This is a genomic window from Vreelandella lionensis, from assembly GCF_002087295.1.
Classification (GTDB): domain Bacteria; phylum Pseudomonadota; class Gammaproteobacteria; order Pseudomonadales; family Halomonadaceae; genus Vreelandella; species Vreelandella lionensis.
This window is the reverse complement of record NZ_MWVI01000099.1, coordinates 1-223,657: the sequence shown is the minus strand read 5'-3', so window position 1 is coordinate 223,657 and position 223,657 is coordinate 1. Positions and strand designations below refer to the sequence as shown.

General features: G+C 55.6%; 161 protein-coding genes, 1 tRNA gene and 49 pseudogenes. 101 read left to right on the top strand and 110 right to left on the bottom strand.

Annotated features, from left to right (window positions below):
- Positions 1-365: 365 nt before the first annotated feature.
- Positions 366-1,241, top strand: a complete 876-nt coding sequence (locus B4967_RS17060) for a cytochrome-c peroxidase (RefSeq protein ID WP_243470672.1) — start codon at positions 366-368, stop codon at positions 1,239-1,241.
- A gap of 36 nt (positions 1,242-1,277) precedes the next feature.
- On the opposite strand, the gene B4967_RS17055 is transcribed toward B4967_RS17060, so the two are convergent.
- From B4967_RS17055 to B4967_RS17030, 6 genes and pseudogenes are all read right to left on the bottom strand, one after another.
- Positions 1,278-2,270: an adenosine deaminase gene (locus B4967_RS17055; RefSeq protein ID WP_083026505.1), complete on the bottom strand. Its 993-nt coding sequence runs from the start codon at positions 2,268-2,270 to the stop codon at positions 1,278-1,280.
- Between the two features lie 24 nt (positions 2,271-2,294).
- Positions 2,295-4,007: a thiol reductant ABC exporter subunit CydC gene (gene cydC / locus B4967_RS17050; protein WP_083026503.1), complete on the bottom strand. Its 1,713-nt coding sequence runs from the start codon at positions 4,005-4,007 to the stop codon at positions 2,295-2,297.
- A pseudogene (gene cydD, locus B4967_RS17045) lies at positions 3,988-5,687 on the bottom strand (thiol reductant ABC exporter subunit CydD). The gene cydC and the pseudogene cydD overlap by 20 nt, the downstream one beginning before the upstream one ends.
- Positions 5,688-5,691: 4 nt before the next feature.
- Positions 5,692-6,624: pseudogene (locus B4967_RS17040) on the bottom strand (cytochrome d ubiquinol oxidase subunit II).
- A gap of 71 nt (positions 6,625-6,695) precedes the next feature.
- A complete protein-coding gene (locus B4967_RS17035; RefSeq protein WP_083026501.1) occupies positions 6,696-8,111 on the bottom strand; it encodes a cytochrome ubiquinol oxidase subunit I in 1,416 nt (471 codons plus the stop codon).
- A 220-nt stretch (positions 8,112-8,331) separates the two neighbouring features.
- Positions 8,332-9,307 (bottom strand): annotated as a pseudogene (locus B4967_RS17030) (calcium/sodium antiporter).
- Positions 9,308-9,492: 185 nt separating this feature from the next.
- Between B4967_RS17030 and B4967_RS17025 the strand changes: the two are divergent.
- The 8 genes from B4967_RS17025 to B4967_RS16990 all read left to right on the top strand — a co-directional run bounded on the left by B4967_RS17025 (position 9,493) and on the right by B4967_RS16990 (position 17,874).
- Positions 9,493-10,836, top strand: a complete 1,344-nt coding sequence (locus B4967_RS17025) for a paraquat-inducible protein A (protein ID WP_083026500.1) — start codon at positions 9,493-9,495, stop codon at positions 10,834-10,836.
- Positions 10,829-12,511 (top strand): intermembrane transport protein PqiB, encoded by a 1,683-nt coding sequence (gene pqiB / locus B4967_RS17020; RefSeq protein ID WP_083026499.1) that lies wholly within the window; start codon positions 10,829-10,831, stop codon positions 12,509-12,511. Before B4967_RS17025 ends, pqiB begins: the two co-directional genes overlap by 8 nt.
- A 15-nt stretch (positions 12,512-12,526) precedes the next feature.
- A complete protein-coding gene (locus B4967_RS17015) occupies positions 12,527-13,114 on the top strand; it encodes a PqiC family protein (RefSeq protein WP_083026497.1) in 588 nt (195 codons plus the stop codon).
- Between the two features lie 272 nt (positions 13,115-13,386).
- Positions 13,387-14,643, top strand: coding sequence for a DEAD/DEAH box helicase (locus B4967_RS17010; protein WP_083026496.1), 1,257 nt, complete (start codon positions 13,387-13,389; stop codon positions 14,641-14,643).
- 76 nt (positions 14,644-14,719) lie between these two features.
- The gene (locus B4967_RS17005; RefSeq protein ID WP_083026494.1) at positions 14,720-15,220 is read left to right on the top strand and encodes a hypothetical protein; all 501 of its coding nucleotides are present in this window, start codon (positions 14,720-14,722) and stop codon (positions 15,218-15,220) included.
- Positions 15,221-15,230: 10 nt separating this feature from the next.
- Positions 15,231-16,433, top strand: a complete 1,203-nt coding sequence (locus B4967_RS17000; protein ID WP_083026492.1) for an MFS transporter — start codon at positions 15,231-15,233, stop codon at positions 16,431-16,433.
- 30 nt (positions 16,434-16,463) lie between these two features.
- Positions 16,464-17,534, top strand: a complete 1,071-nt coding sequence (locus B4967_RS16995; protein WP_083026490.1) for an asparaginase — start codon at positions 16,464-16,466, stop codon at positions 17,532-17,534.
- A gap of 100 nt (positions 17,535-17,634) precedes the next feature.
- Positions 17,635-17,874, top strand: a complete 240-nt coding sequence (locus B4967_RS16990) for a DUF2789 domain-containing protein (RefSeq protein WP_083026489.1) — start codon at positions 17,635-17,637, stop codon at positions 17,872-17,874.
- Positions 17,875-17,908: 34 nt separating this feature from the next.
- Here the strand turns inward: B4967_RS16990 and B4967_RS16985 are convergent, their stop codons facing one another.
- A complete protein-coding gene (locus B4967_RS16985) occupies positions 17,909-18,325 on the bottom strand; it encodes an SRPBCC family protein (protein ID WP_083026487.1) in 417 nt (138 codons plus the stop codon).
- A gap of 203 nt (positions 18,326-18,528) precedes the next feature.
- Between B4967_RS16985 and queC the strand changes: the two are divergent.
- The 4 genes and pseudogenes from queC to B4967_RS16965 all read left to right on the top strand — a co-directional run bounded on the left by queC (position 18,529) and on the right by B4967_RS16965 (position 21,015).
- Positions 18,529-19,240, top strand: a pseudogene (gene queC / locus B4967_RS16980) (7-cyano-7-deazaguanine synthase QueC).
- Positions 19,240-19,902, top strand: a complete 663-nt coding sequence (gene queE, locus B4967_RS16975; protein ID WP_062360366.1) for a 7-carboxy-7-deazaguanine synthase — start codon at positions 19,240-19,242, stop codon at positions 19,900-19,902. Before queC ends, queE begins: the two are co-directional and overlap by 1 nt.
- Positions 19,902-20,737 (top strand): annotated as a pseudogene (locus B4967_RS16970) (6-carboxytetrahydropterin synthase). Before queE ends, B4967_RS16970 begins: the two are co-directional and overlap by 1 nt.
- Positions 20,734-21,015 carry a YkgJ family cysteine cluster protein gene (locus B4967_RS16965; protein ID WP_083026486.1) on the top strand — a complete coding sequence of 94 codons (282 nt, stop codon included), beginning with the start codon at positions 20,734-20,736 and terminating at the stop codon, positions 21,013-21,015. Before B4967_RS16970 ends, B4967_RS16965 begins: the two are co-directional and overlap by 4 nt.
- A gap of 4 nt (positions 21,016-21,019) precedes the next feature.
- On the opposite strand, the pseudogene B4967_RS16960 reads toward B4967_RS16965, so the two are convergent.
- Positions 21,020-24,924 (bottom strand): annotated as a pseudogene (locus B4967_RS16960) (AAA family ATPase).
- Positions 24,925-24,953: 29 nt separating this feature from the next.
- A complete protein-coding gene (locus tag B4967_RS16955) occupies positions 24,954-25,610 on the bottom strand; it encodes a MiaE family protein (protein ID WP_054640852.1) in 657 nt (218 codons plus the stop codon).
- A 524-nt stretch (positions 25,611-26,134) separates the two neighbouring features.
- Between B4967_RS16955 and acnB the strand changes: the two genes are divergently transcribed.
- The 3 genes from acnB to B4967_RS16940 all read left to right on the top strand — a co-directional run bounded on the left by acnB (position 26,135) and on the right by B4967_RS16940 (position 31,334).
- Complete coding sequence (gene acnB, locus B4967_RS16950; protein ID WP_083026484.1) at positions 26,135-28,738, top strand: bifunctional aconitate hydratase 2/2-methylisocitrate dehydratase; 2,604 nt, start codon at positions 26,135-26,137, stop codon at positions 28,736-28,738.
- 151 nt (positions 28,739-28,889) lie between these two features.
- Positions 28,890-29,384 carry a ribonuclease E activity regulator RraA gene (rraA, locus tag B4967_RS16945; protein ID WP_044628284.1) on the top strand — a complete coding sequence of 165 codons (495 nt, stop codon included), beginning with the start codon at positions 28,890-28,892 and terminating at the stop codon, positions 29,382-29,384.
- 6 nt (positions 29,385-29,390) lie between these two features.
- Complete coding sequence (locus B4967_RS16940) at positions 29,391-31,334, top strand: glycerophosphodiester phosphodiesterase family protein (RefSeq protein WP_083026482.1); 1,944 nt, start codon at positions 29,391-29,393, stop codon at positions 31,332-31,334.
- A 15-nt stretch (positions 31,335-31,349) separates the two neighbouring features.
- Here the strand turns inward: B4967_RS16940 and ggt are convergent.
- Positions 31,350-33,138 (bottom strand): annotated as a pseudogene (gene ggt, locus B4967_RS16935) (gamma-glutamyltransferase).
- Between the two features lie 152 nt (positions 33,139-33,290).
- A complete protein-coding gene (gene ppsA / locus B4967_RS16930; RefSeq protein WP_083026480.1) occupies positions 33,291-35,675 on the bottom strand; it encodes a phosphoenolpyruvate synthase in 2,385 nt (794 codons plus the stop codon).
- A 236-nt stretch (positions 35,676-35,911) separates the two neighbouring features.
- On the opposite strand from ppsA, the gene ppsR reads away from it, so the two are divergent.
- A complete protein-coding gene (gene ppsR / locus B4967_RS16925) occupies positions 35,912-36,745 on the top strand; it encodes a posphoenolpyruvate synthetase regulatory kinase/phosphorylase PpsR (RefSeq protein ID WP_044628288.1) in 834 nt (277 codons plus the stop codon).
- A gap of 12 nt (positions 36,746-36,757) precedes the next feature.
- Here ppsR and B4967_RS16920 read toward each other — a convergent pair whose 3' ends face one another.
- The 4 genes from B4967_RS16920 to B4967_RS16905 all read right to left on the bottom strand — a co-directional run bounded on the left by B4967_RS16920 (position 36,758) and on the right by B4967_RS16905 (position 39,648).
- Complete coding sequence (locus tag B4967_RS16920; protein ID WP_083026478.1) at positions 36,758-37,336, bottom strand: hypoxanthine-guanine phosphoribosyltransferase; 579 nt, start codon at positions 37,334-37,336, stop codon at positions 36,758-36,760.
- Positions 37,337-37,384: 48 nt separating this feature from the next.
- A complete protein-coding gene (nagZ, locus tag B4967_RS16915; RefSeq protein ID WP_083026477.1) occupies positions 37,385-38,395 on the bottom strand; it encodes a beta-N-acetylhexosaminidase in 1,011 nt (336 codons plus the stop codon).
- 82 nt (positions 38,396-38,477) lie between these two features.
- Positions 38,478-38,993 (bottom strand): L,D-transpeptidase, encoded by a 516-nt coding sequence (locus B4967_RS16910; protein ID WP_083026475.1) that lies wholly within the window; start codon positions 38,991-38,993, stop codon positions 38,478-38,480.
- Positions 38,971-39,648: a TetR/AcrR family transcriptional regulator gene (locus tag B4967_RS16905; protein ID WP_083026473.1), complete on the bottom strand. Its 678-nt coding sequence runs from the start codon at positions 39,646-39,648 to the stop codon at positions 38,971-38,973. Before B4967_RS16905 ends, B4967_RS16910 begins: the two co-directional genes overlap by 23 nt.
- A gap of 229 nt (positions 39,649-39,877) precedes the next feature.
- Between B4967_RS16905 and lexA the strand changes: the two are divergent.
- Positions 39,878-40,554: pseudogene (gene lexA, locus B4967_RS16900) on the top strand (transcriptional repressor LexA).
- 21 nt (positions 40,555-40,575) lie between these two features.
- On the opposite strand, the gene B4967_RS16895 reads toward lexA, so the two are convergent.
- Together B4967_RS16895 and purU are read right to left on the bottom strand one after the other, a co-directional pair.
- Positions 40,576-41,247, bottom strand: coding sequence for an energy-coupling factor ABC transporter permease (locus B4967_RS16895; protein ID WP_083026471.1), 672 nt, complete (start codon positions 41,245-41,247; stop codon positions 40,576-40,578).
- An 18-nt stretch (positions 41,248-41,265) separates the two neighbouring features.
- Positions 41,266-42,120, bottom strand: a pseudogene (gene purU, locus B4967_RS16890) (formyltetrahydrofolate deformylase).
- 274 nt (positions 42,121-42,394) lie between these two features.
- On the opposite strand from purU, the pseudogene B4967_RS16885 reads away from it, so the two are divergent.
- A pseudogene (locus B4967_RS16885) lies at positions 42,395-43,997 on the top strand (ribonuclease J).
- 9 nt (positions 43,998-44,006) lie between these two features.
- On the opposite strand, the gene moaE reads toward B4967_RS16885, so the two are convergent.
- From moaE to B4967_RS16835, 10 genes and pseudogenes are all read right to left on the bottom strand, one after another.
- The gene (gene moaE, locus B4967_RS16880; protein ID WP_083026469.1) at positions 44,007-44,483 is read right to left on the bottom strand and encodes a molybdopterin synthase catalytic subunit MoaE; all 477 of its coding nucleotides are present in this window, start codon (positions 44,481-44,483) and stop codon (positions 44,007-44,009) included.
- Between the two features lie 3 nt (positions 44,484-44,486).
- On the bottom strand, positions 44,487-45,287 hold the full coding sequence (moaC, locus tag B4967_RS16875) for a cyclic pyranopterin monophosphate synthase MoaC (protein ID WP_062360390.1): 801 nt from the start codon (positions 45,285-45,287) through the stop codon (positions 44,487-44,489).
- 18 nt (positions 45,288-45,305) lie between these two features.
- Positions 45,306-45,851: pseudogene (gene mobB, locus B4967_RS16870) on the bottom strand (molybdopterin-guanine dinucleotide biosynthesis protein B).
- Positions 45,852-45,873: 22 nt separating this feature from the next.
- Positions 45,874-47,102: pseudogene (locus B4967_RS16865) on the bottom strand (uracil-xanthine permease family protein).
- Positions 47,103-47,190: 88 nt separating this feature from the next.
- A pseudogene (upp, locus tag B4967_RS16860) lies at positions 47,191-47,819 on the bottom strand (uracil phosphoribosyltransferase).
- Between the two features lie 97 nt (positions 47,820-47,916).
- Positions 47,917-48,600, bottom strand: a complete 684-nt coding sequence (ung, locus tag B4967_RS16855) for a uracil-DNA glycosylase (protein WP_083026467.1) — start codon at positions 48,598-48,600, stop codon at positions 47,917-47,919.
- A gap of 1 nt (position 48,601) precedes the next feature.
- Positions 48,602-49,033: a xanthine phosphoribosyltransferase gene (gene gpt, locus B4967_RS16850; RefSeq protein WP_243470674.1), complete on the bottom strand. Its 432-nt coding sequence runs from the start codon at positions 49,031-49,033 to the stop codon at positions 48,602-48,604.
- A gap of 54 nt (positions 49,034-49,087) precedes the next feature.
- The gene (locus B4967_RS16845; RefSeq protein WP_083026465.1) at positions 49,088-49,633 is read right to left on the bottom strand and encodes an adenine phosphoribosyltransferase; all 546 of its coding nucleotides are present in this window, start codon (positions 49,631-49,633) and stop codon (positions 49,088-49,090) included.
- Between the two features lie 34 nt (positions 49,634-49,667).
- The gene (locus B4967_RS16840) at positions 49,668-50,966 is read right to left on the bottom strand and encodes an NCS2 family permease (RefSeq protein ID WP_083026463.1); all 1,299 of its coding nucleotides are present in this window, start codon (positions 50,964-50,966) and stop codon (positions 49,668-49,670) included.
- 198 nt (positions 50,967-51,164) lie between these two features.
- Positions 51,165-51,791, bottom strand: coding sequence for a riboflavin synthase subunit alpha (locus B4967_RS16835; RefSeq protein ID WP_083026461.1), 627 nt, complete (start codon positions 51,789-51,791; stop codon positions 51,165-51,167).
- A 461-nt stretch (positions 51,792-52,252) separates the two neighbouring features.
- Between B4967_RS16835 and B4967_RS16830 the strand changes: the two genes are divergently transcribed.
- The 4 genes from B4967_RS16830 (at position 52,253) to B4967_RS16815 (ending at position 55,396) form a co-directional block, all read left to right on the top strand.
- Positions 52,253-53,296 (top strand): methionine ABC transporter ATP-binding protein, encoded by a 1,044-nt coding sequence (locus B4967_RS16830; RefSeq protein WP_083026459.1) that lies wholly within the window; start codon positions 52,253-52,255, stop codon positions 53,294-53,296.
- Positions 53,277-53,930: a methionine ABC transporter permease gene (locus B4967_RS16825; RefSeq protein WP_083026457.1), complete on the top strand. Its 654-nt coding sequence runs from the start codon at positions 53,277-53,279 to the stop codon at positions 53,928-53,930. Before B4967_RS16830 ends, B4967_RS16825 begins: the two co-directional genes overlap by 20 nt.
- A 113-nt stretch (positions 53,931-54,043) precedes the next feature.
- Positions 54,044-54,838 (top strand): MetQ/NlpA family ABC transporter substrate-binding protein, encoded by a 795-nt coding sequence (locus B4967_RS16820; protein WP_083026455.1) that lies wholly within the window; start codon positions 54,044-54,046, stop codon positions 54,836-54,838.
- Between the two features lie 135 nt (positions 54,839-54,973).
- A complete protein-coding gene (locus tag B4967_RS16815; protein WP_083026454.1) occupies positions 54,974-55,396 on the top strand; it encodes a GAF domain-containing protein in 423 nt (140 codons plus the stop codon).
- 117 nt (positions 55,397-55,513) lie between these two features.
- Here the strand turns inward: B4967_RS16815 and B4967_RS16810 are convergent.
- Positions 55,514-55,590, bottom strand: a tRNA-Val gene (locus B4967_RS16810).
- A gap of 236 nt (positions 55,591-55,826) precedes the next feature.
- On the opposite strand from B4967_RS16810, the pseudogene B4967_RS16805 reads away from it, so the two are divergent.
- Positions 55,827-56,897 (top strand): annotated as a pseudogene (locus tag B4967_RS16805) (endonuclease/exonuclease/phosphatase family protein).
- Positions 56,898-56,934: 37 nt separating this feature from the next.
- Here the strand turns inward: B4967_RS16805 and B4967_RS16800 are convergent.
- Positions 56,935-58,310 (bottom strand): annotated as a pseudogene (locus tag B4967_RS16800) (class II fumarate hydratase).
- Positions 58,311-58,613: 303 nt separating this feature from the next.
- On the opposite strand from B4967_RS16800, the gene B4967_RS16795 reads away from it, so the two are divergent.
- Complete coding sequence (locus tag B4967_RS16795; RefSeq protein WP_044628312.1) at positions 58,614-58,988, top strand: phasin family protein; 375 nt, start codon at positions 58,614-58,616, stop codon at positions 58,986-58,988.
- An 80-nt stretch (positions 58,989-59,068) separates the two neighbouring features.
- Here B4967_RS16795 and hda read toward each other — a convergent pair whose 3' ends face one another.
- On the bottom strand, positions 59,069-59,773 hold the full coding sequence (gene hda, locus B4967_RS16790) for a DnaA regulatory inactivator Hda (RefSeq protein WP_083026452.1): 705 nt from the start codon (positions 59,771-59,773) through the stop codon (positions 59,069-59,071).
- A pseudogene (locus tag B4967_RS16785) lies at positions 59,770-60,883 on the bottom strand (AI-2E family transporter). Before B4967_RS16785 ends, hda begins: the two are co-directional and overlap by 4 nt.
- Before the next feature lie 199 nt (positions 60,884-61,082).
- Here B4967_RS16785 and purM point away from each other — a divergent pair.
- Positions 61,083-62,161, top strand: a pseudogene (gene purM, locus B4967_RS16780) (phosphoribosylformylglycinamidine cyclo-ligase).
- The gene (purN, locus tag B4967_RS16775) at positions 62,158-62,901 is read left to right on the top strand and encodes a phosphoribosylglycinamide formyltransferase (RefSeq protein WP_083026450.1); all 744 of its coding nucleotides are present in this window, start codon (positions 62,158-62,160) and stop codon (positions 62,899-62,901) included. Before purM ends, purN begins: the two are co-directional and overlap by 4 nt.
- 76 nt (positions 62,902-62,977) lie before the next feature.
- Here purN and dcd read toward each other — a convergent pair whose 3' ends face one another.
- The 5 genes from dcd to cobA all read right to left on the bottom strand — a co-directional run bounded on the left by dcd (position 62,978) and on the right by cobA (position 66,690).
- Positions 62,978-63,544: a dCTP deaminase gene (dcd, locus tag B4967_RS16770; protein WP_044628317.1), complete on the bottom strand. Its 567-nt coding sequence runs from the start codon at positions 63,542-63,544 to the stop codon at positions 62,978-62,980.
- 11 nt (positions 63,545-63,555) lie between these two features.
- Positions 63,556-64,356: an iron-sulfur cluster carrier protein ApbC gene (gene apbC / locus B4967_RS16765; protein ID WP_083026449.1), complete on the bottom strand. Its 801-nt coding sequence runs from the start codon at positions 64,354-64,356 to the stop codon at positions 63,556-63,558.
- Between the two features lie 149 nt (positions 64,357-64,505).
- Positions 64,506-64,937, bottom strand: coding sequence for a hypothetical protein (locus tag B4967_RS19900; protein WP_243470671.1), 432 nt, complete (start codon positions 64,935-64,937; stop codon positions 64,506-64,508).
- 68 nt (positions 64,938-65,005) lie between these two features.
- Positions 65,006-65,683, bottom strand: a complete 678-nt coding sequence (locus B4967_RS19895; RefSeq protein WP_243470670.1) for a hypothetical protein — start codon at positions 65,681-65,683, stop codon at positions 65,006-65,008.
- Between the two features lie 146 nt (positions 65,684-65,829).
- A complete protein-coding gene (cobA, locus tag B4967_RS16755; RefSeq protein WP_083026447.1) occupies positions 65,830-66,690 on the bottom strand; it encodes a uroporphyrinogen-III C-methyltransferase in 861 nt (286 codons plus the stop codon).
- 242 nt (positions 66,691-66,932) lie between these two features.
- Between cobA and B4967_RS16750 the strand changes: the two are divergent.
- The 4 genes and pseudogenes from B4967_RS16750 (at position 66,933) to B4967_RS16735 (ending at position 71,136) form a co-directional block, all read left to right on the top strand.
- Positions 66,933-67,845 (top strand): annotated as a pseudogene (locus tag B4967_RS16750) (GGDEF domain-containing protein).
- A gap of 29 nt (positions 67,846-67,874) precedes the next feature.
- A complete protein-coding gene (locus B4967_RS16745; protein WP_083026445.1) occupies positions 67,875-68,213 on the top strand; it encodes a 4a-hydroxytetrahydrobiopterin dehydratase in 339 nt (112 codons plus the stop codon).
- Positions 68,214-69,404: an amino acid aminotransferase gene (locus B4967_RS16740; protein WP_083026443.1), complete on the top strand. Its 1,191-nt coding sequence runs from the start codon at positions 68,214-68,216 to the stop codon at positions 69,402-69,404. It begins immediately after the preceding gene.
- Positions 69,405-69,651: 247 nt separating this feature from the next.
- The gene (locus tag B4967_RS16735; RefSeq protein ID WP_083026442.1) at positions 69,652-71,136 is read left to right on the top strand and encodes a uracil permease; all 1,485 of its coding nucleotides are present in this window, start codon (positions 69,652-69,654) and stop codon (positions 71,134-71,136) included.
- Position 71,137: 1 nt separating this feature from the next.
- Here the strand turns inward: B4967_RS16735 and B4967_RS16730 are convergent, their stop codons facing one another.
- The 3 genes from B4967_RS16730 to B4967_RS16720 form a co-directional block, all read right to left on the bottom strand.
- Complete coding sequence (locus tag B4967_RS16730; RefSeq protein WP_192859226.1) at positions 71,138-72,472, bottom strand: MATE family efflux transporter; 1,335 nt, start codon at positions 72,470-72,472, stop codon at positions 71,138-71,140.
- Between the two features lie 103 nt (positions 72,473-72,575).
- Positions 72,576-73,160: a YceI family protein gene (locus B4967_RS16725; protein WP_083026438.1), complete on the bottom strand. Its 585-nt coding sequence runs from the start codon at positions 73,158-73,160 to the stop codon at positions 72,576-72,578.
- An 87-nt stretch (positions 73,161-73,247) separates the two neighbouring features.
- Positions 73,248-73,805: a cytochrome b gene (locus tag B4967_RS16720; protein ID WP_083026435.1), complete on the bottom strand. Its 558-nt coding sequence runs from the start codon at positions 73,803-73,805 to the stop codon at positions 73,248-73,250.
- A 334-nt stretch (positions 73,806-74,139) separates the two neighbouring features.
- On the opposite strand from B4967_RS16720, the gene B4967_RS16715 reads away from it, so the two are divergent.
- Positions 74,140-74,418 (top strand): hypothetical protein, encoded by a 279-nt coding sequence (locus tag B4967_RS16715; protein WP_083026433.1) that lies wholly within the window; start codon positions 74,140-74,142, stop codon positions 74,416-74,418.
- Positions 74,419-74,520: 102 nt separating this feature from the next.
- On the opposite strand, the gene B4967_RS16710 is transcribed toward B4967_RS16715, so the two are convergent.
- From B4967_RS16710 to leuC, 15 genes and pseudogenes are all read right to left on the bottom strand, one after another.
- Positions 74,521-75,720, bottom strand: coding sequence for an O-succinylhomoserine sulfhydrylase (locus B4967_RS16710; protein WP_083026431.1), 1,200 nt, complete (start codon positions 75,718-75,720; stop codon positions 74,521-74,523).
- 101 nt (positions 75,721-75,821) lie between these two features.
- Positions 75,822-77,341 (bottom strand): annotated as a pseudogene (gene purF, locus B4967_RS16705) (amidophosphoribosyltransferase).
- Positions 77,342-77,455: 114 nt separating this feature from the next.
- Positions 77,456-78,033: pseudogene (locus B4967_RS16700) on the bottom strand (CvpA family protein).
- Positions 78,034-78,035: 2 nt separating this feature from the next.
- Positions 78,036-78,731 (bottom strand): SPOR domain-containing protein, encoded by a 696-nt coding sequence (locus tag B4967_RS16695; protein ID WP_083026429.1) that lies wholly within the window; start codon positions 78,729-78,731, stop codon positions 78,036-78,038.
- A 17-nt stretch (positions 78,732-78,748) separates the two neighbouring features.
- On the bottom strand, positions 78,749-80,056 hold the full coding sequence (folC, locus tag B4967_RS16690; protein ID WP_243470669.1) for a bifunctional tetrahydrofolate synthase/dihydrofolate synthase: 1,308 nt from the start codon (positions 80,054-80,056) through the stop codon (positions 78,749-78,751).
- Positions 80,034-81,033, bottom strand: a pseudogene (accD, locus tag B4967_RS16685) (acetyl-CoA carboxylase, carboxyltransferase subunit beta). The gene folC and the pseudogene accD overlap by 23 nt, the downstream one beginning before the upstream one ends.
- A 92-nt stretch (positions 81,034-81,125) precedes the next feature.
- On the bottom strand, positions 81,126-81,929 hold the full coding sequence (trpA, locus tag B4967_RS16680; RefSeq protein ID WP_054640833.1) for a tryptophan synthase subunit alpha: 804 nt from the start codon (positions 81,927-81,929) through the stop codon (positions 81,126-81,128).
- An 8-nt stretch (positions 81,930-81,937) separates the two neighbouring features.
- Positions 81,938-83,176: pseudogene (trpB, locus tag B4967_RS16675) on the bottom strand (tryptophan synthase subunit beta).
- A 109-nt stretch (positions 83,177-83,285) separates the two neighbouring features.
- Entirely contained in the window at positions 83,286-83,921 is a 636-nt protein-coding gene (locus B4967_RS16670; protein WP_083026427.1) for a phosphoribosylanthranilate isomerase, read from the bottom strand.
- Positions 83,918-84,856: a tRNA pseudouridine(38-40) synthase TruA gene (gene truA / locus B4967_RS16665; protein WP_083026426.1), complete on the bottom strand. Its 939-nt coding sequence runs from the start codon at positions 84,854-84,856 to the stop codon at positions 83,918-83,920. Before truA ends, B4967_RS16670 begins: the two co-directional genes overlap by 4 nt.
- A 30-nt stretch (positions 84,857-84,886) precedes the next feature.
- Positions 84,887-86,848, bottom strand: a complete 1,962-nt coding sequence (locus B4967_RS16660; protein ID WP_083026424.1) for a FimV/HubP family polar landmark protein — start codon at positions 86,846-86,848, stop codon at positions 84,887-84,889.
- A 231-nt stretch (positions 86,849-87,079) separates the two neighbouring features.
- Positions 87,080-88,192, bottom strand: a complete 1,113-nt coding sequence (gene asd / locus B4967_RS16655) for an aspartate-semialdehyde dehydrogenase (protein ID WP_083026422.1) — start codon at positions 88,190-88,192, stop codon at positions 87,080-87,082.
- A gap of 137 nt (positions 88,193-88,329) precedes the next feature.
- Positions 88,330-89,412 carry a 3-isopropylmalate dehydrogenase gene (leuB, locus tag B4967_RS16650; protein ID WP_083026420.1) on the bottom strand — a complete coding sequence of 361 codons (1,083 nt, stop codon included), beginning with the start codon at positions 89,410-89,412 and terminating at the stop codon, positions 88,330-88,332.
- Between the two features lie 30 nt (positions 89,413-89,442).
- A complete protein-coding gene (gene leuD / locus B4967_RS16645; protein WP_083026419.1) occupies positions 89,443-90,090 on the bottom strand; it encodes a 3-isopropylmalate dehydratase small subunit in 648 nt (215 codons plus the stop codon).
- A gap of 3 nt (positions 90,091-90,093) precedes the next feature.
- Positions 90,094-91,545, bottom strand: coding sequence for a 3-isopropylmalate dehydratase large subunit (leuC, locus tag B4967_RS16640; protein WP_083026416.1), 1,452 nt, complete (start codon positions 91,543-91,545; stop codon positions 90,094-90,096).
- A 159-nt stretch (positions 91,546-91,704) separates the two neighbouring features.
- Here leuC and B4967_RS16635 point away from each other — a divergent pair, with 159 nt between their 5' ends.
- The 6 genes and pseudogenes from B4967_RS16635 to B4967_RS16615 all read left to right on the top strand — a co-directional run bounded on the left by B4967_RS16635 (position 91,705) and on the right by B4967_RS16615 (position 98,952).
- Positions 91,705-92,595: a LysR family transcriptional regulator gene (locus B4967_RS16635; RefSeq protein ID WP_083026415.1), complete on the top strand. Its 891-nt coding sequence runs from the start codon at positions 91,705-91,707 to the stop codon at positions 92,593-92,595.
- Between the two features lie 322 nt (positions 92,596-92,917).
- Positions 92,918-94,327 (top strand): tetratricopeptide repeat protein, encoded by a 1,410-nt coding sequence (locus B4967_RS19890; protein WP_243470668.1) that lies wholly within the window; start codon positions 92,918-92,920, stop codon positions 94,325-94,327.
- The gene (locus B4967_RS19885) at positions 94,328-95,344 is read left to right on the top strand and encodes a PgaA family protein (RefSeq protein WP_243470667.1); all 1,017 of its coding nucleotides are present in this window, start codon (positions 94,328-94,330) and stop codon (positions 95,342-95,344) included.
- On the top strand, positions 95,341-97,302 hold the full coding sequence (gene pgaB / locus B4967_RS16625) for a poly-beta-1,6-N-acetyl-D-glucosamine N-deacetylase PgaB (RefSeq protein ID WP_083026413.1): 1,962 nt from the start codon (positions 95,341-95,343) through the stop codon (positions 97,300-97,302). Before B4967_RS19885 ends, pgaB begins: the two co-directional genes overlap by 4 nt.
- A pseudogene (gene pgaC / locus B4967_RS21465) lies at positions 97,299-98,549 on the top strand (poly-beta-1,6-N-acetyl-D-glucosamine synthase). The gene pgaB and the pseudogene pgaC overlap by 4 nt, the downstream one beginning before the upstream one ends.
- Positions 98,539-98,952 carry a hypothetical protein gene (locus B4967_RS16615; protein ID WP_083026412.1) on the top strand — a complete coding sequence of 138 codons (414 nt, stop codon included), beginning with the start codon at positions 98,539-98,541 and terminating at the stop codon, positions 98,950-98,952. Before pgaC ends, B4967_RS16615 begins: the two are co-directional and overlap by 11 nt.
- Before the next feature lie 201 nt (positions 98,953-99,153).
- On the opposite strand, the gene B4967_RS16610 is transcribed toward B4967_RS16615, so the two are convergent.
- The 6 genes from B4967_RS16610 to B4967_RS16580 all read right to left on the bottom strand — a co-directional run bounded on the left by B4967_RS16610 (position 99,154) and on the right by B4967_RS16580 (position 103,403).
- Positions 99,154-99,834 (bottom strand): NAD(P)H-binding protein, encoded by a 681-nt coding sequence (locus B4967_RS16610; protein ID WP_083026410.1) that lies wholly within the window; start codon positions 99,832-99,834, stop codon positions 99,154-99,156.
- Positions 99,835-100,029: 195 nt separating this feature from the next.
- Positions 100,030-100,440 (bottom strand): thiol-disulfide oxidoreductase DCC family protein, encoded by a 411-nt coding sequence (locus tag B4967_RS16605; RefSeq protein ID WP_083026530.1) that lies wholly within the window; start codon positions 100,438-100,440, stop codon positions 100,030-100,032.
- Between the two features lie 31 nt (positions 100,441-100,471).
- Positions 100,472-100,888, bottom strand: a complete 417-nt coding sequence (locus B4967_RS16600) for a GFA family protein (protein WP_083026408.1) — start codon at positions 100,886-100,888, stop codon at positions 100,472-100,474.
- Positions 100,889-100,964: 76 nt separating this feature from the next.
- Entirely contained in the window at positions 100,965-101,399 is a 435-nt protein-coding gene (locus B4967_RS16595) for a hypothetical protein (RefSeq protein ID WP_207953650.1), read from the bottom strand.
- A 145-nt stretch (positions 101,400-101,544) separates the two neighbouring features.
- Entirely contained in the window at positions 101,545-102,444 is a 900-nt protein-coding gene (locus B4967_RS16590) for a hypothetical protein (protein ID WP_083026407.1), read from the bottom strand.
- A gap of 350 nt (positions 102,445-102,794) precedes the next feature.
- Positions 102,795-103,403 (bottom strand): hypothetical protein, encoded by a 609-nt coding sequence (locus tag B4967_RS16580; protein WP_083026403.1) that lies wholly within the window; start codon positions 103,401-103,403, stop codon positions 102,795-102,797.
- Positions 103,404-103,989: 586 nt separating this feature from the next.
- Here B4967_RS16580 and B4967_RS16575 point away from each other — a divergent pair.
- A pseudogene (locus B4967_RS16575) lies at positions 103,990-105,300 on the top strand (hypothetical protein).
- Positions 105,301-105,303: 3 nt separating this feature from the next.
- Here B4967_RS16575 and B4967_RS16570 read toward each other — a convergent pair.
- Positions 105,304-105,822 carry a zinc ribbon-containing protein gene (locus B4967_RS16570; protein WP_083026401.1) on the bottom strand — a complete coding sequence of 173 codons (519 nt, stop codon included), beginning with the start codon at positions 105,820-105,822 and terminating at the stop codon, positions 105,304-105,306.
- A 162-nt stretch (positions 105,823-105,984) separates the two neighbouring features.
- On the opposite strand from B4967_RS16570, the pseudogene leuS reads away from it, so the two are divergent.
- The 5 genes and pseudogenes from leuS (at position 105,985) to B4967_RS16545 (ending at position 111,588) form a co-directional block, all read left to right on the top strand.
- Positions 105,985-108,567, top strand: a pseudogene (leuS, locus tag B4967_RS16565) (leucine--tRNA ligase).
- Entirely contained in the window at positions 108,564-109,076 is a 513-nt protein-coding gene (locus tag B4967_RS16560) for an LPS-assembly lipoprotein LptE (RefSeq protein ID WP_243470664.1), read from the top strand. The pseudogene leuS and the gene B4967_RS16560 overlap by 4 nt, the downstream one beginning before the upstream one ends.
- Positions 109,073-110,140 (top strand): DNA polymerase III subunit delta, encoded by a 1,068-nt coding sequence (gene holA / locus B4967_RS16555; RefSeq protein ID WP_083026399.1) that lies wholly within the window; start codon positions 109,073-109,075, stop codon positions 110,138-110,140. The genes B4967_RS16560 and holA overlap by 4 nt, the downstream gene beginning before the upstream one ends.
- A 99-nt stretch (positions 110,141-110,239) precedes the next feature.
- Positions 110,240-110,638: a PA2779 family protein gene (locus tag B4967_RS16550; protein ID WP_054640985.1), complete on the top strand. Its 399-nt coding sequence runs from the start codon at positions 110,240-110,242 to the stop codon at positions 110,636-110,638.
- A 10-nt stretch (positions 110,639-110,648) separates the two neighbouring features.
- Positions 110,649-111,588: pseudogene (locus B4967_RS16545) on the top strand (PA2778 family cysteine peptidase).
- 67 nt (positions 111,589-111,655) lie between these two features.
- Here B4967_RS16545 and sthA read toward each other — a convergent pair.
- The 9 genes and pseudogenes from sthA to B4967_RS16500 all read right to left on the bottom strand — a co-directional run bounded on the left by sthA (position 111,656) and on the right by B4967_RS16500 (position 121,391).
- The gene (gene sthA, locus B4967_RS16540) at positions 111,656-113,047 is read right to left on the bottom strand and encodes a Si-specific NAD(P)(+) transhydrogenase (protein WP_083026398.1); all 1,392 of its coding nucleotides are present in this window, start codon (positions 113,045-113,047) and stop codon (positions 111,656-111,658) included.
- A 109-nt stretch (positions 113,048-113,156) separates the two neighbouring features.
- Positions 113,157-113,411, bottom strand: a complete 255-nt coding sequence (gene nqrM / locus B4967_RS16535; protein ID WP_044628062.1) for a (Na+)-NQR maturation NqrM — start codon at positions 113,409-113,411, stop codon at positions 113,157-113,159.
- A gap of 223 nt (positions 113,412-113,634) precedes the next feature.
- Positions 113,635-114,867 carry an NADH:ubiquinone reductase (Na(+)-transporting) subunit F gene (nqrF, locus tag B4967_RS16530; protein WP_083026396.1) on the bottom strand — a complete coding sequence of 411 codons (1,233 nt, stop codon included), beginning with the start codon at positions 114,865-114,867 and terminating at the stop codon, positions 113,635-113,637.
- A gap of 68 nt (positions 114,868-114,935) precedes the next feature.
- Positions 114,936-115,553 (bottom strand): NADH:ubiquinone reductase (Na(+)-transporting) subunit E, encoded by a 618-nt coding sequence (gene nqrE, locus B4967_RS16525; RefSeq protein WP_044628064.1) that lies wholly within the window; start codon positions 115,551-115,553, stop codon positions 114,936-114,938.
- 1 nt (position 115,554) lies between these two features.
- Positions 115,555-116,223: pseudogene (locus tag B4967_RS16520) on the bottom strand (NADH:ubiquinone reductase (Na(+)-transporting) subunit D).
- A 2-nt stretch (positions 116,224-116,225) separates the two neighbouring features.
- On the bottom strand, positions 116,226-117,047 hold the full coding sequence (locus B4967_RS16515) for a Na(+)-translocating NADH-quinone reductase subunit C (RefSeq protein WP_083026394.1): 822 nt from the start codon (positions 117,045-117,047) through the stop codon (positions 116,226-116,228).
- On the bottom strand, positions 117,047-118,273 hold the full coding sequence (locus tag B4967_RS16510) for an NADH:ubiquinone reductase (Na(+)-transporting) subunit B (RefSeq protein ID WP_083026393.1): 1,227 nt from the start codon (positions 118,271-118,273) through the stop codon (positions 117,047-117,049). Before B4967_RS16510 ends, B4967_RS16515 begins: the two co-directional genes overlap by 1 nt.
- A pseudogene (locus tag B4967_RS16505) lies at positions 118,273-119,620 on the bottom strand (Na(+)-translocating NADH-quinone reductase subunit A). The gene B4967_RS16510 and the pseudogene B4967_RS16505 overlap by 1 nt, the downstream one beginning before the upstream one ends.
- A 307-nt stretch (positions 119,621-119,927) precedes the next feature.
- Positions 119,928-121,391, bottom strand: a complete 1,464-nt coding sequence (locus B4967_RS16500; protein WP_083026392.1) for a glyceraldehyde-3-phosphate dehydrogenase — start codon at positions 121,389-121,391, stop codon at positions 119,928-119,930.
- Positions 121,392-121,630: 239 nt separating this feature from the next.
- Between B4967_RS16500 and mfd the strand changes: the two genes are divergently transcribed.
- Together mfd and B4967_RS16490 are read left to right on the top strand one after the other, a co-directional pair.
- Positions 121,631-125,080, top strand: a complete 3,450-nt coding sequence (gene mfd / locus B4967_RS16495) for a transcription-repair coupling factor (RefSeq protein WP_192859225.1) — start codon at positions 121,631-121,633, stop codon at positions 125,078-125,080.
- Positions 125,081-125,178: 98 nt separating this feature from the next.
- Positions 125,179-126,312 (top strand): annotated as a pseudogene (locus tag B4967_RS16490) (L,D-transpeptidase family protein).
- 99 nt (positions 126,313-126,411) lie between these two features.
- Here the strand turns inward: B4967_RS16490 and B4967_RS16485 are convergent.
- The 6 genes and pseudogenes from B4967_RS16485 to B4967_RS16460 all read right to left on the bottom strand — a co-directional run bounded on the left by B4967_RS16485 (position 126,412) and on the right by B4967_RS16460 (position 134,124).
- Positions 126,412-126,675, bottom strand: a complete 264-nt coding sequence (locus tag B4967_RS16485; RefSeq protein ID WP_016914087.1) for an Lpp/OprI family alanine-zipper lipoprotein — start codon at positions 126,673-126,675, stop codon at positions 126,412-126,414.
- A 224-nt stretch (positions 126,676-126,899) separates the two neighbouring features.
- On the bottom strand, positions 126,900-127,529 hold the full coding sequence (locus B4967_RS16480; RefSeq protein WP_083026390.1) for a L,D-transpeptidase family protein: 630 nt from the start codon (positions 127,527-127,529) through the stop codon (positions 126,900-126,902).
- A 156-nt stretch (positions 127,530-127,685) separates the two neighbouring features.
- On the bottom strand, positions 127,686-128,150 hold the full coding sequence (locus tag B4967_RS16475) for a hypothetical protein (RefSeq protein ID WP_083026389.1): 465 nt from the start codon (positions 128,148-128,150) through the stop codon (positions 127,686-127,688).
- Positions 128,151-128,275: 125 nt separating this feature from the next.
- Positions 128,276-128,737 (bottom strand): DUF6586 family protein, encoded by a 462-nt coding sequence (locus B4967_RS16470; protein ID WP_083026387.1) that lies wholly within the window; start codon positions 128,735-128,737, stop codon positions 128,276-128,278.
- A pseudogene (topA, locus tag B4967_RS16465) lies at positions 128,734-131,359 on the bottom strand (type I DNA topoisomerase). The gene B4967_RS16470 and the pseudogene topA overlap by 4 nt, the downstream one beginning before the upstream one ends.
- Before the next feature lie 321 nt (positions 131,360-131,680).
- Positions 131,681-134,124 (bottom strand): annotated as a pseudogene (locus B4967_RS16460) (DUF3141 domain-containing protein).
- 277 nt (positions 134,125-134,401) lie between these two features.
- On the opposite strand from B4967_RS16460, the gene B4967_RS16455 reads away from it, so the two are divergent.
- Both B4967_RS16455 and lipA read left to right on the top strand, forming a co-directional pair.
- On the top strand, positions 134,402-135,400 hold the full coding sequence (locus tag B4967_RS16455; protein ID WP_083026385.1) for a LysR family transcriptional regulator: 999 nt from the start codon (positions 134,402-134,404) through the stop codon (positions 135,398-135,400).
- A 181-nt stretch (positions 135,401-135,581) separates the two neighbouring features.
- The gene (gene lipA, locus B4967_RS16450) at positions 135,582-136,637 is read left to right on the top strand and encodes a lipoyl synthase (RefSeq protein WP_083026384.1); all 1,056 of its coding nucleotides are present in this window, start codon (positions 135,582-135,584) and stop codon (positions 136,635-136,637) included.
- A 114-nt stretch (positions 136,638-136,751) separates the two neighbouring features.
- Here lipA and lipB read toward each other — a convergent pair whose 3' ends face one another.
- The 11 genes and pseudogenes from lipB to B4967_RS16395 all read right to left on the bottom strand — a co-directional run bounded on the left by lipB (position 136,752) and on the right by B4967_RS16395 (position 147,249).
- Positions 136,752-137,402 carry a lipoyl(octanoyl) transferase LipB gene (lipB, locus tag B4967_RS16445; RefSeq protein WP_083026382.1) on the bottom strand — a complete coding sequence of 217 codons (651 nt, stop codon included), beginning with the start codon at positions 137,400-137,402 and terminating at the stop codon, positions 136,752-136,754.
- 2 nt (positions 137,403-137,404) lie between these two features.
- Complete coding sequence (locus B4967_RS16440; protein ID WP_083026380.1) at positions 137,405-137,716, bottom strand: HP0495 family protein; 312 nt, start codon at positions 137,714-137,716, stop codon at positions 137,405-137,407.
- 109 nt (positions 137,717-137,825) lie between these two features.
- Positions 137,826-139,025, bottom strand: a complete 1,200-nt coding sequence (locus B4967_RS16435) for a D-alanyl-D-alanine carboxypeptidase family protein (protein ID WP_083026378.1) — start codon at positions 139,023-139,025, stop codon at positions 137,826-137,828.
- A gap of 68 nt (positions 139,026-139,093) precedes the next feature.
- Positions 139,094-140,077: a septal ring lytic transglycosylase RlpA family protein gene (locus B4967_RS16430; protein WP_083026376.1), complete on the bottom strand. Its 984-nt coding sequence runs from the start codon at positions 140,075-140,077 to the stop codon at positions 139,094-139,096.
- Positions 140,070-141,095, bottom strand: coding sequence for a lytic murein transglycosylase B (gene mltB, locus B4967_RS16425; RefSeq protein ID WP_083026374.1), 1,026 nt, complete (start codon positions 141,093-141,095; stop codon positions 140,070-140,072). The genes B4967_RS16430 and mltB overlap by 8 nt, the downstream gene beginning before the upstream one ends.
- A 4-nt stretch (positions 141,096-141,099) precedes the next feature.
- The gene (gene rodA, locus B4967_RS16420) at positions 141,100-142,299 is read right to left on the bottom strand and encodes a rod shape-determining protein RodA (protein ID WP_083026372.1); all 1,200 of its coding nucleotides are present in this window, start codon (positions 142,297-142,299) and stop codon (positions 141,100-141,102) included.
- A gap of 2 nt (positions 142,300-142,301) precedes the next feature.
- Positions 142,302-144,209, bottom strand: coding sequence for a penicillin-binding protein 2 (gene mrdA / locus B4967_RS16415; RefSeq protein WP_083026370.1), 1,908 nt, complete (start codon positions 144,207-144,209; stop codon positions 142,302-142,304).
- A gap of 95 nt (positions 144,210-144,304) precedes the next feature.
- On the bottom strand, positions 144,305-144,772 hold the full coding sequence (gene rlmH, locus B4967_RS16410) for a 23S rRNA (pseudouridine(1915)-N(3))-methyltransferase RlmH (protein ID WP_044628085.1): 468 nt from the start codon (positions 144,770-144,772) through the stop codon (positions 144,305-144,307).
- Positions 144,769-145,155: a ribosome silencing factor gene (rsfS, locus tag B4967_RS16405; RefSeq protein WP_083026369.1), complete on the bottom strand. Its 387-nt coding sequence runs from the start codon at positions 145,153-145,155 to the stop codon at positions 144,769-144,771. The genes rlmH and rsfS overlap by 4 nt, the downstream gene beginning before the upstream one ends.
- Positions 145,156-145,271: 116 nt before the next feature.
- On the bottom strand, positions 145,272-145,946 hold the full coding sequence (nadD, locus tag B4967_RS16400; RefSeq protein ID WP_243470663.1) for a nicotinate-nucleotide adenylyltransferase: 675 nt from the start codon (positions 145,944-145,946) through the stop codon (positions 145,272-145,274).
- Positions 145,943-147,249, bottom strand: a pseudogene (locus B4967_RS16395) (glutamate-5-semialdehyde dehydrogenase). Before B4967_RS16395 ends, nadD begins: the two are co-directional and overlap by 4 nt.
- 155 nt (positions 147,250-147,404) lie before the next feature.
- On the opposite strand from B4967_RS16395, the gene B4967_RS16390 reads away from it, so the two are divergent.
- From B4967_RS16390 to B4967_RS16380, 3 genes are read left to right on the top strand one after another with little or no spacing between them, the layout of a single operon-like run.
- Complete coding sequence (locus B4967_RS16390; protein ID WP_083026367.1) at positions 147,405-148,259, top strand: hypothetical protein; 855 nt, start codon at positions 147,405-147,407, stop codon at positions 148,257-148,259.
- Positions 148,256-149,182, top strand: coding sequence for a diguanylate cyclase domain-containing protein (locus B4967_RS16385; protein WP_083026365.1), 927 nt, complete (start codon positions 148,256-148,258; stop codon positions 149,180-149,182). Before B4967_RS16390 ends, B4967_RS16385 begins: the two co-directional genes overlap by 4 nt.
- A gap of 23 nt (positions 149,183-149,205) precedes the next feature.
- Positions 149,206-150,603, top strand: a complete 1,398-nt coding sequence (locus B4967_RS16380) for a bifunctional DedA family/phosphatase PAP2 family protein (RefSeq protein WP_083026363.1) — start codon at positions 149,206-149,208, stop codon at positions 150,601-150,603.
- 30 nt (positions 150,604-150,633) lie between these two features.
- On the opposite strand, the gene B4967_RS16375 is transcribed toward B4967_RS16380, so the two are convergent.
- The 3 genes and pseudogenes from B4967_RS16375 to mpl all read right to left on the bottom strand — a co-directional run bounded on the left by B4967_RS16375 (position 150,634) and on the right by mpl (position 153,300).
- Complete coding sequence (locus tag B4967_RS16375) at positions 150,634-151,257, bottom strand: LysE family translocator (RefSeq protein WP_192859224.1); 624 nt, start codon at positions 151,255-151,257, stop codon at positions 150,634-150,636.
- Between the two features lie 2 nt (positions 151,258-151,259).
- Positions 151,260-151,913, bottom strand: a complete 654-nt coding sequence (locus tag B4967_RS16370) for a flavin prenyltransferase UbiX (RefSeq protein ID WP_083026362.1) — start codon at positions 151,911-151,913, stop codon at positions 151,260-151,262.
- A 2-nt stretch (positions 151,914-151,915) separates the two neighbouring features.
- A pseudogene (mpl, locus tag B4967_RS16365) lies at positions 151,916-153,300 on the bottom strand (UDP-N-acetylmuramate:L-alanyl-gamma-D-glutamyl-meso-diaminopimelate ligase).
- Between the two features lie 246 nt (positions 153,301-153,546).
- Here mpl and B4967_RS16360 point away from each other — a divergent pair.
- Positions 153,547-153,936 (top strand): glutaredoxin family protein, encoded by a 390-nt coding sequence (locus B4967_RS16360; protein WP_083026360.1) that lies wholly within the window; start codon positions 153,547-153,549, stop codon positions 153,934-153,936.
- A 19-nt stretch (positions 153,937-153,955) separates the two neighbouring features.
- Here the strand turns inward: B4967_RS16360 and B4967_RS16355 are convergent, their stop codons facing one another.
- Complete coding sequence (locus tag B4967_RS16355) at positions 153,956-154,411, bottom strand: hypothetical protein (protein WP_243470662.1); 456 nt, start codon at positions 154,409-154,411, stop codon at positions 153,956-153,958.
- A gap of 335 nt (positions 154,412-154,746) precedes the next feature.
- Between B4967_RS16355 and B4967_RS16350 the strand changes: the two are divergent.
- From B4967_RS16350 to B4967_RS16280, 15 genes and pseudogenes are all read left to right on the top strand, one after another.
- A pseudogene (locus tag B4967_RS16350) lies at positions 154,747-155,913 on the top strand (ABC transporter substrate-binding protein); the annotation flags it as partial.
- Positions 155,903-156,121: pseudogene (locus B4967_RS16345) on the top strand (electron transfer flavoprotein subunit beta/FixA family protein); the annotation flags it as partial. The pseudogenes B4967_RS16350 and B4967_RS16345, both read left to right, overlap by 11 nt.
- Before the next feature lie 14 nt (positions 156,122-156,135).
- Entirely contained in the window at positions 156,136-157,062 is a 927-nt protein-coding gene (locus B4967_RS16340) for an electron transfer flavoprotein subunit alpha/FixB family protein (RefSeq protein WP_083026358.1), read from the top strand.
- A gap of 29 nt (positions 157,063-157,091) precedes the next feature.
- Positions 157,092-157,370: pseudogene (locus tag B4967_RS16335) on the top strand (FAD-binding protein); the annotation flags it as partial.
- Positions 157,371-157,585: 215 nt separating this feature from the next.
- Entirely contained in the window at positions 157,586-158,197 is a 612-nt protein-coding gene (locus tag B4967_RS16330; RefSeq protein ID WP_044630796.1) for a superoxide dismutase, read from the top strand.
- Positions 158,198-158,450: 253 nt separating this feature from the next.
- The gene (gene nrdH, locus B4967_RS16325) at positions 158,451-158,672 is read left to right on the top strand and encodes a glutaredoxin-like protein NrdH (RefSeq protein WP_044630795.1); all 222 of its coding nucleotides are present in this window, start codon (positions 158,451-158,453) and stop codon (positions 158,670-158,672) included.
- Positions 158,673-158,681: 9 nt separating this feature from the next.
- On the top strand, positions 158,682-159,131 hold the full coding sequence (nrdI, locus tag B4967_RS16320; protein ID WP_044630794.1) for a class Ib ribonucleoside-diphosphate reductase assembly flavoprotein NrdI: 450 nt from the start codon (positions 158,682-158,684) through the stop codon (positions 159,129-159,131).
- Positions 159,098-161,293: a class 1b ribonucleoside-diphosphate reductase subunit alpha gene (gene nrdE, locus B4967_RS16315; RefSeq protein WP_083026357.1), complete on the top strand. Its 2,196-nt coding sequence runs from the start codon at positions 159,098-159,100 to the stop codon at positions 161,291-161,293. Before nrdI ends, nrdE begins: the two co-directional genes overlap by 34 nt.
- A gap of 42 nt (positions 161,294-161,335) precedes the next feature.
- Positions 161,336-162,307 (top strand): class 1b ribonucleoside-diphosphate reductase subunit beta, encoded by a 972-nt coding sequence (gene nrdF, locus B4967_RS16310; protein WP_044630793.1) that lies wholly within the window; start codon positions 161,336-161,338, stop codon positions 162,305-162,307.
- Between the two features lie 219 nt (positions 162,308-162,526).
- The gene (locus B4967_RS16305; RefSeq protein WP_044628393.1) at positions 162,527-163,306 is read left to right on the top strand and encodes a DUF3450 domain-containing protein; all 780 of its coding nucleotides are present in this window, start codon (positions 162,527-162,529) and stop codon (positions 163,304-163,306) included.
- Complete coding sequence (locus tag B4967_RS16300) at positions 163,303-164,664, top strand: MotA/TolQ/ExbB proton channel family protein (RefSeq protein WP_044628392.1); 1,362 nt, start codon at positions 163,303-163,305, stop codon at positions 164,662-164,664. Before B4967_RS16305 ends, B4967_RS16300 begins: the two co-directional genes overlap by 4 nt.
- 1 nt (position 164,665) lies before the next feature.
- A complete protein-coding gene (locus B4967_RS16295; RefSeq protein ID WP_083026355.1) occupies positions 164,666-165,208 on the top strand; it encodes a MotA/TolQ/ExbB proton channel family protein in 543 nt (180 codons plus the stop codon).
- Positions 165,201-165,607 (top strand): annotated as a pseudogene (locus B4967_RS16290) (ExbD/TolR family protein). The gene B4967_RS16295 and the pseudogene B4967_RS16290 overlap by 8 nt, the downstream one beginning before the upstream one ends.
- Positions 165,604-166,356: an energy transducer TonB gene (locus B4967_RS16285; protein ID WP_083026353.1), complete on the top strand. Its 753-nt coding sequence runs from the start codon at positions 165,604-165,606 to the stop codon at positions 166,354-166,356. Before B4967_RS16290 ends, B4967_RS16285 begins: the two are co-directional and overlap by 4 nt.
- Positions 166,357-166,363: 7 nt before the next feature.
- Entirely contained in the window at positions 166,364-167,539 is a 1,176-nt protein-coding gene (locus B4967_RS16280; RefSeq protein WP_340638800.1) for a hypothetical protein, read from the top strand.
- 76 nt (positions 167,540-167,615) lie between these two features.
- On the opposite strand, the gene xthA is transcribed toward B4967_RS16280, so the two are convergent.
- Together xthA and B4967_RS16270 are read right to left on the bottom strand one after the other, a co-directional pair.
- Positions 167,616-168,449: an exodeoxyribonuclease III gene (gene xthA, locus B4967_RS16275; protein WP_054644951.1), complete on the bottom strand. Its 834-nt coding sequence runs from the start codon at positions 168,447-168,449 to the stop codon at positions 167,616-167,618.
- Positions 168,449-168,696 (bottom strand): annotated as a pseudogene (locus tag B4967_RS16270) (hypothetical protein). The gene xthA and the pseudogene B4967_RS16270 overlap by 1 nt, the downstream one beginning before the upstream one ends.
- Before the next feature lie 145 nt (positions 168,697-168,841).
- Between B4967_RS16270 and rhlB the strand changes: the two are divergent.
- Both rhlB and dinG read left to right on the top strand, forming a co-directional pair.
- Positions 168,842-170,116, top strand: coding sequence for an ATP-dependent RNA helicase RhlB (gene rhlB, locus B4967_RS16265; RefSeq protein ID WP_083026352.1), 1,275 nt, complete (start codon positions 168,842-168,844; stop codon positions 170,114-170,116).
- A gap of 5 nt (positions 170,117-170,121) precedes the next feature.
- On the top strand, positions 170,122-172,251 hold the full coding sequence (dinG, locus tag B4967_RS16260; protein ID WP_083026350.1) for an ATP-dependent DNA helicase DinG: 2,130 nt from the start codon (positions 170,122-170,124) through the stop codon (positions 172,249-172,251).
- Positions 172,252-172,333: 82 nt separating this feature from the next.
- Here dinG and B4967_RS16255 read toward each other — a convergent pair whose 3' ends face one another.
- Positions 172,334-173,407 (bottom strand): 3-deoxy-7-phosphoheptulonate synthase, encoded by a 1,074-nt coding sequence (locus B4967_RS16255; protein ID WP_083026348.1) that lies wholly within the window; start codon positions 173,405-173,407, stop codon positions 172,334-172,336.
- A gap of 361 nt (positions 173,408-173,768) precedes the next feature.
- On the opposite strand from B4967_RS16255, the gene rpoE reads away from it, so the two are divergent.
- The 13 genes and pseudogenes from rpoE to acpS all read left to right on the top strand — a co-directional run bounded on the left by rpoE (position 173,769) and on the right by acpS (position 184,761).
- Positions 173,769-174,368 (top strand): RNA polymerase sigma factor RpoE, encoded by a 600-nt coding sequence (gene rpoE, locus B4967_RS16250; protein ID WP_044628382.1) that lies wholly within the window; start codon positions 173,769-173,771, stop codon positions 174,366-174,368.
- A gap of 272 nt (positions 174,369-174,640) precedes the next feature.
- Positions 174,641-174,817 carry a sigma-E factor negative regulatory protein gene (locus B4967_RS19870; protein ID WP_243470661.1) on the top strand — a complete coding sequence of 59 codons (177 nt, stop codon included), beginning with the start codon at positions 174,641-174,643 and terminating at the stop codon, positions 174,815-174,817.
- Positions 174,802-175,374 carry an anti-sigma factor gene (locus tag B4967_RS16245; protein ID WP_243470660.1) on the top strand — a complete coding sequence of 191 codons (573 nt, stop codon included), beginning with the start codon at positions 174,802-174,804 and terminating at the stop codon, positions 175,372-175,374. The genes B4967_RS19870 and B4967_RS16245 overlap by 16 nt, the downstream gene beginning before the upstream one ends.
- Before the next feature lie 54 nt (positions 175,375-175,428).
- Positions 175,429-176,388: a MucB/RseB C-terminal domain-containing protein gene (locus B4967_RS16240; protein WP_083026346.1), complete on the top strand. Its 960-nt coding sequence runs from the start codon at positions 175,429-175,431 to the stop codon at positions 176,386-176,388.
- A gap of 2 nt (positions 176,389-176,390) precedes the next feature.
- The gene (locus B4967_RS16235) at positions 176,391-176,846 is read left to right on the top strand and encodes a SoxR reducing system RseC family protein (RefSeq protein WP_083026344.1); all 456 of its coding nucleotides are present in this window, start codon (positions 176,391-176,393) and stop codon (positions 176,844-176,846) included.
- A gap of 66 nt (positions 176,847-176,912) precedes the next feature.
- A complete protein-coding gene (locus B4967_RS16230) occupies positions 176,913-178,319 on the top strand; it encodes a DegQ family serine endoprotease (protein WP_083026342.1) in 1,407 nt (468 codons plus the stop codon).
- A 188-nt stretch (positions 178,320-178,507) separates the two neighbouring features.
- Positions 178,508-180,325 (top strand): translation elongation factor 4, encoded by a 1,818-nt coding sequence (gene lepA / locus B4967_RS16225; RefSeq protein WP_083026341.1) that lies wholly within the window; start codon positions 178,508-178,510, stop codon positions 180,323-180,325.
- Positions 180,326-180,340: 15 nt separating this feature from the next.
- Complete coding sequence (lepB, locus tag B4967_RS16220; protein ID WP_058578049.1) at positions 180,341-181,144, top strand: signal peptidase I; 804 nt, start codon at positions 180,341-180,343, stop codon at positions 181,142-181,144.
- Between the two features lie 64 nt (positions 181,145-181,208).
- Positions 181,209-181,901 (top strand): ribonuclease III, encoded by a 693-nt coding sequence (gene rnc / locus B4967_RS16215; RefSeq protein WP_083026339.1) that lies wholly within the window; start codon positions 181,209-181,211, stop codon positions 181,899-181,901.
- Positions 181,898-182,810 (top strand): annotated as a pseudogene (gene era / locus B4967_RS16210) (GTPase Era). Before rnc ends, era begins: the two are co-directional and overlap by 4 nt.
- Complete coding sequence (gene recO / locus B4967_RS16205) at positions 182,807-183,499, top strand: DNA repair protein RecO (RefSeq protein ID WP_083026337.1); 693 nt, start codon at positions 182,807-182,809, stop codon at positions 183,497-183,499. The pseudogene era and the gene recO overlap by 4 nt, the downstream one beginning before the upstream one ends.
- 63 nt (positions 183,500-183,562) lie before the next feature.
- Positions 183,563-184,383: pseudogene (pdxJ, locus tag B4967_RS16200) on the top strand (pyridoxine 5'-phosphate synthase).
- Between the two features lies 1 nt (position 184,384).
- Positions 184,385-184,761 (top strand): annotated as a pseudogene (acpS, locus tag B4967_RS16195) (holo-ACP synthase).
- 22 nt (positions 184,762-184,783) lie between these two features.
- Here acpS and B4967_RS19865 read toward each other — a convergent pair.
- From B4967_RS19865 to B4967_RS19855, 3 genes are all read right to left on the bottom strand, one after another.
- On the bottom strand, positions 184,784-185,899 hold the full coding sequence (locus B4967_RS19865; protein WP_243470659.1) for a response regulator: 1,116 nt from the start codon (positions 185,897-185,899) through the stop codon (positions 184,784-184,786).
- Positions 185,900-186,034: 135 nt separating this feature from the next.
- The gene (locus B4967_RS19860; protein ID WP_243470658.1) at positions 186,035-186,991 is read right to left on the bottom strand and encodes an ATP-binding protein; all 957 of its coding nucleotides are present in this window, start codon (positions 186,989-186,991) and stop codon (positions 186,035-186,037) included.
- A complete protein-coding gene (locus B4967_RS19855) occupies positions 186,964-187,473 on the bottom strand; it encodes a hypothetical protein (protein WP_243470657.1) in 510 nt (169 codons plus the stop codon). The genes B4967_RS19860 and B4967_RS19855 overlap by 28 nt, the downstream gene beginning before the upstream one ends.
- A 91-nt stretch (positions 187,474-187,564) precedes the next feature.
- Between B4967_RS19855 and cysM the strand changes: the two are divergent.
- From cysM to B4967_RS16150, 8 genes and pseudogenes are all read left to right on the top strand, one after another.
- Positions 187,565-188,460, top strand: a pseudogene (gene cysM, locus B4967_RS16185) (cysteine synthase CysM).
- Positions 188,461-189,899, top strand: a pseudogene (gene rlmD, locus B4967_RS16180) (23S rRNA (uracil(1939)-C(5))-methyltransferase RlmD).
- 70 nt (positions 189,900-189,969) lie between these two features.
- Positions 189,970-192,245, top strand: a pseudogene (gene relA, locus B4967_RS16175) (GTP diphosphokinase).
- Positions 192,245-193,072 carry a nucleoside triphosphate pyrophosphohydrolase gene (gene mazG, locus B4967_RS16170; protein WP_083026335.1) on the top strand — a complete coding sequence of 276 codons (828 nt, stop codon included), beginning with the start codon at positions 192,245-192,247 and terminating at the stop codon, positions 193,070-193,072. Before relA ends, mazG begins: the two are co-directional and overlap by 1 nt.
- Positions 193,073-193,113: 41 nt before the next feature.
- On the top strand, positions 193,114-195,762 hold the full coding sequence (gene ppc, locus B4967_RS16165) for a phosphoenolpyruvate carboxylase (protein WP_083026333.1): 2,649 nt from the start codon (positions 193,114-193,116) through the stop codon (positions 195,760-195,762).
- 77 nt (positions 195,763-195,839) lie between these two features.
- Positions 195,840-196,385 carry a DUF924 family protein gene (locus tag B4967_RS16160; RefSeq protein ID WP_083026331.1) on the top strand — a complete coding sequence of 182 codons (546 nt, stop codon included), beginning with the start codon at positions 195,840-195,842 and terminating at the stop codon, positions 196,383-196,385.
- 26 nt (positions 196,386-196,411) lie between these two features.
- The gene (gene rluF, locus B4967_RS16155; RefSeq protein ID WP_083026329.1) at positions 196,412-197,473 is read left to right on the top strand and encodes a 23S rRNA pseudouridine(2604) synthase RluF; all 1,062 of its coding nucleotides are present in this window, start codon (positions 196,412-196,414) and stop codon (positions 197,471-197,473) included.
- Between the two features lie 6 nt (positions 197,474-197,479).
- Positions 197,480-197,776, top strand: coding sequence for a DUF1294 domain-containing protein (locus B4967_RS16150; protein ID WP_243470656.1), 297 nt, complete (start codon positions 197,480-197,482; stop codon positions 197,774-197,776).
- Here the strand turns inward: B4967_RS16150 and B4967_RS16145 are convergent.
- From B4967_RS16145 to B4967_RS16135, 3 genes are read right to left on the bottom strand one after another with little or no spacing between them, the layout of a single operon-like run.
- A complete protein-coding gene (locus tag B4967_RS16145; RefSeq protein WP_083026327.1) occupies positions 197,760-198,434 on the bottom strand; it encodes an anthranilate synthase component II in 675 nt (224 codons plus the stop codon). The two genes, B4967_RS16150 and B4967_RS16145, sit on opposite strands and share 17 nt — an antisense overlap.
- Entirely contained in the window at positions 198,431-199,852 is a 1,422-nt protein-coding gene (locus B4967_RS16140) for an anthranilate synthase component I family protein (protein WP_083026325.1), read from the bottom strand. The genes B4967_RS16145 and B4967_RS16140 overlap by 4 nt, the downstream gene beginning before the upstream one ends.
- On the bottom strand, positions 199,849-200,115 hold the full coding sequence (locus B4967_RS16135; protein WP_083026323.1) for a Trp family transcriptional regulator: 267 nt from the start codon (positions 200,113-200,115) through the stop codon (positions 199,849-199,851). The genes B4967_RS16140 and B4967_RS16135 overlap by 4 nt, the downstream gene beginning before the upstream one ends.
- Before the next feature lie 93 nt (positions 200,116-200,208).
- Here B4967_RS16135 and B4967_RS21460 point away from each other — a divergent pair.
- Positions 200,209-201,313: pseudogene (locus B4967_RS21460) on the top strand (cation:proton antiporter domain-containing protein); the annotation flags it as partial.
- Between the two features lie 36 nt (positions 201,314-201,349).
- Complete coding sequence (locus tag B4967_RS21455; protein WP_422821864.1) at positions 201,350-202,141, top strand: NAD-binding protein; 792 nt, start codon at positions 201,350-201,352, stop codon at positions 202,139-202,141.
- Here the strand turns inward: B4967_RS21455 and B4967_RS16125 are convergent.
- The 9 genes and pseudogenes from B4967_RS16125 to B4967_RS16085 all read right to left on the bottom strand — a co-directional run bounded on the left by B4967_RS16125 (position 202,138) and on the right by B4967_RS16085 (position 212,520).
- Positions 202,138-202,707 (bottom strand): hypothetical protein, encoded by a 570-nt coding sequence (locus B4967_RS16125; RefSeq protein WP_083026321.1) that lies wholly within the window; start codon positions 202,705-202,707, stop codon positions 202,138-202,140. The two genes, B4967_RS21455 and B4967_RS16125, sit on opposite strands and share 4 nt — an antisense overlap.
- Positions 202,708-202,751: 44 nt before the next feature.
- The gene (locus B4967_RS16120; protein ID WP_083026319.1) at positions 202,752-203,582 is read right to left on the bottom strand and encodes a class I SAM-dependent methyltransferase; all 831 of its coding nucleotides are present in this window, start codon (positions 203,580-203,582) and stop codon (positions 202,752-202,754) included.
- A gap of 110 nt (positions 203,583-203,692) precedes the next feature.
- Positions 203,693-205,391: pseudogene (locus tag B4967_RS16115) on the bottom strand (AMP-binding protein).
- A 75-nt stretch (positions 205,392-205,466) separates the two neighbouring features.
- Positions 205,467-206,384: a hydroxymethylglutaryl-CoA lyase gene (locus B4967_RS16110; RefSeq protein ID WP_083026317.1), complete on the bottom strand. Its 918-nt coding sequence runs from the start codon at positions 206,382-206,384 to the stop codon at positions 205,467-205,469.
- Between the two features lie 9 nt (positions 206,385-206,393).
- Positions 206,394-208,433, bottom strand: a complete 2,040-nt coding sequence (locus B4967_RS16105; protein ID WP_083026315.1) for an acetyl/propionyl/methylcrotonyl-CoA carboxylase subunit alpha — start codon at positions 208,431-208,433, stop codon at positions 206,394-206,396.
- Positions 208,430-209,191, bottom strand: coding sequence for an enoyl-CoA hydratase-related protein (locus B4967_RS16100; protein WP_243470653.1), 762 nt, complete (start codon positions 209,189-209,191; stop codon positions 208,430-208,432). Before B4967_RS16100 ends, B4967_RS16105 begins: the two co-directional genes overlap by 4 nt.
- A 74-nt stretch (positions 209,192-209,265) precedes the next feature.
- Positions 209,266-210,874, bottom strand: a pseudogene (locus B4967_RS16095) (carboxyl transferase domain-containing protein).
- A gap of 22 nt (positions 210,875-210,896) precedes the next feature.
- Positions 210,897-212,066 carry an isovaleryl-CoA dehydrogenase gene (locus B4967_RS16090; protein WP_083026314.1) on the bottom strand — a complete coding sequence of 390 codons (1,170 nt, stop codon included), beginning with the start codon at positions 212,064-212,066 and terminating at the stop codon, positions 210,897-210,899.
- A gap of 49 nt (positions 212,067-212,115) precedes the next feature.
- On the bottom strand, positions 212,116-212,520 hold the full coding sequence (locus tag B4967_RS16085) for a MerR family transcriptional regulator (RefSeq protein ID WP_083026511.1): 405 nt from the start codon (positions 212,518-212,520) through the stop codon (positions 212,116-212,118).
- A gap of 311 nt (positions 212,521-212,831) precedes the next feature.
- On the opposite strand from B4967_RS16085, the gene B4967_RS16080 reads away from it, so the two are divergent.
- The 9 genes and pseudogenes from B4967_RS16080 to B4967_RS16040 all read left to right on the top strand — a co-directional run bounded on the left by B4967_RS16080 (position 212,832) and on the right by B4967_RS16040 (position 222,087).
- On the top strand, positions 212,832-213,617 hold the full coding sequence (locus B4967_RS16080) for an ABC transporter ATP-binding protein (RefSeq protein WP_083026311.1): 786 nt from the start codon (positions 212,832-212,834) through the stop codon (positions 213,615-213,617).
- A pseudogene (locus B4967_RS16075) lies at positions 213,614-214,364 on the top strand (ABC transporter ATP-binding protein). The gene B4967_RS16080 and the pseudogene B4967_RS16075 overlap by 4 nt, the downstream one beginning before the upstream one ends.
- Before the next feature lie 146 nt (positions 214,365-214,510).
- Positions 214,511-215,851 (top strand): ABC transporter substrate-binding protein, encoded by a 1,341-nt coding sequence (locus B4967_RS16070; protein ID WP_243470652.1) that lies wholly within the window; start codon positions 214,511-214,513, stop codon positions 215,849-215,851.
- A gap of 33 nt (positions 215,852-215,884) precedes the next feature.
- Positions 215,885-216,772: a branched-chain amino acid ABC transporter permease gene (locus tag B4967_RS16065; protein ID WP_083026309.1), complete on the top strand. Its 888-nt coding sequence runs from the start codon at positions 215,885-215,887 to the stop codon at positions 216,770-216,772.
- Positions 216,773-216,774: 2 nt separating this feature from the next.
- Entirely contained in the window at positions 216,775-217,776 is a 1,002-nt protein-coding gene (locus B4967_RS16060) for a branched-chain amino acid ABC transporter permease (protein WP_083026307.1), read from the top strand.
- Positions 217,777-218,019: 243 nt separating this feature from the next.
- Positions 218,020-219,173, top strand: a pseudogene (locus tag B4967_RS16055) (acyl-CoA dehydrogenase family protein).
- A gap of 46 nt (positions 219,174-219,219) precedes the next feature.
- The gene (locus tag B4967_RS16050) at positions 219,220-220,335 is read left to right on the top strand and encodes an enoyl-CoA hydratase/isomerase family protein (protein ID WP_083026306.1); all 1,116 of its coding nucleotides are present in this window, start codon (positions 219,220-219,222) and stop codon (positions 220,333-220,335) included.
- A gap of 42 nt (positions 220,336-220,377) precedes the next feature.
- Entirely contained in the window at positions 220,378-221,274 is an 897-nt protein-coding gene (gene mmsB / locus B4967_RS16045) for a 3-hydroxyisobutyrate dehydrogenase (protein WP_083026304.1), read from the top strand.
- Between the two features lie 186 nt (positions 221,275-221,460).
- Positions 221,461-222,087, top strand: coding sequence for a glutathione S-transferase family protein (locus tag B4967_RS16040; protein WP_083026302.1), 627 nt, complete (start codon positions 221,461-221,463; stop codon positions 222,085-222,087).
- 218 nt (positions 222,088-222,305) lie between these two features.
- Here the strand turns inward: B4967_RS16040 and B4967_RS16035 are convergent, their stop codons facing one another.
- Positions 222,306-223,226 carry a ketopantoate reductase family protein gene (locus B4967_RS16035; protein WP_083026300.1) on the bottom strand — a complete coding sequence of 307 codons (921 nt, stop codon included), beginning with the start codon at positions 223,224-223,226 and terminating at the stop codon, positions 222,306-222,308.
- Between the last annotated feature and the right edge of the window lie 431 nt (positions 223,227-223,657).

Here is a 223,657-nt window from a genome sequence, read left to right as displayed (position 1 = left end):
ATTACCTGATCAAATTGTTAAAGAGCTTTTCGAAGGGCGTCGCCGTTCGATGTGGGGCGTATTTTACGCATTTAAATCAGCGCGTCAACACCTTTTTTCGCATTAGTTCTCTGACCGAGAAAGCCTCACATAAAGACTTAACATTTGACCCAGCGCAACCTTCCAGAATCGGCCCTTTTTTAAGCTAATACTCACGTCACACCACCGCTAATTGTCGGCGTGTCGTTAAAAAAGAGCCAGATGAGAGAGGGAACTATGCGTAACAAACATGAAGTGATTTCAGCGCTCGGCGCCACTCTATTGCTTTCTGCTAGCGCAGCGAGGCAAGCGATGGTCTAGATGAGTATCGCCAGAGGTTTGAGCCTTTGCCACACCTACCACCATTACCTGCCACTAACTCCCAGACAGAGGAAAAAGTTGAGCTGGGTAATATGCTGTTCTTTGAACCGCGCATTTCCGCTAGCGGGGTTATTAGCTGTGCCACCTGTCATAACCCAGCGTTGGGATGGTCAGACCGCATACCTCGCGCCGTTGGCCATAACGGCCAAGTTGGCGAGCGCAATACGCCAACTGTACTCAACAGTGGATTTTTAGAAGCACAGTTTTGGGACGGCAGAGAACCCAACCTTGAAGCACAAGCGTTAGGACCCATCCAGGCAGACGTTGAGATGGCGATGCAGCTAGAGCATGCTTTGGAGCGCCTAGCTGAATTTGAACGGTACCAAGATAAATTTTCAGCCGCATACCCTGATCAAGAAGACCCGATCAACGCTGATAATTTAGGACAGGCATTAGCCGCTTTCCAGCGAACGCTCAATACCCCGGATGCGCCCTTTGATCGCTATTTAAGAGGGGACATGGACGCGATTAGCGAACAAGCGAAAAACGGCATGGTAGCTTTTGTTGATAATGGCTGCATTGCCTGCCACCGCGGACCAAACTTTACCGACAGTCAGTTTTATGCCATTCAGGTACCAGGCTCGAAAGATTTAGGGCGCTATGTAGTAACGGGCGAAGAGAGTGACCAGTATCGCTTCCGGACGCCGACACTACGTAATGTGGCAGCCACTTACCCTTATATGAACAATGGCGCAACGCCTACGCTTGAGGAAGCCATCTCGGTTATGGGCAAAGAGATGCTAGGCCGTGAATTTGATGAAAGCACGGTCAACGAAATTGCAGCATTTCTCAACACCCTAACGGGAGAAATGCCAGCATTCGAGGTACCTGCCCTGCCCTAAGACAAACACCGCCGACATGTCATCGGCGGTGTTTGATCAAAAATCCGTCAGGCGTTTAAATAACTCCTGGCGTCGACCTTCACTGACAAAAGCCTCTTCAATAGCATGCTGGTTCAGCAAACGAAAGGTATCAGCCTCCCAACCAAATGCCTGGGCACAGGCAATATGATTCTCTAACAGCCCACCTCCAAAGTAGGCAGGATCATCAGAGCTAATTGTCACCTTTAACCCCTCTGACAAGAGCTGGGGCAAAGGATGATCACTCAATTGGTCGACTACTTTTAAACTGACATTTGATAGCGGGCACACGGTTAACACGGTTTGATGGTCACGAAGACGTTTAACGACTTCATCACTTTCCAGGCAACGCACACCATGATCAATACGCTGTACATCAAGGAGATCTAAGGCTTCAGTAATGTACTCTGCTGGGCCTTCTTCTCCGGCATGAGCGACACGTACTAAGCCAAGCTCTTTAGCACGCACAAAGAGCTTCTGGAACTTAGCAGGCGGATTATCTCGTTCCGCACTATCCAGCCCAATGGCATCTAGGAACTTCCAATAGGGAGCTGCTTGTTCGAGCACATGTAGCGCTTCTTCAGCGGGGCGGTCCCGCAGAAACGCCATGATCATGCCAACTGTTAAATCAATCGACGCTTCAGCTTCGTCTTTGGCACGCAACAGGCCTGCCATCACTACTTCCAAAGGAACGCCACGCTGAAGGTGCGCTTGAGGGTCAAAGTGCATATCAATATGCAAAACCCCTTCACTCCTTGCGCGCTTGAAGTAATCCATCGCAAGGTCATAGAAGTCCTGCTCCGTGCGCAGCACATTCATGCCTTGATAATAAAGATTTAGAAAGCCTTGAAGGTCTTCAAAATCATAAGCTGCCTTGGCTTCCTCAACAGATGAGTAAGGAAGGTCAATGCCATTACGGGCAGCAAGAGCAAACATCAGCTCTGGCTCTAACGAGCCTTCAATATGCAAGTGGAGCTCGACTTTGGGAAGTTGGCGTAAAAATTCATTCATACTGCACTCCTGCTTGCCGTTGAGTTAGCTTTCTACAGTAGTATCTGTAAATAACCGCCCCCCATCAAGACGCCATCTATATTCAACGCCAGGCAAAAGAGTCACGTCATCTACTTGATGAAGAAGGAAAATGGCCGTCCGGCAGCCTAACCATCGATCAAGAGCGCCAGCCAAATGCCTAGCTGTATCAGCGTCGACGCCTGCAAAAGGCTCATCTAGCAATACAACAGTAGGATTACGAAGCATCAGCCTTGCCAAGGCTACCCTTCTGGCTTGCCCACCCGAAAGTTGCTGACCTTTCTCACCCACATGGGTCAGCAACTGCTTAGGCTGCTGCTTGACCCAGCTCTCTAACGCAACCATGGATAGCACTTGCCACAACTCCTCCTCTGCTGCATCGGGCTTAGCAATACGCAGATTCGCTTCCAGCGTTCCATCAAACAGATCCGTTTGCTGAGTGAGTAGCGCAAAGTGCTCCGCACGGCTTTCTGGTGAAATATGCAAAGGTGATACCTCTGCAACACTGATAGCTCCTTGCGTCGGCGCCACTCTACCCATAATCAAACTAGCTAGTGTCGACTTACCTGCGCCAGAGACGCCGGAAATCACTGCCCGCTTTTGGGCAGGCAACATCACCTGAAGATTAACCAGCGCAGGATGGATGGCCCCTGGGTAACAATAATCAACATTATCCAGTTGAATCGCATGCCCCCCTGCCCCATCGGGAAGCTCGGCAATATCCCATGCAGAATCATTCGCTTTAAGCGCATTTAAGCGTTGCGCAGCTGCATAGCTCGACCCAAGCTTCAAAAAAGCAGCGGGGAGTAATCCCAGCACTTCGTTAATTCCCAGCACCGCAATGACGGCCATGACTAAAATTGGCCCAGAGACTTGTCCAGAGGAGAGGGCAAAACTGCCGATCCATAAGGTAGCTAGCAACAAAAGACCAGTAACCGCAGAGACGAATGCATTCCCCACGGCGGACTTCATTGCTAAACGACGCTGATTGCCAAGAGCTTTCGCCTCATGCTGTTGAACTTTTTGACGATGCCAAATGCTAGTTTGATAGCTCAACAACTCAGCTGACGCTTGAACCTGATCAAGCACCAGCCGACGCAGCCCCTCTTGATCACTTACTTGCTGATAGCTATTTGCAAAACCCAGCCAGCCATAGCCTAGCGTAACTACTGCCCAGAGAAGCGTCAGCACTACAGCAACAACAGCCCCCACCACAGGTAACCAAATGGCAATGAAAGCAGACACTATAAGAATCGTTAACAGCGCAGCAACAGGAGGAATAAGTAACCGTAAATAAAGATTATCCAGATTATCAATATCGGCGGTGAGGCGACTTAGCCATTCGCTTGCGCGCCGCTGCTTGAGAGAAGCATCGTCTAAGCGGGTCAAATCACCAAACACGCGGTAGCGCAAATCCGCTAAGAGCGTCAGTACGGTATTATGGTTGTACAAACGCTCCACATAACGCGCAATGGTTCTTAGCAGCGCAAAAAACCGGATGCCGCCGCCAGGCACATACACATCTAGCGAAGAAGGCAGCCCTGCGGTCAACGCAATACCTGCAAGAGCGCACGACACAATGAACCAGCCTGACAGGCCTAACAGAGAGAGCCCCGCCAGTAACGTTACCCAAACAAGCAATGCACCTACCAAAAAACGCTGGCGCCGGCGGAGCAACAGTTTGAGCCAGGGAAACAGATCACGATAGAGCCGCTTCATGCCGCACCTCAATCAGGTGGCCTGAACGGCACTCAAAATGGCGATAGGCCACCGCCATAACCGCAGGATGATGCGTCGCCATGACCAGCGTGCGCCCCTCTTGTGCCCATTCAAGTAATGATTGAATGACCACACTCTCCGTTGCAGCATCCAAGCTCGCCGTGGGTTCATCTAGCAAAACAAGCCGTGCTTGGCTTAAATAGACGCGCGCTAGCGCTAACCGCTGAGCTTGACCACCTGAAAGGCCAACCGCCACGCTCGCCAATGGTTGTTTCAAGCCCCTGGGGCAGACTGGCCAATAGCTCGCCTAGCCCTGCCTGCTTCAGCGCTGATGTCAGCGCCGTATCGTCAGAATTTGGAGCCGCTATGCGCAGGTTATCAGCCAGAGAACCTTGGAGAATGCAAGGGGCTTGGTCCAACCAAGCAACAGGAGCTTCAGCGTCAAAACGGCACTCGCCACGGCTAGGCGCCATGAAACCTGCCATTAGCGCCAGTAGCGATGACTTACCGCTTCCGGACTCGCCGGCAATCACCACCACATCGCCAGCCAACACGGACACATTAACGTCGCTCAGCACAGCGGCGCGCTCGGCATAGCGAATAGCTACGCCCTCTAATTCGATGAGCGCCTCTGACGACAGCGGGAAAACGGGCGATGATGGCACCCTACTGGGTTCGTTAAGAATAGTGACCACACTCTCGGCCGCGCCCAGCGCAGCGGCGCGATCGTGGTAGTGCTGAGACAGAGTTCTTAACGGTTGAAAGAATTCAGGTGCCAGCAGCAATACCGCCAGCCCGCTAAACAGCGTTAACGCTGGCGAGGGACCGTAGTCGATATAGCCCAGCAAGCCAAACCCAACATACATAGCAACCACGGCTATCGCCACGGATGCAAAAAACTCTAACACCGCCGATGATAAAAACGCTAAGCGCAGTGTCCGCATGCTGAGCCTGCGGTAGTGGTCTGTGGCATACCACACATCCTGCTGGGCAGCTCTGGTATGCCCAAACAGTTGCAGTGTCGTCATTCCGCGGACGCGATCAATAAAATGAGCAGAGGCGAGATACCGCCATAAACTGATCTCGATTAAGGCGCTCCGCGCCCATTCCTACCAACGCCATAAACAAGGGGATCAGCGGCGCTGAGAGCAGCAGGAAGATCGCCACGAAATAATCTAGCCAGCCAACAACGCAGAGAATTAGCAGCGGCAACGCCACCACGATTCTTAATTGGGGATGAAAGCGCGCAAAGTAGCCATCCAAGGCCTCAATGTGCTCCACCGACTGAGTGGCCAACGCACCACTCTGCTGACGTGTTAGCCATACAGGACCCAGTGCCGCGATTTTATCGAGTAACGCTTGCCTGGCATATTGCCGAATACGCAGACTTGCTTGAGCGCTACAAGACTCTTGCAGCGCTTGGAAAAGTGAACGCAGAAGAACAACGGCCGCTAGGCCAATAAATACTGGGACAAGTGACGAGGGGGAGCGACCTGTAATCACTAATTGATCAATTAACCAGGCTAGGCCCACCACTAAAATAACGGTTTGCCCGCCTGATAACACTCCCCAAACTGCCGCCCACATAAGCTTACGCTGCTCGCGTTTTGCGAGCTGAACAAGCCAGTGGCGCGGCGTTATGGCCACCATCGTCTCAGTCTCTGGAGGATGGTTAGCCATATCGTTAGTGGTACCCCTCTCCTACACGCACCTTGCCGCGGAATACCCAGTAGGTCCAAGCGGTGTAGGCTAGGATGATCGGGATAACAAACAGCATACCAATCAGTAGGAATAGCTGTGATTCTGGTGCTGATGCGGCGTCCCATAACGTATAGTCAGGCGGCACGATCACTGGCCACTTACTTACAATCAACCCCAGGTAAGTAAATACGTAGATACCAATGGTTGCGACAAAGGGAATCCCTTCATCGCGACGCTTGACCGAGCGGTACACCATAAAGGCAGACAACAGGGCAAGCGCAGGAAAAATCCAGATCAGTTGAAGATGGCCGAACCAGCGCTCCCATACTAACGGGTTCACGAAGGGGGTCCAAATGCTGATAATCGAAAACACACCCAGCACCAGCGCCAGCAACATCGGCGTAATTTTATAGGCCCAGTCTTGGATATGCCCTTCTGATTTGAGAATTAGCCAAGTGGCACCCAGTAATGCATAGCCCGCCATTAAACCGAGTCCAGTTAGTACAGAGAAAGGTGTTAGCCAATCAAAAGCGCCACCTACAAAGGCAAAGTTTTCTACTCGAAAGCCTTGGATATAAGCCCCCACCACAGCGCCCTGGGCAAAAGCAGCCACGCCAGACCCCCAGCTAAACGCACGGTTCCACCAGCGACGGTTGCGACGGGATTTAAATCGGAACTCAAATCACCGCCCCGGAAAATCAATCCCGCCAGCATCAGAAAGACGCCAATATAGAGTGCTGGTAAGAAAACGGAGTAAACCAGTGGGAAAGCGCCAAAGCAAGCCAGCGCCACCCAATACCAGCCAAGTTTCATTACCATCCCAAACGGGCGCCACCGAGTTCATCATCACATCGCGAGCATCTTCATCCGGGGCAAAGGGGAACAGGATCCCCAAGCCCAGATCAAAACCATCCATCAAGACATACATCATGATGCCGAAGCCAATGATACCCGCCCAAATTAGCGTTAAATCAAACATTTCCATGTTTAGTTCCTCACCGGGTCAACATCATCATCAAAAGGCGTGTGTGCAGCTGAGAATGGGCGCATCGGGCGCTTAAAGTTCTCGCTAGTGGTTTCTTTCTCCTCTTCAGGCAGCATACCGTTGCGCACAACCCGAGTGAGGTAATAAATACCGGCATAAAACACGACGGCGTATACCACTACATAACCGATAAGCGTAAATAGCGCCATGCCACCCGTCAGTGAGGGAGTGAGCCCTTCTGCATGGGTCATCATGCCGTATACCAACCAAGGTGCGCGGCCTGATTCGGTGACCATCCATCCGGCCAATACCGCAGCAAACGGCATCGGAATCATGCACACCAGCGCTTTCAAATAACCGCTATGCTCATACACCTTTCCTTTACGGCGCATCAACAGACCAATAAACGCGGTCGCAATCATTAACAGACCGATACCCACCATCACGCGGAAAGCCCAGAAAACAATAATGACTGGCGGTTGCTCTTCAGGAGCAGCTTCGCTAATACCAGGAATTTCACCATCAGGTGAGTGCGTCAGAATAATACTGGCTAGATTAGGAATCCCAATATCAAAATGGTTGGTTTGTGCTTCCTGGTCAGGAATGGCAAACAATAACAGCGGCACATTAGTAGACGTTTCCCAGTGGCCTTCCATTGCCGCCACCTTTGTAGGCTGATGCTCCAGAGTATTCAGGCCATGGAAGTCACCCACTACCGCCTGTGCAGGTGCTAAGAATAGCAGCAGCCATAAACACATGGAGAGTGCGCGACGGTTCGCTTCTGGATCACGACCACGCAGCAGGAACCACGCGCTCACGCCTGCCACCACGAAGCCACCGGTTAGGAACGATGCCATGGCCATATGCGCAAAGCGATACGGAAAAGAAGGATTAAAAATAGCCTCGGACCAAGAAATCACATGGAAGCGATTGTCGATTAATTCGACACCAGCGGGGGTATGCATCCAGCTATTGGCAGAAAGGATCCAGAAGGAAGAAATAAACGTCCCAACAGCCACCATAATTGCCGCGAATAAATGCACCCCTTCCGGGACTTTACCGCGACCAAACAGCAGCACCCCAAGGAAAGCAGCCTCCAGGAAGAACGCGGTGACTACCTCATAGCTCAACACTGGCCCGAGGAAGTTTGAGGCCGCCTGAGAGAAGTTGCTCCAGTTCGTACCAAACTGAAAAGACATCACGATACCGGAGACCACCCCCATACCAAAGACAACGGCAAACACCTTTGTCCAGAATAGGGAGAGCCGGTCCCATGCGGGATTGTTGGTCTTAAAGAATAAGCCATGAAGCAGCGCTATGTAGGACGCGAGCCCGATGGTAAAGACAGGGAAGATCGCATGAAACGATACAACGAAGGCGAATTGCATTCGCGATAGCACTAGGGGGTCGAGTTCCATCACACTCTCCTAAGACCTGGATTAAAATCCCATCAATGGGTGTCACAAGCTTAGTTGAGCCTTAATGGCACTGCATTTTAGTTATAAGCACTAAGCTTATTCTTTACATGTGTTGTAGTTTAACGCTTCGACCACCGTTATACAGCGATAGTTTGCCTGAAAAGCTGTGTCGCATTGACGCATACTCCTCAGACAAACCACCATTTTTCGGTGCAATCGTTTAAGACATCACCACAATGCTGACCATATAGCCTGTGTAGGCGATAAAAATGGCGAAGAGAACACCGCCTTCAACGCGGTTGATACGCCGCGGGCGACCACGCAAAGAAAATGCGAAGAGCACCATCATAAGCGTCATAAAGGTCATGACACTCCAATCACGCACCAAGACTTCACGTCCTGCTTCAATAGGTGCAATCACTCCCGCCAGCCCAACAACGGCCATACTATTAAACAGGTTAGAGCCTACAACGTTACCCAGTACCATATCGTGCTCATTGCGCCGCAGTGCGCTGATTGAAGAAGCCAGCTCCGGCAAAGAAGTACCTACGGCGACTACGGTTAGACCGATAATTAAATCACTGACTCCGAAAGCTACCGCGATCTCGACAGCTCCCCATACCAGCAGCCGAGAACTGGCAATCAACAGCACCAAGCCAATCAGCGTCCACATGATGGCCTTACCGCGCGACATCGGGTTGCTATCAAGACTTTCGGTCACTTCACCCGACAGCGGATCATCTTCCTGACCTCGAGAACGAATAATGCTGATCGCAATAAATATGCCAAGCGCCACTAGCAGTACAATAGCTTCAACACGGGAAATCCAACCGTCGAAAAGCATATAGCCGGTAAGCAGCATCACCGCTACCAACAGGGGCATTTCTTTACGGATAACACCTGAATGAACAGCTAACGGAGAGATAAGTGCGATAAAGCCCAAAACCAAACCAATATTGGCAATGTTGGAACCGTATGCATTCCCCACTGCCAAGCCAGGGTTGCCTTGCATCGCTGCCAGCACCGACACCATCATTTACCGGTGCAGAAGTACCAAAACCGATTACCAACATACCAATCAGCAGCGGCGACAGCCCCAGCCACCGCGAAGTTGCCGCAGCGCCATCAATAAATTTTTCTGCGCTCCAGATGAGCAGGACCAAGCCTACTACCACAGCAATAAAGGCAAGTAACATTTCAGTTCCTTAATGTCATAATGTTAGGCACTATCGCGGCTGCATCCTTGTCTAACTCTGGTATTTGGTCAAGTGCTGTTTGCAAGTAGTTATCAGGTTACCTAGGTTGACACACACGATGTCCCATCGTATTGGTTCTAACCGTATTATGCACAGAGAGTTTGCTGTTGCCCCATTACCCCTTTATGAAACGGCCTTCGCTGCCGGTTAATACACCCCAGGTTGATTGCTTCCCCCCTGAAACTCGCACCCAGCGAAGGCGTTTGCGTGCGTGCCATGAATGTGACTGGGTATCTGCGCTCCCCCCCCTGAACTCTGGTGAAAAAGCCACCTGCCCTCGCTGCTCGCATGTGTTAGTGAAGCGCCACCGCTATCCTGCTCAGCGCAGCATGGCGCTAGCGTTAGCCTCATTGGTCGCATTAATAGTCGCGGTATCTTTTCCTTTTGTCAGTTTCAGCGTTAGCGGTGTTGGCAACCGCATTGATCTTTCGCAGACCGCTACTACGCTGATTGCTTTCCACCAGCCGGTAGTAGCTATTGCGGTCATGATGACTATTATCGTGCTGCCCGCCGTATATCTTGTAAGCGTCGTCTGGCTTCAGTTTGGCTTACTGCAGTCTCGCCCTATGCCTTTTAGCCGTGACATTGCCCGCTCCCTGGCACATCTAAACCCATGGATGATCGCCGATGTATTCATCATCGGCGCACTGGTAAGCTTAATTAAAGTTGCTGGCATGGCGCAGATTGAACTTGGCATCTCCTTCTGGGCATTCTGCTTGTTCGCCATACTGTTATTAATGACGGTGCAGTCCATTGACGCTGACTGGATGTGGTTCTCATTGGAAGGCGAACCCCTTGCTCCTGAAGGCACGCTCACTGGCACCACCGCTGCTAGCCAACATGTCACTGGCTGCCCCACCTGCGGATTGATTAATCGCATTCAGCATGGAAAAGAACGCTGTGTTCGCTGCCATGAAAAACTGCATAAGCGCCTACCACATAGCTTACAGCGCACCTGGGCGCTTCTCTTTGCAGCCAGCATCATGTATATACCTGCCAACCTTTACCCCATCATGACCACTACCAGTTTAGGCAGCTCAACACCCTCCACTATCGTTGGCGGCGTTGTTCAGCTCATTCAAATGGGGTCCTGGCCGGTGGCTGCAGTGATTTTTATCGCCAGTGTTATTGTGCCTGTTGGCAAACTGGTGGCACTCGCATGGCTATGCTTGATGATTAAGCGCAGCAACGAGCTCAACGCACAGAGCCGTACCCGCCTCTATCGATTAACTGAATTTATTGGACGCTGGTCAATGGTTGACGTATTTGTCGTGGCCATTTTGGTCGCCCTCATCCGCGCCGGGTCATTAATGTCGATTACACCAGGTCCTGCCGCGCTAGCTTTTGGTGCCGTCGTAGTGCTCACCATGCTGGCTGCCATGACATTTGACCCTCGCTTAATCTGGGATACCCACACTCCACGCCCTCTTCGCCGTAAAGCGGCCACCAAGGAACCTGTTGATGGCTAATGATTCAACGCCTCAGAATACCTCAAATGCTGAAAACAATGAGTTACATAAAGCCAAATCGTCGCCACAAACTCGGCTATCGCCTATTTGGATAGTTCCTTTGGTGGCCGTCATTATTGGGCTGTGGCTGGTTTATGATAACTACTCAAGCCGGGGCACCATGGTGACGCTGACCATGGACAGCGCAGAAGGTATTGAGGCGGGCAGTACGCTGATCCGCAGCCGCAATGTTGAGATTGGCCGCGTACAGAGCGTTCGTTTGTCTGATGACCTGTCTCACGCGGTGATGATGGCTCAAATTCAACCCGAAGCCGAAGCCATGCTCCGCGAAGACAGTCGCTTTTGGGTCGTTAAGCCACGCATAGGGCGCGAGGGGATCAGCGGCCTGGGCACCGTACTCTCGGGGGCTTATATACAGCTTGAGCCTGGGCAATCAGAGGAGCCTAAGCGGGAGTTTGAGGTAAGCGATATCCCACCGGTCGCGCCTGCTGGGCAAGCAGGGCTACAAATTAGCCTTGTCAGCCAATTGGGCAATTCGCTGCGTGTTGGGGATCCCGTCTCTTATCAAGGTTACACGGTAGGGCGCGTAGAAGACGCTCGCTTCGATGCAGGCACACGTACCATGCACCACCAAGTATTTATCGAAGAGCCCTACGCACAGCTGGTGACCGATAGCACCCGCTTCTGGACCGCTAGCGGAGTGGATTTCCGCCTGGATGCTGACGGCGTGCGGGTCAACGTAGAATCGCTGGAAGCTCTGCTGGGTGGCGGTGTCACCTTTGGTGTGCCTGAAGATCTTCCCATGGGTAAGCCGGTAGAAGCCAATACACGTTTTAACCTCTATGCTGATGAAGATACTGCCCGGGAAGGCACATTTAACCGCTATCTAGAGTATGTATTGCTTGTTGATGACACGGTTCGCGGGCTATCACGAGGCGCACCGGTCGAGTTTCGTGGCGTCCGAATTGGTACCGTGGCAGCAGTACCCTGGAATTTTACGGCGCCACAGCCCGACTCGCGGGCTCGTTTCGCCATCCCAGTGCTCATCCGCATCGAACCACAACGCTTAGGGATCGAAAACACCGATATTGACCTGGAGGAGTGGGATAACCGCTTTAAGCGCATGTTCGGCTTAGGCCTTCGGGCATCACTCAAGAATGGCAGCCTGTTAACGGGTGCGCTGTTTGTGGACCTTAACTTCCGGCGCGACCTTGCCGACGAATACGTCGCGGAAGTTTTCTCCGAGCGGACCGTATTCCCGACGGTAGCGGGCGGTTTTGCACAGATTCAGGCTCAGGTGACTAGCCTGCTTGAAAAACTAAACGCCTTGGAAGTAGAACCTTTGATAGCCGGGCTGGACCGCAACCTGCAAGCTTCTGAAAGTGTACTGAACGAAGTGCGTGAAGTCAGCGCGTCTATCAATCAGTTGCTCAATGATCCAGAAACACAAGCCATCGGGAGCAACCTCAACGGCACGCTGGAAGAGCTGCGCAGCACCCTTCAAGCGGTCTCGCCTTCATCGCCCGCCTATCAAGAGCTTACCGGCGCCATTGAGCGTTTGGATCGGCTGATGCGTGACCTACAACCGCTCACTCGGACGCTGAACGAGAACCCACGCGCACTGCTGTTCGACAATTTAGAAACGCAGGACCCGATTCCTCGTGCTCCCCGTTAAGAAGGATTGAACGTCATGTTACGTCGATTACCGCTACTACTGCTGATCATCAGTTTGAGCTTGCTGCTTTCCGCCTGCGCTAGCAGTGTCTCTCCCCCTGCACGCTATATGCTTCCTGCCAGCCCAGCAGTGAACGCACCGGCTAACGCCCAAGCCACGCTGCAAGTGCGTACACCTCGCCTAGCCCACTATTTAGACGTGGACGGGATTGTGATGCAGTTAGACGACATCACGTTAAACGAAGCGCGGGAGCACCAGTGGGCGGAGGGTATTGGGCGCCAGCTTGAACGCGCCTTACGGGCCGAATTGGCAAATCAGTTACCCAGCGTGCAAGTGGTACGAGCAGAAGGCAGCAGCCCTGGGGCGCTCACTCTGTCCATGGAAGTAGATCAATTCCAAGGCCGCTTTGACGGTGTCGCGGTAGCCAGCGGCCAGTGGCAGCTTCGAGATACCGATGGCGAGTTGCTCGCACTCAAAAGCTTCACTGCAGAAGCCACTCTTGAACAGGATGGCTACCCTGCCCTGGTCCGTTCGTTGGGCGAAAGCTGGGAGAGTGTTGCTGCACAAATTGCTCAGCAGGTTCGACAAGGCGGCTACTTCTAAACCTTTATTGCAATCGCTAGGGGAGCAGCATTGGTGTGAGACTTTCGTGTTACACTCTTTGCCAATAAATGACATCACTGTCAGCACTACCCTGTCACCCCCTTGTTATGCCTGGTATGGCGTAACAAGACGTATAAATGCCCGTCGCGGCACAGCGTATTATCTGGCAAACTTCGCTGCCGCGACGGTGTACCATCCTCGCTTTTTGAACATTACGCCTAGCAACGCCGCTGAGCTAGTGGCGCCGATTGCTATGCGATTGCGGAGAACGCATGAGTTTTTCTGATCTTGGTCTGCATGACGATTTATTGCGCGCGGTAACTGCACAGGGCTATACACAGCCTACGCCTATTCAACAACAGGCCATCCCCGTCGTTCTTGAAGGTCGCGACCTTCTTGCCAGCGCACAAACCGGTACCGGCAAAACCGCTGGCTTTACGCTACCGATGCTACAGCGTTTGGCAAATGGCAAACGCCCTGGCAAACGCCAGGTTCGCGCACTGGTCCTCACACCCACCCGCGAACTAGCTGCACAAGTGGGGGAAAGCGTGGCTGCTTATGGACAGCACCTCTCACTACGTTCACACATTATTTTTGGTGGCGTGGGCCAGCAGCCCCAAGTCGACGCTTTAAGAGCCGGCCTGGACGTTCTAGTAGCCACCCCTGGGCGCTTGCTTGATTTGCACCAGCAAGGGCATGTCGACCTCTCCGCCATTGAAATTCTGGTGTTAGATGAAGCCGACCGTATGCTAGACATGGGCTTTATCCACGATATCAAACGGCTATTGCGTCTGGTGCCGAAACAGCGCCAAAACCTGCTGTTTTCTGCCACTTTCTCTAACGAGATCCAAACGCTGGCCCAGCAACTGCTGAATAACCCTGCCCTCATCGAAGTGGCTCCGCGCAACACCACGGCAGAAAAAATTGAGCAGGCCATCTACCGCGTTGATCGCGACAAAAAACGCGATCTATTGGCCCATCTGATCCAGCGCCACAACTGGTTCCAAGTGCTGGTGTTTACCCGCTCCAAGCATGGCGCTAACCGGCTAGCTGAACAGCTCTCTAAGCAGGATATTCCCGCGATGGCGATCCATGGCAACAAAAGCCAAGGGGCACGTACTCGGGCGCTGGGTGCTTTCAAGAGCGGCGACCTACAAGTGCTGGTAGCCACCGATATTGCGGCACGCGGGCTAGATATTAATGAACTTCCTCACGTGGTGAATTTCGATCTGCCCAACGTGGCTGAAGACTATGTCCACCGTATTGGGCGCACGGGGCGCGCGGGTAGCAATGGCGAAGCGGTATCTTTGGTGTGTGTCGATGAACATGGCCTACTCAAAAACATTGAGCGCCTGATTAATCAAACGCTGCCGAAGCATATTGAGCCAGGCTTTGAGCCAGACCCCAATGCCAAGCCAGAACCGATCGAGAATGGCCGCCGCGGTCAGCGCCAGCCAAGGGCTAACCGCAAGCCTGACAGCCAAGCTGCCAATGCTGGTGGCGAGCGCCGCCGTCGCACTCGCCGGTAGCCCGAACGCCCGGAATATGCGAAGGTAGCGCCTCGCTTATTCCGGCGTTTTTGCTGAATTAATTCATGGAGTGATTATGGCGTCTTCACAACTCATGGCAGATTATCGCCAATGGCTGACTTTTCAGCGTCAGGAGCAACTCAGCCGCGAGCATCAAGGTATTTCTCAGCGCCTAGAGGACGCCCGTGCCTCAGCTAATCAGGTCTTGCAGGCCTATCGCAGCATGGCTGAAAAAGCCTCAAACGAAGGTGCCTGTTATCGCACTCTGTTTTTACGCGAACGCGATAACGCCTCACTCCCCTGTGAAGGTTGGTTATTTGTACGGCGCGTACTGAGCGAAGGCAACAGCACCCGCGTTCGGGTCACACTATTGGAAACTTTTACCCTAGAAGATGGCATCATCGCGCCAGGTGATAAACCGGCAAGCAAGCTAACGCTGGAAATTTACGACAAGCTTGATATCAATAAAGGCATGCGTACCCAGGTACGTGTTGATTGCTTGGATACCACGCAAGATTATCACTTCATCACCTTGCTAGATGCGGTGCGAGGCGACCTTCGCCCCTACTTAAAATAAGCGCCGCTTCATGATCTCACGCCACGCTTGCCGATTCATTTTGCTGATGTTTATGGTGGGGCTAAATTTACGCCCTGCCATGTCCTCGGTCGCCCCCCTGCTAAGTCGGCTGCAAGAAAATGCGGGGCTTTCCGCCTCAGCGGCGGGCTTGCTAACCACGCTCCCCGGTCTTTTTCTTGGCTTAACCCCCCCCTTGGCACCAATGATTGGCAACCGTATAGGGAGTGAGCGTGCACTTAGTGCCGCATTAATCCTGCTGGCCCGCGGCTTGCTGTTACGGGTTCTGCCTTTTCCTGGATTGCTTTATCTAGGTACCGCCATGGCCGGTAGTGCTATTGGCTTGGCGGGCACGCTGTTACCCGCGCTAGTCAAGCGTGAGCTGCCTCAAAATGCGGATTTGCTCACCCGGCTCTACACCATGGCACTCTGCTTGGGGGGCGCTCTAGGCGCTGGGCTCAGCGTGCCGTTAATGCAGTGGCTGGGCAACTGGCAAGCCAGCCTAGTCAGTTGGTCACTGCTCGCACTGGCTACACTCATCGTATGGGTCAGCTATGCGCCATCTCCTGCGCCAAAATCAACGCTTAACCTGCCCACCGGCATCCCCCTCGTGTCGCTACTCAGGCAGCCGCTAACCTGGCAGGTGATGCTCTTTATGGGCATTCAATCTTCCATGGCATATATCGTTTTCGGCTGGCTGCCAACTCTTCTGATTGAGCGCGGATACAGCGAGGCAACCGCTGGCTGGACGATGGCCGTTTCCATTATGTGCCAACTGGTCTCAGCACTGAGTGCGCCTTGGATTGCGCGATTGCATCACGACCAGCGCCCGGCCCTGCTGTTGGTACTGGTATGTACCGCCTTAGGGCTTGTCATGTTGTTAGCCGCTCCGTTGGCATGGCGATGGCCCGGTGCCGTGTTGCTGGGGCTTGGGCAAGGCGGAAGTTTTAGCCTTGCATTAAGCTTATTGGTACTGCGAACCGCGAACGAACGCCTTGCAGGCCAGCTTTCTGGCTTGGTGGAAGGGGGCGGCTATACCCTGGCCGCATTGGGGCCCTTTGGGGTTGGTCTGATGCTCCAAGCCGGTGCTACCACGCAGCATATTGCTTGGCTACTGATTGGATTGATCGGCGTTTGCTGCGGCTTTGCGTTCTTTGCGGGACGCAAACGGCAGCTTGATGACCAAAGCGGCCAACTACAGGTATATCACCGCTAACCACTTCTTAGCTTTTAACAGGATACAGCGATGAGCCAGGCTCCTCTCCTTGCAGATGCTCAAAGCAGCCAAGAGCGGTTGCTTGTGATTTACACCGGCGGCACGATCGGTATGCAGCCTCAGGCTAACGGGCTCTCACCTGCCGGTGATTTTCCTGAACGCTTGGCCAGCGCACTGAGCCAGCTGCCGTTGCGGGACCAACAAATGCTCCCTGCTTATGATGTCATCAGCTACTCACCTCTTATTGATTCCAGCGCGGCGACCCCAATGACATGGCAGCAGTTAGCCGCCGACATCGCCGAGCGCTTTACAGAGCATCGTGGTTTTGTGGTGATTCACGGTACCGACACGCTAAGTTGGACCGCCGCTAGCTTAGCCTACCAATTGCAGGGCTTAGATAGGCCTGTAGTGTTGACGGGTGCCATGGCTCCCCTAGAGGCTCCTAACAGCGATGCCTTACAAAATCTCTACGGCGCCCTACGATTTGCTGCCCATCCCGAACTACAGGAAGTGGCCATTTATTTTGCCAACCGCCTGCTCAGAGGCACGCGCGCCATCAAACAGCACAGCGAGGCTGTCGAGGCGTTTTCCTCACCCAACTACCCACTGCTGGGCGAGCGCATCGGCGACGACTTTATTCTGTTCCCCAGCCGCGGCTTGTCTTACCAGCAGCGCGGGGCTCCGCGCTTTGAGCTGGTGGACTACCAGCCTGTCGCCAATGGCGAGGTGGTTCGCATTACCCTATGGCCTGGCATGGCGCCCTGGCAATTAGAGGCGTGGCTTAGCCATCCAAACGTGAAAGGCGCGCTGCTACAGCTATGGGGCGCAGGCAATTTACCGGATAACCCCGCGCTACTAGAGGTGATTGCCAAGGCGAGCGGAGAAGGCAAACTCATCGCCGCCATCAGCCAATGCCCACAAGGGCGTGTACATATGGGGGCTTATGCAGCAGGGCACGGTCTCACCGATGCTGGGGTGTTATCCGGCGATGACATGACGCCCGAGGCCGCCTACACCAAACTGGTGCATGTGCTAGCGCAACCAATTTCATTAGAGGATCAGAGGCGACGATTTTTAACGACGCTAGTGGGCGAACGTTAAATGATCTAGCCAGTACTACACTGGCATAGTGGTTTATTCCCGCTATGGTTAAACAATGTCCTTAACGTGTATTAACCACCCACTGGATAGGAAGCCACTTATGGATCAACCGGTACATCACTTTAGCGAACTATTTGAGCAGTTAGGGTTACGCTCGGATGCTGAATCCATCGAACGCTTTATTCAGCGGCACTCACCGCTGCCTAAGGAGATGCCGCTGGCAGACGCCCCCTGCTGGAATGAGGGCCAAGCTGATTTTCTAAAAGAAGCCGTGCAGGAAGACGCCGATTGGGCAGAAGTGGTCGATCATCTTGACGCCTCCATGCATAAACCTGTCTAACAACGCTCTCTTCAGCGCCGCCTATGGGCGGCGCTCAGCCATTTAAGCGCGCTTCAACACGCTCAAGAATTTGCCGACTGACCTTTCCCACTAATGGTTTCGCCGCTTTGTTTACCGCTTTTTCCATTAAACGGTTGCGGATATCGTACTGCAGAGTCAGTGCTACTTCCGTCCCCTCAGGCACTTCGCGCAGCTGATAGCGACCCTGGTTTTTCACCCCCTCCAACGACTCCCAAGCCAAGACATGGGGTGGCTCAATCTCAGTAACAGCAACATCAAATGCCCAATCCATCCCCACTGCTCTCACATGCCAGCGGTAACGGTTTTCACCCAAGCTGTCGATGGAATGGATAAGATCGGAATAATCGGCAAAATCCTCCACGCGGCGCAGAAGATCAAACACTCGCTCCGGAGACGCTTTGATGATTTCGCTATGTTTTATAGTGGCCATAAGTATCTTCCTAACGGCTAGAGCCAGTAGCTTAACATGGCAACCAGCCACCCACACACCGAATGAGAAGCACCTCAAGCGCGGCGGATGCTGGTCAGATTAATCGCTATTGCGTAAACTGCCGCCCTTCCGGACCGGACCCCGGAACACTGTCTTGCCCAATTGACAAGTACGCATAAATTCTCCGACTATGAGCAACTTGTATGTCATCTACCGCCACACCAGACGCTAACGCGTCAGCCACCGTCGTGATTTACTCAGGCGGCATGGATTCCTTCACTGTGTTACACCGAGCCATTCGGCGAAGGGCTTAACGTTCACGCCCTCTCTTTCGACTATGGCCAGCGTCATCGTCGGGAGCTCGATACCGCCCGCCAAGTGTGCGAATCGCTGGGCATCCCCCATCAAGTCGTTGATATTCGCGCGATTCACGGCTTGATTGATAACTCAGCGCTAACCAATAGCGCTATCGACATGCCCACCGGCGACTATGATGCTGACAATCTCAGCGCCACGGTGGTGCCCAATCGCAATATGATTCTACTGTCACTGGCGATTGCCAAAGCGGTCAACATTGGCGCTGCGCGCGTCGATTATGGCGCTCACGGCGGCGATCACATCCTATATCCCGACTGCCGCCCCGAGTTTGTGGAAGCCATGAACCACGTAGCTGGCATTGCCAACTTTGAGCCTGTTGCGCTGCATGCCCCTTACCTGCATGCCAGCAAGGCGGATATTTTGCGCGACGGGCTGAGCATGGGCTTGGACTATCGTCACACGTGGACCTGCTATGAGGGCCGCGAGCTTGCCTGCGGCCAGTGCGGTAGTTGTCGCGAGCGGTTGGCCGCCTTTGCGGCTAATCACAGCGTCGATCCTCTCGACTACGCCATCGACACTTCACAGGTGGCGCACTGATGTATCACGTTAAAGAAGCCTTCTACACCTTACAGGGTGAAGGCGCCCAGGCAGGTCGTGCCAGCGTGTTCTGCCGTTTTACAGGCTGCAATCTTTGGTCAGGCCGGGAAATAGATCGAGCGAACGCACAATGTACCTTTTGCGACACCGACTTTAACGGTACCGACGGAGTTAATGGCGGCCGGTTTAACACAGCCCAGGCGCTGGCAGAACACATCAAAGCGCTGTGGCCTCAGGAAGCTAACAACGCCGTGCCATACGTGGTATTTACCGGCGGCGAACCGCTGCTACAGCTCGATACCGAGCTCATTGCCACGCTGCATAGCGAAGGCTTCGAAGTGGCAGTGGAAACCAACGGTACGGTGCCCGCTCCTGCGGGCATTGACTGGCTCTGCGTTAGCCCTAAGGGTAGCAACCCGCTAGCGATCACCCAAGGCGATGAGTTGAAACTGGTTTTCCCCCAGGCCGATGCGCCACCGGAGCAGTTTTCTCACCTCGCCTTTAGTCACTTCTTTTTACAGCCGATGGATCTCAGCGCCGTCGCTCAAAAGAGTATTGCCACCGACGGCGCGGCGACCGTTCAGGCCACCACTGCGTACTGCATGGCCAACCCACAGTGGCGGCTGTCACTGCAAACGCACAAAATCGCAGGATTTGAGTAATGGCGCTATTTGTTAACCACCTGACCCATATCGATGTCTCTCTTTGGTGCCCCACGAAAGGGTTGGTTGGCTGTAGCTGGCAAGTGGATGCTCAACTAGAGGGTGAACTAGGCGAGGACGGAATGCTGTTCGACTTCGGTGAAGTAAAGCCGTGGATCAAACGCACCCTGGATAGCGGACTGGACCACACCCTACTGGTGCCCACCCAAGCACCCGGTGTTGAGGTCAGCGAATGCGATGAAGGGCTCTGCATTCGCACCACCACGCCCTACGTGATGGAAGTTCGTGGACCGACAGAGGCATTTACCCTGCTTCCCTGGGCATCGATCACTCTAGAACGGGTGACTCAGCACCTCAGCGCCCAACTCACCGAGCAGCGGCCAGCCAATGTTGAACGCGTGACGCTCACGCTAAGCGATGAGCTTATCAATGGTGCTGCCTATGGCTATAGCCATGGATTAAAACGTCATTCGGGTAACTGCCAGCGCATTGCCCACGGGCATCGCTCTCGCCTGCATATCTTCCAGGAACAACAGCGACAGCCGCAGTTGGAACAGCAATGGGGAGCGTGGCTGGATAATCGTTATCTTTTGGAAGAGAGGCAGATATAGCAGAGCATAGCGAGTCACAGCTCACCTGCCGCTATGAAGCAGCCCAAGGCAGCTTCTCAATCACCTTGCCATCTGAGCGCTGTAGCGTGCTGCCAAAGCCCACGACGGTAGAAAATATTGCCCTCTGGCTGGCCGATCAGATCGCCAAGCAAACGGGGACCGCCACTCACGTATACGCCTTTGAAGGAATCGACAAAGGCGCGACGGCACAAGCGAGCCCATGAGCGAGTTGATCACCAGTGACAGCAGCGCCACATGCCGAGCAGGCTGCGGCGCTTGTTGTATAGCTCCGTCTATTACATCGCCGATACCCGGAATGCCCGAGGGCAAACCGGCGGGGGTGCGCTGCGTTCAACTCGACGCCAACAACTTATGCATGCTGTTTGGCAGCCCGCTGCGCCCGATGGTGTGCGGGCAGTTCGATTATGACCCCACCGTGTGTGGCGAGCACCGCGATGAGGCGCTCGCCACGCTGTCGTGGCTAGAAGAGAGCACTCGCTGAACGTTTAAGCCTCGTTTTCAACACTCAGCGAGTGGGGCAAACGGCGATCCAGTAGGCTAACCCAGCGCACCAGCACCGGTGCATCGCTGTGGCTAACCTCGCTCAACAGGCGACGGAACGCCTCTTTTGCCTGCTGATCATTGGGTGAAATCCGCGTAAGCCAAAGCTCCAAGGCCGCTAACTCTTGATGGCGGTTGCCGTGTTCCCGTGACTGCACAATCGCCATTTCGGCAAGCGCCTTTACTTCACTGGCCGGGTGCCCCAGCAAGTCACGCACTCTGGCCAGTTGAGTCGCCAACTCGGGCAAAAAGAGCGTGGTGCGCTCTCGGGCAATCACCAAACACTGATCCAGATACTCCTCGGCGGCCTTTAACTCGCCAAGTTCAATACAGGCATCTGAGTACCAAAGGACGGGGCGCTGGAAACGATCTCGCCCATTCAGCTCAGCCATCTGGTCCAGACTATCTCTTAATTGGACTAAACCAGCGTGATCCCCCGCCATGGCCCTCTGCCAACCCAACACACCTTGGGCGGAGATTTGCCACAGCTGAAGGTCCGGCGTGCCCGTCATGGCGGCCGCGCGCTCAGCATGGCGTGCCGCAAGATGCACATGCCCTAATTGGCGATAGAGCGCTGCGGCAAACATTAACGCCATGGCAAGCGTTCCCGGGTGACCAATTTTCTCAGCAAGACGGATGGCCGACGAGACGTGACGCTCGGCGCGCTGATAGTCGCCACGTAAACAGAGTGCCCAGCCCTGGAAGCAGGCAGCTGTCACTTGCGGGTGATCCGAGAAGGGCAGCCACTCGATCATCATTTGCGCATTGAGCGGGTCGATTTCATCCAGGTGGTCATGGGCCTGCTGAATTCGTCCGGCCCAGTACTCACAGTGCGCCCGGGCATAGTCGGCCAAACGGCGATAGCGCGGGTCTTCCAGACGCTCGGCAATATCCGCCAAGGTAGAGGCAAGTGCAAACGCATCGGCATGGGCGTAGCGCTGGCTGCGGCCTACCCACAGCCCCCACTTGACTAGGAAAATTTGTTCTAAATCTTCCGGGTCTTCCGGCGAATCACCACCGGATTGACGCAGCAGCTCCCGGGCGCGCACAAAGCTTTCGTGGGCAGTGGGCGAGCCATGGCCTTCCAGCGCAAACGCTGCCTGCCCACGCACGGTAAGTAGGCTGACCTCACGTTCCACTTCATGGTCAACGTGGCGCAAACTGGCCAAACCGAAGTCGGCCATCCGCAGCGCCGTACGGTTCGCGCTCACCTTCAGCGCTTCACGGGCAGACAGTTCGAAATAGCGCGCGCCTCGAGCGTAGTGGCCGCTGCGGCGCAGATGGGTGGCGAAATCCCCCGGATGGCGGCTGATCCACACAGGGAAACGCTCTTCAATCAGCGTAACGACCTGCTGGTGCAGCTTGACCCTTACATCCCGGGGGCAGGAGAGATAAGCCGCTTCTTGTAGTAGCTGATGGCTAAACTGGTACTCGTGCTCGCCGCTCTCTTTATCAACCGGCTCAATAATTTCCAGCAGGCGCATATGCTCTACGGCTTGAGAAATCCGCGCTTTATCCCAGCCGCTGCATTCAGCCAGGAAGTCGAGGCGGAAGCGTTTGCCCAGCACCGCCGCAATATGGGCAATTTCCCGATCCCCTTCCAGCTGATCGATACGGCTGGCCAGCAGGCCAAGCAGCCCTTTGGGCAACTCATCGAACTGGACGCTGCGCCCTTCGCGACGGTCCATATCCAGACGACGGCATATCTCCTGCATGTAGAGTGGCACGCCGTCGCATCGCTCAATAATCTGATTACGCAGCCGAGGGCTCAAATGCATTCGATAACGGCGCGATAGCTGGGAGAGCAGCCGAGACGACTGCAGCGCATCGAGCTTGCCGAGGGTAATTTGCTGATCCCAATGCAGCTTCACTGGTAGCGCTTCACGACCGTGATGACTGGCCACCAGCATGAAGGCCGTATTGATGGGCAGACGAGCTTGTAAACCGGCCAATACTTTGAAGGAGGGTTCGTCCAACCACTGTAGATCATCAACCATCAAGACGAGAGTCTGGGTGCCAGCGCGCTGGACGATCAGACGGAGCAGCAGTTTCACGACCAACTCTACCGCTTCCCCGCTTTGGGTAAGCTGAGTAATTTCCTGAACGTCCCTAACCCCCAGCGCCTCTTCCAACAGCTGTTGGCGAGCATCGTCTAGCGCTGTATCACCCAACGATGCCTGCAACTCATGCAATGCTTCTTGAGTAGGCGTGGCGCCTAGATGCCACGCCAAGAGAGAACGGGCCACCCCGTAAGGCTCTAACACCGACAAGCGTGTGGTTGGCTGCCAACAGATAGCGGCATCGCGGCTAAGTTCAAGCTGACGAAAACCAACCATCAGCGCCGATTTTCCCATGCCTGAGGCACCCCGCACCAAGACACTTTGCCTTAAGCCGATACCCGCTCTTGCCAGCGCATCACGCAGCGTACGCAGTGACGTTTCGCGGCCGACCAGACTAGGCGGCAGCGCATCCCGGCCGCCTTCATTCTGGCCTAACACCAGCGCCCGCAAGCGCACTCGACCATCGCTTGCCACCAAGCGCGACACCAAGCGCGGCTGCAGGTCCAGTGCCGGGGGCATGTGCTGGCTGGCTTCTTGAGAAATCACTAGTTCACTACCTTCAGCAGCGCCCATTAGCTCAAGGGAGACCTGGGTGACTTGGCCAAGCGGGTCAGCCAACTGACGTTCAGGCAGATAAACCACACGGCCGCTATGTAACCCAGCCGCCAGCTCAAACGAAGGCGCTTCCCCTTCCCCACCCCAATGGCGCTGAGTTTCCGGCGGCAGCGCTTGGCGGCAGTGTTCATAGAGCGCTACCAGCTCGGCAAGCTGATGCGCAGGGCCGTGGGTGCCAAACACGCCAGTCCCAAACCGCCGGTGGCCCCTGGCAGCCAGAAGCCACCTAAGTGATGGCACTGCTGCTCTAGCCAGCGCAATAGTTCCAGCTGAAGCGCTAGACAGTTACGAGTTGCCGCCCGGTCTTGCCAGTCGCCTTTCAGACGTAAGCGAATCGCCATAACCGACAGTTGGCGAAGCTCAATCTCATCTTCACGCAGCGGCTTGCTATCGGCTGCCAGTGCACGAGAAAAAGCGCCCTGGGGCGACATGGCTCGCGGGTCGTGGTTGCCGTCCGACCAGTAGCTGGCCAACTGTAAGAAACTGGGCTCCGGCTGCTGGCCCGACAGCGCGAGCAACTGCAAATAGCTGTTGTACTGCTCATGAGCAGCGGCCATTTGATTTTTTTCGGCCAGTTGACGCACCAAACGTTCATGGAAAGGCCCATAGCCTGAAAAGCGGCTCACCAGGCCTTCCAGCATGTCGTCTGGCGTTTCGTCGTGAGCTTCAAGCACTTGCTCGGCAACCCGGATCACCCGCTGACGCCACTCATTGCGCACCTGCACTAGCCAGCGCTGAAATTCGCTGCAACTTGCCAACTGCAACTCTTCAATTAGATCGCCTTGGTAGCATGACATCACCTCCTCAAGGGTTTCTAAATCCTTGGGGCCTTCTAGCAACTGCTGCAGGTCATGTAGATCTACCTGCCAGTGGGCAGGTAAATGAAAGGCGATAGTCTGTCGCGATACGTTCAATACCTGATCGGCGTTATCACCCATGGACTGACGCAGGCAGTGCAACGCGTGGCGCAAGTTGGTACGACCTGACGAAAGCCCCTGGTCTGGCCAGAGCAGCTCAGCCAGTGCCGCACGATTGACCGGCTGGCGATGCAACAAAAGATACACCAACAGGGCCTTAACTTTGTCGTAACTGAAATGAGTGAGTACATCCTCCCCCTGGGTTAAGGAGAAGTGACCAAACAAGGTCAGCTGGTCTGTCTGTTGAGCATCGCGCATGATACACATCCTGCCTGACTAGCAGCGGCTTAGGCGGGCACGCCGCTATGGAAACGAAACGCCGTATCCGGAGTCGTCATCAGCTCCGCTTCACGTGCGACAAAGAAGGCAATACGGTCATCAATCGGCTCAGCGGTCTGTTGACGCGCCAACAGCAGATAATCTTCAAAATGGCGCCCTTCTGACTTCACCAGCGTGCGGTAGAACTTCGCCAGTTCTTCGTCTAAGTAAGGGATAAGGCGGGCAAAGCGCTCACAGCTTCGTGCCTCAATTAATGCGCCAATAATCAGTACATCGATTAAGCGCTCAGGATCGTTACTGCGTAAATGTTTGCGCAGCCCCTCGGCATAGCGCGAGGCAGTGAGGTGATGATAGGCCACCCCACGCTTTTCCATCAGGCCCACCACTTGTTCAAAGTGCAGCAGCTCTTCGCGGGCAAGCTGAGACATTTTGCTTAATAAAAGCGGCTGATCGACATAGCGGTAAAGCAGGCTCATCGCGGTGGAAGCCGCCTTCTTCTCACACTGCGCATGGTCAATCAGCAGCGTTTCAGGATTGGCAAGCGCCCACTGCAACCACGCATCAGGCGTTGGGCAGGCAAGAAACTGATGCAGACTTTCTGGTAGCAAATCATCCGCTGAAAGGGAGTGATCTGCTGTTTTTAGTGCCATTAGTTGTATAGACATAATACCGCTACCGAGCGTTTATCTCACTATTGTATAACATATAAACGCCGTTGGCGTTTGTTCCCTAGCTATCCGAAGGCCACTTATTTAATGGCGCCTCAATTCTCATATAGCATATTTCTAATATATAAGCTCAGCTTATTTGGCGCTCCACACACCGCCTAAACCACTTCACTACGTTACTTAATAACGAATTAATCGTATGCCTATGGTAACGCGGCATCACAATAATCACACCCGCGCTTACCTCAAAACACCCCTGCTGGTAAAAAACTTTCAGATTTTGGGCACATTAACTAAAAAAGCCGCAAGAAAGGAGCTCAATATCAGCGCCTCAACATAAAGTACAAGCAGGCACTTAGCTTGGCTTCTTAACATTGTCGACAGTTTCCCGTAGAATCCCGCTCATCCACCAGACGCTGTTTGTCAAGCGTATGTCACGTGTCCGAACGCCTCACCCACCGTGCTAGTAGTCGTTCGGCACCACTGATTCATCACTACTAAGAAGATGAGAGGGCCCCAACGTGCTTGAAGCTTACCGCCAACATGTCGAGGAACGCGCCGCAGAGGGCGTCCCACCTAAGCCCCTAACCGCCGAGCAAGTCGCCGCCTTAATTGAGCTGCTCAAAGCGCCCCCGGCGGGTGAAGAGGAATTCATCCTTGACCTGATCACCAACCGCGTTCCGCCCGGTGTTGATGAGGCCGCCTACGTAAAAGCGGGCTTTTTGACCGCGATTGCTAAAGGGGAAGCCACCTCTCCATTAATTGATAAAATTACCGCCGTTAAACTGCTAGGCACCATGCAAGGCGGTTACAACATCGTCTCTATGGTGGAGCTGCTGGATAACGAAGAGCTGGCCCGTGAAGCTGGCGAGCAGCTGAAGCACACCCTGCTAATGTTTGATGCCTTCCACGATGTGGAAGAGCGTGCCAAAAAAGGCAATGCCGTCGCCAAAGACGTCATTCAATCCTGGGCAGATGCCGAGTGGTTCCTCTCCAAGCCAGCTCTGGAAGAGAAAATCACCCTGACCGTTTTCAAGGTGCCCGGCGAAACCAATACCGACGATCTCTCTCCAGCTCCGGATGCTTGGTCACGCCCCGACATTCCGCTGCATGCTAACGCGATGCTCAAAAACGAGCGCGAAGGCATTGAGCCTGAAGTACAAGGCACCACTGGCCCGCTCAAGCAGATCGAAGACGTCAAAGCCAAAGGCTTCCCGGTTGCCTACGTAGGTGACGTGGTAGGTACCGGCTCTTCACGTAAGTCAGCCACTAACTCCGTGCTATGGTTCTTTGGTGACGACATTCCTTACGTCCCGAACAAGCGCGCTGGCGGCTTCTGTTTCGGCGGTAAAATCGCGCATATCTTCTTCAATACCATGGAAGATTCCGGTGCCCTGCCGGTAGAAATGGACGTTTCCAAGCTGGAAATGGGCGACGTCATTGACGTTTCTCCCTACGAAGGCAAAGTGTGCAAGCACGGCACCGATGAAGTGCTGAGCACTTGCGAACTGAAAACTCAGCTGATTCTTGACGAAGTGCGCGCCGGCGGCCGTATTCCGTTGATCATCGGTCGTGGCCTGACCGGCAAAGCACGCGAGTCACTGGGCTTAGCACCTTCTGACGTATTCCGCCTGCCCGACCAGCCTGTCGATACTGGCAAAGGCTTTACCCTGGCGCAGAAGATGGTCGGCAAGGCCTGCGGCATGGATGGCGTACGCCCCGGCATGTATTGCGAGCCGAAGATGACCACTGTGGGCTCGCAAGATACCACTGGTCCGATGACCCGTGACGAACTGAAAGACTTGGCTTGCCTAGGTTTCCAGGCAGACTTGGTCATGCAGTCGTTCTGCCACACGGCGGCATATCCGAAGCCAGTAGATGTGGACACTCACCACACCCTGCCGGACTTCATCATGAACCGTGGCGGCGTTTCGCTGCGCCCCGGCGACGGCATCATCCACAGCTGGTTGAGCCGCATGCTGCTGCCGGACACCGTAGGTACTGGCGGTGACTCCCACACCCCCTTCCCGCTGGGTATTTCGTTCCCTGCGGGTTCTGGCCTGGTGGCCTTCGCCGCTGCTACGGGCGTAATGCCGCTGGACATGCCGGAATCCGTTCTGGTGCGCTTCAAAGGCAAGCGCCAGCCGGGCGTCACATTGCGCGATTTGGTTCACGCCATTCCGCTGTACGCGATTAAGCAAGGTCTGCTGACTGTCGAGAAATCCGGCAAGAAAAACGCCTTCTCTGGTCGCGTGCTGGAAATCGAAGGCCTGGAAGACCTCACCGTTGAGCAGGCATTTGAGCTTTCCGACGCGTCCGCTGAGCGTAGCGCCGCTGGCTGTACCATTACGCTGTCTGAAGAGAGCGTGACCGAGTACCTGAAATCCAACATCACGCTGCTGAAGTGGATGATTGCCAACGGTTACGGTGACGAGCGCACCATCAGCCGTCGTATCGAAGGTATGGAAGCATGGCTGGCTGATCCGAGCCTGATGCGTGCTGATAAAGACGCCGAGTACGCCGAAGTCATCGAGATCGACCTCTCTGACATTAAAGAGCCGGTTCTTTGCGCCCCGAACGACCCGGATGACGCCCGCTTACTGTCTGATGTTGCCGGTGAGAAAATCGACGAGGTGTTTATCGGTTCGTGCATGACCAACATTGGTCACTTCCGCGCGGCAGGTAAATTGCTCGAAAAACAGCCTGCGGGCAGCCTGAAAACCCGCTTGTGGCTTGCGCCACCGACCAAAATGGATCAGCACCAGCTGACCGAAGAGGGTTACTACGGCATCTATGGCCGTGCAGGCGCCCGCATGGAAATGCCGGGATGTTCACTGTGTATGGGTAACCAGGCACGCGTTGCAGCGAAAAGCACCGTGGTGTCCACGTCTACACGTAACTTCCCGAACCGTCTGGGCGATGGTGCAAATGTTTACCTCGCCTCGGCAGAGCTAGCAGCGGTTGCTGCTGTAGAAGGTCGTTTGCCGACCGTTGATGAGTATCAGCGTTACATGGGTGAGTTTGACGCCATGGCAGGCGAGATCTATCGTTACATGAACTTCCACGAAATCGAGGAGTATCAAAAAATCGCCTCGAACGTGATTCCGGTAGCCCAAGAGGCTTAATCGCCAGTGGCACCGACCCATCGCCGATGCTCGCAACATCGCAGCCAGGGAAATCCCTCGCTGAGCCGATGACAGAACGCCCCTTCCTTTCGAGGTTGGGGCGTTTTTTATGACGCTGTGAACCATAGTGCCGAAAACATAGGAGTAAACGATGACAACGACAACCCAAGTGGTCACCCCCGATCTGTGCGACGCTTACCCCGACGTAGAGGTGCTAGAGCCCCTCTTTGCTAACTTCGGCGGTGTCGACAGCTTTTATGGCCCAATTCGCACGGTAAAGTGCTTCGAAGATAACTCAATGGTCAAACAGGCTGTGGCGGAGCCTGGCGAAGGTGCCGTACTGGTTGTGGATGCCGGCGGCTCTCATCGCTGCGCGATGTTAGGCGATATGCTGGCAGAGCAGGCAGCGCAAAATGGTTGGGCAGGCGTATTGATGTACGGTTGCGTGAGAGATGTCGACATTTTGGCCACGCTTCCTTTAGGCGTACAGGCACTCGGCAGCCACCCGCGTAAAAGCGAAAAGCGCGGCGAAGGCCAGCGGGATATCGCCGTAACGTTTGCGGGCGTTACTTTAAGAGTTGGCCAGTGGCTGTATGCTGATAATAACGGCATTATTATCGCCGAGCAGCCCTTAAAGCTCTCCTAAACCCGCTTGTCAGGGCTGGCAGTTAGTGCCACCCTGATGCTTCACTCTGACACTTTTGTGACTATGCAGCCGCTCACTCAATTAGGCGACGCTCTTCTTCGCACTCTCCGAGATCACCTCCGTCCGCTCATAGCTTATCACTTGCTGTTTACCCTACTGGCCTCTGCCTTATTGGTACCGGCCGTTGCCTGGGTATCGCAACGCCTTTTGGCACAGCTAAACCGCACGGTGGTCACCACGGATGCACTCTTAGCGCTGCTCTTTAGCCCACTAGGGTTATTGGTCATGCTGGTGGGCCTTGGTTTTACGTTTTTACTCATTTACTGGCAGCAGGCTGGCATGTTGCAAGTGGCTGTCCGGTCAAAAGACAACCACTACCGGCTGGCGTTCGAGGCACTCTGGCTGAGCACACGACGGCTTCCCGCTCTGACGGTACTGTCGATTCTTCAGGCCGGTGCCCACCTGTTGCTGCTTGCCCCCTTTATGATGGCCCTCGCTTGGTTACACGATCTATGGCTTAGCGGTATCGACCCTTACTATCTACAGCGCATTCGCCCTCCTGTGCTGTGGTACTTTTTAGCTTGCGCGACACCGTTGGTGGTTATCTGGATGATCTTAGCAGCGTGGCTGTATCTGCGCTGGCTGCTGGCACTGCCACTTGTGGCGCTGGAATCTTGCTCACCGTATCAAGCACTCAAGCGAAGCGTTTATTTAACACGTGGCTGGCACCGCTCTATTGGGGTGGCTGTGCTCAGCCTGCTACTGATCATTATTAGCTTACCCATTATTACCACATGGCTGTTTGACACGGTGGTCACGCCCTTATTGTGGTGGCTACCAGAGCACAACGCAGTGCTGATTCCAGCGATGCTGGCCTATTTAACCGGCTATGTGCTGGTAACGCTCACCATCACTTTCCTCGGTATTGCTACTAACGCTCTGCTGTCCGCCTGCCTCTATTTACAGCTGGCCCATCATGAACCACGCCCTGCGCCGCCTTCCCACGATGCGCACCCTGGACGCATGGCATGGGCGATTGAACTTAGCGTGCTGCTGCTCGCTGGGCTACAGGCGTGGTGGATTCTTAACAGTTTTGAGATTCGCGATAACGTGGCCATCATCGCCCATCGCGGAAGCTCCATGGTGGCACCGGAAAACACCCTTGCTGCCGTGTCTCAAGCGCTGGAGGATGGTGCTGACGCCGTAGAGCTGGATGTTCGCCTGAGCGCCGATAATCAGGTCATGCTCTATCACGACCGAACGCTCGCCCGCCTCACCAGTGATCCTCGAGAATTTGGCGACCTTACCCGTAGCGAACTCAGCGAGTTTGATGTGGGTAGTTGGTTTGGCGACGCCTTTCAAGGGGAGCGCATAGCGGGGCTGGATGAAGCGTTGGCCACCGTCCGCGGGCGCGCATCGCTGATGATCGATATGAAAGCCCTGCCGGGACAAGAAGAGAGGCTGGCACAAGCAGTCATCGATGCACTGGGGCAGGAAAGCGACATACGCTATCGCTGCTGGGCCACCCAGCAAGAAGCACTAACAGCCGTGACGGCCTGCGGCTTTCCTAACGCGCTGATGAATATGCGTATGGCGACCATGTCACCTGCCCTGGTGCGTTACATTAAGCAAAAGGCCCCCGAGCTGCGTGTCACTCTGCTAGCACAGCTCATTCTTCCAGGCACTTTAGATCGACGCCAGTTTGATGCGTTAGGCCTTCGCCATAACCGTATTAGCGCCCAGGAGGTGAGCCTGGCGGCGCTTTTCGGTTACGAGATTCATGCCTGGACGGTCAACGATCGGGCGCGCATGTCGGCGCTGATTGACCTCGGCGTTGATGCCATCATTACCGATTATCCTGATCGCTTGCACGCCTTAACAGAAGACCGCCGTGCGCTAAGCGACGGCGGTCTTCTGTTGGTCAAGCTACGCAACTGGTTACGTCAGTAACAGTCGGGGCGTCGTTTACTCACCCATCACGACGCCTTCCCGACGCGGGTCGGCACCACCAAACAGTGTGCCATCCTCCAATCGCCGAATCGCCTGAAGGCCGCTCGTGAGCTCACGTTCGCTCACGTTGTGACCCCGCTCACGCAGCGATTCGATGATCTCTTCAGGGAAGCGCCCCTCCTCTAAGTAAACATCACCACCCAACGTAATCGCATGGGGAAGACTCAGCGCTTCCTGAGCGTTCAACCCCCAATCGCGCATCGCTGCCAGTGTTCGAGCAGTATAGTGGATGATCGCGGCGCCACCAGGGGAGCCGAGGCTCGCCACCAGCGCACCGGTTTCCTGATCAAATACCAAGGTGGGGCTCATACTAGAGCGTGGCCGCTTACCAGGCTCCACTCGGTTAGCCACCGGCTGCCCGTCCACCTCAGGAGCAAAAGAGAAATCCGTCAGCTCGTTATTCAATAAATAGCCGCCAGGCAGGTCAGTGCCGCCATCCGCCAGAATACGCGAACCAAAGGCTTGCTCAATGGTGGTCGTCATCGCAATCGCATTGCCATCGGCATCCACAATGCTGATATGGCTGGTGCCATACTCAGGTTGCTCGGGCTGGCTGGCAAAACTAACGGTCAATTCACCTGGATTGCCCGGTTCGGCGCTCTCACCCATGCTCTCTTCACCGATTAGCTCGCTGCGTTTACCAAGGTAATCAGGCGCTGGCATGAGCGACCAGTCACCGCCCGGTGCCTCGACAAAGTCAGGGTCAGCAATGTAGCGGCCCCGGTCAGCAAACGCCAGCCGCGAGGCTTCTAGAAATTGATGCAGCCAGCCACTACTGGTCACGCCATTTTCCAGCGGCGCTTCCAACAGCGGTTGCTGGTCCAGCATACCGAGAATTTGCATGATCGTTAGATGGCCAGAAGAGGGAGGAGGAAACCCGCACACTTCCCACTGCTGCCAGGGGGTGCATAGCGGCTCACGCTCAAGAGATTGGTAACCACTGATGTCATCAAGCGAGATTTTACCGGGTCGAACCGGATGCGATTGCACCTGCTCAACAAGATCCTCCGCGACCTCACCTTCATAAAAGGCAGCGCTGCCCTCTTCTGCAATGCGACGCAAAATAGCGGCTAAGGCAGGATTTTTTAGTGTGGTGCCCACTTCCAGGGGCTCTCCATCGGCGGAGTAATAAAACGCTTGAGCCAGGTCGTTTTCGCGCAGATCTTCGTCATTAGCCAGGCTGGTGTGCAGCCGCTGGCTCACCGCGAACCCCTCTTCCGCCAGTGTAATCGCGGGAGTAAAGAGCTCTTGCCAAGCCAACTGGCCGTGCTCAGCATGGGCCTGTTCCAACATACGCAAGGTACCGGGCACGCCCACCGACAACCCGCTGGCGACCGCTTCCATAAAAGGCAGAGGCTCGCCATCTTCCATAAACCAGCTCGCCGGTTACGGCGGCAAGCGCCGTTTCACGGCCATCATAGGCCTGTACATCAGCACCATCAAAGTGCATCAAAAAAGCGCCGCCACCAATCCCACTGGATTGCGGCTCCACCAGAGTTAATACCATTTGTACGGCTACCGCCGCATCAATGGCATTCCCCCCGGCCTTGAGCACCTGATAGCCCGCGTCGGTAGCCAGCGGGTTAGCCGCCGCCACCGCGAAGGAGTCTGCCGCCCATCCCGGCTTCTCCTCAAAGCCTGACCCTACTTCTGGTGTAATGGAGGGTGTTTCGTAACTAAACCCCCAACTCACCATTGGCGCCAGCAGTAAACCCGTGAGTGAGAGTGCCCTTTTTGGCAGCATAACCTTTCTCCTTAAACCGTGTCTCAGGCGTGAATCACCAAGGCGTAACCGCCTTTTGAGCGCTCAAGCAATAGCGTAGCCTATAAAACGACTGCGCCCGGCACAATGGCCGGGCGCAAAATAGCAAGCACGCTAATCAAGCTGAAGGAGGCTTAAGCAATAGTTTCCCCCGCCAACATGAACCACGTTTCCAGCACTGCATCGGGGTTGAGTGACACGGAGTCAATGCCCTGCTCCATCAACCACTTGGCAAGATCCGGGTGGTCCGAAGGGCCTTGGCCGCAGATCCCCACGTACTTACCTTTCTCTTTACAGGCCTTAATAGCCATGGCCAGCAGCTTTTTCACCGCGGGGTTACGTTCGTCAAACAAGTGCGCGACGATGCCGGAGTCTCGATCCAAACCTAGCGTTAGCTGAGTCAAGTCGTTCGAGCCAATCGAGAAACCGTCAAAGTACTCAAGGAACTCATCCGCCAGCAACGCATTGGCCGGCAGCTCGCACATCATAATGACTTTCAAGCCGTCGGGATTTTCGTCACCACCGCGCTTCAAGCCGTTGGCGGCGAGCAAATCGACCACTTCCCGAGCTTCGTCTGTGGTGCGCACAAACGGCACCATAATCTCGACGTTTTTAAAGCCCATCTCTTCGCGCACACGCTTCAGCGCACGGCACTCAAGCTCGAAGCAGGGGCGGAAAGATTCTGAAATATAGCGAGACGCGCCACGGAAGCCCAGCATCGGGTTCTCTTCGCCCGGCTCATAGAGTTTGCCGCCAATCAGGTTTTCGTATTCGTTGGATTTGAAATCCGATAGACGGACAATCACACGCTGTGGATGGAAAGCTGCCGCTAGCGTAGAGATCCCTTCAACTAATTTATCGACGTAAAAGCTCACCGGGTCAGCGTAACCAGCGGTACGGAGATCGATCACCTGCTGTAGATCAGCAGGCAGCGTATCGTACTCAAGCAGCGCTTTCGGGTGCACACCAATCATGCGATTGATGATGAACTCAAGACGCGCCAAGCCAACGCCTGCATGGGGCAAGCTGGCGAACCCGAAAGCACGATCAGGGTTGCCCACATTCATCATGATTTTAAACGGAATTTCTGGCATCGAGTCAACGCTGGACACGTTGCAGTCAAAGGCCAGCAACCCTTCATAAACGTGGCCGGTATCCCCTTCCGCACACGAAACCGTAACGTCAATGCCTTCTTGTAGCTGCGTGGTCGCATCGCCACAGCCAACCACCGCAGGAATGCCCAATTCCCGTGCAATAATCGCCGCGTGGCAGGTACGCCCACCACGGTTAGTCACGATTGCCGAGGCGCGCTTCATGATGGGCTCCCAATCTGGGTCCGTCATGTCGGTGACCAAGATGTCGCCTTCTTGAATTTTGTCCATCTCGCCTGGGCTGAGGACAATCTTAACTGCCCCGCGGCCGATACGCTGGCCAATGGCACGGCCAGTAATCAGCGTGCGCCCTTTCTCACGCAGTTGGAAGCGCTCAAGCTTACCGCCCTCCTGCTGTGACACGACGGTTTCAGGGCTCGCTTGAACGATATAGAGCTTGCCGTCGTCGCCATCCAATGCCCACTCAATATCCATCGGGCGCTGGTAGTGTTGCTCAATGGTCACTGCTTGACGAGCAAGATCCATCACCTGCTCATCGTTGATGCAGAAGCGGCCACGGTCTTTGAAAGGCACGTCAACGGTTTCAACAGATTTACCGGCGCTGGCATCTTGACCATACACCATTTTAATCAGCTTAGAGCCTAACGTGCGGCGCAGAACGGCCGGGCGGCCAGCGGCCAGCGTGGATTTGTGAACGTAGAACTCATCCGGGTTAACCGCGCCTTGCACCACGGTTTCACCCAGCCCCCAAGAGGCCGTGACAAAAACGGCATCACGGTAGCCAGATTCGGTATCCAGGGTAAACATAACGCCTGATGCGCCGGTTTCAGAGCGCACCATCTTTTGAACGCCCGCTGACAGCGCAACATTCTCGTGGGCGTAGCCACGATGCACACGGTAGGAGATGGCGCGATCGTTAAACAGCGAGGCAAACACTTCATGCACCGCATGTTTGATATTGGCAAAACCTTCAATATTCAAGAAGGTTTCCTGCTGCCCAGCGAAGGAGGCATCGGGAAGGTCTTCCGCCGTAGCGGAGCTGCGCACGGCTACTTTGAGGCTTGGATGTTGCGTTTGGAGCTGTTCGTAGGCATCGCGAAGCGCGGCTTCAAAGCCAGGCGGCAGCGGTGTATCAATGATCCACTGGCGAATCGTTTTTCCTGCCTCAGCCAGTGCTTTGACATCATCGACATCTAAACGAGCAAGCTTGTCGTTAATGCGGTCGTTCAGACCTTCGTGAGAGAGAAACTCGCGGTACGCGTGAGCAGTGGTCGCGAAGCCGCCTGGCACCGTGACGCCTACACCCGATAAATTGGAAATCATTTCGCCAAGCGAAGCGTTTTTACCACCCACGCGTTCGACGTCTGCCATACCTAGCTGATCGAACCACAGAATGTACTCTTCCACGCAACCCCCTCGCTTTTAGACTTCGTTACGACCCGTTGGGACGACACTAATAGACGTTGTCACCCTAGCACTGCGGCACCGTATTCGCCATTGGTCTAACAGCGAAGGGAGTGGAGGATTTTTACAACAAATACACGAAATTAGCGTTTTATGTAGTATCGACTAGGCGTTGTGCTCGTCGTTTGCACAGCACACAATAGCTTATCTATGAACATAGCAGACTGGCGGATCAGGTTATGAAACGAACAGCTTTCTTTATTTCGGATGGCACCGGCATCACCGCAGAAAGCTTAGGGCGCAGTCTCTTAGCGCAGTTCAGTGATGTGGAGATCAATATGCTGACTAAACCGTATATTGATACGGTTGAAAAAGCACAGGCACTGGCACAGATTATCGAATCGACCGCCGTACGCGACGGCTGTAGACCGATCATCATTGATACGATTGTGGATCAACAGATTCGTAACGTTATCCGCCAAGCGTCAGGGTTTAAGGTCGATATTTTTTCGACGTTTCTAGAGCCCCTTGAGCAGGAGCTGGAAACGCACTCTTCCTACAGCGTCGGCAGAACGCACTCCATCGGTAGCGACGACGTTTATATGGATCGCATCCACTCGGTTCACTTTGCACTCGATAACGACGATGGAGCACGCACCCACCAATACGACAAAGCCGATATTATTCTAGTGGGGGTTTCCCGCTGTGGTAAAACGCCGACCTCACTCTACTTGGCGCTGCAGTTCGGCATTCGCGCCGCGAACTATCCGCTCACCGAAGATGACCTGGATGAAGATGGCAGCTTGAAGCTACCCAAAGCGCTGGCACCTCATCGGCACAAGCTGTTTGGCCTTACCATTGATGCACGCCGACTCTCAGCCATTCGTAATGAACGCCGCCCCAATAGCCGCTATAGCTCGATGGATCAGTGCTTACAAGAAGTAGAGCAGGCAGAATCGCTGTACCGGGCAATGCATATTCCGTTTATTGATACGACGCGATTTTCAATAGAAGAGATCTCTACGCGCATGATTGCGGAAACCGGCCTAGCGAGGCGGTTCTCACCCCGCTAGGATTGCGCTAGCTTACATGCCCCTGGGAGCAAAAATTCCAGGGGCATTACGCCAGTAGCCTTTGTAGTCCATACCAAAACCACACTCGTAACGTGCGGCCACTTCTAGGCTGCAGTAATCTGCCTTTAATCCCGGAACGGCTTTGCGGTCGTGCTGCTTATCGACCAACACTGCGGTAGTCACACTGGCCGCCTGGGCTTCTTTGCAGTATTCCAGAATGGCCGCTAGGGTTGCGCCTTCATCGAGGATGCCTTCAACAATCACTACATGTCGGCCCGCCATGGGAACTTCAGGCGATACGCGCCAGAAAAGCTCACCGCCGCGCAGCTCGTTGCGGTAACGGGTCGCATGTAAATAGTCCACTTCCAGCGGGAAACCAAGACGCGTCAGCAGGTGCCCCGTGGTAATGAGCCCCCCATTCATAACGCAGTAAAACACCGGTAGCTTGTCGCCCAAGTCTCGCGTGATCTCTTCCGCCATGCGATCCAACGCTCGCTCAACCTGCTCTTGCGAAATCAGGCAGTCGGCGTTATCCATCAACTCACGCATAGAATCTAATGATTCAAGCGTTTCTTTATCCAACTTGGACATGCTACTTCTCCAAAAAACATCTAATAAGAAAACGGTATAAAAATGGAATTAATTCGCTAGCGCTTCGAGCTTGGCATGCGTGCGGCGCCAACGGCCGAGTGCAGCCAGTGCATCCAGTTCAGGCCTAGCACGGCCGTAACGCAGCTTGGCAGGCCGTTTATTCAGCACCCCTTGGAAGGCCTCTAGCACCTCAATGGCTGCCGCTCGGTCATTGCAGATCAGCAACATATCGCAGCCAGCGGCCAGCGCCGCTTTGGCACGCTCAGCCGGGCCGCCTGCCTCATGCGCCCCCGCCATGCTTAAATCATCGGAAAAAATACACCCTTTGAACCCCAATGATTCACGCAGCATGCCTAACCAGTTGGGTGAGAACCCTGCAGGGCGAGTATCAAACGCTGAATAAATCACGTGGGCAGGCATGACGCCGTTCAACACACCCGCTAACTCGCGAAACGGCACGAGGTCTCGGGCTTTCAGCTCGGCCAGGGGTCGCTCATCCACCGGCAGCGCAATATGGGAATCCGCCGCCACTCCGCCATGGCCAGGAAAATGCTTACCAACTGCCGCCATGCCAGCGTCATGCAAGCCTTCGATAAAGGCGTGTCCTAGCAAGGCGACATGCTTTGGATCGCTGCTGAAACTACGGTCGCCAATGACGCTGGAGATACCGCTCTCAACATCCAACACCGGCGCAAAACTCATATCCAACCCACAGGCGGCCATTTCCATCCCCAGCAGCCAGCCTGTGTCTTTGGCTAAGGTGAGCCCTGCTACTGGGTCGCTGGCATACAGATCGCCAATTCGCGCCATGGCGGGCAGCTTGGTCGCCCCTTTTTTGATCCGCTGGACTCGACCGCCCTCTTGGTCAATACCTAGCAGTAGATCACCACGCACACGACGAATACTGCTGCAGAGCTGCCGCTCTTGGTACGCATCTTCGACATTACGGGCGAACAGGATAACGCCGCCCACCGCAGGGTCTTTTAGCAATGTCTTTTCAGCGCTGGATAACTGCGGCCCTTCTAGGTCAAGCATGACCGGGCCAATGGGTTGCGTCATGGGGAGGATCCGACAAAAAGGGCGCCATTTTAGACTAACCGCTTAGCGTGTCAAAATTCTGGCAGGACGCCCGGAAGTGGGCTTAATGCAGCCAAACCGGCGTACCGGGTTGGGCGTGTGCAAACAGGTAGTGTAAATCGTGATTTCGCAGGCGTATGCAGCCGTGAGAGGCAGCCACACCTATCGGTTGTTCTTCAGGCGTGCCGTGCAAATAAATGTAGCGCCGCTGGGAGTCCACATCAGCGCCACGGTTAACGCCGCGCTCAAGACCGCAGAGCCACATAATGCGCGTTAGAATCCAGTCTCGCTCAGGGTAATTTGTCACCAATTCAGGCGAAAATACTTCGCCAGTCCATCGGCGACCACGAAATACCGCATTATCAGGCAAGCCCTTGCCGATAGACGCACGGACATAGTGCCAGCCCAGCGGTGTTTGGCCGCTACCCTCTTGCTGCCCTACGCCAGCAACCCCAGTGGAGATCGCGCACTCATAGCTCACTTCCTTTCCCTGCCACCAGCGCAACCGCTGCCGCTGGGTGTCAATCTCCATCCAACCAGATTGAGAAGGCGGTAATTCAGCTAGCCTGGGCGTTTCCATGGTTTCCCTCTTCAACGGCAGCCGGTAACGGCGCGTTCATCGCAGCAACAACGACTGGACGTAGCCGCCGCACAAGATCACGCACCGTCACCTGCTCTTGATAATCCTTTGCAGCAATATCACGCAGGGCATCCAGTCCCGAGAGCGTAAATATCACTGTACCTAGCATAAAGTGTAGCCGCCAAAAGCGCTCGGCATCCGGCAGCTCAGGCGTGGCTTTACGCACCAGCTCGGTAAAACGGGTAAATACATCGCCATACTGCTGCTGAATGTAGCGACGCAGATGCCCTTGCGCCTGACTGTAGGCTAACCCTAGTAGCCGCATAAATACCTTCAGGCTATTACGTTCGGCGGGCACTGCCAGTACCGTAGTGGCCATGGTCTCTAACAGCACTTCTAGAGGAATAGGCTGGCCTTGATAGTGAGCTTCTAGCTCGTCCAGTGCGGTGTGAAAGCGCTCTGAAAATGGATCGAGATAGCGGGAAAACACCGCTTGAATTAGCGCTTTTTTGGAACCAAAGTGGGAGTTCACACCCGCCAAATTAACCCGGGCCTTGCTGGTGATATTGCGCAGCGACGTCTCGGCAAAGCCTCGCTCTGCAAACAGTACCTCTGCAGTATCTAAAATACGCGTTACCGTATCCGATTGGGCCATAGCGCCCTCCAAAAAACAGGTGTTTTAAACATGACTGAATACTATGTCATAACCCCTGCTGGCCTCAATCTCTTATCCAAATGGTAGTAAGCGTTAACTGGACACTTAACGACTGTCTCGGTTGGGTGTAACTCGTCATGTACTGGACAGAGCAACATACTGTATACTTAAACACATACTGATTAAGCCGACATGTAGCTACTGTCTTTTCACTGTTTTGGAGTTTGGTATGTCGCGTCCACTCACAGCACGTCAGCAGCACGTATTTGATTTTATTGTTAAGACCATGGGTGAGCTTGGCTACCCCCCTACCCGCGCCGAAATTGCCAAAGCGCTGGGATTCCGCTCGCCTAACGCAGCAGAAAGCATTTGCGTGCGCTCGAGCGCAAAGGCGCTATTCGTATAATTCGCAATACATCACGGGGCATCCGCTTACCTAACCAGGAGCCGCAGGAGCTTAATGAAACGCCAGCGGCTGCAGCACCTGCTACTAATGAGCCGCTGCCCAATGGGCTTCCTGTGATTGGTGAGGTCGCCGCTGGCAGCCCTATCCTTGCGGCTGAACATATTGACCGTTACTGCCCGCTGCCCGCTGAGTACTTCACGCCTAAAGCAGATTACCTGCTACGGGTGCGCGGCCTATCCATGAAAGATGTAGGCATTCTTGAAGGCGACCTTCTGGCCGTGCATCGCACTGACCGCGTTCGCGATGGGCAAATTGTCGTGGCACGATTAGAAGACGAAGTAACGGTCAAGCGTTTTAAACGCCAGGGGCATCAAGTAACACTGATTGCCGAGAACGCAGATTTCGCACCAATTGAGATCGACCTACGCACTCAGCAGCTTGATATTGAAGGCGTGGGTGTTGGTGTCATTCGCGGTGGTAATGGGCAAGCGCTTGGCTAGTTGCCCAACCTGTAAGGCAGGCTACTGCAAGTCGATATAGCGGTGGTCATTAAAGGTGGCCACCCAGCTTGGGTGGTACACCAGCAAAATACTCAGCAGCATACCGGTTATAAATGCCTCTGACGGCATCAGTAACGGTAAAAAGCGGGCATACTCTTGGGCGAGATAGACGGCCTCGGGATCAGTGCCCGCTACGATAATCAGCGCAACAGCAGATAGCCCTCCCCCTAAGGTCGCCAAGGCCGTTCCAAAAAAGCCACAAGCAAATAAAAACACCATCAAATTATCAGGCAACCGACGGTCAACGATTCGCCATACAAAACCGGTCACGATCGCAGGCACAATACCTGTCACCAGCACATTTGCCCCCATTAGCGACCAATCGTTTCTGCCAATAGCCACCATGGCGACATTAATCATCACGTTACTGATCAACGCCAGCGGCATTTTAAAGACTAGCGTCATCAGCACCGTAAACACCAAGTGAAGAGTTAACCAGTCCACCGCTTGCGCACGCAATTGCCACATCAACATGACGGCCAACGTAGCTGCCATCCAGCGGTGCTGAAGCGCTGTATCCTCAAGCAGTGGCCGCCAGGGGCGCAGGCATAAGCACCAGACGATGACACCCAACGATAAAAGCCACGTCATCACGAGTGCCCACGGTGCCAATACGCTTTGTGCAAACGACATAGCGCCCCCTTCTGCCGATTAGCTAAAAACGACCGTTTTGTTGCCGTGAATTAGCACGCGATCTTCTAGGTGCCAACGCAGCCCCCGCGCCAATACCGCTTTTTCCACATCGCGACCAAAACGTACCAAATCGGTAGGCGTGTGACAGTGGCTGACCCGGTGAATGTCCTGCTCAATTATAGGGCCCGCATCCAGGCTCTTCTGTCACATAGTGGCAAGTTGCCCCAATCAGTTTCACGCCGCGCTCATAGGCTTGATGATACGGCTTGGCACCCGCAAAGGAAGGCAAGAAGCTGTGATGAATGTTAATCACGCGCCCTGCATACCGTTCGCAAAGCGAAGGCGGCAGAATTTGCATATAGCGCGCCAGCACTATGCAGTCAGCGCGGGCAGCATCAATCTGCTCCTGCACCTGCTCAAAGGCTTTCTGCTTATTGGCAGGATCTACTGGTACGTGGTGGTAAGGAATACCATACCACTCGGTCAGTGAGCGCATGTCGTCATGGTTAGAGATTACCCCGACAATATCGCAATCCAGCTCTCCTGCCTGCCAACGGTAGAGTAGATCGACCAAGCAGTGAGACTCCCTGGAAACCATCAACACCACTCGGCGGCGTTTTTGGGTATCCACCAACGACCATTGCATATCAAATTCAGCCGCTACTGGCTCAAAGACGTGCGTAGTGCTTCTGCCGACATGCCCAGCGAATCCGCCAGAATCTCGTAACGCATAAAAAAGCGGCCAGTCTCTAAGTCAGAGTGCTGGCTGGCTTCGGTAATTGAGCCACCTTGTTGAGCAATAAAACTTGAGACACGCGCCACGATGCCCACTTGATCTGGGCAGGAAACAACTAAACGATAGTAATGAGACATAACAAACACTCTTAACGTATTTAACGGCACGCTCGCCAAGCACCTGCCTACCAGCAGGTAAACCACATTAGCGGCGGTAGTGTACCGTAAGCACGATGAGGAAGCACCGTGGTCAGGTGCCGCGATGATTGTTACCCGCCCCCCGCTTCCCGTATAGTTAAGGAATTACTTTCTAGGCTTTTCATAACTGATGCATCCATCCCGCGTTCAACTTCGTCCCCGTCGTCGCCCGCCCCTGCGCCTACTCCCGCTAGGTGGATGTGGTGAAATTGGAATGAATCTTACGCTGTATGGATACGACGACCAGTGGATCGCCGTAGATTGCGGCATGATGATTCGCCAAGACCTGCCCAACTCGCCGCTACAAGTACCTAATACCGACACCCTAGAGGGCGCTGAAGATCACACCTAAGGCGCTGTTTATCACCCATGGTCATGAAGATCATATTGGGGCGGTGGCGTGGCTATGGCCCAAATGGGGTTGCCCTATCTTTGCCACTCCTCTCGCAGCAGGGCTATTGCGTTACAAATTCGCCGAACACCAGCTCAGCAGCGCCTCCATTGAAGTGATTGAACCAGGCGATGCGGTGGAGAGCGGGCCATTTACACTGCGCTACTTGAGTGTTACCCACTCCATCCCCGAAAGCTGCTCCATCATGATGCAGGCGGGTGATTACCGCATACTGCACACCGGCGACTGGAAACTCGACCCCAACCCACTGATTGGCACCCCCGTGAACGCTGCCCAGTTTAGAGCACTGGCGCCGGTGGATCTTCTGGTAGGTGACTCGACCAATGCGCCAATGCCAGGGCAGTCGGGCAGCGAGGGGGATGTTGCCAAGGCGCTTTCCACCACATTGAAAGCGTGTAAAGGCCGCGTGGTAGTGTCCTGTTTTGCTAGCAACCTAGCGCGCGTACTGGCCATTGGCTTAGCGGCCCAAGCGTGTGGCCGTCGCGTTAGCTTGATGGGCCGCTCAATGGAGCGCATGGTCAGTGTCGCTAGAGGCCTTGGTTATCTGGATGACTTCCCCCCCCTGGTGCCACCCCATGATTTGGGCTATCTGCCACCGGAGGAGGTCGTGATTATTGCCACCGGTAGCCAAGGCGAGCCTCGCGCTGCCTTGCAGCGTTTGGCGCAGCGTCGACACCCCTTTGTGGACTTGGAACCCGGCGATAGCGTGATTTTTTCCGCCAAAACAATTCCAGGCAATGAGCGCCCTATCGAGCAGCTTAAAAAACGTTTATTGCAACTCGATGTCACGCTGTTCGACGAAATGAACCACCCCGAGCTTCATGCAACCGGCCACCCCGCTCAGGAAGAACTGAAAAAGCTCTACCAGTGGGTTAGGCCCAAAATGCTACTGCCGGTACATGGTGAAGCGCGCCATCAGGAGGCGCACCAAGCGCTTGCTGAGGAGCTAGGTATCAGAGCGCCGCTAGCACCGGTGAATGGCGATATGATCGTGCTTGACCACCAAGGGCTGCGCTGCGAAACGCGCTATCCACAGCCGCCTTGCATTGTTAACCAAAATAGCGTCGTGCCTCACCCTGGCCTTGAGAGCAGCCATCCTACTGCCCGTCGTGGCAGTCTGTTTCTAGCGCTACCGGAAGCCGCAACAGAAACGGGATGGTGTCGTATTGGGCGTCTGATGCTTGACGCCAACGGCGCAAGCCCTATGGATGAAGATAGCTTCAGCGAGTGGCTGGATGAGCAGCTAGAAGAGATTGAGGCAGACACCTTGGCTGATTTGCGCCATGCGCTGCAGCCAAGGCTGGTGCACTGGCTGGCTAACCACTTACAACATATGCCAGACGTGCACCTGCAGATCATGGCCGCTGAAATGCCGACCATCGAAGAGTTAAACGACGAGCCTTAAACACAGGTGTTACCAGCGTTCAGCATCCTGCTGATCGGTGTGGCGCTCTTTAACCCAGTACGCCCCCTGCTTGGAGTGCTCTTTCTTCCAAAACGGCGCCTGGGTTTTTAAATAATCCATAATGAAATCGCAGGCCGCAAACGCATCGCGGCGGTGAGCGCTTGCCACCAGCACTCTAACGATAGGGTCGCCCGGGGATAAGTCGCCCACCCGATGAATAACGCGCACCGCCTGCAGCGCCCAGCGCTGCCAGGCTTGCTCAGCAATTTGCGTTAAGGTGCGCTCGGTCATTCCTGGATAGTGCTCAAGGGTTAACCCCGTTACGTCGGGCGCCTCGTTAAAATCTCGCACTAACCCGGTGAACGTCACAATCGCACCAATGTCGGTGCGCTGGCGCAGCGCGCTCTCATAGCCGTACGCCATTGAAAACGGAGCGGACTGCACTTCTACCGCGATATCTGGCAATGTCGGCTCGCTAACAGACACGGCTTAGCCTCCCGTTACCGGTGGAAAAAAGGCCACTTCGTCATCATCAGTGATACGAGCGCTATCATTTGCCATCACTTGGTTAATGGCACATAGAGTGCGCTGATCAGCCAGCACAGAAAAGCGTGCATCCTGGGCGCTAAGCGCAGCTTTTAGCCCGGCCACATCGCGGCTTGGCAGCTTATCAAGCCCAATGGCCAGATCGCTCTCACCGACCCGCTCACGCAGCTCTGCCAAAAACTTGACGCGCACACAGGGCGAGGCACAGCGCTCACCTAAGCTTACCTCTCCCACTGCGCCTTCACCGGTGACAATGGGCGTGACCATCTCACGCTCCCGCTGATAGTCACCACGCAATCCGCCTCGCTTGCTGTCGAGCTGCACAGCTTCAATGCGCATCTCTTTATCAACGGCTTTACACATATCGTAAAGCGTCAGGCAAGCAACCGAAACGGCCGTCAACGCTTCCATCTCGACGCCCGTGCGCCCATTCAAGCGACACATGGCCGATACATTCACCCAGCCATTTGCATGGTCAATATCGAAATCCACCGCTACTTTGGAGAGCGCCAGCGAGTGGCAGAGCGGAATCAGTTCATGAGTTCGCTTCGCTGCTTGAATACCCGCAATACGCGCTGTTGCGAGTACATCCCCTTTGGGCAGCGCCCCATCGCTTAATAGCTGCAGAGTATTGGGCTGCATCACGATTCGCCCAGAGGCAACAGCCTCACGACGGGTCTCGCGCTTATCGCCGACATCAACCATATTCGCTTCGCCGTGCGCGTTCAGGTGGGTTAACTGCATGGTGTCACCTTTTCATCATCAAGCCAGAGTGCGGCGTTGTTGGTCGGCCCACTCACTTACCCAGCGAGCAATTTCTTCACAATTATTTAAATCCAAGCGAGCCACCGATGGCCTAAGAGCCACCGGCGGCTCAGCAGTAAGCGCAGCCGCCTGCGCCCACTCATCGCTTAAAATAGCCGGATCGCCAATCCCTTCCCGGTAAAGCACCAGCTTGGGAATAGGCCATGCCTTGAAGCTTCAACGATCACTAAATCAGGGTGATGCGGCGCCATTAGGGTAAGCATAGGCTAAATCAGGCTCTTCCTGCCCTGGCGTTTCCTGCATCAGTGCAAAACGTTGGCGCGATGCAATCAGCATAGGGGTGGCCCCGGCACTACGCAGCTTGTAGCTGTCTTTACCCGGCTGGTCCACATCAAACTGGTGGTGGGCATGCTTTATTACCGCCACCGAGAGCCCCATTTCGCGCAGCCGCGGTAACAGCTGCTCTAGCAGCGTGGTTTTACCGGTCCCGCTCCAGGCTGCCACCCCTAATACGGGAAACGAGCATCGTAGGGCATCACTCATAAGTCACCATTCGCGCCACGGGTTACTCATCCTCTTTTTCTGCGGGCAATAACCAGTTTAACGCAATGCCTACCAAAGCGGCTAAGCTAACGCCCTGCAAAGTGAATTGCCCGCCACCAAACTGCATACCACCGATACCAAACACCAAAATAAGTGACACCACCACTAGGTTACGTGCCGCAGTAAGCGACTGACCTGCGCGCACCAGGGTATTCATCCCCACTACGGCAATAGAGCCGAATAGCAGCGTCATAATCCCACCCATGACCGGCCCAGGAATTGTCTGCAGCAGCGCCCCCAATTTGCCAACAAAGGCAAGGATGATGGCAATAACGGCAGCCACAATCATATATTTTGGATTGAATGCCTTGGTTAGCGTCACAGCACCGGTAACTTCTGAATAGGTCGTGTTAGGCGGCCCACCGAACAGGGCTGCTGCCGTCGTTGCCAAGCCATCGCCCAGTAACGTGCGGTGCAAGCCAGGTTTTTCAAGATAATTTTTACGTGTCACCGAGCCAATCGCCACCATATCGCCAATATGCTCAACGGCGGGAGCGATGGCCACTGGAATCATAAACAGGATGGCCGCCCAGTGAAAACTCGGCGCGGTAAAGTTGGGGATAGAGAGCCAAGCCGCTTCACGCACCGGAGTAAAATCAACCACCCCCATAATCAGGGCCAACGCATACCCCGTTGCAATGCCGCCTATAATCGGCACTAAACGCAGCAGCCCACGGCCAAACACCGCGAGCAATAAGGTTACTAACAGACTGGCCATGGAGAGAAAAATAGCTTGCCCATAGCTAATATTATCGCTGGTTTCACCGGTTGCATACTGACCGCGACTGGCGCTAGCGCTAAACCGATCACCATAATCACTGGGCCCACCACGACAGCAGGCAGCAAACGATGCAACCAGGCGGTGCCCTTCAAGCGCACCGCCTGGGAAATGGCAACATAGACAAGGCCCGCGGCCATCAGGCCACCCAGCGTGGCAGAAACGCCAAAACTGGCGATTGAGCCTTGAATAGGAGCAATAAATGCAAAGGAAGAAGCTAGAAACACCGGCACCGTTTGTTTGGTCACGCTATGAAACACCAACGTGCCAATCCCGGCGGTAAAGAGCGCCACGCTGGGGTCTAGCCCGGTTAATAGCGGAACCAACACAAGCGCACCAAAGGCCACGAACAGCATTTGCGCGCCGGTAAGCAGCATTTTAGGCCACGACTCTTGACCAGCACTGTTTGTCATCACACCACTCCTGGGGGTCGGTTATTAGTAACGGAGGCAAAAAAATGCCCCCAACGCGAAGCGTAAGGGGCCTTTTGAGGCGGAGCGCTTAACGCGTTCCGAAAATCTTATCGCCGGCATCTCCCAAGCCGGGGACGATGTAGCCATTCTCATCGAGTCGGTCATCTACCGACGCCGTGTAAATCTCTACATCAGGATAAGCATCTTGCACCCGTTTAATCCCTTCAGGGGCAGCAACTAAGACAATCACTTTCATATGTTCACAGCCACGCTCACGCAGCATATCCAACGTGGCCACCATCGAACCACCAGTCGCCAGCATCGGATCAATCACAATCGCCATGCGCTCTTCGATGTCGTTGCGAATTTAGCGAAGTAAGGTACCGGTTGAAGCGTCTCTTCATCCCGGTAAAGACCAACAACGCTTACCCGTGCGCTAGGGATTAAATCCGTTACGCCCTCCAACATGCCTAGCCCGGCACGCAGGATCGGCACGATAGTGACTTTCTTACCTTTCAAACGACGGGTCGCAATGGGCTCGCCGTTCCAACCTTGAATCTCATGGTCTTCCAGCTCCAGACCTTTGGTTGCTTCATAGGTCAAAAGCTTAGCCACTTCACCTGCCAGTTCACGAAAGCTCTTAGTGCTCAAATCAGCTTCGCGCATCAATCCCAGCTTATGTTGAACAAGCGGATGGTTAATGGCGTAGACACTCATGGGACTTCCTCACTGCAGGGGATTCAGGATGGCGACCTAGGTCGCATCGACATGCTTACAAAATTGCGCGCCATTCTACCCGCAACTGACCATCAGGTTAAGGGGTTTCGGGCAATTGCCACTCAATTGGCGTCCGCCCTTGCTCCTGCAAGAATTGATTCGCCCGCGAAAAGTGGTGATTACCAAAGAAACCACGGTGCGCCGACAGGGGCGACGGGTGTGGTGACTCAAGCACCAAATGGCGAGAGGTATCGATGAGCGCTTTTTTCTGGCGAGCATGACTGCCCCACAGCAGAAAGACGCAGGGTCCGGCGTGTTGGCTAACGGTTTCAATAGCCCGGTCGGTAAAATGCTCCCAACCTTTTCCCCGATGCGACGCGGCGTTGCCCTGTTCAACGGTAAGCGCTGTATTCAGCAGCAGCACCCCCTGCTTCGCCCACGACTCTAAAAAGCCATGACGCACTGGGGTAAAACCGACATCGCTTGCCAACTCTTTGTAGATATTGACCAGCGACGGCGGCACTTGCACGCCCGGCTGTACCGAAAAACAGAGCCCATGGGCCTGATTAGGCCCGTGGTAAGGATCCTGCCCTAGAATTACCACTTTCACCGAGGAGAGCGGCGTTAATTCAAAGGCGCGAAACCAGTTTGAGGAGTGAGGGTAGATCACTTTCTTAGCCGCTTTCTCTGCGGCCAAAAATGCTTTCAGGGCGGACATATAGTCAGCCTGAAAATCCTGCCCCAGCCACTGGCTCCAGTCTTCAGGTAGCGGGTTAGCCATATTACTTCTTCATTTGGTCAGCGAGAGGCTCTACGTAGGCAATGCCCATATCCCAAGGGAACTGAATCCAGCACTGCTGAGCCACTTCGGTCAGGTATTGATCCACCAAAGGGCGACCCTCTGGCTTAGCGTAAATCGTGACAAAGTGCGCTTTTGGGAGCATTTCGCGTACGGCGCGTGCAGTTTTTCCCGTATCGACGAGGTCATCAACCAGCAGCCAGCCGTCACCGTCGTGATCCACCCCTTTCATAATATCCAGACCACCTTGATCCATATAGTCGTAACTTTTGATGCACACGGTATCAATCAAACGGATATTCAGTTCGCGAGCAATCAGCGCAGCCGGAATCAAGCCGCCGCGAGTAATCGCCACAATGCCCTTAAAATCACGTTCGATTAAAAGATGGCAAAGTTGGCGCACGTCGCGGTGAATTTGGTCCTAAGAGACGGTGAAATGTTGATGGTAGCGTTCGCTGCTCATGGGGAGTTACTCGTCTTCGTTAAAGGAACAGACCGCGAATACGCTATAGCCCGCATCGCGAATTTTCTGAGAACCACCCAGCTCAGGTAGATCAATGATAGTGGCTGTTTCCACCACCTGCCCACCGCAGCGCTGAATCAAATTCGCGGCTGCGAGCATCGTGCCACCAGTGGCAATCAAGTCGTCCATTAACAGGATCCGGTCGCCTTCCTGGAACGCATCAGCATGCAGCTCTACTTCTGAATGGCCATACTCCAGCGTGTAGGTTTCGCTGACGGTTTTAAACGGAAGCTTGCCTTTTTTGCGCACCGGCACAAAGCTGCAGCCCAACTCATACGCCAGCGGCGCACCGATAATAAAGCCACGGGCGTCAATGGCCGCGATGGCATCCAAGTTCATTTCCTGGTAGCGGTGCACGAAGCTATCAATCAGCTTACGAAAGGCAGCGCTGTTCTGCAGCAGTGGGGTAATGTCACGAAAGTTCGCCCCCTGCTCTGGCCAGTCAGGAACCGTGCGAATAACCGACTTAATGTAATCGCCGTAGATGCTCATCGCGTCTCTCATTGATTAGTCAAAGGTCGGGTAATTAACCCAGGGATAAAAATTTCGCCGCAAATAGCAGCGCCAGTACAACCACTGCCGGGTTCAGATCTTCAAAACGGCCCGACAGCGTCTTAATCGCTACATAGCTGATAAAGCCCAGCGCGATGCCTTCGGCAATAGAGAAGGTCAGCGGCATGGCCAGAGCAGCAATGAGTACCGGGGCAGCATCGGTGGGATCTTCCCAATTCGCATGTGCAAGACTACCCGCCATCAGTACCGCTACATACAGTAGCGCACCCGCCGTTGCATAAGCCGGAATAGAACCTGCCAGCGGCGCGAAAAATAGGCTGATCAAGAACAGTACGCCCACCACTACGGCCGTTAAGCCAGTACGCCCACCAGATACAATACCTGCGGTTGATTCGATATAGCTGGTCGTGGTGGAGGTACCCAGCGCGGCGCCAGCCATCGAAGCGGTACTACCTGCCATCATGGCACGACCAATACGCGGCAGCTTGCCGTCTTCATCCAATAGTTGGCCACGGTGAGCAACACCTACCAGCGTACCGGACGTATCAAACAGATCGACAAACAAAAAAGCGAAGATAACGCTGAGCATGGCTACATCTAGCGCGCCCACCAGATCCATCGCCATGAACGTCGGTGCAATCGAAGGAGGCATCGACATAATGCCACCATACTGATTGTGACCCAGCACCATGGCCAGCACAGTGACACCAATAATGCCGATCATAACGGCGCCAGTAACACGCAGGTAAGCCAATGCGGTAATCACGAAGAAGCCCAGCAGCGCGTAAAGCGGCGCAGGCTCTGATAGGTCACCAAGGGCAACAAAGGTTGCCGGGTTTGCCACGACAATACCGGCATTCTTCAGTGAAATCATTGCCAGGAAAAGGCCGATACCCGCCGCGATGCCCAAACGTAAAGAGAGCGGAATAGAATTAATGATCCATTCGCGAATTTTAAAAATACTCAGCAGGAAAAAGGTCAAACCAGAGAAGAAGACGGCCCCTAACGCCGCTTCCCAGGTGTAGCCCATACCGAGCACCACGCCGTAGGTAAAGAAGGCATTCAACCCCATACCCGGCGCTTGAGCGATCGGATAATTGGCCCATAGGCCCATCACGAAACAGCCAATCGCCGCGGCCAAACAGGTGGCTACGAACACAGCGCCGTAATCCATTCCCGCTTCCGAGAGAATGCTTGGGTTAACGAAGATGATATACGCCATGGTAAGAAACGTTGTAATCCCGGCGATCACTTCCGTTTTTACATTGGTCTTCTGCTCTGTGAGCTTGAAGTAGTTGTCCAGTGATTTCATTTAGTTTTTATCCTTCGCGCTTACGCTGAATGCGTCCCTTGATGCGAGAAAAGCCGCACATACTACCGAAAGGCACCACGCGATGCGAGCACCTCAAGTGCGGCTGGCTAAGTTGAGGAGAAGCCTCATACCTAATTTATTTAGCAAACTTCAGGCCATGAGCTAACCGATTGGTCAACAAAGAGCCAAGATTTTCCACTATTGGCGGCTCGCCAGAACCCGCTCCACTGTCTCAACAATCACTTGAGTCTGCGTGTCAATTTCAATATTGACCCAGTCATTCATCAAACGGCTACCTAACATCGTGCGTGACAATGTTTCAGGGATGAGATTAACACTGAACTCCACCCCTACCCCATCGGCAGATGGGCGTACATCGCCAACGGTGAGGCTGATACCGTCGACGCCAATATAGCCTTTTTCAAACACAAACTTGGCCGCTTTATCAGACAACGCAAACCAGAGCCGACGGTTATTAGGAGCTTCTTCAATAGCCACTCCCTTCGCCATACAAATAATGTGGCCTGACATGGAGTGCCCGCCAATTTCATCCCCAAAACGAGCTGCGCGCTCTATATTGACGCATTGGCCTGGCGTAATTGCACCAAGATTGGTCAATCTCAGCGTTTCGCGCATCAGGTCAAAGCTAACGCGCTCACCATCTATCGCCGTTACCGTCAGGCAAACGCCGTTATGTGCCACTGATGCACCAATCTCTAACCCGCTACGCATACTCTCTGGCAGAGCAACCACATGGGTGCGGAACTCCTCTAGTTCATGCACCTCAACGACCTCTGCGATACCTTGAACAATGCCAGTAAACATTGGCCCTTCCTTTCAATCTCAGGTTAGTAGGATGGCGTAGACCATAAAAACTCGCGCAAGCTTACTACTAATGACCCAACCTTGTGCAGCGAGTGGTTAGCAGACGCCTATTGATCATGGCTTTTTTGCTGTTAGCAAGCAGTTCAATCACCCCAAAACAGCAACAAAAACCAAACATTACCAATAAAAAAGAAAATAAACCTGTATATGAACTCAAAAACATGAAATAGAACGGATTTAATTGACAACCCATTCGCCACTCTTTAGACTTTCGCCGCAAATGTAATGACGCCGATTTGTACCCAGATTGCGGGCGTCCACCTGGCCTTTGGCGGGGTGAAGTGCAGCTAAAAGGGTGTGTCCAGCGTTGATGGCCACCCGCAAGGGTGGCCTTTTTTTGTTCCCCGCCCTACGCTTGCTCCCTCGCACTCCGTCTTCGGCCTACCATTAAGGCAGACGCTATGATTGAACTTAGCAACGTTAGTAAAACCTATGGCAGCGGCGACAGCGCCGTCCATGCTCTTCAGAATGTTAATTTAACGATTCCCAAAGGCACTATACACGGCGTGATTGGTCTGTCCGGTGCGGGCAAATCGACGCTCATTCGCTGCGTCAATCTGCTAGAACGCCCCACTAGCGGTAGCGTTTTGGTGGATGGTCAAGAAATGACCGGTCTGCGCCGTCGTGAGCTCAACCATGCTCGCCATCGTATTGGTATGATTTTTCAGCACTTTAACCTGCTCACCACGCGGACCGTGTTTGATAATGTCGCCCTTCCCCTGGAGCTGATGGGCGAAAAGCGCAGCGCTATCAAAAATCGTGTTCTGCCGCTATTGGAGATGGTGGGCTTAGCCGATAAAGCGAAGCAGTACCCTGCCCAGCTTTCCGGCGGCCAAAAACAGCGCGTGGCCATTGCCCGCGCCCTGGCCAGCAAGCCCAACGTGCTGCTATGCGACGAAGCGACTTCAGCCCTCGACCCGCAAACGACCAGTTCAATCCTTGAACTCCTCAGGGATATCAACCATCAGTTGGGGATTACCATTCTGCTGATTACCCACGAAATGGAAGTGGTGAAATCGATTTGCCATCGGGTAAGTCTGATCTCTGACGGCAAGCTGGTAGAAGACGCGGAAGTCGGCGACTTCTTTACTGCGCCAGCCACCCAGCTTGGCCGCGACTTTTTGATCGACTTTCTACAGCTCAGTCCTCCCAAAGAGCTTTTGGAACGCCTGGAAGAGAGCCCCAGCGAACATACACATCCGGTGGTACGGCTGACTTTCTCAGGCGATGCTGTCTCCACGCCGCTCATTTCTCGCTTGGCGCGTGAGTGCAGCGTCGATGTCAGCATTTTGCAGGCCAAAGTCGAGTCCATTCAGGACCGCACGCTTGGCCTAATGATTGCCGAATTACTGGGCAGCCATGAGCAAACCCAGCAAGCCATGTCCTATTTAGAAGCGCATCAACTACAGGTGGAGGTACTCGGCCATGTCCAGCGCAATGTTTGATCTTATTTTACAGGCCACGCTGGATACCCTTTATATGGTGGCAGTGTCCGGCGTCATCGCTACACTGCTTGGCCTGCCGCTGGGCGTAATGCTTTATGTCACCCGCCCGCGGCAAATTCTGGCGATGCCGGTGCTTAACCCAGTGTTGGGTATCATTACCAATATTGGCCGCTCAATTCCCTTCATCATTTTGATGGTGGCCATCATCCCCTTCACCCGCATGCTGGTAGGTACGTCTATCGGCATCAACGCCGCCTCCGTACCGCTGACCATTGCGGCAATTCCGTTTGTGGCTCGCCTCATTGAAGGCGCGCTCAACGAGATTTCTCCAGGGTTAATTGAATCGGCACAATCCATGGGTGCGACGCCTTGGCAAATTATTACCAAGGTGCTGATTCCCGAAGCTCGCGGCGGCATTATTACTGGCCTCACCATTACGCTCGTCACTCTGGTGAGCTACTCAGCCATGGCAGGCGCAGTAGGCGGCGGCGGCCTTGGCGACCTTGGCATTCGCTATGGCTACAACCGCTTCAAACCACCCAGCATGCTAATCACTGTGGTGATTCTAGTGGTGCTGGTACAAGGGTTCCAAAGCCTAGGCGACTATTTAGTGCGCAAAAGCGACCGTAAATAGTCATAGCCAGCGCCTTTCATCAACATAGCCAAATATAACAAAAACGCATTAGACTTGCGTTTCTTATTCCCTCATCATTGCACCACGATGCATAACGACACTGGAGTAACGCCATGCAAAAAGTCATTATCGGCAGCCTGACCGCGCTTGCACTTGCCATCAACGTTGCCAATGCGGAAACCCGTACCATTAAAATGGGCACCGTAGCTGGTCCTGAAACCGAAGTGATGGAAGTCGCCGCTCGCATTGCCAAAGAAGAGTACGACCTGAACGTCGAAATCATCGAGTTCACTGACTACGTAACGCCGAATGCCGCACTGGCCGATGGCAGCCTGGATGCCAACGCCTACCAGCACGAGCCCTACATGCAGGCGATGGTGAATGACCGCGGCTACGACTTTGCCATTGCCGGTTACACCTTCGTGTATCCCATCGGCGCTTACTCTGAAAAGTACGACAGCATTGATGAGCTGCCGGACGGCGCGCAAATCGCGCTGCCCAACGACCCTTCTAACGAAGGTCGTGCGCTGATTCTGATGCACAATGAAGGCCTGATCACCCTAAACGATCCGACCTTCCTGGAAGCGACGCCGATTGATATCGCCGAAAACCCGCGTGACTTCCGCTTCCGCGAAATCGAAGCCGCCCAGCTTCCCCGCGTCCTTCCCGACGTGGACATGGCTTTCATCAACAACACTTTTGCCCAGCCGGCTGGCTTAAGCCTTGACGACGCGCTGATCAAAGAAGGCCCAGAGTCTCCTTATGTGAACCTGATTGCCGTGCGTGGTGGCGATGAAGAGCGTGAAGAGATTCGCCAACTGGTAGACGCCTACCAGCGTGACGAAGTCATTGAAAAAGCCGAAGAGCTGTTCAAAGGTGCAGCGGTACCGGGCTGGACCGAAGAGTAATTTTCCGGCCGCTCGTTTAAGCACGATCTTAAGTGCTATTTTCAGTACTATTTCAAGTACTATCTTAAGTAGATCTGAAGCATTATCAGGCCAGCCGAGAGGCTGGCCTGATGCGTTTTCACCAAAGGAGACGGTATGTCGACAACCGATTACACGCTGTTAAACCGCCAGTTAGAGGCTTTGCTGGATACCCGCGACTGGCTGACCAACAGCGCCCAAACCTGCGCGTTTATTCAGCAGGAGCTCAGCGAGCTGAACTGGGTCGGTTTTTATCTTCAGCGCGAAGCGCAGGTGCTCTGCCTGGGCCCTTTCCAGGGCAAGCCTGCCTGCCACCCCATCCCGTTTAGCAAAGGGGTATGTGGCGCAGCAGCACGCGAGCAAGCCACCCAAAGAGTCGACGATGTGCACGCCGTTGCTGATCATATCGCCTGTGATGCAAACTCGAACTCTGAACTGGTGGTACCTATCGTGACAGATGGCTTTGTCTGGGGTGTTCTGGATATCGACAGCCCGCAACATGCGCGCTTTAGTCAAGAAGACCAAGTTGGCATCGAGTAACTGGTCGCCACATTCATGCGCCAGACAGACCTGCCCCACTTTCTTTGATTCAAGGCCGGGCAAGCCAGGCGCGCACGCACAAAAAAGCCCCGCTCATTGAGCGAGGCTTTTGAAATATGGTAGGACCAGGCGGATTTGAACCGCCGACCTCCACGATGTCAACGTGGCGCTCTAACCAACTGAGCTATGGTCCTAGAAAATATTTGCACTCATAAAACTGGCGCTCTAACCAACTGAGCTATGGTCCTGCTGTGCAACGGATGCGTATTCTACGGCTTCATAGCTGAATTGCAAGTAGTTTTTATTCTTCACACCCTTACCAACGAGTACCTTATCGCTGTTTCTATGAATAATGTCGACACTTATCAAACCTAAGGACTAAGCTGGACATAGATTAATACTGATCGCCCGTGAAATAAGGAGGTAAGTTTTGCTAGGGCCTTTGCTAGGATGCATCGCCGCTTTACTGCTACTTCCCACGTTAATTGCTCGAAAAAAATTGCGCTGGTGGTGGATACGCAGTTTTGAGTTTCCCCGCCTGCAGATTGCCTGACTCGCTGGGGTATGTGCGCTAGCAAGCTGGATGCTGCTGGAGCCAGGTAAATGGCGAATGGCATCGACAGGCTTATCGCTGCTTACCCTGCTGATACAGCTGCGTTACATCATCCCTTGGACGCGTCTCTGGCCCGTTCAAGTGAAATCGACCCATGAGGCGCCAAGCAATCAAAAAATCACCCTGCTGATCGCCAATGTGCTTACTCCGAATCGCAAGGCGGATAAATTGCTCAGTATGATTGAGCAATACCAGCCCGATATTGTGCTAACGCTGGAGTCGGACCAGTGGTGGCAGGATCAACTGGATCAAGCGTTAGAGGATAAGTGGCCTAATAGCGTCAAAATTCCGCTCGATAATCTTTACGGCATGCATATGTCTTCGCGACTAACCCTCAGCGAGACCGAGGTAAAGTGGCTGATTCAGGATGACATTCCCTCTATCCATACCTATGTCACGCTGGAAAGCGGCGACAGAATCCGCCTATACGCTCTTCACCCGCGTCCGCCAGCACCCAGTGAAAGTGAGAAGTCGCTCTGGCGCGATGCTGAACTACTGTTAGTTGGTAAGGAAATTCATCGCCACCCTTCTGCCACTCTGGTCGCAGGCGATCTAAACGATGTTGCTTGGTCGCGCACCACCCGACGCTTCTGCCGCATCAGCGGCATGCTTGACCCTCGTCGTGGCCGGGGCATGTTCAGCACGTTTCACGCTAACTACCCGGTCCTGCGCTGGCCGTTAGATCACGTCTTTGTCAGTGAGCACTTTACGCTGGACAGCATGCAGCGCTTGGATGCCTTTGGGTCTGACCATTTCCCTATTCTGGCCACACTCTGCTATCGCCCTACTCGCCAGAACGAGCATGAAACACCAAAAGCCAGTCAAGAAGAGCGCCAGGAAGCCAGCGAAACCATTGAAAAGGGCAAAACGGAGACGCAGCAAACTTAACCGTTTTACCCAATCGCTAGGCGTAGGATGGAATAGGTTACTCGGGCACACCGCCTTGCGTTAATACGGTGGGATCAAGCAGGCGCTCTAGGGTGGCGCGGTCCAGGTCAGTCTCCTCTTCCGCGACATCGATAATCGGCCGTCCTGCTTGATATGCCTTTTTAGCAATCGCGGCGGCCGCGTTGTAGCCAATCACACTGTTCAGCGCGGTCACCAAAATCGGGTTACGCGCCAGCGGCACCTGCAGGTTATCTTCACGCACTTTGAAAGTTGCGATAGCACGCTCAGCCAACAGCTTGGCGGTATTACTCATCAGAGTAATTGACGTGAGCAGATTAGACGCCACCAGCGGCAGCATAACGTTAAGCTGGAAATTCCCCCTCCGCCCCGCCACTGTGATCGCCGTATCTAACCCCATCACCTGCGCCGCCGCCTGTGCCGCCGACTCGGGAATCACCGGGTTGACTTTGCCCGGCATAATAGAGCTACCCGGCTGCAGCGCTTCAAGCTCAATTTCACCCAGCCCGGCCAGCGGCCCCGAGTTCATCCAGCGTAGGTCGTTGGCGATCTTCATCACCACGCAGGCGAAGCCTTTCAGCTGGCCGGATAATTCCACCGCAGCGTCTTGCGAAGCCAAGCTGGCAAAAAAGCTATCGTTAGGAACAAAAGAGAGACCCGTTTGTTGGCTCAGTTCTTTCGCCATTAAGTCAGCAAAGCCCTCTGGCGCGTTAATCCCCGTACCCACTGCAGTACCACCCTGGGCAAGGCGGCATAACCGCACCATCGCACTGTCAAAGCGCTCAATGGCTTGCCCCACCTGGCTAGACCACGCCCCTAACTCTTGATCCATCCGCAAAGGCATAGCGTCCATCAAATGGGTACGCCCGGTTTTAACGACATGGCTGAGTTCGTCAGCACGGCGATCAATGGTCGCTTGTAGCGCGACTAATGCAGGCCTCAGTGACTCATTCACGGCGATAGCGGCGGAGAGATGGAGCGCCGTCGGGATCCCATCGTTACTGGATTGGCCCATATTAACGTGATCGTTGCGCGCCACCTCGACCCCTCACGGCTAGCCAACGTCGCCAGCACCTCATTCACGTTCATATTGGTGGAGGTGCCCGAGCCAGTCTGGAAAACGTCAATGGGGAAATGGTCGTCATGCTGGCCATCAATCACCGCTTGTGCGGCTTTTTCGATAGCCTGCGCGCGCTCGGCATCTAATAGACCTAGCTGGTGATTGCTACGAGCAGCCGCTAGCTTAATGCGTGCCACGGCATGCACAAATGCCACCGGCATGGGCGTGCCTGAGACGGGAAAATTATTAATGGCACGCTGGGTTTGGGCACCGTAAAGCGCCTTTGCCGGTACCTCAAGCTCTCCCATGCTATCTCGTTCAATACGCGTATCCATTCCACACTCCTGTTAAGTCATCAGCAGCATTTGAACTAACACCACTCCATTGATAACGATTCTCTCTACGCTTCAGCCTAGCCACCCCGCCCGGTTTGGTAAACCACCAAGCTGGCTGGGCGCGTTTTCAAGGTTTATTTTGCCCAAATTGTTGCACTGCACAAAACCGCTTGCTATGCTGCAATGCAAGATAACCCAGATCAGTAACGGTGCATTCCTTAGCTCGCCGTCGCTGATAAACGAATCGTCTTGGGTTTAGCTTAGCAGCCCACAGACCTTAGCAATGGCACAGGAGTGTTGATTATGCGTACCTTTAACACCAATGAAATGACTCAGCAGTTCGATAACCTGTTTATGGCTCCGGCACGTGCCTACATGAGCCTCAGCATCGACTATTCTGAAAAACTGCTAAACGCTCAGCTAGACGCTAACAAAGCCTATGTTGATACCGGCATTGCACAAATGCGCCAGCTGATGAGCGTTAAAGACGCTGAGGGCCTGCGCAGCTACATGGAAGGCCAGCAGAAAGTAGCCAAAGAGTTGGCTGAGCGCGTCAAAGGTGATGCAGACAAAGTGGTATCACTGCAGCAGGACTTCTTGCAGAAGAGCCAAAAGCTGACGGAAGATAACGTTAAGCAGGCACAAGCTACTGCCAGCAAAATGAGCAAAACTGCCTAATGTTGAACTGATCGCGAAAGCGATTCAGCAACTTAAAAGCGGCTAGATGACGCCCTTGCCAGTTCTCTGGCAGGGGCGTTTTACCAATTAAGCGCGGATTTCACGAAAGGAATGGTGAGTTTGCGTTTCGCAGAGAGTGACGCTTGATCCAACGTTTCCAACGCTCGACACAGCTCCCCTAGCTCCCTTGGGCCACGATGCATAATGTAGCGTCCAACGTCATCCGGTAGTTGCATCCCGCGGACATTCGCACGCAGCTTTAAGGCGGCCAAGCGATCACTATCATCCATAGGATGTAGATGAAACGTTACCCCCCAGGCAAGACGCGATGCCAAATCCGGTAGGGCTACTTCCAAGTGGCGTGGAGGCTTATTGGCGGCAATCAGTAATGCTTTGCCCGCATCCCGTAAGCGATTAAACGCGTGAAATAGCGCTTCCCCCCAGCGCTTAAGGCCTATCACATACTCAAGGTCATCAATCGCGACTAAATCAAGACGCTCAATATCCTCTAGCATCAGCGGGGGGAAATGACCTAAATCAGCCAGAGGTAAATAGAGCGCTCGTTTGTCTTGATCAGAGGCCGCATGGCAGGCCGCTTGCAAAAGATGGCTACGGCCACTGCCCGGCGCGCCCCATAGATAAAGAAACGGCTCTGAGCCAGGCATTAGCTGATGGCTTAAGTGGTCTACCAACGAAGCATTGGCACTGGATGCGTAGTAATTATTAAACGTAGCATCGTCGCGCAGCCCTACCCCAAGCGGTAGCTGTGCCGGTACTCGGCTCATGATGACTCCCTTTTGTCGTCGCGACCCAGCTCATCATGCTGTGTTTGCTGTTCTAATGGTTCTGACCGTGCATCATACAGCGCACTATTTTTATAACGATCTTTTACTTCTCGCAGCAGCACCATAATCACCGCCGCCGCCGGAAGCGCTAACAACACCCCAGTTAAACCAAAGAGATCCCCCACCCGCCAGTACGGCAAAAATAACTGCTACCGGATGCAGGCCAATCTTATCGCCTAATAGCTTCGGCTGCAGCACCACGCTTTCAGCCACTTGCCCCAGACCAAACACGGCAATGACGCCTAGTAGCGCCCACCACGTATCAAACTGAAACAGTGCCACCACCAGAGCAATTACTAGCCCGACGATAAAACCTAACAACGGCACGATGCTCAATAGCCCAGAGAGCACGCCAATCAGCAGGCCAAAGTTAAGCCCCAGCAGGGTTAAACCCACTGCGTAGATAATACCCAAGCAAAGCATGACCAGCAGTTGACCGCGTAAAAACGAGGCTAATACCTCATCACAGCGACGTGCCAAGCGAAACGTATCGTCCACCCACTGGCGAGGTACTAGATTCGCCATATTGTTAAGCATGCGCTCCCAATCCAGCAGCAAATAAAACGTCACCACAGGAATCAGCGCTACATAGGTGACCCAAGAGACAAACGCCATACCCGAGCGGCCAATCTGGCCTAACGCCTGGGCAACGTAACTACCCGCATCACGCCAGTTTTCAACCAGCGTTTCACGTACATTGCTCAGCTCGGAGGCGAGGTCATAGCCCGTCCACTCTTGCACCTGTGGAGCCAATACGCCTTCAATCCAGTTAAGCACGCCCGGGAGCGCTTCGCCCAGTTGCTTAATCTGTTGCACCACCAGCGGAATAAGAATAAGTAAGCTCAGCGCCAGAACAATCATCAGGACTAAAAACACGCTGCTGACTGCCCAAGTACGCTTCATTCCCAGGCGTTGGAAATAATTGGTCAATGGGTCGGCCAAGTACGCCAATATCAACCCAGCAATAAAGGGCATCAGTACTGCATCGAGAAAGTAAACCGTGCCAACCAGCGCGACAAGTAGCGCAATTCCCCACCTTGAGTTTCTCATTCCACGCTCCTTCCTGGATATACGGTCAGCGGTAATGCTTGAATAGTAACAAAAGTTGCTCGCAGCGCACCTGATAACGCGTCACATCGATGCGACTTACGTCGCTGAGTGATACAATCGCACCCCGTTATTGCTCCGGCACTGGCTACTTGCCAGCACAATCGCATTGCAGCTTTGCATAGGCTTCACAGGACCTGTCATGACCGAGACCTCTCCCTCCCAGGCTACTCCCTCTCTCAGCTACAAAGACGCAGGCGTCGATATTGATGCCGGCAACGCCCTTGTTGATCGTATCAAGCACGTTGCCAAGCGCACATCACGCCCTGAAGTGATGGGTGGCCTTGGCGGTTTCGGCGCACTGTGCGAGCTGCCCGCGGGTTATAAACAGCCGGTACTCGTCTCAGGCACAGACGGGGTGGGCACTAAACTGCGTCTGGCAATGGATCTTGGCAAGCATGACACTATCGGCATCGACCTGGTAGCCATGTGTGTGATGACTTGATCGTGGCGGGTGCCGAGCCGCTACTTTTCCTGGACTACTATGCCACGGGCAAACTGGATGTGGATATTGCTGCCGACGTAGTGACCGGTATTGGCGCTGGCTGCGAGCTAGCAGGCTGCGCACTGGTAGGTGGTGAAACCGCAGAAATGCCCGGCATGTACGAAGGCAGCGATTACGATCTGGCTGGCTTCTGCGTAGGCGTTGTCGAGAAGTCTGAGATTTTGGATGGCAGCAAAGTCGCTGAAGGCGATGTGCTGCTCGGTCTGGCCTCCTCTGGCCCCCACTCCAACGGCTACTCGCTGATTCGTAAAATTCTAGAAGTCAGCAATGCTTCCCTGGAAGAAACCGTTGACGGCAAGCCACTAGGCGATGCCTTGATGGCCCCTACGCGCATCTATGTAAAATCACTGCTCTCCATGATGCGCGGCACCGACATTCCCGTACATGCCCTTTCGGACATTACTGGCGGCGGCCTGCTGGAAAATATCCCCCGCGTTCTACCAGACACCCTGGCAGCACACATTGACCTCACCAGCTGGCAGCGCCCTGAAGTGTTTAACTGGCTGCAGGCCAAAGGCAACGTCAACGAAACCGAAATGCACCGCGTGCTGAACTGCGGTATTGGTATGGTCATCGTGGTGCCCGCAGAGCAGGCAGCGAACGCTAAGGCGCACCTTGAGGCCCAGGGCGAGACCGTTTATCAAATCGGTCAGATTATTCAGCGCCAGGACGAGGCGGTCGTACTCGACCACACCCAAGCGAGCCACAACGCATGAGCAGCACCGACTACAGCAGCGACACCCTAAACGGCATGACGCCTGATCCTGTGGGCGCACGCCGCGTGGTGGTACTGATCTCTGGCAGTGGCAGTAATCTACAGGCGCTCATTGATGCTCAGCGGCATGACCGCTTGGGCGGTGAGATCGTTGCAGTGATCTCCAACGAGCCCGATGCCTATGGCTTGAAACGTGCCCATGAAGCAGGCATCGAAGCGGTAGTACTTCCCCATCGTGAATACGATAGCCGCGATGCTTACGATGGCGCGCTGATCAAGGTGATAGAACGCCACGAGCCAGACGTTATCGTTCTAGCGGGCTTTATGCGCATTCTAACACCGCGTTTTGTACAGCGTTTCTTGGGGCGGATGCTTAATATTCACCCCTCACTGCTGCCGGCTTACCAGGGCTTGAACACCCATGCACGTGCATTAGCTGATGGCGCCTCGCACCACGGCTGCAGCGTACACTCTGTCACTGAAGAACTCGATGGCGGCCCCGTTGTGCTGCAAGCGGAGCTGCAGGTTAGCTCAGATGACACGGTGGAGACGCTAAAGGAGAAAGTCCACGCGCGCGAGCACCTGATCTTCCCGATTGCGGTGCAGTGGTTCCTGGAAGGACGCCTGCAGTACAACGCAGAGGGTGCCACCATGGACGGCCACCCGCTTCCGCCGTACGGCATGCGCCTCTCCCATGCGGATGCCGCTGAAGAGCTGGATGAAGAGATCGACGACGCCTAATCTCTCAGAGCCTCCGTTAAAAAAAAGCCTTGCCGCAGTGATGCGGCAAGGCTTTTTTAGTAGCACAGAAGGCGTATTAGGTACGCGGCAACGTCACGCCACGTTGGCCCATGTACTTACCACCCCTATCTTTATAAGAGGTTTCACACACCTCATCCGACTCCAGGAAGAGCATCTGGGCGACGCCTTCATGGGCATAGATCTTCGCGGGCAGGTTGGTGGTGTTGGAGAATTCCAGCGTCACGTGCCCTTCCCACTCAGGCTCCAGCGGCGTCACGTTGACGATGATGCCACAGCGCGCGTAGGTGGATTTGCCCAGACAAATGGTCAGCACATTACGCGGGATGCGGAAATACTCCACCGTCCGCGCCAGCGCAAAAGAGTTTGGCGGAATGATGCAAACATCGCCCTTCACATCGACAAAGCTTTTGTCGTCGAAGGCTTTAGGGTCAACAATCGCCGAGTGAATGTTGGTAAATACCTTAAACTCATCGGCGCAGCGTACATCATAGCCATAGCTGGAAGTACCATAGGAGATCACCCGCTGATCGTTCACATAGCGCACCTGCTCTGCCTCGAAAGGCTCGATCATGGCATCGCTCTGCGCCATTCGGCGAATCCACTTGTCTGATTTAATGCTCATCGGTTACTTCATCACTCGCTAAAAGAAATCGTAGGGCCGCCGCTTTGGCTAGCTCTGCCGGACTGCGCTACTTGGCTGGCAATCTCGGCAAAGGTACGGCTAACGGCCCTGCCTGGCGCGGAAACCACGCTTGGGCGTCCAGAATCTGCCAGCTCGCGAATCGACAGGGTCAGCGGCAAACGTCCCAACACGGTAGTGTCGTACTCCTCCGCAATACGGTCGCCACCGCCAGTGCCAAAAATCGCGGCTTCATGGCCGCACTTCTCGCAGTGGTACAGGCTCATGTTCTCCACCACGCCCAGCACAGGCACGTTCACTTTGCGGAACATTTCGATGCCTTTACGGGCATCCAATAGCGCGATGTCTTGCGGTGGCGTGACGATCACAGCACCAGATACCGGCACTTTCTGCGCCAGCGTTAGCTGGATGTCACCCGTGCCCGGCGGCATATCGATCAGCAGAAAATCCAGGTTATCCCACTGAGTTTGGGTCAGCATTTGTTGAAACGCACCCACTACCATCGGGCCACGCCATACCATGGCATCCCGCGTGTTAACCATAAACGCCATCGACATGGCCTGAATACCGTGGGCTTCCAACGGCAGAAACTTATTATCTGCCGCCGCCTGAGGACGCACACCCTCTTCTACACCCAGCATTTGTGCCTGGCTGGGGCCATAAATATCTGCATCCAAAACGCCTACACGATAGCCCTGTGCAGACAGAGCCAGCGCTAAATTGACGGTCACGGTGGATTTACCAACGCCACCTTTGCCGGATGCCACTGCCACAATATGTTTTACACCATCCATCAATGGCACTCCCGTTGTTTGTTTATCGTGAACATGGCGTGAATGATACTCCTCAGCGGTCTATTTCTAAACCAACAAACAAAAGCGGATGTGGGAAACCCCACATCCGCTAAAGGAGTTATCAACTCCCGGAAGCCACGGCGCCGTGCTTAGTTGCTGCTTTGCTGGCTCTCTTCAGCCGCTTGGTCATCTTCCCTCTCTGCATTGCTGTCATCACCAGCGCTATCTTCTTGGTCCTGGCCTTCGTCCTGGCCTTCCTGATTTTGCTGATCTTGTTGGTTTTGCTGTTCACCCGTTAGGCTGGGCACCTCACCAGAGGCAGCATCTTCTACGTTTAAACGCTCATCCAGCGTAGAGAGTTCATCGCGCCACTCGCTCAACTGTGTTTCTAAACGTGCCAGCTGCTCTTCACGGCTCTCGATATCGCTCTCGACCTTAGCCACTTCATCGCGACCGATATCCAGTGCCACCATCAGGTCGTCCATTTCAGTGCGAACCTGCTCTAGTCTTTGCTGTTCTTCTTCGCGCAGCTGAGTTAAAGAGTCCACTTCTGATTGCAGCGAGTCACGCTCTTCCACCACGTTATCGCGCTCATCCTGCAGGGTTTGCAGCTCGCTCTCCTGGGCAGCAATTTCCTCTTCAAGCGTCGCTAAGCGCTCATTGGATCCGTCACTTGGGTTTCAAGATCGCTTAGCTTGGTTTCAGCGGCGCCTAGCTCTTCAACAGCTTGCTGACGCTGCTCTTCAGCTTCCTGACGAGCAGACTCTGCCTGCTGACGAGCGTCCTCGGCACTTTGACGAGCTTCTTCAACCTGCTGAAGCGACGCCTCCGCCTCATCGCGCTCACTTACCACTTGCTCACGCTCTTCACGAAGCGACTGCAACTCGCCTTCGGTGCTGGCAAGCTGCTCTTCCAAAGCAGTGACTTCCTGCTGCAGCGTTTCACGCTGGCTTTCTAACTCTTCAAGACGAGACTGTACGCTGCTGACATCTCCCTGAGCAGACTCAAGGCTGGCAGTTGCCTCTGCTTGCTGCTGCTCTAAAGACGCCATTTCATCGCGCATGGCGGTCAAATCAGCTTCGGCCTGCTCTACTTCCGACAGGCGCTGGCTGAGCTCAGTATTCTCTTGCTCAACGCTGGCGAGCTGCCCTTCGAGCGCCTCTACACGCTCCTGGTGGGTGCCTGAATTGGATTGCGCCATAATGGCCCAGATCACCGCAATGGCTGCAATACCGGCAATACCTTTGACCCGGTTATCCTTAAACAGCGTTTTCATATCCGGCTTGTGGCCTGGCGTGTACTGATCTGAACGGTTTTCTTCTGACATGCTGCGTCCCTCTTTTTGCTTGGCTGCTGGCGTTAGCAGCGTTAGTGGCAAGTAGCACGATAAGTGAATGATCGTTTTTTAAAAGTGTTCTTTACTAGCATACACAGACAATTACATAACGCCACCCGGCTTGGCTCTCAAAACGCTCAACCATCTGTTAAACGTGCATGCTTACCCTCTGAAAAACCAACTGCTGTTCCGCTATCGGTCTCAAACCATGAAAGCGTCCGGTGCAGCGATACCACGCTACCAATTATTAACAGCGTGGGTGGCTTAATGTCACCTGCTAAAAAGCCATCCGGCAAATGCTGTAGTGTGCCTATGTGGGTTCGTTGCTGTTGTGTAGTGCCTTGCTCGATCAGTGCAAGAGGTGTTGCTGGGTTTAACCCATGAGCAATCAGCTCCTGACAGATCAACGTGAGATTGCTCAACCCCATATAAAACGCCAGCGTTTGGGCAGGCTGAGCTAAGGTGGGCCAATCTAGGGTAAATTCGCCATGCTGAAGATGCCCGGTCACAAACCGCACCGACTGCGCATGGTCGCGATGCGTCAACGGAATGCCCGCATAAGCTGCACATCCGGAAGCGGCGGTAATGCCAGGCACTACCTCAACGGGCACATTAGCGGCGACCAGCGTCTCAAGCTCTTCACCACCGCGCCCAAAAATAAATGGATCACCGCCTTTCAGGCGTACCACCTGCTTTCCTTGCCTAGCCCACTCTACCAGCGATTGATTGATATCCTCCTGCGGGACGCTATGGGAGGAGCGCGCTTTGCCCACGTAGTAGCGCGCGGTCTCTGCGGGTAACAGTGCCAAAATTTCATCGCTAACCAAGCGGTCATACAACACGACTTCCGCACTCAAAAGTCGTTTGTAAGCCTTTAACGTTAATAAATCAGGGTCTCCTGGGCCAGCCCCTACCAAGCTAACGCGCCCCTGGGAACGCGGCGTCGCTTCAGATGCTGTTGCCGTAACGGCGCCCGTATGTAATTTCTGCGTAACCAAAGCGACCACCAAATAGAATTAAAATATTTTTTAATATTTCAAAAAAGAATAAAAAGCATACTCCGCCCCAACTTTTGTTATTTTTACGGCAAAACAACAAAAATGGAATAGATAAGCAATTTTTAATTACCAAAAAATATTAAAAAAAGATGAATTGTCAGCAAAAGCTTACATATTGTTTACGATTTTACCGCTAATCTTCACGGCTAAATTACAACAGGCATAAAATTGGAGATTCACGCATGCCCGTGAATGATGCACCTGTACCTCCTGTAGCCATTCCTCAAAGTGCTGATACCTTAGTTCCACATATCCCTGGGGTGCTTTTTCAATTCTATCGCTCCCATAGCGGCCATATGCACTTCCCTTACCTAGAGGGCGGCGGCATGGCGCTTGCTTATGTTGACAGACAGCAGCTAGCGACCAATGCAAGCCAAACTAATCGAACAGTTGACAGGTAATGATCACCCTAAGGTGATGTCAGCCATTGAGCGCTACGCGCGCTGGATGCTGCCGTTAAATACGCGTTTCAGGCTGCCCTTTCCTAAAGCAAAACCGCACTGGATCGCCGTTAGCGCTAACCCCGAGCCAATGGAGTCGGGGGTACGCTGGAACGGCATTATGCTGGATATTACTGACCAAGTGCTGGAAGAGCTTCGCTTGCGCAAACTAAGCGATACCGACCCGCTGACCGGCCTACCTAATCGGCGCAAACTGATGGGGCAATTAACCCACCTCACATCGCTGAGCACACGCCACGGTACGCCGCTTTCGATCATGATGATCGATATCGACCACTTCAAACGGCTCAACGACCGCTGGGGTCATCTACAAGGTGATAGCGTTCTGCCACAGCTAGCCGATGTGACGCAGTCACTGCTTCGCTGTGAAGATATGGTGGCAAGGCTAGGGGGTGAAGAGTTTATGGTAGTGCTGCCGCTTACCTCGCTGCAGCAATGCCATAAGCTTGCCGACCGTTTACGCCACACCATTGCAGACTACGATTTTGGCATTGGCCAGGGTAACATCACACTCAGCATTGGTGTGGCTGAATATCGTTGCGGAGAGCCACTGGTGAGCCTGATCGAACGGGCCGATCGAGCGTTATATAGTGCAAAGGATGTTGGTCGTGATTGTGTCTGCCTTCTACCCTGATAGATGAGTCAACCTTGGAGGCTAACACCATGACATCTCTTGCTCAGTCGCAGTGCGAACCCTGCAGTGGTAGCGCTATACCGCTCTCTTATGACGTATGCCAAGCGCATCTTAAGGCGCTTCCAGAGTGGCAGATTATCGAGCACGATGGCATCATGAAGCTGACGAGACAATTTACGTTTCGTAATTTTGCTGATGCGCTAGCGTTTAGCCAGCGTGTTGGTGATGTCGCAGAGCAGGCTGGCCATCACCCAGTATTGGTGACCGAATGGGGCAAAACCACGGTGACGTGGTGGTCCCATAAAATAAACGGCCTGCATCTTAATGACTTCATTCTTGCCGCCAGAACCGACGAGGTAGCCGAATAAATGTTTGAGCAAATTGAGCGAGTCCCTGGAGATGCCATTCTCGGGCTGATCGAAGCTTTCAAAAAAGATACCAACCCGCAGAAAGTGGACCTTGGTGTTGGTGTATACCGCGACGCCGCTGGCAACACGCCGGTCATGCGGGCCGTCAAGGAAGCAGAAGCTCGCCTGCTCAAGAATGAAACCACCAAAACCTACATTGGCTCCCACGGTGCACCCGCTTATGGCGATGTCGTTCTGCCGATGGTATTAGGCGCTGACTCTGCAGTGCTAAAAGCCAACCGCGCCAGCGCTACCCAGTCCCCTGGCGGCACCGGTGCCTTACGTCTGGCAGCCGACTTTATTGCCAGCCAACTGCCAGGTAAAGGCATTTGGGTCAGCGACCCCACTTGGCCGAACCACCACGGTATTTTCACCGCTGCAGGCATTGAACTGCATAAGTACCCCTATGTAGATGCCGACAACCGTTTAGATTTTGATGGTATGTTGGCCGCGCTGAAAAAGATCCCCGAAGGCGATGTAGTGGTATTGCATGCCTGCTGCCACAACCCGACCGGTTTTGATCTTTCTCAGCAGCAATGGCAAGAAGTGCTGGCGGTACTGAAAGAGCGCCAGTTGTTGCCACTCGTCGACTTCGCTTACCAAGGTTTCGGTGAAGGCCTTGATGAAGACGCCTATGGCGTTCGCCTGCTAGCTAAGAACCTGGATGAAGTGATCATCCCCAGTTCCTGCTCCAAGAACTTTGGTATTTACTGTGAGCGCACGGGCTGCTTGATTCTGGTCGCTAAAGCCGCCGAGCAGATGGAGAACGTTCCCTCCCAGGTGGCTATTGTGGCCCGTGAAAACTACTCTAACCCGCCAGCCCACGGCGGTGCGATTGTCAGCGAGATTTTGCATGATGCAGAGCTTTCTGCCATGTGGCGCGAAGAGCTGACCGAAATGCGTGACCGGATCAACACGCTGCGTCGTGACTTCGTCGAAGCCCTGAAGCCTTACGGCCTGGATGAGAAGTACGCTTGCGTTGCCGAGCAGCGCGGCATGTTCTCTTACACCGGCCTCACGCCGGAACAGGTAGATCGTCTGCGCGACGAGTTCGGCATCTATATGGTGCGCTCTGGCCGCGCGAACGTAGCAGGCTTCTCCCATGAAAATCTGCCCTACCTCGCCAAAGCCATTGCTGCGGTTAACGACTAACCAACAGCATACGCTATCCACGCCCAGGCCAAGCGCCTGGGCGTTTTTGTTGGTAACAACTGGCTATTTCGAAAAGCCATAAGATTATCAACCCCTTGGCAAATGTTGTGTACAATTGCGCGTTCGCCGCCAGAGCCTGGGGCGCCCGTGCGGCGCTCGTTGCAAAGCAACGCTTGACCGATTAGTCAAATCTTCGGCACACTCAGCGCTGCCTTGTATACAACACACGATAACCAAGAGGCCTAACATGGCGGCTGCCAACACTCACTACCCGTGGTACAAAAAAGAAGATACCGACGCCTTCTTCGCGCTCTTTCAAAACAATATTGCCAACTTCGTTATCATCGCGATTACGATGTTAGGCATGGGGTTCCCCACCTCAATTGTTTACGGCCAAGTGCTCCCCGGCGCCGCAGTTGCGGTGATGGTAGGCAATTTTTATTACGCTTGGAGTGCCGCAAGACTTGCTCGCAAAGAGAACCGTAGCGACGTCACCGCACTCTCTTACGGCATCTCTACCCCGGTGATGTTTGTTTTCCTCTTCGGCGTATTACTCCCTGCCAAACAGCTGACTGGAGACGCGGAACTGGCCTGGAAAGTAGCCGTGGCCGCCTGCTTTATCAGCGGTGCTATTGAAGCCGTGATTAGCGTGATTGGCCGCTGGGTGCAATATCACCTCCCCCGTGCCGCCATGTTGGGGGCAGTCGCGGGCGTAGCGCTGACGTTTATTGCCGGTGAAATGCTGTTCAAAACGCTGGAAATGCCCGTCATCGGCTTGTTGGTACTGGGTATTATTATTGTCGGTTTGGTTGCCCGGGTTAGCATGCCCTTCAAGCTGCCTACCTCACTGTTTGCCATTGTCGTTGGCACCGCCATGGCCTATCTGATTGGCGATGCGGGTAGCGAGCGATTCAGCGATGCCTTCACTCATTTGGGCTTTTACCCGCTGCTACCTAACCTCGCCTGGTTTGAAGGGCTAGGCCTGCTGTTTACCGGTATGCTGGCCGTGCTCACCGTCGTGCTACCGATTACTCTCTATAACGCCATCGAAACTATGAACAATGTCGAGGCAATGGAAGCCGCAGGGGACAAATACGACGTGCGTGAATGCCAAGCGGTAGACGGAGTAGGCACCATGATCGGCGCGCTATTTGGTGGCGTATTCCCAACGACGGTTTATATCGCTACGGTGGGCGCGAAATGGATGGGCGCGGGTCGCGGTTACAGCCTGCTCAACGGTGCCGTCTATGCACTGGCCACCATGTTTGGGCTGATTGCCGCCCTGGCCGCCATTATTCCGGTCTCCGTCGTTGCCCCCATTCTGGTATTTGTGGGCATGTCGATGATTGCCACGGCGTTCCAAGCTAACGATACCCGCTACTACCCCGCCATTGCCCTGGCAATGCTGCCCTACTTTGCCAACTATGTAATGACGCGCTTTAACCGGGGTGCAGGCGAAGTTGTGAGCGATATCTCCAGCGCAATTGTGGTGATGGGGCAAGGCGCTATGTTTATGGCCATTTTCTTGGGTGCCATGACAGTGTCTGTGATTGATCACCAATTCCGACGAGCAGCCGCGTTTGCTGTGATAGCCGCAGGCTTCTCGTTTGTCGGCTTAATGCATGCGCCCAAACTCGCTTTTAACGCCGCGCCGGAATTTGTGATGGGCTACTTAGCCATGGCCCTGCTGTTTACGTACTTCTCGTTCCAAGAAGCCCCCCATAAACGCTAAGCTAGCCTGACGCTCCCGCCTGCCGATGCGGGCGGGAGAGGATACGCTTCAGCAAGACCCACGCCGTTAGCCCGGCCAGTAGGTTGCCGATAGCTGCACCAGCAGCGAGGCCCGTCCAGCCAAATAGCTCTGCCCCTAGCCATAAACAGGGCAAGTAGCAGATAAACAGCCGCGCACTGGAAAGCAGCATTGCCCTAAGCGGCCACCCCAGCGCATTACCCGCCGATACGACCAGCATACAGACACCAAGTGCTGCGTAGCTTGGCAGCATAAAGCGAATCAGCAGAGCAAGTTCACTCTGCACCTCTGGATTGCCCGCCAAGGCCATGGCCACCCACGGCGACGCTAACGCCAGCAGCACGCCAAGGCTTAGCTGCCAAATCACGGCCACTTTTAATGCTAGGCGCATAAGCTGCTGAATTTGCCCCCAATCCCCCGCGCCATAACAGCGCCCCAGCCAAGGGGGTAGTGACATGGTCATGGCAAGAATCACCATCAGCGATAGCGTCTCAAGGCGACTCGCTAACCCCCACGCCGCTACTTGGGTGTCGCCTAAGCCCGCCACTGCGGCAATGGCAAGCATTGCCGCCAGCGGCGGCATTAACTGGCTGCCCATCGCGCGAGCGGCAATGCCTGTAAAAGGCCGCCATGAGCGCACAGCTTCTTGCCCAATATCATCCATAGTCGCCCACTGACAGCGCCGCAATTTAGCCCCTGTTAGCAACAGCCCAACGGAAAACGCCACGGCAGTCGCCCACGCTGCCCCCGGAAGCCCCCAACCTTCCCAGCCACCTACACCAAAAATAAACAGCGGATCGAGCGCTAGGTTGATCAGGCTACTGAGCACCATCATCTTGCCGGGCATGCGTGTATCACCGTGAGCACGAAAAACGCTATACATAAAGTAAAGCAGCGCCCCTAACCAGGCAGAAAATAGCTGAGGCCCCCAGTAGGCACGAATATACGTCAGCGCCGTTTCGTCCGCCCCCAGCAGCTGAAAGAGCGGCACCTGAAGCAGCCATAACGCCACTGCCAGTACGGCAATCACCGCCCCACCAGCAATCAGCACCAGACTGGAGAGCCGCTTGGCCCTCGCCTGCTCTCCTGCTCCTAATGCTCTGGAAATCAGCGCGGCGATGGCAATGCCCATTCCCACCTGTATACCAATGATCAAAAACGACAGAGGAAAGGTAAACGACTGAGCCGCCAGCGGCGCAGTGCCTAAACGTGCGATAAACGCACTGTCCACAAGCTGAAAACCCAATAGCGCCAGTACGCCAATGGCCATCGGCCACGTTTGCCGCCATAGGGTTATCGCCAACTCGCGTTGTTGCATGACAGCTGCCAAAAACTGACTCCTTAGCGTCATAAATGTAGGAATACTAAACGCAAAAAACGCCACCACCCGTTAGGGTGGCGGCGTTTTTAAACCGTATCGCTTACTGGCGAATACCTTCAAACGTCACGTACAGCTCAACTTCGTGCATAACTTCCGGGAAATCGCTCATGTTAATACCGAAATCGCCGAGGGTAAGCATCGTGCTGCCTTCAAAACCTGCACGGTAATTGCCCCAGGGATCTTCACCTTCCCCCATCAGCGTTACCGGCATTTCGATCTCTTGAGTCTGACCATGCAGCGTTAGCTCACCGGTCACAACGCCTTCATTGTCGCCGGTAGATTCAAAACCGGTAGAAGTAAACGTCGCCGTGGGGAATTCGCTGGCATTCAGGAAGTCACCACTCAAGATGTGACGGTCACGCTCAGCATGATTACTGGTCAGACTATCAATTTGAACTTCCATTTCGACAGAAGAAGCGTCCAGATCGTCAGCATCGTAAGAGAACTGGCCGTCGAACTCTTCAAAGCTGCCCAGGATGTAGGAGAAGCCCAGGTGGTTAATTTTGAATTGAACGAAGGCGTGCTGGCCTTCCGTATCAATCTGGTAGTCCGCTGCCTGTGCTTGGCTCAAAGGAACCATCGCCGCTGCCGCTACGGCCACTGCCATTACGCTTTTCTTCATCATTATTTCCATCTCCTTTCTTTCCTTTATGGGCACTGTCGGCGTTGCCTCTACCTTACCCGACAGCGTTCAAAAATTGTCACCCAGCAATCAGAGGCTGGTTCGGCTATAGCGGGGGTTTACCATCCGACTCAGCGTTGTATGACGATACCGGTAGTGATGTACTAACGCTGCCAGGGCATGACCACCCGCCAACAGCATTAGCGCAATCGCGCTATACCAATGAACCTCCCCCGCAAGGCTTGCCTGATTCGGCAGATCGTGCAGCACCGCAGGAATCTCAAACCATCCAAACACGCTAATACCGCGGCCATTCGCTGTGGAAATCAAATAGCCACTGGTCAACACAAGCAGTAATAGTACATAAAGCGCTATATGGCCCAGGTGAGCAGCAGCTTGCTCTAAGCGGCTGCCTTCTCCCGCAGGCGTGGGCTGTGCAAAACGCCATATTAAGCGGCCTACGGTCGCCAGTAGTAACAAAATACCTATCGAGCGATGAGCCCAGGGGCCTTGGTTATACCAAGGATCGTAATAACCCAAACCGGTCATCCACCAGCCCAAAATAAACAACCCAATGATCGTCAGGGCACTGAGCCAGTGAAAAAGAATACTAATGACACCCCAACCGCTGCGTGTGTTCCGCAACATCCTTGATTCCCCGTATAAAACTGCCCGCAAGGGTCTGCCCGCTCGTTTCGTAATGAGCATACCGTTTCACCGGCAAAAACTCTGCTGAAAAAAGCAGAATACATCGTTCGTAAAAACCATTGGTTATGTCGCTAATGATTCTGATGCTTCTTCACAAATTCTCCACGACATGTCCCAAGCCTAGCATCTTAGACGAAAGTTTAAAAAATCGAACAAACCCAGCAATTTTAATCAATTTTACTATTTGTTTAGCGCGCTTATTATTAGCGCACGTTCTGACACGACACATCACAACGCTTTTAAACGAATCCACTATTTATAGAGAGTATGACCCATGAAAAAATTGACCCTTATTTCCGCTATCGCCCTAACATTGACCTCTACAGCGGCTCTAGCCGAACAAGGCTCTGCTGAGCTCAATGAAATCGTTCATGCCAGCTCTTCTGTGAACCACAGCACAGAAAGCTTAAACCTGACGCCCGCTGATCTGACGCGTGTGAACGGTGATGCTGCTAAAAACACCGTTATCGAGCCTAGCTCTGAAGCGCATCACTCAAACAGCAACAATGACCAGATTGCGAAGTCTGAACTGCCGCACCGCAACGCCTCCTAAGACAGGTAAGCGCTGCTGTCCAACGCAGAAAACGCTTAGCTTCTTAGATGACAAAAAACCCACCTCTCGGTGGGTTTTTTATTTAGCTTAAACCAATGCTACTTACTGGGCAGCTAGTACATCTAGGCCTCGTGCCAAGTCACGTTGAATATCTTCCTGGCTTTCAAGCCCAACGGCCACACGAACCAAGCCCGGCGAAATGCCTGCCGCCGCTTTCTGTGCGTCCGAGAGACGGCCATGCGTGGTGGTTGCCGGATGAGTAATAGCGGTTTTTACATCACCTAAGTTCCCGGTAATGGAAAGCATGCGCGTGGCATCAATGACCTGCCAAGCGCCCTCTTGCCCACCTTTCACCTCAAAACCGAGCACCGCACCAAAGCCCTGCTGCTGCTGTTTCGCTAACACATGTTGAGGATGTGCTTCCAGCCCGCTGTAGTAGACGCGGTTGACGGCCGGGTGCTGATCTAGCCAGAGCGCCAGTGCCAGTGCGTTTTCACAGTGCGCTTTCATACGCAGTGAGAGGGTTTCCAAGCCTTTGGTGAAAATCCACGCATTAAACGGGCTCATGCAAGGTCCACAGGTGCGCACGACACCAAAAACTTCTTCCAGCACGTCATGCTTGCCTACCACGGCTCCGCCTACTGCGCGTCCCTGACCATCCAGATATTTCGTGGCAGAGTGAATGACCAAGTCCGCACCTAGCGCGATAGGCTTTTGCAGTGCGGGGGTCAAAAAGCAGTTATCAATGGCGAGCAGTGCACCGCTACGCTTGGCGAGCGCCGCCAGCGCAGGGATATCCGCCACTTCGGAAAGCGGGTTTGAAGGCGTTTCAGCAAACAGCAGCTTAGTCTTAGGGCTGATCGCCTCTTCCCACGCGGCCAAGTTGGAAAGCTCCACATAGCGCGTTGTGATACCGAACTTGCCCAGATACTTATCAAACAGGCTGACCGTGGAGCCAAATAGCGAACGAGACGCCACAATCTCATCGCCTGCCGAAAGCAGTGCCAGCGCCGTTGAGAGAATGGCTGACATGCCAGAGCTAGTCGCCACGCAGCGTTCACCACCTTCAAGCGCCGCTAGACGGCGCTCGAAAGTATGTACGGTAGGGTTCGTAAAGCGCGAGTAAACATTGCCTGGCTCTTTACCACCAAACTTGCGTGCCGCCTCGGCAGCACTCTCGTACACAAAGCTTGATGTGGGAAAAATGGGTTCCGAGTGCTCCTGCTCAAACGTGCGGTGGTGGCCCGCGCGAATAGCGAGCGTCTCAAGCGACCACTCATCCTGATGGCTATCTTCGTGCATGGCAGAGCCCCTTATTCCAAACGCGATTTCAAAATGCTAATTATTGCACCACATACACATTTCTCCTGCGGGCCACTTGGGCACCGCAGGCAGCGTGACACTTAATCGTCCAGATCGTCGTCTTGATTATGCATATCGACCAGCGCGTGGTCACCCGCGCTCTGATCTTTTGCTGAATCGTTACGGCTGGCTTCCAAGACGGCCAAATACGCATCGTCAATGTCGCCAGTGACGTAGTTACCGTCAAACACTGAACAGTCGAAGGCTTCCATGTCAGGATTTACTTCGCGGCAGGCGTCTTTTAGATCTTCCAGATCCTGATAGAAGATGCGGTCGGCACCGATCAGCTGCCCAACTTCCTCTTCAGTACGACCATGGGCGATCAGCTCAGACGCCGCTGGCATATCAATCCCATAAACGTTGGGGTAGCGAACGGGCGGCGCGGCAGAGGCAAAGTAAACCTTACGCGCACCGGCATCTCGCGCCATCTGAATAATCTGTTTGCAGGTGGTACCCCGTACGATGGAGTCATCCACTAGCAGTACATTCTTGCCTTTGAACTCCACATCAATGGCGTTCAGCTTTTGGCGTACCGATTTTTTACGTTGGGTTTGACCCGGCATAATAAAGGTACGGCCAATGTAGCGGTTCTTCATAAAGCCTTCGCGGTAGGTCACGCCGAGATGCTGAGCCATCTCTAGAGCGGAAGTACGCGAGGTATCGGGAATCGGAATAACCACATCGATATCGTGATCCGGCCACTCGCTCAAGATGCGATCACCCAGCTTACGACCCATCTGCATCCGCGTGCCGTAAACGTAAGCACCGTCCAGGATAGAGTCAGGACGCGCCAGATAAACATGCTAAAAATGCACGAGCGTAGCTGTGGGCGATCTGCACATACCTGGGTGTGTACTTGCCCCTGCATATCAACAAAAATCGCTTCGCCGGGGCCAAGGTCGCGTTCCAGCTCGAAGCCCCCCACGTCCAGCGCCACCGACTCAGAAGCAATCATCACCTCTTGGCCATCAGCATCCTGACGGGTACCAAACACCACCGGACGAATGCCGTGAGGGTCACGGAAGGCCACCATACCAAACCCGCTAATAATCGCGACCGCCGCGTAGCCGCCTTTGCAGCGCCGGTGCACTCTACGAACCGCATCGAAAATATCCTCAGCTTCTAAATGCAGCCCCTGCTTGCCCAATTCATGGGCGAACACATTCAACAGCACTTCCGAGTCAGAGCTGGTATTGATATGGCGAAGATCAGTGGAGAACAGCTCCTGTTTCAACTGCTCTGAGTTGGTCAGGTTACCGTTATGAGCCAGGGCAATGCCGTAAGGAGAGTTAACGTAGAAAGGCTGTGATTCTGCCTCGCTGGAGGAGCCTGCTGTCGGATAGCGAACGTGACCAATGCCCAGGTTGCCTTTCAGGCGTGCCATGTGGCGAGTATGGAAGACGTCACGAACTAATCCGTTACTCTTGCGCAGTAGGAAGCGTCCCTCATTCCAAGTCATCATTCCGGCAGCGTCTTGGCCCCGATGCTGAAGTACGGTCAGGGCATCGTAGATTCCCTGATTTACTGCCTGCTTGGCCAGAAGGCCCACTATACCGCACATTCCAGTTACCTCGCTTTAATACCATGGCTTACTGACGCAAGCCCGTACGTTCATCAAACTGACAAGCACTGGCGCTGGAAGCAGCACCAGCGGAGAATTTTCTGGCAGCTCCCGTTACTCAACCTCAGGGGCGCTGCTGGAGGGTAGCGTCGGCTGTGGGCGACGCAGTTCAGGTAGCGAAATATCGCGCAGCGACTCAGGCGGTGTCGGCAGCTCCCGCTCCCACTGGTCTAGCTGGCTGACCGCCCAATCGCGAAGCTCAATAAAGGTTGGCCGTAACGATGCTTGCTGCCAAGCCTGGAGCTCAGCCAGCGGCGTTAGGGTAATCAACACAGTAGCCACTAGCAGAATCACCGCCCCGCGGGCTATCCCAAAGGCAGCACCTGCGAATCGATTCAACAACCCCATGCCAACCCATTCAACGGCCGCATGCACCACGCGAATAACAATGCCACATAACAGAATGACGGCAAAAATCACCAGAGCAAATGCCAGCACTAAGCGTGCATCAAAGCTCTCAATAAAGCCGCTCATTAACTCTGCAACGGGCTCCGCCAAAACACGTGCGACCATTAACGCAACGACCAAAGCAGCTAAGCCAAGCAACTCGCGCACGAAACCGCGCACAAAGCCCGCCAGCATCGAAAGCCCAAGAACGGCTAAAACAGCGCATCAATCCAGGTCAATGCCATCGTTAATCTCTTACTCGAACAAGCAGACCCTGCACATTAATACGCTGTTTGATAAGCGCCATCGCTGCCTCACCATCCTCAGACGTGGCGTAAGGGCCTACTAATACAGTAGTCAGATTGTTATCACGGGCGCGCTGAAACACGCTAAAACCTTCACCGCTTAGCTGGTCGCTAATACGCTGGGCGTTGGCGGTATCACCAAAACTGCCCACCTGGACTGCCCACTCGCCCTGCTGCTGAGCAGAGGGTGCTACGGAGGCACTGCTATTGCGGCTCTCATTCGCTGCGACCAGCGCGGCAATGGGGTCTTCTTGCGGCGGAGAATCCGGTTCACGGCTGGGCTGCGAAGGCGCTTGTTGGCTAGGCTCGGCAGCAGCGGTTAGCGACGATGAACCTTCATCAGAACTAGAGCTCGCTACTTGATCTGTTTGTGGCGCCCGAGGTATTTCCTCTATCGGCTCATCCAGCGCTTCATCGGTAAGGACAGGTGACGACGGTGCAGGTGTATCAATGGTGTCAGGCATGTCAGGCACGGGCACATCTTGACGCTCCACATCCACAGGCTGTTCGATCACAAAGGTGGGCTGAGGGCGCTCTTCCCGAGGTGCGGGGTCGCTCATCAACCAAGGGACAACGATGGCCAGTAGCGCCAGCAGTATCACGATGCCACTAATGCGTTCCGTTTTACCGTATTTCATATCCCTCTCCATCAAGCTTAGCGTGCCCGCGGCGTTGCTTGCGGCAGTGGCATGGCCAGTAACTCAGCTACCGTGAAGAATGAGCCGGTGGCCAGCACGCGGTCCTCTGCGGCTAGCTGCTTGGCAAGCTTGGCAGCCCCCGCTGCGGGGGAGTCGGCGCAATAATACACGTGTCCGCCCAGCGACGTAATACGTTTGGCTAACTCGTCTGCAGAACGGCCACGCTCACCTTCAAGGGTAACGCACACCCAGTCCGTGATACTTGGCGAAAGCGCCTGAATCACACCGTCGGCATCTTTGTCGTTAAGCATACCAATCAACGCCCACTGACGACCCCCTTTTGGTGGTGCTGGCAAACGGCGGGCCACGTACTGTGCCGCATGAGGGTTATGCCCTACGTCCAAACACCACTGCCCTACCCACTGCATTCGCCCGGAGAGCGTTACCGTACGCAGCGCTTTGCGCACCGTGTTTAACTGCAAAGTGACACCTGCTAAGGCCAGCGCTTGAAGCGCCGTGGCGGCATTATCAATTGGCAATCCAGGGTCTGGTAAACCATCCAGAGAAAGCGTACTGCCATCGGCAGTAAGGCCATGCCAGCACCAGGGGTTGCCTACCGTCTCACCAGCGCTATGACTGAAGGCGGTGCCTAGTGCGTAGCTATGGGCTGCTATCGCTATTGCTGATTCCAACACGCTTGGCGGAAGCGACTGGCTACCTAGCACAGCGGGTTTTAGCGGGCGAAAAATACCCGCCTTTTCTCGCCCGATCTGTTCAAGATCGTTGCCTAGAAAATTCGCGTGATCAAGCGCAATCGTGGTCACGATAGCCACATCCGCGTCAATAATATTCACCGCGTCTAAACGGCCGCCCAGCCCCACTTCCAGAATCGCAATATCCAATGTGGCATTAGCCAAGCACCACAGCGCACACAGCGTGCCAGCTTCGAAATACGTGAGGCTAATTGAAGGCTCTTGCAAGCGGGCGTTTTCTACCTGCTGAAAGCCTTCCACCAAACGCTGGTCGCTGGCTTCCCGGCCATCCACCGTCACGCGTTCGTTGTAACGCAGCAGGTGCGGAGAGGTATAAGTACCCGCCCGCAACCCATGAGCGCGGGCGATAGCATCTATCATGGCAAGGGTAGAGCGCGTGCCATTGGTACCTGCTACCGTGATGACCTGTTTCGCGATGGGGCGCTCTAGCAACCCCATACGCTTGGCCACCAGAGAAACACGCTCCAGCCCCATATCGATCCCTACGGGATGCAGGGTTTCAAGGTGATGAAGCCATTCGGCTAAGGTGTTAGGCATTGCGTGAAGCGTCATCGCTCGTCGCGTGACGAGAATCCGCTTGAGCAGATGTCTCTGCCGCTTCCGCTAGCTGCTCTTCATTGGCCACCGGCTCAACCACCTCAGCTTCAGGCAGATCACCTTCAGCCGGGTTAGCGCTTTGATGTGTCAGCTTACGCAGCACGCCACCCACGCGGGCACGCATATCGTGGCGGTGAACAATCATGTCCACCGTGCCGTGCTCTAGCAGGAACTCACTGCGCTGGAAGCCTTCCGGCAGCGTTTCACGCACGGTTTGCTCAATAACACGGGGACCAGCAAAACCAATTAGCGCGTTGGGCTCGGCAATATTTAGGTCGCCCAAACATCGCCAAGGAAGCCGAAACACCACCAAACACGGGGTCAGTCAGCACCGAAATATAGGGCACGCCCGCCTGCTTGAGTTTCTCAAGGGCCGCTGAGGTTTTCGCCATCTGCATCAGCGAGAACAGCGCTTCCTGCATACGCGCGCCACCCGAGGCAGCAAAGCAGACCAACGGAATGCCCTCTTCCAGAGCGATGGTGGCGGCACGTACAAATTTCTCACCCACCACAGCGCCCATGGAACCACCCATAAAGGTGAACTCAAACGCCACAGCAACGATCGGCAGGCCATCCAGCTCGCCGCGCATCGCCACCAGCGCGTCTTTCTCGCCAGTCTCTTTTTGCGCTGCGGTCAGGCGGTCTTTGTACTTCTTGGAGTCGCGGAATTTGAGGCGATCATTCGGCTCAATCTCTGCCGCGATCTCTTCGCGCCCCTGCTTATCCAGGAACCAGTCCAAGCGTTTGCGCGCCGTTAAGCGTAAATGATGCTCACACTTGGGGCATACGCTGTGATGTTTCTCTAATTCAGGCAGGTAGAGAACGGCTTCACACTTGGGACATTTACGCCAGAGACCATCGGGCACGCTGGCGCGACGGTCTTTACGCTGGATACGCCCCATGGAGGGCACGATCTTGTCTAACCAGCTCATATCAAAAAGGCTTCCGTGTACGTCAAGGCTTGGCAGCGCCAAGCCTGATGAGTGTCGTCAATCAATTCAGTGTAGACGATGAGGGAACGCGCTTAGGCGTCCATCGCGGTGCGCATTTCTGCCAGCACGCTTTTTAACTGCCCGGCGATCGTTTCAGGCGCATCGACGCTATCGGCAATACGGTTAACCAGTGCACTGCCCACAATCACGCCGTCGGCAACTTTTGCCACTTCGGCAGCCGTCACACCATCGCGAATACCAAAACCAACGCAAAGCGGTAAATCGGTCATATCACGCAGTGGCGCAAGGTGCTCGGCAACGTCTTCAGCGTTCAACGTTGCCGCACCGGTGACACCTTTTAGCGAAACATAGTAAAGGTAGCCCTCACCGTGGGCGCATATTGTAGCGGCACGGGCATGGGAAGTGGTAGGCGCAACGAGGAAAATCGCTGCCAAGCCACGCGCTTTCAGCAGCGGGCCGAACTCATCGGCTTCTTCTGGTGGCATATCAACTACCAGCACGCCATCCACCCCAACACTCGCGGCTTTATCGGCAAACACCTCATAGCCGATGCGCTCGATAGGGTTGAGATAGCCCATCAAGACGATGGGCGTCGTGGTGTCGGTTTGGCGAAACTCGGCCACCATTTCCAGCAGGTCCACCAAGCGAGTGCCCTGCTTCAGCGCCCGCTCACAGGCTTTCTGGATCACCGGGCCATCGGCCATGGGATCTGAAAACGGCACGCCAAGCTCAATCACATCAGCGCCCGCGTCTACCAAGGCATGCATAAAGCCAACGGTATACTGCGGTGCCGGGTCGCCTGCGGTGATGTAAGGGATCAGGGCTTTACGCCCCTGCTGCTTTAACTCTGAAAAACGCTGGTCAATACGATTCATGCTAGCCCTTAAAACTCGATGCCGTCGATTTTCGCAACGGTCATGATGTCTTTATCACCACGACCCGAGAGGTTCACCACAATATGCTGATCCGGGCGCATGGTAGGAGCCAGCACCTTGGCATGGGCCAACGCATGGGCAGACTCCAAGGCGGGCATAATGCCCTCCATGTGGGTCAGCTCACGGAAAGCTTCCAGCACCTCTTTATCGTTCGCGGCTACATAGTTAACCCGGCCCACGTCTTTCCACAGCGCGTGTTCGGGGCCAACGCCGGGATAATCTAGGCCTGCAGAAATAGAGTGCGTATCCGACACCTGCCCCGCCTCATCCGACATCAGGTAAGTTCGGTTGCCGTGCAGCACACCGCGCGGTGCATTAGACGAAAGCGGCGCTGCATGGCGGCCTGTCTCTACCCCATCGCCACCGGCTTCCACGCCGTACATGGCCACTGCGTCATCTTCTACAAACGGGTAGAAAAGCCCCAGTGCGTTGGAGCCACCGCCCACGCAGGCGACCAGCGCATCGGGTAAACGGCCGACTTGCTCTAGTGACTGGCGACGGGCTTCGCGGCCCACCACGGCATTAAAATCACGCACCAGCTGCGGTTATGGGTGCGGGCCCGCCACGGTACCGATGATATAGAAGGTATTATCCACGTTCGTTACCCAATCGCGCAGGGCTTCGTTCATGGCGTCTTTAAGTGCACGGGTGCCAGACTCCACCGGGATAACACGGGCACCCAGCAGACGCATGCGGTAAACGTTGAGCTTCTGGCGCTGCACATCGGCAGCCCCCATATAGACATCGCACTCAAGGCCCAAGCGGGCGGCTACAGTGGCTGTGGCAACGCCGTGCTGGCCAGCACCGGTTTCAGCAATCACGCGCGGCTTGCCGGTCTTTTTCGCCAACAGCGCCTGACCAATAGTGTTATTAACCTTATGAGCGCCCGTGTGGTTGAGGTCTTCCCGCTTCAGCCAGATTTGCGCGCCGCCTAACGACTCCGACCAGCGCTTTGCATGATAAAGCGGAGATGGACGGCCCACGTAGTGAGCCAGGTCACGATCAAACTCGGCCTGAAAATCCGGATCATCACGCAAACTCAGATAAATCTGCTCCAACTCTTCCAGGGCAAAGCTTAAGGTTTCTGACACAAACCGGCCGCCGTAGGGGCCAAAATGACCACGGGCATCCGGCATTCGGGTCAGGTCGCTGAACTTGGTTTCAGTTGCTGAGACAGTCACAGGCATACCTCACAAGATCGCCAGAAAAGGCAAAAATGAATGAACAAACGTCTAGCGCGCCCACGTTCGCGGTGAGCCACGCATCGTAATTCTGAGTGCACGCAGGTGGTAACGCTTAATGCGTATTGGCCTGCGCCACATGACGAACAAAAGCGGCCATTAACTCGGCCTCTTTAACACCGGGGGATGCCTCAATACCGCCTGAAACATCAACCGCATACGGCGCTACCTGAGTCACCGCGGCGGCAATATTATTGGCTGTTAGCCCACCCGCGAGGATAACAGGTTTTTCCAAGGTTGCGGGGATTCTAGACCAATCAAAGGTCTCGCCAGTTCCACCCGGCACGCCCGGACGGTAGGCATCTAACAGCAGCGCTTGCGCCGCTGCGTACTCTTTTGCCGCCTCGTGCAGGTCGATGTCATCGCGCATGCGCAGCGCTTTAATCCAGGGTCGCCCAAACTGTTGGCAAAACGCCGCCGACTCATCGCCGTGGAACTGAATAAGATCTAAATGCGGCAGACACTGCTCAATCAGCTCGGCAGGCTGGTTCACAAATAGCCCCACGCGGGTCACAAACGCAGGCACCTGTGCGGCAAGTATCCGCAGGGCCTCAGGGGTAATGCTGCGGCTACTTTTCGGCCACATCACAAAACCTAGCGCATCGACACCCAATGCCACCGCTTTGGCGATATCTTCCGGGCGAGTGAGTCCACAAAATTTGATACGCGTGCGTGCCATCAGCTGGCTCATGAGGAAGTCTCCTGCTGCTCGGGTTTCGCTTGCTTGGAGAACGTCAGCCGTCGCCTTGCGGCCACCCGAGGGCTTTCCGGCAATACGCGCTCTCCGGTCCACTCCCCAGTAAAGGCGAGTAGATTCGGGCCTAGCGGCTCTTTGGGTAGCTCGAAACGCTCATCGTAGATGGAGTCGACAAAATGCAGGCCGCAGGCAGGCGCGGTCACATCCCCTTTACGGCGGTTTTTCAGCGCCAGCAGGCGCTCAATATGCCCTTCGTCCTGCACGCCACGCCCAACGCTTGCCAAGGCTCCCGCAATATTGCGAATCATGTGGTGCAAAAAGGCGTTGCCTTGAATATCTATGACCACCAGCGGGCCGTGACGCTTCACTTCCACAAAGTGCATTTGCCGCCAGGGGGTTTTCGACTGACAACCGGCGGCGCGAAAACTACTGAAGTCATGCTCGCCAACCAACGCCTGGGCAGCACGGTGCATGGCATCGGCATCCAGTGGGTCACGGCACCAGGTCACGTTAGCGCGCTCTAACACCGGGCGGCTAATTTGGTTCAAGAAAATATAGCGATAGCGGCGCCCCAGCGCCCCCAGGCGGGAGTGAAAATCGTCGGAAACCGGCTTCACCCAGCGCACGGCCACGTCTCTGGGTATATTGGTATTCGCGCCAAAGATCCAGGCCTTTTCGGTGCGCTGAACCGGAGGGTCGAAGTAAATCACTTGGCGAGTGGCGTGTACGCCTGAATCTGTGCGCCCACTGGCATGGATACGCACCGGCGCGCCAGCCACCTTGGCTAACTCATCCTCGATGGCCTGCTGGACAGAGGCCGCATGCTTTAAACGCTGGAAGCCGCAAAAGCGTGAGCCATCGTACTCAACGCCCATCGCCAAACGGCCAGCCAGCGGTTGTGTCTCATCAAAGTGGTAGAACAGCGTCATCGAGCCACGTCATTTAGAGGATTTTGAAGGTTAGCTATTATCCCGACGTCGCGGCTCGAATGCCACCTCTTCAATCTCCCATTCTTCTTCCGGCTCTCGGCGCGGGTAAGATGGCGACGCCTTAGCATTCTCCGACGCTCTCTCACCCCATACAGGCTCATCCGCACTGCCGACGTCATTGGTTAAAGAGGGTGGGTGGTAATCAATGTAATGCGCGCTATCGTCCTTTTCCTCTGCGACGGTCGCCGGCGGCACTTCAGCTTCTTGGGCGGCATGCTCACGGTAAGAAGCATCCTCCACCGGCTCAGGCGTCTCTAAAAATGCGGCGTTGAGGGCCGCTTCATCTTCTTCATGCATGGAAGAAGCGCCTTCCGTGTCAGCCTTGTCTTCTTCATCCTGCGTTTCCCAAAGCGTATCGCCTTCGTGATCAACAGACTGCTGTGCTGTAGCCGCTTCATCGACGAGACTAAATGACTCACTGCTTAGTGGTTCATCATGGCTATCCGCCAGCGGCTCCTCTGCTGGATACTCAAAAGCATCACGGCGACTCCCCTCCTCTTTATCGTGGGAGCCCGCAACGGGCGGCGTCTGCTGAGATTCGTCAGCAGCCATATCCATAACACTCGCTGTAGTAAAGGCAGCAGCGGCAGGCTGGACGGCCTCTCTCTCCTTTGGCGAAGCGGCAGCGCTTGGCTCAGATCGCTGGGGTGCAGGGGATGCCACCTCCTCCCACTGGCGTTCACGTCGTTTTCGCGACCAAATCAGCGCACCCAACAGCAGCGCCAAAGCAACACTGGCCAGCGGCCATTGATATGCTTCTAGACGTTCTATCAAACTAGGGGTGGAAGAAGTGTTCACAGCGGCACTGGCAGGTATTGTGGCATTGGCAGCTCGCGACTCGGCAGCCGCTACCGCCCGCTGGGTCTCCCGCTGAGAGGCATTGAGCGCCTCGGTCAATGATGCCACTTCCTGGCGCAGCGCAGCCATTTCAGCACGCATTTGCTCGCGCTCTTCCAGCACCAATTGCAGCATGGCCTGGCTTTCCTGAAGCTGCTCAGCGAGGTCTCTAAGCGTCAGCCCGGCTAGCTCACCCTCTTGCACGACTGTTTCCTGTGCATCTTCCGTTGACTGGGGCTCGCTAGGTGCAGCATCACTGCCGCGCGCATCGGGCTGCGCTAATGGCTCAGCAACTGTTGTGCTTTCAGCCTGCTCTTCTGACTCTGTTTCTGGCGCTGATGCCGAGCGAGGGGAAGGCCGCCGCATTGCCTGAACCGCCTGGGCGGCCTGCGCTGGGGACAATGCCATTAGCTGTTCACGGCTAGGCACACGCAAGGTTTGCCCTGCTCGTATATCATCGACATTGCCCGTAGGGAAAGCAGCAGGATTACCCTCCACCAGGGCCATCATCATTTGCTGAACGCTTACATCAGCGGGCTTAATACGTTCAGCAACGCCCCATAGCGTATCGCCACTGGCAATGTAAGCAATATTACGCTCAGGTGTTTGGGCAGGCGCAGCCGGAGCCGCAGGCAGAGATTGTGATGGCACAGGCTGAGCCACTGAAGATGCCTCGGCCACCGTAGCATCAACACTGGCCGCATAGTTGGGCGGGTCAAACAGCAGCATAATCGCTTCCGTACGCCGCCCTTCAGGCGTAGTGATGGTGACCAAGAGATCCAACCATGGCTCGCTCACCGCTTGCTCAGAACGCAGCACCAACTGTGGGCCACCGGGCATATGCTGTAATTCAGCGCGCACGCTGGCGACCAGCGGCGTCCACTCTAAGCCCAGCGCGTTAAAGGCAGCTTCATTTGCTATTTCCACGCGTACATCGTCTAGCGCCACACCGGCGGCATCGACCAGCGGCACGGTGGCATCTAGCGGCAATTGCAGAGGAGAATTCACGGTGGCTTGCCCAAGCCCAACCGCTAAAGCCAACGGGCTAACAGCGCTCAGTGGCAACCACAACCACCATGCCAGCTTCTTTTTCATGTAGGGCCCCTACTGCCTGCGATTCACTGCCACGATGCAACACCTGCATTCTGTTGCGACGAGATAAGTTAGTTCGTTCTTATCATAGCGTATTTATCATGCCGTTATGTTCAACGCATACATTTGCATGAAGTCACAGATTAGAAACATAAGTCACGGCAAAAAAAATGGGAAGCTGCGAACAGCTTCCCACTTTTAGCTAGCGATTAAACGCCGGTGTTTCGCGACCGCTTACTGCTCACGCAGAATTTTCAGCATGCGCTTGAGCGGCTCAGCAGCACCCCACAGCAGTTGGTCGCCAACGCTGAAGGCAGAGAGGTATTCACCGCCCATTTTCAGCTTACGCAGGCGGCCTACCGGCACTTGCAGCGTGCCAGTGGCAGCTGCAGGCGTTAGGCCCGCAATGGTGGCATCTTTATCGTTGGGGATTAGCTTAACCCACTCGTTATGCTTGGCAATACGCTCTTCAATCTCATCCAGCGGCACATCTTGCTTCAGCTTGATGGTGAACGCCTGGCTGTGAGAGCGCATAGCACCGATACGTACGCAGAGGCCATCAATGGGAATCGGGTTGTTCTCAAGACCCAGAATCTTGTTGGTCTCGACACTACCCTTCCACTCTTCACGGCTCTGGCCGTTATCGAGCTTGGTGTCGATCCACGGCAAAAGGCTGCCTGCCAACGGCGCAGCGAAGTTGTCAGTGGGGAAATCACCGCTGCGCATGGCTGCCGTCACTTTGCGGTCGATGTCCAGAATCGCGCTTGCCGGGTCGGCCAGCTCGCTGGAAACGCTGTCGCGCAGCTGGCCCATCTGGTTCAGCAGTTCACGCATGTGCTTGGCACCGGAGCCAGACGCCGCTTGGTAGGTCATGGAGGTCATCCACTCGACCATATCGGCTTCAAACAGGCCGCCTAAGCCCATCAGCATCAAGCTAACGGTACAGTTGCCACCAACGAAGGTTTTAGCTCCATTGGCGAGCTGGGCGTCGATAACCTTACGGTTCACCGGATCGAGGACGATAGTGGCGTCATCTTCCATACGCAGCGTACTGGGGGCATCAATGCAGTAGCCTTTCCAGCCGTCGTTACGCAGGTCGCCGTAGACTTTCTTGGTGTAGTCGCCACCTTGGCAGGTCACGATGACATCCAGGGCTTTTAGATCGTCTAGTGCAAACGCATCTTTCAGCGGAGGCACGTCCACGCCGATGTCGGGACCAGGCTGGCCGACTTGAGAAGTGGTGAAAAAGATCGGCTCAATGCCGTTAAAATCACCATCTTCCTGCATGCGCTGCATCAGCACCGAGCCAACCATGCCACGCCATCCCACGAAACCGACTTTCAACATGTGAAGTCCTCCAACTAAGAATGAGACCTATATTATACACAAATGTCAGACACGACGTCGGCCACCCCTCAGGGCAGCCGACGTGTGCTGCTCAAACAAGCATTGAAATGAATCAATTAGTTAGCAAGCTTTCTTTGTTACTCAGCGCGCGCAAATGCGGCAAGTACCGCATCGCCCATCTCAACTGTCGAGACACGTCGCGTGCCTTCAGAAGCGATATCAGCAGTGCGCAGGCCTTCATCTAGAACGCTACCCACGGCGGCTTCAATGCGCTCGGCCATCGCTGTTTCATTAAGCGAATAGCGCAGCATCATCGCCACGGATAGCATCATGGCCAGCGGGTTAGCAATGTTTTGGCCCGCGATATCCGGCGCGCTGCCGTGGCAAGGCTCGTACATGCCCTGCCCGCTCTCGTTGAGTGAGGCCGATGGCAGCATACCGATAGAGCCGGTCAGCATGGCGGCGGCATCAGAGAGAATGTCGCCAAACATATTGCCGGTCACCACCACATCGAACTGCTTCGGTGCGCGCACCAACTGCATCGCAGCGTTATCCACGTACATGTGAGACAGCTCGACGTCCGGGTACTCCGGCGCTAGGCGCTCCATCACTTCACGCCACAGAATAGTGACTTCCAGCACATTGGCTTTATCTACTGAGCAGAGCTTTTTGCCCCGCTTCTGGGCCATCTCAAAGGCGACGCGGCCAATGCGCTCAATTTCGCTTTCAGAATAGATGTAGGTGTTAAAACCAACGCGCTCACCGTTACGCTCTTCGATACCGCGCGGCTGGCCAAAGTAGATGCCGCCGGTGAGTTCACGCACGATCATGATATCCAGGCCAGCCACCAGTTCAGGCTTCAGGCTGGAAGCGCTAGCCAACTGCGGGTAGAGCATGGCCGGGCGCAGGTTACCGAACAGGCCGAGATTTTTACGCAGCCCTAACAGGCCTTGTTCAGGGCGCTTGGAGAGGTCTTCGAGTTTATCCCACTTAGGGCCACCCACCGCCCCCAGCAGAATGGCACTGGCGGCTTTGGCTTTTTCCGGGGTTTCAGCGGGCAGCGGCTCGCCGTGGACATCGTAGGCGGAGCCGCCCACCAAGCCCTCTTCTACTTCAATATCCAAGCCCGCCTCTTGGCAGGCTTGTAACAAACGCGCCGCCTGGGCCGCGATTTCCGGGCCGATACCATCACCGGGCAGCAGTAACACTTTATGAGTCATGCTCAATCCTTAGCACTGATAATTGAATACTTACGCAGGCTGGCGGAACAGCCACGGGCGCTGCTGGCGGTGCTTCTCTTCAAAGCTACGAATGGCATCTTCGTCTTGCAGGGTGATGCCAATATCGTCCAAGCCATTCAGCAGGCAGTGCTTGCGGAATGCATCCACCTCAAACTCCAGAATCTCACCCCCTGGGGTAATCACCCGCTGATGCTCCAGATCCACGTCGCGCTGATAGCCTTCGTTGGCGTCCACTTCCGCAAACAAGCGGTCGACTTCCTCTTCCGCCATCGTGATCAGCAGAATGCCGTTTTTAAATGCGTTGTTGTAGAAAATATCGGCAAAGCTAGGGGCAACCACCACCTTGAAGCCGAAATCTTCCAGCGCCCAGGGGGCGTGCTCGCGGGAACTACCGCAGCCGAAATTACGGCGCGCCAGCAGCACCTCAGCGCCCTGGTAGCGCGGCTGGTTCAATACGAATTCAGGATTCAGCGGGCGCTGGGAGCAGTCCTGGCCCGGCTGGCCTTCATCTAAATAGCGCAGCTCGTCAAACAGGTTTACGCCAAAACCGGTGCGCTTAATGGACTTCAAAAACTGCTTGGGAATGATCAGGTCGGTGTCGACGTTAGCGCGATCTAACGGCGCGACCACGCCTTCAAAACGTTCGAACTTTTTCATGGCTTAGGCCTCCTGCGCGTGAGTGGCGTCGTTAGCGGGTAAGGTACGTACATCGACAAAGTGGCCAGCAATCGCCGCCGCCGCTGCCATAGCAGGACTCACCAAGTGAGTACGACCGCCATAACCCTGGCGACCCTCAAAGTTACGGTTAGAGGTAGACGCACAGTGCTCGCCCGCGCCCAGCTTGTCGGCGTTCATGGCCAAACACATGGAGCAGCCCGGCTCGCGCCACTCAAAGCCCGCCTCAATGAAGATTTTGTCCAGTCCTTCCGCCTCCGCTTGACGTTTCACCAAGCCAGAGCCCGGCACCACCATGGCGAGTTTGATGGAATCAGCCACCTTATTGCCCTTGGCCACTTTTGCCGCTTCACGCAGGTCTTCAATACGCGAGTTGGTGCAGGAGCCGATAAAGACTTTATCCAACTTGATGTCGGTGATTTTCTGGTTCGCCTGCAAGCCCATGTACTCCAACGCGCGGGCGTGGCTGCGCTGAACGGTTTCATCCAGAGCCGCTTGCGGGTCGGGCACTTGGCCTGAAATACCGGTGACCATTTCCGGGCTGGTGCCCCAGCTCACCTGCGGCTCAATCTCTTCCGCTTTTAGCGTGACCACTTTATCGAAGTGGGCATCCGCATCCGATACCAGGTTGCGCCAATCCGCCACCGCGGCTTCCCACTGCGCTTCCGTTGGCGCGAAGGGGCGCTTGGCGAGGTAATCGATAGTGGTATCGTCCACCGCGATCAGGCCCACGCGAGCGCCCGCTTCAATGGCCATGTTGCACACCGTCATGCGGCCTTCCATAGAGAGCGACTCAATGGCGCTACCCGCGAATTCGATGGCGTAACCCGTGCCGCCTGCGGTGCCGATCTTGCCGATAATCGCCAGCACCACGTCTTTCGCCGTCACGCCAAGACCAAGCTCGCCTTCAACGCGCACCTGCATGTTCTTCATCTTCTGCGCCAGCAGGCACTGGGTGGCCAATACGTGCTCCACTTCGGAGGTGCCGATACCGTGAGCCAACGCGCCAAACGCGCCGTGGGTGGCGGTGTGGGAGTCGCCGCATACCACGGTCATGCCTGGCAGTGTGGCACCCTGCTCAGGGCCCACCACGTGCACGATGCCCTGGCGCGGGTCGTTGATTTTGAACTCTTCGATACCGTACTCGACGCAGTTATCGTCCAGAGTTTGCACCTGAATAAGCGACACCGGGTCTTTAATACCGCTATTGCCCTCGGCGCGCTCTTTCAGCGTGGTGGGAACGTTGTGATCCGGCGTTGCCAGGTTGGCATCCAAACGCCAGGGCTTACGCTTCGCCAAACGCAGGCCTTCAAACGCCTGGGGCGAGGTCACTTCGTGAAGCAGCTGGCGGTCGATGTAAATCAGCGCCGTACCGTCATCGCGCTGTTTCACCAAGTGCTGGTTCCAGAGTTTGTCGTAAAGCGTTTGACCTGACATATGGCTCTCCTGGGCGGTGCCCTGCTAGTTCGGTGTGACAGCCTCTGCGTGCTGCTTAAATTGCGATGAACAGGAGTGTTACGCGACTCGCCCATAAAAGCAATTCATGTTATTCATACTTTAGATTCCAAACAGGAATAGATACTCCCGGAGTGGCACGTGGATACCCAAAGCCTGCAAGCCTTTCTCGCCGTGGCAGAAACCCAAAGCTTTTCTCGCGCTGCCGAACAGTTACACCTTACTCAGCCTGCGGTGAGCAAACGCATCGCTACGCTGGAAGATTTACTGGGCACGCGGCTGTTTGACCGTATTGGAAGACGCATTGCGCTAACCGAGGCAGGCAACGTGCTACTGCCCAAAGCGCAGCGCATTCTGTTTACAGTAGAAGATAGCCGCCGAGCGCTGGCCAATCTCTCTGGCCAAGTGGGCGGCAAACTGACGCTCGCCACCAGCCACCATATTGTTTTGCACCGGCTGCCGCCGCTATTGAAGCAGTACACCCAGCGCCACCCAGAAGTCGCGTTAGACCTGCACTTTTTAGATTCCGAACTGGCCTACCAGGGCGTAATGGATGGCACGCTGGAAATGGCCATCGTCACCCTTGCCCCCCACCCCGTTGAACAACTGCAGGTCGTGGAGCTATGGCGTGACCGGCTGTGCTTTGTGTGCGCCAAGGACCACCCGCTGGCCCAACGCAGCCGTGCTGATGACAAGCCCCTGAGCTTGGCGGAACTGTGTGAAGTGAACTGCATATTGCCGGGGGCCAAAACCTTTACTCGAACGCTGATTGGCCAGCGCTTTGAAGAAGTAGGCCTTAACCTGCCCGTGAGCATGTCCACCAACTACCTTGAAACGCTCAAAATGATGTGTGGCGTTGGTTTAGGGTGGAGCCTGTTACCCGAAAAAATGCTCGACAGCGAGCTAGTAGCGATACCCGTAGACACCGCTCCCATCCATCGTCCGTTGGGCTATCTAGTACATAACAACCGCACGCTCTCTAATGCTGCCCGCAAAATGATTGAGCAATTGGAAGCAAATCGCGAAACATAAAGTTACAAAAAAAGCTTACCTTCACTCTGATTGCCTCATTATTTCTCCTCAAAATCGCTTCCAAATAGCTAATTTCTTGAGCTGTCTCATTGAAACCTAGCACTACCCCAACTTAGCATAAAATCTATTTTTTATTCCTAATCAAAAACATAAGGGGATTTTTCGTTGCAAGCAGATGAGGCCTCTCACCCCTTTAGCTGACAATATTACTCTTCAAGTTCATGTTTTAGTCCAATTTTTACTTAAAGATACTTCTATACACTAGGAAGATACATTTGATTACAAATCTACTTTCATTAGCTTCCAGGGTAGGAGTATCACCATGCAGAATCGCCCTAGCTCCTTACTGCCGATTTGCCTGCTCGCCTGCCTCACCACCAGCGCGGCTTATGGGCAAACCACTACCGACGCGCAACGCGAAGCACTGGTTATCCAGGCACGTCAGGGAGCTTTAGATACATCCATCGATGGCTTAAAGACACTCTATCACCAAACACGCGACAACCGCGTGCGTGAAGACTTAGTCGCCCTGCTCGTGCGTGCCTCCCGAAATCAGGAAGCGCTGGCCGTTTGCACCTGGTGCCAAATTGAGGATTACAGCGATTCTGAGCTTGCCAACCTAGCCGGAGCTGCTCGTAGCGCGGGTGACTTTGACCAAGCGTTAGAGATGTTTCGAGCGCTCACCTACCGTGACCCCTCCAATGCACAAGGCTGGCTAGGTCAAGCACTGGTCCACACCGATATGGGTAGTTACACCCTGGCACAGATCGCCCTGGAGCAGTACAACCAGGTAGCTGGCACCACAACCGCCGGCCTTGAAGCCAAGGGCTACCTAGCCGCGCGAACCACCAACGCTATGCAAGAGCTAGATGCCCGCCAAGCACTGGTCACGCAAGACCCCAGCAACACAGGCGAACTGCAAGCGCTTTACCGGTTGGCGGTAGGCCTTGGAGCCAGCACCGCGGCACGGCGCATTATGCAGTCCAACCCGGATGTGTTTAGCGAAAGTGACCGCCTCTGGCTCACTTATTATGAAGGGGTTACCGATATTCGCTTGGGCATTCATACAGATGAGCCCTCCAGAACGGCCAACGGTTTGGAGCAACTGAATGTCGTGCTACGTAACCCGGACGCCCCCCAAGAGCTGATTACCGTAGCCGAATACGACAAGGTAGTTGCCCTGGCTGAATTAAGGCGCTTTTCCGAAGCGGAGGCCCTGGCGGTTAGGCTTGAAAACCAGCACGGCCAGTTGCCCAGTTACGTTACCCGCGCTAGAGCCCATGCGCTCAACGGCATGGGCCGCCCACACGAAGCCATCGCGCTCTATGAAGGCCTGATTCGGCAATTCCCTGAACAGGCCACCAACCCGGACGACCCGCTTAACGAAGGGCTGTTCTATAGCTACACCGATGCTCAGCGCTTCCGCGATGCCGACAAACTATTGCAGTCATGGCGCGCCAGCGAGCCCGAGCAGCGGCTGGATTTCACCCGCACCGTACGTATCGAAAACCCCAACTACCAGAAAGTGCTGCTACTGGAAGTATTGCTAGAGGCCTGGCGTGGCCGCCCTGAAGAGGCCACTGAGCAATTAGAGGCCTATCAGGCGCAAGCGCCTGCCGAACCCTATTTATGGGTCGTGAAAGGCGATATTGAGCGCGATAGAGGCTTGCCAAGAAAGGCCGAGGAGTCGTTCTTGCAAGCCATCCCGCTACTGCCACCCGACCGTAAGTAATTGGCTGAACACGGCATCTTGCTCTCCCGCTTACAGCGCGGCCAATGGCGCGGCACCACCGATGAGGTTGCACGTGAGCTGGTTGAAGCCCGGCCCAGCGCCACGCGGGACGATATGGCCAGAGAGTGGCGTGAAATGCGCGCCCCTCAGCTGACCCGCACGTTCGAGCGTAGTAAAGGCCAAGGGAGCGGCACCCAAGCCTCGCGCGAATGGCGCTATGAAGTGCTCTTGGAAGGCCCGCGTAACAGCAGTGGCTCTCGCCCTTTCGCACAGCGCATTGGCCAGTACGGTGAGTTTGAAGATGAAGACCTCTATGCCTCGTACAACATAGCGGGCTACGAATGGAACCTGTACCCCGCAACGGTCACCCTGGCAGCGGGCCACGGTTCACAGCTGAACGAAGATTTTCTTGCGCTGGCCGAACTGAAGTACGCCCACAACGACCACGTCACAACGACGCTGGGTGTCGAAATGAACACCACCGACACCCCGCTGCGCGCCTTGCAGGATGACGTTAACGCCGACCGTTACCGGGCCGAGTTTGCCTATCGTCACGATGAGCGCGGCGCGGGTGCCCTCGGCCTCATGGCAACCGATTTTGACGACAGCAACCTGCGGCAATCCGTGTACGGCTACTGGAATCAAACCCTCTACCACTTGGATCGCTGGCAAATCAACGGCGGCATTCAAGCATCTGCGTCACGTAACGATGACGTAGAAGCCAGCTACTTCAACCCCAAACAGGCTGCCAGTCTGGCCGGTGTATTAAGCGTCAATTACGAGATCCCGCTTGATTACCGTCAGTCCTTTATCCAGTCCTTCTCACTCGGTTCAGGGCGTTACTGGCAGGAAGATTTTGATAGTGAAAACACCTGGTCGATTGGTTACCAACATAGCTGGGAGTTTGGCCCCACCGTGAACTTCGAGTATGGCATCACCCGCGAGCGAGCCGTCTACGACGGCGTTCCTGAATACGACAATGTTATTTCAGCTGGCTTTGTATGGAGATTCCTATGACACCCTGGCGCGTCATTGTAATGAGCGCGGTTTTGCTGATGACCATCTCTATTCAGCAGGCCCAAGCCGCCCGCGCACCGGATGATTACGTAGTCATCAGCTACCACGATGTCGTGGATTCCAGCGTCACTCCCGAGCTGGATATCTACTCACAAACCATCACCCGTAGCCGGTTAATTGAACACTTCAACCTGATTTCCACAGGCGGCTACCAACCCGTGAGCTTGCAGCAGATCCTCGACGCCCGAGCAGGCAAAGCACCGCTGCCCGAAAAAGCAGTGCTGCTTACCTTCGATGACGGCTACCGCAGCTTTTATGACATCGTCTTCCCGCTACTCAAGTTGTACAACTTCCCTGCCGTACAAGCCGTAGTGGGTAGCTGGCTGGATACGCCTGCGGGGGGGCGGGTTCCTTACGGCAGCATCACCCTTCCCCGCGAACGCTTTCTCAGCTGGGAGCAGGTCAAAACCTTGGATGAGTCACCTCTGGTGGAAATTGCCTCTCACTCCTACAACCTACACTACGGGGTATTTGGCAACCCGATGGGGAACGAGCAAGCCGCTGCCGTTACCAGTATATGGAACCCCCGCAGCGGTTATGAAACCGAGGCAGGCTACCTGACGCGGATACGCAATGACATGGCGCTTACCCAGCAGCGCTTCCAAGAAGAGATTGGAAAAAGCCCGCGTATCATCGTTTGGCCTTACGGTGCCTACAGCGAAGCAACGCTGAACATTGCCGCTGAATACGGTATGGAGTACACCTTCAGCCTGCTCAGCGCCCCTAACCGCCTACACGACTCCATGCGTAGCATGAACCGCTACCTGATTGACCAGGAAACCACCCTGGAAACGATTGAAGAGATCCTCTCCAACCGGCTATGGGAGAACGAAGAGCAACGCATCGTTCACGTTGACCTGGACTACGTATACGACCCGGACCCCATTCAGCAAGAGCAAAACCTCGATAGGCTGATTGAGCGCATTTTCCGCTACGGCGTCAGCACGTTTTATCTGCAAGCCTATGCCGACCCGGATGGCGACGGCGTCACCGATGCCCTCTACTTCCCCAACCGCCACTTACCGGTTAGGGCAGACCTCTTCAACCGGGTTGCCTGGCAGTTAAAGAAACGCGCCAACGTGAAGGTCTACGCCTGGATGCCAGTGCTAGCGTATGACTTAGGGGATGACTATCAGTACGTCACTGACGTGAGAACCGGCCAGGAGTCGCCAAACCAGTATCGTCGGCCCCCTCCCTATGTCGAAGAGAACCGCCGCACCATTGTTGAGATTTACCAAGACCTTGGCCGCCTAACCAAGTTCGATGGGCTGCTGTTCCATGACGACGCCTTCTACACCGACTTTGAGGGTGCCAACCCCGCAGCGTTAGACGCCTATGCCAGCGCCGACCTGCCCAGGGATATCAACGCCATCCGCAACGACGACAACTTGATGACGGCCTGGACCCGTTTCAAAGGGGAACACCTAACCGACTTCACCCAAGAGCTGGCCCAAGCGGCTAACTACTACCGGCAGGCAGATAACAAGGTTTTCACCACCTCGCGCAACCTCTACGCCGTGACGGTGATGGAGCCACGCAGCCAACGGTGGTTTGCCCAGGACATGCAAAACTTTGCCTCGGGCTACGACTATGTAGCGGTAATGGCAATGCCCTATATGGAAGAAGCCGACAACCCCAATGAGTGGCTAAGAAGCCTAGCCCGCCGCTCGTTAGCCCAGGTAAGCGCCGACCAATTGGTGTTCGAGCTGCAGGCGCAAAACTGGCACACCCAAACCCCCATTCCCAGCAAGGAAATGGCCCAATGGGTTCGCATACTCCGCGAAGAAGGCATCAAACACATTGGCTACTACCCGGATGATTTCCACAACAACCATCCAGATATCAATGTGATGAGGCCGGTCTTTTCCATCGGACGTCGGTTTAGGGCCACCCCATGAACATACTCGACCACCTTGCCATCTTCACGCTTGGCTACCCAAGCCTCATGGCAACGATCTGGATATGCGGCGGGATCTACTTCTACGTGCACTGGGAGCGCAAGCAAGCCTGGCCCGCCACCTTCGTCTGGGACGAAAGCGCCCCCAAGGTAACGGTACTGCTGCCCTGCTACAACGAAGAGGCCAACGTGAATGAAACGGTGCACCACCTCTTCAAGCAGAACTACCCCAACATGGAGGTGATCGCCATTAACGATGGCAGCAAAGATAACACCGCCGAGCGGCTGGCAGCCCTGGTGCAGCAGTACCCCACTCTCAAGGTTCTGAACCAAACCAACCAGGGCAAAGCCAGCGCGATGAACCATGGGTTGAGCCACGCCACCGGCGAGATCATCGTCGGGATTGATGGCGACGCTATTCTCGACTACGACGCCATTGGCTACATGGTTAATCACTTTCTGAGCAGCCCCAAGGTGAGCGGCGTTACCGGCAACCCAAGGGTAAGAACCCGCTCGACCGCCATTGGCAAAATTCAGACCGGCGAGTTCTCCGCCATTATCGGCCTGATTAAGCGCGCCCAGCGCATTTACGGGATGGTGTTTACCATCTCCGGCGTCATCTGCGCGTTTCGCCGCCAAGCACTGGAAGAGATTGGCGGCTGGAGTACCGACATGATCACGGAAGACATTGATGTGAGCTGGCGTTTTTAGCTCAAAGGTGGGCAAGTGCGCTACGAACCCAGGGCCATGTGCTGGGTACTGATGCCGGAAACCCTACGCGGGCTGTTTAAGCAACGGCTGCGCTGGGCGCAAGGGGGCGGCGAGGTTTTTCTGCGCTACTTCACCCAAACCATCCGCTGGAAAAACAGGCGCTTTTGGCTGCTGATGCTGGAGTACATCATTAGCGTGGTGTGGTGTTACTCGGTAGTCACCCTGTTAGCAGTCTGGCTGATTTCGCAACTGACCATGCCAATGGCCTGGCCCATCACCGGAACGCTGCTCTCCTATTTTGGCAGCATCCTGATCGCCATCAGCTTCATTCAATTTACCGTCAGCTTCTATATCGATAGCCGCTACGACAAAGAGATCTACCGCTGCGTTTATTGGAGTATCTGGTACCCATTCGCCTACTGGATTCTCAATATGGCCACGGTTGTTATCGCCTTCCCTAAAGCCATGCTACGCCAAAAAGGAAGGCTCGCCACATGGACTAGTCCTGACCGAGGGGAGCAATTTAATGAACAATAAACTGGTGTCTGTCATCATCGACAACCCTTACCAGAAAAGCTGGGGGTATCGATCACGGGATACGCTTATCACCCTTGCCACGCTAATACTCTGGGGGTTAGTCATGGCAAAGGTATACATGTTCTTTATTGTGGGAGAAGCATTTCTGGAACAGCTCTACAGCTCAGTAATGATCAAGCTGGTATCGGTGGGTTTTGTACTCACCTTCCTGACCTTTCACTGCTGGGCGGTTTACAACCAATACCTCTATACCAGCTACTTAAAACGCCAGCTGCGCCACTTTCAACAACCAACGCTTGAGCTTGAAAGCGACGATTACACCCAGCTCGACCGGAGGCTGGCAACCGAGCACACGATCCGCGAACACGAACTCATCGGCACCCCCAGCCAAGCAACCAACTAACCCCCCACTCCCCCTTCAAGCCCCCACCGCTTGAAGGGGGAACACCCCATAAAGCACAGAACAGCTCCCCAGAAAGGCCGCGGGAGAAAGGCCGTAGGAGGGCGCTTCAGCGCGCCATGATCCCGGCACAAAACCCACTACATATCAAACGGTAACAAGCAATCAGCAAAGCATCACCACCTGATCTAAAAGCCAGCCCTATCACTCCCCAAACCGATGCATCTCCGCATTCGACAACACAAACGAAGCCCCCTCACCCACCCCACCTAACGCCACATCAATCATCCCCGCCGCCACATACCCCACCTCAATCGGCCGCACCGAGCGCGGCAACCAACGCGCCGCCGGGGCCAACAGCACACTCGCCCACTTCTCCGCCAACCGCCCATCCTCCGTCCGCCCCAATAACAGCGAAGGCCGAGCAAAAAACACGCAGGGCAAACCCAACGCCTGAATATCCCGCTCCACCTCGCCCTTCACGCGGTTATAAAAAATCGAAGAACGCGCATCCGCCCCTTGCGCCGTCACCACGCCTAACCTGCTAACGCCCGCCGTTTTACAGGCCCGCGCAAAGGCCAGCACCAATCCATAATCCACACGGCGAAACGCCTCTTTACTCCCCGCCTGCTTCTTCGTGGTACCCAACGCCACAAAGGCCACGGCAGCTGCGGGCATACACTTGGCGGCTTGGTCTTCTAACTGGTCGAAGTTGAGCAACGCAGGCTGGATTTTGGACATGATAGCGTTGGGAAATTCACGGGTAAGATCCAGCTCACGGGGGGTAATTACGATGACGCTTTCCACCTCACCCCGCTGGGTAAGCTGAGTAACAAGCTGCTGGCCGATAGCGCCAGTAGCACCAAGAACGATGGCGGTGGGCATGGGTGAACATTTCCTTATGATGTTAATGGCATAAACACAGGATCAGAACGGCACTGGCAGGCATAGAATGAGGTTGTAGCGCGTGGTAACGAGCGATTAGCGAGGCACCCGCGAGGCCGCGCCACCTCGATAAATAGCATGCAAGCACTTACCACCCCCACCAACGTCTGGTTGAAAAAAACACCCGCATACAGGCTAATTGTCGATACCTACAAAGCGCGACTTCACCTCTGCTAACGGCACCATGCAAAAATCTTTCTGACCAAAGAGCTTATAACGATTCCGAGCGAATAACTTGAAAACCGCGTCTCTAATCGGCTTGGGCACAACCTTGAATGCATAACAGAACCGCCACGGCCCTTTCAGGTCTTTGGCGATCTCAAGGGCCGCATCTGAAAGGACGTAACGCTCTCCATCTTTGATAAGTACCAAGGTGTCCATTCCCACATCGGGCACGTTAAAGCCCTGCGTCAGCTCCTGCGCCAACTCGCTTTGCATTGGGGTGAATGCAAAAGCTCCCTCGGGGTCTCTGTGGATGATGAAATTCACTGCACCGTTACAGAAGTTGCAAACACCATCGAATATGACGATATGGGGGTTGTTCATAGGCTCGTTTAGCGTCTCGTTAATCGCTTGGTCATGCACGCTTGGTTGGCTCTGGAAGCCCCTCGAACTCTGGAACGTCGCTCGTCGCCTCCTCCCAAGCTGCCCTTCTCGATGTGAAGATATGTGCTGTTGGTGGCATAGAGACCTCCGTATCCAAACACCCAGCGGGAATGACGAGCAGACCTGCCTCTTGAAGGCTTGGCAGTGCTGAACCACAGAACTTACAGAAGCTTTTCTTGTGACGACTGCCAGGAAGCGTGAAGGTAGTCACAGATTCTGAGCCCTCCAACCAAGTCAACTTGGCTGACTTCAAAAACAAATTGGCTGCATAAGCGGACCCAGTATCCTTTTGGCAATACTGACAATGGCACAGGTAAAAGCTATCGAGGTCGCCTTGCACTTCAAATTTTGTGTTGCCACATAGGCAAGAACCAAGATAATCGGGCATCAGTTTTACCTTTATTACTTGCGGCTCGTGCGAGTATAACGCCAGAGCGCACCGGCGCACTTTTAGGAACTTAGCGCTAGAAAGCGAAGCTCGGATATTTCATGCGCACTTGTGGGAGCACCTCATTGAGAAAGCAATTTACCAGACCAAAGATGCTAATGGTTGTTGCAGGGAATTTATCTGTCGAAACCCTTATGTATACAGTAATCAGATTTGCTTCTGATGCCAGAAAGATCCGTCGATGATCTGAGTGGGTGTTGCCCACCACAAAAGATCGCATGTGCATCAAAGCATTGAGCGCGTTGCGATAGCTGGTTTCCCAGTCCCCTGGGTCACCGCTTGATATTGATACGAGCTTAACGTTTATTGACGGGAATGGATGGTTCATCAGACCGCAAAACTCGTTGACTTTCCTTGCATGGAAAGCAAATTCAACGAGGTCTGGAACTATTGTCTCTATCCACTGGTTGCTCCACTCACCGGGAAAGACGGCGCTTGTGAAGGCAAACAAGCGCAATGCTCTCGACCTCGCCTGCGCAATATGAATTTCTACAAGCCTTTAATGACTATCCATGCGACGAGATCCTTTCTCCGGCGCCTAACGTTGAGTTGAAGCGCCTGCTTGGATTTTCGCGCTGGTCGCCTCAAACGAGTGGTTAGGTCGCTTCGTCATCTAGTGATTCTCGAAGAAACTTCAGAATATTGTCGTTGAAGGCATCATACGGTCTTCGAGTAACGGTAGGGTCTAGTTTTAATAGATCGATAGATAGCGTTGCTAGGTCGAACAAAATTTTTAGGGCACGAGTCTTGTCCGGCATGCCATGAATAATCGAGTTAACCTCATCAATGAGTCGATCCACTTCTAGGCCACGTCGTCGAATTTCCTCGTCACGATTCTCAATCGACGGCGCAACAGCTTGGCAAATGAACGCCCAAATTCGATTCCGAAACTTGACTTTTGTAACGCTGCGTCCATTGTGCAATTCTGCACGCGGCGGAAACAGCACATCTGCAAGCTGCTCGATGTACCGCCGTCCGGAAATTCCCACATGCGCAATATCCTCCTCATTCTGAGCACGCGAGACAGCTCGAACTGCTGCACCAAGTGTGTTGAAAAGGCGCGGATTCAGATCCTCCATCAACATTACGAGTTCTTCAGCTTCATAGTCTCCTTCAGGCAAGCCACGTGCAAAAATAGCCTGAACGTCACGCACTTGCTGAAAATGCTCAAGAGTGTCGTAGTCGTCAAATATTGTTCCGTGTGCCCCGCGATCTTCCCAATCTACTTTCGTGAATCCAAGGGTAAGTAGATGCTCTGCCTCAGACTCGTCTATTTCGTCTTCATTACCCATTGAGTATGGTAGTACGCAAACATTGCCAATAATTCGGCAGTACTCCGGCATGGAGTTTCTGTAAAGCGCAAGATGCTGCGGGTATGAATAGTAAACGGCATGTAGGCCCAGGTAGGAGCTCTCGGATGAAAGCGCATTGTCAAGATCCTCTGCAATCTGGTGAGTAACATTCTGAATGATCCATGCCCAGATTGTTTCACGCATGTACGAACCTCGAATGCGTTCCTCCTTTACGCGCGACCAAGTAGTTCCAAAGTAGGTTGCCTCAGCTATTCGCTCATAATCTTGGTATGTTCGCGCGCGTGAGTAGATAAGCACATCACCAACTTTACCTTCATGTGGCGGTTTGATGATTGGAGGACACCCGTTGCAAAAATCCTGTCTCGAATTGGCGGTCCGTAGTACCCCCCAAACTTGGGGTCATCGGAGTTAAAGAGAACCGCAATGATCATGTTGCCTCCAGTAAAGCGCCCTAACTCTGCAAACATCGGCGACAAAAGTGAAGCGAAGCGGAACTTTTGACATCCGAGAGCTTTGCCTTGTTTTATTTTGGCTCAATTTTTAGAAGGAGCGTATTTTTCTGCCCATTCTAAGAATGGAACTGCCGCCTTATCTAGCGAACCGAAGCTTTTCGTTGCTTCTTTTTTAGCTCGAGCAGTCCAAGGGCGTTTCCTTTCTCTGGTTATCTCCGGCACTGGCTCTATATATTCCGAGTCCGAGACCCAATCCACGACCATTTCATATGCGTACTTTTCGTATGACAACTCAATCTCAGCACCTTTTTTTAGATTTCCATTTTTGAAGCGAGCATGCAGACTCAGAAATTGTCGGTCGCCAGATAGCTCAGACTCTATATGCCATCCGAGCTTGTCGAATAAATTGGCGTTTTCTTCGAAAACACAAGACAAGTTCACATATTCAGATTTCTGCTCTTTCCCTTTCTGCCATTCATCCCCTTTTTTAGCAAAGCCAACAATCTCAACTTTTCTTATAACGAAAGTTTTGACAGCATCGGATGAGTAACATCGCGCTCTTACCTTGTCGCCATTAACAGAAATTGGTGCAATTTCACGAAGTGCACCGGATTGGCTTCCCCCGTGATACCGGACTTTAAGAACCTCGCCTGTTTCAATAGCGTCCTTTAGCGATGCCTCAATGTTCATCTAAGCCCCCAAAAATATAACATTAATTATATAGCCCACCACATAACCCCAATAACTATGCCGTCACAGCCATTGATATTATACAGCCCCAAAAAATCACCTAATCCATTGATTTAAAACCCCACTGCCTTAGGCTAGGCTACATATACCCCATTATCGTGCCCGCTTTTTTTGCCTGCTTAATCACACTCTATTAACAAATTTAGCTTAGGTCACGCGTTAGGTGAATTTTTTTGCTGTGCCTGATTGGCCTGCGTGGCGCTATGGCACCGCGTTGCGGTGCTTCGCGGGTGCCTCACTTCGTTCGTTACGCCGCGCTACGGGATCGGTGCGTTATCGTTGGCTTGTTGGCTTTATCATCGCGCGCTGAAGCGCCCTCCCACTCCTGTCATCTCCAACTCCTTCCATCTCTCACGTCTATTCCATCTGTCATCTGTCACCTCTCACATCTGCCATCTTTCAACTCTGTCACCTCCCACATCTGCCATCTATGACACCTGTTATCTCACTTACCCCGTCACTTCTTGCTACTAGCCTTCTCTTGCAAACCCGATTAGCCTGCTAACTCAACCAGTAAGGGATTGAGATGCAAGAGACAACGACGCGGCAGCGCTTGGCGGAGGTGTTGGTGCTGCTGGGGCTTTTGGCGCAGATAGTGGGCTTTACCGGGGCGGTGCCGACCGCGCAGGCGGTGAGCTATTTGCTGTGGGCGGCGGTGGCGCTGCTGTGGCGGGGTATTTCCAAGCGTTCGCGCATTCAGCGGGGGTGTTGATTGCCCTTGGCGTGGTGATGCTGGTGGTGGCTCAAGCGGTGTACGGCGCGGCGGTAAACTGGCTGCCATGCTGCAAGGCAACGTGTTTGTAGCCACTATGCTGGTGGGCGTGAGCTTTATTTCGCTGATTGGCACCCAGGGCAACAAACGTGCACCGGGTAAACGGGTAACCGGTGCGGATGGCGTGCTGCGTACCTGGCTGGGGGTGCATTTCCTTGGCACGGTTTTGAATCTTTCCACGGTGTTTATGGTGGGCGACCGGTTGGCTCGCCGTGCGCCGTTAACCACACCGCAGTTATTGGCGCTGAACCGTGGGCTAAGCAGCGCGGCCCTTTGGTCGCCCTTCTTTGCTTCTATGGCGGTGGTAATTGCCTTGGTGCCTTCGGTCAATATGCCCAGATTGCCGTGGTGGGTTTTCCGATTGCTATGCTCTCAGGGCTATTAACCACGCTGGAGCTGCGGCGGCGGTTTGATTTAACCGAGGTAGATGGCTTTTCGCTTTCGCCCCGCAGCCTGCTGATGCCTGCGGGCATGGCGGCATTGGTGATGCTGTTTCACTTTTGGATCACGCCGTCGCTCACTATAGTCAGCATCATTACCTTTTTACTGCCGGGAGTGGCGCTGTTAAGCAACCTGCGGGAAGGCCCGCGTTTTACCCTGCGGCGCATTCGCCAGCACACCGTTACCCGGCTTCCCGCCATGCGTGGGGAGATTTCGCTGTTTTTGGCAGCGGGGTTATTAACATTAGGGCTTTCGACGCTGGTGGCCGCCGCTGCGGGCGATGAGTGGACGCTGTTTGCCCGCTTTGGTACGTGGCAGGCCATGGCCAGCTTTGCTGCCATTACGCTGAGCGCGCTGGTGGGGCTGCACCCAATTATTGGCGTTTCCGTGCTGGCGTCTATTTTGGATTTAAGCGGTGGCGAGCAAACGCTATTCGCCTTTGTGGCGTTAAGCGCCTGGGCGGTGGGCACCAGCGTTGGGCCGCTTTCCGGTATTAACCTTTCCTTGCAGGGGCGTTATGGGGTGAGCGGTTATCGCATGATGAAAGATAACCTGCCCTACGCGGCGATAATGAGCCTGCTCTCGCTGGGGGCGATCGCAGGCTTGAGCGCTTGGCTAGGTTAAAAATTAGGTTTCGACAATTTTATTGGGGAAGCGGTAGAAGTAGCGGTGGCCGCACTGGTGGCAGGGTTCCAACCGCGAGACTTCGTTAAGCATTACCTGGGCATCGCAGTGGGTGCAGGCCATTAACCCCGGGGCGGCGATTTCGCCTTCGCAGTAGTCGGCGCGGGCGGCTTCTAGGTCGTCCTCAAAGCGTTCGCGGTCTACCACGCTGCGGTCGGCAATGGAAAGCAGTGATTCCGCCACCCGGCGTGAGAGCTGGTCGATATCGACCCCCAGCCAGCTCGCCACCTGCTTGCCGGTATCCGCCATGTAGTAACGCATATCTTTTAAGTCACGCTCTACCCAGGCGCGCAGCAGCGCCAGCTCGTCTTTGGTGTACTCCTCAAGCTCGGCCTCAAAGGCAACGGCGTCGTCCAAATCCTTTTGTAGATTGTCCCAGGTGAGCTCGTTGGCGCCGCCTTGCATGCGTTCCAACAGGCGCTCGTAGCCTTCGCGGAGGCGGTGATCGTTATGTTTTTCCATGGGTCCTCTCCTTTTATTGCCACAGGTGATGCCTATGATCGGCTAGCCGTTCAAGGATACACCCGCATAGGATACAATCGACGCTACTTATCTGACAGTCGTCATCTATTATTCACTTTGCGCCCTTTTTGGGCGAATGACCCCAAGGCATTGAAAACACCGATGGACGCACATTACAGCCCCCGCGATATTGAACGTGATGCTCAACAGTACTGGGAAAAGCACCAGTGCTTTAAAGCCGTAGAAGACGCCAACCGCGAAAAGTTCTACTGCCTATCCATGTTCCCCTACCCCAGCGGCAAGCTGCACATGGGCCACGTGCGTAATTATACTATCGGCGACGTTGTCTCACGTTTCCAGCGCATGCAGGGTAAAAATGTCATGCAGCCCATGGGTTGGGATGCGTTCGGGATGCCGGCGGAAAATGCCGCGATCCAAAATCAGGTGCCGCCCGCCAAGTGGACCTACCAAAACATTGATTACATGCGCAACCAGTTGAAGGCATTGGGCTTTGCCTACGACTGGAGCCGCGAATTCGCTACCTGCGACACCAGCTACTACCGCTGGGAGCAGTGGTTCTTCACCAAGCTGGTGGAAAAGGGCTTGGTGTACAAGAAGATGTCCACGGTGAACTGGGACCCGGTCGACCAAACCGTACTCGCCAACGAGCAGGTCATCGACGGCTGCGGCTGGCGCTCCGGCGCGCCGGTTGAGCGTAAAGAGATCCCGCTGTGGTTCTTAAAGATTACCGACTACGCCGATGAGCTGCTGGCGGATTTAGATAACGTCGAGTGGCCCGAGCAGGTCAAGACCATGCAGCGCAACTGGATTGGTAAATCCCGTGGCGTCGAGCTGAGCTTTGATATTAAAGCCGCCGATGGCAGCGCCTGCGAGCGGCTGGCGGTGTACACCCCCCGCCCGGATACGCTGATGGGCGTGACCTACATGGCCGTGGCCGCTGGTCACCCGCTGGCAAAACAAGCCGCCGAGCAGAGCAGCGAGTTGGCAGCGTTCTGTGAAGAGTGCGCCAAAGGCGGCACCTCTGAAGCGGAAATGGCCACCAAAGAGAAGCTGGGCATGGCCACGGGCCATAAAGCCATTCACCCGTTAAGCGGTGAAGAAGTACCGGTATTCGTGGCTAACTTCGTACTGATGGAGTTCGGCACCGGCGCGGTCATGGCCGTACCCGCCCACGACCAGCGCGACTGGGAATTTGCCACCAAGTACGGCGTTGAGCTGAAGCCGGTAGTGGCCGACGAGCACGGCAATACGCCGGATATCTCGGAAGGCGCTTACACCGAGCACGGCACGCTTATTAATTCCGGCGAGTTCGATGGTCTGGAATTCCAAGCCGCGTTTGATGCCATTGCCGCCAAGCTGGCCGAGCTGGGCCGTGGCGAAGTTAAAACCAACTATCGCCTGCGTGACTGGGGCATTGCCCGCCAGCGTTACTGGGGCGCGCCGATTCCGGTGAAGTACGGCCCGGAAGGCCAAACCGTGCCGCTCTCCGATGACGAGCTGCCCGTTGCGCTTCCCATGGAAGTCACCGTGGATGCCTCCGGTTCGCCGCTGAAGAAGATGCCGGAGTTCTCCGAGCTGGGCGACGGCTGGGTGCGTGAAACCGACACCTTCGACACCTTCATGGAGTCTTCCTGGTACTTCGCTCGCTTCTGCTGTGCGGATAACCACGAAGCGATGCTGGATGAGCGCGCCACTACTGGCTGCCGGTGGACCTCTACATGGGCGGTATCGAGCACGCGATTCTGCACCTGCTCTACGCCCGCTTCTTCCACAAGCTGCTGCGAGATTTCGGCATGGTCGATTCCGACGAGCCGTTCCAGCAGCTGCTCACCCAAGGCATGGTGATCGCCGAAACTTCTACCGCATTAAAGATAACGGCGGTAAAGAGTGGTTAACCCCGCCGATGTGGAAGTGAAGCGCGACGAGAAAGGCCGCCCGCTGAGCGCCATTTTGATGAGCGACGGCCAGCCCGTTGAGATGGGCGGCATCGAGAAGATGTCCAAGTCGAAGAACAACGGCGTGGACCCGCAGTCGATGATCGACAAGTTCGGTGCCGACACCGTGCGCTTGTTTATGATGTTTGCAGCACCCCCCGAGCAATCACTGGAGTGGTCCGATTCTGGCGTTGAAGGCGCGCATCGCTTCCTGAAGCGCATCTGGCGTCAGGTTACCGAGCACCTGGAAGCGGGCACGCCGGGCACGCTGAACGTCGATGCACTCAACGACGACCAAAAAGCGTTGCGTCGCAAAACCCACGCAACCATCAAGAAAGCCAGCGACGACATTGGCCGCCGCACTACTTTCAACACTGCCATTGCGGCAGTGATGGAGCTTTCTAATGCGGTGGCTAAGTTCGACGATACGTCTGAACTGGGCCTCGCGGTCAGCCGTGAAGCACTGGAAGCCTGCGTGCTGCTGCTGGCCCCGATTACCCCGCACCTGTGCCACACCCTGTGGCAACAGTTGGGCCATGAGCAGCCCGCCATCGAAGCCCAGTGGCCGAAAGTAGACGAAGCCGCCCTAACCCGCGATAGCATTGAGCTGGTGGTACAGGTGAACGGTAAACTGCGCGCCCGCCTGGAAGCCCCAGCCAGCGCCGACAAAGCCGCCATCGAGCAACTGGCGATGGAGAACGAAAACGTCCAGCGCCATTTGGAAGGCAAAACGGTCCGTAAAGTGATCGTGGTGCCCGGCAAGCTGGTTAACATTGTGGTGAGTGGATGAAGCCAGCCCAACCCATAACGCGCCGTCGTTTCCTCGCGCTTAGCATCGCCGCCTCGGCGGCGGTGCTGCACAGCGGCTGCGGGTTCCACCTGCGCGGCACGGAATCCATGCCGCGCCTGCCCGCACTCTCGATAGAGGGCGACGATACTAGCGCCCTCGCCCAGCAGCTTCGCACTCGCCTGCAGCAGTTAGGCACCGAGGTAGAAAGCGGCGCGCCCTGGCGCGTCACTCTGGGCACACCGACGCTGCAGGAGCGGCGCATTGGCACCGATGGCCGCGCCAGCCGCGAACACGAGCTAACGCTGCGCACTACGCTCTCGGTTCAGCAACGGGAAACTAACGCTTACGCGCTGAATAACGCAACGCTGGCCACCAGCACGCGGATTCGGGTAAGCGATGATGATCTGTTGAACCGCGAGACGCTGTTCCAAGAGGCCGAGCAGACACTGACTCGGCAGCTTGCCCAGCGTATTGTGGAACGCTTAGCCAACCTTGAGGCGCCGCGGTGAAGGTATTTGCCGACCAACTGCCCGCTGCCCTAGCCAAAAAACTGCCCAAAGCGGTAATTGTGGCGGGCGATGAGCCGCTGCAGCACCGCGATGCCTGCGATGCAGTGCGCGCCGCCGCTCGCCAAGCGGGTATCGAAGAGCGGGAAGTGCTGGATGTAGAGCCCAACTTTGCCTGGGGGCGGCTCTTGGAAACCGCCAGCAACCTCTCGCTGTTTGCCTCCAACAAGCTGTTAGAGCTGCGCATGGGTAATCAGAAGCTGGGGCAGGAAGGCAGCAAGGCGCTTGCTCAATATGCGGAAATGATGGATGGCAGCGACGACCTGCTATTGGTCAGCATGGGCAAAGTCGATGCCAAGCAGCAGAAAAGCGCCTGGTTCAAAGCCTTAGATAAACAGGGAATTTTTGTTCCCGTATGGCCGGTAGATGCCTCAAGGCTTGGCTATTGGCTTCGCGACAGAGCCTCTCACCATGGCCTGCAGATTGATTTGGAAGCGGCACGGTTGCTGGGTGAGCGTACCGAAGGCAACCTGTTGGCGGCTGATCAAGAGCTGCAAAAGCTGGCGTTGATCTACCCGGCTAACACCCGGCTCAACGTCGAACATATTGCCCAAGGTGTGGAAGACAGCACCCGCTTTGATGTATTCAATCTGGCGGATGCCTGCTTGAAGGGCGAACCCAGCCGTGCCTCGCGGATTGTGAACGGCCTAAAAAGCGAAGGCGTCGAAGCGCCGATTGTACTGTGGGCGCTCACCCGCGAGCTGCGCACTCTGCTGTCGTTGCATCAGCATTTGGATCAGGGCCAGAGCTTTGAGCACGCCTGTAAAACCCAAAAGCCGATGATTTTTGATAAACGTCGCCCGTCCTATCAAAAAGCCATTAGCCGCCTTTCCATGAAGCGTTTACACAAACTGCTACTAATGGCCCAGCGCCTGGATTTAGCGGTGAAAGGGGCATCTGCCGTGCCGCTATGGCCGGGGCTGCACGACCTCGCCATGACCATGGCAGGGGCAAAAGGCATCCTGGCGGAAACGCCCTGGACCTATCGCATTAGTGCAAATAATTAGCACTTTGCATTTTCGTCTTAAAACACTCGCTGTTTGTTTCTATACTAATCACTCAAGCTACTCATAGCTTGCTCCCCGATAAGTCTAAGGATGAAGACAATGAAAACAGTGCGTGCTTACCTCTCGACCCTTTTGATTGCTGCGTTAGTGTTTGCCAGCCTGCCCGTTGTGGCGGCCCCTACCGCCCCGCAAGGCATGGATCTGGTATCAACGCAGTCTGTTTTAGCAGGCGACCGTGCCGGTGCGGACCGCGAGCGTATCAATGAAATCCTCGCCCGTGCCGATGTGCAAGATCAACTGCTAAAGCAGGGTGTTAATCCTGCTGACGTTGAAGCGCGTGTGGCGGCCCTGAGCGATGCCGAAGCCCAGCAAATGGCGCAGCAGCTTGAGCAGTTGCCCGCCGGTGCTGGTGTGATTGGTGCGCTGTTCGCGGTATTTGTGATTCTGCTGGTAACGGACATTCTCGGTTTAACCGATGTTTACCCGTTCACACGCTAATTCATCCGCGATGATGAACCGTTATGTTAACGCCCGCACTGCGGGCGTTTTACTGTTAAGCCTGCTGCTTCTACTGCTAACCGGCTGCGCACGCAGCCCGGTACTGCTTGAAAGCACCAAAGCGAGCCTGACGCCGCAAACCGAGCTTACCGAGGTGCCGTTTTTCGCCCAAACGGAATACCAGTGCGGCCCAGCTACCTTGGCCATGGTGCTCAATCACGAAGGCGTCGATGCTAGGCTTAGACGAGCTGATTCCTCAGGTTTTTTTGCCAGGGCGTGACGGCAGCGTTCAGCCAGAAATGCTGGCCACCGTGCGCCGCTACGAGCAGTTGGCGATTCCTATTCGCGGCACCATGGATGCACTGCTCACTCACTTGGAAGCTGGCGACCCGGTGGTAGTGATGCAGAACCTTGCCCTGCCCGCTTTCCCCATGTGGCACTACGCGGTGGCAATTGGCTTTGATCTGCCTAACGAGACGCTTGTTCTGCGCAGCGGTGAAATCGAGCGGCACACCCTGTCGTTTAGCCGTTTTGATGCTACGTGGGCACGTACTGAGCGCTGGGGGTTTGTGGTCAGCGAGCCGGGCAGTCTGCCGGAGGGCGTGACCGCCCGCAACGCCTTGGAAGCGATTAGCGCCTTTGAAGAGCAGCATGGGCCTGCAAAAACGCTCAGCAGTTGGCAGGCGTTTGGCGAACGCTTCCCCGCCAACCCGTTGGGGCAGTTCGCGTTAGGCAATGCGCTTTACGCAGCAGAACAACCCCAGGCAGCGTTAGATGCGTTTGAAGCCGCTACCCAACTAGACCCCGCCATGGGGGCCGCATGGCTTAACCTAGCCATCTTGCAGCTTCAGCAAGAGAATAGCGACGCCGCCAGGAAGTCACTAAGCCAAGCTGCTTCACTAGAAGGAGAATGGCAGCCCCGCGCCCAGCAGCTGTTGGAATCGCTATAAGGTATGGCTAACGGAAGGGGATGGTTATAAACACGAAGGGGGCATAGCGCCCCCTTTTTGTGGCCGCTTAAAAGACGCGGTTTAAGCCGTTTTGCGCCGCCACCCGGTAAGCTTCTGCCATGGTCGGGTAGTTGAAGGTGGTGTTCACGAAGTACTTCAGGGTATTCGCTTCGCCCTTCTGCTGCATAATCGCCTGACCGATGTGCAGAATCTCGGAGGCTTGGTCGCCAAAACAGTGGATACCCAGAATCTCTAGCGTATCTTGATGGAACAGAATTTTCAGCATGCCCACCGTGTCGCCGGTGATTTGGGCGCGAGCGGTATCTTTAAAGAACGCCTTGCCCACTTCATAGGGCACTTTGGCTTCAGTCAACTCACGCTCGTTGGGGCCAAAAGAGCTAATTTCCGGGATGGTGTAGATACCAGTCGGGACATCGCTGACAAAGCGGTACTCTTTTTCCAGCAGCTCGTTACAGGAGTTTAGGCCCTGATCGTAGGCGGCACTGGCCAAGCTTGGCCAACCAATGACGTCGCCCGCCGCGTAAATATGCGGAATCGAGGTGCGGTAGTGCTCATCCACGCTGAGCTGGCCCCGGCCATTCGCTTCCAGGCCGATGTTCTCCAGCCCTAAGCTGTCGGTGTTACCAGTACGGCCGTTGGCCCATAGGAATGCATCGGCACGGATTTTCTTACCGGATTTCAGGCGTACCACTACGCCTGCTTCATCACCCTCGACACTCTCGTACTCTTCGTTATGACGAATCAGCACGCCGTGCTTGCGTAGGTGATAAGAGAGCGCATCACTGATCTCATCGTCCAGGAACGACAGCAGGCTATCCCGGTTGTTGATCAGATCTACCTTCACGCCAAGCCCCGAGAAGATGGACGCGTATTCACAACCGATAACGCCCGCGCCGAAAATTACCAGCGTACGCGGCGTGTGGGACAGGCTCAGGATGGTATCGGAGCAGTAGATACGCGGGTGGCGGAAGTTGATATCTGCCGGGCGATAAGGGCGCGAACCGGTGGCAATAACGCTTTTCTTAGCCACTAGCTCTTCCATGCCCTCTTGGCGGTCGCGCACTACAACGGTGTGCTCGTCTTTGAAGCGGGCGACGCCGTGGAACAGGTCAATGCGGTTACGCGCATAAAAAGTGGTGCGCATTTCAACCTGTTTGTCGATGGTACCGCGCGAGCGCTCCATCACTTTTGGGAAGGAGAACCAGCGGGGCTCACCGATATCGCGGAACATGCGGTTGGTGTTAAACGCCATGATCTGCTTTACCTGATGGCGCAGCGCTTTCGAAGGAATGGTGCCCCAGTGGGTGCAGTTACCGCCTACCTGGGCCTGTTTCTCAATTATCGCCACCCGCATACCGTGCTTAGCAGCATTAATAGCAGCGCTTTCTCCGGCGGGGCCGGTACCGATCACCACGACATCGTAATTGTGAACCGCCATACGGTTTGGATCTCCTTGTTCCCTGACATCATCAATTCATTAGCGCATACGTAAACGCCCGCGGTTAAGCGAGCGTTTGATGTTATTTAACGCGTAGTAGCATCAGCGGTTAGCGGCGCGTTGCATCGTAACCTAAGTCGGCGCCACGGCTTTCATCACTACGGCGCCGTACGCTACCGCGTTTGCGGTTCTCTTCTTCGCATACTTCGTCTTTACCGCCGCAGATATCGCAGCCATCCTTCATGCCGATTTGATTAAGCCCACCGCAGGAGCCTGCAATGGGTTTACGCCCCATCAGCACGCCAACGGCCATCGCGCCCATAATCAGCGCCATAAACCCGAATACCAGTAGCCAAATTGCCATGTTGTCCTCCTAGCATTACGTTAGGTATCTCACCTGCCGACAATACTTGTGCCGATAAGTGCCTTAAAAATCTACCGCCCATTGTACCTCAGCCACCGCAAAATGATCAGGCATTGGGCGTTTTTCAGCACGGATACTTCGCATCTACCAACAAAACGGTAAACAAAAACAAACGGGGCTAGCCCAAAGGCTAGCCCCGCTTCTAACGTTCGCTGATGCGATATTAGCCGCCGAAGTCATCCAGCAGGATGTTTTCCGGCTCAACGCCCATATCAAGCAGTAGCTTAATAACAGAGGCGTTCATCATGGGCGGTCCACACATGTAGAACTCACAATCTTCAGGTGCCGGATGGTCCTTCAGATAGTTTTCGTACAGCACGTTGTGGATGAAGCCCGTCGGGCCTTCCCAGTTATCTTCCGGCTGCGGATCGGAGAGTGCCAAGTGCCACTCAAAGTTCGGGAACTCTTCCGCCAGCTGGTCGTACTCTTCGTTGTAGAAGGTCTCACGCCAGGAGCGCGCACCGTACCAGAACGAAATTTTACGAGTCGACTTCAGACGCTTGAGCTGGTCAAAGATATGGCTACGCATTGGCGCCATACCCGCACCACCACCGATGAAGACCATTTCAGCGTCGGTGTCTTTGGCGAAGAACTCACCGAACGGCCCCATCACCGTTACCTTGTCACCCGGCTTCAGGTTGAAGACGTAGGTGGACATCAGGCCCGGCGGATGACTGCTGCCAGGAGGCGGAGTTGCGATACGAATGTTGAACTTGAGGAGGCCTTTCTCTTCCGGATAGTTCGCCATGGAGTAGGCGCGGATGACTTCCTCGTTGCTCTTGTGGGAAATGTTGAATAGGCCAAACTTCTCCCAGTCGCCACGGTACTCTTCTTCGATATCGAAGTCAGAGAACTTGATGTCGTAAGGCGGCGCTACCAGCTGTACATAACCACCGGCGCGGAAGGCAACTTCTTCACCTTCAGGCAGCTTCAAGTTCAGCTCTTTGATGAAGGTCGCCACGTTCGGGTTGGCGGTTACTTCGGTTTCCCACTTCTTAACGCCGAAGACTTCTTCCGGCACTTCTACTTTCATGTCCTGCTTCACAGGAACCTGACAAGAGAGGCGCCAGCCTTCTTTCTTCTCACGCATGGTGAAGTGCGACTCTTCAGTCGGCAGAATAGAACCGCCGCCCTCTTCTACTCGGCACTTACACTGGGCGCAGGACCCACCGCCACCACAGGCAGAAGAAAGGAAAATACCGTTGGCCGCCAGGGTGTTCAAAAGCTTGCCGCCGGCCTGGGTCTTCAGGGTGTGCTCAGGGTCGCCGTTGACTTCAATGGTCACGTCCCCGCTACTCACTAGCTTGCTGCGCGCTGCCAGAATGATCGCCGTTAAGCTAATAACGATGACCGTGAACATGACAACACCGAGCAAGATGACAGATGTATCAACCATGTCGGTTTCCTATTGCTGAAGGTTTTCTGTACCTCGGCAGCCTAGGCTGCCGAGAAAACCGGCTCCGATTAAAGCTGAATGCCAGAGAAGGACATAAAGCCCAGTGACATTAAGCCAACGGTGATAAACGTGATGCCAAGGCCCTGCAGACCGCCCGGCACGTCGCTGTACTTCAGCTTTTCACGAATACCCGCCAGAGCAGCGATTGCTAGCGCCCAACCGGTACCAGCGCCGAAGCCATATACCACGGCCTCACCGAAGTTATAGCTACGCTCTACCATGAACAGTACGCCACCCAGGATGGCGCAGTTTACGGTGATCAGCGGTAGGAAAACGCCCAGCGCGTTGTAAAGCGACGGTACGTACTTATCAAGGAACATCTCCATGATCTGTACCAGTGCCGCGATAACACCGATGTAAGAGAGCAGACCCAGGAATGACAGGTCGATATTCTCAGCACCGCTAATGCCGGTCCAGGTCAGCGCCCCTTCCTGCAGCAGGTAAGTGAATACCAGGTTGTTGACCGGAACCGTGATCGTCAGTACGACGATAACCGCAATCCCAAGGCCAATCGCAGAGGACACCTTCTTGGATACCGCAAGGAACGTACACATGCCCAGGAAGAAGGCTAGTGCCATGTTCTCAACAAATACCGAAGCAACGAAAAGGCTTAGATAATGTTCCATGTTACACGGCCTCCTTCGGCTTGGTGTTGTGCTTCATCTTGAACTCGTTCTCTTCTACCTGCTCGGGGTTGACAGAGCGCAGTACCCAGATCAACAGACCGATGATGAAGAAGGCAGAAGGCGGCAGCAGCAGCAGGCCGTTCGGCACGTACCAGCCGCCGTTCTGAATGGTCGGCAGTACAGTGAAGCCGAAGATACTACCAGCACCCAACAGTTCACGAACGAAACCTACCACCATCAGAACGAAACCGTAGCCAAACCGTTACCGATACCGTCCAGGAATGACAGGCCCGGCGTGTTGGACATCGCGAAACCTTCCGCGCGGCCCATCACGATGCAGTTAGTGATGATCAGACCTACGAAAACCGACAGCTGCTTAGACATTTCGTAAGCATAGGCTTTGAGGATCTGGTCAACCACGATCACCAGCGAGGGAATGATGGTCATCTGAACAATGATACGGATCGAGGACGGAATATGGTTCCGAATCAGCGATACGAACAAGTTCGAGAAGGAAGTGACAAAAATTACCGCCAACGCCATTACCAGCGAAACGCTCATGCTGGTGGTGACCGCCAACGCAGAACAGATCCCCAAGATTTGCAGTGCAATGGGTGTTGTTCTTAAAAATCGGCGCCGTTAAAACGCCTTTTGCATTTACATCCGCCATGATCAGGCCCCCTCAACATCGTCGAAGTCAGTCTCGGTGTCTTCGGCGTCTGATGGCTCGGTACCGCTGCGGAATTTAGCCAGGTAAGGAGCAAAGCCCTCTTCACTCAGCCAGAACTGCAGCATGTTGGTCACGCCGTTACTGGTCAGCGTAGCACCGGAAAGCGCATCGACTTCGTGCTCGTTACTTGCACCGCCTTTGGTCAGGTGGATTTCCGGTGAAAGGTCGCCCTCTTCACTGTAAACCTCCTTACCTTCCCACAGGGCTTGCCAGCGCGGGTTGTTTACCTCAGCACCCAGACCCGGCGTTTCGCTGTGGCAGTAGTACGTGATACTGACGATGGTGTTGCCATCCCCTTCAACAGAGAGGAAGCCCATCATGCGGCCCCACAGGCCCTGCCCACGAATAGGCAGAACAATCTGGTCGGGGTTTTCAGCATCGCCCACGAGATAAACGGTGGCGTAGTTTTCAACCCGCGCCAAACCTGCGATATCACGGTCGCCAGACAACGTGCGGCCAGTAGCTGGGTCGCGCGCTGCTTCAAAACCATCGAAGGTACTGGGGTCAAACTGGTCAGTGTATTCACCGGTTTCCAGTTCAACAACGCGGGCAGTAATCTGGCTGCTGAACGCTTCTTCCACATCCATACCCGGCTCGTAAAGACGCGCCACATTAAGGATGTTGGTTTTGCGGTCCAGCTCCTGATTGAGCTGCTGCGCTGGGCGTAGTGCGACGGCCGCCGTCGAAACGATGACCGAGCACACGATGCACAGCGAGAACGCTACGATCAGGACTTTCTTGATGGAGTTATTACCTTGTGCCATTAGGCAGTCTCCTCGGCCGGTGTACCAGTGCGCTTGAGACGGCGCTTCACATTGGCCTGGACGAAGAAGTGGTCAATCAGCGGCGCAAACAGGTTGGCGAATAGAATGGCCAGCATAATGCCTTCCGGGAACGCCGGGTTTACCACGCGGATTAGAACGGTCATCACACCGATCAGCGCGCCAAATACCAAACGGCCTTGGTTGGTCATGGAAGCGGACACAGGGTCAGTCGCCATAAACACCATACCGAAGGCAAACCCACCAATGACGAGGTGCCAGTACCACGGCATCGCGAACATGGGGTTGGTTTCAGAACCGATCAGGTTGAACAGCGTGCTGGTAATCACCATACCCAGGAATACACCCAGCATGATGCGCCAGTTGGCAATCTTGGTCCACAGCAGTACGGCAGCACCGATCAGGATGGCCAGCGTCGATACTTCGCCAACAGAGCCAGGGATAAAGCCTAGGAAGGCATCCCACCAGCTGTAAGCGTTAGTCAGCGCAGTCATACCGTCTTGGAACGCCATAGAAAGCGCAGTAGCACCGGTGTAGCCGTCGGCTGCTACCCATACTGCGTCACCGGAAATTTGCGCCGGATAAGCAAAGTAGAGGAACGCACGGCCAGTCAGCGCCGGGTTAAGGAAAGTCTTGCCGGTACCACCGAAGATCTCCTTACCAATCACGACACCGAAGGTAATACCTAATGCTACCTGCCATAGCGGAATAGTAGCTGGCAGAATCAACGCAAACAGCACGGAAGTCACGAAGAAGCCTTCGTTAACTTCGTGACCACGCTTAATGGCGAACAGCACTTCCCAGAACCCACCTACCACGAAGGTGACGAGGTAGATAGGCAGGCAGTAGGTCGCACCCAGCACGAAGTTCGCCCACAGGCTGCTCGGATCATGACCGCCCGCCAGGGTCATCATGATGGCTTCGCGCCAGCCGTTCATAGAAGCATAACCTGCTTCAATCGCCGTGTTAGCCTGCCAACCTGCGTTCCACATACCGAAGAACATGGCCGGGAAGGTACACAACCAAACGGTGATCATAATGCGCTTAAGGTCAACGCCATCACGGATATGTGACGTGGTTTTCGCAACACTGGGGGGCGAATAGAAGATGGTATCTACCGCTTCGTAAAGCGGATAGAACTTCTCGTACTTGCCACCTTTATGGAAGTGCGGCTCGAGATTATCGAGTGTTTGTCGAATACCCATCATCAGGCCTCTTTCTCGATCATGGTGAGATTGTCACGCAGGATGGGGCCGTACTCATATTTGCCGGGGCAAACGTAGGTACACAGCGCCAGATCCTCTTCGTCCAGCTCAAGACACCCGAGCTGCATGGCAACCTCAATGTCGCCCACAATCAGCGAACGCAGCAGTTGCGTTGGCATAATATCCAACGGCATGACGCGCTCGTAGTTACCCACCGGCACCATGGCACGCTCGGAGCCATTTGTAGAGGTGGTCGGCGCGTAGTTACTCAAGCCTTTGAACTTGGAGAGGTAGATACCCATTACCGAGTGACGATTGGCACCCAGGGAAAGCCATCCCAAAAAGGTGCGCTTATTACCCTCTTCCAGCAAGCTTACTTGGTTATGGAAACGACCTAAGTAAGTCACCTTGCCTTCAGCGGCAGCACCAGAGAAGACTGAGCCGGAAATCACACGAGTGTCATCAGGTTGGATGACTTCACCTGCCAAGAGTTCCTCGGTGCTAGCACCGATACGGGTACGCAACAGGCGAGGTTTTTCAGCACGCGGGCCACCCACCGCAATAATGCGGCTCATATCCAGCTTGCCTTCAACAAACAGCTTACCGAAGGCAATCACGTCCTGATAACCGATGTGCCACACTTTTTTGTGCAGCGCTACAGGCGAGAGGTAGTGGATATGCGTGCCTACCAAACCAGCCGGGTGCGGCCCAGCAAAGCTTTCGGTTTTGACGCCGCTAACATCACTGCCTGATACGGAAGCATTATCCCCCGTGCACAGAAAAACGTTGCCCTCGGTCAGGCGGGTTAGCACCTTGAGGCCGTCTTCAAATGCCTGGGCATTTTCATTGATGATAAAGGCAGGGTCAGCGCTTAGCGGATGAGTATCTACAGCGGTGACAAAGATATCGGCAGGAACGCTATGGATGGCTGGCGTGCGTGAGAAAGGAAGGGTGCGCAGGGCAGTCCAAAGTCCTGACTCAACAAGCTGGTCGACAACGGCTTGACGATCAAGCTGTCCTAAAGCCTCACGATCATGCGAAGCAAATGTCATCGCTTCTTCATTTTCATCGACTTTAATAACCACAGACAGCAGACGACGTTTTTCGCCACGGTTAATTGCGACTACTTCACCACCGGCAGGCGCGGTAAAACGCACGCCGTCAATTTTCTTGTCGGTGAAGAGAAGCTGGCCTAACTTGACCTTCCCCTTCCTGAACTTCCATTGTTGGTTTCATACCAACATAGTCAGTGCCCAGGATTGCCACGTGACGCACAGGCTGCGCATCTTCAATACGCTGCTCGGGCGCTCCCGTGATGGGGAGATCCAGGCCTTTTTTGACTTCGATCATAGTCTCGCCCAGTTGATGGATCGGATATACGAAGGTAAGGGGTTCGAATGCTTATTTTCTGCTCAGTGAATTCTTATTTTCTGTTCAGATTGTTACCAGTCAGGCCCAAGCAAGCTTGAACCACCCCGAAAAATCTATCGCATTATAAAGATAAGCGCGGCCAATGACCACATCCCTGATGGCCTCCAAAAGTGCTATATGCATTTGTAGTGCATTTGTTTCTGGTACAAAAAACGCCACCCGAAGGTGGCGTTGATTCAACGTTTTAAGTAATGCCCTAATTTAGCGCACTACGGACCCGCACTAATTAACTCGCCTGACGTGGCAGCTTCAAAAACTGCACATTCGACATATGCTGAAGAATACGAATGACCTGGCAGCTATAACCAAACTCATTGTCGTACCAGACGTAGACCACTGCATGATTGCCGTTAGCAATGGTCGCTTTGGCATCAACAATGCCCGCGTGGCGATTACCAACGAAGTCAGAAGAAACCACTTCTGCAGAGTCAACGAAATCAATTTGCTTTTGGTAAGCAGAATCAATCGACATACGGCGCAGGTAGTCGTTCAGCGCGTCTGCATCGGTACCTTTATCCAGCGTCAGGTTCAAAATCGCCATAGATACGTTCGGGGTCGGTACACGAATGGCGTTACCAGTCAGCTTGCCTTCTAACTCCGGCAGCGCCTTAGCAACCGCTTTAGCTGCGCCTGTTTCGGTCAGTACCATGTTAAGCGCCGCACTACGGCCACGACGATCACCTTTATGATAGTTATCAATCAGGTTCTGGTCGTTGGTATAGGCGTGAACGGTCTCAACGTGCCCTGTCGCCACACCGTACTCATCGTTGAGTACTTTCAACACCGGCACAATGGCGTTCGTCGTACAGGAAGCCGCCGACACGATGCGGTCATTATCGCCAATCGTTTCGTGATTAATGCCGAATACGATATTTTTGATGTCACCTTTACCCGGCGCCGTCAGCAGCGCTTTTGCTGCACCTTTACACTCAAGGTGCTGGCCTAGACCCGCTTCACCACGCCAAATACCGGTGTTATCAACAATCACCGCGTTATGAATATCGTAGGTGGTGTAATCAATTTCGCTGGGGGAGTCGGCGTAGATGACCTGCACCACGTTGCCGTTAATGGTCAGCGTACGCGCGTCAGCATCCACGGCGATGGTGCCATCAAACGGGCCATGAACCGAGTCGCGGCGCAGCAGACTGGCACGCTTCTCCAGGTCTTTCGCCACATCACCACGGCCGCGCACCACAATGGCACGCAAACGCAGTAGGTTTCCGCCGCCAGCCTTCTCGACCATCACGCGCGCCAGCAGGCGACCACTACGGCCAAAACCATACAGCACGACGTCTTGAGGCTCGCCTTTGCTGCCGCCCGGCTGAAAGCCGTCGATGATCTCGCCTAGCTCATGGCGCAAAAACGCATCAAGGTCGCCACCGCCCTGGCGCTTAAAGCTCACTGCTAGCTTACCCACATCGACGTGAGCAGGCCCCAGGTTCATCTCACTCATCGCTTTTACGATGGGGTACGTGTCTTCTACCGACAGCTCTGTGCCTTCAATTTTGCGCACAAAGCGGTGATCTTTAAGTATACGAATGACCGACCGCTTGATCAGGGAACGTCCGAACATGGTGGCAACAACGTTGTTCTGGCGATATAGCTGACCCACCAGCGGAATCATCTGCTCAGCCAGAGCTTCATTGTTTTGCCATTCCTGAAAAACGTTTTCGAGAGCTTGCTGACTCACGTGCGGCCTCATTGGGTAACGGGGATGTGGGGATATTATCCGGGGCTTATTAGGGAGCCGCAATGAATGGATAGTCGCACAACATGTAGGGGTATTACAGAAAAAGGGCATTGACTACAAACAGTATTCATGTAGTACCAAATAGGCTCACAAAGCCCGCTTCACCTTAGGGCCTCTGCGTGAAAGGGCTGATCGTGTATGATTCAAGTTCCGTTTCTGCGCAAAACGATACCTTTACTATGCCTTCTTTCTCTCTGCTCGAACCGCCTCAGCCGCAAGGGATTCGCGATACGCTCTATTTGCAAGCGCCGCCGGGCAGTGCGACTGCCCTGGCGCTAGCTCAGGTAGCGTCAAGCGCACCGTTACTGGTGATCACTCCCAACACCGCCAGCGCCCAGAGGCTGGAACAAGATCTCGCTTTTTATAGCAGCGTGCCGGTTCTCCCCTTCCCCGACTGGGAAACCTTGCCCTACGACAGCTTCTCGCCCCACCAAGATATTATTTCTGCTCGGCTGAGAACGCTGCGCCTGCTGCAGGATGGCGTGCGCGGTATCGTGCTTGTGCCGGTCAATACCCTCATGCAGCGGCTGCCGCCTGTCTCGTACATCGCTGGCCGCGTGATGACGCTAAAGGCGGGGGCCACGCTGAATCGCGAAACATTCCGCGAATCGCTCTCCCGGGCAGGCTATCGTGCGGTAGAGACCGTTTATGAGCCGGGCGAATACGCCATGCGCGGCGCGATTATCGACCTATTTGCCATGGGCATGGATGAGCCGATTCGTATTGATCTATTTGATGATGAGATCGACACACTGCGCCACTTCGACCCCGGCAGCCAGCGCTCTACCGACAAAGTGGATATCATCGAACTGCTGCCTGCCCATGAATACTCGCTAAGCCGCAGCGCGATTGCCTGCTTCCGAGAGCAGTTTGAAACCCTGTTTGATGTCGACCCGCGCCAGTGCCCGCTCTATAACGATGCGCTGAAAGCGATTCCCTCTCCTGGGCTAGAGCAGTATTTACCGCTCTTTTTCGAGGAAACCGCCTCGCTGTTTGAGCATCTCACCGAAGACACTCGCATCGCCTTGCTCCCAGACGTTTTCCACGCGGCTGAGCAGCACTGGCAGTCGATTGAATCGCGCTATGAGAATTTAGGTGTTGACCCTACGCGGCCGCTACTACCGCCTCACCGGGCGTTCTTCCCGGTTAACGAAGTGTTTTCAGCCATTAAAGCGCGACCTCGCCTTGAGTTCACTGAGGACGACAGCCAACGCCATGCGCTTGCTCCTCTGGCCCAAGCACTCCCTTCTCTGGCCATTAATGCGCGCGCCAAACAGCCGCTGAGCGAGCTGGCGAACTTCTTGGATAACCATCCCAAGACCCGCATGCTGTTTGTTGCCGAGTCCCGCGGGCGGCGGGAAGCACTGGAGGAAGTCCTCTCCCCGCTGAAACTATCGCTGCCCCATAGCGATAGCTTCCAGGCTTTTTTAGCAGGCAGCGAGCACATCGCTATAACGGAAAGCTTGGTGGGTAGTGGCCTATGGCTCACCGAGCCCGATGTCGCGGTAATTAGCGAAACCGAGCTGTTTGGCGACGTCGTGCGGCAAAGCCGTCGGCGGGAAAAAGCCACCGACGATAACGAACTAGCGGTCCGCCACCTTTCCGAGTTGCGCGAAGGAGCACCGGTGGTTCACCAAGCCCACGGCGTAGGCCGCTACCTGGGCCTGGAAACCCTGGAAGCGGGCGGCCAGGCCAACGAGTTTCTCGCCCTCTCCTATGCCGACGGCGCCAAGCTGTATGTACCGGTGGATAGCCTGCACCTTATTTCACGCTATAGCGGCGCCGATGACGAACTTGCCCCGCTGCATAAGCTGGGCTCCGACCAGTGGGAGAAAGCCCGCCGCAAAGCCGCTGAAAAAATTCGCGACACCGCCGCAGAACTACTGGATATTTACGCCCGCCGTGAAGCCCAGCAAGGCACGGTGTACGACTCACCGGGAGATGAGTACGTTCGCTTTTCAGCCAGCTTCCCGTTTGAGGAAACACCCGACCAGCAAGCCGCCATTGAGGCGGTGATTAGCGATATGGTGTCGCCACAGCCAATGGATCGCGTGGTATGTGGCGACGTCGGCTTTGGTAAAACCGAGGTGGCCATGCGCGCCGCCTTCCTCGCCGTACAGTCCGGCAGACAGGTCGTAGTGCTAGTGCCGACAACGCTACTAGCACGCCAGCACTTTGAGAACTTCCGCGACCGCTTTGCCGACACTGCCGTCAATATCAGCCTAATCTCGCGCTTTACCGGTGGCAAAGAGATGACGCAAACCCTGGAAGGCATCAAAAACGGCCAAACCGATATCGTTATTGGCACCCATAAGCTGCTCTCGAAAAGCGTCGAGCTGCCCAAAATGGGACTGCTGATTATCGATGAAGAGCACCGCTTCGGCGTCGCCCAAAAAGAGAAGTTGAAAACCCTACGCGCGGAAATCGACATTCTCACACTCACCGCCACGCCTATTCCGCGTACGCTCAATATGGCCATGAGCGGCATCCGTGACCTTTCTATCATCGCCACTCCGCCCGCAAGGCGCTTATCGGTAAAAACTTTTATACAGCAGCGCGACAACAGCATTATTAAGGAAGCGCTACTGCGGGAGATCCTGCGCGGCGGTCAGGTCTACTTCCTGCACAACGAAGTAAAAACCATTGAGAATGCTGCTGAACAGATCCGCGAGCTAGTGCCGGAAGCCCGCGTTGCTGTGGCCCACGGCCAGCTTCCAGAGCGCAGCCTTGAGCGGGTGATGTCTGATTTCTACCACCGACGCTTTAACGTGCTGGTGTGCTCCACCATTATAGAAACCGGCATTGACGTACCTAGCGCCAACACCATTTTGATTGAGCGTGCGGATAAGTTCGGCCTAGCACAGCTACACCAGCTGCGCGGCCGCGTAGGGCGCAGCCACCATCAGGCCTATGCTTACCTACTAACCCCGCCACCCAAAGCCATGACGCGAGATGCCGTAAAACGCCTTGAGGCGATTAGCGCCTCAGACGACCTGGGGGCAGGCTTTACATTGGCCAGCCACGATATGGAAATTCGCGGTGCGGGTGAGCTTTTGGGCGACGAGCAGAGCGGCCAAATGGAAACCATTGGCTACACCCTTTATATGGAAATGCTGGACCGGGCGGTGAAAGCAATCCGCGCAGGCAAAACCCCTAACATCGACGCGCCCTTCAACACAGGCGTCGAAATAAGCCTGAATCTGCCTGCCCTCATTCCCGATGATTACATTCACGATGTACAGCAGCGCCTAGTCATGTATAAACGCATCGCTAATACGCAATCAGATACCGAGCTTAAAGAGTTGCAGGTAGAGTTGATTGACCGTTTTGGTCTACTGCCACAGCCGTTGAAGAATCTGATTCGGCAGACGAAGCTGCGCCACCGGGCAGAACAGCTCGGTGTTGCGCGCATAGAAGCAGGTGAACAGCGCGGCCGCGTGATTTTTAACACCACTACCCAGGTAGACCCGCTGACCCTGGTCACGCTGATTCAAAAATCTCCCCAGCACTACCGCTTAGATGGTTCCGATACTTTACGTTTTGAATTTCCAATGGAAACGGTCGAACAGCGTTTCGAAAAGATTGAAGCACTGCTAACGACCCTTAATCAAAAAGTAGCGGCGGCGTGAACCTTGGGGCAAACTTGTCATTAAGCAGCACATATCGGTAACGCATCGCTGCCCATTACCATGCGTACCAGCAGTGCATACATTGATTAGGATCGACCATGAACATTCGTAAGAACATTACCCGTTGGGGACCTACCAGCCTGGCAGTTCTGCTGGCAGCGAGCCTTGTGGGCCCCGTTTATGCACAGCCGTCGGCCGAGCAGGCCGAAAGCACTGCGGCGATTACTGACGACGCCACTGCTAGTGCAGAGCAAGTTGCTGAGGCGCAGGAACTACCGCGCGGCCACTTCCGACTACCCGAGCACGGCGACATTATTGGTGAGTACTACACCGTTACGGTGGAGAACCCCGAAGAGACGCTTATCGACATCGCTCGTCGCCATAATATTGGCTACGAAGAGATTCGCATGGCGAACCCAGACGTTAGCTTATGGGTACCGGGTAAAGGCACCGAGGTAGTGATCCCTGCGCGCTATATTCTACCCCCCGCGCCGCGTGAAGGCGTGGTTGTTAACCTTTCCGAGCTGCGCCTTTATTACTCCCCGCCGATAACCCAGGCATTGTTGAAACCTATCCGGTTAGCGTGGGTCGTGAAGAGTTCGCCACCCCAGTGGGCATCACCCGCACCACCGTTAAGGTAAAAGACCCCGCTTGGGCACCGCCGGCCTCGATGCGTCGCGAGGCTGCAGAGCGCGGCGATCCTGCGCCTTCTATCGTACCGGCCGGGCCAGATAACCCCCTGGGCCGCCACGCCATTCTGCTGGCCATGCCTAGTTATCTGATTCATGGCACCAACCGCCCTGACGGCGTAGGTATGCGTGTTAGCCGCGGCTGTATCCGCATGTACCCAGAAGATATCGAGTCGCTGTATGAACGCCTGCCAAGCGGCACTAAGGTAGACCTGATGGATGCGCCTTTTAAAGCAGGCTGGGCGGCAGACGGCACACTGTTTGTGCAATCCTACCCTCAGCTGGAAGAGAACGTAGGCAACTTTGAGCCGCTGCTTAATGCCATTGAGCGGGTCAGCGAACTGGCAGAAGATTAAAGCAGAAGTGGATTACGAGCAGGTCAAACGCGGGGTGGAAGCACCAGACGGCCGCTTTGTGGCGCTATATGGCCCGCAAGCACCCGCCCCTGAGCCGGAACCCGAGCCGCAGCCCACTCAGCAGCTAGAGGGGATTTTGGAAGGTGTCGAGCTTTCCACGACCGTTCGAGTTGAAGGCGACGCTTAACGCGTAAAGCGCTAGGCAACAAAAAACCCCGCCGAGGCGGGGTTTTTCACATCTACAGCGACCACCGAACATGCATCATGCTCGGTGGCCCAAGCAGAATTACTTCTGCATGGAACGCTGGAACATGCGGTTCATTTCTTCACGGTTCTGCTCAGACATCTGCAGAGCAGCTTGCGCGTCGCGCTGAGCTTGGTTTGCAGTGTTCAGAGCTTGTGAAGCCATGCTGCGTGCTTCTGCGGCATCAGCCTGTGCAGATTCAGCAGTCATGCGAACTTCTTCCAGAGCGCTGGTAGAAGCACAGCCAGCCAGGATTGCCAGAGAAGCGGCAGCGGCAGTCATCTTCAGAGCAGTCTTCAGAGTCATAGTGTTCTCCTTGAGTCTTCCTTGGGTACTACGTTAAGGGTATGACAAAAAATAAGGCTAAAGCGTTAGCTTAAATTTGTCTACCTGCGGTGCAGGTTCTTTACAGCGACTTGTACCAGGGTTACGCACCAAGGCACGCAAGTCAAACGCTGTTTTATAATAGACCACAGCGGTTGTCTATAGCCACATATTTAAAACCTAGAACTTCCTTCAACAACACAAGCCTAGCGGATCACCACGCGTGTGCCAACATCTACTAATTCGGCCACACGTGCGATCTGTTCATTGGTGACTGCCACACACCCTTGGGTCCAGTGGAAGCTACCATGGATCTCTGGATCACCGCCGCCAACTCCGTGAATCCCAATAGCGCCACCCAACGCAGTATTCTGCGGGGGCGAGCCATAACGCCGGTAGTGGTCAAAATAGGCCTCGTAATCCGCTTGGGAGTATATACCTTTTTCAAGCGCCATACGTGCGTGAGGTGGCGTAGGATAATCGATACCAATAAAGATATGCCACTGGCTTTCGAAATTAAATCGATTAACTCTGAATTCGCCCAGCGGTGTAACGTTATCGCCGCGAATTCGCTGGGTTTTTGCGCCACCGCGCCCCAATGAAATAGGCGCAAAACGCTCTACCAGCGCATTCCCGCGAAAAATGGTCAGCGTTGCCTCTTTATCGTCAATTAGCACCCACAACTCACTACTGTGGCGTGGCACAGCAGCGCGAGAAAGCAGCGTCTCAACCAAATCGGTTGGCTCATAATCATTCACAGCGCTTGTAGCAGTTGCGCTAGCCACTGCTGGCCAGCCCAGTGCCAACGCCAAAAATCGGCGACGGTTCACAGACATTATTTTGCTCTCAAATACAGGCCAGTGTGGCTAGGCCGAGGACGCATTAGTGGCGGCTGTTATACCTTATTCACACAGCTATTGTCAGCGTTTCGACCATCAAATTAGCGTTCAGAATAACGAGCAGCACTGAAACAAACTTTAATTCAACGATCACTAAATATCGTCAAACTCCTGCATGCTCGCGACTAGCTTGCGAGCTTCTGCATTATGACCTTCTGCCAATGCGCTAAAAAACGTCTCCTCGGGCTCAATTTTGGCCCGAGAAGCGCGATGTTCATAAAGGCTTTGCAACTTACGATGGGACTCTACCGCTGTTTCGGTTAGCTCATCAATCGAACCTGCCACGCTCTGCTTTGCCAGAGCATCAAGCTCAGGGGGCTGGGGGAAGTCGCTTGAATCGTCAAACCATATTTCTAACACTTCATGATGATCCGAGCCATCGTGAAACAGCGCCTCAAGCCCTGTTTTCATCTTTAGCTCGCTATCGGCTAGGTAGGTGAGCGCCATGGCTAGGCGCTCATGCTCGGCTTGTTCTGCGCCAGCGCTGTATTGGCGCGCCATGCGGCCATGATAACCCGTTGCCCACTCAATGAGATCTTTGACTTGGTTATAGCGCATCCGTGTCTCCTGTATCGTTGTTTCCATACAACGTGGTGACGAATAGGCACATTTCAACCTATCAGAGTAAGCAACCAGACGCTATTGGCAACCTCTCCCTCTATCACCACCGCACTGCCGCTGGACTACCACTCCTGGCTTGTCTCCCGTAGCGAGGCAATATCACGCTTAGCCGCTTGGAGGCTCTCTAACAGTTGCTCGGCTAACGTCAACTGGCTACCTACCGCAATCATAGAAGGATTTTGCACAGCGCGACGCGCAGCACCATCATCACTGTGCAGCTTCTCTAGCTGCCCCACCAGCCAGTAAAGCCAGCTTTCCGGCTGCTGCATGGCATCGCGTAGCCGCTGCAGCTCTGCCACATCGGGGCCGTCACTGGCGAGTAGCTCCCGCCAGTCATGGCTATTCAACCGCGCGTGTTCCGTGACTTCTTTTAGCAGCGAGCCAAGCGCCAGCTCAAACAGCGCCAACGCACTTTCCTCTATGGCCATTTGCCGCACTGGCGCATGCTCATCATCGCCAACCGGCAGGCCGACCAGCAGCTCGGCCTGATACAGCAGTTGATTGGTACGCGAACGTGGGCTCACTTGCGCTTATCCTCCACATGCCATTTGCCGCCTTCAAAGGTCGCCTTCCAGCCGGTCGCTTTGCCCTCTTCGTCTGTCATCACGTACTGTTCTTTGTTTTTACGCGAGAAGCGAATTTGCGCAGGGCGGCCATCCGGGTCTTCACTGGGTGCTTTGAGAATAAAGTGATACTTCTCCGGCAGCTCGTCAGCGTGAGCTTTCAGCTCTTTAACCAGCGGCGGGCGGGTTTCACGATTTTTTGGGAACTTACTAGCAGCCAGGAACAAGCCACTAGCGCCATCCCGTAACACGTAATGATCTTCCATCTTTTGGCAGGCAAGTTCGGGCATGGGAATCGGGTCCATCTTCGGCGGCGCGACTTCACCACTGCGCAGCAGCTTGCGGGTGTTTTTACACTCGCTGTTGGTGCAGCCAAAGTATTTGCCAAATCGGCCAGAGTGTAGCTGCATCTCGGAGCCGCACTTATCGCACTCAATGACCGGGCCATCGTAGCCTTTAATCTTGAACTTGCCGCTCTCTACTTCGTAACCGTCACAGTCTGGGCTGTTGCCACAAATATGAAGCTTACGAGTTTCGTCAATCAGGTAGTTATCCATCGCCGTGCCGCATTTCGGGCAGCGACGTTTGGCACGTAGGGCATTGGTTTCCGCTTCTTCGCCCGCGTCTTCCGCCACGGCCTCTTCACCAGGAATCAGGTCAATGGTGGTTTTGCAGCGTTCTTTAGGCGGCAAGTTGTAGCCGCTGCAGCCCAAAAACACGCCGGTAGAGGCGGTTCGAATCTGCATTTTTCGGCCACAGCTGGGGAGGAGATATCAGTCGGCACCGGCTGATTCGGACGCATGCCCTCCTCGCTTTCAGCCTTCATCAGCTCCATGCGGAACTCATCGTAGAAGGCATCAAGCAGCGCCTGCCAATTGCGCTCGCCTTCAGCCACTTCATCAAGGCTGTCCTCCATGCGGGCGGTGAAGGAGTAGTCCATTAAGTCAGGGAAGGACTCTTTCAACCGCTCTGTGACGATATCGCCCAATTTTTCGGCATAAAAACGGCGGCTCGCCAGCTTCAAGTAGACACGATCTTGGATAGTCGAAATAATCGATGCGTAGGTGGAGGGGCGGCCAATGCCCTGCTTCTCTAGTTCTTTGACCAAGCTGGCTTCGGTGTAGCGCGCGGGCGGCTTGGTAAAATGCTGCTGAGGGTCGAGTTTTTCTAGCTGCATTGCCGTGCCCGTCGGCAAGTCAGGGAGGCTTTGATCTTCGTTTTTGCCCGTCCGCTTCATTACCCGGGTGTAACCATCAAATTTCAGCACGCGGCCTTTGGCACGCAGGTCGTAGCCATCTACTTCCAAACTGAGCGTGCTGGAGAGGTATTCGGCCGGAGTCATCTGACACGCCACAAATTGCCGCCAAATAAGCTCGTAGAGGCGTTCTGCGTCACGCTCCATACCTGCCAAGTCAGTCGCTTTGCGCTCGACGCTAGAGGGCCGGATGGCTTCGTGCGCTTCTTGAGCACTCTCTTTGCTGCTGTATCGATTAGGCGACTCATGCAAATAGCGCGCACCATACTCATCACCAATAAACGAACGGACACTCTCCACCGCGTCTTTAGATAGGTTGGTGGAGTCGGTACGCATATAGGTGATGTAGCCCGCTTCATAAAGCCGCTGGGCCATGGTCATGGTCTTCTTCACCGAAAACCCTAATCGGCCGCTGGCTGCCTGCTGAAGCGTAGAGGTGATAAACGGCGCGGTCGGTTTAGAGCTGGTGGGCTTATCTTCACGCGAAGTAATCGACAGCTTGGCTTTGCGCAGCTGCTCAATGCGCGCCAGAGTGTCTTTTTCTGACGTGGGGCGAAACGGCTTACCATCCTGACGCGCCAGGGCAAAACGCACCAGCTCGCCGTCAGGAGAAAAAAGATCTGCATGCACATCCCAAAACTCTTCTGGGATAAATGCTCGGATTTCGCGCTCACGCTCAACAATCAAACGCACCGCGACAGACTGAACGCGCCAGCGGAAAGCCCGCGAGCAATCTTGGCCCACAGCAGCGGTGAAAGCATAAAACCGACGACGCGGTCCAGAAAGCGGCGCGCCTGTTGGGCTTCTACACGGGGAATGTTAAGAACGCCGGGGGCTTTGAAAGCATCTTGAATGGCGTTTTTGGTAATTTCGTTGAACACCACACGCTTGTAGCGGCTGTCATCGCCACCAATGGTCTCGCGCAGGTGCCAGGCGATAGCCTCCCCTTCGCGGTCCAAATCCGTCGCGAGGTAGACGGCGTCGGCTTTCTCAGCCAGCTTCTTTAATTCAGCCACCACCTTCTCTTTACCAGGAAGCACTTCATAGCGCGCTTCCCAGCCGTTATCAGGGTCAATGCCCATGCGCCGAATAAGCTGGTCGTGGGCCTTGCGCTTTTTATACTCCGCCTTCTCTTCCGCCGACATCTTACGCGTTGCCGCGGCCTGGCGAGCGCGCTCCTTTGGGTCGGAGGCTGCCTTACCTGAGCCGCTGGTCGGCAGGTCACGGATGTGACCCACGCTCGACTTGACGATGAAATCGTTGCCGCGATATTTATTAATCGTCTTCGCTTTCGCGGGCGATTCGACGATGACCAGTGACTTGCCCATAGTGCTCCACTTTTCTATTGCCCAGGCGCTATCGCCCATGCTCTGAATACGTTGCCGCCTCAATTTGTGCTTGGCGACCATGAGAAAAATGCGCCTACCCTACCCCAGCCCTTGATTAAGCGCTAGTAGCAACCGCCTCTTAGGGAGCTAAGCGAACACTAACAACAACGCATTAGCGGCGCGGTGCGTTTTACGATGCTTTTTTGCATCAGGGTAGCTAGACACTAGACTGCCGCTCGGCACTCGGCAACCCAAATAGCCGCCTATCAATGCAAAAGCCCCCGCTAAAAAGCGGGGGCGAAGGCGTCTTAGCAACTTTATCTAACGCTTACGGGGCGAGCTTCTGCGCTGCCCAGCCGGCCGGGTGGCTGGCTTTTTCTTTGGCGCCTCTACCGATGATTCCTGGGCCTTTTCAGCCGTTACCGTGTTACTCGCTTCGGCTGCTATTTCCGCTGTAGCCGCAGTGGAGTCAGGTGTGGGCGCTGTTTCAGGGGCTGGCGCCGCCAAGGCAGCCGGACGCGCTTTATCAAACAACGCTTTTACTTGGTCAAACCGGTTAGCGGCATGTTCAGTTAACTCACCGCTAGCGGCAAAGACATGCTCTAAGTGGCTAATATAGTTATCTATCTCTTCACCGGTTTGCCCTTTTAATAGCTCCGGCAACGTATTAAGCGCCTGCTCACGATCAAGCTTCAAAATAAAGAACTGCTCACGCACTAGGCGCTTAAATTCGCTCAAGGAGGTGCTGGGTTCAAGCTCCGCCCGAGAGGCGCGTAGGCGCTTAAAGTTACGCTCATCGGTGGCCGGTGCGCCACCTAGCACATAGATCACTGAACGCATCACGGCTTCATGAGGGCCACCCTGAGCAATTTTATGACGCAGCTCATTTTGGCGGTTTTCAATAAAGCGACGGTGCTCAGGCTCTGCGCCAGGACGGCGGCGATGTACATGGGCATCCCCGTACAAGCCAACAGCGGCCTGGAGCAGCGGTTGACCATAAATATCCATAAACAGGCGCTCGGTTGAGCTATCGCGCAGGTCACGCCACGCATTCAGGCTCACTACAATTTGATCAGATGCCATGAGCTCTAGCGCTTTAAATATGTTGTCCTGCTCCACCGGCTGACGATGGCGGCGCACGTAGTCGGCCATAACCGGTAGCGGCACCGTCAGCGGGTTACGGTCTGACATGAGCTTGTAGCCCAGGCGAATGGGGTGCATACGCCGTATCCAGCGCGCCGCCTCGGGCGTCATGATGGACTGTATCCACGGCTGCACGTAGAGACGATAAAACCCCAGGTTAATTTCAGAGATGCGGGCAACGGTGGCGAAGCGACGATCATCCTCCGGCTGATGCATCACGTCACGATCAAGCTCTTCGAAGTTGCGCGGCGCAAATTCCAGCAGATAGTCACGCTCAATCAGCTCGGTGTCTGTGTGTTCGTCGGCGTGAGAAATCTCGTCGTTTCGTACAGCCCTGGCGGCATCACATCGATGTAGTCCATGTTCGCCGTAAATTCGGAGTGCTCTTTGCGGGAAACACTGCCAGATACGAAGATTCCCAGGTGCCCAGTGGTATCATGCAAGCAGTAAATAATCGTCTGCTCATTCGCAATGATATCCTCTTCGCCCGCGTACAGATCACGAATCCACCCCAGGGCCTGAGGCGGTGGCGTAATATCGTCCCCCCGTGAGCAAAACACCACCACAGGCGAGCGTACATTACGCAGATCAATACGCCGTCCATCGCGGGTAACCAGTTGCGCCGTAGAAAGACGATTGCCGACAAATAAGTTATCGACAATGTACTGGATCTCATTACCGCCCAGCACCACATGACCACCCCACCAGCGTTCAAACTCTAAATAGCGTTTGGACTCGGTATCAATATTGGCATACAGGTGGTACTGCTTTTCCCAGTAGTTATTAGCCGGGTTGAGGCCCTCAAAGTTCTGAACCAGCCACGCCCCATCAAATAGGCCGTTGCCGATATCACTGGTCAACGCAGTGATCCAACTTCCCCCTGTCATACCGCCGGTATAACGCATGGGCGCCTTGCCATGCTCGCCAGCCCAATAAGAGAGCGGTGCACCAGCGATTAAGATTGGCCCAAATACTTCAGGCTCAAGGGCGGCGGCCATCATGATTTGCCAGCCCGCTTGGCAGTTACCAACCACCATCGGTTTTTCAGTGGTTTCCGGGTGTAGCGCAATCACGTGGCGCAAAAAGGCCACTTCCGACTCCACCACATCTTCCACCGTTCGGCCTGGCTCAGGGAAAGGTAAAAAGCCGATAAAATAGCAGGGATGGCCCGCTTTTAGCGCGACACCGAGTTCGCTATCAGGCTTAAAACCGCCGATACCAGGGCCATGGCCTGCACGCGGGTCAATAACGACAAAGGGGCGTTTTTGTGGGTCAATCTGGCTATTCTTAGGCGGCAATACCCGCAGTAACTCATAGTTAGTCGGATTAGGCAGCGTACGGCCATCCACTAACACCTCGGTTTCAAAGCCGAGCACATTGGGCTTCGTTTGCTCCATGTGTTCGAGATACTGGTTGCCGCGCTCGCGCATGACATCCCAATAAAGGATGTTGCGCTCTACACTGTCACGCCAGTAGCTAACCGCGGCACGACCAAACCCAAAAGGGTCCATCATGCTAGCGAGAGCTTCACCGCCCGGTAACGCCGCGGAATCATTCGATGACACAAACCAAGGAGCAGCAAGCGCATTGGTGGTAAGCAAAGGATTAGCGAGAAAGTTCATATATTCTCCCATTGGGTTGATGCATGGCACCAATCCCGAAGCAATGATGCTGCAATGCAATATAGTTTAGGCCACTCCTTGCCTAACGTCGATGATTACCACCCCCCTTTTCCAACGACTGCCTTATTGATCGAAACGTACACCGTTTATATACCGCCAAGCTTTCAAGGCGGTAGCCCTAAATCAGTGATAGCATTTCGACGCTGAGGCCAAGCCCTATATAACAGGCCTTATACAGTGCGCTTTTTTTACCGAGGAAGTTTACCCTGAGGTGGTTATGTCATCCCCCACGCTGCTCAACCGCTTAACATTTCGACAGCTACAAGTGTTTCAGGCAGTGCATCAACAACGCTCCTATTCACGGGCCGCCGAGCAGCTCGGCCTGACACAACCAGCCGTGAGCGCGCAGATTCGACAGCTTGAGCAAGCGTTGGGGCAGCCTCTCTTTAAGTATGCGGAGAAAACTCTCCACGTGCTGCCAACGGCCGATACACTGGCCCTCTCTACGCGGGAAATCTTTGGTCAGCTGTCGCGGCTGCAAATGAACCTTTCTGATATTAACGGCAAAATTAGCGGCAAGTTGAATATTGCGGCTGTCTCGTCCGCCCAGTACGTCGTGCCTTATCTGCTGGCCAAGTTTCGCGCGCGATACCCGGATGTTCAGTTGCGTTTAAAGGTGTGTAACCGCAGCCAAGCACTTGAGCGGCTGGCCGAACAACAAGACGACGTGGTGATCATGGCCATGGTGCCAGAAGACGACGGCTTGGTGGTTATGCCTATTCTTGAAAATGAGCTTGTGGCGGTAGTGTGGTCAGAACATCCTCTGCTAAGTATGCCCAATCCAACGCTGACGGATTTCGCACGCCATTTCGTACTAATGCGCGAGCCTGGTTCGGGGGTTCGCAGCGCCTTTGAGCAGCTTGCCGTGGATCAAGAAGTGGGGCTTCCGCACCGTATCGAGCTGGGCACCAATGAAGCCATCAAACAAGGGGTAATGGTACATTTGGGCGTTGCCGTACTGCCTCGTTTGGCGGTACAGCGCGAGTTGGAACAGGGCCTGCTCGCTACCCTGTCTCTGCCCAATTTTCCCATTCGCCGCGCCTGGTGCACGGTATACCGCCGAGACCACTTTCCCACTCCGGTAGCAGAGCTCTTCCTGCGTTTTGTGCGTGAGCATCTGAGCGAGTTCCAGCGCCACTTCCAAGCGCCTGGCAGCCCGCTTCCTAGCCATGGAGTTTCCTGCTTACCCGCCCTGTCACTGGAATACGATCACTAGCGGTTCTACGGTGTCTTGTTGATTGCCAAATATGTTACATTATTTACAACCTACGTATCAGTTAGCGTTACTCAGGGCATGGTAAACAGTTGCATCGCGGCCACATTTTGCACGTATATTTTTCGTGATGCGTCGCTCGGATTTTCTGCTTACCAGCCGCACAGTAGAGAGGCTCTCTCCTATGAGCAACACCCCTTCCCAGCGCGTGCACAGCGGCGAAAAATTCCGTAACGAACATGGCATGACGGTGATTAAAGATGGCATGAAGCAGCGCAAAGCGCAGGCAGATGCCCCTTCACTTGAGCGCAAGCCAAAGTGGCTGCGCGCGCAAATTCCCGGCGGCGAGCGTTTTGAGGCCGTTAAGAAAAACGTGGCGACGCACCGGCTCAGCACCGTTTGCGCTGAATCCCATTGTCCTAACATGGGTGAATGCTGGAGCAATGGTACCGCCACCATTATGTTGATGGGCTCAGTATGTACCCGCGCCTGCCGCTTCTGTGCGGTTGATACTGGCAACCCTAAAGGTTGGCTGGATCACGAAGAGCCGGAAAATACCGCCAAATCCGTCGAGCTAATGGGTCTTCGCTATATCGTGCTGACCTCAGTAGACCGTGACGATCTAGACGATGGTGGCGCCACCCACTACGCCAACTGTATTCGCGCCATTAAAGCGCGCACGCCGGAGGTGGTTGTTGAGGCGTTAACGCCTGATTTTGATGGCGATAAAGCCGCTATTGAGCGCGTGGTCGATTCAGGGCTTGAGGTGTTTGCGCAAAACGTTGAGACCGTTGAGCGGCTGACCAGCAAAGTGCGTGACCCCCGTGCAGGCTACCGCAAAACGCTGGATGTGTTGGCCCACGCCAAGCAGTATCGTCCCGATGTCATCACTAAAACCAGCTTGATGTTGGGGCTGGGTGAGACCGATGAAGAGATCCTGCAAACCTTCGATGACTTGCGCGAGATTGGCGTAGACATCGTGACGTTAGGCCAATACCTGCGCCCAACCAAAAACCACTTGGCCGTGGAGCGCTGGGTAAGCCCAGAAGAGTTTAATCGTTATCGCGTACTGGGCCTTGAGAAAGGCTTTATGGAAGTGCCATCCGGCCCGCTGGTACGCTCTAGCTACCGAGCAGACCGTGTTTTCGAGAAAAACAATCTGGGTCTTGCCGCCCCAGCGGCCATTCCGGGGCAAGAAGAGCCGGACAATAACCGCATTCCTGCTTTTAACGTCGGTTAGTATATCTACCTTCGCCTGCATGGCGTTGCTCTGCCATGCAGGCGATATGCCCAGCATTTAACGCCCTTCGCTTTCCCTCGCTATTCAACTTCCTCAACTTCCCTGGTCAGCTGCTTATGCAGGCCTTACCAAGCGTCGTTGTAGCTGTGACGCTAACGCTATCGCTAGCTGCTCGCCCACATCGTGTTCTGTTGAAAGCTCAGTCACATCAGCAAGCCGTGTAACCTGCATCCCCGCATAGCCGCACGGATTGATTCGTGCGAACGGGGAAAGGTCGCCGTCTACATGGAGCGCCACACCGTGATAACTGGCACCACGACGAATACGCAGCCCTAGCGAGGCTATTTTGGCCTCCCCTTGAACGGTTTCCACATAGACACCCGGTGCATCCGGTTTAGCCCAAGCGCTAACACCATATTCCGCCAGCACGGCGATAACAGCGTTTTCTAAGGCACTGACCAAATCACGCACCCCCACTTTCCCGCGCCGTACATCCAACAGTGGATAAAGCACCACCTGCCCAGGACCATGGTAAGTCACTTGCCCCCCCCGATCGGTATTGACGACAGGGATAGCCCCCGGCATCAGCAGGTGCTCTGGCTTACCCGCCTGCCCTTGGGTAAATACCGGGTCATGCTCCACCAGCCAAAACTGATCGGCAGTGGTCTCATCCCGAGTATCGGTTAGCTCTCGCATGGATTCCCACACGGGCAGATAAGGGCGATGTCCTAGGCGATGAAGCTCTATCGGGGCATCATGCGTCATGGTTAAACCACCATGTGAACACGGCCTGTAGCTTTCAGCTCATCAAACAGCTGGCTTAGCTGCTGCTCGCCAGTAGCAACAATAGTGACACGCACTGACTGGAAGCGGCCATTACGGCTATCCACCACCTGCAGCGTGGTTTCATCAAAGTCTGGCGCATGCTTGACGATGACTTGGCACACCGCCGCAGGGAAATCGTCGGCGGCATCACCAACCACTTTCAAGGAGTAGTCACAGGGAAAGGTAATTTTAGGTGGCTCTTTGGCCGCAGGCTGGCGTAAATCTCGCAGCCCTTGTTTAGCGCCTTTTTTCATATCTCGCCTTTAGGGAACAAGTGAATCGTTTGATGGCTAACTGGTAAGTAAATAAGGCCCCACCCCTGACAATACAAGGTGCATCGCTCAGAGATCAGGCCTTATGGGATTAGCTGGTGAAATTGCTGATCAGGTTGCTAAAGAAGCGCTGAACTTGATCGAATAGGCGCTTGAACAAGCCGCCCTCTTCGATATTTTCCAGTGCTACCAGCTGACGCTCACCTACCATTTCCTCACCTAGATAGACTTCCAAAGTGCCAACGTTATCGCCAACTGCGACAGGGGCTTGAAGGTCAGCATCAAGATTCAAGCGCGCACGAAGCTCTTCATTTCGGTTACGAGGCAGCGTCATAAAGACTTCTTCATCCACTCCCACGCGTAGCTCGTTAGTATCACCGCCCCATACTCGCGGAGTCGCCAGTACCGCACCACGCTCGTACAGCTTCATAGTTTCATAGAAACGGAAACCGTAGCTTAATAACTTCTGGGACTCCTGGGCACGTGCTTCATCAGAGCTAGTCCCCATAACCACTGAAATCAGGCGCATACCATCACGCTGCGCTGAGGAAACTAGGCAGTAGCCCGCTTCCGTTGTCCAGCCAGTCTTCAGGCCATCTACAGAGGGGTCACGCCACAGCAGACGGTTGCGGTTCGGCTGATCAATACCACCAAAAGAGAAGTTACGCTGGGAGTAGATCTCATAGTGCTCGGGATAATCATTGATGATGTGCCGAGACAAGCGTGCCATGTCGTGGGCAGTTGAATAGTGATTTTCATGAGGCAAGCCGGTGGCGTTCATGAAGTTAGTGTCGTTCATTCCCAGGCGCGTGGCGTGCTGGTTCATCAAGTCTGCAAACGGGGCTTCTCCCCCCGCCAGATGTTCGGCCATCGCGACGCTGGCATCGTTACCCGACACAATAATGATGCCGTGCAGCAGGTTATCCACCGATACCCGATCACCGACTTCGATAAACATTTTAGAGCCGCCGGTGCGCCAGGCGTTTTCACTGATATTGACCATATCGGTCAAATTAATGGTGCCACGATCAAGCTCGCGCTCCACCAAATAAGCGGTCATCAGCTTGGTCAAACTCGCCGGAGGCAGGCGCTCATCAGAGTTGTGCTCAGCAAGAATCCGCCCGCTGTTGGCATCCATTAGAATCCACGAACTCGCCGCTAATTGGGGCGGTGCGGGAATAATTGTTTGCGGCTGAGGGATCACCTGCGCCATCGCAGGTGATACGACTGCCGTCATGGCCGCGAACAGGCAAAGCTTGGCGGTACGGCGAATTGACATCAAGACATTCATCACAAACTTCTCACTAACAAAGAAAAAGGCGGCGCATTACGCGCCACTTGTGCACATGTTGAGAGGTATTATCTCACGACAAACACTTGAGGAAAGCCTGCACGACGAAGTTCTTCACGTGCCTGCGTTTCTTGTCCAGGATTCACAGGGCCCACCTGCACTCGGTGAACATCGGCATCGCTTTTCACGCGCACACCGTGAGGCAATTCACCGGCCAATCGCTGCTGGAGCTGCTGTGCTCCTTCGGCACTCCCTAGCGCGGCAATTTGCAGATAGATCGCATCACTAGCCTCTACGGCACGGGATGCTGCTGCTTGAACAGGCGCCGCCGGGCGAGCCGCCGGAGAAGATGGCGCCGCAGCACTCGACGCCATCACTGGCGCAGCAGGCGCTGCTGGTGAAGCGGTTGTGCCGCCACCCCGGCCCCGCTCAGCTAGCCACTGGGCTGGATCAATGGCTTCTACGCGTACCGGGCCTGTGCCGTTGTCCAAAATACCGAGGCGCGCGGCTGCAGCATATGAGAGATCAATTTCGCGGTCGCTGTGAAAAGGGCCACGGTCATTAACGCGGACAATCACCGAGCGGCCGTTATTCAAGCTAGTGATACGGGCAAACGTGGGCAATGGGAGCGAGCGGTGAGCGGCTGACATTTTGTACATGTCGTAGATCTCACCGTTAGAGGTGGCGTAGCCATGAAATTTCTCACCGTACCAGGAAGCCGTGCCCTGACGCTCATAGCCACGGGCATCGGGCAACACGTGATATGTTTCTCCCCACACTTCATAGGTAGAGCGATTACCCGCTCTAGAGGGCTGTTCAAGGCGCGGCTCGGCGTCAGGTACGGTGGTGACATCCGGCGGCGCAACCGGGTAGGCATCGCCAGTCATCGCATAGCGCTCGCCACTGGCAGCCGCCGGAGCAGCAGGCGCGGAGCTTGAAGCACCTACCTCTCCGCCTGCACGCTGCGGCGCTTGGCTGGCACACCCGCTCACCAAGGCAGCTAACAGCAGCGAGCCGCTTAGGTAGCGCATATTGATTCGCAGTTTAGTCATGCTCAGCCTCAGCTTGCTGCTTGATGGCCTCTGCCAGTTCGGCGACTGCCATGGCGTAGAGGTGGCTATGGTTATAGCGGGTAATCACATAGAAATTGTACTCACCCAGCCGGTAGCTTTCCTGGCCATCGGCATACTCCAGCACCAGGGGCACCACTGGCGTATCGGGCGCCAGGGAGTCTGCTGTCACAATGCCCTGCTCGACAGGCTTAGCGGCAGTTGTTGTGGGACGCACCGTTTGGTTAAAGGTTAGCCCATCAGGGCGCGCGTCAGGCCCTTCTGCCTGGTGATAGATCGCTCCATCACGCTGCCAGCCGTGCTCGGCAAAATAGTTGGCAACGCTACCAATAGCATCCACCGGGTTATTCCACAGGTCGCGCTTATCGTCGTCATCAAAGTCAACGGCATACGCCTGGTAGCTGGTGGGAATAAACTGCGGGTAACCCATGGCACCTGCATAGGAACCGTACAGTGAGCTGGGCGCCACTTCCTGCTGATAAGCAATCGTCAAAAACGCTGCCCGCTCGCCCCGGAAGAACTCACCTCGCGCCGGGTGGTGAAAAGCCAGCGTTGCCAGCGAATCCAACACTTTATGGCGACCTTTATGACGACCGTAGTAAGTCTCCACACCAATAATCGCAGTGATCACCTCTGGGGGCACGCCATATACTGACTGCGCGCGCGCGAGCGTATCAGCATGCTCCTGCATAAAAGCCGCGCCCTCTCCAATGCGCTGCTCGGTCAGAAAAATATCACGGTATTCAAACCAGCGCAGCCGCCGTTCCGCCGCACCTGCCATGGCGTCCAGTACTTCCTGGCGATAATTTGCCTGCATCAGCGCCTGCTCAAGCCACTCGCTCGGCACGCCCTGCTGGGCCAGCTCATCGACCAACTGTTGGGTCTGCGTATTGCGCTGAGGATCAAAGCTGATCTCCTCCTCTGCCGCTAACGCAGGGGCCGAACACGCTACTAGCATGGCAATTGCGTAACCGCCTGCTTTACTTCGCGCCCTGTTCATTCGCTCACCACTCCTGTGAATACGCACTACCACTGTTCAAACCTTTAAGTGGCAATAACCGCCGATGGGCATGTATGGACATGCGAATACCGAACCCAGCTAACAAGGTCACGCTGGAGGTCCCGCCAAAACTTACCAGTGGCAACGGTACGCCTACCACCGGCAAAATGCCGCTCACCATGCCCACATTGACAAATACATAGATAAAAAACGTCAGGATAATACTGCCCGCAAACAGCCGCCCAAAGGTATCTTGGGATGACGATGCCAGCCATAAGCCGCGGCCTACAATCATGATATATAGTGTTAGCAGCAAGAGCATACCCACCAGGCCGAACTCCTCACCAAGTACGGCAATAATAAAGTCGGTATGTCGCTCTGGCAGGAACTCAAGCTGAGACTGCGTTCCTTCCAACCACCCCTTTCCCCACAGCCCGCCGCTGCCAATAGCCGTGGTGGATTGAATAATGTTCCACCCTGAGCCCAACGGGTCGCTATCAGGGTCTAAAAATGTCAGTACCCGCTGGCGCTGGTAGTTGTGCATGTTCATCCATAGTACCGGCAGGCCCGCCGCGCCCAGGGCCGCGACCAAGCCAATGAGCTTCCAAGAGAGCCCAGCCAGAAGCACCACAATCACCGCAGCACTAGCCACCAGCAGCGATGTCCCAAGGTCAGGCTGGATAGCCGTGAGCACCACGGGCACGCCGATAATCACCGCACACACCACAATATCACGCAGCCTAGGCGGCAACTGGCAGCGATTTAAATAAGCGGCCACCATGAGCGGTACGGCTAACTTCATCATCTCAGAGGGCTGAAAACGGATGACCCCCGGAATTTCCAGCCAACGCTTGGCGCCCATACCTACATCGCCGACAACTTCAACCGCCAACAGCATCGCTAGCCCAGCGCCGTAAGCCAGCGGGGCCCAGCGTAAAAAAGTTGAAGGGGAAAATTGTGCAATAATCACCATGCCAGAAAGCGCAATACCAAAGCGCATGGCTTGGGCAATCACGGTGTCGATACGCTGCCCGGAAGCGCTGTAAAGCACCATCAAACCGCCACCCATCAACACCAACAGCATCCCTAGCAGCCAAGGGTCGAGGTGGATACGCTCCCAAATACTTTTGCGACGGGCAATACCGCTATCAGGCGGGCGTACCGGATAACGGCGCAGCGAGCGGGTAATCAGTTGCCAAGGCATCGCTAGTTACCCTCCACGTTGGCAGTGTCTTCTTCTAGCACTTCTTTGACTTCGTCAACTTGAGGGGCATTATCTTCCAGGAGCCAAGCATCCGTCATTGCACGTGCCAGGTGTGCGGCATGCGTACTGCCGCCACCGGCATTTTCAACAATCACCGACACCGCAATTTTCGGTTCTTCAATGGGCGCAAAAGCCATAAAGAGCGCGTGGTCTCGTAGCCGCTCCTCTAACTCCTCCGCGTTGTAACGCTGATCCTGGCCGAGTGAGAACACCTGGGCAGTGCCTGACTTACCGCCCATACGGTACTCAAGCCCTACGCCAGTGCGCCTTGCTGTACCTTCGCTACCGTTGAGTACCTTCTCCATCCCGCTATATACACGGTTCCACCAGTTATCGTTGGCCAGCTGAATATCGGGGAGCGTATCGGGTAGTTCTTCGGGCACTGGCTCTTCACCAATACGCAGGGCAAGGCGAGGCTTCACCCAGTGCCCACGGTTTGCCAACGCGGCAGTGGCGCTGGCCAATTGCAGAGGTGTGACCTGCCAGTAGCCTTGGCCAATCCCCACCGATAGCGTTTCACCGGGGTACCAGGGCTGGTTGAAACGTGCTCGCTTCCAGTCTCGGGAGGGCATGAGTCCAGTGCTTTCCCCCTGCACATCGTGGGCAACGCGCTGGCCAAAACCAAAGTTGGTCATACGCTCATGGAGCTTATCAATGCCGAGGTCATGAGCCAGCGTGTAGTAGTAGGTGTTGTTGGAGACCGCTATCGAGCGCTCCATATCGACACGGCCATGCCCCCAGCGCAGCCAGTTACGGTAGCGTCGGGAGTCGTTTGGTAGCTGATAAAAGCCGGGGTCATTAATGGTGCTGTCGGGGGTAATGACCCCATCCACCAAACCTGCCAGGGCCAGAAACGGCTTGATGGTGGAGCCCGGCGGGTAGTGTCCTCGAATGGCACGGTTAAACAGTGGGAGGTCGATATCTTCCTGCAGTGCTCGATAAGAGGCTACGTCGATCCCGGTCACAAACTGGTTGCTATCAAACCCAGGGGTCGACACCATCGCCAGAATCTCACCAGTATTTGGCACAATAGCCACAATAGAGCCACGCCGACCATCCAAAAGCTCGTAAGCCAGCATCTGCAGGGAACGGTCGAGAGTAAGCGTTAAGTTAGCGCCGGGCACCGGGTCAGTACGGCCAAGCTCGCGAAGCACGCGACCAGGGGCGTTGGTCTCTACGTTGCGTAGGCCCGCCTCTCCATGTAGCTCGGTTTCGTAAAAACGCTCGACACCGGTCTTGCCAATAAAGTGCGTGCCCGCGTAGCGGCCTGGGTCTAAGTCCTGTAGCTCTTCGGCGTTAATACGTCCCACATACCCCAGAGCATGAGCCATGACTTCAGCATCGTGATAGTAGCGCAACAGCTGGGCTTCCACTTCAACACCAGGCAGCCGGTGGCGGTTAACGGCCAGTCGCGCAATCTGCTCTTCGCTTAAGTCACTCATCAGCAGTGCAGGTTGAAAAGGACGCTGACGCTGCCGCGAGCGCACCTGAAATGCCTCTATCTCTTCCTCAGGTAGCTCTAATAAATCGACGAGCAGGGCCAGAGTGTCGTCTAGATCATCAACACGCTCACGCACCAGGGTAAGGTTGTAGGTAGGACGGTTTTCCGCCAGCAGCGCACCGTTACGATCGTAGATAAGCCCGCGGTTAGGCGGCAGAGGCTCGACGCGTACCCGGTTCTTCTCGGAGCGCGTGCTGTATAAATCGTGTTGAACGATTTGCAAATAGCCAAGGCGGCTTACCAGCAAGCTCGTCAACACAATCACTACCAAGACAGCAAGCAGCGCCCTGACACGGAAAATACGCAGCTCTTGCTCAGGATTTTTTAGCGTGTCACGGCGCTGGGGCATGGCAACAGATGACTCTCAAATCAAACAATAAAAGCGGGGGCCCCAGTGGGGAATAAATGCAACATAACGGCTAGTGATTAACTCTGTGTTGCTCACTAGCGGTGATAGGGGTGGCCCACTAGCAGTGTCCAGGCGCGATAAAGCTGCTCTGCCAACATAATTCGCACGAGCGGGTGAGGTAGCGTTAGCGGCGAAAGTGACCAAGCTTTATCAGCCATAGCGGAAAGCGCAGGCTCTAAGCCGTCCGGGCCACCCACCAACAGCACCACATCACGCCCTTCCATGCGCCAGCCATCCGCTTCCTGCGCCAACTGTTCGGTGGTCCAGGGTTTGCCCTTTACCTCCAGCGCCACCACGATTTCATCGCCACGCAGCTTTTCACGAATTCGCTGCGCCTCTTGCGCGCGGGCTTTAGCGATATCAGCATTTTTGCCACGCTGGCCAAGCGGTATTTCTTCAATTTCCAGCGTGAAATCCCGAGGGAGCCGCTTGCGGTAGGTCTCAACGCCTTGTTCCACCCATGCAGGCATTTTTGTACCCACCGCTAACAGCCGAATCCTCATGACATCGTGGCTCGCTCTTCAAACTGCTTCAGCGATTCACTAATCGCGCCAGCGTCGCTAGGCAGATCTGCCCAAAGGCGCTCCAAGTCATACAGCGCACGGGCTTCTGGAAGCATAATGTGAACCACCACATCGCCCAGGTCGACCAGCACCCAGTCGGCATTATCGCCACCTTCAACACCGCGAGGGTGAAGGCCGGATGCCTTGGCTTTTTCGACAACGTTCTGGGCCAGTGCGGCCACGTGGCGGGTAGAAGTACCGCTGGCAATCAGCATCAGATCGGTAACTTCGGTTAATTTCGCAACGTCGAGTTGAGTAATATCGCGTGCTTTAAGCTCTTCTAGCGCGTCAATCGCTAGGTTTTTCAGTGTATCGATGTGCATGACTCCTGAAGGCAACCCCTTGTGGTGGTATCGAGTGTCGTTACTAACGTCGGTATTTCGAGTGGCATCAGCCTGTAAGCGGGCCATTGTAACGGCTTCTTTCACGACTGCCAGCGCTATTCATCGGATTGATAAAGCCCTTGATAAAAAATAGCCTGTTCTCCCGCTTCTGGTAGTAAGTAGCGCACGCTTTTACCCGCCTGCAGCCGCTCCCGAATATAAGTGGCAGATATCGCCATTAAAGACGGCAACTCAAGCATCAACATTCCGCCTCTCGTGCGCTGCATTAATACATCGACACTATCGACTTCTCGATTGCCGACCAGTTCCTTCAATGCTGAGGGCCAAGAAGATTGATAACCTGGGCGGGCAATGACCACTAGGTGGGCCAACTCGAAAAGCTGCTCTGCACGGTCCCACTTCGCCAAACGTAAAAAGGCATCGAAGCCGATCACCATGACTAACGGTACATCGTCGCCATACTGCTGGCGGAGTTCCGCCAGCGTATCCACGCTGTATGAGGGGCCGTCGCGCTGAAGCTCTCGATCATCCGCTAACAGCCCTGGCGTATCGCCAATGCCCGCTTTTAAGAGGGCTAAGCGCTGGGCAGCCGACACCTGCGGTGTATCTCGCAGGGGCGGCTGTGGCGCGGGCACCATATGCAGCGTATTGAGGCCTAACACCTCGCGCACTTCTACAGCGCTGCGCAGATGGCCGTTGTGAATGGGGTCAAATGTCCCCCCGAGCATACCTACCCGCATTGGCCCGGCGATGCTGGGCGTGTCACTCATTGTCTAACCTGGCCGTCACCCAATCCGATATACTTTTGAGTCGTTAAGCCTTCAAGCCCCACCGGACCACGGGCGTGAAGCTTATCAGTGGAGATACCGATTTCTGCCCCTAACCCATACTCAAAGCCATCCGCAAAACGGGTAGAGGCATTCACTATCACTGAGCTTGAGTCCACTTCGGCCATAAAACGCCGCGCCAGCGAGTAGTCTTGAGTCACAATCGCGTCGGTATGGTGCGAGCCGTAGCGCTCAATATGCTCAATCGCCTCTTCCATTCCATCGACCACTTTAATGGCGAGGATCGGCGCCAAATACTCCGCATGCCAATCGTCCTCTGTAGCCAAAGTGGCTTGGGGAAGTAACGCGCGCGTGCGCTCACAGCCACCCAGCTCTACCTGATGTTCTGCATAGGCCCGGGCCAGCTCCGGCAGCAAAATATCGGCAACGGGCGCATCCACCAGCAGCGTCTCCATGGTGTTGCAGGTGCCATAGCGGTGCGTTTTGGCATTAACGGCAATCGCCACGCTTTAGCGGGATCGGCGGTGGTATCAATATAGACGTGGCATACGCCGTCCAAATGTTTGATAACCGGTACTTTAGCTTCGCGGGAAATACGCTCAATCAGTGACTTACCGCCGCGAGGAATAATCACATCAATATAGGCAGGCATACTGATCATTTCACCTACGGCCGCACGGTCGGTAGTGGCCACTACCTGCACACTGCCCGCTGGCAGGCCCGCATCGGCTAGCCCTGCCTGAAGGCAGCGGCTAAGCGCTGCATTAGAGGCGCTGGCTTCAGAGCCACCGCGTAGCACGCAAGCATTTCCCGATTTAAGACACAGGCTGGCCGCTTCGATCGTTACATTGGGGCGTGACTCATAAATAATGCCGATAACTCCCAGCGGAACGCGCATTTTGCCAACCTGAATGCCGCTGGGGCGGTAGCTCATGCCGTCAATCTCACCCACCGGATCGGGTAGCGCTGCCACTTGGCGAAGACCTTCAATCATCGCGTCAATGCGCTGGTCATTCAGGGCCAGCCGGTCTAGCAGTGCATTGTCTAGCCCATTGTCACGCCCACGCTGCATGTCCTCGGCATTGGCCTGCAGAATATCACTGCGTGCCGCCGCCACACGTTGCGCCATTGCCTCAAGCGCTTGATTCTTAATGTGGGTATTGGCACGTCGCAATGCGCTTGCCGCTGCCCGAGCGCCCTGCCCCAGGGCCTGCATATACGCGGGCACATCCCCGGCAGCCAAATGGTGTTGGGCGTCTTCTTGGAATGCATCAGAACCGCGCATACTATCTCCCGGTGTTGTGGTCAGCGTTGCTAAGTGAAGTGGGCTTATATTACGCCATTTGGGCATTATACTGAGTGATTCAAAGGACTAGGCCAAGCAATGCGTTATGCTACTGCTAAATAGGCCAACCGCTATCAGGTAAATAGTAAGCCACCATGCAAAGCAAATACAAAATCAGCCTGCTAAGAGCCAATCTACTCGCCGCTGCCGTGGCGCTGGCTTTATGGACGCCCATGGCGCCGCCAGCAGCTGCCCTGTTACTCTGGCTGTCGGTTGGTTGGCTCTTTATTACGGCGCTGGTACTGGATTTTAGCCATCGCCGCTCTCCTGGGCTGCCCTGGCAGATGCTCGCTGGAACGCTACTACTAGGGTTAATTGCCGCCGCACCTGAGCGGCATGCGCTGCTTATTTGGGCATGGGGAGCAGTGTTTATGCTGCCTCAACATCGCTGGGCCGCCATTTTTAATGCATGCGCGGCCATGCTTAGCTGCTTACTACTCGCTCCCGTGGTGAGCCTACCGGAGTGGCTCCTAATGGTTTTATCGCTGGCAACACTCAGCGTACTGGCCCTTTCACGCACTCACCAGTTAATTAATATGAATGGCGATATACGCCAACGCCTAAGGCTAGTACCAGGAGCAAACCTATGGGCAGGCGAGCAGCTCTTACGCGATTTACTGCGAGAACAAACCCGCTCAGAGCGGGAAGCTATCCATGCCGAAGTGTTAGTCATTCAAGTAAAGCGGCACCAACTTTGGCCAGTCGCCCAAAAACTCTGCGAGTTGACTTATAAGTTTGAAAACGTCTATCGACTGAATGGCACGACACTCGCCACCCTCATATTATCGAGAACGCCCAAAGAGGCCGCTAAACGGCGCGAGCTCCTATGTGCTGTTCTACCCGACAGCGCCGCCATTTATCACCAGCCCCTAAGGGAGATCGAGCTGGCGTCACTCTCAATCGAAGCCCTAAGCCGCTACCCGAAACGTCGGCTAAGTGAGGCCGCATGAGAGTGCCGCCACTGCCCAAGCGACTGATGACTGCGGCCTATAGCGCCAGTATGTTCATCATGGTGGGCTACATGATGTGGCTGTACGCGATGGGCAGCTACCGCGAACTGCTAATACCGCTATTTTTGGCAATGCTGTTATTGGTCAGTTTGCTGATGCATTTAGGCCAAGGGTTTCGCCCCTGCATACCGCGCATACTGTTATTGGCGAGCATCTATATTGTTGTGCTAACCGCCACCTATACACAGCCAAGCCCAGCGCCCCTATGGCTCGGCTTACCCATTGCAGCCACATTTTTACTGTTGCCGCTTTGGAGCGCGCTTAGTCTGAATATGGTTTGCCTTTCCGCCTGGTGGTGGCTAGCACCTTTTGAGACGACTGCTTTTTCACTTAGTCATGTGGCGTTGACGCTACTGCTCGCCCTTCCCCCCTGGGAACATGCACGCCGCCGGGCGCTGCTGCGGGCCACAGACCCAAACGATAGCGACTGTGATGCTTACCATATTGATACGCTGAAAGAGCGGCTCAATAATGAATTTCAACGGGCGGCAATGCTCAATAAGCGCTTGGCGGTCCTAGTGCTTCACTTACCACAGTTGGATATGGCAGAAGAGCAGTTTGGTCACCGTGCACAAACCGCCTTATTGGGTGCCCTGTGCAGCGAGGTCAATAGCCGTTGCCGTGATCACGATATTCTGGGTCGCGCTGGCAATGCGACATTCTGGCTGGTCCTACCCGATACCAGTGAAAGTGGCGCCTTGCTTGTTAGGGAGCGCTTACAGAGAGCGCTTTCCCTTCGTGTGCTAGTGGAAACTGGGCAGCTAGAAGCGCGCATTACCACCTGCCTGCCTCTTCGCAAAGAGAGCTTCGAGCGATATGTACAGCGCCTGGAAGCGCGTGCCGAAGCTATTGCCAACGTGTAACCCATCTGCGGACGGAATCGCCCTTGTCTATCGCCGACACACTGTTATCTCTGTCGCTTTCACCTACGTTGCTGCTCCTACTGGTGCTGGGGATTGCCATGGTGGAATCTCTAGCGCTGGTAGGCTTACTGGTGCCCGGCGTTGTGCTTATCACTGCCGCTGCCTCTATGGCAGGGCATCAAATGGTCGCGCTACCGTGGCTAATCGGCGCAGCCTTCGCAGGGGCTGTACTAGGCGATGGGCTTAGCTACTTTTTAGGCTATCGCCACCGCGATACCGTGGTGACCCGTTGGCCGCTTTCGCTTCATCCCGAATGGCTAGGCCGAGGCGCCCGTTTTTTTGAGCGTTATGGTATCTACTCGGTGTTTATTGGGCGCTTTGTCGGACCCGTGCGCCCTATTATTCCGCTCATCGCGGGCATGATGCATATGCCAGCGCGCCCCTTTCTCTTAGCCAACGTAATTTCTGCTGCTCTTTGGGCACCGGCATACGTTTTACCCGGCTACCTGCTGGGCCACACTTGGCAACAGCGGCTCAACCTGCCCGCCAATGTTGAAATGGCCGTGGTGATGATGGCCGTTAGCGTCGTGGCACTGGCCATAATGTTCTCCTGGGGCCGCGCGCAAGTAGGTCACAAGGGGCGGGTGTACTTTGCAATTGCACGTATTGCTCGCCGAATACCCGCCATGCGCCGCCCGTGGCTCGCTATGAGTCGCAGCGGCGAGGTGCCTTTAGCCTCACTCTTTTTATGCATCATAGCGCTTACCGCAGCATCCGCCTGGACACTGATGGTCATGCAGCACCCAAGCCCTTTGCTGATTGACTTGCAGGCGCAGCGACTCTTCTCCTGGCTGGTAACTCCCTGGCTAACAGACGCCAGCCTGTTACTTGCCGAAGTGGGCGATAAAGCGGGGATTATTACACTCGTCGCCCCTTGGGCACTCTGGTTGCTGTTGGTCAAACGTATTGACCTACTTGCCCATGGGGCGCTAGCGCTGGGTGGTATTGGCGCACTCAACACATTAGGTAAAGCCGTATTTGCGCGGGCTAGGCCTGACACACCGGACTATTTAGTCGGGTCATTTTCCTACCCAAGTGCACATACCTCCACATGGGTAGTAGTGGTGGGTATCACGGCAGCCTTTGTCGCGTCACAGCTGCCGAGACAAAGGCGGATGTGGGTATATTGGCTTGCCATTGCCATCACGATCCCAATGGCACTTTCGCGTCTGATCATTGGTGTCCACTGGCTCAGCGACTTAATGGGCGGTGTGCTGCTTGGTCTGGTCGTCTGTGCGCTTGTTCAGCTTAATTGGCAACGGCGTTATCGCCCTCCTTTGCCGTCTTTTCCCTGGCTTGGGCTGCTGCTTGGGTCACTGCTACTCATCATTCTACGTGTTACTTTTTTCCCGCCCGTTTAAACATGGGGATTCATGCAGGGAATGACTCGTTCAACCCAATGCCAGCCACACGCCTACGCCCATCATCAATGTGCCCGCGATGCGGTTAAGCAGCCTCACATTGCCGCTTTTACCTAGCAGCTTACGCAACGTTTTGCCGCCGGTGGCGTATACCAACATACTGGCAAACTCAATGGTGAGAATGACCGCAATCAGCATGCTCAGCTGCGGGGCAAGCGGCCTGCTACCGTCTAAAAACGGCGGCAGTAGCACCATAAAAAACGCCCATCCCTTTGGGTTGGCAACGGCCGTCACCAAACCTTGGGTGGCAAGCTGAAGACGCCCAGCGGCAGGGCCAGTATCTAACTCGCTTGGAATCGCCATGCGCCCCCGTGAGCGCCACATCATAATTCCCAGATAAGCCAAGTAAGCGCCGCCTACCCACTTAAAAGCGATAAACAGCTCTGGCTGGCGAAGCATCAATGCGGCCACGCCCGCACCAGCGGCGGCAGCCACAAACCCAACGCCAATCAACTCCCCCACCATCATCCACAGCGTGCGCTTCACCCCTTGGGTCATGCCCAGCACCATGGCAAGCGTCATGCACATACCGGGGGTTAAAGAAACAAACAGAAACGTGGGTACAAACACCGATAGCGTCGCCCATGACATCATGATTAGCCTTCCTTGTTCTCCGCATCGCTGGATGCATGTGTTGAATGCTGCTCTTCGCCCCAGCGGGGCATCAGGCGGTGGGCAATACCCAACTGATTGAGTATGCGCGCAACAATAAAGTCGATCAGATCTTCCATGCTTTGAGGGCGGTGATAAAACCCTGGAGCGGCGGGCAAAATCACCACACCCAGGCGGCTAAGCGCCAGCATGTGCTCTAAATGAATGGGAGAAAACGGGCTTTCGCGTGGCACCATCACCAGCGTACGGCGCTCTTTGATGGCGACATCGGCGGCGCGCTCAATCAAATTATTGCTGGCGCCGGTCGCAACCGCCGAGAGCGTGCCCGTCGAACAGGGGCAAATCACCATAGCCGAAGGTGCGCCTGACCCAGATGCTACCGGTGCCATCCAGTCTTCTCGACCAAAACAGCGAATTTGCCCTGGTTGGGCACCGCTTTTTTCTGTGAGCGCCTCTACCAATCGCTGCGGCTGGGCAGGGAGTGACACATCCGTTTCCGTGGCAATCACCATGTGAGCCGCTTTGGAAATCATTACCCACACTTCATGCCCCGCCTCGACCAGCACATCGATCAAGCGAAGACCATACTGAGCGCCTGAAGCACCTGTTAGTGCTACTGTTACCGGAGGTTTAAACATTGTCACTTCGACTGCTCCCGCGCTGTTAATGCATCTAACAACCGCTCGTGCACTCCCTCAAAACCACCATTAGACATCACCACAATACGATCTAGAGGTGACGCTTGAGTGACCACCGCTTCCACTAGAGCATCAATATCGTAAACCAGCGCGGCACGCTCTCCTTGAGCTCTACCAGCGATTCCAGCGACCAAGCCACTCCCGCTGGCTGAAACCAGAACACCGCATCCGCATCGGCCACGCTATCGTTCAAGCGCTCCCGCAATGCGCCCAAGCGCATGGTGTTCGAGCGGGGTTCAATCACCGCCAACAGGCGACCCTCAGTAGTGGCGGCGCGCAGGCCTTGCAGCGTCGCGGCCATGGCCGTCGGGTGGTGGGCAAAATCATCAATCACCTGAATGCCATTGACCTCACCTCTCACCTCTTGCCGACGGCGAGGTGTTTTAAACCGCGCCAGCGCGGCACAGGCACGCGCCAAATTCACGCCACATAGCCGTGCAGCGGCGAGTGCCGCTAGCGCATTGCGAGCGTTATGCTCGCCGGTTAACCCCCACTCCACAACGCCATCTTCTTCGCTTTGGTCTCCCACATACAAAACCTGAAAACGGCTTGCGTCGGCACGTTCTAAGCGCAGCTGCCACTGGCTATCCGTATCGGCCCCGAAATAGGCCACCGGAGACCATGCGCCCATCTCTAGCACCCGTTCAAGCGCGGGCTGCTGATCGGCCACCAATAAATGCCCTTGGCTGGGAACGATACGCACCAAATGGTGGAACTGGCGCTCGATAGCGGCGAGGTCAGGAAAAATATCAGCATGATCAAACTCAAGGTTATTCAGTACCGCAATCGTCGGGCGGTAGTGAACAAACTTGGAGCGCTTATCAAAAAAGGCCGTGTCATACTCATCGGCTTCTACCACAAAGGGGGCGTCAGCGCCGCCTAGTCGGGCGGAAATACCAAAATTACGCGGCACACCGCCAATCAGAAAACCAGGGGCCAGCCCCGCACTCTCTAGCAGCCACGCCAGTAAACTAGCGGTGGTGGTTTTGCCATGAGTGCCCGCCACCGCAATCACTTTGCGGCCAGGCAGTACATAGTCAGCGAGCCACCGCGCCCCTGAGGTGTAGCGCATGCCACTATTAAGCAGTGCCTCCACCTCTGGATGGCCCCGTGAGAGTGCATTACCCACGACTACCAAGTCGATAGCGCCGGAGAGGTTGGTTTCCCGATACCCCTCCATCAGAGTAATGCCCGCCTCAGCGAGCTGCGTGCTCATCGGTGGGTACACGTTGGCATCAGAGCCACTCACCTCATGACCTAACTCACGGGCAAGTAGTGCAAGGCTCCCCATAAAGGTGCCACAGATACCGATAATGTGCAGACGCATGGGCCAAGCGCTCCCTTCCTAACCATTTCAAACGATTGAACTTACTAAACACATCAATCAACGAGCGCTGAGATTAGCACGCCACGCGGTGTTGCTCATCTCGTTCCCCGCGCGACATGGCATTACAGGCTCAGAAAGTGACAATTCTGACGATTTATTGCAGGATGCGCGCACCTTTTCTTAATCGACGTCCAACAACCCGTCCACTACACACGCTGTAAAGCAGTGCAGTGAGAGGAGACAACCATGCGCATCTTAATTCGTTACTTCTTTCGGGGCGTTCGCGTCCTGCTAGCCCCCGTCATGCTGATCTCCGAGAAGCTATCAACGCCAAAAGCCGTTGAGCGCACCTCAGAAGAGCAGGCTCAGGTAGACGCAGCTTGCCAGCAACTCGCGCTCTACCAGTTCAGAACGTGCCCCTTCTGTATCAAAGTGCGTAAAGAGATTGCCCGGCTGGGGCTTAATATTGAGCTTCGCGATGCCCAGCTAGACCCTGCACATAAGCAAGCCCTGCGGGAAGGTGGCGGGAAAGTAAAAGTCCCCTGCCTAAAAATTACCGATGACGCAGGGCAAGCCACTTGGCTCTACGAATCAGATGAGATCAACCGCTGGCTTCACCAGCGTTTTGGGGCGTAATTGCAGCGACATACGCTGCCTAAAACTCGACCTTTTGCGCGGTAATATCGAAGCGCACGCTGAGCGGCACGCCCTCCGAAGCGCTGGGGGTTGACTCCAGCGTGTGCTGAAGCGCTAACTGCCCTTCAATGTGGCCCACCACATGGAGGTCTATCCCGGTTTGCTCAACGTGGCTCAGCGTTACTGTGATATCGCCACCCTCAGAGGTATAGAGAGGCGGCATCGCCGTTTCGCCCATAAACTGCACCACGCTTGCCTCCATGAGTTCCTCATTCTCTAACGTTAAACTCATCGCCAATGCCTGTTGAGCATCCCATTCAACTGGATCAATAAAACCAGTGACCTCGATTTTCAGTTGATCACCTACCTCCATAAACGACGCATTTGAATCGTCACCTTGGCGTAATACAAACCAGGCATACTCATCTTCACCCAAGGTACCCACCATATCCGCCGTTTCATCAGCGCTTACCAACAATGAACACCCTGCGATGAGACTGACAGCCAGCCAGCTAACACATTGTTTCAACATAGTCTGTTATGCCCTATCTATTGAGTTAGGTGTTGATCGTATTCTCACACCGCTTAACTATCGACTTTTGTCTAACATCCTATGCTACAACGTCCGCCGTTAGCCCCATCATTCAGCAGATGAATGATGCCAGTCATTATTTCGATTGTATGACGCCACCACCTCTCTCTATGTTGTCAGCATAGCTTACGAGCTGGCCGTGTCTGTTTTACTGACAAGTACCGCGCTGAACACTTCCTCAGTAAGACGAACAATAAACAACATGCATGGGAACATTTATGACGCTCAAGAAGACGCTACTGGCCTCTGTGATCGGTGCTACTGTGGCAGCAACAGCCATGTTGCCGATGACCGCAAGCGCCGAAACCCTCCGTATCGGCTATTCCGCTGACCCTGAAACCCTGGACTTGCATGAGCAGCTGTCAGGCGGCGTACTGCGTTTTTCGCACCTCGCTTTTGACCCGCTGGTTCGCTGGACCAAAGATTTTCAGTTTGAGCCGCGCCTAGCCACTGAGTGGTAGCAGGTAAACGACACCACCATGCGCATGACCCTGCGCGAAGGCGTTACTTTCCATTCCGGTAACCCTTTCACAGCAAAAGATGTCGTGTGGACCATTGAGCGTCTGAAAGAGAGCCCGGACTACCGCGCCATTTTTGACCCGGTTGCCAGCGCAGAAGCCGTTGACGACTACACCGTCGAAATCACCACGTCTGAGCCCTACCCGCTGCTGTTGAACCTCGCCACCTACATCTTCCCGATGGATAGCGAGTTCTACACAGGCGAAACCGAAGACGGTAACGACAAAGCCGAAATCGTTAAAGCGGGTAACTCCTTCGCTTCACGCAACGTATCAGGCACCGGCCCGTTCATCGTCACTGACCGTCGCCAGGGTGTCCGCGTTGACTTCAAACGTTTTGAAGACTACTGGGATACCGAAAGCGAAGGCAACGTTTCTGAAATCGTGTTAACGCCGATTGCTGAAAATGCCTCACGCGTGGCGGCCCTGCTGTCTGGCGGCGTTGACTTCATCGATGCCGTTCCGCCTAACGACCTTGATCGTGTGCGTGACGCCGACGGTGTGGAATTGGTAGAAGTGCCCGGCACCCGCATCATCGGCTTCCAGCTCAACGAAGAGCGCGTTGAAGCCTTCCAAGATGCTCGCGTTCGTCAAGCCGTTGATCTGGCTATCAACCAGGAAGGCATCGCCGACCGCTTAATGCGCGGCTTCGCCACGCCGGCTGGCCAGTTCTCTCCGGAAGGTTACTCTGGCCACAATCCGGATCTCGTTCCCCGTTACGACCTTGAGCGCGCCCAAGCGCTGATGGCCGAAGCGGGCGACGAAGAGGGCTTCAGCGTTGATATGATCGCGCCGAACAACCGTTACGTGAACGATGCGCAGTTGGCCCAAGCGGTTGCCAACATGCTCGCTCGCATTAACATCGAATGAACCGCGCTACGCCAAGCTGCCGGATATCATGAAGGCCAAGAAGAAGCCGTTGGATGTCAAAACCCCTACTGACTACGGCGTGGAAGTGGCCTCCAAGGTTACGCTGCTCAAAGTGCAATCCCCCGCCGAGCGCAAAGGCGGTATCAAAGTTGCCTCGGTGGACGAGCTGATCGACAAACTGAAAAACGAAGCCAAAGTGCTTTAAAAGGAGCTGATCTCATGAGCATTCTGGTACTTGCCGACCTGCATGAAGGTCAGTTAGCGGGCGCGACCGCTCACGTCGTCGCAGCGGCCCAGGCCATCGGTGGCGATATTGATGTGCTGGTCGCCGGTGAAGGCGTCCAGGCCGCCGCTGACGCGGCAGCCAAACTCGATGGCGTGCGTAAAGTACGCGTGGCAGATAACGCCGTCTACGCCCATCAGCTGGCCGAGCCCATGGCTGCGCGGCTGGTAGAGCTGGCAGGTGATTACACCCACGTACTGGCCAGCGCTTCCACCCCCGGTAAAAACGTCCTGCCGCGTCTGGCGGCTATGAAAGACGTCAGCCAGTTGTCGGATGTGATTGGCGTCGAAAGCGCCGATACCTTCCTGCGCCCGATTTATGCCGGTAACGCCATCGCCACGGTCAAAAGTGACGACGCGCTGACAGTCATTACCGTGCGCACCACCGCGTTCGATGCGGTGGGCCAGGGCGGCAGCGCAGCCGTGGAAGCGGTAGCGTTCGCCGCTGACAACAGCCAATCCAGCTTTGTCAAAGAAGAGCTGGCCCAGAGCGACCGCCCGGAACTCGGCGGTGCCAAGGTCGTCATCTCCGGTGGCCGTGGCATGGGTAACGGCGAGAACTTCAAGCTGCTGGATGGCATTGCCGACAAGCTGGGCGCGGCCATTGGCGCTTCTCGCGCGGCGGTAGACGCTGGCTTCGTACCCAACGACATGCAGGTGGGCCAAACCGGTAAGATCGTCGCGCCCGAGCTGTACATTGCGGTGGGTATTTCAGGTGCGATTCAGCACTTGGCGGGCATGAAAGACTCCAAGGTGATCGTCGCGATCAACAAAGACGACGAAGCGCCGATCTTCCAGGTCGCCGACTATGGCCTAGTGGGAGATTTGTTCGAGATCCTGCCGGAGCTGGAAAGCAAGCTGTAAGTTTAGGAGGCTGTCCGGACTAGCCCTACGACAAGCTGGGCGCGGCCATTGGCGCTTCGCGTGCGGCGGTCGATGCGGGCTTTGTTCCTAACGACATTCAGGTGGGTCAGACCGGTAAGATCGTCGCGCCTGAGCTTTACATTGCGGTGGGTATTTCAGGTGCGATTCAGCACTTGGCGGGCATGAAAGACTCCAAGGTGATCGTCGCCATCAACAAAGACGACGAAGCTCCGATCTTGCAGGTCGCCGACTATGGCCTAGTGGGGGATCTGTTCGAGATTCTGCCAGAGCTGGAAAGCAAGCTGTAAGTCATTGAACTTGCTGCCTGTCAAAAGCCGACTTCGCCAGAAGTCGGCTTTTTTATTGTGGGCGGGTTCGATAAACTGACAATAGTTGACTAAGGTGCTGGGACAAAGATTTGCCGCCGATGGTAAAAAATTGCCGGGGCGGTGGTTGAAAAGGGTGGAGTAAGACCACACCTAATGTAGTGAACGCAACAGAAGCCACTCAAGGAGAAGATAGCATGGCACATACCCTTCCTGAACTGCCGTACGCTTACGATGCTCTCGAGCCGAACATCGACGCGATGACGATGGAAATTCACCACTCTCGCCACCACAACACCTACGTCACCAACCTGAACGGTGCGCTGGAAGGCACCGGTCTAGAAGACGTTCCGGTGGAAGAGCTGGTGGCGAACTTGGATCGCGTACCCGAAGAGAAGCGCCAAGCTGTTATCAACAACGGTGGCGGCCACGCTAATCACTCCATGTTTTGGCAAATGATGTCACCCAACGGTGGCGGACAGCCGCATGGCGACGTGGCTAAAGCCATCGACGCAGAGCTGGGCGGTTTTGATGCATTCAAAGACGCCTTCAAAAAAGCCGCGCTGGGCCGTTTCGGCAGCGGCTGGGCGTGGTTGTCCGTCACGCCTGAGAAAAAGCTGGTCGTCGAAAATACCCTCAACCAAGATAGCCCGTTGATGCACGGCAACACGCCCGTACTCGGTCTGGATGTTTGGGAGCACGCTTACTACCTGAAGTTCCAGAACAAGCGTCCAGACTACGTGGATGCTTTCTTCAACGTGGTGAACTGGGAAGATGTCGAGCGCCGTTACCAAGCCGCCATCGCCTAATACTCACGCCCTGTGAGGGCGGTGTCAGCTACTGACACCGCTGGAAAACCGCTCCCTATCAGGGAGCGGTTTTTTTTGTCTCTGGGTATAGCGCTGGGCATGAGCTGTCCATAACCTGTGGATGAAAAAATACCATATATGCTGAAATTGATTTTCTCTTAGTCTATATATAGTATGCGTGGTGACTTTTAGAGAGGTAGAGCAAGCGCTGCGCACTACCTGAAAATTGCCGCTATGAAAAGGGGAAATAGCCATGGAAATCCAAATTTATAGCAAGCCTGCCTGTGTACAGTGTACTGCCACCTATCGCGCGCTGGATAAGCAAGGCCTTGAGTACACCGTCATCGACATTACCGCCGAAACGGGTGCTCAAGCAGAAGTCGAAGCGCTGGGTTACCGCCAGCTGCCTGTCGTGGTCGTCGGTGAAGAGCACTGGTCGGGCTTCCGTCCGGACCGCATCCAAGCGTTGGCGTAATCGTCACCCATGCACGCTGCTGACGTGGAAGCCGAGCAGGCAGGTACGCTGGTCTATTTTTCCACCAAGTCAGGCAACACCCATCGCTTTATTGAAAAGCTTGGTTTAAGTGCACAGCGGCTGCCGTTACATCGTGAAGCCCCGACGCTACGCATTGAGCAGCCCTACATATTGGTTACCCCCACCTACGGAGGTGGCTCGGCCAATGGGGCTGTGCCAAAGCAGGTTATTCGGTTTTTAAATGACGAGCACAACCGACACCTCTTACGAGGTGTCATTGCTGCTGGTAATACTAATTTTGGTGACGCATACGCTTTGGCGGGGCGAATCATTGCCCAAAAGTGCCAAGTGCCGCTGCTTTATCGTTTTGAATTGTTTGGTACCGATGACGATGTCGCCAAGGTCCGCAAAGGAGTAGAAGAGTTTTGGAAACGTCAAGCTCAGTCTCTAAGAACGTAGCTGCAAAAAACTCGGCAGATCAACGCCCTGCTGCGGGAGCCACCGAGGCGCGCACGCTGGATTACCATGCGCTGAATGCGATGTTGAACCTGTACGGTGCCAACGGCGAACTGCAGTTGGATAAAGACCGCGAAGCGGCGCGCCAGTACTTCTTGCAGCACGTCAATCAGAACACCGTGTTCTTCCACTCCTTGGAAGAGAAGTTGGACTACCTAGTGGAAGAGCAGTACTACGAAGCCGACGTGCTGGCGCAGTACAGCTTTACGTTTGTCAAAGCGCTGTTCGAGCAGGCGTATGCGTACAAATTCCGCTTCCCGAGCTTCTTGGGTGCGTTCAAGTACTACACCAGCTACACGCTCAAAACCTTCGACGGCAAACGTTATCTCGAGCGGTATGAAGACCGGGTTTGCATGGTGGCGCTCACGCTAGCGCGTGGCGATGAGGCGTTGGCCAAGTGGCTAGTCGACGAGATCATCAGCGGCCGTTTCCAGCCTGCGACGCCCACCTTCCTAAACTGTGGTAAGCGCCAGCGAGGCGAGCTGGTCTCTTGCTTCTTGCTGCGTATCGAAGACAATATGGAGTCCATCGGGCGTTCCATCAACTCCGCGCTGCAGCTCTCCAAGCGTGGCGGCGGCGTGGCCTTCCTGCTCAGCAACATTCGCGAATCCGGCGCGCCGATCAAGCGTATCGAGAACCAGTCGTCGGGCATCATTCCGATCATGAAACTGCTGGAAGACGCGTTCTCCTACGCCAATCAGCTAGGTGCGCGTCAAGGTGCCGGAGCGGTCTATCTCAACGCCCACCACGCGGACATTCTGCGCTTTTTGGACACCAAGCGTGAAAACGCGGACGAAAAAATCCGCATCAAAACGCTGTCGCTGGGCGTGACCATTCCCGATATCACGTTCGAGCTGGCCAAGCGCAACGATGATATGTACCTCTTCTCGCCCTACGATGTCGAGCGCGTCTACGGCGTGCCGTTTGGCGATATCAGTGTGACCGAGAAGTACCATGAAATGGTGGCCGACGCGCGTATTCGCAAGCACAAGATCAATGCTCGCGCCTTCTTCCAAACCCTGGCAGAGCTGCAGTTCGAGTCTGGCTATCCGTACATCATGTTTGAAGATACGGTCAACCGTGCCAACCCAATTGCTGGCCGTATCAATATGAGCAACCTCTGCTCTGAGATTCTGCAGGTTAATACGCCGACCGAGTATGACGACGACTTGGGCTACCGTCAGGTAGGGCAAGATACCTCTTGTAACCTCGGCTCGATGAACATCGCCAAGGTGATGGATTCCGGTGATATCGGCACCAGCGTCGAGATCGCCATTCGCGGTCTAACTGCCGTATCTGAAATGAGTAATCTGCGCAGCGTTCCCTCCATCGCCGAGGGTAATGCCAAATCGCGCGCCATCGGTCTTGGCCAGATGAACCTGCATGGCTTCCTGGCTCGCGAGCATATTTATTACGGCTCAGAAGAGGGGTTGGACTTCACGAACCTGTACTTCTACTGCGTTGCGTTCCATGCCATTCGTGCGTCGAACCAGTTGGCCATCGAACACGGTGAGACCTTTGCCGGGTTCGCAGACTCTACCTATGCATCGGGTACGTTCTTCGATAAGTACACCGACCAGGCGTGGCTGCCGCGTACCGAGAAAGTCCGTCAGCTTTTCGAGCGCAGCGGTATTGCACTGCCCACGCAAGACGATTGGCAAGCGCTGAAAGCCTCGGTGATGGCGCACGGCCTATACAACCGTAACCTTCAAGCGGTACCGCCGACTGGTTCTATCTCGTACATCAACCACTCCACCTCCAGCATTCACCCGGTGGCGGCGAAGATCGAGATCCGTAAAGAGGGCAAGCTGGGTCGCGTTTACTACCCAGCGCCATTCTTGAACGAAGCGAATTTCGGTTACTTCCAGGATGCTTACGAAATCGGCCCTGAAAAAATTATCGATACCTACGCGGAGGCGTCCAAGCACGTTGACCAAGGCCTCTCGTTGACGCTGTTCTTCCCGGACACGGCCACCACGCGGGATATCAACAAGGCGCAAATTTACGCATGGCGTAAAGGTATTAAGACGCTTTACTACATTCGCTTACGCCAAAGTGCGCTTGAGGGCACCGAGGTAGAGGGTTGCGTCTCCTGTACGCTGTAACCTCGGATACGCTTTTAAGAAGATGTTTGTGAGAGAACTCTGATGACGATGATGCAACGTTTGTCGCGAGTGAATGCGATTAACTGGAACCGCCTTCAAGACGATAAAGACCTTGAGGTATGGAACCGTCTGACCAGTAACTTCTGGTTGCCGGAAAAAGTGCCGCTCTCTAATGATATTCAGTCGTGGAACACGCTGACGCAGCAAGAGAAGCAGCTTACTATCCGCGTATTTACGGGCCTGACGCTGCTGGACACCATTCAAAGCAGCGTGGGTGCGCCTGTGCTGATGGAAGATGCCCGCACTCCTCATGAAGAAGCGGTATACACCAATATCGCCTTTATGGAGTCCGTGCATGCGCGCTCCTACAGCTCGATTTTCTCGACGCTGTGTGCAACGCGTGATGTAGACGACGCGTTCCGCTGGAGTGAGGAAAATCCGACGCTACAGATGAAGTCGGAGCTCATCCTGAAGCGCTACCGCTCGGACGACCCGCTGATGCGCAAGGTGGCGAGCGTTTTCCTGGAGTCGTTCCTGTTCTACTCGGGCTTCTACTTGCCCATGTACTGGTCCAGCCATGCCAAGCTGACCAACACGGCCGACTTGATTCGTTTGATCATTCGTGATGAAGCGGTGCACGGTTACTACGTGGGCTACAAATTCCAGCAGGCGCTGGCAGAAGAGACGCCCGAGCGACAGCAGGAAGTCAAAGATTACGCTTACGAGCTGCTGCTGGAGCTTTACGACAACGAAGTTCGCTACACCGAGTCGCTGTATGATGAAGTGGGTCTGTCGGAAGATGTGAAGAAATTCCTTCACTACAACGCCAACAAAGCCCTGATGAACTTGGGCTTTGAGCCGCTGTTCCCCAGCAGCGTGACGGACGTTGACCCGACGATCATGGCCGCACTGTCACCCAGCGCGGATGAGAACCACGACTTCTTCTCAGGGTCTGGCTCTTCCTATGTCATTGGTAAAGCGGTCGCCACAGAAGACGACGACTGGGCGTTTTAAGCACTGCTGTCGTTACGTTCTCTACGGGAGCTTATGGCTCCCGTTTTTTATGCGCGCAACTCCCGCCAGACTGTTGGTGGATGTTAATGATAAATATTGTCATTTATTCTATTAGTGTTACGCTATACACTGCACGCGTTAAACGCAAATCGTTCTTATACCTAATGAGTTTTAGCGCGCCGTTCGTGAGGGCGCGTTAAGCAGTGACGGAGACATAACGTGCTGAAAAGGCCTTTCTTTGCCTTGCGTGGGTGCTGGCTTGCCGGAGTGCTGACCAGCGGTACGCTGATGGCAAGTGATGAGACAATGGATCAAGCGGCCCAAAGTGTCGAGGCCCAGCAAACCCAGTCTGAACTGCAGCAGCAAATTAACAGCGCGGATGAAGCTACGCGTTCCGCCATTGAAGAGTTGCGCCGCCTAGAGCGGGAAACCCGCCAGATGGAAACTACTAACGCAACGCTCAGTAGCCGCCTGGCTAGCGAAGCCGAGCGCCAGCAGCGATTAAGCCAAGCGCTTGATACGTTAAGCGATACCCGTGATGCGCTGCCCATGATTGAGCAGGACATGGCCGAGCAGCTAGCCCGTTGGATCGAGTCAGATCTACCTTTCTTAACCGATGAACGCCTCGCCCGGGTGGAATCCGCCGGTAATCCCGAGGCAGGCAGCGCTGAACGCATTGCCAGCTTGCTCGAAGCCTGGCGCGCTGAGCTGGCCTATGGCCGTGAAGTGGATAGTTGGCGAGGCCGGTTGGTGATGGAGGGAGCGTCGCCAAGAGAGGTGGAGTACCTGCGCATTGGCCGTATTGGCTTTTACTACCTGACGCCCGATGGTCGCGAAGGTGGCGTATGGGATAAAGAGAGCGGTGAATGGCTGGCGTTAGACGAACCCGCTCGCCGTCAGGTACGCAACGGCCTGCGCATCGTTAATGATCAGCGCACGCCGGAGCTTCTGCAACTACCACTTTCTATTACTGCCAATGACCAAGGGGGCCAGCCATGAGTCTATTCTCTCGCCCAAAAGCATGGCTTTGCCTAACGTTACTGGTTGGCACATTAACGAGCAGCGCTGCCATGGCCCAAAGCGATGAACTTGGGTCGCTAAGGGAGGCCCGAGAGGCTGCCCAAGCGCGTGATCAGGCGCGGCTGCAGTCATTCTTAGAAGATCAAGATGGCCTGGAAGCCGCCTTGGAGGAAGCACGCGCTGCCCATGAGGCGGCTGAAGAAGAGCAGGCAGCCCTTGAAGCGCAGCAGGATGAGCAAAGCGAGCAGGCCCAAGCGCTTGCCCAGCGGCAAGAGGAGCAGGGAGAAGCGTTAACCTCATTGCTAGCAGATCTTGCCCGTCACAGTGAAGAAATTCGCAATGAGCTAGGCGGCGATAGCTGGCTAACGCTAGAGGCAGATGCGCTGCCGCCGCGCCTTAATGATGTCGACGTTCTGGAGCGCTCACAAATTGAGGCCGTGGTAGATAGCCTGGCAACGCTCACTGTGAATACCGGTCGTGCCGAGCGTCTCGAGCTGCCGGTGGCGGATGCAAGCGGCGACATAGAGTCACATAGCGTCGTGCGGCTGGGTGATTTTGCTGCCTTTACCGAGTCTGCGCTGCTTAGAAAGGGGCAAGACGCAGAGAGCAGCCTCGCCGAAGTGCCGCGCACGCCAACAGCAATCAGCGACCTGTTAGCGGCTTACCATCAGGGCGAGAGCCGTGAATTTGCCATTGACCCCACGCAAGGCAGTGTTCTGGAAGCGTTGGCGCAACAGCCCACGCTCTGGGAGCGCTTTCAGCAAGGAGGCTACGTCGGTTACGTCGTTGTCGTGCTCGGTGGTATCGGGCTGCTGGTTGCGTTAGCTCAGTATATTTACCTACTGACGGTGAGTGCGCGTGTGCGCCGCCAGCGCCAAAACTTGGATCAGCCAAGCAAAGATAATCCGCTTGGTCGCGTGTTAGAACGCTTTAAAGAGATGGATAAGCACCAAACGCCAGAAGCGCTCGAAGCGAGGCTAGATGAGGCGGTGCTGGCCGAGTTGCCGAAGATTGAGCGTGGTCAGCCTATCGTTAAATTACTGGCCGCCATTGCACCTCTGCTGGGGCTACTGGGTACCGTGACAGGCATGATCGTGACCTTCCAAGCCATTACGGTATTTGGAACGGGCGACCCGCAGCTAATGGCTGGCGGTATCAGCCAGGCGTTGGTGACCACTGTGCTGGGCTTGGTAACCGCTGTGCCGCTGCTGTTTGCCCAAACGGCACTCTCTAGTCGCAGCCGTTTTATTACTCAGGTGATTGAAGGCGAAGCCAGCGCTACGTTGGCCGACCATCTGGAAGCGCAGTCCACTCTTTCTGGGCAAACGGTGAACTAGCATGCCGACCTTACCCCTTTGGCTAGAGCCAGTAGAGCGGCTGTTAGAGGCGGGCGGCGCTGTGCTAGTCGTGCTTGCGCTGGTGGCGGTGGTGGTGTTCGCCATGGCGATTGAGCGCTGGTGGTACTACCGTATCAGTTGGCGGCGCGCGCGCCATGAACTGGTTCGTCGCTGGGCAGCCCGAAGCGACCACCGCAGTTGGAGTGCGCGTACGCTACGTCATGTATGGAGTGCGGCCTTGGTAGCCAAGCTTCGCCGCCCACGGCCCTGGATCAAGCTGCTGGTGGTGCTCTGTCCGCTATTGGGGCTGTTGGGCACCGTCACCGGTATGATCGCCGTTTTTGATAGCCTTTCGATGAGTGATACCCACCAAGCCAGGGCCATGGCCGATGGCGTTGCCCGGGCAACGCTGCCTACCTTAACGGGAATGGCCATTGCGGTCGTGGGTATGCTGTTTATTAGCCGTTTAGAGCACGTTATCCGTCGTGAAGACCAGCGTTTGCATGACCGCTTAGCGCGTGCCTTGGAGGAGAGTGATGCGTAGACGCCGTTCTATAGAGGCTGCCGACGACAGCAATGAGGTGAACTTAACGCCGATGCTGGATGTGGTGTTCATTATGCTGATCTTCTTTATCGTCACGACCAGCTTTATCAAGGAGAGCGGGGTGGAGATTGACCGCCCCGAAGCGTCGGCGGCCACACCCCGCCCCGATGCTCAGGTGCTGATTGCTGTCACGCCGGAAGGAGCGGTATGGGTAGATGGCCAGCCGGTAGATCTACATCGTGTTGGCCAGAGGTGGCCGGAATGCTCAGTGGTGAAGGGTCGGTGGTTATTCAAGCCGATCGAGAGTCCACCACGGGTGTGCTGATTGAGGTTATGGATCGTCTCCAGCAGGCAGGGGTCGAGCAGGTCGCCGTGGCAGCGAGCCGGCGCGCGCCATGATGCGTCATGCGTTGTCGATGCTAGGCGGTATTGCCCTGGCCGTTGGACTCTTCTGGATGCTGGCGCTGCTGGTGGCACCACCTGAACAGCAAGTCGATGAGCCCATTATGACGATGTCCATGACCATGGTGGAAGCACCGGAGGTGGCGCCCGAACAGGAGGCACCGCCTCCCGCGCCTGCGCAAGCAGCACCCGCGCCTCCGCCCATGCCGACTCCCGCGCCTGCACCAGTGGCCACCAGTACGATTGCGTTACCCGAGGTAGAGCTGCCTGACGCGCCGGTAGAGCCCGTCGAGTTGGAAAGCGAGCTGCCCGAGCTGACCGAGGCTCAGCCCAAACCCACACCGCGGCCACAGCCAGCTCCTGACCCTGCGCCGGACCCCCCGCCCGAGCCAGCAGAAACGGCAGCGCCATCCCCTGAGCCCGCCGCTGCCCAGCGCGACGCAGCACCGGCCGCTGAGCCTGCGCCCTCCAATGAACCGGTGAGCGTTGGGCAGGTGGCGCCGACGAATCGCGTTAACCCGTCGTATCCACCCCGTGCTCAGCGTCGTGGCATGGAGGGGTTTGTGGAGGTGGAGTTCGTCATTCAGCGTAACGGTAGTGTCGACGGTAGCTCTATTCGGGTGATCAATGCCCAGCCTCGTCGGGTCTTCGAAGACGCCGCCCGCGAAGCGATTGCGCGTTGGCAGTTCGAACCCAGCCAGCAGCTACGTCGCGCCACCCAGCGTATTGAGTTCCAGTTAAGGTAGCGGTGACATGTCTCGTAGAGAAAAATCGCCAAGCAGGCCAGTGAACGATATTAGCCGGGGGAAGGGGATGCAGCGTTGGGTCGCCATCATGTTACTGAGCGCTATGAGCGCTACTGCCGTGGCCAATGAGCCGCTGCCCGGTGACATTATTCAAGACCTGAACGGGTTGCAAAGCCAGTTAGCAAGCCAAGCAAGCCAAGCAAGCCAAGCAAGCGGTTCGGCAGATCCAGAGGTGTTAAGCCGTATTATTAGCCATGCGCGCTCTCAGTCTGAGCGGTTGGCTGGCGGTAACCGGGCCGACCAGTGGGCCAGTGCGCTTTATCACCAGTTAGCGGCAAGCGCCCTTGTGCGCCGGGGGGAAAACCTTGCGGCCGCCGATGAACTGGCCAGCGCTCGCCAACGCCCGAGCGTTCCCGATAGCCAGGTACGCCGCTGGCTGCGCGATGAGGCGTCGCTGCGCCGTGCAGCCGGAGAGCGTGATGAGGCCATTGCTCTGTTCGAACAGTGGTTGTCAGAGTCCTCGGGCAATGAGCGTTACGCAGAAACGGCGTGGCTGTTGGTGCGAATGCTGGCCGAAGAGGAGCGCTGGGAGGCTGCGTTAGAGTGGCTGGTGCCGCTGCTAGAGCAAGGGGATCTCAGCGCTGAACAACAAACGCTCACGAATGTTGTGCTACGGCACACAGGAGAGAATGAGCAGGCGCTAAGTTGGCTGTTGAAGGGCTTAAACGCTGAGAGCGAAGCCGATGCATGGCGTCAGGCAGCCGGGCTTGCCCAGCAGGCAGGCCAGTTGGGCGTAGCAGCCGCCGTCTGGGAGGCGGCATGGCAGTTAGGCAAGCTCTCGACCCCAGATGAGCGCCTTACTCTTATCCAGCTTCATCTGGCAGGCGGGACCCCCGCCCGTGCCGGGGAGCATTTAGAGGCAGCGCTTGAGGCAGGCGAGCTTCCTAGCAACGAAGAGACGTTGCGCTTGCGAGCGACGGCCTGGCAGCAGGCGAAACATATTGATAATGCCTTGGGCGCTTGGCAAGCGCTCGCTGAAGTAACGCAATCAGCCGATGACTGGCGCCAACTGGGTCAACTTGCTTATGGGTGGGGGAGAAATGAGCAAGCAGAGGCGGCGCTTACAACCGCTGCTAATCTTGGGGATACCCAAGCGGAAGAGTGGCTGGCCAATTTTCGTTGATAAGAAAAGCCCCTTCGCTAAACAAGGGGCAGGCTGTTTTCTTGTTACTGAATTTTCTTGCTAATTGCTTCACATACTACTGAGTAACAGGGAGCGTTAATGTAAAGTCGCTCCAGGTTGGGGCGTGGTCGGAGGGGCGCTCCATACCGCGTAGCGGGTAATCGATGCCTGCGCCTGTCACGCACTCGGCCAAAGGCTTTGAGACGAGAATGTAGTCGATACGCAGGCCGCGCTTTGGCTCTCGATCAAACCCTTTAGAACGGTAGTCAAACCAACTGAACCACTCGCTGTTATTAGGGTGGCACAGCCGGTAGCTGTCGCTAAGCCCCCACGCTTTAATGCCTTCCAGCCACTCACGCTCAATGGGCTGGAAGCTGGTTTTACCTTCGCGTAGCCAGCGTTTACGGTTGGCTTCGCCAATGCCTATATCCTGGTCTTCCGGTGAGATATTAAAATCACCCATGACCGCCAGCCGCTCTTCAGGAGCATGCTGGGTATTAAGCAGGTGTGCGAGCTGTTGATAAAAGCGTGCTTTGTGCGGAAACTTGGTGGGGTGATCAATGCTCTCGCCTTGCGGAAAGTAGCCGTTCCACACAGTGACCGCTTCGCCATCGTCGGCGAGAAGCTTGACGCCAATCATGCGGCGCTGCGCATCCTCTTCATCATCTGGAAAACCGTAAAACACCGCCTGCGGCTGTTGGCGGCACAGTAACGCAACGCCGTAATGCCCTTTCTGGCCATAATAGAAGACGTGATAGCCCATGGCTTCTACGTCAGCCACGGGGAATTCACTATCCTGCACTTTGGTTTCTTGTAAGCCAATGACATCAGGTTGTTGAGTGTCGATCAGCGCTTGAAGCTGATGTAGCCGTGCCCGAATGCCATTGATATTAAACGACACCAAACGCATTACGAAGGGTCTCCTGATGAGTTGTCGCCCCCTTTGTCAGGGTGAATCGCAATCGGTTGGCCACTTTGCTGGCGCGCTAGTTTACGCACGGCTTGTAGTTTGCGCTGCTGCTGCTTTTTAGCCACAAAGCGGCGCGATGAGTCACCTGCTCAGGGTTCTCATGGCGCCACTTTTTATAATCTTTGCGGCGACCAGTGCGGATAGTCACTTTATCCGCTAATGAACGAGTCTTTTTCTTACGCGTCATGTCGCGCTCCTTGGGTTAATGTATGCCTCATTCTAACAGGCAAGCGTGCTCCTTCGACAGCAGGGCGCGCTCTTATCGCCAACCCCTGGTACAATGCGCACTTCGTGATGCCTAACATCCACAGCAATGGACAGATACACAGCCTATGAGCGAGTCGGAACAGACCACAGCATCGGCCCAGAACCGCAAGCCTAAACGTCGTCGTCGGAACCCGCGTCGCCGCCAGTCGAACTGGGATCTTCGTCAGTTTCAGGTGCCCGCCGTTGCCGGCAAGTGGCGCTTCCATGACTTTGATCTGCCGCTGCCCTTGATGCGCGCTATTCATGCCCAAGGGTTTGAGTACTGCACGCCCATTCAGGCGGAAGCACTGCGCCACACGCTGTTAGGTGGCGATATTGTCGGTAAAGCGCAAACGGGCACCGGGAAAACCGCCGCCTTTTTGATCTCCGTGTTGGCCTATTTTCTCGAAGAACCCACACCGGCGGGCCAAAAGCCGGGGGCTCCCCGCGCGCTGATCATCGCGCCGACCCGTGAGTTGGCGCTGCAAATCGAGAAAGACGCCAAGGCGCTTGCGCGCTTTACTCAGCTTAATGTCGCCAGTGTCGTCGGCGGCATGGATTATCAAAAACAGCGCGATAGCCTGAGCAAGAAGATCGATATCCTGGTCGCCACGCCTGGACGCCTGCTGGACTTCCATCAGAAGCGTGATATCGACCTCTCTGAAACCGAAGTGCTGGTGCTCGACGAGGCGGACCGTATGCTCTCCATGGGGTTCAGCCCCGACGTGAAGCGCATTGTTCGCTACACGCCGAAAAAAGAGGAGCGCCAAACGTTCCTGTTCTCGGCCACCTTCACCGACGATATTCTCAATCTGGCGAGCCAATGGACGCTTGATCCGGCGCATGTCGAGATCGAAGTGACCGTCGAGAATCAGGCGGATATCGACCAGCGCGTCTATCTTGTCTCCGATGACGATAAGCAGCGGCTGCTGGTGAAGCTACTGGAGCAGGAGAGCTTTGAGCGCGTCATGGTCTTCGGTAACCGCCGTGATTTGGTGCGCAAGCTTGACGATCTGCTGAAAAAAGCGGGTGTCAGCGCGGCTATGCTGTCCGGTGATGTGCCTCAAAACCAGCGTATTAAAACGCTGGAAAGCTTCCGCGAGGGAGAGATTCAGGTACTGGTTGCCACCGATGGTGCGGGTAGCGGTATCCATATTGAAGACGTCAGCCACGTTATCAACTACACGCTGCCAGAAGACCCTGAAGATTACGTCCACCGTATTGGCCGTACTGGCCGCGCGGGCGCCAAAGGGGTCTCCATCAGCTTTGTTGGTGAAGAAGACGCCTTCTCACTGCCAGAGATTGAGCGCTACATTAACGGTAAGCTGCCCTGCGAACATCCGCCGGAAGGCATGCTGTAACGGGCATGCTGGATAACGCGCTTAAAAACGATATTCAGCAGGCCTACCGTAACGTGGTGGAAAAGCTAGGGCTGACACCACGCTACGGGCAGCGCTTAATGATTGCTGAAATCGCCCGCACCCTAGGTGATATCGAGTGCGACAGCGAGGGAAAGCGCGTTAGCGATAGCCACGTTTGCGTGCTGGAAGCCGGTACCGGCACGGGCAAGACGCTGGCTTATCTCATTGCAGGGCTGCCCATAGCCAAGGCGCAAGGCAAACGGCTCATTGTCTCCACGGCCACCGTTGCCCTTCAAGAGCACGTGTTGAATCAAGACCTGCCGTCGCTGGCTAGCCATAGCGGTGTTGCCTTTCGCTATGCGCTAGCGAAAGGTCGCGGCCGTTACGTCTGCGTGGCGCGGCTGGATCAAGCGCTGGAGGGTAGTGAGCCCAACCCAACGCTTTCGCTGTTCGAGCAATCCCTTCAAGCTGATAGCAGCGACTTTAACGTACTGGCCACCGATATGGCGGAGGCCTACGGTAAAGGCGAGTGGGAAGGCGATCGCGATACCTGGCCGGTGTCTATCGAAGACAGCCACTGGCGTCAGCTGACGGTGGATCATCGCCAGTGCACCGGTCGCCGTTGCGGGCATTTTGGTGCCTGCGCCTTTTTCCGCTCTCGTCGAGAGTTGGAAAATGCGGATGTTATCGTTGCTAACCACGACCTCGTGCTGGCGGATCTTGCCCTTGGGGGTGGTGCGATTCTGCCAGACCCTGCCGACTGCATCTTTATTTTCGATGAAGGTCAACACCTGCCGGATAAGGCGCTGTCCCATTTCGCCCACCGCTTTGCGGTGCACGGCTGTCTGCGCTGGCTAAAAACCCTGAAAAGTAGTTTGACGGATTTGAACCAGGGCCGGGCGGTACAGCCCACCATTGCTCGCTTACTGGCAGGGCTGCCTGAGCTGCTGCATAGCTTGGATCCTGTCCTGGGTGACGTGTTTATCATGGGGCATCAGCTGGCAGGGCGTGAAAATGGTCTGGCAGATGAAGAGGCGACCCATCAGCAGCGTTTTGAAAAAGGCCAAGTGCCCGACGCGCTGCGCGAACAGGCGCAGCAGCTGCTAGTCATGTTTGCCACCCTGTCGAGAAGTCTAGAAAGCATTAGCGATATTCTGCGCGAAAGCCTGGACCCGGATAAACAGACCGGCCTGGACCGTGACCAGGCGGAAACGTGGCTGCCTCTAATAGCGTTGCTCCATGGTCGCGCCCTGGAGGCTCATGCGCTGTGGCAAGCGTTTAGTGAACAGGATGACGCCAATGCGCCGCCCAGCGCACGGTGGATAACGCTCAGTCGTGTGGCGGGCGAACCAGAGATTGAGTTCTCAGCAAGCCCGGTTTCTGCAGCGCACACGCTTGCCAAGCACCTATGGGGGCGCTGCCACGGGGCGGTTGTCACTTCGGCAACGCTCACGGCGCTTGGTCGTTTTGAGCGCCTGCAGGAGCGGGCTGGTTTAGCTAACCGCTACCGTTATCAGGCGCTTCCTAGCCCGTTTGATTACGCCAATGCGGTTCTGCGGGTGCCCGCAGAGGCAACGGACCCCAGTGACCGGGATGCCCATGAGAACGCCATTGTGCGCTTTGTGTCGCAGCTAGGTGAGAAGGAGGCGGTACTGGTGCTGTTTTCCTCTCGCGCTCAGCTACGTGCGGTGGAAAAGGCTCTGCCTGCTGCGGCAAAAGAGCGCATCTTGGCGCAAGACGCGCTGCCCAAACGAGAACTCATCGAGCGACACAGAGCGGCGGTGGATAGCGGTAAGGGCAGCGTGATTTTCGGCTTAGCTAGCTTTGCCGAGGGTATCGATTTGCCGGGGGATTATCTCACCCACGTGGTGATTACCCGGCTGCCGTTTGCGGTGCCGGATGACCCCGTTGGGGCAACGCTTGCCGAATGGATCGAGAGCCAGGGCGGTAACCCGTTTATGCGCATTAGCGTACCGGATGCTTCGATTAAACTGGTGCAGGCGTGTGGTCGTTTAATCCGTAAAGAGAACGATCGGGGAGTCATTACGCTGCTGGATCGGCGGTTGATTACGCGCCGCTATGGCCAGGCGCTATTAGATGCGTTGCCGCCTTTCAGGCGCGATATACAGGCATAGGTGATAGGGGCGTTAGGTTCTGGCAATAAAAAACGCCCGCTAAGCAGCGCTCAGCGGGACGTTTTCGAGAGCGGTGGCTTGTTTACGCGATGCGTTTCGCCAGTACCGATGCTAGTTTCTCGTTCATACGGGTGAACGTTTCCACTGTGGTGTCCCAGTCGATGCAGGCATCGGTGATCGATACGCCGTACTGCAGCTTGCTTAAGTCTGCAGGCACTTTTTGATTGCCCCAGCCAATGTTGGATTCCACCATCAGGCCGATAATCGAGGTATTGCCTTCGAGAATCTGGTTGGTCACGTTTTCCAGTACCAGTGGCTGCAGCGCGGCATCTTTGTTCGAGTTTGCGTGTGAGCAGTCGATCATGATGTTGGCCGAGAGATTAGATTTTTTAAGCTCTTTCTCTGCCAGGGCAACACTCACGCTATCATAGTTGGGCTTACCATTGCCGCCGCGCAGGACCACGTGGCCATAGGCGTTGCCGCGGGTGCGGATAATCGCCACTTGGCCTGCCTGGTTGATGCCCAGGAAGTTGTGCGGGTTAGCGACAGATTGCAGTGCGTTAATCGCCACATCCAGACTACCATCGGTGCCGTTTTTAAAGCCAACCGGGCAGGAGAGGCCGGAGGCCATTTCACGGTGAGTCTGTGACTCGGTGGTGCGGGCACCAATGGCTGACCAGCTAATGCAGTCCTGCAGGTACTGCGGAGAGATGGGGTCAAGCGCTTCAGTAGCTAGCGGCAGACCCATTTCGGCTAAATCGACCAGCAGTTTGCGGGCAATGTGCAGGCCTTCGTCAATTTCGAAAGAGTCGTTCAGGTGCGGGTCGTTAATTAACCCTTTCCAGCCCACGGTCGTCCGCGGCTTTTCGAAATAGACACGCATCACGATATAGAGGCTGTCGCTCACTTGATCAGCCAGAGTGCGCAGGCGGCGGGCATAATCAAGCGCTGCTTCAACGTCGTGAATAGAGCAGGGGCCAACGACCACCAGCAAACGCGGATCTTTGCCATCTAGAATGTTTTGGATGGTCTGACGGCCTTCGATAACCGAACGCTCGGCGCTTTCCGTTAAGGGGATAGCGTTTTTCAGTGCTTCTGGGGTGGTAAGAACATCCTGTGCAAGGACGTTAAGGTTACTAACCTGTTGATCTGACATCTTGCTACCTGTGCGTTCGCGATGGGCTAAAAGTGGCCACTACTATGGCGCGTCACGGTGGCAAAAATCAATTGTTACGGAACTTTGCATTAAGGAAAAATGTCAGCCTCAGGGTTTTAACTAGAGGGGGCAAGCGCTTGATGCGCTGCTAAGAACGCGTAACACTAGACGATATTGGTGTTTAGCAATTCAACGCGTGCAACATAACCAAGGGGGCAGGTGGAGCTTTGCCTGTTAATTTCCTCCATGATGATTAACTTATGCCCAAGGGACGCTATGCTGCTTGCTGTGAAGGCCCGGCTTACAGGACGAAAAAGACACAAAGCTCGACGTAAAACGTTCGAGCAGAAGGAGCGTGTGAATGGGCACTCGTGAAACAGACCAACAGCTGGTTGAACGTGCTCAGAAAGGCGATACACGCGCTTTTGATCTGCTGGTGAAAAAATATCAGCATAAAATCATTGGCTTGATTGGACGCTACGTCCACGACCATGCAGAAGTGCAGGACGTGGCGCAGGAGGCTTTTATCAAGGCTTATCGTGCGCTGGGTAAATTTCGCGCAGAGAGCGCGTTTTACACCTGGATGTATCGCATTGCGATTAACACGGCGAAAAACCACTTGGTATCTCGTGGACGTCGGCCGCCAGGTAGCGATTTAGATATTGTCGACGCTGAAATTCTTGATCAGAGTGGTCGCTTGGCGGACTCAGAGTCGCCAGAAGCATCTATTGCTCGGGATCAACTTGAGGCGGCGGTATATGAAGCGATTGAGAAACTGCCAGATGATTTACGCACCGCTATTACGCTGCGTGAGCTGGACGGCTTAGCCTACGAAGATATTGCCCAAGTGATGCAGTGTCCGGTGGGTACCGTTCGCTCACGAATTTTTCGCGCTCGAGAAGCGGTTGATGAGCATATTCGTCCGCTAGTCACTACGGCGCGTAACAGCCGCGATGACTAAGGCGCTGACTAATCAAAGTAGCGCTTTGGTCACAGTCATTTACGTTTTTGCTTTTTTTGTGAACTGTCTGGCAAGTGAGGCGTCATACAGGTTATCTAGCTTTAACGAGTTGAGCCGCCGACAGCTACCGTAATGCTATCTGTCTGTCAGTGATTAGCATTATGCAAACGGTAATTTGTAATAGGGTCTTGGCCTGCGAGGTTTTGCGGTTAAAGCACGCGCTAGCCGTGTTGCCGCTGAGCTTCTTCTAACACAGTGTGAGGGTGTGAAGTATGAGTCAAAGCACACGGGAATCACTTTCAGCATTAATGGACAGTGAGAGTGACGAGCTTGAATTGCGCCGGGTGTTGAAATCTCTGCCCGATGATGCCGACGCGGCAGAAACGTGGCGTCGCTATCACTTAGCGCGCAGTATGATGCGCGTGAGCGTGGGGTGGACGTTAGCGTAGACCTTTCTGCTGGCATTATGGCTCGCCTGCGTGAAGAACCAGCGCCTGTTATGGGTGGCGATAGCGCAGCCTCACCTGTACGGGCAGGTGGAATATCGTTTGCTCGTGGTGCCGGTGTCGCTGCTGCGGTGTCGTTGATGGTCATTACGGGCGTTCAATTCTTTAATGGTAACGCTTCTACCGGTGGTGCTCAGCCCGCGAGTAATACAGTGGCTTCGCAGAATAGCGCTGGAGCTCAGGTGCAGCCGGTAAATTTGGCAGCATCACAACCTGCCGCTATGACGGCTTCTGACATGCCTATGTTTGAACCTACACCATTTCGCATTAATGGTCAGTCGGGCAACAGCGGCTTAATGAATATTAGCGAAGCTGGGTTTTCTGCCCCCGTTGCTCCGCAAGGCATGATGGCACAGCAAGCGACGACGATTGATGTTGATCAATTGCGCATGCTTCAGTCCTACCTAGAGCAACATGTGCAGGGTGCTGCAACGGGCGGTGGTGACAGCTGGATGCCGCTGATGCGCTCAGCAGTGACAGAACCACTGGGTCAGCGTTAAGCAAGGCGGGTCGCCGGACAACGTGATCGCTGAGTAAGGGGCTGATAGATTGGTATGGTGACTGCCAGATGTGCTTTATGGGGAGGCCGGCTTGCATTAACGTTAAGCCAGTTGATTGCCAGCCTGCATTCCTCGTTTGTTACTGCTGATACCCCTACGGTGCTCTCCTGTGCCGAGGTTGCTGAACAGCAAACACCAGCAACCACGCAAGCATGGCTTGAGTTAGCACTGGTTGCGGGCCACTGTTATGACTTTCAGGCCCGGGCAGTCGCTATCGATGCCTTGGGTGTACGTACGCTTGCACTTTCCCACCGCATTCGTGATGGTGTTCGCCAGCAGGTCGTACAACATCTTGATGGGCCATCGGTAAGTATCGAGCGACGCTCTATTGCTGGCTATATGGCGCGCTTTACGCCAGAAGTGAACAGTGGCTTAAAAGCCTCTGAAGCTTGGGCGCAACATGTGGCTTCCTATTACGATATTTCCCTTCAAGAAGATGCCCGAGTAGCAGGGCGCGATGCAGTGCAACTGCGTTTTTCACCCCGGGATCAGCAGCGCTACTATCATGCATGGTGGGTTGATAAAGAGACCGGGCTGTTACTTAAGCATGTTATGAGTGACCGGCAAGAACGTGTGCTGGAAACCTTTCAAATTACCCAGCTTCACTCTCCTAAACTTTATGATGGCGGCGTCGCCGATGACGTGAGCGCCGAACAAGTCGATCATTCTTGGCACGCAGAGTGGTTGCCAGAGGGGTTTGTTGCTCAGCCGCAAGATCCAGGGCAGCCTGTCAGCAACCAGCGGGTATATAGCGATGGGTTGGCCGCAGTCAGCCTTTTCGTTAACCCTATTGAGCAGAGCGTGTTGAAAGAAGGCATTCACCCGCTAGGTGTTTCAACAGCAGCAGTGGCGCTGGTGTCTGAGGGTGATCAACGCTGGCAATGGATAGCCATTGGGGAGCTTCCTTCGGATATGCTGCAGCGTATTGTGCAATCTGTTCGTATTGAGCCATAGCCATGTCTACCCCTTATGCCGCCTGCGCATCGCTTTTAAGACCGGGTATCGTCGTTGGCTATACGGGTGATGGATTGACCGTTAATGTGTCGCTTAACGCTGCCTGCCAGCAGTGTGCTGAAGGGCGTGGTTGTGGTATGGGGCTGTTAGCGCGGCGCCAACAGCAGCACATCACTGTGTATCCTAAGGCGCGCGTCGCTAGCGGTGCGTCTGCTTACCCTCTTGGTAGCCAAGTTACCATTGCACTACCTAAACACGATATCAGCTATTTAGCGCTTCTGGTTTACGCGTTGCCACTCTTGGCGGCGTTGTTAGTCTCTGGAGGCGCCTCGCTGCTAGGCATTAATGAATGGTTAAGCGCAGCGCTTTTCTTTAGTGCATTGATATGCGGTGTTATTGTCCTTAAATATCTAATGCGTGGGCGGATGGAACGCTTCCGGCCGCGCTTGGTCAGTTAGTTGTTCCGTAGCTCGCTAAGAGTTGCACTCCCTTCGTTTCGTATCTGCTTTACTAGGAGCTGTTGCATGAAGCGCTTGGTTCTTCCCTCGACACTATGGCTATGCTTAGTCGCGATGTTTTTTATAGGCCAGAACGCCTATGCGCAAACGCTGCCCGATTTCACTGAATTGGTGGAAGATGCTGCACCGGGCGTTGTGAATATCTCCACCAGTCGAACGGTTCAGCGTAGCCCGGCCATTCAAGGGTTTGGCGGCCAGGAAATCCCTGAAATCTTCCGTCACTTCTTTGGCGATAGTTTTCCGACACCCCCAGGCAGTAGCGGGGGAGGCAGTGAGGAGCGCCAATCGTTAGGCTCTGGCTTTATTATCAGCGCTGATGGCTATGTCATGACAAACGCCCATGTGGTGCAGGATGCCGACGAAATCCTGGTGCGCTTGAACGACCGGCGCGAATTGTCGGCTGAGCTGATCGGTAGCGATACTCAAACTGATGTGGCACTCCTGAAAATTGATGCTAACAATCTGCCAGTGCTTAATCTTGGCGACTCTGACGAACTGAAAGTAGGCGAGTGGGTCGCTGCCATTGGTTCACCGTTTGGGTTTGATCACTCGGTGACGGCAGGCATCGTTAGCGCGATTAACCGCACGCTACCCCGTGATGCCTACGTACCGTTTATTCAAACCGATGTAGCGATTAACCCTGGCAACTCCGGTGGACCGCTGTTTAATTTACAGGGGGAGGTCGTGGGTATTAACTCGCAGATCTTTACCCGCAGCGGTGGCTTTATGGGGCTTTCGTTCGCTATTCCGATTAACGTTGCTATGGATGTCGCCGATCAGCTTCGTGAAGATGGCCACGTTAATCGTGGTTGGCTGGGTGTCATGCTCCAGCCGGTATCTCAAGATCTGGCTGAGTCTTTTGGCATGAGCAAAGCCATTGGCGCACTGATCGCCGACCTTGATCCAGAAGGCCCTGCGGCCCAGGGTGGCCTGCAAGCGGGAGATGTCATTATCGAAGTGAATGGCGAAGAGGTTGACCGTTCAAGTACGCTGCCTCGCTTAATTGGTCGTGTAGCACCTGGCAATGATGTCGAACTAACGCTAATGCGTGATGGCGAGCAAGTCTCAGAAACGGTAGAGCTGGGCAGCTGGCCCGATATGAACGAAGCAACATCGGCAGCCAATAGCGATAGCCAAGTACGCCTAGGTGTCGCAGTTGCTGAAGTGGATCAAGCAATGCGGGAGCGGCTGAACATCAATGGCGGCGTTGTAGTCAGTCAGGTAGAGCCTAATAGTGTGGCTGCCCAGGCGGGCCTGCGCGCTGGCGATATTCTGGTGAGTATTGATCACCGCAGCGTGGCGTCGGCAGACGAGCTAATGCGCATTGTAGAAAAGCTGCCCAATGACCGTGCTATTCCTGTGCGGCTATACCGTGATGGTCGTTCGTTGTTTGTGGCATTAAGACTCGAATAACCCCTCCTTGTCTTTACTCCAGTCCGGCGGTTCTCGCCGGACTGCTGTTCCTATCCCCCGCATATCGCTACAATAGCGCTTATCTTTTGACGAACTTTGGCAATGCAGTGGTGCGGTCCTCGATTTTTTGCCCTTCGGCCTAGCGCCGCACCCCCACGCTTGCGTACCAATAAGGCAGAACACACTCGATGTCTCATGACGTTTCCAGCGGAAAGCTCAAGCATATTCGCAATTTCTCCATTATCGCCCACATCGACCACGGTAAATCGACGCTCTCTGATCGTCTGATTCAAACCTGTGGCGGTTTGACGGAACGTGAGCTGAAGGAGCAAGTGCTCGACTCCATGGATATCGAGCGGGAGTGGGGCATTACTATTAAGGCGCAGTCGGTAACGCTGGACTATACCGCTGCCGATGGACAGGTCTACCAGCTCAACTTTATCGATACCCCAGGGCACGTTGACTTCTCCTATGAAGTCTCGCGCTCGCTGTACGCCTGTGAAGGGGCGCTGCTGGTGGTTGATGCCGCCCAAGGGGTCGAAGCGCAATCGGTGGCCAACTGCTATACCGCTATTGAGCAAGGGCTGGAAGTCCTGCCGGTACTCAACAAAATCGATCTGCCCCAGGCCGACCCCGACCGGGTCGCCCAGGAAGTAGAGGAGATTATCGGCTTAGATGCGACCGATGCCTGCCAGGTATCAGCGAAAAGCGGTATCGGCATTGACGCGCTGCTAGAGCGCCTAGTGCGCGATATTCCGCCGCCCAAGGGTGACCCCGATGCACCTCTCCAAGCGCTGATTGTCGACTCCTGGTTCGATAACTACCTGGGCGTTGTCTCGCTGGTGCGCCTGTTTGACGGCACGCTGCGTAAGGGCGACAAAATTCGCATCAAGTCGACTGGCCGCGACTGGAACGCCACGGAAGTGGGTATTTTTACCCCGCTGCGCAAAGAGACCAATATCCTCCGTGCCGGTGAAGTCGGCTTTATCGTGGCCGGTATCAAAGAGATTCATGGGGCACCCGTGGGCGATACCATCACCCACACCAAGACCCCAGATGTGCCGCGTCTGCCAGGTTTCCAGAAAGTGAAGCCGCAAGTTTACGCCGGTATGTTCCCTGTGAGCGCGGACGATTATGAAGATTTCCGCGATGCCCTGGAAAAGCTCGCCCTTAACGATGCTTCTCTTGAGTACGAGCCGGAAAACTCCGATGCACTGGGCTTTGGTTTCCGCGTAGGCTTCCTCGGCACGCTGCATATGGAGATCATCCAAGAGCGCTTGGAGCGTGAGTACGATCTGGATCTGCTGACCACCGCGCCAACGGTTGTCTATGAACTCGCCATGAAGAACGGCGACATCCAGTACGTCTCCAACCCCTCCAAGCTGCCTGATATGGCCGATGTAGAGCAGATGCGCGAGCCCATCGTGCGTGCCAGCATTCTGGTACCTCAGGAGTTTGTAGGTAACGTCATCGCCGAGTGCGAGCAGCGTCGTGGCACCCAGTTGGACATGCAGTTTTTAGGTAACCAGATTCAGCTGACCTATGAGCTGCCCATGTCGGAAGTGGTCATGGACTTCTTTGACCGTTTAAAATCCATCTCTCGCGGTTATGCCTCGCTAGAGTACAACTTCGAGCGCTTTGAAGCGGCGAAACTGGTGCGTCTCGATGTATTGATTAACGGTGATAAAGTCGACGCCCTGGCGGTCATTATCCACCGCGACCATGCTCACTCCCGCGGCCGTTTGCTGGTGGAGAAGATGAAAGAGCTGATTCCGCGTCAGATGTTTGACGTAGCGATTCAGGCAGCGATTGGTGGTCAGGTGGTTGCTCGTTCTACGGTGAAGGCTCTACGTAAAAACGTCACGGCTAAGTGTTACGGCGGCGACGTCAGCCGTAAGAAAAAGCTGCTAGAGAAACAGAAAGCCGGTAAGAAACGGATGAAACAGGTGGGGCGTGTTGAAATTCCCCAAGATGCCTTCCTTGCTGTGCTCAAGGTAAACGACTAGGGATACGAACCCCACATGGATTTTTCACTATTACTGGTCCTCGCCGTTGCACTCTCTGGAGCCATTTATCTGCTGGATGTGCTGGTGCTTCGGCCAAAGCGCCGTGAGCGTGTGGCCAAAGCTGAAACGGCCACCATGGAAGGCCTGGATGCGCCAACTCGGGAAAAGCTCCTAAAAGAACCGTGGCCAGTCGATTACGCGCGTTCGTTTTTTCCGGTGCTACTCGTCGTGTTGGTGGTGCGTAGCTTTATCGTAGAGCCGTTTCAGATTCCCTCTGGTTCCATGAAGCCTACCCTGGAAATCGGTGACTTTATTCTAGTGAATAAATTTGCCTATGGGCTTCGGCTGCCTGTTGTCCATAACCGCTTTTTGGAGGTAGACGACCCTGAGCGGGGCGATGTGATGGTGTTCCGCTTCCCCGAAGAACCATCGGTGAACTTTATTAAGCGCGTGGTGGGCCTGCCCGGCGACCGTATTCGCTATGAGGGCAAGCAGCTCTATATCAACGGCGAGCCGGTTACCAAAGTACTGATTGAAGAGGGCCCGGAGCTCTCTCCCCAGCAGCTACTGCTGGAAGAGCAGTTAGGCGAAGTCAGCCACTTTATTTATAACAACCCCCGTGACCCAGGCCCGCAAATGAGCGAAGTCGTCGTGCCTGAAGGCCACTACTTCACTATGGGGGATAACCGCGACCATTCCAATGACAGCCGCTACTGGGGCTTTGTGCCCGAAGATAACATTGTGGGCCGCGCGTTTGCTGTTTGGATGCACTGGGATGGCGGCCTGCCCAGCTTCACCAGCGTACGGCGTATTGAATGAAGCAGCATAATTTACAAACCGTTAGTGTGGTTATCTTAGTTAACGTCAATGACGTAGGAGCACTGTGAGTAATTCCTTAACCGCTTTTTGCCGACGAATCGGCCATACCTTTGGCGACCCAACGCTTTTGGAACTGGCCATGACCCATCGCAGCTACGGTGGTCGTAACAATGAGCGCCTGGAATTTCTAGGTGACTCTATCGTCAATTTCGTGATTGCCGAAGCGTTGTTTCAGCGCTTTCCCCAGGCGCGGGAAGGACAGCTTTCCCGCCTGCGTGCCCGCTTGGTAAAAGGCCAAACCCTCGCCGAACTGGCGCGGGAAATGGCGTTCGGTGAGTGTTTACGTTTAGGCTCCGGTGAGATGAAGAGTGGCGGCCACCGCCGCGGGTCAATTCTCGCAGACGCCGTGGAAGCCGTGATAGGCGCGATTTACCTGGATGCCGGTATGGATGCGGTACGCGAGCGCGTGCTGGCGTGGTATGCCGAGCGTCTAGAAAATATTTCGCTGCAAGATACCCAAAAAGACCCCAAAACACGCTTACAAGAGTTTTTGCAGTCGCGCCAAGCGGCGCTGCCGCGCTATGAAGTGGTCTCTGTAAAGGGAGAGGCGCATGCCCAGACCTTTACCGTGGAGTGCTACATCGAGCTACTAAGCGAGCATACCACTGGTAAAGGCCCCAGCCGCCGCCACGCTGAACAGCAGGCTGCGGAAGAAGCACTGTCCTATCTCGAACACCCCCCTGGAGACAAATCATGAGCCAAACCTGCGGATTCGTGGCCATCGTTGGCCGTCCACAACGTAGGCAAATCAACCCTCATGAACCGGATTCTGGGGCAGAAAATTTCGATTACCTCGCGGCGGCCACAAACCACCCGCCACCAAGTGATGGGCATTAAAACCGTTGAAGAGACGCAGTTTATCTACGTCGACACGCCGGGCATGCACATCATGTCCAAAGATCGCAACAAGGCCATCAACCGCTTCATGAACCAGGCGGCGACCCAGGCGCTTCGCGATGTGGACTGCGTGGTGTTCATCATCGACCGCACTCGCTGGACCGACGAAGACCAGTCCGTATTAAAGCGTTTAGAGCATGTGAAAGCGCCGGTAATTCTAGCGGTCAATAAGGTCGATCGTCTCCAGGATAAAGCCGACCTGCTGCCTTGGCTGGCCGAGGTAGGCGCACGCCGTGAGTTTGCTGCCGTTGTGCCCATCTCCGCCAAGCACGGCACTCAGGTAGAGACCCTGGAGGAGGAAGTCGCCAAGCACTTGCCGGAGAGCATCCACTTCTTCCCAGAAGATCAAATCACCGACAAGAGCCTGCGCTTTATGGCGGCCGAACTGGTGCGTGAGAAAGTCATGCGCCAGCTAGGTGACGAACTGCCTTACCAGATGACGGTCGAGATCGAAGAGTTCCGCGAGACCGACGCGTCACGCACATCAGTGCGCTGATTTTGGTGGAGCGCCAAGGTCAGAAAGTGATTTTGATCGGCGAGAACGGCGACCGAATCAAGAGTATTGGGCCGTGAAGCGCGCCTGGATATGGAGCGTGCGCTGGGTACTAAGGTCATGCTGAATATGTGGGTGAAGGTGAAGCGCGGCTGGTCGGATGACGAGGGGGCACTGAAGAGCCGGGGTTACGATCTCGTTGGAGCACCGCCATGACCGCCGAGCCTGCGTTTCTGCTGCACCGTCGGGCATATCGTGAAACCAGCGCGCTGGTCGACTTATTAACGCTCAACCATGGCCGCATTCGGGCGGTTGCCCACGGCGGCCAGCGGCCCGGTTCTAAATCTCGCCAGCGGCTGCAGCCGTTCACCCCGCTATTTGTGTCATGGCGGGGAGAGCGAGAGTTTAAAACGTTAACGTTTATGGAATCGCGAGGTCACACCGCGCTGCTAGCAGGCGAAGGCCTGCTGTGTGGTCTCTACGCCAATGAAATTGCTACTCGCTTACTCCCGCTTGAACTGGTCGCCACCGATGTCTTTGCTTTTTATAGTGCTTTGCTAGATGCGCTGCCGGTACCTGCGGAGCGGGGCTTGGCGCTTAGACGCTATGAGTGGGCGCTATTGGAGGTGCTTGAGGCCACGCCGCGTTTTTGTACCCCTGAAGGCGGAGCGCTGGACCCGCACCAACGCTATCGCTTTGATGCTGACAGCCGTGCTTTTGTGGCGGCGGAACAGGGTATTGAAGGTCGCACCTTACGCTACATAGAGCAAGGCGACTGGCAGCCTACGGGCTTAGCGAGCGCTCTGAAAGCGGTCATGCGGGCAGCGCTGGCCCCCCATCTTGGCCCAACGGCATTACGTTCTCGCGAGCTGATGCTGGATTTAGCCCGCCGCCGTCATCGTTAGTGAACAACCGTTACTATTGATCGCGATAACGACCTATCGCTGCTTATTGATTGGAGACCCGCTATGCATCCCCCACGGATATTACTCGGCGTTAACATCGACCATATTGCCACGCTGCGTCAGGCCCGTGGCACTCGTTACCCCGACCCGGTTCAGGCAGCGCTGTTGGCGGAAGAAGCTGGAGCCGATGGGATTACCGTCCACCTACGCGAAGACCGCCGCCATATTCAGCCTCGTGACGTGCGCCTGCTGGCGGAGGTGCTCAATACGCGCATGAATCTTGAAATGGCGGTCACCGAAGAGATGCTGGCGCTGGCAGAAGAAGTGCGCCCGGCCCATGTGTGCTTGGTGCCCGAGAAGCGCGAAGAGCTGACCACCGAGGGCGGGTTGGATATCGTCGGCGGTTTTGATCATATCGCCAGTGCTTGCCAGCGTCTCGCTGCGATTGGCTGCGATGTATCGCTGTTTATCGACCCGGATGAAGCACAAATTGATGCGGCCAAGCGCGCAGGCGCGCCTACCATCGAGTTACACACCGGAGCCTATGCAGAGACAAAACCGGGGAGTGCCGAGGCCAACGCCGAGTATGACCGCCTCAGCGCGGCGGCGGTACACGCCGTATCTCTGGGCTTGGTGGTCAATGCGGGTCACGGGTTGCACTACCACAATGTGGAAGCCATTGCGGCGCTACCCGGTGTTAATGAGCTGAACATTGGCCACGCGATCATTGCTCGTGCGCTGTTTGTCGGCTTGAAAGAAGCCGTGCAAGAGATGAAACGACTAATCATTGCCGGGCAAGAAGCGGGTTAATGGCTGCGCTTGATGCCCACGAGCACGAACATGACCACGATCACGGCGACAGTCACCACTGCTGCGGCCATTAACATGATTGTGGGAATTGGCTCGGACATTGCCCGAGTTGAGCGTTTTCGCCAGGCCGTGACGCGTCACGGCCCGCGCTTTGCTCAGCGTATCTTAGGGCCCGACGAACAGGCGGTGTGGCAGGAGAAGGGACAAGCAGTCGCCTATCTTGCCAAGGCTTTGCGGCGAAAGAGGCTTTTGTGAAAGCCCTGGGCCTTGGGCTTCGCCAGGGGATGCAGTGGGGCGATATTCAGGTAATCAATGATGCCCTGGGGAAGCCCAGCCTTAAACTGAGCGGTGAAGCGCAGCGGCGGTTCACCGCCAGCGGGGCGACCGCCGCGCATATTACGCTGAGTGATGAAGCCGACTACGCCGTCGCCTTTGTTATTTTAGAGAGCTGATAATATGCCTCATACTGGGCAGTTATCGGCTCACCAGTGAGTCGCGCTCTTGGCTAAGGCGCGTCATGGCGGCGTATAGCTCGTCAAGCAGTGCCTCTACATGGCGTAGGCCACTGGTACGCAGGCGCGTTTCTAGGGTTTCCACCAGCAGGGCTAGTTCTGGTGCGCCGCAGTAGCGGCTGGCTCCGTTTAGTCCATGCACCCAGTCCAGTAGTGCCGTTAGATCGCCTGCCTGAAAGGCGTCGCGTATCTGCTGCTCGCTCTCCGGCAGGCTGTCAATGAGCCGTACCAGTTGCTGCTTGGCTAAGGTCTCCCTGCCTCCTGCCAAGCGTGCACCTAGCATCAAATCGACCGCTGGCAGCGAGCTAGGGGGAGCGGTGGGAACCTGTGACTGACGAGTGGAAGCTGCTTCAGTAGGGGCTGCTTTTCGTGGTGCAATTCCTAAAAAGCGCTGCAACAGCTGTTGTAGCTGGGCATCGTCGATGGGTTTGATCAGCACATCATCCAGCCCTTCGGCCAGCCACTGCTGTCGTTCAGTGCTCAGTACATGGGCCGTCACGGCAATAATAGGGCAGCGCGCCCAGCTATTATTGATACGCCGCAGCGCTTGTGTGGCCTGTATGCCGTCCATCCCCGGCATGCGGATATCCATCAATACCATATCGGCAATTTGGTGGCGCGCAAACTCCAGTGCTTCTTGGCCGCTTTCTGCTAGCACAATGTGTAGCGTATCGCTCTCCAGCATCGCTTTTAACAGTTCACGGTTTGACGAGTTATCGTCGCCAATCAAAATTGTTAGGCGAGGGGTAAGCGGCGGTTTGCTGACTGCTTCACTGGCAAGGGGGAGTGGTTGCAGTTGTAGCAACTGACGCAGGGTGGTCACAAGCTGCGTCCGAGTAAACGGTTTGCATAGCATTTCGCCGCCGTAGGGAAATTCCCACGTGGGTAGGTCGAAGCTAGTAGTATTCGCCAGAATAATGACCGGGCAGGGAGTTTGCGCAATCACTGACTGCCAGTACGCTTTGCGATCACCTTCAAAGTCACTCTGCGCCAGACATAGCATCAGCAGCGATTCATTGCCGGCATTAATAAACGAGACTGGGCGCGCGCCCCAGCGTACTAGTAAATGCTCTAGCACATGGCGAGTGGGTGGGTGCGTTTCGTGAAGGCAAATAGTGGGGTTATCTAGCGTCAGCTCCGGCGGGCGCTCAGCCGCCTGGTGTGCCAGAAGAGGCAGGGTAAATGAGAAAGTCGACCCCTTACCCAGCTCGCTTTATACCGTAATCTCCCCACCCATCCGCTGAATAAGCTGGCGGCAAATGGTCAGCCCTAAACCGCTGCCGCCGAACTGGCGAGAGTGACTCGGTTCGGCTTGTGAGAACGCGCTAAAGAGCTGCTGCTGGTGCTCATCGCTTAAACCAATGCCGGTATCGCTCACGCTAATATGCAGTACGACATGCTGGCCCTCTTGGCTATCCAGCATAACGCGGATGATGATCTCGCCTTCGTTGGTAAATTTTAGTGCGTTGCCTAGCAGATTGTTCAACACTTGATGAATGCGTAACGGGTCGCCGCATAAGGGAGTCGGCACATCGTCATATACCATGGCGACCAAGTGCAGCTGCTTGCGCTGTGCTTCAGGGGCGTGCAAGCCAATAATTTCGTCAACCAGGGCAACAATAGCGACATCGACCTCTTCCAGAGTCAGCCGGTCGGCTTCCAGTTTGGAGAAGTCCAAGACATCATTCACCAGCATCAGTAGGTTATCGCAGGCGCGGCGAACGTGCTCCAGCCACTCTTCTTGCCGGGTGTCGAGGGATGAACGGCCCAGCAAGCGGCAAAAACCAATAATGCCGTTGAGCGGTGTGCGGATCTCGTGGCTCATATTGGCCAGAAATTCGGATTTAACAGCATTGGCGCGCAGCGCGCTGCGGTGAGCAAGGTCTAGCTTGATATTCTGCTCTTCGATGGTTTCCATCGACTCCTGCAGCTCACTGGTGGCCTGCTCAATCTGGCTCTGCATATCCCGCTGGGCCTGCTGGAAATGTTCGGCTAAACGGTTGATATGATCGGCCAGCTGCTTTAGCTCGGTGGGCTTGGCCGATGATATTAGCAAGCTGTAGTCGCCACGCGACAGGCGATAAAGTGCCTGGTTAGCCTCTTCGATTGGACGGGTAGCATAGCGGCTAATGGCAAATGCGATTAAAAATAGCAGTAACCCCAGCAACATCCGCCAAGGCTCAGGCTTGCAATAAGCTTATAGCGCTCAAGCGTTAGGGTGCGGGTATCCATCTCAGCCTCTAACCACCCGTTCGTCATGCGCAGGGTGTCGCTGCTGCCCAGCGGCACCCGCAGCCGCCAGGCGTCCTCTTCCATGGTGATGGCCGTTGCCATTGGCGCATCCAGTCTAGGCGGTGGCATAGAGCTGCCTAGCACCAGCAGACGGTTGCCCTGTTCATCAAACAGCGTCACGGCTCGCAGCCCGCGATGCTCCAACAGCTGCCTAGCGAGCTTTTCAAGGCGCTGTAAATCCCCGTCGGCCATGGCATCGCCTAAGCTGGGAGCCATCAACTCACCAGCGCTGATTAAGCGCTCTTTAAGCTCGTCGCGTCCTCCCAGGTCGCTCTGGATAACAAGCAATATTGCCATAACGGCGTAGACCAACAGTGGGAAACCAAGCAGAGCAAACAGCAGGCGCGTGTTTAATGACATGAAAGAAGCTCGTTGAATCTAGTAGGTTGCCTGTCCAGTCACAGGCAGCACCGATATAATGCAGCATAACGGTTACGATAAGGAATGTTCGATGAATTATCCCACGCTTGAAGATGTGGTCGGCAATACGCCCTTGGTTCGCTTGAAGCGAATTACCGCTGGGAAGAACAATACGCTGCTTGCCAAACTCGAAGGCAATAACCCCGCGGGCTCGGTGAAAGATCGTCCCGCGCTCTCTATGCTGAGTGAAGCGGAAGCTCGTGGGGAAATTTCCCCAGGGGATATGTTAATTGAGGCGACTTCCGGCAATACCGGCATTGCGCTTGCTATGGCGGCGGCTCTAAAAGGGTACAACATGACCCTGATTATGCCGGAAAATGCTTCCGCCGAGCGCAAGCAGGCCAGGGCGGCCTACGGCGCTAAGCTGATTACGGCCAGTAAAGAAGGCGGTATGGAAGAGGCTCGTGACATCGCAGATGCCATGATTGCCCGGGGTGAAGGTAAGCCGCTCAATCAGTTTGCTAATCCAGATAACCCGCTGGCGCACTACCGCACTACCGGGCCAGAAATATGGCAGCAAACCGGCGGTGAAGTGACCCACTTTGTGAGCTCAATGGGCACCACGGGCACCATCATGGGCGTGTCGCGCTATCTTAAAGAGCAGAACAGCGCGATTCAGATTGTGGGCTTGCAGCCCGCTGATGGGGCCAGTATCCCCGGCATTCGTCGCTGGCCTAAAGAGTATCTGCCAGCGATTTTTGAAGCGCCGCGCGTGGATACCACCCTGGATATCGGCCAGCAAGAAGCGGAAGCGCATATGCGCCGCCTGGCCCGGAAGAGGGCATTCTGGCAGGCGTTTCATCTGGCGGAAGCCTAGCGGGTGCGCTGCTCATGCATGAACAAACCGAAAATGCGGTCATCGTGTTTATTGTCGGTGACCGTGGTGATCGCTATCTCTCCACGGGCTTATTTGCCCCGGAGGTATAGATGGCTATGTTGGGTAAGCGGCGGCCGCCTAGGCCCGCCTCCGGCCACTCTGGGCTGGCACGTCAGCCAAGCAGTAATACAGCGCCTGCCAAGCAGCCAGCAGCCACCGCTGACGCTGATGCGCCGTTAATGATTGAGCGGCTAGCTCATGACGGGCGTGGCGTGAGCCATAACTCGGCGGGCAAAACCGTCTTTGTCGACCAAGCGTTGCCTGGTGAGCAGGTCGAAGTGGCGGTGCACGTCACCCGTAAGCGCTTTGATGAAGCGCACGTAAAAACCCTGGTCACTGCCTCGCCGCAGCGAGTAGAGCCACCCTGTGCTCATTTTGGCCACTGCGGTGGCTGTGATTTGCAGCACTTGGCAGTAGACGCTCAGCGTGCCCACAAGCGTGAGGTCGTCAGCGAATTGATGGCGCGCCAAGGCATAACGCTGAATGAGGTGGCGGCAATCAATGGTCAGCAAGAAAGCTCCGGCCGTCGGGCGCGTCTAGGGGTGAAGGTCGAGAGTCAGGGGACCGTTCGGTTAGGGTTTCGGGCTGCAAATAGTCACCGACTAGGGGATATTGACCACTGCCATGTATTGGTACCTGCCCTTCAAGCACTGATAGTCCCACTAAAGCAACTGCTTACTGAACTGGATGCACCCCGCGCGGTAGGGCATATTGAACTGCTGGCGACGCCCCAGGCTACGGTGGTGCTGGTCAGGCAGTTAAAAGAGCAGCCGCAGGATTGGCAGCGCTGGCAAGGGTTTGCTGACCAGCACCGAGTGAGATTAGGCGCATGGTTAGGGCGTGAGTCACCGTCCTTGCACTGGCATGGTGCAGAGCCTGCGCTGGAAGAGCGCTTTTCGCTGAGTGCGCTTGGTGTGTCGCCCCACCAAGAAAGCGCTGAGTCTGAGTTGGTGCTGCAGTTTGCCCCCGGTGATTTTTTACAGGTAAATGCCGAGGTCACTCAAAAGATGGTGTCTCAGGTGGTAGCATGGTTAACGCCAGCACCTGGGATGCAGCTACTCGACCTGTTTGCCGGGATGGGGAACTTCAGCCTTCCTCTGGCCGCTGCAGGCGCCAGCGTGCACGCGGTAGAAGGTAACACCGCCATGGTAGAGCGCCTTGGCACTAACGCAGCGCTGAACCAGCTCAATGTGAGCGTTCAACAGGCAGATCTAAACGATGCAATAGCGGTAAAAACACTGCTTCGCGAGCGTTCGGTGGATGCGTTGGTATTAGATCCCCCACGCAGCGGGGCGGAAGCTATCTGCCAAGCGGTTGGCCGCCACCGGATACCCAAGGTGGCCTATGTTTCCTGCGACCCGGCCACGCTGGCCAGGGATGCGGCACACCTTGTGCATGCGGGGTATCGCGTCAAGCAATCACAGTGGCAGATATGTTTCTGCACACTGCCCACATGGAAACGCTGATGCTGTTTGAATATGCGGGCTAGTCTGCCCTTTGCAGCAAGCATTGGTGGCGGCGGTGTGGAGGCCGTCACCCAGAAAGGATGAGTGAACGTCATGGTGAAAGTGCGTGAAGACCAACCGCTGACAGAAAGCGGAAAGGTGGACATACAACAATGGTTAACGCGCCTTCAAGAAGATGTGCGCCTACGTGAACCCGAGCGTTTGCAGGAAGCCTGCGAGCTTGCCGAGCAGTTAGATCGGGAAGCGCCTCGAACCCATCGCGTGTGGCTGTCGCCCGGCTCCAGCTTCCGCATGGGGCTTGAGATGGCGGACATCCTCGCCGACCTGAAGCTCGACCAGCCAGCGCTAGAGGCGGCCGTGCTTTACCGCGCCGTGCGGGAAGGGCTGCTGAGCCTGGAGGCGGTGACCAAACGCTTTGGGGATGAAGTCGCCAAGCTCATCGATGGCGTTCTGCAAATGGCCGCCATTAGCTACCCGTTGGCACCCAACCATGGCATGAGCCAGCACAACCAGCAGGAAAATCTGCGCAAAATGCTGGTGAATATGGTGGGCGACGTGGCGTCGCCCTGATCAAAATTGCCGAGCGCACCTGCGCGCTGCGCCAAGTCAAAGACGCTCCCCGTGAGAAATGCTTACAGGTCGCCAGGGAAGTGGCGGATATTTACGCGCCTCTGGCCCACCGCCTGGGTATTGGCCAGATCAAATGGGAACTGGAAGATCTCTCGTTTCGCTATCTCCACGAGGACGAGTACAAGGCGATTGCCAAGCTGCTGGCAGAGAAGCGCCTGGACCGCGACCGCTATATTCACGATGTGGTCGAAACCCTCAAAGGCCTGATGGAAGCCCAGCATATTCACCGCTACGACGTGAGCGGCAGGGCCAAGCATATCTACTCCATCTGGCGCAAAATGAAGCGCAAGCGGATCGATTTCTCCCAGGTACACGACGTGCGCGCCGTGCGTATCCTGGTGCCGGAAGTCACCGACTGCTACACCGTGTTAGGCATCGTCCATTCCCGCTGGCACCACGTGCCCAACGAGTTTGACGACTACATCGCCAACCCCAAGAAAAACGGCTATCAGTCGCTGCACACCGCCGTCATGGGGCCGGAAAACAAGGTGCTGGAGATACAGATCCGTACCTTCGCCATGCATGATGAAGCGGAGCTTGGGGTGTGCGCCCATTGGCGCTATAAAGGCCACGACACCAACGCCAAAAGCCGTAGCTACGAAGAGAAAATTGCCTGGCTGCGACAAGTATTGGAGTGGCAGGACGAAGTGGGCGGCTTTGGCGACCTGCGTGAAGGCCTCTCCAGCGATGTCGCCCCTGACCGCATCTACGTCTTTACCCCGGATGGGCACGTTATCGACCTGCCGCGTATTGCCACGCCGATCGATTTTGCTTACCGGGTGCACACCGAAATTGGCCACCTTTGCAGGGGAGCCAAGGTTAACGGCCGTATCGTACCGCTGACCTACAAGCTCAAAACCGGCCAGCAGATCGAGATTCTTACTGCCACCAAAGGCGGCCCCAGCCGTGACTGGCTCAACCCCAGCTTAGGCTACGTGCGCACCTCCCGGGCGCGGGCAAAAATTCAGGCGTGGTTTAAGCATCAGGCCCGCGACCAGAACCTGGACGAAGGGCGCACGCTGTTTGAGCGTGAAATGCGCCGCCTGGATGTGGAAGGGCTGGACCTTGCTAAGCTCGCCAAAGCCGTCAACTACCAAAACGCCGACGATATGTACGCGGCGCTGGGGGCGGGCGACCTGCGAATTGGTCAAGTGCTGCACCAGGCCCAGCAACTGTTTGGTGAAACCGATGACCAGGAGCAGCTTGATCGTCTGTTGGCCAAATCCCGCCGCCAGCCCAGCAAAGCCACCCAAAGCGATATCACCGTGCTGGGTGTGGGCAACCTGAAAACCAGCATGGCCAACTGCTGCCGCCCGGTACCCGGCGAGCCGATTGTCGGCTTTATTACCCAAGGGCGCGGCGTGACCGTTCATCGCCAGGACTGCACCAATATCCTCCAATTGCGCTTGGAAGAGCCTCAGCGCATTATCGAAGTGGAGTGGGGCGAGCGGGCACATACCCGTTACCCGGTGACTATCGAGATTCAAGCCTGGGACCGCTCTGGGCTACTTCGTGATGTGACGGGCCTACTAGGCAACGAGAAGGTCAATGTGTTGGCGGTCAACACCCTCACCGATACCGATGAAGGCATTGCCCGGCTGCGGATTACTCTGGAAGTCGACGGCCTGGAATCCCTCGGCAGGCTGTTCTCGCGTATCCAGCAGCTACCTAACGTGACCGAAGTACGCCGCCTGCGTAATGCCGACCCTGAAAAAAGTGCCCGTAAAGGAGGGGCCTAATGCGCCATACCCTGGACGATTTGCTCACTCTGATGACCGTATTGCGCGACCGGGAGCAGGGCTGCCCGTGGGATATCAAGCAGGATTGGGACAGCATCGTGCCTCACACCCTGGAAGAGGCCTACGAAGTGGCCGACGCCATTGAGCGTCGCGCATTTGACGAGTTGCCCGGTGAGCTAGGCGACCTGCTGTTTCAAGTGGTCTATTACGCCCAGTTTGGCGCAGAAGAGCAGCGCTTCGACTTTCACGATATCGTCGATACGCTGACCGCCAAAATGCTGCGCCGTCACCCCCATGTGTTCCCAGACGGCACGCTGGCTTCCCGCCGCCCGCCCGGTGTGAGTGCCGACGAGGTCAAAACCCAGCAGGTGAACAGCCGCTGGGAAGCCCTCAAAGCCGACGAGCGCGCCGAACGAGCCACCCAAGCACCGTCGGTGTTGGATGACGTGCCCCGCACGCTGCCTGCGTTAAGCCGCGCCGCCAAACTCTCCAAACGCGCCGCCCGGGTTGGCTTTGATTGGCCTGATGCCGAAGGCGTGCTGGCCAAAATTCGCGAGGAGCTGGAGGAGGTCGAAGAGGCGCTGACGGCAGGTGATCGAAAGCACGCCCAGGATGAGGTGGGCGACCTGCTGTTTGCCGTCACCAATTTAGCCCGCACGCTGGGCGCCGACCCCGAACAGTGCTTACGTAGTACCAATGCAAAATTCGAACGCCGCTTTCGCTATGTGGAACGCGCGCTTGCCGAGGCAGAGCGCCCGCTAAGCGAGGCCTCGCTGGACGAAATGGAAGGCCACGGGCAAGCCGCTAAAGCCCAAGAACAACGCTAATTTCAAAATCATCAACGCGACCCCGCAAGGAGGCCACGCCCATGAGTCATGATTTACACGAATCCCTGCGCGATAACGTGCGTATTCTAGGTGACAGTCTAGGGCGAACCATCGCCGACGATTTAGGCCAGCCGTTTGTCGATAAGATTGAAACCATTCGTGCCCATGCCAAGCGGGGCCGCCAGAGCGACTCACTGCAGCAGCGCCAGTTGATTGAGTATTTGCGCCAGCTTCCCGAGCGTGACCTGCTGCCGGTGACCCGAGCATTCAACCAGTTTTTGAACCTGGCCAATATTGCTGAACAGCACTACCGAGCGCGGTTTCGCCGGGTTGAAGATTACAAACCCGGTTCACAGCCAGCCCTAGGGGAGCTATTGGAACGCGCCCAGCAGGCCGGTAATTCACCGCGTAAACTGGTGGAAACCCTTGCCAATATGCGCGTGGAGCTAGTGCTGACCGCGCATCCCACCGAAGTTATTCGCCGCACGCTGATCCAGAAGTACGATGCCATTGATGAGTGCTTAACCGCGATTGAGAGCTCAGAAGATTACCCCGAGCGTGGCGCACGTGCCCAAGGCCGCTTGGAAGAGTTGATCAGCCAAGCGTGGCACACCGACGAGATTCGCCACGAACGCCCAACGCCGGTGGATGAGGCGAAGTGGGGCTTTGCGGTGATCGAGAACTCGCTGTGGCAGGCGGTGCCGGATTTCCACCGCGACTTGGATAACCTGCTGCTGGACACCGCAGGTGAGCGCCTGCCTCTGGACGCCGCGCCGATTCGCTACGCCTCCTGGATGGGCGGCGACCGCGATGGCAACCCGAATGTCACCGCCAAAGTGAGCCAGGAAGTGCTGCTGCTAGGCCGCTGGATGGCGGCGGACCTTTACCTGCGGGATTTAGAACAGCTCAAAACAGAGCTCTCCATGTGGAAAGCCAACAGCGCCCTCAAAGCTGAAGTGGGCGATGTGGCGGAGCCCTACCGGGAGCTGCTCAAGCGGTTACTAACTAAAATGGAAGCCACTCGCGACTGGGCGAAAGCGCAGTTGGATGGCCGCAACTATGACGGCGGGCCGATTATTGAAACCCGCGACCAAATCTACGCGCCGCTGCTGGCCTGCTACCGCTCGCTGTGTGACGTGGGGCTGGATACCATCGCCAACGGTGCGCTGCTGGATACCCTGCGCCGTGTGGCCGTGTTCGGGGTCACGCTGACCAAGCTCGACCTTCGCCAGGAAGCCAGCCGCCACGCCCAAGTAATGGAAGAACTCACCAGCTCGCTGGGGCTTGGCCATTACCAGGAGTGGAGCGAAACCCAGCGTCAGGAGTTTTTGCTAGCGGAGCTAGAGTCCCGTCGCCCGCTAATTCCCCGCCGCTGGGAGTGTTCGGCGGAATCCCGGGAAGTCATTGATACCTTCAAGGTGATCGCCCAGGAGCACGCCGAAGCGCTGGGTACTTACATTATCTCCATGGCCGCCGAGCCCTCTGATGTGCTCACCGTGGCACTGTTGATGAAAGAAGTGGGTGGGCAGGTAACGCTTCCCATCGCGCCGCTGTTCGAAACCCTCAACGACCTGGATCACGCGGGGGATGTGATCGATCAACTGCTGGCGCTGCCGGGCTACCGCGCCCTGACTAAAGACCGCCAAGAAGTGATGATCGGCTACTCCGACTCTGCCAAAGATGCCGGTCAGCTCGCCGCCGCTTGGGCACAGTTCCGCGCCCAGGAAGCGCTGGTGAACGTGTGCGAAAAGCACGGTGTTGACCTAACGCTATTCCACGGCCGCGGCGGCACCGTGGGCCGTGGGGGCGGTCCGGCCCACGCGGCGATTCTGTCTCAGCCGCCGGGCTCCGTGAACGGCAGCCTGCGGGTGACCGAGCAGGGCGAGATGATTCGCTTTAAGTTCGGCCAGCCGGATATCGCGCTGCGCTGCATGGAGATCTACGCCTGTGCGGTGTTGGAAGCCACGCTATTGCCACCGCCCGCGCCGGAACCCCACTGGCGCGAAGAGATGGATCAACTGGCCAAAGTCGCCCACGGTGCTTATGTAGGCGTGGTACGGGAAGATCCCGACTTCGTGCCGTACTTCCGTGCGGTGACGCCGGAGGGCGCGCTGGGTAGGCTGCCGCTAGGCTCGCGGCCGACCAAGCGCCGCCAGGATGGCGGCGTGGAAACCCTGCGGGCGATCCCCTGGATTTTCGCCTGGACACAAATCCGCCTGATGCTGCCCGCTTGGCTTGGCAGCGGCGAAGCCTTCTCCCTCCGCCTGGAACAGCCCGGCGGCCGTGAAGTGCTGCAAGAAATGCGCACCCAGTGGCCGTTCTTTGGCACCTACCTGGATATGTTAGAGATGCTGCTGGCCAAAGCAGACGTGGCGATTGCCGCCTACTACGAGCACCGCTTGGTGGACGAGCCGTCGCTAAAAGCGCTGGGCAAAAAACTCCGTGAGCGCTTTGAGCGTCTGGAAGACGTGGTGCTGGATATCCTGCAGCAGGAGAAACTGCTGGAGAACACGCCGCTGATTCGTCAAGCGATTGACGTACGCAACCCCTACATCGACCCGCTGCACGGCCTGCAAGCCGAGCTTTTGCAGCGTAGCCGCGATGCCGACGGCGCGATTAGCCCGGATCTCTCCCGCGCGTTAATGGTCACCATGGCGGGTATTGCGGCTGGCCTGCGTAACACCGGCTAAGCTGAAGACAGCCCACCAGCGCCGCTACCGATGGGTTGGCGGCGCTTTTCTTTATGTCCGGTGTTGGAGGCAGAAACATGACCACAGACGCTCAGGCCGTGCTGGCTTTCTGGTTTCAGGAGCTGACGCCCGCACAATGGTTCAAAAAAGACGCTGAGATGGATCGGCAGATTGCCGAGCGATTCAGTGATGTGCTGATGAGTGCCGTAGCGTGCGAGTGTTTCGAGTGGCGTCGTTCGGCACGTGGTCGGCTGGCGGAAGTGATCGTGCTGGATCAGTTCTCGCGTAATATCTACCGCGATGATGCCCGCTCGTTCGCCAGCGACACGCTGGCGTTAGCACTGGCCCAGGAGGCGGTTGCCAGCGGGGCAGACCAGTCGTTGTCAGCGGTGGAGCGCAGCTTTCTCTATATGCCCTATATGCACAGCGAGTCGGCGGCCATTCATATTGTGGCCATGCAGTTATTCGACCAGCCGGGGCTGGAGAGCAATCTAGAGTTCGAGAAACGCCACAAGTCGATTATTGACCGTTTTGGGCGTTACCCGCATCGTAATGCGGTCTTGGGCAGAGCCTCGACTCCAGAAGAGGTCGAGTTCCTCAAGCAGCCCGGCTCCTCTTTTTAACGTTTATTTAGGCTACATGGCGTTTTATGTCGTTACGAAAATCTACCCGTATCAATAAATACATCAGCGAAAGCGGCCTATGTTCCCGCCGGGAGGCGGACCGCTTTGTCGAGCAGGGCAATGTGTGGATCAATGGCCGCCGGGCAACCACCGGTGACCAAGTGGTCGCGGGGGATCGGGTAAAGGTCAACGGCCAGGAGATTGAGCCGCAGGAAGAGGAGGATCTCGTCCTTATCGCGCTCAACAAACCGGTGGGTATTGTCAGCACCACAGAGTCGGCGGAAAAAGACAATATCGTTGAGTTTGTGAAGCACGGCACGCGTATTTTCCCGATTGGCCGCTTAGATAAAGACTCCCAGGGGCTGATCTTTCTCACCAACAACGGCGACTTGGTCAACAAGATCCTACGTGCCAACAATAACCACGAAAAAGAGTACGTGGTGACGGTCGATAAACCGATCACCGACGAGTTTATTGCCGGTATGCAGGGCGGCGTGCCGATCCTTGGGCAGATGACCAAAAAGTGTCAGGTGGTCAAAGAGTCCACCTTTGTGTTCAATATCACGCTAGTGCAGGGGCTCAACCGCCAAATTCGCCGTATGTGCGAATACTTTGGCTATGAAGTCACCCAGCTAGTGCGTACGCGCATCATGAACGTCTCGCTGAAAGGACTGGCGCTAGGTGATTGGCGTGACCTGACTCCCAAAGAGATCGAGACCATTGTTGCCCTCACCGAAACCTCAGACGTAGCGCCAGAGAAGAAAGCATCTGAGAAGAAAAAAACCGCCCGTCCCAACTACAGCGGCGGTAGAAGTAGCGCGCAGGATAAAAAGCCGACAGCAAAACGGGCCTCTTCAGGTGCCCGTGCGGGTAACAAAGCCCGCAAGGATCCTAAGGCAAAAGGGGCCGCTGCTGCTAAGCCAGGCGGCAAAGGAGCAGCGTCAGCGGGAAGACCGGCCATTAAAGGAAAGGGGAGGCCCGGGAGTCACTCTAACGGCAAACCGGGCGCGAGTAAGGGCGCGATAAAGGGCGGCCGCCCCAGTGGGGGTAAAGCCGCCTCCGGTAAGCCGACTTCCCGGCGCAAGTAGTTCTCCATGACAGAGATGCCTACTTATATAAGTTACCTACTGGCGTGGTATGTGGCGGTCAGCGTGATTACCTACGCAACCTATGCGTGGGATAAAAGGGCCGCGATTAAAAAGCGCCAGCGCGTGAGCGAAAAAACGCTGCACTGGCTGGCGCTGGTAGGCGGTTGGCCGGGGGCTTGGTGCGCGCAGCAACAGCTGCGCCACAAGACCCAAAAAACTGCCTTTCGGCGCGTTTATTGGGTCACGGTGCTTCTCAATATCACGGTGCTTATTGGCTCAATCGCCGTTATGCCGCTGCGTTAGGGGCAAACAGGAAGTTGGCAATCAGCTCTTTGCCGCCCTCGGTGGCAAACGATTCCGGGTGAAACTGAATACCGTGAATCGGGTAGTCACGGTGCTTCACGCCCATCAGCTCAAACTCACCCGCTGCCTGCCAGCGGCCGCGCTCAGCAAAGCTGTCGGCGGTGAGTGAGCCCACCGTGGCGGTCACTTCCAGGCACCCCGGTAGCGTCGTCGCATCGGCAATCAGCGAGTGGTAGCGCATGACCTCAAGCTGATCGGGTACGCCGTTAAACACAGAGCGGTTGTCGTGGTTGATGGGGCTGATTTTACCGTGCATCGGCAGCGGCGCTTTGACCACCTTACCGCCGAACACATGCACGATGCCCTGCATACCTAGGCAAACGCCCAGCAGCGGCGTGGTTTTGCCCAGCTTCTCGATCACTTCGGCGCATACGCCAAAGTAGCGTGGGTCATCCGGCGAGCCGGGGCCAGGCGAGATAATAATGCGATCCGGCGCCATGGCTTCAATCGCTTTAAAATCAATCTGGTTATTGCGCTTCACCATGATCTCAAAATGGGGTAGCTCGCCGCGATTCTTCTCCGTGGTCAGAATCTCACCAATAAACTGGTAGAGGTTATAGGTGAAGGAGTCGTAGTTATCGATGATCAGCACCTTCATGCGGGGCTCTCCGTTTCCGTATCCATAAAGGGGGCCAAGGCCTTGCGGGTGCCGGCGAATTTGCGGCGGATCTCTTCGTACTCATCCTCGGCGTTGCTGTCGTAAACGTTGCCACCACAGGTTTGCACGTAAGCGCGCTCGCCGTTAACAAACACCGTACGGATGGGGATCGCAAAGGTGCAGTCGCCGTTGAAGGAGAACTGACCCACCGCGCCGCCGTAGGGGCCGCGCCCATCGGTTTCTAGGTCATCGATGATTTTCATCGCTTCAATCTTGGGTGCGCCGGTTAGCGTGCCCGCGGGGAAGTTGCTGGCCAGCGCGGTGAACATGTCTTCGCCTTCGGCAATAATGCCGACGATCTCACTAGAGATATGCTGAACGTGGCTGAAGCGCTTGATATCCATCAGGCTGCGTACTTTCACCGTGCCAAACTGGGCCACTCGGCCAATATCGTTGCGGTGCAGGTCCACAATCATATTGTGCTCAGCGATCTCTTTGGGGTCGTTGAGCAACGCGCGGGCAAGCTGGGTATCTTCCTGGGGTGTTTGGCCGCGCAGGGTAGTGCCCGCCAGTGGGAACGTCTCCATCTCGCCCTGGCGCAGGCGGAACAGCAGTTCCGGGCTCGCGCCAATCAACTTCTGCTCGCCAAACTTCACGTAGTACATCTGCGGCGAGGGGTTGATGGTACGCAGCTGGTCGTAAAGTGCCAGGGTGTCACCTTGAATGCGAAAGCGCTTTTTAAAGCCCACTTCGCACTGAAAAACTTTGCCGTCGATGATGTCCTGCTTCACTTTGGCAACCGCTTCGGCGTGCTCGGCTTTGCTCATCGTGTCGCCTAGCGCGGTAATGTGCAGCGCGCCTGCGGGCTCTTCGTCGGCGTCGATCAGCGTCTGTAGAAACTCGTAACGGCTATTGTCGTAGTAGAAGTAGGTGACTTCCCCGGTCATCTTGTCGAGGATCAGGCCATCTTTATATAGCCCAAAGCGGAACGTATCGAAGTCGTCGCTGGCTTTCAGCGTCAGCGACGGCTCGAAGTACTGCATGGCGTCGTAACCTAAATAGCCGCTTAACCCGCCCGCGTACTTGCGCGAGATAATGTTCTGCGGAATCAGGCTGCGCAGCATCTCGTAGGGGTTGTCGCTGGGGTAGTGGTTGGCATCGCCGTCGCGGCTTTCAATGGTCAGCGTGGTGCCATTGGCGTAGAGCGTGTACTCGGGGTCGAAACCAATGATTGAATGGCGCGCCATGTGGCTATCTTCACCCAGCGACTCCAGCATGTAGCAGGTATCGAAGCGCCGCTCGATTTTTTGAAACAGGGCAAAGAAGTCGCAGTCCGCCGCCAGGGTAACGTAGTGGGGCTTGCGGGGCAGCGTGAACGGCTGGGGGCCTGCCGCAGCGGCCGTATCGGTGGTGCTCATAAGTGATCATTCCGTGAAGAGGCTAACATCGTCAGCGCGCGTGACCCGCGTGACACGGTCGCAATACCCACGCCTAGGGTTTCGGCAATTTTGCGATGGGGTACGCCCTCGCGCAGCAGCTTAAAAATCTGTAGGCGTTTGCTGATTTCTTGGTACTCTGCTGGCGTAAGCAGGCTGGCCAGCGCTTCATCCATTGCGTCGGGCGTATCAATCGCAAGCAGGTGGCGTACTAAGTCAGCTTGAAACGTATCGTGTAAGGACATCGTGCCACCGAGTGATTTAGTCATGTACTAGTGTACTAGTACGTTAACTGATTGCTCAGGGAAGTCAAGTCGCAGTGAGATTAAGGAATCGCCATGACCGGCTATTTTATTCAAGCGTTCATCTATTTAGTGGCGGCAGTGATTGTCGTGCCGCTGGCCAAGCGATTTGGGTTGGGGTCGGTGTTGGGCTACTTAGTTGCCGGGGTGGTGATTGGCCCTGTGCTGGGGCTGGTTGGCCAGGAGACCACCACCCTTCAGCACTTTGCTGAATTTGGCGTGGTGATGATGCTTGTTTTAGTGGGCATGGAGCTGGACCCCAAAGGCCTATGGGCCATGCGGGTGCGTCTTCTAGGCCTGGGTGGTTTGCAGGTCGTGCTGACCGCAGCGGCAGGCGCTGCTATTGCCTGGTGGCGGGGGCTCGTTGGGCAAACAGCCCTGGCGGTGGGGCTGATTTTTGGCGCTCTCATCTACCGCCATTGTGCTGCAAACCCTGAGTGAGAAGGGGCTTTCCAAAACCGAAGGCGGGCGCAGCGCCTTTTCTGTACTACTGTTTCAAGATATCGCCGTTATTCCTATGTTGGCGCTCATCCCGCTGCTAGCGCTGCCGGAATTAATGGGCGCTGCGGGTGACGACCATGGCCACGCGGGGCTAAGCCTAGTGGCGCATCTGCCTGCCTGGGCACATGCGCTGGTGGTGGTGGCCGCCATCGGCAGTGTGATCGTCGGCGGCTACTATTTAGGGCCGCTGTTGTTCCGTTACGTGATTGGCTCCGGCCTACGGGAAGTATTTACCGCCTCGGCGCTGATGCTGGTGATCGGCATTGCCGCGTTAATGAGTTTAGTGAATCTATCGCCTGCTTTGGGGGCGTTTTTGGCCGGTATCGTACTGGCCAACAGCGAATTCAAACACGAGATTGAGGCCAACATTGAGCCGTTTAAAGGGCTGCTGCTCGGGCTGTTCTTTATCACCGTGGGGGCGGGCATTAACTTTGACGTTCTCGTGGCCGAATGGGCAACGGTGCTAGGCCTAGGTTTAGCCGTTATCGTCGTGAAGGCAGCCATTTTGCTAGTGCTGGCGCTACTGTTCCGGGTGCGGGGCAGCAACGGCTGGCTGTTTACCTTGAGCCTTGCGCAAGCGGGGGAGTTTGGCTTTGTGCTGTTGACCTACAGCGTTCAGAACAGCGTGATTCCGGTGGAACTCTCCCAGGTGCTCTCGCTGGCGGTGGCGCTGTCGATGTTCCTAACGCCGCTGCTGTTTATTGCTTACGACAAGCTGGTGCTGCCGCGCTACCAAACTGCTAAGAATGACGCTCGTGAGGCCGATACGATTGAAGAGCAGGCACCGGTCATCGTGGCGGGTGTCGGCCGTTTTGGGCAGATTATTTGCCGCCTTCTGCGGGCCAATAACATTCCCATCGTCGCGCTGGATCACGAGATTGAGCAGATCGAGAACCTGCGCAACATTCGCATTAAAAGCTACTTTGGCGACGCTAGCCGCTCGGACCTTTTAGAAACCGCCGGTATCGAGCACGCTCGGCTGCTGGTGGTCGCCATCGACGACCGCGAGCGTGCGGTGGGTATCGTCAAGCACGTTAAACAGTTCTACCCCAATGTGTGGGTGCTGGCGCGGGCCTTTGACCGGGGCCACGGCTACCAGCTGCGCGAGGCCGGTGCTGATGACGTGATCAGTGAAACGTACCACTCGGCGCTAGAGCTAGGCGGCCATGCGCTCACTGCCATGGGCGTGCATCCGATGCGCGCTAAACAGATGACCTGGGCGTTTGTGCAGAATGAAGACGCTCACGCCGATGAGCTGTTTGAAGCCTGGAAAGAGATTGATGAAGGCATCAGCTTCAGCCCCCGCTATGGCGAGCTATTTATGAAGCTGGAAGAAGCGCTGAATACCGCCATGCATCAAGATTGGCAGGCACCGCAACAAGAGGAAGTGCCGGTGTGGACGGCACCCGCCCAGGAGAGTAACGATCAACAAGAAAGTTTAAAAGCAGACAGTTTAAAAGGAGATTAGAACGGCAAATGTAGCGATGCGCTGAGCATATTGAGATGGCTTAGCGACGGCGCATCAATACGTTCGTACTCTAAGCGGCTGATCAATCGATTAACGGTCATGGTGGCACCAAAACCTTGCAGAAGGGCGGTGCCACTATCAGCTGCCATTGGCTGGTTGGTTTCTCCTCGCCATTCGGTCAGGCCAGATTTAGCGTAGATGCTAAAAGCTCCCATCCGGATACCCGCCACAATGGCGCCGCCAAGGCTCAAGGTGTCCATAATCATGGGGTTAACGCTAGAGGAGGTGGGGACTTCTTCGCTTTCGCGGTAGGCAATTTCAGCGCCAATATCGAGCTGGGGTAGCTGCCAGGGGCTAAACCCGGCGGTTAAGCGAAAGCCGGAGGTATAGGTATCTAAACTGCTTAAATCACTGCCTTCCAGTACAACCCCATTATCTAACCGCATTAATGCACTGTCCGGGGCGGCGTAAGAGATAACAGGCACGTCTTCATCGGCAAAACATCCACTAGAGGGCAGCGCAGTGCCGAACAGACTCAAGAGCAGGGTGCTTGCCAAGCGGTTCATTGGCCTTCCTCTTATCCTTTCTCATTGGCGTTATCTTTATCAGCCTAGCAACGGGTACTGATTTCCACCACGTTAATTGCGCCATTCGCCAAGTTTTCTAGCAAATTTTTTCCCATCTGCATAAATCGTTCGCCGAATACCCACTGCGGCGAGAGTACGGCGGTAAGTGGGGCCTGCTCTTTTTGCCGCTGGCGCTGGCGCCATTCAAGCGCGGTGTGGCTCCAGTCTTCGCAGTGCTGAATCTTAAAGCCACTTGCTTCTAATGTTTGGGTCAACTCGGATAACGAGAGCAAGTGCGAGTGCGCTGGCCCTTCGGCCCAGGGCACCGGAAATCTCAACGCCTCGCTGTGAGGGCCGCTGACGACTTCATGCATCACCAACTGGCCGCCAGGGCGTAGCACGCGGCGGCACTCGGCCAGTACGCGTGCAGGGTCGGGCATATTCATCAGGCTATGCTGAAACAGCACCGCGTCAAAGCTTGACTGCGCAAACGGTAGCGCGCAGGCGTCGCCCGTTACCCAGCGCAGCGTGCCATGGTGGGCTTTAGCATTGTGATGGCCTAGCGCCAAACGACTAATGGCTTGGTTAAGCGCGCTAAAGCGGTGGGTAATATCCAGTCCGGTTATATGAAAACCTTGCGCGGCACCTTGGCGCATCAGCCCGCCCAGCCCTGCGCCTATATCCAGCACGTGCTGGGGTTTGGGGTCGAGCAAGCCCAAAAGCCTTGCGGATGCGGCAATGCCGCCGATATGCAGCTGGTCCAGCGGGGCAAGCTGGTGCAGCGTGGGGCCATCGGGGTAGTGGGTGCGCAACTGGTGGAGAATATCCTGGTCGCGCAGCGCCTGATTGTAGTGGTGGGCAAGGGAAGTGGGCATGGAAAGCCTCGGTTAGGGCTAACGTCTCAGGATCAGAACAACCCTGGCGAAAGCCTCCGCTACGGGTTGTTCTGATCGACAGTTGATCGTTGTAACAGCTTCGATCCCTTTTACTTTTGGTCTTCCAGCCCCAGCTCTTTAATCGAGATTTCACGCATTTTGAATTTCTGGATTTTGCCGGTCACGGTCATCGGGAACTCATCCACAAACTTGAAGTAGCGCGGGATCTTGAAGTGGGTGATTTTGCCTTTGCAGTATTCGCGCAGGTCTTCCCCGGTAATCTCGCCCGCCGTGCTGTTGAGCTTCACCCAGGCAATCAGCTCTTCGCCGTACTTTTTATCCGGCACGCCGGTGACCTGTACTTCGGAGATCGCTGGATGAGCGTACAAGAACTCTTCGATCTCTTTCGGGTAGACGTTCTCGCCGCCGCGAATCACCATGTCTTTGATGCGACCGACGATCTGGATGTAGCCTCGTCATCCATGGTGGCCAAGTCGCCGGTGTGCATCCAGCCCGCTTCGTCGATGGCCTCAGCAGTGGCTTTGTCATTGTTCCAATACTTCAGCATCACGCTGTAGCCACGGGTACACAGCTCGCCGATTTCGCCACGGGGTAGAATACCGCCGTTGCCGGGGTCGACGATCTTGCTCTCCAGGTGGGGCTGGGTGCGGCCCACGGTGGAAACGCGCTTTTCAATGGTGTCGTTCGCGCCGTTTGCGTGGAGACCGGGCTGGTTTCGGTCATGCCGTAGGCGATTTGCACGCCCTTCATGTTCATCTTGTTGATGACTTGCTTCATGATTTCAGCAGGGCAAATGGAGCCCGCCATAATGCCGGTGCGCAGCGTCGAAAAATCGGTGCTGGCAAAATCCGGGTGCTCAAGCTCGGCGATGAACATGGTAGGAACACCATACAACGCAGTGGCTTTCTGCTCATGAACAGCTTTCAGCACTTTACCGGGGTCGAAGCCTTCATCTGGGTAGATCATCGCCGCGCCGTGGGTCACGCAGCCCAGGTTGCCCATTACCATGCCAAAGCAGTGGTAGAGCGGTACGGGAATCACCAAGCGGTCTTCGCTGGTAAAGCCCATGCTTTCGGCCACAAAAAAGCCGTTATTGAGAATGTTGTGGTGAGAGAGCGTGGCCCCTTTGGGAAAGCCGGTGGTGCCAGAGGTGTACTGGATATTGATCGGATCATCGAACTGCAGCGTGGCCTGTAGGTCGTCTACGTCGGTTTGGCTCACCTTGTCGGCTTCGGCGATGAAATCTGCCCAGCGCCACATGCCGCTGTGCTTGTCGGCGCTTAAATTAATCACGCACTCAAGCTCGGGCAGCTTCTGTGATTTTAGTTGACCTTCCGCGCAGCTGTTTAGCTCTGGCGCCAGCTCGAACAGCATCGCCGTGTAGTCGGAGCTTTTGAATTGGTTGGCGGTGACTAAAAAGCGCGCGCCGGACTGGTTCAGCGCGTACTCCAGCTCGTGGGTTCGGTAAGAGGGATTGATGTTCACGAGGATCGCGCCAATTTTGGCGGTGGCAAATTGGGTTAGCGTCCATTCGCTGCAGTTGGGTGCCCAAATGCCCACGCGGTCGCCTTTTTGTGCACCAATAGCGAGCAGGGCGCGGGCGCAGCGGTTCACTTCCTGCTGAAGCTCGCGGTAGCTCCAGTGAATATTCTGGTGTAGCGCAATCAGCGCGTCGTTATCCGGATACTGGGCGGCAATTTGGTCGAATTTATCGCCAATGGTCATGCCCAGCAGCGGCTTTTCTGCGGTGCTGCTGGTGTAGCTGGGCAAGGTTGCAGGTGATGCCATGATGAGTCTCCGATGTCTTTTTCTTATCTGAACGGGAAGTGACGCATTTTTAATTATTAGTTTGTTTGGGTGGCGTTACGCTGTGCTGCTTTTGGCAGACCCTTTGGCGAGGGCTACTTTGGCGCTGGGTTTGCGGCCAAGCTGCTGGGTGATCCAGTAGCCGGTATCGATCACTGCCTGCAGGTCGATGCCGGTATCGATACCCAGCCCTTCCAGCAAATAGAGCACGTCTTCGGTGGCCACATTGCCTGATGCGCCCTTGGCGTAGGGGCAGCCACCCAGACCTGCCGTGGCGGCATCAATCACGCTCACGCCTTCTTCCAGCACGGCGTACAGGTTGGCAATCGCCATGCCGTAAGTGTCGTGAAAATGAGCGGCCAGTTTCTCAATCGGCACCTGCTGGCGAGTGGCTTCGATCATCCGCTTAGCGGCCAGCGGCGTCCCCACGCCAATGGTGTCGCCCAGGGAAACTTCATAGCAGCCCATCTCATACAGTGCTTTGGCGACGTCAGCCACTTTATGGGGGGCAATGTCGCCCTCGTAAGGGCAGCCCAGCACGCAGGAGACATAGCCCCGCACCCGCACGCCTGCCTCGTTTGCGCGGGCAAGCACCGGCTCAAAGCGCGCCAGCGACTCGGCAATCGAGCAGTTGATGTTCTTCTGGGAGAACGCTTCCGATGCCGCACCGAATACCGCGACTTCCTCAACGCCTGCCTCCAGGGCGCTTTCCAACCCCTTCAGGTTTGGCGTCAGCGCGGAATACACCACGCCGTGCTGGCGCTGAATGCCGCGCATCACTTCAGCGGCATCGCCCATTTGCGGCACCCACTTGGGCGAGACAAAGCTGGCCGCTTCGATATGGCGAATGCCCGCATTCGCCAGCCGCTCAATCAGCTCGATTTTGGTGGCGGTGGGCACCAGGGTGCCCGGTTCGTTTTGCAGCCCGTCGCGGGGGGCCATTTCAAATAGCTTGATAGACGTAGGCAGTGCCATGTGTGGCTCCTATTCGCTGGGGGCAAAGTCGAGCAGCACAGCGCCCTGGCTTACCGTATCGCCTGCCTGAAAGTGGAAGGTCTCTACGCTACCATCGGCGGGGGCAGTCATGGTGTGCTCCATCTTCATGGCTTCCATCACCATCAGCGGCATGCCTTTTTCAACCTGAGCACCCGGTTCCACTAGCAGCGCCACTACCGTGCCGTTCATCGGCGCGGTGAGAGTAGATTCCGCTTCGTGGTGGCCGTGGTCGATGGCGTCGATGCGCCGCCAGAAAAGGCGGGTTTCACCGCTGGGTTCGGCCATCACCACCACATGACCATCTTTATACGCCTGTAGGCGGCGACGGTGGCCGTTCAGCGTGACGGCCACGGCATCGCCTTCCAGCGGCTGCAGGCTGGCAGTCAGCGTGCTGTTGCCAATGGTGAGCTGCCACTGGGTATCCAAGGTGGCGCGCTTGCCTTCGACGACCACGTCGGCGCTGTCGCTATCCGGGGCTTGGGCGCTTGCTGGGTCGCACAGCGCAATGCGAATGGTGTGCGGCGCGTTGAGCCGGAAACCGTCGTGGCGGTCCCAGGGGGAGTCGCTTTCGCACTCCTGGGCTAATTGATGCAAACCAATCAGCGCGGCGCTGGCATAGTCCTCTGTAGAAAACTGACGCGGGGCAAACAGGGTGGCTTCGTTGCGCTCGATAAAGCGGGTATCCAGCTCGACGTTCTTAAAGCCAGGGTGATTGGCTAAGCGCTGCAAGAAGGCGCGGTTGGTGACAACGCCCTGCACATCCAGCGCCGCCAGCGCCCGGTTGAGGGTTGCCAGCGCAGCGTCACGGTCAACGCCATGCACAATCAGCTTGGCGAGCATCGGGTCGTAGTGCATCGAGACCGTATCGCCGCTCTCCACGCCGCTATCTAGGCGCACTTGATCAGCGCCTAGCCCTGCGCCTTCCAAGTCCAGCGCGAAGCGAGTGAGGAGGCCGGTTGCGGGAAGGAAGTCCTGCTCCGGGTCTTCGGCGTAAATGCGTGCTTCAAAGCTGTGGCCGGTAATGGTCAGCTCGTCCTGGCGGCAGGGCAGCGGTTCGCCCATGGCGACCCTTAGCTGCCACTCCACCAGGTCTTGGCCGGTAATCATCTCGGTAACGGGATGCTCCACCTGCAGGCGGGTGTTCATCTCCATAAAGTAGAAGGAGCCGTCGGCGTCTAACAGAAACTCCACCGTGCCCGCACCCACGTAGCCAATCTCCTGGGCGGCGCGAACGGCGGCATCGCCCATGGCGGCGCGTAGTTCAGGCGTCATGCCGGGGGCGGGGGCTTCTTCGATGACTTTTTGATGGCGGCGCTGCACGCTGCAGTCCCGCTCGAACAGATACACGCCGTTGCCGTAACGGTCGCAGAACACCTGGACTTCCACATGGCGGGGCTGTACCAAATACTTCTCGATCAGCATGCGGTCATCGCCAAACGCGGCTTTAGACTCCCGGCGGCAGCCGTCCAGCGCGGCCTGGAAGCCTTCACCGCTCTCTACCACGCGCATGCCTTTACCGCCGCCACCGGCGCTGGCTTTTAGCATGACGGGGTAGCCGATCTTATCGGCCTCGGAACGCAGCAGAGCATCGCCTTGGTCGTCGCCGTGGTAGCCGGGCACCAGAGGCACACCCGCATTCGCCATACGCGCTTTGGCGGCAGACTTGTCGCCCATGGCGGCAATGGCGGAAGCGGGCGGGCCAACAAAAGTAATGCCCGCTTGCTCTAGCGCTTTAACAAAGGTGACGTTTTCAGACAGAAAGCCATAGCCGGGGTGAATCGCGCCGGTGCCGGTGCGTTGGGCGGCCTCAATCACCGCGTCAACGTTCAAGTAGCTTTCCCGGGCGGCGGCGGAGCCGAGGCGCACGGCTTCATCGGCTTCACGCACGTGGCGGGCGGTGGCATCGGCATCGGAATAAACAGCGACGGTTTTTAATCCCATGCGGCGGGCGGTACGCATCACGCGGCAGGCAATCTCACCGCGGTTAGCCACCAGCAGGGTATCGAATTTGGTTGGGGTAAACGTCATGAGCGTGGCTCCGCAGTGTTGTTGTGTTCTTCGGGTGACGTCCAGGCGGGGCGACGCTTGTCAAAAAAGCTGGCGAGGCCCTCTTGGCCCTCTTGGCTCACCCGCAGCTTGGCAATCACTTGGCAGGTGTGCTCACGAGTAGCATCGGCATCTGGAGCTTGGGCCACGGTGGCTAATAGTGCCTTGGTAGCCCGCTGTGCCTGAGGGGAGCCTTTAACCAGCGTAGCGATCATGCTATCCACCGCGTTATCCAAGGCATCGTGCTCCACTACCTGATGGGCTAAACCCAGGCTGAGCGCGGTTGGCGCATCCATCACTTCGGCGGTCAGCGCGTAGCGGCGCATTTGGCGCTGGCCAAGGGCGCGCTGAACGTAAGGGCTAATCACCGCAGGCGACAGGCCAATATTGACTTCCGACAGGCAAAACTTGGCTTTTTCGGACGCCACGACGATATCGCAGCAGGCGGCTAAGCCCACCGCGCCACCAAACGCCGCCCCCTGTACGCGGCAGATGGTCGGGCAGGGCAGGGTATCCCGGCCGTGCATCAGCGCCGCAAGCTTGCGGGAATCCGCTAGGTTATCTTCCAGGTCGTAATCGACCATGCGCTTCATCCAGTTCAGGTCAGCACCTGCGGAGAAGCTTTTACCTTCAGAGCCGAGCACCACCACCCGCACGTCGCCTGCACTTGCCAAGTCGTGTAGCTTTTCCAGATGAGCATTGAGTTCGGCAATCAGGCTATCGTCAAAGGCTTTATGCACCTCTGGGCGGTTTAAGGTTAGGGAGCGATACCCGCCTCGATGACTAATGTTGAGTAAGCCATGATGTTCGCCCCTTACATCCGGAACACGCCGAAGCGCGTCTCTTTGACTTCGGCATTCATCGCGGCGGCCAGTGACAGCCCCAGCACATCGCGGGTTTGCATCGGGTCGATCACGCCGTCATCCCACAGGCGGGCGCTGGCGTAGTAGGGGTGGCCCTGATGCTCGTACTGGTCGCGGGTGGGCTTTTTGAACGCTTCTTCGTCCTCTTTGCTCCAGGTGTTGCCTTCGCGCTCGTACTGCTCGCGTTTTACCTGGGAAAGTACGCCCGCCGCCTGTTCGCCGCCCATCACCGAAATACGCGCGTTGGGCCACATAAACAGCAGGTTGGGGTCGTAAGCACGACCACACATACCGTAGTTACCCGCGCCGAAGCTGCCGCCAATCAGCACGGTGTATTTCGGCACGTTGGCGCAGGCCACGGCGGTGACGAGTTTGGCGCCGTTGCTTGGCAATGCCTTCATGCTCGTACTTGGAGCCAACCATAAAGCCGGTGATGTTCTGCAGGAACACCAGCGGGATTTTGCGCTGGGCGCACAGCTCAATAAAGTGCGCACCTTTTACCGCGCTCTCTGAAAACAGCACGCCGTTATTCGCCACGATCCCCACCGGGTAGCCGTGAATATGGGCAAAGCCGGTCACCAGCGTGTCGCCGTAGTAGCGTTTGAACTCGTCAAAGTCGGAGCCATCGACGATGCGGCCAATGACTTCGCGTACGTCGTAGGGCTTTTTCAGGTCGGTGCCGACGATGCCATAAAGCTCTGAAGGGTCGAGCTTGGGCGGCCTAGGCGGCTGCATGGCCAGCTGGCCGCGCTTTTGCCAGTTCAGACGCGATACGCAGGCGCGGGCAAGCTGCAGCGCATGGGCGTCATTTTCGGCGTAGTGGTCGGCTACACCGCTCACTTTGGCGTGAACATCCGCACCGCCCAGGTCTTCCGCGCTGATGCTCTCCCCCGTGGCGGCTTTTACCAGTGGTGGGCCACCCAGGAAGATCGTGCCTTGCTCTTTAACAATGATGGACTCATCCGCCATGGCAGGCACATACGCACCCCCTGCGGTACAGGAGCCCATCACCACGGCGATCTGCGGAATGCCTTCAGCGGACATCGTGGCCTGGTTGTAGAAAATACGCCCGAAGTGGTCACGGTCAGGGAAGACTTCGTCCTGGCGGGGCAGGAAGGCACCGCCAGAATCCACCAAGTAGATGCACGGCAGGCGGTGCTTGCGGGCAATTTCCTGGGCACGCAGGTGCTTTTTCACCGTTAGCGGGAAATAGGTGCCGCCTTTTACCGTGGCGTCGTTGGCCACAATCACGCACTCAACGCCAGATACCCGGCCAATCCCGGTGATCACGCCTGCGGCAGGTACCTCACTGTCGTAAACGTGATGCGCCGCCAGCGCGGAAAACTCCAGAAACGGCGAGACTTCATCAATCAAATGGTCGATGCGGTCACGCACGTACAGCTTGCCACGGCTCTCATGGCGGGCGCGGGCTTTCTCACCGCCTCCTTGTGCAATGGCCGCAGTGAGTTCACGGAGTTTGTTGACTTCCCCCAGCATGGCGGCCTCGTTGGCCTGAAACACATCGCTGCGCGGGTTGATCTGTGTGGAGAGTGTGCTCATGGCGCGCCCCTGCTAATTTTTGTTAAAGGCTTTCGGTGAAAAGTTCGCGGCCAATCAGCATCCGGCGAATCTCGCTGGTGCCCGCGCCAATTTCGTAAAGCTTCGCGTCGCGCAGCAAGCGGCCTGTGGGGTACTCGTTGATATAACCGTTGCCGCCCAGTAGCTGGATGGCATCCAGCGCGACCTGGGTGGCTTTTTCAGCGCAGTAGAGGATGACACCGGCGGCATCTTTACGAGAAGTTTGGCCACGGTCGCAGGCGGCCGCGACGGCGTATAAATAAGCGCGGCAGGCGTTTAGCGTGGTGTACATATCCGCCACCTTGCCCTGCACCAGCTGGAACTCACCGATGGATTGATTGAACTGTTTACGCTCATGGATGTAGGGCATCACCACATCCATGGCGGCCTGCATAATCCCAATGGGGCCTGCGGCTAACACAGTGCGCTCGTAATCTAGGCCGCTCATCAATACGCGAACGCCTTTGCCTACTTCGCCCAGCACGTTCTCGGCGGGCACTCGGCAATCCTGGAAGACCAGCTCGCAGGTGTTAGAGCCGCGCATGCCCAGCTTGTCGAGTTTCTGGGCGGTGGAGAAGCCCGGCATGCCTTTTTCGATAATAAACGCGGTGATGCCTTTGGAACCGGCATCCGGGTCGGTTTTGGCGTAAACCACCAGCACATCGGCATCGGGGCCGTTGGTGATCCACGTTTTGTTGCCGTTGAGAATGTAGTGGTCGCCATCCTCTTTGGCGCGCAGCTGCATGGAGACCACATCGGAGCCAGCGCCGGGCTCTGACATCGCCAGCGCGCCCACGTGGTCGCCGCTCATCAGCTTGGGCAGGTATTTGGCTTTTTGCTCGGCGGAGGCGTTGATCTTGAGCTGGTTAACGCACAGGTTGGAGTGCGCGCCGTAGGAGAGCCCGACGGAAGCACTGGCCCGGGAGATCTCCTCCATGGCGATACAGTGGGCCAAGTAGCCCATACCGCTGCCGCCATCTTCTTCTGGTACGGTAATGCCCAGCAGGCCCATATCGCCGAATTTCTTCCACAGGTCGTTGGGAAACTCGTTGTTGTGATCGATCTCGGCGGCGCGTGGGGCAATCTCACTGGCGGCAAAGGCGTTGACCTGCTCACGCAGCATGTTCAGCTCATCGTCAAGACCGAAATTTAGTTCTGAATAGTGGGAAAACATGGTCAATCACCTTGTCGTTGTTAATCGGGTCGTTATGCGTTGGTGTTGTTTATTTCGCGGTGGCCGGATGTTTCTCGTTAAGCTCTTCAAGGGCTTGGCGGCAGCGAATCTCAGCGCTTTCAAGCTCCAACTGCACCATCGTGATGTCTTTCATCTGCTGTTCCAGCGCGGCTTTACGCTCGCTGATTTTGCTCAGCATCAGGTGTAGCTGCTTTTCGCTGCCGCTGCGGGTCTCATCCCACAGCTCAAACAGCTCGCGGATTTCCGCCAGCGAAAACCCCAGGCGTTTGCCGCGCAGTGTCAGCTTTAGCCGTACGCGATCTTTACTGCTGTAAATACGTGTCTGGCCCCGGCGGGCGGGATGCAGTAGCACCTGATCTTCATAAAAGCGGATGCTACGCGTGGTCACATCAAACTCGCTGGCCAGTTCGCTGATCGAGTAGGTTTTGCTCATGATCATTATTCTCGTCGATAGGGGGATGTCCCTATGGAACACTGACCATGAGGCTAAAACAAGTTTACGTTAACGTAAAGCTGAGATTGCAATGAGTGAGTTACCGTTGAATTTTAAAAAATAACTGATAAATAAAGACTTTTAAGCTTTAATTTGGTGCATCAGAGTGGTGCGTAGACCAAAGTTGTAATTGTAATACCCTGTGTGGGGTTGCTAGTTTGCACTTACACCTTACGTTCAGGTAAGGATGCGTTGCTGGCTAACGAGTTTCGCTTCCCACCGTACAAGAACAACAAGAGGCGTGCTACCTCATGCGTGCAGACGAAGAGACAAAGGGGCCAGTGCTCGAAACTCGAGGGCTGACCAAAGAGTTTCGCGGCTTTACCGCCGTGGATAACGTAAACCTCCAGGTGCAGGAGGGGCATATTCATGCCCTGATTGGCCCAAACGGTGCAGGTAAAACGACGGTCTTTAACCTGTTAACCAAGTTTTTGCCCCCTACGCGGGGCGAGATTCTCTATCGTGGCCAACCCATCACTAGCAAAAAATCCAACGAGATCGCCCAGCTTGGCTTAGTGCGTTCGTTTCAGATTTCAGCGGTGTTTGCCCACATGACCGCACTGGAAAACGTGCGCGTAGCGCTTCAGCGCCAGCTGGGCACGTCGTTCCACTTCTGGAAATCGGAAAAAACGCTGGACCACCTCAACGACCGCGCCCTAGCGCTGCTCGATGAAGTGGGCCTGCGCGAATACGCCGATACGCTCACTGTGGAAATGCCCTATGGCCGCAAGCGCGCCTTAGAAGTGGCCACCACGCTGGCGCTGGACCCCAGCATGATGCTGCTAGACGAGCCGACCCAGGGCATGGGCGCGGAAGATGTTGACCGTATCGTGGCGCTGATCAAACGGGTTTCCCAAGGCCGCACGGTGTTGATGGGGGAGCACAACCTTAGCGTGGTCAGCCGCTTGTGTGATCGTATTACCGTATTGGCGCGGGGCGCGGTGCTGGCAGAAGGGGATTACGACACGGTTTCCCGCAACCCCTTAGTGCGTGAAGCCTATATGGGCAGCGAAGCGGCTGAGGAGGCTGCCGTATGAATACCGCAGAAGCATTCGAGAGCCAAGAAGCCCCAGAAAACCAGACCCTAGAGATGCTGCGAGTGCAAGACCTGCACGCCTTCTATGGCGAATCGCACATTCTGCATGGGGTGAATTTCGATGTGAAGCGTGGCGAGCTGGTGACTCTGCTGGGCCGCAACGGCGCGGGCCGCAGTACCACGCTAAAAGCGATTATGAATATGGTGGGGCGGCGCACCGGTTCGATTGTCATTAATGGCAATGAAACCCTGCGCATGAAGCCGCACCATATTCCCCGGTTAGGGATTGGCTACTGCCCGGAAGAGCGCGGCATTTTTGCGAGCTTAGATGTTCACGAAAACCTGCTGCTGCCACCCACTGTGCGTTCAGGCGGAATGAGCTTGGATGAAATCTACGCCATGTTCCCCAACCTCTACGAGAGTCGCAAAAGCCAGGGCACGCGACTCTCCGGCGGCGAACAGCAGATGCTGGCCATGGCGCGCATTCTGCGTACCGGTGCGCGCTTGCTGCTGCTGGATGAAATCACCGAAGGCTTGGCGCCGGTCATCGTGCAAAAACCTGGGCGAGGTATTAGTGCAGCTAAAAGAGCGCGGCATGCCCATCGTGCTGGTTGAGCAGAACTTCCGCTTTGCTGCCCCGCTGGCTGACCGCCACTTTGTGATGGATCACGGCCAAATTGTTGAGGAGATCACCGCCGAGCAGTTGCCTTCCCGGCGGGAACATTTAAACAGCATGCTGGGGGTATAAATCGCACACCCATCTAAACTGTAAGCACGGCTTTAAAAAACAACAAACGCAACACTTACGTTCCATACACAAGCGCTCCACACACAAACGCTATAACTGAACGTCCGCATCATAAAAACAAAGGCCCTCAGGGCCAGGAGACGAACATGACCTATATGAAGAAAACGCTGGCCGCCAGCATCGCCGTTGCCGCTGCCTCCAGCATGGCGATCTCGACCGCCCACGCCGAGATCAGCGATGGTGAAGTGCGTATTGGCTACTTAGCCGATATGTCCGGCACCTACCGTGATTTGGCTGGCCCAGGTGGCCAAACTGCGATGGAAATGGCGGTGGCCGATTTTGGCGGCAGCGTGAACGGCTCGCCCATTGTGATTTTCAGCGCTGATGACCGCAACAGTGCCGACGTAGGCGCCAACACCGTGCGCGAGTGGATCGACCAGCGTAACGTCGATATGGTGGGTGGGTTGGTAGCCTCTTCTTTTTCTATCGCTGTGACCAAAGTGTTGCAAGAGAACAACGGCCTGGGCATCGTCTCTGGCTCGGCGGCGTCTAGTATTACCAACGAACACTGCACTCCGAACCATATTCACTGGGTATACGACACCTATCCGCTGGCCAACGGCACCGCGAAGGCCGTCGTTGAGCAGGGCGGCGATAGCTGGTTCCTGCTCACTGCGGATTACGCCTTCGGCCATGCACTGGAAGCCGACGTGACCAGTGTGGTAGAAGCCAATGGCGGTGAAATTGTCGGCGGCGTGCGTCACCCGTTCCCCACCAGCGACTTCTCCTCCTACATTCTTCAGGCGCAGGGTTCTGGAGCGAAAATTGTCGGCCTAGCCAATGCCGGTGCCGACACGGTCAACGCGATTACCACCGCCAGCCAGTTTGGTCTGACCCAAAGCGGCCAGCAATTAGCAGGCCTGCTGATCTTCCTTAACGACGTACACGCGCTGGGGCTAGAAGCCACCCAAGGGCTGCTGCTGACCACCGGCTGGTACTGGGACATGGATGAAGAGTCCCGCGCTTGGTCCGAGCGTTACTTTGAAGAACCAGGCCGTATGCCCACCATGGTGCAAGCCGGTATCTACTCCAGCACTATGCACTACCTGAAAGCCGTGGAAGCCGCTGGCACCGATGACCCCGAAACCGTGCGCGCGAAAATGGCCGAAGAGCCGATCAACGACTTCTTCGCCCGTAACGGCAGCATTCGTGAAGATGGCCGTATGATTCACGACATGTACCTAGCCCAGGTAAAAACGACGGAAGAGTCTCCCGGTGCGTGGGACCTCTACGAGATCCTTAGCACCATTCCCGCCGCAGAAGCCTACCGTCCGCTGTCTGAAAGCCAGTGCTCGCTGGTACAGAACGGATCTGCTGACGCGCTCCAGGCTCAGGCATCTGCTGCCTTGGCCTGGGGCCAAGCAAGCCGTAAAGGCGTGACGAAAGGCGTTTCTAACAATAAGCAACGCGCTGGGGCAGCCCCATAGGGCTGCCCGCTTAGCGGCGAGGAGAGTCATACCATGACGATGATATTCGGCGTGCCAATGGCCGTGTTCATGGGCCAGCTAACGCTTGGGCTTGTGAACGGTGCCTTTTACGCACTGCTTAGTTTGGGCCTGGCGGTCATCTTCGGCCTACTGAAGATCGTCAACTTTGCCCACGGGGCGCAGTACATGCTGGGAGCCTTCGCCGCGCTGCTAGGCTTTCGCTACCTGGGCATTAACTATTGGCTAGCACTGATTTTAGTCCCGCTGGTGGTGGGTGGTTGTGGCATGCTGATGGAGCGCTTTCTGCTACGTCGCATTGCCCACCTCGACCACCTCTACGGGCTGCTGCTGACCTTCGGGTTGGCGCTGATTTTCGAAGGCACATTAATTAACTTATTCGGCGTTTCTGGGGCGCGCTACGCTACCCCTGAAATTCTGCTCGGCGGCCTTAACCTGGGCTTTATGTTCTTACCTACCTACCGTGCTTGGGTGTTAGTAGCGGCGCTGGCCATGTGTCTATTCACCTGGTTCATGATTGAGCGTACCCGCTTGGGTGCCTACCTGCGCGCCGGTACGGAAAACTCCCAACTGATGCAGGCGTTCGGCGTGAACGTACCGCTGCTGATTACCCTAACCTACGGGTTTGGGGTCGGGCTTGCCGCCTTTGCAGGCGTGCTGGCGGCACCGCTTTATCCGGTATCGCCCACTATGGGCTCAAGCCTATTGATTGTGGTGTTTGCGGTGGTCGTTATCGGCGGTATGGGCTCCATTTTATGCGCCATTTTAACCGGCCTCGGGATGGGTATTATTGAAGGGTTTACTAAGGTGTACTACCCGGAAGCCTCTAATACCGTGATCTTTCTAGTGATGATCCTGGTACTCATGTTACGCCCCGCTGGGCTGTTCGGTAAGGAGGCATAACCATGACAACAACGCATACCACCTCGGCAACCCAGTTGCCCTCCGCGGTGCAGGAGCGCCAACGGCGCGCCAAGCTACGCCGCAATATGTTCTACCTTGTGCTGCTGGCGATGGGGTTAGTTGCTCCCTTTGTGGCGTACCCCGTCTTCTTAATGAAGATTCTCTGTTTTGCGCTGTTTGCCTGCGCTTTCAACCTACTGTTGGGCTACGCCGGGCTGCTCTCATTTGGCCATGCGGCCTTCCTAGCCACCGGCGGCTATGTGACCGGCTACTTGCTGGCCAGCTACCCAGGCTTAACGCCAGAGCTAGGCATTCTTGCGGGTACGTTAATGGCAACGCTGCTAGGGGTACTGTTTGGAGTGCTCTCCATTCGCCGCCAGGGCATTTACTTCGCCATGGTCACGCTGGCGCTGGCACAGCTGATGTTCTTCGTGTTCGTGCAGTCGTCGTTCACCGGTGGGGAGGATGGCCTGCACGGTGTGCCGAGAGGGCACCTGTTTGGCGTGATCGATTTGAGCAGCAACTTGGAGATGTACTACTTCGTCTTCGCCGTGTTCGTGTTTGGCTTCGCGGTGATTCAGCGCACGGTTCATTCACCCTTTGGGCAAGTGCTGAAAGCCATTCGGGAGAACGAGCCCCGCGCCGTGTCGCTGGGCTACAACGTCGATGCCTACAAGCTGTTAGCTTTCGTGCTCTCGGCGGGGCTGGCGGGCTTGGCAGGTTCCACCAAGACCGTGGTGTTTCAATTGGCCTCGCTCACCGATGCCCACTGGCACATGTCGGGTGAGGTGATTTTGATGACGCTGCTGGGCGGTGTAGGCACACTGCTTGGCCCGCTGATGGGGGCAGGATTAGTGGTTAGCCTGCAGCACCTGCTGGCGCAGTCGCCGTTGGGGAACTGGGTAAGCGTGATTCTGGGCATCATCTTCGTGGTGTGCGTGCTGAGCTTCCGTAGCGGCATCATCGGCGAGCTGGCCAAAATGTACCGTAAAAACATTAAATAATGGATTCCCGTTAACCGCGTCTGTCCGTGGATTGGGTGCCTTCGGGCACCCTTTTTTCTGCTTGTGAAATAAGGCCGTAAGCCCATTTCTACGCCAAAGGTCTTGGGGGATTTGGTTGCGCAAGGTGGGGTAAGAATATAAGTTAACGTAAACGTCAACATTGCTAATAATGACAACAGCCAATGCGTGACTTGCCTGCCGCCTGCCTAGGCGCGGTGCATCCACGCACTGTGGAGATACGCCATGAATTTTGAGCTAAGTGAAGACCAAGTCGCTTTTTCTGATATGGCCCGGGCGTTCGCCCAGAACGAGCTGGAGCCCCATGCCGCCGAATGGGACGCAGAATCTTTTTTCCCCGTCGATGTGATTCGTAAAGCAGGGGAGTTGGGCTTTTGCTCGCTCTACGCCCCGGAAAGCGTCGGCGGGCTGGGCCTTTCCCGGCTCGATGCCAGCATTATTTTTGAACAGCTCTCGATGGGCTGCACCTCCACCACCGCGTACCTGACCATTCATAACATGGTGACCTGGATGCTGGCTGATTTCGGCACCCCAGAAGCCGTTGAGCAGTGGGGCGAAAAGCTGGCGACCGGCGAGCTGCTAGGCTCTTACTGCTTAACCGAACCCAACGCAGGCTCCGACGCGGCCTCGCTGAAAACCTCCGCCAAGCGTGATGGCGAACACTACGTGCTGAACGGCAGCAAGATGTTTATTTCCGGCGCGGGTAGCACCGATTTCCTGGTGGTGATGGCGCGCACAGGCGGCGAAGGCCCCGGCGGCGTTTCCGCCTTCGCGGTGGATGCGAAGAGCGAGGGCATCAGTTACGGCCGCAAAGAGGACAAAATGGGTTGGAACAGCCAGCCCACCCGCATGATCACCTTTGAAGACGTACGCGTCCCCGCCAACCACCTGCTGGGCAACGAGGGCGACGGTTCAAAATCGCCATGAAGGGCCTGGACGGCGGGCGCATCAACATTGCGACGTGTTCGATCGGCACCGCTCAGCAGGCGCTCAATAAAGCCCGCGAGTACATGCTAGAGCGCAAGCAGTTCGGCAAGCGCCTGGCCGAGTTCCAAGCGCTGCAGTTCCGCCTAGCCGATATGGTGACCGAGCTGGTGGCCGCCCGCCAACTGGTGCGCATGGCCGCCACCAAGCTGGATGCGGGCCACCCGGATGCCACCACCTACTGTGCGATGGCCAAGCGGTTCGCTACCGATGTGGGCTTCAAGGTGTGCGACGAAGCGCTGCAGCTCTACGGCGGCAATGGCTACATCAAGGAGTACCCGATGGAGCGCTACGTGCGCGACACCCGCGTACACCGTATTCTGGAAGGCACCAACGAGATCATGCGGCTAATTATTTCCCGCCGCGTACTGGCCGACGGTGCCGCTGAGCTATAGCCGCCAGGGCACATCTCACCAAGCCCCGAGCATATAAGGACAAACCATGAGTTGCGTACTGTTTGAAGAGCACACCACCCAAGATGGCCACGTGATTGGCGAGATTACCCTGAACGCCGAGCGCTCTTTAAATGCGCTCACGCTGGAAATGATCGAAGAGATCCTGCCGCGCCTAAACCAGTGGCAAAGCGACGAGCGGGTCGTAGCCGTGCTGCTGGATAGCGCAGGCGAAAAAGCCTTCTGCGCCGGTGGTGATGTGGTCAACCTCTACAAGGCCATTCAGGGCGACGGCGCAGCCGATTTCCCCGAGCGCTTCTTCGAGAACGAGTACCGCCTGGATTACCAACTGCATACTTTCCCCAAACCGGTGATTTGCTGGGGCAACGGCATCGTGATGGGCGGAGGCATGGGCCTGTTAAGCGGTAGCAGCCACCGCATCGTTACGGAAACCTCGCGGCTCGCCATGCCAGAAGTCACCATTGGGTTGTACCCGGATGTAGGCGCGAGCTGGTTCCTTAACCGCCTACCGGGCGGCGCCGGGCGGTTTCTGGCCATGACTGGCGGGCAAATTAACGCCCCGGACGCGGTTCATCTAGGCCTAGCCGACCGCGCCATTGCCAGCCACCACCGTGGCGCACTGGCTGAAAAGCTATTGGAGGCCAGCTGGGGCGAAGGCGAACACACCGACGCCCACGGCGTGGTGAATCACGTACTGCGCGAGCTGGAACAGGCCTCCCAAGAGGTGTTCGCGGAGATGGAAGCGCCGGTTTACAAGTCGTCTTCTTTAATTCGTGAGCTGATGGACCACGACACCGTCGAGCAGATGGTTGAAGCCGTGCTGGCAGTCGAGACCGACGACAAGTGGTTCAGCAAAGCGCAAAAAACCTTGGCCCACGGCAGCCCCGTCTCGGTTAAATTGATTCACGAGCAGCTCGCCCGCGCCAAGCATATGTCGTTGGCGGAAGTGTTTCAGTTTGAGCTTTCGCTCTCTGTGCAGTGCTGCCGCCACCGGGAGTTCCCCGAAGGCGTGCGCGCGCTGCTGGTGGATAAAGACGGCCAGCCAAGCTGGACCTACCCAGATGTGGCCTCGGTCGAGCCCTCCTTTATAGACGAGCTGCTGGCACCCGCATGGGACACCAACCCGCTGGCAGATCTTAAATAACGCACACTGCACTCTCTACAACACGCTAATAAGGATAAAAAGATGACTACCGTTGCGTTTATTGGTTTAGGCAATATGGGCGGCCCCATGGCCGCCAATTTGGCGAAAGCAGGCTTTACCGTGCGCGCCTTCGACCTTTCCGCCCAAGCGCAGGAAACCGCTAAATCTCAAGGCTGCGAGATTGCCGCCACCGCTTCGGAAGCGGCCACCGACGCCGACTTCATTATTTCCATGCTGCCCGCAGGCAAGCACGTGCGCGGGCTTTACGTGGATGGTGACGCGCCGCTGTTTGACGTAATTATACCAAGCGCGCTGGTGATTGACTGCTCCACCATCGATGCCGACACCGCCCGTCACGTAGCCGCGGCTGGCGCTGAAAAGGGCATTGGCTTTGTGGATGCGCCGGTTTCCGGTGGGGTAGGCGGTGCCCAAGCGGGCGCGCTGACCTTTATCGTCGGCGGCTCGGAGGCTCAGTTCGCCCAGGCGCAGCCGGTGCTGCAAGCCATGGGTAAAAACATCCTCCACGCCGGTGACCACGGCGCGGGGCAGGTGGCTAAAGTGTGCAACAACATGCTGCTCTCGATTTTGATGGCAGGCACCTGCGAAGCGATCAACATGGGCGTCAAAAACGGCCTCGACCCCGCTGTGCTGACAGAAATCATGAAGCAAAGCTCCGGCGGCAACTGGGCGCTTAACGTCTACAACCCCTACCCCGGGGTGATGAAAAACGCCCCCGCCTCGAAAGGCTACCAGGGCGGCTTCCAGGTGGATCTAATGATCAAAGATTTAGGCCTAGCCATGGATGTTAGCCAGCAAAGCGCATCCCCCGTGCCCATGGGCTCCGCCGCCCGTTCGCTGTTCACACTGCACAAAGCAGGCGGCAACGGCAAACTCGACTTCTCCAGCCTGCTCAAGCTGTATCAGGATAAGGGTGAGTAGTAAGCGGTAAATCGTGAGGAGCGAGTCGTGAGTGGCCGGGCGTAAGGGGAGGGTGTGGGGTGGTAGGCAGCTTTAGCTCGCGACCTGTTCGCTAAGCCCCACAACCCTGATAAAGCGGCCAACTTGCCACTCACCCCCACCCAAGGCACACTCAAAAACTTTCCTAACCCAACAATAAGGATTGCCATGATTACGCTTTGGGGCCGCAACAACTCCACCAACGTCAAAAAAGTGCTCTGGGTACTGGAAGAACTGGAACTACCGTTCGAGCAGATCATGGCGGGCCTGCAACACGGCGTAAACGACACGCCAGAATACCTCGCCATGAACCCCAACGGTTTGGTGCCGCTGCTTAAAGATGACGCTACCCAAAGCGTGCTATGGGAGTCCAACACCATCATCCGCTACCTAGCGGCGCAGTACGGCCCCAACCATTTATGGATTGAAAGCCCTGCCAAACGGGCGCAAATGGAAAAGTGGATGGATTGGTCCAGCAGCCTGCTAACCCCCGCCCACCGCACCATTTTGATGGGCTATGTACGCACCCCACCGGAACAGCGCGATAGCACACTGCTAGACCCCGCCATTGCCACCTGCGAAAAACTCTTCGCCCAGCTAGACGTCGCGTTAAGCCAGCAACCCTGGTTCTCTGGCGACGACTTTGGCCTTGCCGATATCGCCATCGCCCCGTTCACCTACAACCTGTTAAACAGCGGCCTTACTTGGCAGCCCCGCCCGCATCTACAGCGCTGGGTAGAGCAGCTCGCCGAACGCCCCGCCTACCGCAAGGTAGTGATGATTCCCGTCACTTAAAAAGCCATAGCTAACCCAACGAGCAACCACGCCTACGAGCTAAACACATCTTGTAGTGCGTGATAACGAGCAACGTGAGGTAACCGCGAGGGGCAGCAACGCTGCCCTGGGCTGTTATCGACATACTCAATCAACGCGTAGGCTTGTTATTACAACACTCAAATTTATTACCCGTGAGAGGGCGCTTTAGCGCGCGACGATCAAGCTACCAAAGCTCGTTAAAACCCTGACTCCAACAACGCCAACTCCTGATCCAACCCCTTTAATACCTCACACCCCAACCCATGCTGCTCGGCACGTTCAATCAACGGCCCCAAAATCGCCCCGCGCTCGGTAGGCCGCTTCGCCTCCACGTCCTGCAGCATCGAGGCTTTATTGTTCGCGGTGTTCTCCACCACTTGCCATACCAACGCCAACCACGCGGCTTCACCCTCGCCACCGCTCGGCGGCACAACGCCTTCCTCCGCTAAAATTGCCGCCACTTCTTTCACCACGGCAATTACTAGGCCTGAGTAGGCATTCCCACGAAGCTCTCCGTTACGCACGCCATGCAACGCCACCAGGGGGTTAATCGCCGCGTTTACCGCTAGCTTCTGCCACAAGCGGCTGCGGATATCGTTCACAGCCGTAGCGGTAAACCCAGCCTCACTCAATAGCGCCGCTAAGGATTCCGCTAACCCTGCGTGCTGGTTATCCAAATCCCCGATAAACGTTGGCCCACGGCCTGCGTGTACCACGCCACCATCTCCGGTTAAGTACGCCCCCTGAGTAGTGGTAGCGCACAGCACCGGCCCAGGCCACGTTTGGGTGATGCGCGGCTGGGCATAAAAACCGTTCTGCCACAGCACCAACGGGGTAGAGGGGGGCAGCAGGCTGGCAATACTAGAAAGCGCCGCCTCTGCGGCCATGGCTTTGGTGGTGATATGCACAAACGCAGGCGGCTTAGGCGCATTAGCCGCCAGCTGTTTAGCGGTGAGTGAGGTTAAGTGCTGAACACGAGCTTCGCCTTCCGGCGTGGTTAGCACCTGCCGCGTAGGCAACTCACGGCGACCAATCACCGCCACCTCCACAAACGGGGCCAGCGAGGGCGCCAACAGGCGGGCAATGGCCCCAGGGCCAAGAATCCAGTGGGTTGTCATGGGTAAAGCATCTTCAGCAACGAGAGTGCCGCCAAGCTTACCGCGTTCGGTGTGGGGAGGCTAAGGAGAGAAAAAGGGTTGGGGTTAGGCTATTTTTTTAGTGACGTGGGTAAGGATAGTTTGGTAGGTTTGAAGCTAAGCTAATTTGGTTAGTCGATGATGATTGGAAGATGGCGATAGTTATTGCCAAGCAGGAAGTGATAGGGAATGTCAGGTTTCGACCCTAAGCGGACATGCCAGGAAATACAGTAGGCGCGCGAATTTTCGATATACAGCCTAATTAAAGTCAATGTATTTAAAAATCATAGACTTAGAAGAGCCTAGCAGGCTGTGTTTACCGGGAAAAAGTGCTAGCACGTTCATTCAATCATAAAGCGCGCCGTCTAATACACTGTTAGTTTGCGGCTCTTCGACGTTGGGTGTGGAATTCG

What these genes read in the sequence shown, in the direction of transcription:
- B4967_RS17015 (WP_083026497.1), top strand. Translation starts at nt 12,527, where the DNA reads ATGTTACGTCGATTACCGCTACTACTGCTGATCATCAGTTTGAGCTTG.
- B4967_RS16085 (WP_083026511.1), bottom strand. Translation starts at nt 212,520, where the DNA reads ATGAGCAAAACCTACTCGATCAGCGAACTGGCCAGCGAGTTTGATGTG.
- B4967_RS16475 (WP_083026389.1), bottom strand. Translation starts at nt 128,150, where the DNA reads ATGCGCTATAACCAAGTCAAAGATCTCATTGAGTGGGCAACGGGTTAT.
- B4967_RS16905 (WP_083026473.1), bottom strand. Translation starts at nt 39,648, where the DNA reads ATGGCCCAATCGGATACGGTAACGCGTATTTTAGATACTGCAGAGGTA.
- B4967_RS16835 (WP_083026461.1), bottom strand. Translation starts at nt 51,791, where the DNA reads ATGTTTACTGGCATTGTTCAAGGTATCGCAGAGGTCGTTGAGGTGCAT.
- B4967_RS16830 (WP_083026459.1), top strand. Translation starts at nt 52,253, where the DNA reads ATGATTGAACTTAGCAACGTTAGTAAAACCTATGGCAGCGGCGACAGC.
- B4967_RS19870 (WP_243470661.1), top strand. Translation starts at nt 174,641, where the DNA reads ATGAGTCAAAGCACACGGGAATCACTTTCAGCATTAATGGACAGTGAG.
- mltB (WP_083026374.1), bottom strand. Translation starts at nt 141,095, where the DNA reads ATGAACAGGGCGCGAAGTAAAGCAGGCGGTTACGCAATTGCCATGCTA.
- pqiB (WP_083026499.1), top strand. Translation starts at nt 10,829, where the DNA reads ATGGCTAATGATTCAACGCCTCAGAATACCTCAAATGCTGAAAACAAT.
- B4967_RS16605 (WP_083026530.1), bottom strand. Translation starts at nt 100,440, where the DNA reads ATGAACAACCCCCATATCGTCATATTCGATGGTGTTTGCAACTTCTGT.
- B4967_RS19855 (WP_243470657.1), bottom strand. Translation starts at nt 187,473, where the DNA reads ATGTCATTAAACACGCGCCTGCTGTTTGCTCTGCTTGGTTTCCCACTG.
- B4967_RS16060 (WP_083026307.1), top strand. Translation starts at nt 216,775, where the DNA reads ATGACAACAACGCATACCACCTCGGCAACCCAGTTGCCCTCCGCGGTG.
- B4967_RS17055 (WP_083026505.1), bottom strand. Translation starts at nt 2,270, where the DNA reads ATGAATGAATTTTTACGCCAACTTCCCAAAGTCGAGCTCCACTTGCAT.
- B4967_RS16110 (WP_083026317.1), bottom strand. Translation starts at nt 206,384, where the DNA reads ATGGCACTGCCTACGTCTATCAAGCTATTTGAAATGGCCCCCCGCGAC.
- lipA (WP_083026384.1), top strand. Translation starts at nt 135,582, where the DNA reads ATGAGCAACACCCCTTCCCAGCGCGTGCACAGCGGCGAAAAATTCCGT.
- B4967_RS16435 (WP_083026378.1), bottom strand. Translation starts at nt 139,025, where the DNA reads ATGAATGTCTTGATGTCAATTCGCCGTACCGCCAAGCTTTGCCTGTTC.
- B4967_RS16340 (WP_083026358.1), top strand. Translation starts at nt 156,136, where the DNA reads ATGAGCATTCTGGTACTTGCCGACCTGCATGAAGGTCAGTTAGCGGGC.
- lepA (WP_083026341.1), top strand. Translation starts at nt 178,508, where the DNA reads ATGTCTCATGACGTTTCCAGCGGAAAGCTCAAGCATATTCGCAATTTC.
- B4967_RS16990 (WP_083026489.1), top strand. Translation starts at nt 17,635, where the DNA reads ATGGATCAACCGGTACATCACTTTAGCGAACTATTTGAGCAGTTAGGG.
- B4967_RS16135 (WP_083026323.1), bottom strand. Translation starts at nt 200,115, where the DNA reads ATGTCCTTACACGATACGTTTCAAGCTGACTTAGTACGCCACCTGCTT.
- B4967_RS16590 (WP_083026407.1), bottom strand. Translation starts at nt 102,444, where the DNA reads ATGCGTGAAACAATCTGGGCATGGATCATTCAGAATGTTACTCACCAG.
- nadD (WP_243470663.1), bottom strand. Translation starts at nt 145,946, where the DNA reads ATGAGTGACACGCCCAGCATCGCCGGGCCAATGCGGGTAGGTATGCTC.
- mfd (WP_192859225.1), top strand. Translation starts at nt 121,631, where the DNA reads ATGCCTTCTTTCTCTCTGCTCGAACCGCCTCAGCCGCAAGGGATTCGC.
- B4967_RS16105 (WP_083026315.1), bottom strand. Translation starts at nt 208,433, where the DNA reads ATGACGTTTACCCCAACCAAATTCGATACCCTGCTGGTGGCTAACCGC.
- B4967_RS16670 (WP_083026427.1), bottom strand. Translation starts at nt 83,921, where the DNA reads ATGAGCCAGCTGATGGCACGCACGCGTATCAAATTTTGTGGACTCACT.
- pgaB (WP_083026413.1), top strand. Translation starts at nt 95,341, where the DNA reads ATGACACCCTGGCGCGTCATTGTAATGAGCGCGGTTTTGCTGATGACC.
- purN (WP_083026450.1), top strand. Translation starts at nt 62,158, where the DNA reads ATGAGCAGCACCGACTACAGCAGCGACACCCTAAACGGCATGACGCCT.
- xthA (WP_054644951.1), bottom strand. Translation starts at nt 168,449, where the DNA reads ATGCGTTTGGTGTCGTTTAATATCAATGGCATTCGGGCACGGCTACAT.
- lepB (WP_058578049.1), top strand. Translation starts at nt 180,341, where the DNA reads ATGGATTTTTCACTATTACTGGTCCTCGCCGTTGCACTCTCTGGAGCC.
- mmsB (WP_083026304.1), top strand. Translation starts at nt 220,378, where the DNA reads ATGACTACCGTTGCGTTTATTGGTTTAGGCAATATGGGCGGCCCCATG.
- B4967_RS16440 (WP_083026380.1), bottom strand. Translation starts at nt 137,716, where the DNA reads ATGAAAAAAGGCGCTAAACAAGGGCTGCGAGATTTACGCCAGCCTGCG.
- ung (WP_083026467.1), bottom strand. Translation starts at nt 48,600, where the DNA reads ATGGCTAACCCGCTACCTGAAGACTGGAGCCAGTGGCTGGGGCAGGAT.
- B4967_RS16385 (WP_083026365.1), top strand. Translation starts at nt 148,256, where the DNA reads ATGAGAGTGCCGCCACTGCCCAAGCGACTGATGACTGCGGCCTATAGC.
- lipB (WP_083026382.1), bottom strand. Translation starts at nt 137,402, where the DNA reads ATGACGCATGATGCCCCGATAGAGCTTCATCGCCTAGGACATCGCCCT.
- B4967_RS16480 (WP_083026390.1), bottom strand. Translation starts at nt 127,529, where the DNA reads ATGTCTGTGAACCGTCGCCGATTTTTGGCGTTGGCACTGGGCTGGCCA.
- B4967_RS16660 (WP_083026424.1), bottom strand. Translation starts at nt 86,848, where the DNA reads ATGAAAAAGAAGCTGGCATGGTGGTTGTGGTTGCCACTGAGCGCTGTT.
- moaC (WP_062360390.1), bottom strand. Translation starts at nt 45,287, where the DNA reads ATGCAGTTAACCCACCTGAACGCGCACGGCGAAGCGAATATGGTTGAT.
- mazG (WP_083026335.1), top strand. Translation starts at nt 192,245, where the DNA reads ATGCGCCATACCCTGGACGATTTGCTCACTCTGATGACCGTATTGCGC.
- leuC (WP_083026416.1), bottom strand. Translation starts at nt 91,545, where the DNA reads ATGTCAGGTCAAACGCTTTACGACAAACTCTGGAACCAGCACTTGGTG.
- B4967_RS16965 (WP_083026486.1), top strand. Translation starts at nt 20,734, where the DNA reads ATGAGCGAGTTGATCACCAGTGACAGCAGCGCCACATGCCGAGCAGGC.
- leuB (WP_083026420.1), bottom strand. Translation starts at nt 89,412, where the DNA reads ATGACTCATAAAGTGTTACTGCTGCCCGGTGATGGTATCGGCCCGGAA.
- B4967_RS16120 (WP_083026319.1), bottom strand. Translation starts at nt 203,582, where the DNA reads ATGCCCACTTCCCTTGCCCACCACTACAATCAGGCGCTGCGCGACCAG.
- recO (WP_083026337.1), top strand. Translation starts at nt 182,807, where the DNA reads ATGACCGCCGAGCCTGCGTTTCTGCTGCACCGTCGGGCATATCGTGAA.
- nagZ (WP_083026477.1), bottom strand. Translation starts at nt 38,395, where the DNA reads ATGACGCAACCCATTGGCCCGGTCATGCTTGACCTAGAAGGGCCGCAG.
- B4967_RS16515 (WP_083026394.1), bottom strand. Translation starts at nt 117,047, where the DNA reads ATGGCACAAGGTAATAACTCCATCAAGAAAGTCCTGATCGTAGCGTTC.
- B4967_RS16715 (WP_083026433.1), top strand. Translation starts at nt 74,140, where the DNA reads ATGAAAAAATTGACCCTTATTTCCGCTATCGCCCTAACATTGACCTCT.
- B4967_RS16485 (WP_016914087.1), bottom strand. Translation starts at nt 126,675, where the DNA reads ATGACTCTGAAGACTGCTCTGAAGATGACTGCCGCTGCCGCTTCTCTG.
- rhlB (WP_083026352.1), top strand. Translation starts at nt 168,842, where the DNA reads ATGAGCGAGTCGGAACAGACCACAGCATCGGCCCAGAACCGCAAGCCT.
- B4967_RS16735 (WP_083026442.1), top strand. Translation starts at nt 69,652, where the DNA reads ATGGCGGCTGCCAACACTCACTACCCGTGGTACAAAAAAGAAGATACC.
- B4967_RS16570 (WP_083026401.1), bottom strand. Translation starts at nt 105,822, where the DNA reads ATGGAAAAACATAACGATCACCGCCTCCGCGAAGGCTACGAGCGCCTG.
- B4967_RS16730 (WP_192859226.1), bottom strand. Translation starts at nt 72,472, where the DNA reads ATGCAACAACGCGAGTTGGCGATAACCCTATGGCGGCAAACGTGGCCG.
- B4967_RS16615 (WP_083026412.1), top strand. Translation starts at nt 98,539, where the DNA reads ATGAACAATAAACTGGTGTCTGTCATCATCGACAACCCTTACCAGAAA.
- B4967_RS16280 (WP_340638800.1), top strand. Translation starts at nt 166,364, where the DNA reads ATGTCTCGTAGAGAAAAATCGCCAAGCAGGCCAGTGAACGATATTAGC.
- B4967_RS16370 (WP_083026362.1), bottom strand. Translation starts at nt 151,913, where the DNA reads ATGTTTAAACCTCCGGTAACAGTAGCACTAACAGGTGCTTCAGGCGCT.
- B4967_RS16955 (WP_054640852.1), bottom strand. Translation starts at nt 25,610, where the DNA reads ATGTCTATACAACTAATGGCACTAAAAACAGCAGATCACTCCCTTTCA.
- B4967_RS16560 (WP_243470664.1), top strand. Translation starts at nt 108,564, where the DNA reads ATGAAGCCAGCCCAACCCATAACGCGCCGTCGTTTCCTCGCGCTTAGC.
- B4967_RS17035 (WP_083026501.1), bottom strand. Translation starts at nt 8,111, where the DNA reads ATGGAACTCGACCCCCTAGTGCTATCGCGAATGCAATTCGCCTTCGTT.
- B4967_RS16255 (WP_083026348.1), bottom strand. Translation starts at nt 173,407, where the DNA reads ATGTCAGATCAACAGGTTAGTAACCTTAACGTCCTTGCACAGGATGTT.
- asd (WP_083026422.1), bottom strand. Translation starts at nt 88,192, where the DNA reads ATGTTGAAAGTCGGTTTCGTGGGATGGCGTGGCATGGTTGGCTCGGTG.
- B4967_RS16910 (WP_083026475.1), bottom strand. Translation starts at nt 38,993, where the DNA reads ATGGAAACGCCCAGGCTAGCTGAATTACCGCCTTCTCAATCTGGTTGG.
- B4967_RS16240 (WP_083026346.1), top strand. Translation starts at nt 175,429, where the DNA reads ATGGTGACTGCCAGATGTGCTTTATGGGGAGGCCGGCTTGCATTAACG.
- B4967_RS16985 (WP_083026487.1), bottom strand. Translation starts at nt 18,325, where the DNA reads ATGGCCACTATAAAACATAGCGAAATCATCAAAGCGTCTCCGGAGCGA.
- B4967_RS16895 (WP_083026471.1), bottom strand. Translation starts at nt 41,247, where the DNA reads ATGTCGTTTGCACAAAGCGTATTGGCACCGTGGGCACTCGTGATGACG.
- B4967_RS16725 (WP_083026438.1), bottom strand. Translation starts at nt 73,160, where the DNA reads ATGATGAAGAAAAGCGTAATGGCAGTGGCCGTAGCGGCAGCGGCGATG.
- B4967_RS19890 (WP_243470668.1), top strand. Translation starts at nt 92,918, where the DNA reads ATGCAGAATCGCCCTAGCTCCTTACTGCCGATTTGCCTGCTCGCCTGC.
- cydC (WP_083026503.1), bottom strand. Translation starts at nt 4,007, where the DNA reads ATGAAGCGGCTCTATCGTGATCTGTTTCCCTGGCTCAAACTGTTGCTC.
- B4967_RS16375 (WP_192859224.1), bottom strand. Translation starts at nt 151,257, where the DNA reads ATGATGTCATGGGCGACGCTATCGGTGTTTGTACCCACGTTTCTGTTT.
- nqrF (WP_083026396.1), bottom strand. Translation starts at nt 114,867, where the DNA reads ATGGTTGATACATCTGTCATCTTGCTCGGTGTTGTCATGTTCACGGTC.
- B4967_RS16150 (WP_243470656.1), top strand. Translation starts at nt 197,480, where the DNA reads ATGACAGAGATGCCTACTTATATAAGTTACCTACTGGCGTGGTATGTG.
- B4967_RS16360 (WP_083026360.1), top strand. Translation starts at nt 153,547, where the DNA reads ATGCGCATCTTAATTCGTTACTTCTTTCGGGGCGTTCGCGTCCTGCTA.
- B4967_RS16710 (WP_083026431.1), bottom strand. Translation starts at nt 75,720, where the DNA reads ATGCACGAAGATAGCCATCAGGATGAGTGGTCGCTTGAGACGCTCGCT.
- B4967_RS19860 (WP_243470658.1), bottom strand. Translation starts at nt 186,991, where the DNA reads ATGTTGCTGGGGTTACTGCTATTTTTAATCGCATTTGCCATTAGCCGC.
- B4967_RS16125 (WP_083026321.1), bottom strand. Translation starts at nt 202,707, where the DNA reads ATGAACCGCTTGGCAAGCACCCTGCTCTTGAGTCTGTTCGGCACTGCG.
- rsfS (WP_083026369.1), bottom strand. Translation starts at nt 145,155, where the DNA reads ATGCACATCGATACACTGAAAAACCTAGCGATTGACGCGCTAGAAGAG.
- B4967_RS16430 (WP_083026376.1), bottom strand. Translation starts at nt 140,077, where the DNA reads ATGACTAAACTGCGAATCAATATGCGCTACCTAAGCGGCTCGCTGCTG.
- B4967_RS16230 (WP_083026342.1), top strand. Translation starts at nt 176,913, where the DNA reads ATGAAGCGCTTGGTTCTTCCCTCGACACTATGGCTATGCTTAGTCGCG.
- queE (WP_062360366.1), top strand. Translation starts at nt 19,240, where the DNA reads ATGTATCACGTTAAAGAAGCCTTCTACACCTTACAGGGTGAAGGCGCC.
- B4967_RS16845 (WP_083026465.1), bottom strand. Translation starts at nt 49,633, where the DNA reads ATGAGCATCTACGGCGATTACATTAAGTCGGTTATTCGCACGGTTCCT.
- B4967_RS16065 (WP_083026309.1), top strand. Translation starts at nt 215,885, where the DNA reads ATGACGATGATATTCGGCGTGCCAATGGCCGTGTTCATGGGCCAGCTA.
- dinG (WP_083026350.1), top strand. Translation starts at nt 170,122, where the DNA reads ATGCTGGATAACGCGCTTAAAAACGATATTCAGCAGGCCTACCGTAAC.
- B4967_RS16455 (WP_083026385.1), top strand. Translation starts at nt 134,402, where the DNA reads ATGTCATCCCCCACGCTGCTCAACCGCTTAACATTTCGACAGCTACAA.
- B4967_RS16920 (WP_083026478.1), bottom strand. Translation starts at nt 37,336, where the DNA reads ATGTCCAAGTTGGATAAAGAAACGCTTGAATCATTAGATTCTATGCGT.
- B4967_RS16295 (WP_083026355.1), top strand. Translation starts at nt 164,666, where the DNA reads ATGCCGACCTTACCCCTTTGGCTAGAGCCAGTAGAGCGGCTGTTAGAG.
- B4967_RS16330 (WP_044630796.1), top strand. Translation starts at nt 157,586, where the DNA reads ATGGCACATACCCTTCCTGAACTGCCGTACGCTTACGATGCTCTCGAG.
- B4967_RS16995 (WP_083026490.1), top strand. Translation starts at nt 16,464, where the DNA reads ATGAGCCAGGCTCCTCTCCTTGCAGATGCTCAAAGCAGCCAAGAGCGG.
- B4967_RS16600 (WP_083026408.1), bottom strand. Translation starts at nt 100,888, where the DNA reads ATGCCCGATTATCTTGGTTCTTGCCTATGTGGCAACACAAAATTTGAA.
- folC (WP_243470669.1), bottom strand. Translation starts at nt 80,056, where the DNA reads ATGACGCTTCACGCAATGCCTAACACCTTAGCCGAATGGCTTCATCAC.
- ppc (WP_083026333.1), top strand. Translation starts at nt 193,114, where the DNA reads ATGAGTCATGATTTACACGAATCCCTGCGCGATAACGTGCGTATTCTA.
- B4967_RS16740 (WP_083026443.1), top strand. Translation starts at nt 68,214, where the DNA reads ATGTTTGAGCAAATTGAGCGAGTCCCTGGAGATGCCATTCTCGGGCTG.
- B4967_RS17010 (WP_083026496.1), top strand. Translation starts at nt 13,387, where the DNA reads ATGAGTTTTTCTGATCTTGGTCTGCATGACGATTTATTGCGCGCGGTA.
- B4967_RS16610 (WP_083026410.1), bottom strand. Translation starts at nt 99,834, where the DNA reads ATGCCCACCGCCATCGTTCTTGGTGCTACTGGCGCTATCGGCCAGCAG.
- trpA (WP_054640833.1), bottom strand. Translation starts at nt 81,929, where the DNA reads ATGAATCGTATTGACCAGCGTTTTTCAGAGTTAAAGCAGCAGGGGCGT.
- rpoE (WP_044628382.1), top strand. Translation starts at nt 173,769, where the DNA reads ATGGGCACTCGTGAAACAGACCAACAGCTGGTTGAACGTGCTCAGAAA.
- nqrE (WP_044628064.1), bottom strand. Translation starts at nt 115,553, where the DNA reads ATGGAACATTATCTAAGCCTTTTCGTTGCTTCGGTATTTGTTGAGAAC.
- apbC (WP_083026449.1), bottom strand. Translation starts at nt 64,356, where the DNA reads ATGGATGGTGTAAAACATATTGTGGCAGTGGCATCCGGCAAAGGTGGC.
- B4967_RS16285 (WP_083026353.1), top strand. Translation starts at nt 165,604, where the DNA reads ATGATGCGTCATGCGTTGTCGATGCTAGGCGGTATTGCCCTGGCCGTT.
- mrdA (WP_083026370.1), bottom strand. Translation starts at nt 144,209, where the DNA reads ATGCCCCAGCGCCGTGACACGCTAAAAAATCCTGAGCAAGAGCTGCGT.
- B4967_RS16145 (WP_083026327.1), bottom strand. Translation starts at nt 198,434, where the DNA reads ATGAAGGTGCTGATCATCGATAACTACGACTCCTTCACCTATAACCTC.
- B4967_RS16720 (WP_083026435.1), bottom strand. Translation starts at nt 73,805, where the DNA reads ATGTTGCGGAACACACGCAGCGGTTGGGGTGTCATTAGTATTCTTTTT.
- B4967_RS16070 (WP_243470652.1), top strand. Translation starts at nt 214,511, where the DNA reads ATGACCTATATGAAGAAAACGCTGGCCGCCAGCATCGCCGTTGCCGCT.
- ppsR (WP_044628288.1), top strand. Translation starts at nt 35,912, where the DNA reads ATGAAACGAACAGCTTTCTTTATTTCGGATGGCACCGGCATCACCGCA.
- B4967_RS17005 (WP_083026494.1), top strand. Translation starts at nt 14,720, where the DNA reads ATGGCGTCTTCACAACTCATGGCAGATTATCGCCAATGGCTGACTTTT.
- B4967_RS16550 (WP_054640985.1), top strand. Translation starts at nt 110,240, where the DNA reads ATGAAAACAGTGCGTGCTTACCTCTCGACCCTTTTGATTGCTGCGTTA.
- B4967_RS17025 (WP_083026500.1), top strand. Translation starts at nt 9,493, where the DNA reads ATGAAACGGCCTTCGCTGCCGGTTAATACACCCCAGGTTGATTGCTTC.
- rluF (WP_083026329.1), top strand. Translation starts at nt 196,412, where the DNA reads ATGTCGTTACGAAAATCTACCCGTATCAATAAATACATCAGCGAAAGC.
- B4967_RS16840 (WP_083026463.1), bottom strand. Translation starts at nt 50,966, where the DNA reads ATGAAATCACTGGACAACTACTTCAAGCTCACAGAGCAGAAGACCAAT.
- rlmH (WP_044628085.1), bottom strand. Translation starts at nt 144,772, where the DNA reads ATGAGGATTCGGCTGTTAGCGGTGGGTACAAAAATGCCTGCATGGGTG.
- B4967_RS16140 (WP_083026325.1), bottom strand. Translation starts at nt 199,852, where the DNA reads ATGAGCACCACCGATACGGCCGCTGCGGCAGGCCCCCAGCCGTTCACG.
- B4967_RS16235 (WP_083026344.1), top strand. Translation starts at nt 176,391, where the DNA reads ATGTCTACCCCTTATGCCGCCTGCGCATCGCTTTTAAGACCGGGTATC.
- B4967_RS16815 (WP_083026454.1), top strand. Translation starts at nt 54,974, where the DNA reads ATGTCGACAACCGATTACACGCTGTTAAACCGCCAGTTAGAGGCTTTG.
- B4967_RS16090 (WP_083026314.1), bottom strand. Translation starts at nt 212,066, where the DNA reads ATGTTTTCCCACTATTCAGAACTAAATTTCGGTCTTGACGATGAGCTG.
- B4967_RS16580 (WP_083026403.1), bottom strand. Translation starts at nt 103,403, where the DNA reads ATGAACATTGAGGCATCGCTAAAGGACGCTATTGAAACAGGCGAGGTT.
- nrdI (WP_044630794.1), top strand. Translation starts at nt 158,682, where the DNA reads ATGCACGCTGCTGACGTGGAAGCCGAGCAGGCAGGTACGCTGGTCTAT.
- B4967_RS17000 (WP_083026492.1), top strand. Translation starts at nt 15,231, where the DNA reads ATGATCTCACGCCACGCTTGCCGATTCATTTTGCTGATGTTTATGGTG.
- B4967_RS16040 (WP_083026302.1), top strand. Translation starts at nt 221,461, where the DNA reads ATGATTACGCTTTGGGGCCGCAACAACTCCACCAACGTCAAAAAAGTG.
- B4967_RS16390 (WP_083026367.1), top strand. Translation starts at nt 147,405, where the DNA reads ATGCAAAGCAAATACAAAATCAGCCTGCTAAGAGCCAATCTACTCGCC.
- B4967_RS16825 (WP_083026457.1), top strand. Translation starts at nt 53,277, where the DNA reads ATGTCCAGCGCAATGTTTGATCTTATTTTACAGGCCACGCTGGATACC.
- B4967_RS21455 (WP_422821864.1), top strand. Translation starts at nt 201,350, where the DNA reads ATGTTCCTAACGCCGCTGCTGTTTATTGCTTACGACAAGCTGGTGCTG.
- B4967_RS16820 (WP_083026455.1), top strand. Translation starts at nt 54,044, where the DNA reads ATGCAAAAAGTCATTATCGGCAGCCTGACCGCGCTTGCACTTGCCATC.
- B4967_RS16695 (WP_083026429.1), bottom strand. Translation starts at nt 78,731, where the DNA reads ATGAAATACGGTAAAACGGAACGCATTAGTGGCATCGTGATACTGCTG.
- B4967_RS19895 (WP_243470670.1), bottom strand. Translation starts at nt 65,683, where the DNA reads ATGTCAGAAGAAAACCGTTCAGATCAGTACACGCCAGGCCACAAGCCG.
- nrdH (WP_044630795.1), top strand. Translation starts at nt 158,451, where the DNA reads ATGGAAATCCAAATTTATAGCAAGCCTGCCTGTGTACAGTGTACTGCC.
- B4967_RS16300 (WP_044628392.1), top strand. Translation starts at nt 163,303, where the DNA reads ATGAGTCTATTCTCTCGCCCAAAAGCATGGCTTTGCCTAACGTTACTG.
- leuD (WP_083026419.1), bottom strand. Translation starts at nt 90,090, where the DNA reads ATGAAAAAGTTCGAACGTTTTGAAGGCGTGGTCGCGCCGTTAGATCGC.
- dcd (WP_044628317.1), bottom strand. Translation starts at nt 63,544, where the DNA reads ATGAGCATTAAATCAGACAAGTGGATTCGCCGAATGGCGCAGAGCGAT.
- B4967_RS16745 (WP_083026445.1), top strand. Translation starts at nt 67,875, where the DNA reads ATGACATCTCTTGCTCAGTCGCAGTGCGAACCCTGCAGTGGTAGCGCT.
- hda (WP_083026452.1), bottom strand. Translation starts at nt 59,773, where the DNA reads ATGAGCCGAGTACCGGCACAGCTACCGCTTGGGGTAGGGCTGCGCGAC.
- B4967_RS16795 (WP_044628312.1), top strand. Translation starts at nt 58,614, where the DNA reads ATGCGTACCTTTAACACCAATGAAATGACTCAGCAGTTCGATAACCTG.
- B4967_RS16510 (WP_083026393.1), bottom strand. Translation starts at nt 118,273, where the DNA reads ATGATGGGTATTCGACAAACACTCGATAATCTCGAGCCGCACTTCCAT.
- nqrM (WP_044628062.1), bottom strand. Translation starts at nt 113,411, where the DNA reads ATGGCAATTTGGCTACTGGTATTCGGGTTTATGGCGCTGATTATGGGC.
- truA (WP_083026426.1), bottom strand. Translation starts at nt 84,856, where the DNA reads ATGACGCTGTTCTACCACTTTGATGAGACACAACCGCTGGCTGGCCGT.
- sthA (WP_083026398.1), bottom strand. Translation starts at nt 113,047, where the DNA reads ATGGCGGTTCACAATTACGATGTCGTGGTGATCGGTACCGGCCCCGCC.
- nrdF (WP_044630793.1), top strand. Translation starts at nt 161,336, where the DNA reads ATGACGATGATGCAACGTTTGTCGCGAGTGAATGCGATTAACTGGAAC.
- B4967_RS16080 (WP_083026311.1), top strand. Translation starts at nt 212,832, where the DNA reads ATGCGTGCAGACGAAGAGACAAAGGGGCCAGTGCTCGAAACTCGAGGG.
- B4967_RS16160 (WP_083026331.1), top strand. Translation starts at nt 195,840, where the DNA reads ATGACCACAGACGCTCAGGCCGTGCTGGCTTTCTGGTTTCAGGAGCTG.
- B4967_RS16035 (WP_083026300.1), bottom strand. Translation starts at nt 223,226, where the DNA reads ATGACAACCCACTGGATTCTTGGCCCTGGGGCCATTGCCCGCCTGTTG.
- rodA (WP_083026372.1), bottom strand. Translation starts at nt 142,299, where the DNA reads ATGCCTTGGCAACTGATTACCCGCTCGCTGCGCCGTTATCCGGTACGC.
- rraA (WP_044628284.1), top strand. Translation starts at nt 28,890, where the DNA reads ATGACAACGACAACCCAAGTGGTCACCCCCGATCTGTGCGACGCTTAC.
- B4967_RS16050 (WP_083026306.1), top strand. Translation starts at nt 219,220, where the DNA reads ATGAGTTGCGTACTGTTTGAAGAGCACACCACCCAAGATGGCCACGTG.